At 33.0% G+C, this 230,686-nt stretch carries 229 protein-coding genes and 2 riboswitches (1 of these 231 cut by a window edge); of the genes, 123 read left to right on the forward strand and 106 right to left on the reverse strand.

Features of this window, described 5'->3' with window-relative positions; genetic code table 11:
- From DK441_RS01365 to DK441_RS01375, 3 genes are all read left to right on the forward strand, one after another.
- Nucleotides 1-220: hypothetical protein (locus tag DK441_RS01365; RefSeq protein ID WP_160111909.1), on the forward strand; the 220-nt coding region annotated here is incomplete at its 5' end.
- A gap of 221 nt (nucleotides 221-441) precedes the next feature.
- A complete protein-coding gene (locus tag DK441_RS01370; RefSeq protein ID WP_200822821.1) occupies nucleotides 442-738 on the forward strand; it encodes a phage repressor protein in 297 nt (98 codons plus the stop codon).
- A 72-nt stretch (nucleotides 739-810) separates the two neighbouring features.
- Complete coding sequence (locus DK441_RS01375) at nucleotides 811-1,524, forward strand: DUF434 domain-containing protein (protein ID WP_109097148.1); 714 nt, start codon at nucleotides 811-813, stop codon at nucleotides 1,522-1,524.
- A 400-nt stretch (nucleotides 1,525-1,924) separates the two neighbouring features.
- Here the strand turns inward: DK441_RS01375 and DK441_RS01380 are convergent, their stop codons facing one another.
- Nucleotides 1,925-2,248: a hypothetical protein gene (locus tag DK441_RS01380; RefSeq protein ID WP_109097149.1), complete on the reverse strand. Its 324-nt coding sequence runs from the start codon at nucleotides 2,246-2,248 to the stop codon at nucleotides 1,925-1,927.
- A gap of 330 nt (nucleotides 2,249-2,578) precedes the next feature.
- Between DK441_RS01380 and DK441_RS01385 the strand changes: the two genes are divergently transcribed.
- Nucleotides 2,579-3,610, forward strand: coding sequence for an aldo/keto reductase (locus DK441_RS01385; RefSeq protein ID WP_109097150.1), 1,032 nt, complete (start codon nucleotides 2,579-2,581; stop codon nucleotides 3,608-3,610).
- On the opposite strand, the gene radA is transcribed toward DK441_RS01385, so the two are convergent.
- Nucleotides 3,607-4,974 carry a DNA repair protein RadA gene (gene radA / locus DK441_RS01390; protein ID WP_109097151.1) on the reverse strand — a complete coding sequence of 456 codons (1,368 nt, stop codon included), beginning with the start codon at nucleotides 4,972-4,974 and terminating at the stop codon, nucleotides 3,607-3,609. The two genes, DK441_RS01385 and radA, sit on opposite strands and share 4 nt — an antisense overlap.
- A gap of 163 nt (nucleotides 4,975-5,137) precedes the next feature.
- Between radA and DK441_RS26370 the strand changes: the two genes are divergently transcribed.
- Nucleotides 5,138-5,302 (forward strand): hypothetical protein, encoded by a 165-nt coding sequence (locus DK441_RS26370; protein WP_160111910.1) that lies wholly within the window; start codon nucleotides 5,138-5,140, stop codon nucleotides 5,300-5,302.
- A gap of 69 nt (nucleotides 5,303-5,371) precedes the next feature.
- On the opposite strand, the gene DK441_RS01395 is transcribed toward DK441_RS26370, so the two are convergent.
- From DK441_RS01395 to panC, 4 genes are read right to left on the reverse strand one after another with little or no spacing between them, the layout of a single operon-like run.
- A complete protein-coding gene (locus DK441_RS01395) occupies nucleotides 5,372-6,517 on the reverse strand; it encodes an alpha/beta hydrolase (protein ID WP_074406914.1) in 1,146 nt (381 codons plus the stop codon).
- Nucleotides 6,518-6,565: 48 nt separating this feature from the next.
- Nucleotides 6,566-7,531, reverse strand: coding sequence for a lysylphosphatidylglycerol synthase transmembrane domain-containing protein (locus DK441_RS01400; RefSeq protein ID WP_109097152.1), 966 nt, complete (start codon nucleotides 7,529-7,531; stop codon nucleotides 6,566-6,568).
- 3 nt (nucleotides 7,532-7,534) lie between these two features.
- The gene (gene panD, locus DK441_RS01405; RefSeq protein ID WP_024768330.1) at nucleotides 7,535-7,885 is read right to left on the reverse strand and encodes an aspartate 1-decarboxylase; all 351 of its coding nucleotides are present in this window, start codon (nucleotides 7,883-7,885) and stop codon (nucleotides 7,535-7,537) included.
- 20 nt (nucleotides 7,886-7,905) lie between these two features.
- Entirely contained in the window at nucleotides 7,906-8,754 is an 849-nt protein-coding gene (gene panC / locus DK441_RS01410) for a pantoate--beta-alanine ligase (protein WP_109097153.1), read from the reverse strand.
- A gap of 112 nt (nucleotides 8,755-8,866) precedes the next feature.
- Between panC and DK441_RS01415 the strand changes: the two genes are divergently transcribed.
- The 5 genes from DK441_RS01415 (at nucleotide 8,867) to DK441_RS01435 (ending at nucleotide 17,734) form a co-directional block, all read left to right on the forward strand.
- Nucleotides 8,867-9,676, forward strand: coding sequence for a glycogen/starch synthase (locus tag DK441_RS01415; RefSeq protein WP_109097154.1), 810 nt, complete (start codon nucleotides 8,867-8,869; stop codon nucleotides 9,674-9,676).
- A 26-nt stretch (nucleotides 9,677-9,702) separates the two neighbouring features.
- Nucleotides 9,703-11,346 carry a DUF4270 domain-containing protein gene (locus tag DK441_RS01420; protein WP_109097155.1) on the forward strand — a complete coding sequence of 548 codons (1,644 nt, stop codon included), beginning with the start codon at nucleotides 9,703-9,705 and terminating at the stop codon, nucleotides 11,344-11,346.
- 22 nt (nucleotides 11,347-11,368) lie between these two features.
- Nucleotides 11,369-13,216, forward strand: coding sequence for a glutamine--fructose-6-phosphate transaminase (isomerizing) (gene glmS, locus DK441_RS01425; protein WP_074406919.1), 1,848 nt, complete (start codon nucleotides 11,369-11,371; stop codon nucleotides 13,214-13,216).
- Between the two features lie 239 nt (nucleotides 13,217-13,455).
- Nucleotides 13,456-16,218, forward strand: coding sequence for a TonB-dependent receptor domain-containing protein (locus tag DK441_RS01430; protein ID WP_109097156.1), 2,763 nt, complete (start codon nucleotides 13,456-13,458; stop codon nucleotides 16,216-16,218).
- A gap of 31 nt (nucleotides 16,219-16,249) precedes the next feature.
- Nucleotides 16,250-17,734, forward strand: a complete 1,485-nt coding sequence (locus tag DK441_RS01435; RefSeq protein WP_109097157.1) for a G-D-S-L family lipolytic protein — start codon at nucleotides 16,250-16,252, stop codon at nucleotides 17,732-17,734.
- Between the two features lie 53 nt (nucleotides 17,735-17,787).
- Here the strand turns inward: DK441_RS01435 and DK441_RS01440 are convergent, their stop codons facing one another.
- Nucleotides 17,788-19,062 carry a sterol desaturase family protein gene (locus DK441_RS01440; RefSeq protein ID WP_109097158.1) on the reverse strand — a complete coding sequence of 425 codons (1,275 nt, stop codon included), beginning with the start codon at nucleotides 19,060-19,062 and terminating at the stop codon, nucleotides 17,788-17,790.
- Nucleotides 19,063-19,334: 272 nt separating this feature from the next.
- On the opposite strand from DK441_RS01440, the gene atpD reads away from it, so the two are divergent.
- From atpD to DK441_RS01465, 5 genes are all read left to right on the forward strand, one after another.
- A complete protein-coding gene (gene atpD / locus DK441_RS01445) occupies nucleotides 19,335-20,843 on the forward strand; it encodes a F0F1 ATP synthase subunit beta (protein WP_074406923.1) in 1,509 nt (502 codons plus the stop codon).
- Nucleotides 20,844-20,937: 94 nt separating this feature from the next.
- Complete coding sequence (locus DK441_RS01450) at nucleotides 20,938-21,216, forward strand: F0F1 ATP synthase subunit epsilon (RefSeq protein WP_106790997.1); 279 nt, start codon at nucleotides 20,938-20,940, stop codon at nucleotides 21,214-21,216.
- Between the two features lie 68 nt (nucleotides 21,217-21,284).
- Nucleotides 21,285-22,103 carry a LytTR family DNA-binding domain-containing protein gene (locus DK441_RS01455; protein ID WP_109097159.1) on the forward strand — a complete coding sequence of 273 codons (819 nt, stop codon included), beginning with the start codon at nucleotides 21,285-21,287 and terminating at the stop codon, nucleotides 22,101-22,103.
- 126 nt (nucleotides 22,104-22,229) lie between these two features.
- The gene (locus DK441_RS01460) at nucleotides 22,230-23,093 is read left to right on the forward strand and encodes an alpha/beta hydrolase (RefSeq protein WP_109097160.1); all 864 of its coding nucleotides are present in this window, start codon (nucleotides 22,230-22,232) and stop codon (nucleotides 23,091-23,093) included.
- A 119-nt stretch (nucleotides 23,094-23,212) separates the two neighbouring features.
- Nucleotides 23,213-26,059 carry a S9 family peptidase gene (locus tag DK441_RS01465; protein WP_160111911.1) on the forward strand — a complete coding sequence of 949 codons (2,847 nt, stop codon included), beginning with the start codon at nucleotides 23,213-23,215 and terminating at the stop codon, nucleotides 26,057-26,059.
- Here the strand turns inward: DK441_RS01465 and DK441_RS01470 are convergent.
- From DK441_RS01470 to DK441_RS01495, 6 genes are all read right to left on the reverse strand, one after another.
- Nucleotides 26,037-26,576 (reverse strand): GNAT family N-acetyltransferase, encoded by a 540-nt coding sequence (locus tag DK441_RS01470; RefSeq protein ID WP_109097162.1) that lies wholly within the window; start codon nucleotides 26,574-26,576, stop codon nucleotides 26,037-26,039. The genes DK441_RS01465 and DK441_RS01470 overlap by 23 nt on opposite strands.
- A 6-nt stretch (nucleotides 26,577-26,582) precedes the next feature.
- Nucleotides 26,583-27,221, reverse strand: coding sequence for a PDZ domain-containing protein (locus DK441_RS01475; RefSeq protein ID WP_109097163.1), 639 nt, complete (start codon nucleotides 27,219-27,221; stop codon nucleotides 26,583-26,585).
- Nucleotides 27,222-27,303: 82 nt separating this feature from the next.
- Nucleotides 27,304-28,617, reverse strand: a complete 1,314-nt coding sequence (locus DK441_RS01480) for a metallophosphoesterase (RefSeq protein WP_109097164.1) — start codon at nucleotides 28,615-28,617, stop codon at nucleotides 27,304-27,306.
- A gap of 109 nt (nucleotides 28,618-28,726) precedes the next feature.
- Nucleotides 28,727-28,933 (reverse strand): helix-turn-helix transcriptional regulator, encoded by a 207-nt coding sequence (locus DK441_RS01485; RefSeq protein ID WP_109097165.1) that lies wholly within the window; start codon nucleotides 28,931-28,933, stop codon nucleotides 28,727-28,729.
- A 2-nt stretch (nucleotides 28,934-28,935) separates the two neighbouring features.
- Complete coding sequence (locus DK441_RS01490) at nucleotides 28,936-29,448, reverse strand: DUF2975 domain-containing protein (RefSeq protein WP_109097166.1); 513 nt, start codon at nucleotides 29,446-29,448, stop codon at nucleotides 28,936-28,938.
- A gap of 2 nt (nucleotides 29,449-29,450) precedes the next feature.
- Nucleotides 29,451-29,972, reverse strand: a complete 522-nt coding sequence (locus DK441_RS01495) for a DUF2975 domain-containing protein (RefSeq protein ID WP_109097167.1) — start codon at nucleotides 29,970-29,972, stop codon at nucleotides 29,451-29,453.
- A 336-nt stretch (nucleotides 29,973-30,308) separates the two neighbouring features.
- Between DK441_RS01495 and DK441_RS01500 the strand changes: the two genes are divergently transcribed.
- Nucleotides 30,309-33,587: a S41 family peptidase gene (locus DK441_RS01500; RefSeq protein WP_109097168.1), complete on the forward strand. Its 3,279-nt coding sequence runs from the start codon at nucleotides 30,309-30,311 to the stop codon at nucleotides 33,585-33,587.
- 105 nt (nucleotides 33,588-33,692) lie between these two features.
- Here DK441_RS01500 and DK441_RS27130 read toward each other — a convergent pair whose 3' ends face one another.
- On the reverse strand, nucleotides 33,693-33,962 hold the full coding sequence (locus DK441_RS27130) for a cupin domain-containing protein (protein ID WP_109097169.1): 270 nt from the start codon (nucleotides 33,960-33,962) through the stop codon (nucleotides 33,693-33,695).
- 88 nt (nucleotides 33,963-34,050) lie between these two features.
- Between DK441_RS27130 and DK441_RS01510 the strand changes: the two genes are divergently transcribed.
- From DK441_RS01510 to DK441_RS01530, 5 genes are all read left to right on the forward strand, one after another.
- Nucleotides 34,051-35,199 (forward strand): pyridoxal phosphate-dependent aminotransferase family protein, encoded by a 1,149-nt coding sequence (locus tag DK441_RS01510; RefSeq protein WP_109097170.1) that lies wholly within the window; start codon nucleotides 34,051-34,053, stop codon nucleotides 35,197-35,199.
- Complete coding sequence (locus DK441_RS01515; protein WP_109097171.1) at nucleotides 35,196-35,597, forward strand: putative signal transducing protein; 402 nt, start codon at nucleotides 35,196-35,198, stop codon at nucleotides 35,595-35,597. Before DK441_RS01510 ends, DK441_RS01515 begins: the two co-directional genes overlap by 4 nt.
- Nucleotides 35,594-36,214, forward strand: coding sequence for a dethiobiotin synthase (gene bioD, locus DK441_RS01520; protein WP_109097172.1), 621 nt, complete (start codon nucleotides 35,594-35,596; stop codon nucleotides 36,212-36,214). Before DK441_RS01515 ends, bioD begins: the two co-directional genes overlap by 4 nt.
- A gap of 42 nt (nucleotides 36,215-36,256) precedes the next feature.
- Entirely contained in the window at nucleotides 36,257-37,522 is a 1,266-nt protein-coding gene (bioA, locus tag DK441_RS01525; RefSeq protein ID WP_109097173.1) for an adenosylmethionine--8-amino-7-oxononanoate transaminase, read from the forward strand.
- A gap of 240 nt (nucleotides 37,523-37,762) precedes the next feature.
- Nucleotides 37,763-38,326, forward strand: coding sequence for a hypothetical protein (locus DK441_RS01530; RefSeq protein ID WP_109097174.1), 564 nt, complete (start codon nucleotides 37,763-37,765; stop codon nucleotides 38,324-38,326).
- A gap of 33 nt (nucleotides 38,327-38,359) precedes the next feature.
- Here DK441_RS01530 and DK441_RS01535 read toward each other — a convergent pair whose 3' ends face one another.
- Nucleotides 38,360-39,382: a hypothetical protein gene (locus tag DK441_RS01535; protein ID WP_235015690.1), complete on the reverse strand. Its 1,023-nt coding sequence runs from the start codon at nucleotides 39,380-39,382 to the stop codon at nucleotides 38,360-38,362.
- A complete protein-coding gene (locus DK441_RS01540) occupies nucleotides 39,363-39,812 on the reverse strand; it encodes a cytochrome c oxidase assembly factor Coa1 family protein (protein WP_109097176.1) in 450 nt (149 codons plus the stop codon). Before DK441_RS01540 ends, DK441_RS01535 begins: the two co-directional genes overlap by 20 nt.
- A 128-nt stretch (nucleotides 39,813-39,940) precedes the next feature.
- On the opposite strand from DK441_RS01540, the gene DK441_RS01545 reads away from it, so the two are divergent.
- From DK441_RS01545 to DK441_RS01560, 4 genes are all read left to right on the forward strand, one after another.
- Nucleotides 39,941-41,101 carry a beta-ketoacyl synthase N-terminal-like domain-containing protein gene (locus tag DK441_RS01545; RefSeq protein WP_109097177.1) on the forward strand — a complete coding sequence of 387 codons (1,161 nt, stop codon included), beginning with the start codon at nucleotides 39,941-39,943 and terminating at the stop codon, nucleotides 41,099-41,101.
- 83 nt (nucleotides 41,102-41,184) lie between these two features.
- Complete coding sequence (locus DK441_RS01550; RefSeq protein ID WP_109097178.1) at nucleotides 41,185-42,147, forward strand: alpha/beta fold hydrolase; 963 nt, start codon at nucleotides 41,185-41,187, stop codon at nucleotides 42,145-42,147.
- An 82-nt stretch (nucleotides 42,148-42,229) separates the two neighbouring features.
- The gene (bioB, locus tag DK441_RS01555) at nucleotides 42,230-43,333 is read left to right on the forward strand and encodes a biotin synthase BioB (protein WP_109097179.1); all 1,104 of its coding nucleotides are present in this window, start codon (nucleotides 42,230-42,232) and stop codon (nucleotides 43,331-43,333) included.
- 156 nt (nucleotides 43,334-43,489) lie between these two features.
- Nucleotides 43,490-44,374: a cupin-like domain-containing protein gene (locus DK441_RS01560; RefSeq protein WP_109097180.1), complete on the forward strand. Its 885-nt coding sequence runs from the start codon at nucleotides 43,490-43,492 to the stop codon at nucleotides 44,372-44,374.
- 122 nt (nucleotides 44,375-44,496) lie between these two features.
- Here DK441_RS01560 and DK441_RS26375 read toward each other — a convergent pair whose 3' ends face one another.
- The gene (locus tag DK441_RS26375; RefSeq protein ID WP_160111913.1) at nucleotides 44,497-44,661 is read right to left on the reverse strand and encodes a hypothetical protein; all 165 of its coding nucleotides are present in this window, start codon (nucleotides 44,659-44,661) and stop codon (nucleotides 44,497-44,499) included.
- Nucleotides 44,662-45,211: 550 nt separating this feature from the next.
- On the opposite strand from DK441_RS26375, the gene DK441_RS01565 reads away from it, so the two are divergent.
- On the forward strand, nucleotides 45,212-46,600 hold the full coding sequence (locus DK441_RS01565; RefSeq protein WP_109097181.1) for a S41 family peptidase: 1,389 nt from the start codon (nucleotides 45,212-45,214) through the stop codon (nucleotides 46,598-46,600).
- Between the two features lie 54 nt (nucleotides 46,601-46,654).
- On the opposite strand, the gene DK441_RS01570 is transcribed toward DK441_RS01565, so the two are convergent.
- The 9 genes from DK441_RS01570 to DK441_RS01600 all read right to left on the reverse strand — a co-directional run bounded on the left by DK441_RS01570 (nucleotide 46,655) and on the right by DK441_RS01600 (nucleotide 51,662).
- A complete protein-coding gene (locus DK441_RS01570) occupies nucleotides 46,655-47,134 on the reverse strand; it encodes a regulatory protein RecX (RefSeq protein WP_109097182.1) in 480 nt (159 codons plus the stop codon).
- Between the two features lie 40 nt (nucleotides 47,135-47,174).
- On the reverse strand, nucleotides 47,175-47,651 hold the full coding sequence (locus DK441_RS01575) for a hypothetical protein (protein WP_109097183.1): 477 nt from the start codon (nucleotides 47,649-47,651) through the stop codon (nucleotides 47,175-47,177).
- 369 nt (nucleotides 47,652-48,020) lie between these two features.
- Nucleotides 48,021-48,191 carry a hypothetical protein gene (locus DK441_RS26380; protein WP_159099144.1) on the reverse strand — a complete coding sequence of 57 codons (171 nt, stop codon included), beginning with the start codon at nucleotides 48,189-48,191 and terminating at the stop codon, nucleotides 48,021-48,023.
- A gap of 44 nt (nucleotides 48,192-48,235) precedes the next feature.
- On the reverse strand, nucleotides 48,236-48,391 hold the full coding sequence (locus DK441_RS26385; protein ID WP_160111914.1) for a hypothetical protein: 156 nt from the start codon (nucleotides 48,389-48,391) through the stop codon (nucleotides 48,236-48,238).
- A 22-nt stretch (nucleotides 48,392-48,413) separates the two neighbouring features.
- Nucleotides 48,414-48,569 (reverse strand): hypothetical protein, encoded by a 156-nt coding sequence (locus tag DK441_RS26390; RefSeq protein ID WP_160111915.1) that lies wholly within the window; start codon nucleotides 48,567-48,569, stop codon nucleotides 48,414-48,416.
- A gap of 139 nt (nucleotides 48,570-48,708) precedes the next feature.
- The gene (locus DK441_RS01580) at nucleotides 48,709-50,244 is read right to left on the reverse strand and encodes a vitamin K epoxide reductase family protein (protein ID WP_109097184.1); all 1,536 of its coding nucleotides are present in this window, start codon (nucleotides 50,242-50,244) and stop codon (nucleotides 48,709-48,711) included.
- 149 nt (nucleotides 50,245-50,393) lie between these two features.
- Complete coding sequence (locus DK441_RS01585; protein ID WP_109097185.1) at nucleotides 50,394-50,957, reverse strand: hypothetical protein; 564 nt, start codon at nucleotides 50,955-50,957, stop codon at nucleotides 50,394-50,396.
- Nucleotides 50,958-51,242: 285 nt separating this feature from the next.
- Entirely contained in the window at nucleotides 51,243-51,446 is a 204-nt protein-coding gene (locus tag DK441_RS01595; RefSeq protein WP_109097187.1) for a class IIb bacteriocin, lactobin A/cerein 7B family, read from the reverse strand.
- Nucleotides 51,447-51,476: 30 nt separating this feature from the next.
- Nucleotides 51,477-51,662, reverse strand: coding sequence for a Blp family class II bacteriocin (locus DK441_RS01600; protein WP_109097188.1), 186 nt, complete (start codon nucleotides 51,660-51,662; stop codon nucleotides 51,477-51,479).
- A gap of 382 nt (nucleotides 51,663-52,044) precedes the next feature.
- Between DK441_RS01600 and DK441_RS01605 the strand changes: the two genes are divergently transcribed.
- The gene (locus DK441_RS01605; protein WP_160111916.1) at nucleotides 52,045-52,245 is read left to right on the forward strand and encodes a hypothetical protein; all 201 of its coding nucleotides are present in this window, start codon (nucleotides 52,045-52,047) and stop codon (nucleotides 52,243-52,245) included.
- On the opposite strand, the gene DK441_RS26395 is transcribed toward DK441_RS01605, so the two are convergent.
- From DK441_RS26395 to DK441_RS01630, 6 genes are all read right to left on the reverse strand, one after another.
- Nucleotides 52,242-52,388, reverse strand: coding sequence for a hypothetical protein (locus DK441_RS26395; protein ID WP_159099148.1), 147 nt, complete (start codon nucleotides 52,386-52,388; stop codon nucleotides 52,242-52,244). The two genes, DK441_RS01605 and DK441_RS26395, sit on opposite strands and share 4 nt — an antisense overlap.
- Before the next feature lie 547 nt (nucleotides 52,389-52,935).
- Nucleotides 52,936-53,250: a hypothetical protein gene (locus DK441_RS26875; RefSeq protein WP_074406955.1), complete on the reverse strand. Its 315-nt coding sequence runs from the start codon at nucleotides 53,248-53,250 to the stop codon at nucleotides 52,936-52,938.
- A gap of 76 nt (nucleotides 53,251-53,326) precedes the next feature.
- Nucleotides 53,327-53,509: a hypothetical protein gene (locus DK441_RS01615; RefSeq protein WP_109097190.1), complete on the reverse strand. Its 183-nt coding sequence runs from the start codon at nucleotides 53,507-53,509 to the stop codon at nucleotides 53,327-53,329.
- Nucleotides 53,510-53,530: 21 nt separating this feature from the next.
- On the reverse strand, nucleotides 53,531-53,863 hold the full coding sequence (locus DK441_RS01620; protein ID WP_074406957.1) for a hypothetical protein: 333 nt from the start codon (nucleotides 53,861-53,863) through the stop codon (nucleotides 53,531-53,533).
- Between the two features lie 79 nt (nucleotides 53,864-53,942).
- A complete protein-coding gene (locus tag DK441_RS01625) occupies nucleotides 53,943-56,126 on the reverse strand; it encodes a peptidase domain-containing ABC transporter (protein ID WP_109097191.1) in 2,184 nt (727 codons plus the stop codon).
- 144 nt (nucleotides 56,127-56,270) lie between these two features.
- The gene (locus DK441_RS01630; protein WP_109097192.1) at nucleotides 56,271-57,446 is read right to left on the reverse strand and encodes an HlyD family secretion protein; all 1,176 of its coding nucleotides are present in this window, start codon (nucleotides 57,444-57,446) and stop codon (nucleotides 56,271-56,273) included.
- Nucleotides 57,447-57,819: 373 nt separating this feature from the next.
- Here DK441_RS01630 and DK441_RS01635 point away from each other — a divergent pair, with 373 nt between their 5' ends.
- From DK441_RS01635 to DK441_RS27225, 6 genes are all read left to right on the forward strand, one after another.
- A complete protein-coding gene (locus tag DK441_RS01635) occupies nucleotides 57,820-60,105 on the forward strand; it encodes a lantibiotic dehydratase family protein (protein ID WP_109097193.1) in 2,286 nt (761 codons plus the stop codon).
- A gap of 69 nt (nucleotides 60,106-60,174) precedes the next feature.
- Complete coding sequence (locus DK441_RS01640) at nucleotides 60,175-60,477, forward strand: GIY-YIG nuclease family protein (RefSeq protein ID WP_109097194.1); 303 nt, start codon at nucleotides 60,175-60,177, stop codon at nucleotides 60,475-60,477.
- 93 nt (nucleotides 60,478-60,570) lie between these two features.
- On the forward strand, nucleotides 60,571-61,440 hold the full coding sequence (locus DK441_RS01645) for a thiopeptide-type bacteriocin biosynthesis protein (protein ID WP_109097195.1): 870 nt from the start codon (nucleotides 60,571-60,573) through the stop codon (nucleotides 61,438-61,440).
- The gene (locus DK441_RS01650) at nucleotides 61,437-63,143 is read left to right on the forward strand and encodes a helix-turn-helix domain-containing protein (RefSeq protein WP_109097196.1); all 1,707 of its coding nucleotides are present in this window, start codon (nucleotides 61,437-61,439) and stop codon (nucleotides 63,141-63,143) included. Before DK441_RS01645 ends, DK441_RS01650 begins: the two co-directional genes overlap by 4 nt.
- A gap of 127 nt (nucleotides 63,144-63,270) precedes the next feature.
- Nucleotides 63,271-63,483, forward strand: coding sequence for a hypothetical protein (locus tag DK441_RS01655; protein WP_109097197.1), 213 nt, complete (start codon nucleotides 63,271-63,273; stop codon nucleotides 63,481-63,483).
- 115 nt (nucleotides 63,484-63,598) lie between these two features.
- The gene (locus tag DK441_RS27225; RefSeq protein ID WP_109097198.1) at nucleotides 63,599-63,826 is read left to right on the forward strand and encodes a helix-turn-helix domain-containing protein; all 228 of its coding nucleotides are present in this window, start codon (nucleotides 63,599-63,601) and stop codon (nucleotides 63,824-63,826) included.
- A 221-nt stretch (nucleotides 63,827-64,047) separates the two neighbouring features.
- Here the strand turns inward: DK441_RS27225 and DK441_RS01665 are convergent, their stop codons facing one another.
- Together DK441_RS01665 and DK441_RS01670 are read right to left on the reverse strand one after the other, a co-directional pair.
- A complete protein-coding gene (locus DK441_RS01665) occupies nucleotides 64,048-65,586 on the reverse strand; it encodes a ribonuclease E/G (protein ID WP_109097199.1) in 1,539 nt (512 codons plus the stop codon).
- A gap of 284 nt (nucleotides 65,587-65,870) precedes the next feature.
- Nucleotides 65,871-66,161, reverse strand: coding sequence for an HU family DNA-binding protein (locus DK441_RS01670; protein WP_024768281.1), 291 nt, complete (start codon nucleotides 66,159-66,161; stop codon nucleotides 65,871-65,873).
- A gap of 130 nt (nucleotides 66,162-66,291) precedes the next feature.
- Here DK441_RS01670 and mutY point away from each other — a divergent pair, with 130 nt between their 5' ends.
- The 13 genes from mutY to DK441_RS01735 all read left to right on the forward strand — a co-directional run bounded on the left by mutY (nucleotide 66,292) and on the right by DK441_RS01735 (nucleotide 79,537).
- Entirely contained in the window at nucleotides 66,292-67,350 is a 1,059-nt protein-coding gene (gene mutY / locus DK441_RS01675) for an A/G-specific adenine glycosylase (protein WP_109097200.1), read from the forward strand.
- Nucleotides 67,351-67,567: 217 nt separating this feature from the next.
- Nucleotides 67,568-68,029 (forward strand): single-stranded DNA-binding protein, encoded by a 462-nt coding sequence (locus tag DK441_RS01680; protein WP_025664476.1) that lies wholly within the window; start codon nucleotides 67,568-67,570, stop codon nucleotides 68,027-68,029.
- Between the two features lie 24 nt (nucleotides 68,030-68,053).
- A complete protein-coding gene (locus DK441_RS01685) occupies nucleotides 68,054-69,385 on the forward strand; it encodes a gliding motility-associated protein GldE (protein ID WP_235015691.1) in 1,332 nt (443 codons plus the stop codon).
- Nucleotides 69,366-69,938 carry a gliding motility lipoprotein GldD gene (gene gldD / locus DK441_RS01690; RefSeq protein ID WP_109097202.1) on the forward strand — a complete coding sequence of 191 codons (573 nt, stop codon included), beginning with the start codon at nucleotides 69,366-69,368 and terminating at the stop codon, nucleotides 69,936-69,938. The genes DK441_RS01685 and gldD overlap by 20 nt, the downstream gene beginning before the upstream one ends.
- Before the next feature lie 94 nt (nucleotides 69,939-70,032).
- Nucleotides 70,033-70,908, forward strand: a complete 876-nt coding sequence (locus DK441_RS01695; protein WP_109097203.1) for a DMT family transporter — start codon at nucleotides 70,033-70,035, stop codon at nucleotides 70,906-70,908.
- A gap of 98 nt (nucleotides 70,909-71,006) precedes the next feature.
- Nucleotides 71,007-71,480 carry a DUF4199 domain-containing protein gene (locus DK441_RS01700; protein WP_109097204.1) on the forward strand — a complete coding sequence of 158 codons (474 nt, stop codon included), beginning with the start codon at nucleotides 71,007-71,009 and terminating at the stop codon, nucleotides 71,478-71,480.
- A 100-nt stretch (nucleotides 71,481-71,580) separates the two neighbouring features.
- Nucleotides 71,581-72,144 (forward strand): 50S ribosomal protein L21, encoded by a 564-nt coding sequence (gene rplU, locus DK441_RS01705; protein WP_109097205.1) that lies wholly within the window; start codon nucleotides 71,581-71,583, stop codon nucleotides 72,142-72,144.
- Between the two features lie 50 nt (nucleotides 72,145-72,194).
- On the forward strand, nucleotides 72,195-72,455 hold the full coding sequence (gene rpmA, locus DK441_RS01710; RefSeq protein ID WP_024768273.1) for a 50S ribosomal protein L27: 261 nt from the start codon (nucleotides 72,195-72,197) through the stop codon (nucleotides 72,453-72,455).
- A gap of 195 nt (nucleotides 72,456-72,650) precedes the next feature.
- Nucleotides 72,651-73,253, forward strand: coding sequence for a hypothetical protein (locus tag DK441_RS01715; protein WP_109097206.1), 603 nt, complete (start codon nucleotides 72,651-72,653; stop codon nucleotides 73,251-73,253).
- 122 nt (nucleotides 73,254-73,375) lie between these two features.
- Complete coding sequence (locus DK441_RS01720) at nucleotides 73,376-73,711, forward strand: hypothetical protein (RefSeq protein ID WP_109097207.1); 336 nt, start codon at nucleotides 73,376-73,378, stop codon at nucleotides 73,709-73,711.
- Between the two features lie 131 nt (nucleotides 73,712-73,842).
- Nucleotides 73,843-75,435 carry a tetratricopeptide repeat protein gene (locus tag DK441_RS01725; RefSeq protein ID WP_109097208.1) on the forward strand — a complete coding sequence of 531 codons (1,593 nt, stop codon included), beginning with the start codon at nucleotides 73,843-73,845 and terminating at the stop codon, nucleotides 75,433-75,435.
- Nucleotides 75,436-75,607: 172 nt separating this feature from the next.
- A complete protein-coding gene (locus tag DK441_RS01730; RefSeq protein ID WP_200822822.1) occupies nucleotides 75,608-78,475 on the forward strand; it encodes a TonB-dependent receptor in 2,868 nt (955 codons plus the stop codon).
- A gap of 57 nt (nucleotides 78,476-78,532) precedes the next feature.
- Nucleotides 78,533-79,537 (forward strand): phytase, encoded by a 1,005-nt coding sequence (locus tag DK441_RS01735; protein ID WP_109097210.1) that lies wholly within the window; start codon nucleotides 78,533-78,535, stop codon nucleotides 79,535-79,537.
- 74 nt (nucleotides 79,538-79,611) lie between these two features.
- On the opposite strand, the gene ahcY is transcribed toward DK441_RS01735, so the two are convergent.
- Nucleotides 79,612-80,922 carry an adenosylhomocysteinase gene (ahcY, locus tag DK441_RS01740; protein ID WP_074406975.1) on the reverse strand — a complete coding sequence of 437 codons (1,311 nt, stop codon included), beginning with the start codon at nucleotides 80,920-80,922 and terminating at the stop codon, nucleotides 79,612-79,614.
- A gap of 131 nt (nucleotides 80,923-81,053) precedes the next feature.
- On the opposite strand from ahcY, the gene DK441_RS01745 reads away from it, so the two are divergent.
- From DK441_RS01745 to DK441_RS01780, 8 genes are all read left to right on the forward strand, one after another.
- Complete coding sequence (locus DK441_RS01745; protein WP_109097211.1) at nucleotides 81,054-81,695, forward strand: 4'-phosphopantetheinyl transferase superfamily protein; 642 nt, start codon at nucleotides 81,054-81,056, stop codon at nucleotides 81,693-81,695.
- A 56-nt stretch (nucleotides 81,696-81,751) separates the two neighbouring features.
- Complete coding sequence (locus tag DK441_RS01750; protein WP_109097212.1) at nucleotides 81,752-82,012, forward strand: hypothetical protein; 261 nt, start codon at nucleotides 81,752-81,754, stop codon at nucleotides 82,010-82,012.
- Nucleotides 81,996-82,628 carry a nicotinamide riboside transporter PnuC gene (pnuC, locus tag DK441_RS01755; RefSeq protein WP_109097351.1) on the forward strand — a complete coding sequence of 211 codons (633 nt, stop codon included), beginning with the start codon at nucleotides 81,996-81,998 and terminating at the stop codon, nucleotides 82,626-82,628. Before DK441_RS01750 ends, pnuC begins: the two co-directional genes overlap by 17 nt.
- Nucleotides 82,589-83,170, forward strand: a complete 582-nt coding sequence (locus DK441_RS01760; protein ID WP_109097213.1) for an AAA family ATPase — start codon at nucleotides 82,589-82,591, stop codon at nucleotides 83,168-83,170. Before pnuC ends, DK441_RS01760 begins: the two co-directional genes overlap by 40 nt.
- Complete coding sequence (locus DK441_RS01765) at nucleotides 83,154-84,719, forward strand: DUF4301 family protein (RefSeq protein WP_109097214.1); 1,566 nt, start codon at nucleotides 83,154-83,156, stop codon at nucleotides 84,717-84,719. The genes DK441_RS01760 and DK441_RS01765 overlap by 17 nt, the downstream gene beginning before the upstream one ends.
- Nucleotides 84,716-85,117, forward strand: coding sequence for an alternative ribosome rescue aminoacyl-tRNA hydrolase ArfB (arfB, locus tag DK441_RS01770; RefSeq protein ID WP_109097215.1), 402 nt, complete (start codon nucleotides 84,716-84,718; stop codon nucleotides 85,115-85,117). Before DK441_RS01765 ends, arfB begins: the two co-directional genes overlap by 4 nt.
- A gap of 195 nt (nucleotides 85,118-85,312) precedes the next feature.
- The gene (locus DK441_RS01775; RefSeq protein ID WP_074406981.1) at nucleotides 85,313-85,648 is read left to right on the forward strand and encodes a hypothetical protein; all 336 of its coding nucleotides are present in this window, start codon (nucleotides 85,313-85,315) and stop codon (nucleotides 85,646-85,648) included.
- Nucleotides 85,649-85,818: 170 nt separating this feature from the next.
- A complete protein-coding gene (locus DK441_RS01780) occupies nucleotides 85,819-87,180 on the forward strand; it encodes a sigma-54 dependent transcriptional regulator (RefSeq protein WP_109097216.1) in 1,362 nt (453 codons plus the stop codon).
- Here DK441_RS01780 and DK441_RS01785 read toward each other — a convergent pair.
- On the reverse strand, nucleotides 87,177-89,609 hold the full coding sequence (locus DK441_RS01785) for an ATP-binding protein (protein WP_109097217.1): 2,433 nt from the start codon (nucleotides 89,607-89,609) through the stop codon (nucleotides 87,177-87,179). The genes DK441_RS01780 and DK441_RS01785 overlap by 4 nt on opposite strands.
- 111 nt (nucleotides 89,610-89,720) lie before the next feature.
- Nucleotides 89,721-89,826: riboswitch (TPP riboswitch) on the forward strand.
- A 153-nt stretch (nucleotides 89,827-89,979) separates the two neighbouring features.
- Between DK441_RS01785 and DK441_RS01790 the strand changes: the two genes are divergently transcribed.
- The 10 genes from DK441_RS01790 to DK441_RS01835 all read left to right on the forward strand — a co-directional run bounded on the left by DK441_RS01790 (nucleotide 89,980) and on the right by DK441_RS01835 (nucleotide 99,536).
- Entirely contained in the window at nucleotides 89,980-92,199 is a 2,220-nt protein-coding gene (locus DK441_RS01790; protein ID WP_109097218.1) for a TonB-dependent receptor, read from the forward strand.
- Between the two features lie 63 nt (nucleotides 92,200-92,262).
- A riboswitch (TPP riboswitch) is annotated at nucleotides 92,263-92,362 on the forward strand.
- A 72-nt stretch (nucleotides 92,363-92,434) separates the two neighbouring features.
- Nucleotides 92,435-92,635, forward strand: coding sequence for a sulfur carrier protein ThiS (gene thiS, locus DK441_RS01795; RefSeq protein ID WP_025664454.1), 201 nt, complete (start codon nucleotides 92,435-92,437; stop codon nucleotides 92,633-92,635).
- A gap of 75 nt (nucleotides 92,636-92,710) precedes the next feature.
- A complete protein-coding gene (thiC, locus tag DK441_RS01800) occupies nucleotides 92,711-94,570 on the forward strand; it encodes a phosphomethylpyrimidine synthase ThiC (RefSeq protein ID WP_109097219.1) in 1,860 nt (619 codons plus the stop codon).
- Between the two features lie 84 nt (nucleotides 94,571-94,654).
- Entirely contained in the window at nucleotides 94,655-95,257 is a 603-nt protein-coding gene (locus tag DK441_RS01805) for a thiamine phosphate synthase (RefSeq protein WP_109097220.1), read from the forward strand.
- A gap of 18 nt (nucleotides 95,258-95,275) precedes the next feature.
- Nucleotides 95,276-96,052, forward strand: coding sequence for a hydroxymethylpyrimidine/phosphomethylpyrimidine kinase (locus tag DK441_RS01810; RefSeq protein WP_109097221.1), 777 nt, complete (start codon nucleotides 95,276-95,278; stop codon nucleotides 96,050-96,052).
- 11 nt (nucleotides 96,053-96,063) lie between these two features.
- Nucleotides 96,064-96,711, forward strand: coding sequence for a thiamine phosphate synthase (locus tag DK441_RS01815; protein WP_109097222.1), 648 nt, complete (start codon nucleotides 96,064-96,066; stop codon nucleotides 96,709-96,711).
- Nucleotides 96,712-96,714: 3 nt separating this feature from the next.
- Nucleotides 96,715-97,488 (forward strand): thiazole synthase, encoded by a 774-nt coding sequence (locus DK441_RS01820; protein WP_109097223.1) that lies wholly within the window; start codon nucleotides 96,715-96,717, stop codon nucleotides 97,486-97,488.
- An 88-nt stretch (nucleotides 97,489-97,576) separates the two neighbouring features.
- Nucleotides 97,577-97,927: a four helix bundle protein gene (locus DK441_RS01825; RefSeq protein WP_025664447.1), complete on the forward strand. Its 351-nt coding sequence runs from the start codon at nucleotides 97,577-97,579 to the stop codon at nucleotides 97,925-97,927.
- Nucleotides 97,927-99,066 carry a 2-iminoacetate synthase ThiH gene (thiH, locus tag DK441_RS01830; protein ID WP_109097224.1) on the forward strand — a complete coding sequence of 380 codons (1,140 nt, stop codon included), beginning with the start codon at nucleotides 97,927-97,929 and terminating at the stop codon, nucleotides 99,064-99,066. Before DK441_RS01825 ends, thiH begins: the two co-directional genes overlap by 1 nt.
- A 59-nt stretch (nucleotides 99,067-99,125) precedes the next feature.
- On the forward strand, nucleotides 99,126-99,536 hold the full coding sequence (locus DK441_RS01835; protein WP_074406993.1) for a hypothetical protein: 411 nt from the start codon (nucleotides 99,126-99,128) through the stop codon (nucleotides 99,534-99,536).
- Nucleotides 99,537-99,562: 26 nt separating this feature from the next.
- Here DK441_RS01835 and DK441_RS01840 read toward each other — a convergent pair whose 3' ends face one another.
- Nucleotides 99,563-99,994, reverse strand: coding sequence for a hypothetical protein (locus DK441_RS01840; protein WP_109097225.1), 432 nt, complete (start codon nucleotides 99,992-99,994; stop codon nucleotides 99,563-99,565).
- A gap of 120 nt (nucleotides 99,995-100,114) precedes the next feature.
- On the opposite strand from DK441_RS01840, the gene greA reads away from it, so the two are divergent.
- From greA to DK441_RS01855, 3 genes are all read left to right on the forward strand, one after another.
- Complete coding sequence (greA, locus tag DK441_RS01845) at nucleotides 100,115-100,591, forward strand: transcription elongation factor GreA (RefSeq protein ID WP_074406995.1); 477 nt, start codon at nucleotides 100,115-100,117, stop codon at nucleotides 100,589-100,591.
- Nucleotides 100,592-100,717: 126 nt separating this feature from the next.
- The gene (locus DK441_RS01850; RefSeq protein ID WP_074406996.1) at nucleotides 100,718-101,107 is read left to right on the forward strand and encodes an HIT family protein; all 390 of its coding nucleotides are present in this window, start codon (nucleotides 100,718-100,720) and stop codon (nucleotides 101,105-101,107) included.
- A 6-nt stretch (nucleotides 101,108-101,113) separates the two neighbouring features.
- The gene (locus DK441_RS01855; protein ID WP_109097226.1) at nucleotides 101,114-101,524 is read left to right on the forward strand and encodes a thioesterase family protein; all 411 of its coding nucleotides are present in this window, start codon (nucleotides 101,114-101,116) and stop codon (nucleotides 101,522-101,524) included.
- Here DK441_RS01855 and DK441_RS01860 read toward each other — a convergent pair.
- Together DK441_RS01860 and DK441_RS01865 are read right to left on the reverse strand one after the other, a co-directional pair.
- The gene (locus tag DK441_RS01860; protein ID WP_160111917.1) at nucleotides 101,521-101,880 is read right to left on the reverse strand and encodes a hypothetical protein; all 360 of its coding nucleotides are present in this window, start codon (nucleotides 101,878-101,880) and stop codon (nucleotides 101,521-101,523) included. The genes DK441_RS01855 and DK441_RS01860 overlap by 4 nt on opposite strands.
- A 79-nt stretch (nucleotides 101,881-101,959) precedes the next feature.
- On the reverse strand, nucleotides 101,960-103,147 hold the full coding sequence (locus DK441_RS01865) for a HAMP domain-containing sensor histidine kinase (protein WP_074406999.1): 1,188 nt from the start codon (nucleotides 103,145-103,147) through the stop codon (nucleotides 101,960-101,962).
- 135 nt (nucleotides 103,148-103,282) lie between these two features.
- On the opposite strand from DK441_RS01865, the gene DK441_RS01870 reads away from it, so the two are divergent.
- The 4 genes from DK441_RS01870 to upp all read left to right on the forward strand — a co-directional run bounded on the left by DK441_RS01870 (nucleotide 103,283) and on the right by upp (nucleotide 106,149).
- Nucleotides 103,283-104,155, forward strand: coding sequence for a flavin reductase family protein (locus DK441_RS01870; RefSeq protein WP_109097228.1), 873 nt, complete (start codon nucleotides 103,283-103,285; stop codon nucleotides 104,153-104,155).
- 12 nt (nucleotides 104,156-104,167) lie between these two features.
- Entirely contained in the window at nucleotides 104,168-104,545 is a 378-nt protein-coding gene (locus DK441_RS01875; RefSeq protein ID WP_074407001.1) for a DUF3127 domain-containing protein, read from the forward strand.
- Between the two features lie 221 nt (nucleotides 104,546-104,766).
- A complete protein-coding gene (gene aat / locus DK441_RS01880; RefSeq protein ID WP_109097229.1) occupies nucleotides 104,767-105,405 on the forward strand; it encodes a leucyl/phenylalanyl-tRNA--protein transferase in 639 nt (212 codons plus the stop codon).
- Between the two features lie 90 nt (nucleotides 105,406-105,495).
- The gene (upp, locus tag DK441_RS01885; RefSeq protein ID WP_109097230.1) at nucleotides 105,496-106,149 is read left to right on the forward strand and encodes a uracil phosphoribosyltransferase; all 654 of its coding nucleotides are present in this window, start codon (nucleotides 105,496-105,498) and stop codon (nucleotides 106,147-106,149) included.
- Between the two features lies 1 nt (nucleotide 106,150).
- On the opposite strand, the gene DK441_RS01890 is transcribed toward upp, so the two are convergent.
- From DK441_RS01890 to DK441_RS26880, 4 genes are all read right to left on the reverse strand, one after another.
- Entirely contained in the window at nucleotides 106,151-106,555 is a 405-nt protein-coding gene (locus DK441_RS01890; RefSeq protein WP_109097231.1) for an ACT domain-containing protein, read from the reverse strand.
- Nucleotides 106,556-106,590: 35 nt separating this feature from the next.
- Nucleotides 106,591-107,154: a DNA-3-methyladenine glycosylase I gene (locus tag DK441_RS01895; protein ID WP_109097232.1), complete on the reverse strand. Its 564-nt coding sequence runs from the start codon at nucleotides 107,152-107,154 to the stop codon at nucleotides 106,591-106,593.
- Between the two features lie 52 nt (nucleotides 107,155-107,206).
- The gene (locus DK441_RS01900) at nucleotides 107,207-108,514 is read right to left on the reverse strand and encodes a leucine-rich repeat domain-containing protein (protein ID WP_109097233.1); all 1,308 of its coding nucleotides are present in this window, start codon (nucleotides 108,512-108,514) and stop codon (nucleotides 107,207-107,209) included.
- Nucleotides 108,515-108,648: 134 nt separating this feature from the next.
- Nucleotides 108,649-110,922: a WGR domain-containing protein gene (locus DK441_RS26880; protein WP_200822823.1), complete on the reverse strand. Its 2,274-nt coding sequence runs from the start codon at nucleotides 110,920-110,922 to the stop codon at nucleotides 108,649-108,651.
- Nucleotides 110,923-111,209: 287 nt separating this feature from the next.
- Between DK441_RS26880 and DK441_RS01910 the strand changes: the two genes are divergently transcribed.
- Complete coding sequence (locus DK441_RS01910; RefSeq protein WP_109097234.1) at nucleotides 111,210-111,824, forward strand: thioredoxin family protein; 615 nt, start codon at nucleotides 111,210-111,212, stop codon at nucleotides 111,822-111,824.
- Nucleotides 111,825-111,934: 110 nt separating this feature from the next.
- Here DK441_RS01910 and DK441_RS01915 read toward each other — a convergent pair whose 3' ends face one another.
- The 7 genes from DK441_RS01915 to DK441_RS01945 all read right to left on the reverse strand — a co-directional run bounded on the left by DK441_RS01915 (nucleotide 111,935) and on the right by DK441_RS01945 (nucleotide 117,162).
- On the reverse strand, nucleotides 111,935-112,639 hold the full coding sequence (locus DK441_RS01915; protein ID WP_109097235.1) for a hypothetical protein: 705 nt from the start codon (nucleotides 112,637-112,639) through the stop codon (nucleotides 111,935-111,937).
- Between the two features lie 635 nt (nucleotides 112,640-113,274).
- Entirely contained in the window at nucleotides 113,275-113,961 is a 687-nt protein-coding gene (locus DK441_RS01920; RefSeq protein ID WP_109097236.1) for a hypothetical protein, read from the reverse strand.
- 33 nt (nucleotides 113,962-113,994) lie between these two features.
- Complete coding sequence (gene truB / locus DK441_RS01925) at nucleotides 113,995-114,702, reverse strand: tRNA pseudouridine(55) synthase TruB (protein ID WP_109097237.1); 708 nt, start codon at nucleotides 114,700-114,702, stop codon at nucleotides 113,995-113,997.
- 12 nt (nucleotides 114,703-114,714) lie between these two features.
- On the reverse strand, nucleotides 114,715-115,509 hold the full coding sequence (locus tag DK441_RS01930; protein WP_074407009.1) for an undecaprenyl-diphosphate phosphatase: 795 nt from the start codon (nucleotides 115,507-115,509) through the stop codon (nucleotides 114,715-114,717).
- 64 nt (nucleotides 115,510-115,573) lie between these two features.
- Nucleotides 115,574-115,837: a DUF3098 domain-containing protein gene (locus tag DK441_RS01935; protein WP_025664427.1), complete on the reverse strand. Its 264-nt coding sequence runs from the start codon at nucleotides 115,835-115,837 to the stop codon at nucleotides 115,574-115,576.
- Nucleotides 115,821-116,225, reverse strand: coding sequence for a hypothetical protein (locus DK441_RS01940; protein WP_235015692.1), 405 nt, complete (start codon nucleotides 116,223-116,225; stop codon nucleotides 115,821-115,823). Before DK441_RS01940 ends, DK441_RS01935 begins: the two co-directional genes overlap by 17 nt.
- 58 nt (nucleotides 116,226-116,283) lie before the next feature.
- Nucleotides 116,284-117,162 carry an ABC transporter permease gene (locus DK441_RS01945; RefSeq protein ID WP_109097238.1) on the reverse strand — a complete coding sequence of 293 codons (879 nt, stop codon included), beginning with the start codon at nucleotides 117,160-117,162 and terminating at the stop codon, nucleotides 116,284-116,286.
- A 245-nt stretch (nucleotides 117,163-117,407) separates the two neighbouring features.
- On the opposite strand from DK441_RS01945, the gene DK441_RS01950 reads away from it, so the two are divergent.
- From DK441_RS01950 to DK441_RS01965, 4 genes are all read left to right on the forward strand, one after another.
- The gene (locus DK441_RS01950) at nucleotides 117,408-118,343 is read left to right on the forward strand and encodes a 2-dehydropantoate 2-reductase (RefSeq protein ID WP_109097239.1); all 936 of its coding nucleotides are present in this window, start codon (nucleotides 117,408-117,410) and stop codon (nucleotides 118,341-118,343) included.
- Nucleotides 118,344-118,447: 104 nt separating this feature from the next.
- A complete protein-coding gene (leuS, locus tag DK441_RS01955) occupies nucleotides 118,448-121,279 on the forward strand; it encodes a leucine--tRNA ligase (protein WP_109097240.1) in 2,832 nt (943 codons plus the stop codon).
- Nucleotides 121,280-121,625: 346 nt separating this feature from the next.
- On the forward strand, nucleotides 121,626-122,741 hold the full coding sequence (gene ald, locus DK441_RS01960; protein WP_109097354.1) for an alanine dehydrogenase: 1,116 nt from the start codon (nucleotides 121,626-121,628) through the stop codon (nucleotides 122,739-122,741).
- 110 nt (nucleotides 122,742-122,851) lie between these two features.
- Entirely contained in the window at nucleotides 122,852-123,544 is a 693-nt protein-coding gene (locus tag DK441_RS01965; protein ID WP_109097241.1) for a zinc metallopeptidase, read from the forward strand.
- 72 nt (nucleotides 123,545-123,616) lie between these two features.
- Here the strand turns inward: DK441_RS01965 and DK441_RS01970 are convergent, their stop codons facing one another.
- Nucleotides 123,617-124,087, reverse strand: a complete 471-nt coding sequence (locus tag DK441_RS01970) for an Lrp/AsnC ligand binding domain-containing protein (RefSeq protein WP_074407018.1) — start codon at nucleotides 124,085-124,087, stop codon at nucleotides 123,617-123,619.
- 145 nt (nucleotides 124,088-124,232) lie between these two features.
- A complete protein-coding gene (locus DK441_RS01975) occupies nucleotides 124,233-125,603 on the reverse strand; it encodes a saccharopine dehydrogenase family protein (RefSeq protein WP_109097242.1) in 1,371 nt (456 codons plus the stop codon).
- Nucleotides 125,604-125,740: 137 nt separating this feature from the next.
- Here DK441_RS01975 and DK441_RS01980 point away from each other — a divergent pair, with 137 nt between their 5' ends.
- Nucleotides 125,741-126,139 (forward strand): DUF423 domain-containing protein, encoded by a 399-nt coding sequence (locus DK441_RS01980; protein ID WP_109097243.1) that lies wholly within the window; start codon nucleotides 125,741-125,743, stop codon nucleotides 126,137-126,139.
- A 69-nt stretch (nucleotides 126,140-126,208) separates the two neighbouring features.
- Nucleotides 126,209-127,765 (forward strand): phosphoenolpyruvate carboxykinase (ATP), encoded by a 1,557-nt coding sequence (pckA, locus tag DK441_RS01985; protein WP_109097244.1) that lies wholly within the window; start codon nucleotides 126,209-126,211, stop codon nucleotides 127,763-127,765.
- A 76-nt stretch (nucleotides 127,766-127,841) separates the two neighbouring features.
- Here the strand turns inward: pckA and DK441_RS01990 are convergent, their stop codons facing one another.
- Together DK441_RS01990 and DK441_RS27230 are read right to left on the reverse strand one after the other, a co-directional pair.
- Nucleotides 127,842-128,588, reverse strand: a complete 747-nt coding sequence (locus tag DK441_RS01990) for a uroporphyrinogen-III synthase (protein WP_074407022.1) — start codon at nucleotides 128,586-128,588, stop codon at nucleotides 127,842-127,844.
- A gap of 34 nt (nucleotides 128,589-128,622) precedes the next feature.
- On the reverse strand, nucleotides 128,623-129,276 hold the full coding sequence (locus DK441_RS27230) for a DUF4271 domain-containing protein (protein WP_074407023.1): 654 nt from the start codon (nucleotides 129,274-129,276) through the stop codon (nucleotides 128,623-128,625).
- 96 nt (nucleotides 129,277-129,372) lie between these two features.
- Here DK441_RS27230 and DK441_RS02000 point away from each other — a divergent pair, with 96 nt between their 5' ends.
- The 3 genes from DK441_RS02000 to DK441_RS02010 are packed head-to-tail and all read left to right on the forward strand — an operon-like array spanning nucleotide 129,373 to nucleotide 131,953.
- On the forward strand, nucleotides 129,373-130,104 hold the full coding sequence (locus DK441_RS02000) for a polyprenol monophosphomannose synthase (RefSeq protein WP_109097245.1): 732 nt from the start codon (nucleotides 129,373-129,375) through the stop codon (nucleotides 130,102-130,104).
- Between the two features lie 2 nt (nucleotides 130,105-130,106).
- A complete protein-coding gene (locus DK441_RS02005; protein WP_025664413.1) occupies nucleotides 130,107-131,447 on the forward strand; it encodes a dihydroorotase in 1,341 nt (446 codons plus the stop codon).
- A complete protein-coding gene (locus DK441_RS02010) occupies nucleotides 131,444-131,953 on the forward strand; it encodes a DUF4296 domain-containing protein (RefSeq protein ID WP_109097246.1) in 510 nt (169 codons plus the stop codon). The genes DK441_RS02005 and DK441_RS02010 overlap by 4 nt, the downstream gene beginning before the upstream one ends.
- Here the strand turns inward: DK441_RS02010 and DK441_RS02015 are convergent.
- The 4 genes from DK441_RS02015 to DK441_RS02030 all read right to left on the reverse strand — a co-directional run bounded on the left by DK441_RS02015 (nucleotide 131,919) and on the right by DK441_RS02030 (nucleotide 137,055).
- Nucleotides 131,919-132,938: an NAD-dependent epimerase/dehydratase family protein gene (locus tag DK441_RS02015; RefSeq protein ID WP_109097247.1), complete on the reverse strand. Its 1,020-nt coding sequence runs from the start codon at nucleotides 132,936-132,938 to the stop codon at nucleotides 131,919-131,921. The two genes, DK441_RS02010 and DK441_RS02015, sit on opposite strands and share 35 nt — an antisense overlap.
- Nucleotides 132,939-133,041: 103 nt before the next feature.
- Nucleotides 133,042-133,224, reverse strand: a complete 183-nt coding sequence (locus DK441_RS02020) for a hypothetical protein (RefSeq protein ID WP_025664410.1) — start codon at nucleotides 133,222-133,224, stop codon at nucleotides 133,042-133,044.
- Nucleotides 133,225-133,384: 160 nt separating this feature from the next.
- Nucleotides 133,385-133,597, reverse strand: a complete 213-nt coding sequence (locus DK441_RS02025) for a hypothetical protein (RefSeq protein WP_109097248.1) — start codon at nucleotides 133,595-133,597, stop codon at nucleotides 133,385-133,387.
- Between the two features lie 179 nt (nucleotides 133,598-133,776).
- Complete coding sequence (locus DK441_RS02030) at nucleotides 133,777-137,055, reverse strand: CHAT domain-containing tetratricopeptide repeat protein (protein ID WP_160111918.1); 3,279 nt, start codon at nucleotides 137,053-137,055, stop codon at nucleotides 133,777-133,779.
- A 231-nt stretch (nucleotides 137,056-137,286) separates the two neighbouring features.
- Between DK441_RS02030 and tyrS the strand changes: the two genes are divergently transcribed.
- Complete coding sequence (tyrS, locus tag DK441_RS02035; protein WP_109097250.1) at nucleotides 137,287-138,582, forward strand: tyrosine--tRNA ligase; 1,296 nt, start codon at nucleotides 137,287-137,289, stop codon at nucleotides 138,580-138,582.
- 417 nt (nucleotides 138,583-138,999) lie between these two features.
- Here tyrS and hpf read toward each other — a convergent pair whose 3' ends face one another.
- A complete protein-coding gene (gene hpf / locus DK441_RS02040) occupies nucleotides 139,000-139,302 on the reverse strand; it encodes a ribosome hibernation-promoting factor, HPF/YfiA family (protein WP_109097251.1) in 303 nt (100 codons plus the stop codon).
- Nucleotides 139,303-139,505: 203 nt separating this feature from the next.
- Between hpf and DK441_RS02045 the strand changes: the two genes are divergently transcribed.
- The 4 genes from DK441_RS02045 to DK441_RS02060 are packed head-to-tail and all read left to right on the forward strand — an operon-like array spanning nucleotide 139,506 to nucleotide 143,362.
- Nucleotides 139,506-140,588: an efflux RND transporter periplasmic adaptor subunit gene (locus tag DK441_RS02045; protein ID WP_109097252.1), complete on the forward strand. Its 1,083-nt coding sequence runs from the start codon at nucleotides 139,506-139,508 to the stop codon at nucleotides 140,586-140,588.
- The gene (locus DK441_RS02050) at nucleotides 140,588-141,850 is read left to right on the forward strand and encodes an FtsX-like permease family protein (protein WP_109097253.1); all 1,263 of its coding nucleotides are present in this window, start codon (nucleotides 140,588-140,590) and stop codon (nucleotides 141,848-141,850) included. The genes DK441_RS02045 and DK441_RS02050 overlap by 1 nt, the downstream gene beginning before the upstream one ends.
- A 7-nt stretch (nucleotides 141,851-141,857) precedes the next feature.
- Nucleotides 141,858-142,532 (forward strand): ABC transporter ATP-binding protein, encoded by a 675-nt coding sequence (locus tag DK441_RS02055; RefSeq protein ID WP_109097254.1) that lies wholly within the window; start codon nucleotides 141,858-141,860, stop codon nucleotides 142,530-142,532.
- A gap of 32 nt (nucleotides 142,533-142,564) precedes the next feature.
- Complete coding sequence (locus tag DK441_RS02060; RefSeq protein WP_109097255.1) at nucleotides 142,565-143,362, forward strand: DUF6544 family protein; 798 nt, start codon at nucleotides 142,565-142,567, stop codon at nucleotides 143,360-143,362.
- 44 nt (nucleotides 143,363-143,406) lie between these two features.
- On the opposite strand, the gene DK441_RS02065 is transcribed toward DK441_RS02060, so the two are convergent.
- From DK441_RS02065 to DK441_RS02080, 4 genes are read right to left on the reverse strand one after another with little or no spacing between them, the layout of a single operon-like run.
- On the reverse strand, nucleotides 143,407-143,895 hold the full coding sequence (locus DK441_RS02065) for a hypothetical protein (protein WP_109097256.1): 489 nt from the start codon (nucleotides 143,893-143,895) through the stop codon (nucleotides 143,407-143,409).
- Nucleotides 143,885-144,886, reverse strand: a complete 1,002-nt coding sequence (locus DK441_RS02070; RefSeq protein WP_109097257.1) for an MlaD family protein — start codon at nucleotides 144,884-144,886, stop codon at nucleotides 143,885-143,887. The genes DK441_RS02065 and DK441_RS02070 overlap by 11 nt, the downstream gene beginning before the upstream one ends.
- A gap of 28 nt (nucleotides 144,887-144,914) precedes the next feature.
- A complete protein-coding gene (locus tag DK441_RS02075; protein ID WP_109097258.1) occupies nucleotides 144,915-145,667 on the reverse strand; it encodes an ABC transporter ATP-binding protein in 753 nt (250 codons plus the stop codon).
- Complete coding sequence (locus tag DK441_RS02080; protein ID WP_109097259.1) at nucleotides 145,667-146,449, reverse strand: ABC transporter permease; 783 nt, start codon at nucleotides 146,447-146,449, stop codon at nucleotides 145,667-145,669. The genes DK441_RS02075 and DK441_RS02080 overlap by 1 nt, the downstream gene beginning before the upstream one ends.
- A 231-nt stretch (nucleotides 146,450-146,680) precedes the next feature.
- Here DK441_RS02080 and DK441_RS02085 point away from each other — a divergent pair, with 231 nt between their 5' ends.
- The 3 genes from DK441_RS02085 to DK441_RS02095 all read left to right on the forward strand — a co-directional run bounded on the left by DK441_RS02085 (nucleotide 146,681) and on the right by DK441_RS02095 (nucleotide 150,019).
- Nucleotides 146,681-147,583, forward strand: coding sequence for a metallophosphoesterase family protein (locus tag DK441_RS02085; protein WP_025664405.1), 903 nt, complete (start codon nucleotides 146,681-146,683; stop codon nucleotides 147,581-147,583).
- A gap of 13 nt (nucleotides 147,584-147,596) precedes the next feature.
- Complete coding sequence (locus DK441_RS02090) at nucleotides 147,597-148,775, forward strand: AraC family transcriptional regulator (RefSeq protein ID WP_109097260.1); 1,179 nt, start codon at nucleotides 147,597-147,599, stop codon at nucleotides 148,773-148,775.
- 116 nt (nucleotides 148,776-148,891) lie between these two features.
- Nucleotides 148,892-150,019, forward strand: coding sequence for an acyltransferase family protein (locus DK441_RS02095; protein ID WP_200822824.1), 1,128 nt, complete (start codon nucleotides 148,892-148,894; stop codon nucleotides 150,017-150,019).
- A gap of 49 nt (nucleotides 150,020-150,068) precedes the next feature.
- Here the strand turns inward: DK441_RS02095 and DK441_RS02100 are convergent, their stop codons facing one another.
- Together DK441_RS02100 and DK441_RS02105 are read right to left on the reverse strand one after the other, a co-directional pair.
- The gene (locus DK441_RS02100; protein ID WP_074407042.1) at nucleotides 150,069-150,308 is read right to left on the reverse strand and encodes a NifU family protein; all 240 of its coding nucleotides are present in this window, start codon (nucleotides 150,306-150,308) and stop codon (nucleotides 150,069-150,071) included.
- 3 nt (nucleotides 150,309-150,311) lie between these two features.
- Nucleotides 150,312-151,451, reverse strand: coding sequence for an Mrp/NBP35 family ATP-binding protein (locus tag DK441_RS02105; RefSeq protein ID WP_074407043.1), 1,140 nt, complete (start codon nucleotides 151,449-151,451; stop codon nucleotides 150,312-150,314).
- Nucleotides 151,452-151,672: 221 nt separating this feature from the next.
- Between DK441_RS02105 and DK441_RS02110 the strand changes: the two genes are divergently transcribed.
- The gene (locus DK441_RS02110; protein WP_109097261.1) at nucleotides 151,673-152,977 is read left to right on the forward strand and encodes a Fic family protein; all 1,305 of its coding nucleotides are present in this window, start codon (nucleotides 151,673-151,675) and stop codon (nucleotides 152,975-152,977) included.
- Here the strand turns inward: DK441_RS02110 and DK441_RS02115 are convergent.
- Genes DK441_RS02115 through trmB form a run of 3 tightly spaced genes read right to left on the reverse strand, consistent with a single transcriptional unit; the run spans nucleotide 152,972 to nucleotide 154,643 of the window.
- Nucleotides 152,972-153,334 carry an MGMT family protein gene (locus DK441_RS02115; protein ID WP_109097262.1) on the reverse strand — a complete coding sequence of 121 codons (363 nt, stop codon included), beginning with the start codon at nucleotides 153,332-153,334 and terminating at the stop codon, nucleotides 152,972-152,974. The genes DK441_RS02110 and DK441_RS02115 overlap by 6 nt on opposite strands.
- Entirely contained in the window at nucleotides 153,325-153,954 is a 630-nt protein-coding gene (locus tag DK441_RS02120) for a LysE family translocator (RefSeq protein WP_025664399.1), read from the reverse strand. Before DK441_RS02120 ends, DK441_RS02115 begins: the two co-directional genes overlap by 10 nt.
- Before the next feature lie 14 nt (nucleotides 153,955-153,968).
- Nucleotides 153,969-154,643 carry a tRNA (guanosine(46)-N7)-methyltransferase TrmB gene (trmB, locus tag DK441_RS02125; RefSeq protein ID WP_109097263.1) on the reverse strand — a complete coding sequence of 225 codons (675 nt, stop codon included), beginning with the start codon at nucleotides 154,641-154,643 and terminating at the stop codon, nucleotides 153,969-153,971.
- A 327-nt stretch (nucleotides 154,644-154,970) separates the two neighbouring features.
- Between trmB and DK441_RS02130 the strand changes: the two genes are divergently transcribed.
- Nucleotides 154,971-156,026 carry a glycosyltransferase gene (locus tag DK441_RS02130; protein ID WP_109097264.1) on the forward strand — a complete coding sequence of 352 codons (1,056 nt, stop codon included), beginning with the start codon at nucleotides 154,971-154,973 and terminating at the stop codon, nucleotides 156,024-156,026.
- Here DK441_RS02130 and DK441_RS02135 read toward each other — a convergent pair.
- The 5 genes from DK441_RS02135 to chrA all read right to left on the reverse strand — a co-directional run bounded on the left by DK441_RS02135 (nucleotide 155,964) and on the right by chrA (nucleotide 163,031).
- Nucleotides 155,964-157,043, reverse strand: a complete 1,080-nt coding sequence (locus tag DK441_RS02135; protein WP_109097265.1) for a cell wall metabolism sensor histidine kinase WalK — start codon at nucleotides 157,041-157,043, stop codon at nucleotides 155,964-155,966. The two genes, DK441_RS02130 and DK441_RS02135, sit on opposite strands and share 63 nt — an antisense overlap.
- Nucleotides 157,043-157,726, reverse strand: a complete 684-nt coding sequence (locus DK441_RS02140; protein ID WP_025664395.1) for a response regulator transcription factor — start codon at nucleotides 157,724-157,726, stop codon at nucleotides 157,043-157,045. The genes DK441_RS02135 and DK441_RS02140 overlap by 1 nt, the downstream gene beginning before the upstream one ends.
- Before the next feature lie 226 nt (nucleotides 157,727-157,952).
- Nucleotides 157,953-160,340, reverse strand: a complete 2,388-nt coding sequence (locus DK441_RS02145) for an inorganic phosphate transporter (RefSeq protein ID WP_109097266.1) — start codon at nucleotides 160,338-160,340, stop codon at nucleotides 157,953-157,955.
- A 77-nt stretch (nucleotides 160,341-160,417) separates the two neighbouring features.
- On the reverse strand, nucleotides 160,418-161,617 hold the full coding sequence (locus tag DK441_RS02150) for a porin (protein ID WP_109097267.1): 1,200 nt from the start codon (nucleotides 161,615-161,617) through the stop codon (nucleotides 160,418-160,420).
- 283 nt (nucleotides 161,618-161,900) lie between these two features.
- The gene (chrA, locus tag DK441_RS02155) at nucleotides 161,901-163,031 is read right to left on the reverse strand and encodes a chromate efflux transporter (RefSeq protein ID WP_109097268.1); all 1,131 of its coding nucleotides are present in this window, start codon (nucleotides 163,029-163,031) and stop codon (nucleotides 161,901-161,903) included.
- A 269-nt stretch (nucleotides 163,032-163,300) separates the two neighbouring features.
- On the opposite strand from chrA, the gene DK441_RS02160 reads away from it, so the two are divergent.
- The 6 genes from DK441_RS02160 (at nucleotide 163,301) to DK441_RS02185 (ending at nucleotide 173,960) form a co-directional block, all read left to right on the forward strand.
- Nucleotides 163,301-163,660, forward strand: a complete 360-nt coding sequence (locus tag DK441_RS02160) for a toxin-antitoxin system YwqK family antitoxin (RefSeq protein WP_109097269.1) — start codon at nucleotides 163,301-163,303, stop codon at nucleotides 163,658-163,660.
- A gap of 383 nt (nucleotides 163,661-164,043) precedes the next feature.
- Entirely contained in the window at nucleotides 164,044-166,854 is a 2,811-nt protein-coding gene (locus tag DK441_RS02165; protein WP_109097270.1) for a TonB-dependent receptor, read from the forward strand.
- A 41-nt stretch (nucleotides 166,855-166,895) separates the two neighbouring features.
- Nucleotides 166,896-168,224, forward strand: coding sequence for a hypothetical protein (locus DK441_RS02170; RefSeq protein ID WP_109097271.1), 1,329 nt, complete (start codon nucleotides 166,896-166,898; stop codon nucleotides 168,222-168,224).
- Nucleotides 168,225-168,742: 518 nt separating this feature from the next.
- Nucleotides 168,743-171,508 carry a TonB-dependent receptor gene (locus DK441_RS02175; protein ID WP_109097272.1) on the forward strand — a complete coding sequence of 922 codons (2,766 nt, stop codon included), beginning with the start codon at nucleotides 168,743-168,745 and terminating at the stop codon, nucleotides 171,506-171,508.
- Between the two features lie 135 nt (nucleotides 171,509-171,643).
- The gene (locus DK441_RS02180) at nucleotides 171,644-172,861 is read left to right on the forward strand and encodes a hypothetical protein (RefSeq protein ID WP_109097273.1); all 1,218 of its coding nucleotides are present in this window, start codon (nucleotides 171,644-171,646) and stop codon (nucleotides 172,859-172,861) included.
- A gap of 271 nt (nucleotides 172,862-173,132) precedes the next feature.
- The gene (locus tag DK441_RS02185; RefSeq protein ID WP_109097274.1) at nucleotides 173,133-173,960 is read left to right on the forward strand and encodes a hypothetical protein; all 828 of its coding nucleotides are present in this window, start codon (nucleotides 173,133-173,135) and stop codon (nucleotides 173,958-173,960) included.
- A 65-nt stretch (nucleotides 173,961-174,025) separates the two neighbouring features.
- Here DK441_RS02185 and DK441_RS02190 read toward each other — a convergent pair whose 3' ends face one another.
- Nucleotides 174,026-175,432 carry an MATE family efflux transporter gene (locus tag DK441_RS02190; RefSeq protein WP_109097275.1) on the reverse strand — a complete coding sequence of 469 codons (1,407 nt, stop codon included), beginning with the start codon at nucleotides 175,430-175,432 and terminating at the stop codon, nucleotides 174,026-174,028.
- 453 nt (nucleotides 175,433-175,885) lie between these two features.
- Between DK441_RS02190 and DK441_RS02195 the strand changes: the two genes are divergently transcribed.
- The 5 genes from DK441_RS02195 (at nucleotide 175,886) to DK441_RS02215 (ending at nucleotide 179,413) form a co-directional block, all read left to right on the forward strand.
- Nucleotides 175,886-176,233 (forward strand): T9SS type A sorting domain-containing protein, encoded by a 348-nt coding sequence (locus tag DK441_RS02195; protein ID WP_109097276.1) that lies wholly within the window; start codon nucleotides 175,886-175,888, stop codon nucleotides 176,231-176,233.
- Nucleotides 176,234-176,349: 116 nt separating this feature from the next.
- Nucleotides 176,350-177,330 (forward strand): acyl transferase, encoded by a 981-nt coding sequence (locus tag DK441_RS02200; protein WP_109097277.1) that lies wholly within the window; start codon nucleotides 176,350-176,352, stop codon nucleotides 177,328-177,330.
- Nucleotides 177,331-177,332: 2 nt separating this feature from the next.
- Nucleotides 177,333-178,352, forward strand: coding sequence for a hypothetical protein (locus DK441_RS02205; RefSeq protein WP_109097278.1), 1,020 nt, complete (start codon nucleotides 177,333-177,335; stop codon nucleotides 178,350-178,352).
- Between the two features lie 5 nt (nucleotides 178,353-178,357).
- Nucleotides 178,358-178,876, forward strand: a complete 519-nt coding sequence (locus DK441_RS02210) for a DUF350 domain-containing protein (RefSeq protein WP_025664381.1) — start codon at nucleotides 178,358-178,360, stop codon at nucleotides 178,874-178,876.
- Nucleotides 178,877-178,963: 87 nt separating this feature from the next.
- Complete coding sequence (locus tag DK441_RS02215; RefSeq protein WP_109097279.1) at nucleotides 178,964-179,413, forward strand: YHS domain-containing (seleno)protein; 450 nt, start codon at nucleotides 178,964-178,966, stop codon at nucleotides 179,411-179,413.
- Between the two features lie 161 nt (nucleotides 179,414-179,574).
- Here the strand turns inward: DK441_RS02215 and DK441_RS02220 are convergent, their stop codons facing one another.
- Nucleotides 179,575-179,847 carry an acylphosphatase gene (locus DK441_RS02220; RefSeq protein WP_109097280.1) on the reverse strand — a complete coding sequence of 91 codons (273 nt, stop codon included), beginning with the start codon at nucleotides 179,845-179,847 and terminating at the stop codon, nucleotides 179,575-179,577.
- Between the two features lie 130 nt (nucleotides 179,848-179,977).
- Between DK441_RS02220 and DK441_RS02225 the strand changes: the two genes are divergently transcribed.
- On the forward strand, nucleotides 179,978-180,817 hold the full coding sequence (locus DK441_RS02225; RefSeq protein ID WP_109097281.1) for a universal stress protein: 840 nt from the start codon (nucleotides 179,978-179,980) through the stop codon (nucleotides 180,815-180,817).
- A gap of 60 nt (nucleotides 180,818-180,877) precedes the next feature.
- On the opposite strand, the gene deoD is transcribed toward DK441_RS02225, so the two are convergent.
- From deoD to DK441_RS02260, 7 genes are all read right to left on the reverse strand, one after another.
- Nucleotides 180,878-181,576 (reverse strand): purine-nucleoside phosphorylase, encoded by a 699-nt coding sequence (gene deoD / locus DK441_RS02230; protein ID WP_109097282.1) that lies wholly within the window; start codon nucleotides 181,574-181,576, stop codon nucleotides 180,878-180,880.
- 6 nt (nucleotides 181,577-181,582) lie between these two features.
- Nucleotides 181,583-182,227: a deoxyribose-phosphate aldolase gene (gene deoC / locus DK441_RS02235; protein WP_109097283.1), complete on the reverse strand. Its 645-nt coding sequence runs from the start codon at nucleotides 182,225-182,227 to the stop codon at nucleotides 181,583-181,585.
- Between the two features lie 2 nt (nucleotides 182,228-182,229).
- Complete coding sequence (gene trxA / locus DK441_RS02240) at nucleotides 182,230-182,529, reverse strand: thioredoxin (RefSeq protein WP_025664375.1); 300 nt, start codon at nucleotides 182,527-182,529, stop codon at nucleotides 182,230-182,232.
- A 60-nt stretch (nucleotides 182,530-182,589) separates the two neighbouring features.
- Nucleotides 182,590-183,477 (reverse strand): RsiV family protein, encoded by an 888-nt coding sequence (locus DK441_RS02245; RefSeq protein WP_109097284.1) that lies wholly within the window; start codon nucleotides 183,475-183,477, stop codon nucleotides 182,590-182,592.
- A 204-nt stretch (nucleotides 183,478-183,681) separates the two neighbouring features.
- Complete coding sequence (locus DK441_RS02250; RefSeq protein ID WP_160111919.1) at nucleotides 183,682-183,975, reverse strand: chaperone modulator CbpM; 294 nt, start codon at nucleotides 183,973-183,975, stop codon at nucleotides 183,682-183,684.
- A gap of 10 nt (nucleotides 183,976-183,985) precedes the next feature.
- A complete protein-coding gene (locus tag DK441_RS02255; protein WP_109097286.1) occupies nucleotides 183,986-184,870 on the reverse strand; it encodes a DnaJ C-terminal domain-containing protein in 885 nt (294 codons plus the stop codon).
- 18 nt (nucleotides 184,871-184,888) lie between these two features.
- A complete protein-coding gene (locus DK441_RS02260; RefSeq protein WP_109097287.1) occupies nucleotides 184,889-185,296 on the reverse strand; it encodes a hypothetical protein in 408 nt (135 codons plus the stop codon).
- 107 nt (nucleotides 185,297-185,403) lie between these two features.
- Between DK441_RS02260 and DK441_RS02265 the strand changes: the two genes are divergently transcribed.
- The 4 genes from DK441_RS02265 (at nucleotide 185,404) to hemN (ending at nucleotide 190,083) form a co-directional block, all read left to right on the forward strand.
- On the forward strand, nucleotides 185,404-186,639 hold the full coding sequence (locus DK441_RS02265) for a PAS domain-containing sensor histidine kinase (RefSeq protein WP_109097288.1): 1,236 nt from the start codon (nucleotides 185,404-185,406) through the stop codon (nucleotides 186,637-186,639).
- A complete protein-coding gene (locus tag DK441_RS02270; RefSeq protein WP_074407074.1) occupies nucleotides 186,636-187,700 on the forward strand; it encodes a response regulator in 1,065 nt (354 codons plus the stop codon). Before DK441_RS02265 ends, DK441_RS02270 begins: the two co-directional genes overlap by 4 nt.
- Before the next feature lie 84 nt (nucleotides 187,701-187,784).
- Nucleotides 187,785-188,621: a universal stress protein gene (locus DK441_RS02275; RefSeq protein WP_109097289.1), complete on the forward strand. Its 837-nt coding sequence runs from the start codon at nucleotides 187,785-187,787 to the stop codon at nucleotides 188,619-188,621.
- 97 nt (nucleotides 188,622-188,718) lie between these two features.
- Entirely contained in the window at nucleotides 188,719-190,083 is a 1,365-nt protein-coding gene (gene hemN, locus DK441_RS02280; RefSeq protein ID WP_109097290.1) for an oxygen-independent coproporphyrinogen III oxidase, read from the forward strand.
- 21 nt (nucleotides 190,084-190,104) lie between these two features.
- Here hemN and DK441_RS02285 read toward each other — a convergent pair whose 3' ends face one another.
- From DK441_RS02285 to ccoS, 11 genes are all read right to left on the reverse strand, one after another.
- Entirely contained in the window at nucleotides 190,105-190,989 is an 885-nt protein-coding gene (locus DK441_RS02285) for a sterol desaturase family protein (RefSeq protein ID WP_109097291.1), read from the reverse strand.
- Between the two features lie 6 nt (nucleotides 190,990-190,995).
- On the reverse strand, nucleotides 190,996-191,967 hold the full coding sequence (locus tag DK441_RS02290; protein WP_109097292.1) for a sulfurtransferase: 972 nt from the start codon (nucleotides 191,965-191,967) through the stop codon (nucleotides 190,996-190,998).
- On the reverse strand, nucleotides 191,951-192,427 hold the full coding sequence (locus DK441_RS02295) for a monoheme cytochrome C (RefSeq protein ID WP_109097293.1): 477 nt from the start codon (nucleotides 192,425-192,427) through the stop codon (nucleotides 191,951-191,953). The genes DK441_RS02290 and DK441_RS02295 overlap by 17 nt, the downstream gene beginning before the upstream one ends.
- Nucleotides 192,428-193,648 carry a sulfite oxidase gene (locus tag DK441_RS02300; protein ID WP_109097294.1) on the reverse strand — a complete coding sequence of 407 codons (1,221 nt, stop codon included), beginning with the start codon at nucleotides 193,646-193,648 and terminating at the stop codon, nucleotides 192,428-192,430.
- A gap of 183 nt (nucleotides 193,649-193,831) precedes the next feature.
- Nucleotides 193,832-194,533, reverse strand: a complete 702-nt coding sequence (locus DK441_RS02305; RefSeq protein WP_109097295.1) for a sulfite exporter TauE/SafE family protein — start codon at nucleotides 194,531-194,533, stop codon at nucleotides 193,832-193,834.
- Nucleotides 194,534-194,536: 3 nt separating this feature from the next.
- Complete coding sequence (locus DK441_RS02310; RefSeq protein WP_109097296.1) at nucleotides 194,537-194,983, reverse strand: FixH family protein; 447 nt, start codon at nucleotides 194,981-194,983, stop codon at nucleotides 194,537-194,539.
- Between the two features lie 122 nt (nucleotides 194,984-195,105).
- Nucleotides 195,106-196,527 carry a cytochrome c oxidase accessory protein CcoG gene (gene ccoG / locus DK441_RS02315; protein WP_109097297.1) on the reverse strand — a complete coding sequence of 474 codons (1,422 nt, stop codon included), beginning with the start codon at nucleotides 196,525-196,527 and terminating at the stop codon, nucleotides 195,106-195,108.
- A 75-nt stretch (nucleotides 196,528-196,602) separates the two neighbouring features.
- On the reverse strand, nucleotides 196,603-197,493 hold the full coding sequence (locus DK441_RS02320; protein WP_109097298.1) for a cbb3-type cytochrome c oxidase N-terminal domain-containing protein: 891 nt from the start codon (nucleotides 197,491-197,493) through the stop codon (nucleotides 196,603-196,605).
- On the reverse strand, nucleotides 197,490-197,675 hold the full coding sequence (locus DK441_RS02325; RefSeq protein ID WP_024768152.1) for a CcoQ/FixQ family Cbb3-type cytochrome c oxidase assembly chaperone: 186 nt from the start codon (nucleotides 197,673-197,675) through the stop codon (nucleotides 197,490-197,492). The genes DK441_RS02320 and DK441_RS02325 overlap by 4 nt, the downstream gene beginning before the upstream one ends.
- 5 nt (nucleotides 197,676-197,680) lie before the next feature.
- The gene (gene ccoN / locus DK441_RS02330) at nucleotides 197,681-199,882 is read right to left on the reverse strand and encodes a cytochrome-c oxidase, cbb3-type subunit I (protein ID WP_109097299.1); all 2,202 of its coding nucleotides are present in this window, start codon (nucleotides 199,880-199,882) and stop codon (nucleotides 197,681-197,683) included.
- A 1-nt stretch (nucleotide 199,883) separates the two neighbouring features.
- The gene (gene ccoS / locus DK441_RS02335) at nucleotides 199,884-200,078 is read right to left on the reverse strand and encodes a cbb3-type cytochrome oxidase assembly protein CcoS (RefSeq protein WP_024768150.1); all 195 of its coding nucleotides are present in this window, start codon (nucleotides 200,076-200,078) and stop codon (nucleotides 199,884-199,886) included.
- An 807-nt stretch (nucleotides 200,079-200,885) separates the two neighbouring features.
- On the opposite strand from ccoS, the gene DK441_RS27135 reads away from it, so the two are divergent.
- The gene (locus DK441_RS27135) at nucleotides 200,886-201,020 is read left to right on the forward strand and encodes a hypothetical protein (protein ID WP_255409737.1); all 135 of its coding nucleotides are present in this window, start codon (nucleotides 200,886-200,888) and stop codon (nucleotides 201,018-201,020) included.
- A 54-nt stretch (nucleotides 201,021-201,074) separates the two neighbouring features.
- Here the strand turns inward: DK441_RS27135 and dsrP are convergent, their stop codons facing one another.
- The 9 genes from dsrP to DK441_RS02380 all read right to left on the reverse strand — a co-directional run bounded on the left by dsrP (nucleotide 201,075) and on the right by DK441_RS02380 (nucleotide 212,306).
- A complete protein-coding gene (gene dsrP, locus DK441_RS02340; RefSeq protein ID WP_109097356.1) occupies nucleotides 201,075-202,295 on the reverse strand; it encodes a sulfate reduction electron transfer complex DsrMKJOP subunit DsrP in 1,221 nt (406 codons plus the stop codon).
- Nucleotides 202,296-202,434: 139 nt separating this feature from the next.
- Nucleotides 202,435-203,556: a 4Fe-4S dicluster domain-containing protein gene (locus DK441_RS02345; RefSeq protein ID WP_025664356.1), complete on the reverse strand. Its 1,122-nt coding sequence runs from the start codon at nucleotides 203,554-203,556 to the stop codon at nucleotides 202,435-202,437.
- Between the two features lie 44 nt (nucleotides 203,557-203,600).
- Entirely contained in the window at nucleotides 203,601-204,227 is a 627-nt protein-coding gene (locus tag DK441_RS02350) for a cytochrome c3 family protein (RefSeq protein WP_109097300.1), read from the reverse strand.
- Nucleotides 204,220-204,918, reverse strand: a complete 699-nt coding sequence (locus tag DK441_RS02355; protein ID WP_109097301.1) for a nitrate reductase cytochrome c-type subunit — start codon at nucleotides 204,916-204,918, stop codon at nucleotides 204,220-204,222. The genes DK441_RS02350 and DK441_RS02355 overlap by 8 nt, the downstream gene beginning before the upstream one ends.
- 3 nt (nucleotides 204,919-204,921) lie before the next feature.
- Nucleotides 204,922-207,246 carry a molybdopterin-dependent oxidoreductase gene (locus DK441_RS02360; protein WP_109097302.1) on the reverse strand — a complete coding sequence of 775 codons (2,325 nt, stop codon included), beginning with the start codon at nucleotides 207,244-207,246 and terminating at the stop codon, nucleotides 204,922-204,924.
- Between the two features lie 4 nt (nucleotides 207,247-207,250).
- A complete protein-coding gene (locus DK441_RS02365) occupies nucleotides 207,251-207,490 on the reverse strand; it encodes a hypothetical protein (RefSeq protein ID WP_025664352.1) in 240 nt (79 codons plus the stop codon).
- A gap of 7 nt (nucleotides 207,491-207,497) precedes the next feature.
- The gene (locus tag DK441_RS02370; RefSeq protein WP_109097303.1) at nucleotides 207,498-208,760 is read right to left on the reverse strand and encodes an alginate export family protein; all 1,263 of its coding nucleotides are present in this window, start codon (nucleotides 208,758-208,760) and stop codon (nucleotides 207,498-207,500) included.
- Nucleotides 208,761-209,301: 541 nt separating this feature from the next.
- Nucleotides 209,302-209,910 (reverse strand): pyridoxamine 5'-phosphate oxidase, encoded by a 609-nt coding sequence (gene pdxH / locus DK441_RS02375; RefSeq protein WP_109097304.1) that lies wholly within the window; start codon nucleotides 209,908-209,910, stop codon nucleotides 209,302-209,304.
- Complete coding sequence (locus DK441_RS02380) at nucleotides 209,910-212,306, reverse strand: heavy metal translocating P-type ATPase metal-binding domain-containing protein (RefSeq protein WP_109097305.1); 2,397 nt, start codon at nucleotides 212,304-212,306, stop codon at nucleotides 209,910-209,912. The genes pdxH and DK441_RS02380 overlap by 1 nt, the downstream gene beginning before the upstream one ends.
- A 140-nt stretch (nucleotides 212,307-212,446) precedes the next feature.
- Between DK441_RS02380 and DK441_RS02385 the strand changes: the two genes are divergently transcribed.
- From DK441_RS02385 to DK441_RS02455, 15 genes are all read left to right on the forward strand, one after another.
- A complete protein-coding gene (locus DK441_RS02385) occupies nucleotides 212,447-213,295 on the forward strand; it encodes a universal stress protein (protein ID WP_109097306.1) in 849 nt (282 codons plus the stop codon).
- A 12-nt stretch (nucleotides 213,296-213,307) separates the two neighbouring features.
- A complete protein-coding gene (locus DK441_RS02390) occupies nucleotides 213,308-214,159 on the forward strand; it encodes a universal stress protein (protein ID WP_109097307.1) in 852 nt (283 codons plus the stop codon).
- Nucleotides 214,160-214,199: 40 nt separating this feature from the next.
- A complete protein-coding gene (locus DK441_RS02395; RefSeq protein WP_109097308.1) occupies nucleotides 214,200-215,054 on the forward strand; it encodes a universal stress protein in 855 nt (284 codons plus the stop codon).
- An 85-nt stretch (nucleotides 215,055-215,139) separates the two neighbouring features.
- Nucleotides 215,140-215,988 (forward strand): universal stress protein, encoded by an 849-nt coding sequence (locus DK441_RS02400; protein WP_108809153.1) that lies wholly within the window; start codon nucleotides 215,140-215,142, stop codon nucleotides 215,986-215,988.
- Between the two features lie 67 nt (nucleotides 215,989-216,055).
- Nucleotides 216,056-216,907, forward strand: a complete 852-nt coding sequence (locus DK441_RS02405) for a universal stress protein (RefSeq protein WP_109097309.1) — start codon at nucleotides 216,056-216,058, stop codon at nucleotides 216,905-216,907.
- A 74-nt stretch (nucleotides 216,908-216,981) separates the two neighbouring features.
- Nucleotides 216,982-217,404, forward strand: a complete 423-nt coding sequence (locus DK441_RS02410) for a hypothetical protein (protein WP_109097310.1) — start codon at nucleotides 216,982-216,984, stop codon at nucleotides 217,402-217,404.
- Between the two features lie 35 nt (nucleotides 217,405-217,439).
- On the forward strand, nucleotides 217,440-218,276 hold the full coding sequence (locus tag DK441_RS02415; protein WP_109097311.1) for a restriction endonuclease: 837 nt from the start codon (nucleotides 217,440-217,442) through the stop codon (nucleotides 218,274-218,276).
- Between the two features lie 11 nt (nucleotides 218,277-218,287).
- Nucleotides 218,288-219,658 carry an MBL fold metallo-hydrolase RNA specificity domain-containing protein gene (locus tag DK441_RS02420; protein WP_109097312.1) on the forward strand — a complete coding sequence of 457 codons (1,371 nt, stop codon included), beginning with the start codon at nucleotides 218,288-218,290 and terminating at the stop codon, nucleotides 219,656-219,658.
- A gap of 64 nt (nucleotides 219,659-219,722) precedes the next feature.
- Complete coding sequence (locus DK441_RS02425; RefSeq protein ID WP_109097313.1) at nucleotides 219,723-220,679, forward strand: hypothetical protein; 957 nt, start codon at nucleotides 219,723-219,725, stop codon at nucleotides 220,677-220,679.
- Nucleotides 220,680-220,976: 297 nt separating this feature from the next.
- Entirely contained in the window at nucleotides 220,977-221,393 is a 417-nt protein-coding gene (locus DK441_RS02430) for a hypothetical protein (protein WP_109097314.1), read from the forward strand.
- A 105-nt stretch (nucleotides 221,394-221,498) separates the two neighbouring features.
- The gene (locus DK441_RS02435; protein ID WP_109097315.1) at nucleotides 221,499-221,942 is read left to right on the forward strand and encodes an Hsp20/alpha crystallin family protein; all 444 of its coding nucleotides are present in this window, start codon (nucleotides 221,499-221,501) and stop codon (nucleotides 221,940-221,942) included.
- An 83-nt stretch (nucleotides 221,943-222,025) separates the two neighbouring features.
- Nucleotides 222,026-222,469, forward strand: coding sequence for a hypothetical protein (locus DK441_RS02440; protein ID WP_109097316.1), 444 nt, complete (start codon nucleotides 222,026-222,028; stop codon nucleotides 222,467-222,469).
- 4 nt (nucleotides 222,470-222,473) lie between these two features.
- Nucleotides 222,474-222,995 carry a hypothetical protein gene (locus DK441_RS02445; protein ID WP_109097317.1) on the forward strand — a complete coding sequence of 174 codons (522 nt, stop codon included), beginning with the start codon at nucleotides 222,474-222,476 and terminating at the stop codon, nucleotides 222,993-222,995.
- A 19-nt stretch (nucleotides 222,996-223,014) separates the two neighbouring features.
- Nucleotides 223,015-223,680: a hypothetical protein gene (locus tag DK441_RS02450; RefSeq protein WP_074407106.1), complete on the forward strand. Its 666-nt coding sequence runs from the start codon at nucleotides 223,015-223,017 to the stop codon at nucleotides 223,678-223,680.
- Nucleotides 223,661-224,665, forward strand: coding sequence for a 2-hydroxyacid dehydrogenase (locus DK441_RS02455; protein ID WP_109097318.1), 1,005 nt, complete (start codon nucleotides 223,661-223,663; stop codon nucleotides 224,663-224,665). Before DK441_RS02450 ends, DK441_RS02455 begins: the two co-directional genes overlap by 20 nt.
- Here the strand turns inward: DK441_RS02455 and DK441_RS02460 are convergent.
- The 4 genes from DK441_RS02460 to DK441_RS02475 form a co-directional block, all read right to left on the reverse strand.
- Nucleotides 224,654-225,067: a DUF6691 family protein gene (locus DK441_RS02460; protein WP_109097319.1), complete on the reverse strand. Its 414-nt coding sequence runs from the start codon at nucleotides 225,065-225,067 to the stop codon at nucleotides 224,654-224,656. The two genes, DK441_RS02455 and DK441_RS02460, sit on opposite strands and share 12 nt — an antisense overlap.
- 4 nt (nucleotides 225,068-225,071) lie before the next feature.
- Nucleotides 225,072-225,629, reverse strand: coding sequence for a YeeE/YedE family protein (locus DK441_RS02465; RefSeq protein WP_109097320.1), 558 nt, complete (start codon nucleotides 225,627-225,629; stop codon nucleotides 225,072-225,074).
- 75 nt (nucleotides 225,630-225,704) lie between these two features.
- Entirely contained in the window at nucleotides 225,705-227,117 is a 1,413-nt protein-coding gene (locus tag DK441_RS02470) for a rhodanese-like domain-containing protein (RefSeq protein WP_109097321.1), read from the reverse strand.
- Nucleotides 227,118-227,547: 430 nt separating this feature from the next.
- Nucleotides 227,548-230,686 carry the 3' portion of a tetratricopeptide repeat protein gene (locus DK441_RS02475; protein ID WP_109097322.1) on the reverse strand. 410 nt of this gene lie beyond the right edge of the window, so the window shows 3,139 of its 3,549 coding nt (coding positions 411-3,549); its start codon lies beyond the right edge, outside the window; it ends in the stop codon at nucleotides 227,548-227,550.

Below are 230,686 nucleotides of genomic sequence, written 5' to 3' on the forward strand. Positions count from 1 at the left end.
TAAAGGTAAGGCCTTACAACAGGCAAAACTACAATACCTAAGCACCGCTAATATCAATCGTACCGATCCTTTCTATTGGGGAGGATTTTACCTGGTAGGAGATACTACTGCAATGCAGTTTAATAACGACACCCAACTGTATTGGATTTTAGGATTGGGTATAGTAGCAGTTATGTTTTTGGTGGTGTTTTTGTATAGGAGGAGAACAAACAATACTTGATATTTGTTTAATTATTTGAGTTGTCATACCAGCGTAGGCTGGGGTCCATTTGAAAGATGTTTAAAGTATAGATTTGCCTAAATAAGACGACCGTTAACTAAGAGTTATGGATAATTCAAGTTAAATGCCTACTTTTGTACAAGTTCTTTGGAATTCAATTGGTATAGAATACCATACTCCATAGTTTATGAATTTATGTTTAATTTTTAAAACTATGTATGATGAATTGGAAAATTCAAAAACTATTGAATGGTGAGACTATTGTCTCCAAAGAACCTGGTAATTCTATGTTACCCATCTTAAAATCAAAACAACCTGTAATACTTGAACCCGTACATTGGGAAGATTGCGAAGCAGGAGACATTGTTTTTTGTAAAGTGAGAGGGAACTGTTTTACGCATTTGGTCAAAGGAAAAAATGCTAAACGAGGATTACTGATCGGTAATAACCGAGGACGCCTTAACGGGTGGACCAAAAATGTATATGGTAAGGTAATTGAAATATTACCGATGCCATAGAGATAGCGCTGAGAGCGCTTTTTTTGTTTATATACATCAACTTTATATACTGTTTTATCAAAGTAAATCTAAATGACTACTCGCAATAGAGGAAGAGAAGCTAGTGATGATCGATTGTTTGGAGAGTTGCCGATGCAGGAAAAATTAAAAGCAGCAGCAAAAGATATGTTGTATCTCCTTTCTCGCGGTTATGCAGAAAAATCATCTGTACAATTGGTAGGAAATCGTTATACCCTTAATGCACGACAACAAAGAGCTTTGCATGGTATGAGTTGTAGTGAACAACAAATTGTGATTCGTAATAAAAATAGGGTAACGCCAAAAATGTTAAAAGGGCAAACCATAGCGATAGATGGATTTAACCTATTGATTATTCTCGAAAGTGCCTTGTCTGGAGCATATATTTTTAAAGGGCTTGATGGATATTATCGCGATGTGTCAGGTGTTCATGGTACCTATAAACGAGTTCAAAAAACAGAAGAAGCTCTTCTAGTAATAGGAAATACACTTGATAAGCTTGGAGTAAGTTGGGTACACTGGTATTTTGATGCTCCGGTTTCTAACAGCGGGCGATTAAAAACAACACTTCGAGAATTAGCAGAACAACATCATTTTTCCTGGAAAATAGATTTGGTAAATAACCCAGATAAAGAATTAGCAAGCTCAGCACATATTGTAGTAAGCTCTGATGCCTGGATATTGGATAGAGCACAAAAAAATACAAACCTGGCCGCTTATCTCATTGATCATCATATCCAGGAGGCGAATATAATATGTGCAGAATAATGCTAAACAAATATCTTAGTTTGGTATAATACTTCAAAATAAGAGTTCCCTAACTCAAAACTACCATTCACTCATTCTGTGTTTTGTAAAATGATATTGCGCTTTACTTTTGAGTAAACCAATGAGCATATAAACACTTTATCTAGTATCTAAACTTGGAACAAGGGGTAAAAAAGTAAAATTCGAAAGGAAGAAATGTAGTGTTCAGATATAGAAACAAGATGATATAGGTTCATTCCTAAAATATATTTGATGGATGTTGGAGGAATAATTTTAGGTTGGTTTAGTGTGTGAAACGGATGCGGCAAGGGGTAGTCGTATCCGTTTTGATTAAAAAAAGAGCTTCTTATATAAGAAGCTCTTTTCTGGTTAAAATAAGGAAGAAGTCAGTAACTTGGTATCACCCTTTTTTATTTGGATCAAACCATTCTCCCCTAGCGTTGGTATATACCGTTTTAGTGTCGTTACCTATAGCAAGGATTAATTTGTAATTTCCAATCTTGTCAGTATAGGCCTCAGAAATACTAGCTTCTGGAAAATCTTTTTCTACAGCAGCTTTAATGATTTCAGAAAGCTTGTCTATTTTAACTTCTTTATAATCTTGCTGATTGGTAGAAGCTTCTGTTTTGGTAATGGGCAGAGCTTCTTCGACTTCTTGTGCAGATACGGTTTCGAATGAAAATAGGACAACACAGATAGCAGCTATGATACTTATCTTTTTCATATTTTTTAGAATTAGTTTTGTTATACTTTACTATATAAAAAGAAATTATCATTCCAGAATATAAAATGATTTAATTTCTATTTAAAACATTGATTATTAGTTTATTGTATTTTTTAGGTTTTTAACTTATTATTTCAAAACTGTTGATCTGGTATACCGATTGTAGATTTATTTCACATTTAGAAAAGAAAAAATGCAGAAATATAGATTGTGCTTTCATCAGATTTATTATGATAATTTTTACACTAACTAAGAGAAGAGTTTCTACTTTTGGTCATGAACTCTTTTAAACTTTTTTATTCTTAACTTAAAAATTTATAGCCAAAAAGAATGAAGTACACTACATTACCTGGTACAGATATACGAGTAAGTAAAATATGCCTGGGAAGCATGACCTGGGGAGAACAAAATACCGAAGAAGAAGGGCATCAACAGTTAGACTATGCCATCGATAAAGGGGTTAATTTTATTGATACGGCAGAGTTATATTCTGTACCGGCAAATAAGGAGACCCAAGGAAGCACAGAAAGAATTATCGGAACATGGTTAAAAAAAACCAATAAACGGAATGAGGTAGTTATTGCTACCAAAATTGTAGGGCCCAGAGATTTTGTTAATCATATTCGTACAGGTGGTTTTACAAAAGCAGAATTTACAGATGCGATACATAAAAGTTTACAGCGCTTACAAACTGACTATATTGATTTGTATCAATTGCATTGGCCAGAACGAAATACCAATTTCTTTGGAGTTAGGGGATATATTCATGACGAAGCAGAGCGATGGGAGGATAATTTTAGTGAAGTATTAAGTTACCTTCAGGATTTTGTTGCAGCAGGAAAGATAAGACAAATAGGCCTTTCTAATGAAACACCTTATGGAGTAATGCGCTATGCTGAAGAAGCTCGAAAAGGAGCACCAAAAATGATTACAGTTCAAAACCCTTATAATTTATTAAACCGAAAAGATGAGGTAGGTCTTACCGAAGTTTTACATCGCGAAAATATTGGGCATTTACCTTACTCTCCTCTTGGTTTTGGGCAATTAACAGGAAAATACCTCGAGGAAACCCCAAAAAATGCAAGAGTAACCTTATTTCCGCAATTTGCTAGGTATCATAATGAGAAATCGTTTGAAGCGACAAGGGCGTATAATGAAATAGCAAAAAAACATGGTATAAGCTTGACTCAAATGGCTTTGGCATTTATAAATGACCGCCCTTTTGTAACCAGTAATATTATTGGTGCTACATCACTGGATCAGTTAAAAGAAAATATTGGTAGTATCGATATCACCCTTTCTGATGCAATTTTAGATGAGATTGAGGCAGTACATGAAAATAATCCTAATCCTGCTCCTTAACCAAATAAAAACTCAACTACATCTTCGATTTTGGTAACCATCTGAATTTGAATTTGAGTATTTTGCAGAGATATTTTATTGTATTTAGAAACAAAGATAGTAGAGAAACCTAGTTTCTCTGCTTCTTGTATACGTTGCTCTACTTTGGTTACAGGGCGTATTTCTCCTGCCAGTCCAACCTCTGCAGCAAAGCAAAAATCTTTGGGGATAGGAATGTCCTCGCTTGAGGATAATATGGCAGCAACTACTGCCAGATCAATTGCAGGGTCATCTACAGAGATGCCTCCTGTGATATTAAGGAATACATCTTTGGCTCCCAACCTAAAACCAGCGCGTTTCTCTAAAACTGCCAGGATCATATTAAGGCGTTTAAGGTTATACCCTGTTGCACTGCGTTGCGGGGTCCCATATACGGCAGTACTCACCAAAGCTTGTACTTCTATCATAAGAGGCCTCATACCTTCTACGGTAGAGGCGATAGCAGTACCACTTAGTTCTTCTTCCTTTTTAGAGATCAGAATCTCACTGGGATTAGTAACTTCTCGTAGGCCACTTCCCTGCATTTCATAAATCCCTAACTCAGAAGTAGATCCGAATCTATTTTTTAAAGCACGTAAAATTCTGTATACATGGTTTCGATCTCCTTCAAACTGTAGTACGGTATCAACCATATGCTCCAGAATTTTTGGACCGGCAATATTACCATCTTTTGTGATATGGCCAATTAATACTACAGGCGTTGCAGTTTCTTTGGCAAACTTGATTAATTCTGTAGTACATTCTCTGATCTGAGAAATACTTCCTGCACTACTTTCTATATAATCGCTGTGCAAGGTTTGAATAGAATCTATAATAACAATATCGGGTTGAGTTTCCTCAATCTGCCTAAAGATATTTTGAGTTTTAGTTTCGGTAAGAATTAAGCAATTGTCTGTTTTAGAGTGAATACGTTCTGCACGCATCTTAATTTGTTGCTGGCTTTCTTCACCAGAAACATATAATGTTTTATAAGGTAATTTAAGACTAATTTGTAGTAACAATGTACTTTTTCCTATTCCTGGTTCGCCTCCCAGTAGTGTTAAAGAACCAGGCACCAACCCTCCTCCAAGTACCCGATTTAATTCGGCGTCATCTGTATTATAACGGGCTTCCTGGCTAGTGTCAATTTCTGAAATTCGTAAGGGCTTGGCCGTTCTATTGGTTTTAGGACTAGATGTAGCACTTTTCCAATCACTGGTCGAAGCTTTTTGAACGATTTCTTCGGCAATAGTATTCCACTCTTTACAGGATGTACATTGTCCTTGCCATTTGGAGTATTGTGCTCCACAATTCTGACAGAAAAAAACAGTTTTGGTCTTAGCCATATAAGATTGATAAGAGTGTAAAAATACTATTATTTTAATAATACAGTACACAAAAATGAACTCCTAAAATAAGTATCAAATATTTTTGCTTGGATTTTAAAAACCAACTTTCTTAATTGAAAATATAGTATATTTAGTACTTAACCAATAATAGTATATAATCATGAAAATTCTAAAATTAACAGGAGTAAAACCAATACGTAAAATTGCTCAAAAAGAAATTAATGGAGGAGGAAGACCCAACTGTATTGATCGTGCATGCATGAGAGCCTGTATACAAACGGGTCAGACGCCTTACGAGTGCTATATTGAATGTATGATTTGTTAAAATCAATAGCAATCAAAAACAAAAAGATCCTGAAAACAGGATCTTTTTTTATGCGTGCGATTGGTATGTTTACCAACCGAAATCTTCTTTAATTTTGTTAACCTTATCCAGCATATAATCTTTGGTTAAGAAAGCAACTTCAGAGAGTTGAAAACCACTTTCATAAGCTCTCATAGCTTTTTTGGGTTCTCCTGTTTGTTCATAGAACATTCCTAAATAATAATGCCCCAGCATTAAATCAGAATGTTCTTTTATAGCTAGCTTACCTAAAGGTTCTAATTCTGACCAGTTTTCCTTTTTTTCGAGAGCAGTAGATACAGCAATAAAATCGTTAATTCTTATTTTACGTTTAATGCCATACAGTTTTTCTGTAGTTTTATACATATCTACAAGATAGTCATAGGGTGAAGTTTCTAGTGTAAGAAGAACTTCTTTATATGTTTTCTTGCTTATCGGGCGATACATTTCAAAAATACCTTCGAGAGCATTAGGAATAGCTTTTCCAACCAAAGTATAATGAGAAGATTCTTCAAAGTTATCAAAGAAATAGCTCATTTCAGGATTTTCTATTACAGATAGTTTCTCATCTAATGCAATGAGGTTCTTTTTGATATTATCGGCATCATTAGTTGCAGTAGCCAGGTAATACCAAATGTCAGATGAAGTCTCTAATTTGCTCGAAATTCGATCCCCCATTGGTGGTCCTAATTCTGGGCTAATGCATATATATCCCTGAAAAATAGGATTGTCTTTAAATAAAAAGTAATTTATAAAATTAGCAGTATAATCATGCCCGACAATAATTTTAAGTTGTGCAGTACGATAATTTTCATTGAGGTAAGGAACAAGCTCTTGTCCTATAAATTCATAAAATTCTGCGCCTTTTAGAGTGGGTAAAAACTCTGCAGTATCATATCTGCAATCATCTTCTCTGGTTTTTCTTTGATTAACACCAACAACGATTGATTCTGGCATATCTTCCCAATAGGAAAAATAATCCACGTTTCCGGCGACGGGTTCGAATAAGTAATCCCCATCAAGAACAATAATCAAGGGATATATTTTGTCTTCATTTTTCTTATAATTACGCGGAAGCTGAATTTTTAACTCTCTACTTTGGTCTAATTTGATAGATCTGAAAGACTCATATATTGTTTGTCCATAGCTGGAAACAACAAAAATACAAGCTATAATAAGAGTCACACTTTTTTTCATAAGTATTAGGATTAAGGTTAAGCAAGGGACAATATATAAATTATTTCGTTATTGTTCTCTGTTTAAAATAGGGAGAAACAAAAAGGATAACGCCCCAATGACTATATTTATTGCGGTCTGTGAGGTCCATAATATCCAGCCAAAAGCTTCTCCTGCTGGTTTTTCGATATCAAAAAGTAATAAAATTGCAGCAATAGCGATAGGAAATGCACCAATACCTCCATTAGTAGTAGACATAGCAAATGATCCCGCTACAAAGGTGGCCAATATGGGGCCTATAGATAAAGAAGCAGTTTCGGGAACCGTAAATTTAATAACATAAAACATCACTACATAAAGTGTCCATATAAGAAAAGTATGAAACACAAAAGCTCTTTTTTGTCTTATCTTAGAAATGCTTTTTACTCCTTCTAGAAGACCATTTCCAAAATTTCGCAATTTAATAAGTATTGGATTGCTAGAAGTTTTTATGATTTTAAGGAACATTATTCCGGCAAGTAGTAGCCCAAGTAAAATGGCAAGAGTAATAAAAGGGCTTGCAATTTTTTCTTCTAAGTACGATAAAAGAAGTTCTGATTGAAAAAGTAGTGTGATGCCTATCACTAATAAAAGCATAAGCAAATCAATAACTCGTTCTGAGATAATGGTTCCGAAAGCTTTTTTAAAAGGAACACCTTCATACGTTGATATCGTACCACCACGTAGAATTTCTCCAGATCTTGGGATTCCCAGATTCGCAAGATACCCCACCATAACAGCCATAAAACTATTGGATAGTTTGATTGGATATCCCAAAGGTTCTAATAAAAATTTCCACCGGTATGCTCTTGAGAGATGGGAGATAATTCCCAAAATTACAGAAAGAATAATCCATTTGGGATCTGCTTGTGTAATATACTGAAGCGTTTTTTGTCTTTCTTCTGGGGTTGCCGAAGTGATAGAATACCAAATTAAAAAAACTCCCAATGCTAAAGGGAGTATAATTTTAAGAAACTTTATAAGTTTAGGATTCACTATTTATTTTAATAAATTATTTTCCTCGTTTGGGAAAAGAAGTCTTGGTTTGAAGTTTTTAGCTTCTTCAATATCCATCATGGCATAGGTGATTAGTATTAATACATCTCCTTTTGCTACTTTTCGAGCAGCAGCACCATTTAATGTAATTTCACCACTGTTTCTGGGTCCTGGGATAGCGTAAGTTTCTAAACGCTCTCCATTATTATTATTTACAATCTGTACCTTTTCTCCTTCAACAATATTAGCAGCATCCATTAGATCTTGATCTATTGTTATACTACCGATATAATTAAGATCGGCACCAGTCACCTTAACGCGATGAATTTTTGATTTTACTACGTGTACAAACATGTTACAAAGTTAGTTATTTTTTAATTTAGGGCAATGTTATCAATGAGTCTTATTTCTCCTGCAAATACAGCTATAAAAGCTCTGTATTTGGTGTCTTTTTGTTTTCGTTTAATGGACTTTAAGTCAGATACCTTTGCAATTTCAAAGTATTCTAATTTTAACTCATTATTGTTTTTGAATTGTTCTGACACCCATTTGTTTAAGGTATGAACACTTTTTGTGCCAAAGTCTTTTTTCACCTGTTTCAGAGTCGAATAAATCAAAGGAGATTCACTAAGTTGTTTCTGATTAAGTCTTTTGTTTCGAGAGCTTAAAGCTAATCCACTTTCTTCTCTATAGATAGGGCAACCAATAATTTGAACTGACATTTTTTCAATTTCAACTAATTTTTTAACAATTTGAAGTTGTTGAAAATCTTTTTCGCCAAAGTAGGCTTTATCTGGATTAACAATAGTAAAGAAATGTTTTAAGACTGTCCCAACTCCATCAAAATGACCAGGCCTGTATTTGCCCTCCATTTCATTTTCTAATCCCCCAAAATCATAATTAATCGATAACATTTCATCTCCATACACCTCTTTTGGTGTAGGAGCAAATACAATTATTTCTTTAGATAATTCTGATAAAAGCTCAATATCAGAATCCAAAGTTCGAGGATAATTAACTAAATCTTCGGTAGTATTAAACTGTGTAGGGTTTACAAAAATACTAACTACAACTTTTTGATTTTCCTTGAGAGCTCTTTCTATTAGTGCAAGATGGCCCTTATGCAATGCTCCCATTGTGGGAACAAAACCAATAGTTTTGTTCTGCTTATTAAAAGCTGCAACATCGTCTAGTATATCTCGTCTTTTTCCGTGTACCCGCATTTGGTGTATAACTTAAAGGCGTGCAAAAATAAGATATTACTGGCAGACTGCATAAATTTTCGTAATTTTGCAAAATTAATTCCAAAAGGAGGACGATAAAAGTATCGATTATATGAAAGATAAGAGGATATTGTATGTATCATCAGAAGTAATACCTTACCTGCCAGAGACTGAAATCTCATCTATGTCTTTTGAAGCACCAAGAATGGTAAATAATAAAGGGGGGCAAATAAGAATTTTTATGCCTAGATATGGCAATATCAATGAGAGGAGGCATCAGTTGCACGAAGTAATTCGGCTTTCGGGTATGAATTTAGTAATTAATGACCTGGATATGCCCCTTATTATTAAAGTTGCTTCGATTCCAAAAGAACGAATGCAAGTTTATTTTATCGATAATGAGGATTATTTTAAAAGAAAAGCAACGTTAACTGATGAAGAAGGAAAATTATTTCCGGATAATGATGAACGAGCAATCTTTTTTGCCAAAGGAGTGATTGAAACAGTTAAGAAATTAAACTGGTCACCAGATGTGATTCATGTGCATGGATGGTTAGCTTCTCTTTTACCATTATACTTAAAGAATTATTATGCTAATGAACCTCTTTTTGGTCAAAGTAAAATTGTTACTTCTGTGTATAATAATGGTTATGACGGGATATTGGATAAGAATATGTTGGGAAAAGTAAAGTTTGACGGAATAGATGAAGAAAAAATAAGTGATTTAGCTCAACCAACATATAGTAACCTTATGAAGGTGGCTGTTGATAATTCTGATGCTATTATTGTGGGGTCCGAAGAAATTCCATCTGAGCTTGTAGAACATTTAAAAACAATAGACCAACCAGTTTTAGAATATAAAAAACCAGATGAATTTGCTGATGCCTATGAAAACTTCTATCAGACAGAGGTATTGGTGTAAGCGTAAGCAAAACGACGAAATTATTTATGAAATTGAAGAATATTTTAATTAGAATAACGGCTATAGTAGCTGTTGTTTTTACCTTTTTGTCTTGTAACGATGATTTTGATTCTGTTGGTAGTGAGGTTGTTGGAGGTGTTAATTTTGAAGACAAACAGTACTCTGTAGAGCCGATAGCATATAGTAAAAAATTCGAAAGAGTACGTACAAATAGTTTGCCAATTGATCAACGAGGAACTGCTCATTCTAATTTGTTAGGAGTCTATAATGATCCTATATATGGACAATCAGTATATAGTATTTTATCTCAGATTGAACCTTCAAAATTCGATCCAACTTTTGGGACTAAAGCAGTATTAGACAGTGTTGTTTTTAGTTTGCCATATTTTAGTACCGCGACAAGCACAGCATCGGTTCAAATAGGTAATGTTACCGAGACAGCAACTACTTATAGATTGGATTCAATTTATGGAAACCAACCTGTTAAACTCTCGTTGTATAAATCTAATTACTTTCTAAGGGATTTTGATCCAGAATCTAATGAAAGACAAGTCTATTATTCTGATGATGTCGAAACTAATTTTGGTGCAGAAGTAGAACAAACATTGCTTTATACTAATAATAGTTTTGTTCCTTCTGCTAAAGAAATTATTACAACAACCGAGACGGTTACCAATGGGGAGACTACAACCAAAAGAGAGAGGTTAACTCCTAGGTTAAGAGTTGAACTTCCAGATGAGACAAAAACCCTGTTTTCAAAGTTGTTTCTGGATAAAGTAGGTAGTCCAGAACTTAGCAGTGTAAATAATTTTAGAAATTATTTTAGAGGAATTTATATTAAGGTAGAACCTGTTAATAATAGTGGAAATCTAATATACCTTAATACAAGAAATGCTCAGATAACCCTTTATTACAGTTTTGAAGAAACCACAAATGAGGTTACTACAATTAAACAGGATAAACTGGATTTAAATTTTACTAATACTTTTATAAATTCTATAAATACTACCTTAGATCCAACCATTGCTGAAGAGCTAAAAGAAGAGAATCAGGATATGGTAAATGGAGAAGATAATTTATATCTAAAAGGTGGTGATGGTTCATATGCAGTAATCGATTTATTTGGAGGCAATGTTACTAATGAAAATGGCGAAGAAGAAAATGAACTTAGTTTCTTAAAAAGGCAAGATTGGTTAATTAACGATGCAAGTTTAAAATTCTATATAGACCAGGATAAAGTAACGGGAGGAGATACAGAACCCGAAAGAATCTTTATATTTAATATTGAGACAGGAGGAGTTCTTCTCGATTATTTTTTGGATGGAAGTGCTAATGCAGATGCTCCCTTGACTTCTGTTATTAGCCATTTGGGAAGAATCAGTCGTGATTCTGATAAGAACGGAGAATTTTATAGAATAAGAATGACACAACATGTCCTGAACATTTTAAAAGGTGAAATTGAAAATACTAAACTAGGATTATCAGTGTCTCAAAACGTAAACATATTAACAAGCGCAATAGGCGATACCCCTACAACTAAAAATGAGATAATTCCCTCCTCATCAATAGTTTCCCATGAAGGAACAGTGCTCTACGGAAATGGAGTAAATGTTCCTGAATCAAAACGTTTAAAACTTGATATTTTTTATACATCATCAAAGGAAAACTAACAATATTTTAAAAACTTAAATTATGTGCGGAATTGTAGGGTACATAGGGCATAGAGAAGCCTATCCAATTGTTTTAAAAGGTTTAAAAAGATTAGAGTACAGAGGCTATGACTCTGCAGGGATAGCTCTTTACGATGGAAAAGACATCAAATTGTCTAAAACCAAAGGAAAAGTAGCAGATCTGGAAAAGCGATTGTTAAAAGAAATTCCTACAAAAGGAACTATAGGAATAGGACACACCAGATGGGCGACACACGGAGTTCCTAATGATGTGAATTCACATCCACATTATTCTAACTCTGGTAATCTGGTAATCATTCATAACGGAATCATAGAAAATTATGATGCTCTCCGTAAAGAATTGATTAATCGAGGATATACATTTACCTCAGAAACCGATACAGAAGTATTAGTAAATCTTATAGAAGATGTAAAAACTAAAGAAAATGTAAAACTGGGTAAAGCAGTTCAGATCGCTCTAAATCAAACTATAGGGGCGTATGCAATTGCTGTTTTTGATAAGCAAAAACCAGATGAGATTGTTGTTGCAAGATTGGGTAGTCCGCTAGCTATCGGTGTGGGTGAAGATGAGTTTTTTATAGCCTCCGATGCATCTCCTTTCATAGAATATACAAATAATGCAATTTACCTCGAAGATGGAGAAATGGCTGTTGTAAGAAGAAATAAGGGAGTTAAAGTAAGGAATATTAAAGACGATAAACCAGTAGATCCATATTTGCAAGAACTGCAAATTAACCTGGAGCAAATAGAAAAAGGAGGATATGATCATTTTATGCTCAAAGAAATTTATGAGCAGCCTAATGCGATTAGCGATACCTATAGAGGTAGAATGCGAGTTGCAGAAGGAATTATAAAAATGGCAGGTATTGATGATAACCTTGCTAAACTATTAAATGCAAAACGCATCATTGTTATTGCTTGTGGTACCTCATGGCACGCTGGTTTAGTAGCAGAATATATTTTTGAGGAATTAGTTCGCATACCTGTAGAGGTAGAGTATGCATCAGAGTTTAGATATCGAAACCCGGTAATACATCAGGATGATGTTGTAATCGCAATATCACAAAGTGGTGAGACGGCAGATACAATGGCTGCAATTAAACTTGCTAAAGAAAATGGAGCTTTTGTTTTTGGGGTCTGTAATGTGGTTGGATCTTCAATCTCTAGAGAAACTCATGCTGGAGCTTATACCCATGCCGGACCAGAAATAGGGGTTGCTTCTACAAAAGCATTTACGACTCAAATAACAGTGCTATCTTTAATAGCATTAAAACTGGCAGAGAGAAAAGGAACAATTTCTAATAGCGATTTTCATTATTACCTGCAGGAATTAGAGCGAATTCCAGAAAAAGTTAAAAAGACTTTAGAGTCTAATGATCATATTAAGTTTATCGCAGATACCTATAAAGATGCAAAAAACTTCCTGTATTTGGGTAGAGGATATAATTTTCCTGTTGCATTAGAAGGAGCATTAAAATTAAAGGAGATATCATATATACATGCAGAAGGATACCCGGCAGCAGAAATGAAACATGGGCCAATAGCATTAATTGATGAACAAATGCCAGTTGTTGTAATAGCCACCAAAAAAGGACACTATGATAAAGTGGTAAGTAATATTCAGGAAATTAAATCCAGAAAAGGAAAGATTATCGGGATTGTTACAGAAGGAGATGTTACTGTGAAAGAACTGGCTGATCATGTTATAGAAATACCAGAAACAGAAGAATTTTTGACACCTCTTCTTACAACAATACCACTGCAATTATTATCATATTATATTGCTGTAATGTTGGATAAAAATGTAGATCAACCAAGAAATCTTGCAAAGTCTGTAACTGTAGAATAACGAGTTCTCTTAAATAGAAATCAATTAAAATATGGTAACCCTATCTGAAAATTTTCGGATAGGGTTTTTAGCTTTTATTAGAGCTTTTAATAGAGGTAGAATAATAAATAAAAACTACTAAATGATGATAATGTTGTATAATGGTTTTTTCAATAATGAAATCACAAAGTTTTGGCTATTTTATTGAAAGATTATTAAAAAAACGTATATTGTTGTCATAACTATTAAAACTTAGGGGCATGAAAAAAATTACATTAGTAATAATGATGATGGTATGCATTATTGCTACTGCACAAACAACAATTAGCGGAAAGGTCGTTGATGATGGTAACCAACCTATTCCAGGAGCTAATATTACATTAAAAAATTCTTCTTCGGGAACAGTAGCAGATTTTGACGGTATTTTTACTTTAACAGTTCAGGAATCACCCCCTTTTACAATAATAGCCAGTTCTGTAGGATTTGAATCCTCATCAATAGATATATCTTCACAAACTGTAGATTTGACTATTGTATTGAAAGAAGGTACAGAGCTTGATGAAGTAGTTATTTCGGCTTCCAGAACACCAGAACGTATCTTCGAATCTCCGGTGAGTGTTGAACGTTTCGGAATTAAAGAAATAAAGAATACACCTTCGGTAGATTTTTATGATGGATTAGAAAATCTTAAAGGAGTTGATGTTAATACTAACAGTCTAACATTTAAATCGATTAACACCAGAGGATTTGCAACATTTGCAAATACTCGTTTTGTTCAATTGGTAGATGGGATGGATAACACTGCCCCAGCTCTCAATTTTGTGTTAGGAAACCTGTTGGGAATGACAGAACTAGATGTTAATAGTGTAGAACTACTGCCAGGAGCATCTTCTGCATTGTATGGAGCAAATGCTTTTAATGGAATTCTATTCATGACGAGTAAAAATCCATTTGACCATCATGGGATTAGTGCATATTTTAAAGGCGGAATTACTTCGCAAGAAGCAGCAGGAGATAATGAGTTTTATGATTATGGGATTAGGGTTGCACATAAGTTCTCAGAGAAATTCGCCGCAAAAGCTAATTTCTCGTATCTGCGAGGTACAGATTGGTTTGCAACCAATACCGTTAATGTTTTAAACCCGACTACAGATAGATCAGACCCTAATTATGACGGTCTTAATGTGTATGGTGATGAGGTAAGTACAAATATAAGAGGTGTAGGAGAAGCTCTTGTAAATAGGGGGATTTTACCGGCTGGAGCCGAAAACTTACTGCCAGACCAAAGTGTTAGTAGAACAGGGTATAATGAGCAAGACTTAAATGCTAATAAAGCAGAAAGTATAAAATTTGATGCAGCATTACATTATAGACCATTTGCTAATGATTTTGAAGTTATTTATAACGGAAAAGTAGGTAGAGGAACTACAATTTATCAAGGAGCAAATAGATATTCAATTCGTAATTTTTTCTTACAGCAGCATAAATTAGAATTTAAAAATAATAACTTTTTTGTTAGAGGGTATTTAACAGATGAAAGTGCAGGAGATTCTTATGATATACGATTTACCGGAATTAATATTAATAGAAAATGGAAAGACGACCAAACTTGGTTTGGTGAATATGCAGGTGCATTTGTTCAGGCAACACTAGCTGGCCAATTGCCAGAACAGGCCCATCTTATTGCAAGACAAACTGCAGATACAGGTCGACTTATACCAGGAACACCGGGGTTTGAACAAGCTTTTCAAACCGTAACCAATGATCCGAATCTATTAACCGGATCAAAATTTCAAGATGCTACTCAGTTAAGACATGTAGATGTTAATTATAATTTGAGTCATATTACGGGAGATTTTGCAGATATTCAGGTAGGAGGATCGTTTAGAGAATATAAATTGAATTCTTCGGGTACAATCTTTACAGATTTTGACAAACCTATTAGGTATTCTGAATATGGAGCATATACACAAATTCAGAAAAAATTTGCAGACGAAAGAGTAAAAGTAACAGGATCTGTGCGGTATGATAAATCAGAATTATTCGATGGTAATTTATCACCTAGATTATCAATAGGATATACCTTGGGTACTGAAAGAAATCATAATATCCGAGCTTCTGTGCAAACAGGATTTAGAAACCCGACTACGCAGGATTTGTATATTGGTCTGGATGTAGGGCGTGCAATATTAGTTGGATCAGCTAGAGATAATCTAGACAGAGATGTAAGGTCATTTAGTGATTTAAGTGGTGCTGGAGAAACCATTGTAGGATCAGATACTGTTACTATAACAGGAAGAGCTGCTTACGAAAATTCGTTTTCTGCAAACTCTGTAGCAAATGGAGCACCAGAAGCTTCTAATGCCAATCTTGTTGAGCCAGAAAAAATTACTGCTTTCGAAGTAGGATATCGTGGTAAAGTAAAGAAATTTATTATTGACCTAAGCGGGTATTATAACCAGTATACAGATTTTATATCAAATGAAAATGTGATTGTACCATTGTATGGTCAGGTGGGAGACGGAACATTATCACTTCTTGCATTACAGAATGATGATTTTAAGGTGTATCAAGCCTATACAAATTCGGACGTAGATATAAAATCTTTTGGAGGCACAATTGGTGTAAACACCAGAATTCCTGGAGATTTTGATTTAGGAGTTAATTACACATATGCCGAACAGGATTTTGATAAAGATAAAGATCCTGATTTCATAACTAATTTTAATACTCCAAAACATAAAGTAAAAGCTACTTTTGGACATGCAAATTTGTTTAAAAACTTTGGCTTTAATACAAGTTATCGTTGGAGTGATAGTTACTTCTGGGAAGCATCATTTGGAAATGGAAATATACCATCTTTCTCGGTTATCGATGCCCAGATAAATTATAAGATTCCAAAATTGAAAACTACTCTTAAAGCGGGTGCAACCAACATTGGAGGGGATGAATACTTTACGGCATTTGGAACTGGATTTATTGGATCCCAGTATTACATAGGCTTGTCAATAAATAATTTGTAGGCTACGATTAAAAACAATTAAAAAAGAACAGATGAATACTCAATATAAATGGTTAATACTCCTGTTAATTTTTGGATGTATTTCTTGCGAATCAGATGATGATGCCTCTACTACAGGTGGAGAAGTGGTAATTACCTCTGGGAATGCGGATTTTTCAAAATATGTTTCCTTAGGGAATTCTTTGGCTGCCGGATTTACCGATGGGGCCTTGTTTATTGCTGGACAGGAAAATTCGATGCCTAATATTTTGGCAAAGCAATTTGCTCTGGCTGGGGGAGGAGAATTTACACAGCCTTTAATGAATGATAATATAGGAGGAGCCCTGATAGCAGGAACCCCTACTTTAAATCCAAGATTTTATTTTTATAGTGATCCAAATCCTGATCCACCTAATGAATCAGGACCACGATTATTAGGAACTACGCCAGGAGATGATACTCCAGAAATACCCACCACAGAAATAACAAATATAATATCAGGACCTTTTAATAATATGGGAATTCCTGGAGCCAAAAGTTTTCATTTACCTGCAGCAGGATATGGTAATGTAGCAGGGTTACCAAGTATGGCTAATCCTTATTTTGTGAGAATTGCTTCTGGTCCTACAGCCTCTGTACTTGGAGATGCTATGGCTCAGAATCCAACATTTTTTTCGTTGTGGATCGGTAATAACGATGTTTTGGGATATGCTTTGTCGGGAGGAGATGGTACAGATCCGATTACAGATGAAACTATATTTACGCAGGCTTATAATGCGATAGTTACCACGTTAACTTCTGGTCAAGCAAAAGGAGTAGCGTTTAATATTCCTGATGTAACATCTATACCACATTTTACAACTGTGCCTTATAACCCTGTTCCTTTAGATGCTGCAACAGCAGGAGCTGTTAATCAGGGATATGCAGCCTATAATGCAGGCTTGTTGCAAATAGAAGGCCTTGGAGGAATTGATGAAGCAGAAAGAAAAGCCAGGACAATCGAGTTTGCAGCAGGGCAAAATGCAGTAGTAATAGAAGATGAAAGTCTAACAAATCTAACCACGTCTGGTTTGCCAAATTACAGACATGCTACCGCAGAAGATTTATTAATATTACCAAGTTCTTCTTTTATCGGTACTACCGTTGGAGGAAATCCATTATTAATAAACGGAGTTTCAGTTCCTTTAGAAGATAAATGGGTGTTAATACCTTCCGAACAACAGGAAATATCTGCTGCGACTACTACGTTTAATACGATAATAAGTACAGCAATACAGCAAGCTGGTTTAGCATTTGTAGATGCAAATACAATTCTTAAAGAAGCTTCAGAAAACGGAGTAATGTTTGATGATTTTTTACTGCAGGATGATTTGGTTTTTGGTGGTGCTTTTTCTTTAGATGGAGTGCACCCTACAGCTAGAGGCTATGCTTTTTTAGCAAATAAAGCAATAGAGTCTGTAAATACTACATACGGTTCTAATCTGCCAATGGTAAAAGCAGTAGATTATCCAACTTTTTATTCGGCTTTGTTAAAATAGAACGTGCAATCTAAAATAATATGACCTGCTTTAGGTATTCTAAAGTGGGTTTTTTATGCTGTTTGCTGAATAGTATGAGAATTGTAATTTCTTTCTATTAATTGAAAATATATAGAAAGTAAAAAAGATATAAGTATATATCCTAAAACTACAAATGTAGCTCCCTGAAAAATGGTGTCAATATCAAACCAACTACCATAGTAAAGTATAAAATATAATCCCATTGCAAGCTTAATACATTCTGCAAACAAAGAAATTATATGTCGATCCATTAGAGATGTATAAGCAAATATTGATACTCCTAGAAAGATAGAGTAGTTTACAATTTGGATAAACTCCAGATCGGCAACACTAATCAATAAGTAATACATAAGTGCTACTGTAATTACAAGCTGAACCCATGACCACAATTTTAATACCAATGAACTTTCTGTTTTATATTTTTGTCTTGAATAAGGGTTTGTAATGATTTGTATAGGATATTTTTCTTTTACATCCTCTGGTCGCCATCCCGTTGGCATAAACCATATCTTAATTTTATCAAGCCAATTTTGGGTTCTCCAAGCATCTTTTAATATTCCCCAAATGTGCATAAAATTGATAAAGAAAGGATTCCAGGTATTTACAGGTTTTTTTACACCATAAACCGGTGGTTTGTCTTGTAATTCCTCTTGAAAAGTTCCAAAAAGTTTATCCCAGAAAATGAATATTTCAGAATAGTTTTTATCCAGATATTCATCGTTAATAGCATGATGAACCCTGTGATGAGAAGGAGTAACAATAATATGCTCTAAAAACCCCATTTTGTTGATCAGTCGGGTATGATACCAAAATTGAGCAAAGAAATGAATAGGAGCAACAAATGCAACTATATTTGCAGGGATTCCAACTAATGCTAATGGGATATATAGAAAAAAATAAATAGCAACTATTGCAGATACATTTTGACGTAAAGCGCATGCTAAATTAAATTCTTCACTACTATGATGTATAATATGCCGGTTCCAGAATACATTTATCGTATGATTAAGGCGGTGTGACCAATAGCCAACAAAATCCAACCCGATAAAGGTTAGGATATATATCAAAATTGTAGATTTAATTTCTATTAAAGCCAGATGTTCAACCATCCATTCGTAGCTTAAAATAATAACAGTAAGGCCTATCAGGCTTTTGAGCGTGTTTGTGATACCAGAACTAATACTCGAAATTGTATCCATACCTTCATTAACCGGTATTTTTTTCCATCTACTAATTAAATATTCGATAAGTATAAGTACAATAAAGCCGGGTATTGCATAGCTTAATGCTGTTGCATAAGTTTCCATTTAATGAGTTTTATCTAAAAATAAGGATAAATATTTATTTCGAAAAACTAATTCATTCAAACAATTCGAACCTATCATATAACCGTAAAAAAAGAGATGTCATGGGAGTTGAAAAAAGAAGTAAAGTGCTAGTTGAAAAAAACTAAAGAAATTGAGTTATTTTTTTCATTTTAAAAGACTATATTTGCAGCCTGAAAAAAGCTAGTATTCAGTATGGTTGAGTGCTTGGTTTTTTTAACATAGTTAAATACTAAACATTAAATAGTTATATAATGTCTAAAGTTACGGGTAAAGTATCTCAAATTGTAGGTCCGGTTATCGATGTAGAATTCGCAGCTGGTACTGAATTACCAAAAATTTATGATTCGTTAGAAATTAACAAAACAGACGGTAGTATACTAGTGTTAGAGGTTCAGTCTCACATTGGTGAAGATACTGTGCGTACTATTGCAATGGATTCCAGTGATGGATTGAGCAGAGGAATTGAAGTAGTTGCAACAGGAGCTCCTATCCAAATGCCAATAGGTGGTGACGTATATGGACGTCTATTTAATGTAATTGGGGATGCGATTGATGGTCTTGGTGATCTTCCTAAAGCAGGAAAAGAAGGACTTCCAATTCACCGTCAAGCTCCTAAATTTGAAGATTTATCAACTTCTACAGAAGTTTTATTTACAGGAATTAAAGTAATTGATCTTATAGAGCCTTACGCAAAAGGAGGTAAGATTGGATTATTTGGTGGTGCCGGTGTAGGTAAAACAGTACTTATTCAGGAGTTGATTAATAATATTGCAAAAGGACATGGTGGTCTTTCTGTATTTGCAGGAGTAGGAGAAAGAACACGTGAAGGTAATGACCTTCTTCGTGAAATGCTAGAATCTGGAATTATCAAATACGGAGATGATTTTATGCACTCTATGGAAAATGGAGGATGGGATCTTTCTAAAGTAGATAAAGAAGTAATGAAAGAATCTAAAGCTACTTTCGTATTTGGACAAATGAATGAGCCTCCAGGAGCACGTGCACGTGTAGCACTATCGGGTCTTACTATTGCAGAATATTTCCGTGACGGAGCTGGAGATGGACAAGGAAAAGATGTACTTTTCTTCGTAGATAATATCTTCCGTTTTACACAAGCAGGTTCTGAGGTATCAGCACTTCTGGGACGTATGCCATCAGCGGTAGGTTACCAACCTACATTAGCAACAGAAATGGGTGTGATGCAGGAACGTATTACTTCTACAAAGAAAGGATCGATTACATCTGTACAGGCAGTTTATGTACCTGCAGATGACCTTACCGATCCTGCACCAGCAACAACATTTGCTCACTTAGATGCAACAACAGTATTATCACGTAAAATTGCAGAGCTTGGTATTTATCCAGCGGTAGATCCATTAGATTCTACTTCAAGAATCCTTTCGGCAGACATTCTTGGTGATGAGCACTATAATTGTGCACAACGAGTAAAAGAGCTATTACAACGCTATAAAGAATTACAGGATATTATTGCTATCCTTGGTATGGAAGAACTATCTGAAGAAGATAAGTTAGCTGTAGGACGTGCACGTCGTGTACAACGTTTCTTGTCTCAACCATTCCATGTAGCAGAACAATTTACTGGTATTCCAGGATGCTTAGTAGATATTAAAGATACCATTAAGGCATTTACAATGATTATGGATGGTGAATTAGATCACCTGCCAGAAGCAGCATTTAACCTTAAAGGAACAATCGAAGAAGCTATAGAAGCTGGTGAAAAAATGTTAGCAGAGGCATAAATTAGTAGTGAGAAGTTAGTAATTGAGTAGTGAGATTAGTTTCTTTCTCATTATTGTCTAAATACTAATTACTCAATACTCAATACTTAAAAATATGTATTTAGAAATAGTAACTCCAGAAGCAATATTATTTAGTGGTGAAGTAACTTCGGTTGCTGTACCAGGAATAGATGGAGAGTTTCAGATGTTAGATAATCACGCACCTATTGTTTCTTTACTAGGAAAAGGAGATGTAAAAGTGTATGGTGAGATGAATCTAGAAGAAGAAGTTGCTGATAAATTCACCAAAGGTGGAAATGGAGCAACACTACTTTCTATTACCTCGGGAACTATCGAAATGAAAGATAATAAGGTTATTGTACTTGCAGATTAGCACAGTACTTAATTAAGGTTTTTTTATTATATATTTAATCCCTATTAATAATTTAATAGGGATTTTTTATGCATTTAAATAAATCATGTCCATATTCAATATCTTTTAGGTACCACTTTTTGATTGCTGCCATTCTAGGCATAATAGTAGTGTTTATTATTGTTTTTCTGCACCCATTAGGATCTAATAATTTTACAAGTCCTTTTAAAACCCTCTACTTTACAGGATATGGAATTATTGTGTTTTTTACCTATTTGATTGCTGTAATTTTTTCTAATGGATATTACTTACGTTTCAAAATCTGGAAATGGATAGAAGAGCTTATTTTTTGCTTATTTTTTATAATTATCGCCATTATAATTGCTTTTTTCTACACAGAAGTGATTATCAATAAAAAACCAGAACGACTTACTTTAATTTTGTTTTTAAACTGGTTTAAAATGGTATTTCTCGGATTTGGTGTCATCATGTTTGTAGTTACGGTTTTATTGAGAAACTATTACAAATCGATGAATAATGTGATATCAGAAAAGAGAAAACCTGCTGTCGAACAATCAAAAATTAAGTTGAAAGGCACATTAAAAAAGGAGTTGTTTTCTGTAGAAGAAACATCTATCGTCTATGTTAGATCTGAAGATAATTATGTGTATATATATTATGTAGAAGAAGAATTATTGAAAGAGAAAATGCTTAGAAATACCTTAACAAATATAGAAAAACAGCTTTCATCCTTAATCAAAGCACATAGGTCATATTTAATTAATCCAGATTTCATTATTTTATTAAAAGGAAATGCTCAAAATGCAAAACTTCAGTTAAAAAATATTGAAGACTATATTCCTGTATCAAAAACATACTTTGCATCTGTAAAAAACACTATTAATTAGCCAAGAGTTAATAGTATTTCACCCCAAAATGTATTTGTTTACCACAAAAAATAAGTAGCGATAACTTTATTTTTTTTCAGAATACCGAGTTCTTTTCATTTGTGTCATTAATTAAAAATTACACTTATGAAAAAAATAGTAAAAACAATAAAATGGTTGGCGGTAACCATTATTTCTATTCTCATTATAACTGTTTTGTGGATTCGATTTTCGAGATTTACTGATACAATGATATATAAAACTAATGGGCTTGCATATGATAGTTTTCAAACCGAGTATGCTCATCAAGAATATTATTATGAGATAGATAAAAATGTAAAGATTCATGCAGTGCTTTTTAAGCCAGATTCCTCTATTCCTCCCATAGGAACAATTATACATTATTCGGGAAAAGGAATGCATTTAATGTCATCTCAGAAATATTATAAATCAATATTAAATAAAGGATTTCAGGTATTTAATTTTGAGCGAAGAAATTTTGGTAAATCTACAGGAACAGCAGATAATTCTGTACAACTAAAAAAAGATGCTCTTTATGTTTTTGATGAAATAATAAAGCATGAAGATGTTGTAGACACTCCTATCATTATTTGGGGACAATCATTAGGAGGTGCTTTTGCAATCATGAATGCGGCAGAAAGACAAGAGAAAATAGATGGTCTTATTGTAGAAGGTACGTTTAGTTCCTTTCCTGATATCGGAAAAGTATATGCAAATGCGTTACATATGGAAAACTTTAAAGCATTTGTACCTTTGTTAATGAATAATGATTTTCCTGCAGAAAAAGAAATCAAAAAAATCAAAAAACCTGTATTGGTAATACACAGTCATAATGACAAACAAGTTCCATATAAATTGGGTGAAAAACTATACGAATCTTCAAATAAAGATAATACCGAATTTTGGAAAGTAAAGGGCAAGCATATTAAAGCACTATTTGATTACGAAAAAGAATATATAGGTAAATTTTTGGAAATGATTAATAATTGAGTGATAGTTAATCTAAATCATTGATTTTTAGATAAAATTATGTTAAACAGCCTTTTTTGGTAAAAAGGTTTTATACTTTTCGAGAGCATATTAATCACTCTAATGTTAAAACCTTACATATGATTCAAAGACTAATCACCTTTGTAGTTATACTAAGCACCTCATTGATTTCTGCTCAGAAAAAAACGTTGACTCATGCTGACTACGATTTATGGAAAAATATTACTGATGTTAAAGTATCAGATAAAGGGAAATTAATTGTATCTACTATTGAAACCAATACCAAAAGAGGAGACGGCTATATAGAGATATATAATACTCAAAATAAAACTAAATTTAAGTACCCAAATGGATATGATACTTCAATATCCTCAGATGAAAACTATGTAGTTTTTAAGAAAAGACCTAAATATCAACTCACCAGAACAGAGAAAAAGAAAGAAATAAAAAAAGAGGATAGAACTAAAGATGTATTGTTTATCTATGATGTAAAAAATAATACTATTTATGATTCTATCTTAAGGGTGAAGAAATATAAAATGCCTAAAAAACAAGAAGGTTGGTTGGTCGTTGAAAATTTTAAAAAAGTAAAAAAGAGAATAGGAAAGAAAAAAAAACTATCCGAACAAAAAAACGATAGTATAGACAACAATGCTCCAATGGCATTTAAACAAAATTATGCCTTGGTTTACAATCTAAAAACAAAACAAAAAGATACGATTCATCAAATAAAAGATTTTATTCTACCCGAGAAAGGAAAGACATTTTATTATACGTTAAAAAATAAAAAGGATAAACAAAAAGATATCGGAGTTTATGAGTATAACTTAACGTCTGGAGCAAAAATAGCTATTGATACTACAAAATATATTTATGATAAACTGGCAGTATATAAAGATGGAAATCAATTTGTTTATCTATCTGCGGTTGATTCTACAGCAATAGATTCCTTAAGGTTTGAGTTGTATTATTATAAAAATAATAAACTGCAAGAGCTTGTAAATACCCCTGATAAAAACCTTAGAGAGAACTGGGAATTGAGTAAAGATCAAACGCCTTTTTTCTCTGATAATGGAGATAGGTTATATTTTTACTCAAAGCCAAAAGTAGTATACTCAAAAGATACTACATTATTAAAAGATGAAATACCACAAGTAGATGTTTGGAACTGGCAGGATAAATTGATTCAGCCAGAACAGAAATCAAAGTTTGAACAACTTAATAAAAAGGCGTTTTTATCATACTATAATACCAAATCTAACCAATATGTTCATATTCAAGATCACACTATCGAAACACTAAATTTTGATAAAAATAAGGAACAACAATATATAATAGGGTCAACAACATCTCCATATGATGTAATGCGTTCATGGGATTATCCATGGACAAAAGATTATTATGTGATTAATACCAATACGGGAAACAAACATTTGATTCTTAAAAACAAAGGGAGACAGCCTATTCTTTCTCCAGATGGACAATATGCATTGCATTATGACATGAAAGAAAAACATTGGTTTTCGATTGATTTATCTGCATTGAAAAAAACAAACCTTACCAAAGAGTTAGATGTGGCATTTTATGATGAAGATGATGATCATCCTTCACTACCCTCTCCTTATGGTTTTGGGGGATTTGATTCAAGAGGAAATGCATTGATTTATGATAAATTTGATATTTGGCGAGTTGCTCTTTCTGGAAAAGAAAAACCAATAAATCTTACGCAAAACGGAAGGAAAAACAATGTTGAATACAGAACAAAAATGTTGGACCCTGAACAAAAAAACAAAGCAACATATTGTAATAAAGAATTACTAATTACCAGTTTTGATAAAATAACAAAAGCTTCTGGGTTGTATACTTTGCGAAAAGGAAAATTGATTGAAAAAATCAGGCCTACAGAATTTAATATTAGCTCTTATAAAAAGGCAAAGAATGCCGAAGTGTATAGCTATAGAAAACAAAATTTCATTACATTTTCTGATCTTTATATAACTACAAATACATTTCAAAATTCTGATAGAATAACAGTAGTAAACCCACATCAAAAAGATTTTAAATGGGGAACTTCAGAATTGTTTTCCTGGAAAACATACGATGGTAAAAAACTAGAGGGAATTATTTATAAACCCGAAGATTTTGACCCTTCTAAACAATACCCTTTGATCACTTATTTTTATGAAAAACGATCCGATAGCTATCGTAATTATTATATGCCCAGACCTAGTGCATCTATTGTAAACCCATCCTATTTGGTAAGTAATGATTATATCATGTTTGTTCCCGATATTGTGTATGATGAAGGTAAACCTGGAGCCAGTGCATATAATTGTATAGTCTCAGGAGTAGAGGCATTAGAAGAGTTGGGATATATTGATAGAGATAATATAGGGATACAAGGGCAAAGCTGGGGCGGATATCAGGTGGCATATTTGGTAACTGTTACTAATAAATTTAAAGCAGCGATGGCGGGCGCACCAGTAAGTAATATGACTTCTGCTTATGGAGGAATCAGGTGGAAATCGGGATTGAGTAGAGCATTTCAATATGAAAGAACACAAAGTAGGTTAGGTAAAAATTTATGGGACGGATTTGATCTTTATATTGAAAACTCACCACTTTTTGGTATCCCTAAAATAGAAACTCCATTACTAATGATGCATAATGATAACGATGGGGCAGTACCTTATTATCAAGGTATAGAAATGTTTATGGGAATGCGTAGATTACAAAAACCAGTATGGCTACTAGTGTATAATGAGGAAGCTCATAATCTGAAAAAAGTAAAAAACAAGCAGGATCTTTCTATTAGAATGATGCAATTTTTTGATTATTATTTAAAAGGTGAGCCTGCTCCCAAATGGATGACCAAGGGTGTTCCCAGAGTACAAAAAGGAAAAGACTTGGGGTATGGTTTAGAGAATACACGAACATCTAGTATTATGCCCAGTTCCAACGAATAAGATGCCATTCTATACCATTTGATTCATGAGTGATTAGTGTTTTAAAACCAACGGCATAATGCGCTTGTAAAGAACGCGAATTGTTTGAGGCTACTTCGGTGATTAAGAGGTTGTATTTGTCTTGTAATTCGGTTTTCATAGTTTGATACAAACCTCTAAAAATCCCTTGTTTACGATAGGCTTTATCAATACATACTTGCCCCATTATTACATAGGATATCGAAGGGTCTAAGTGGTTTTCGATGATAGAAAACATAGGTTTTAGGAGTTCAATATCATCCTTAAAATCTTTTAACATACACAATGCATACCCAACTACTTTATCACCGTCCTTAGCAATGATATGGGGTTGTTTGCTATTCATTTTTCTTAGAATATCAAGATCATGTTGCACAGAAACAAAACCCTCTGCTTCTTTTTCTGTTTGAGAAATTGAAATCGGTAGATTATCACGTTGAAGCACTAAAATCTGCTGTAATTCTGTCTCAGAACTAATAACAGTATAAGTTATATTCATTGTATATTATTTAGATTTTAACCAGTTTTCGCGTTTATTTATGGCTTCCTTACTAGCATTTTGTAGTAATTTGGTTTCAATATCCGGATGTGCACTAAAAGTCATTTCAGTTTTTACTTCCTTACCTAATCTTTTGTAGGTTATCGTTACTTTTTTACCAGGAATGTATTTTTTTAGCACCTCAGATAATTGTTTTTCATCTGTAATAGGATCTTCATTTATCGTTAGAATAACATCATCTTTATCTAATCCTGTCGTATAAGCCGGAGATCCCTTTTTGGGATAATCAGAGATAAAAACATCTTTGTTTTCGAACTTTACGGGCACTCCTGCAAAGTAGACCTTTTTAGGACTGTTAACCATTGAAATTCCAAAATTAGCAAATAGAGTTTTATAATCAGGAACTTTGCTATTATTGATATATTTAGTAAAGAAATCATTGGCAAATTCATGCAGAGCATATCTCCCGGGTGATGTTCTACTCATTCGCAAAGAAATAGTGGCTGTTTTTAGATCAGAAAATGTAGCTTGTATTTTAGCCTCGTGATGAACAGCATTTTCAAAAGATATGTGATATTGGTTTTTTGATTGAGAGAAGTTGAATTGAACACATAGTATTACAATTAATAACTGTACTAGTTTCATTATGATTGGCTTATGATTTATGTGTGAAATGATGATGAAACTCAAATATAAGTATTAATTATAATTCTTTTCAGATAACTTTTTAATAAGGATGGGGTATACTAGAAAGTTTAACAATATTTCTTATTGTGAATACTATCATCTTCAAATCATTTACTTTGAAAAAAGAAAAACCTCGCGAATATACTTGTTGTGTTTTTTCCTTTTTTATAACTCCGGTATTCATGATTTTTGGGATTCCGTTTTCAAAGAATAATACCTGCGGAGAGGTTTCAATAGCATTAATGTTGTATATATGCCCATTATAAAGCGGTTCAATACTAGGAACATTAGTATGCCCGACAATTATATGAGATGCATTATAAGTTTTAAGGATCTCCTCTACTTCTTTTTTTGAAGATTTTTTAATCTTATCGTTTTGTTTTACATAGCCTCTATATTGAGTTACTCCTGTTTTTCCTAGTATAATTTCCTTAAGATTTTCATCAATGGGTTTGTCATCCCAATACTCCCAAATAGCTTGATTTATTTGCTTTATAGAATATTTTTTTGTTGCGGTTTCGGGACTAATTCCTCCATGAGTAATTAGGGTGGTTCCGATTTTTAGTAGTATAGGTCGTGTTCTTAACCATTGTCCTAAATATGTTTTATTAGAAAAAGCATCTTTAAAAGACATCATCTTCTGAATGGCAAACAAATTAGCAGGGTTTACTCGACTAAAATTACCTCTAAGAATATACTGTTCATGATTTCCGAGTAGATAATGAACCATTCCTCCGGCTAATTCTGCCTGTTCCGAAAGCTGAACTGTTTTCCAGAGTACTGTACTTACTTTAGTTCCACGATCAACCATATCGCCGGCAATAACCAAATGGTTTTCTCCAAAACACCAATTACCAAGAGAATCAATAATCTTAAGGTTTTTTAAAAGAGTATTCATATATTCATAATCTCCATGAATGTCACTAATAAAGGCAATCTTATCAGGAGTGGTGGTAATTTCTGTAACGGGTACTTTAATTTGTGGTAGAGAGAAATTTAGAATTTGATTTTTGGTGTCAATAGTGAAGTTTTTAATAGTAGAATCATACGTTTTGTGGTGTGCTTTATCATTTTGATACCAATCTACAGATATAGTATTGTTTTTTTGATAGGTAACAATTGGACCTTCAATAAAATCATCATCAAATGTTGGATGATCTGCAGCGCCAGCCAAATTAGCATTAAACTCGATGAATTTAGATTTTACAGGAACCTGAAGTGTTTTGTAAATACCATTCTCGGTTAATATAACAGTACTCTGGTTTAGTTTATAAACTATAATCATGAGAATTAAAGTAAGTATTCCTAGTAGTGGATAAAGTAGGAATAATTTCCATTTTTTGATCTTTTTCATTACTGTTTCGAGTTAAGGTTAGACAATAGTTTACTTAGGCAATGATATGCGATCATTGTCGATAATAAGCGGTTTATAAAATTGAGGTTACTTAATTCTGGATATAAATTTATTCTTCTGTGTATTCTAAAATATCAGATGGCTGACAATCCAAAACTCTACAAATGGCTTCTAGTGTCGAAAAACGTATTGCTTTTGCTTTTCCGGATTTAAGTATCGAGAGATTAGCAGTGGTAATGCCAATTTTTTCTGCCAATTCTTTACTCTTCATTTTTCGTTTAACAAGCATCATATCAAGATTTACAAGTATTGGCATAGTTATATTGTTAGTTCGTTTTCTTCCTGTAATTGAACTCCTTGTTTAAATATAGTTGCAATAAAAAAAGCAAAAATACCTAATATGATATGTAAAAAGACTGCATAAAAGTCATTAAAATTACCTCCTTGAAAAATAAGTAACTGAATACTAACATATAGTACGGGAAAGAATAAATTTATAATTGTAAAATAAGTTAAATGCTTTATCGCATTTTTTGAAAATAGAATTTCTGCTTTAAAAGTTTTAAAAACAAGTGATAAGACATAGAAAAATGATGCGTAAAATAGGAAGAACATAATAATCGACAAAAGTGTATTGATTTCATATGCTCCTTTTATTACCGAATCGGTAAAAGGAATTTTAATCTGAAAATTATGATCAGAGATATTCAGAAAAGAATTACTTATCATGGCAAATACAATAAATAATAGAAAAATCCCGTACCCAATAGTAGTCACTCTGGTCAAATAAAATAATAGAGTCGATAATGATTTTTTTCCGAACATTTTCATAATTATATTGTTAATTCGTTTTCAGATTGAATTTCAATACCTCGTTTAAAAATCAATGCAATGATGAATATAATTCCGGCCATAAAAAGGAATTCTGAGCTTCCGAAATCGTGTTCAAAAATAACCCCTTTTTTTAATAACCTTTTGCTATATCTGGTTGCAAAATATGCTAATAAACCTATCCATAATGAAACGTAACTAATACTAGAAATTAGATGCGCTACTGCAGGAGTAAATGGTTTATCAAAATCAATCTTTGAAAAAATTTTAATTACCAAATAAAACATATAGGCCTTAAAGGCTAGTATGGAAACAATTAGTGATAGAAGCATGATATAATACTGAATAGAAAAGTTATAAAGATTGGATAAATCTAAACCTAGATATAAATTTTCTGCAGCTTCTTCATTTACAAAAAGACTTAGTGTACTCGAAATAAGTATTGCTCCCAATTTAATACATAAACCAATGAATATAACCCAGGATATTATTTTCATTGCACTTAAAACTTGTTTTGTTTTCATTTTTATTATCGTTTATCGATAACAAATATATGAAAATTATTGATAAACGATAATTTTTATTAAAAAACTTATTTTTTAATTTTTGGTTTTAGCTTTCTAAAACCTCGTGGTATCTTTGAAACATGATTTCCAGAAAGCTAAAGCAAAAACTAGATAATCGTATTGAAAACAATTCTCTTCATTTAGTAAGCAATAACACTCCTTAAAAGTATCGATTTTACAATCTTTATAACAAAGAATGTTTTTAGGAATTTAGAATTTGATTAACAAACTTTTTCCACAAAAACTGTATTTTCACAGGGGTTTTTATATTCAAAATTATTTATCATATAAATCATGAAAAAACTAAATTCTGCACTTACTTTTATTCTATTTATTTTATTTTTTATTCCATTTCAATTGTTCTCTATCGATCCAATAGATACAAGAATGATGATGCAGCCTGCCATAGGAAAAAATCATATTGCATTTATATATGCAGATGATTTGTGGGTTGCCAATTTAGATGGGTCACAACCAAAAAGACTTACCATAGATAAAGGTATTGAATCCAATCCTGTCTTTTCTCCTGATGGGCAATCTATAGCATTCAGCGCTGAATATGATGGTAACATAGATGTTTTTATCATTTCAACAAATGGAGGGATACCGAAAAGGCTTACTTGGCACCCTGTTCGAGATTTTACACTTGGTTTTTCTCCTGATGGAAAATCAGTTTTATTCAATTCACAAAGAGCAGTTCATACCAATAGGTATTCAAAATTATATCAAGTTTCTATTGATGGTGGTTTTGCTAAAGAATTAGAGATTCCTAATGCTTGGCATGCAACATATTCTCCAGACGGTAAAAATATGGCTTATACCCCAATTCGTGGGCGTTTTCATCAATGGAAAAATTACCGTGGAGGAACAACTGCTAATATTTGGTTGTTCTCTTTCAACGATAAATCTATTGTTAAGATTCCACAACCAAAAGGAGGTAGCAATGATGTGCAACCTATGTGGAAAGGAGATAAAGTATTTTTCTTAAGCGATAGAAATGGAGAGTTTAATCTATTTTCCTATAATACCTCATCTAAAGCAATAAATCAACTTACACAATTCAATGATTTCCCAATAACAAATGCTAAACTTGGTTCTGATAAAATTATTTTTGAACAAGCGGGGTATCTTCATTTATATAATATTGTACAACAAAAATCAACCAAGCTAAAGATCGGTATTGCTACAGATTTATTAGAGCTACGTGAACGCTACATTAAAGGAAATAGATATATTCGTTCTGCAGATATATCACCTTCAGGAAAAAGAGTTGTATTTGATTATAGAGGTGAAATCATTACTGTACCTGAAAATAAAGGAAACTCTAGAAATATTACATTAAGTCCCGGTGATCATGAAAAATATCCAGCTTGGTCACCTGATGGTAAACAAATCGCATATTTCTCTGATGCTTCTGGTGAATATGAGTTATATATCAAACCTCAAGATGGAAAAGGAGAACCTAAGAAATATAAATTATCAGGAACAGGGTTTTATGCGCATACTACTTGGTCTCCTGATAGTAAAAAAATTAGTTTTTCAGATAATGGCCGAAACCTATACATTTTAGATATCGTATCAAAAAAAATTACTAAAATAGCTAATGACGAATACTATTTTCCCGGTGCATTCAGAAATCTATTTGGAGATTGGTCTTCAGACTCTAATTGGATTGTATACTCTAAAATAATTGACAGTAATTTTGAACAAGTATTCCTTTATTCCATTAAAGATTCTAAATCTTATCCAGTATCCGATGGATTAAGTAATGCCAGTAACCCTGTTTTTGATCCCAGTGGAAAATACTTATATTTTTTCGCTTCAACAGATGCCGGCCCTGTAGTTAACTGGTTTGATCAATCAAACCAAGATATGTCTCTGACGAATTCAATTTATTTAGCAACGCTGAAAAAAGATATCATCTCGCCATTTGCAAAAGAAAGTGATGAAGAAGAACCAAAAAAAGATGAGAAAGAAGAATCTACTAAAGATAAAAAAGACGCAGAAAAAGAAAAGAGCAATCCTAAAGAACCTTTACAGATAGATATTGATGGAATTCAAAATAGAATTATTGATCTTCCTATAAAAGGTGGAAATTATTATGGTTTAAATTCAGGAGAAGATGATAAAATATTATACATATCATTTAATAATAATGATTCTGAAGAGCCCTCAAAACTACATCAATATGACCTAAAAGAAAGAAAAGATGAAGAAGTTATGGAATTAGATAATTACGTAATTTCTTCTGATGGTAAAAAAATGCTTTACAATAAAGGTAATAAATGGGGGGTTGCCGAAACTGGCAAAAAACCAAAAAATGGCAAAGGTGTTTTAAACATCAATGATATTCAGGTAAAAATAAACCCTACTAAGGAATGGGAGAACATTTTTGAGGAAGCATGGCGAATCAATAGAGATTATTTCTATGATCCAGGCATGCACGGATCAGACTGGAAAGGCATGAAAGAGAAATACTCACAGTTTTTACCACATTTGTCTTCTAGAAATGATTTAAATCGAGTAATCCAATGGATGTGTAGTGAATTATCTGTAGGACACCATCGTTTACAAGGAAGAGGAGATCGATTGAATATCCCTAAACAAATACCTGGGGGACTTCTGGGAGCAGATTATGAAATTGTCAATAACAAATATCGATTTAAAAAAATATATGGCGGCCTCAACTGGAATCCAGAACTTAGATCTCCTCTAACAGAACCTGGTGTTCAAGTTAAAGAAGGAGATTATTTACTAGCTGTAAACGGAAAGAATATAAATAGTAATGATAATTTATTTAGCTTTTTTGAAAACACAGCAGACAAAATAATTGAGCTAACTGTAGGACCAAACTCAGACAATAAAGACTCTAGAGTGATTAAAACAACCCCAATAACAAGCGAATACAGATTAAGAAATCGGGATTGGGTTGAGAGTAATCTAAAAAAAGTTCACGAAGCCACTAATGGACAGGTTGCCTATGTATATGTGCCAAATACAGCAACAGCCGGACATGAATATTTTAAAAGATACTTTTTTCCTCAAGCCAATAAAAAAGCTATCATTATCGACGAACGATTCAATGGTGGAGGTCAGATAGCTGACTATTATATTAATTTATTATTAAACCCATATCAATCTCATTGGAATTTTAGATATGGTAAAGATCTGAAAACTCCAAGCGCTTCTATTCAGGGCCCTAAAGTCATGCTTATTGATGAAACTGCAGGATCTGGAGGTGATATGTTGCCATGGATGTTCAGAAAATTTAAGGTAGGCCAACTTGTCGGTAAGCGAACCTGGGGAGGTTTAGTTGGGATATTAGGATTTCCAGAATTTATTGATGGCGCTAGTGTAACTGCTCCTAATGTTGCCATCTGGACAGAAGATGGATTTATAGTAGAAAATGTGGGAGTTGCTCCAGATATTGAAGTTGAGCAATTACCTTCAGAAGTTATTAAAGGAAATGACCCTCAACTAGAAAAAGCAATTGAAATAGTATTAAAGGAGTTACAAAACAATCCTCCTAAAAAACAAGTACGACCTCCTTACCCTAAAAGAGCACGTAATTAAACATAGAACAAATGCTTAAATAATAATTAGGTGTTTTTAGTTTCTAGTGAATTTTCTTAATGAAGTGATTTAAACTTTTTTCAATTCGTTATTAAAAAGTTTAAATCACTTCATTATATCTTTATGATCAGGATATTCATTAGTCAAAATTTCTCTACCAGCCAATTCAAAATCAATAAAATCAAAACCTGTTGATACTATACGTCTTACAAACATATAATCATTTTTATTTTTCAGATTAGAAATAAGCCAACAACCTACGAAAACTATCAATTGAGGAAACTTATCTTCTTCAAGATTCACCCCAACTGTAGCTGATATGTATTCAAATACTATAGAAGTTTCATGAGATATTATATTAAGCCAAAACAGAATGAATAAAACAGTAGTTTTATAGTCAAATTAGTATTCATTAAAAACCTGACTGCTTGTAAGAAGTATTTGTTTTATTTTTGAAATTATTATGTTATTTCCAGAAAAGCTTCATAAAAAATTTAAGAATAGAGAAAAGAGTAATGCTCTTCGTAAACTCTCTGAACAAAAGATTCTCATCGATTTCTCGTCTAATGATTACCTGGGATTTACATCATCTAAGACAATTTTTGACGGAGCACATCAATTATTGATTAAAAAAACAATACAAAAAAACGGAGCGACAGGTTCTCGTTTGCTTTCTGGAAATCATAAATTATATGTAGAAGCAGAAAAAATGCTTGCAGATTTTCATAACTCTGAAGAAGCTTTGATTTTTAATTCTGGATATGATGCCAATGTTGGTTTTTTTTCTTCTGTACCTCAACGAGGAGATATTATTTTTTATGATGAACTAATACACGCCTCCATTAGAGATGGGATGCAGATGAGTAATGCAAAATCATATAAGTTTAAACACAACGATATAGAAGATCTAAAGTTTCAGATTGAGCGAAATCAAAAAGAGAGAAGTGATCAAGAAATATATATCGTTACAGAGTCGGTTTTTTCAATGGATGGAGATTGTCCAGACTTAAAATCTTTAATAGCATTTTGCCAGAAATATAATTATCACCTTATTGTAGATGAAGCGCATGCGACTGGTGTATTTGGTGATTATGGTGTGGGGCTACTTCAGAAATTAGAAGTAGAAAATCAGGTTTTTGCAAGAATCAATACCTTTGGTAAGGCTTTGGGTTGCCATGGAGCGGTTGTTTTAGGATCAAAGGATCTAAAAACATACTTAGTCAACTTTTGTAGGAGTTTTATATACACAACTGGATTACCACCACACTCTATTGCAACAATCCAAATGGCGTATGAAGAACTTCAACGTACACCTGAAATTGAAAAACTTATTGAAAATATTACTTTTTTTACCCAAGAGCTTGAATCCAAACATCTAACATCAAGATTTATTAAAAGTAATTCTGCAATACATTGCTGTATTATTTCGGGTAATGAAAACGTAAAAAAAGTAGCAAACGAAATCCAGAAAAAAGGATTTGATGTCAAGCCAATTTTGTCACCTACCGTGCCACAAGGTAAAGAACGATTGCGTTTTTGTTTACATTCTTATAATTCTAAAGAAGAAATCTCGGAAGTCTTAGAACTACTTGCTACTTTTGTAAGCATATGAGCGAAACATTTAAAACTGTTGCTGTTTTTCAATATTCGGCAGAAGCATTGATCATCAAAGGAAGAATAGAATCAGAAGGAATCCAGGTTTTTACTATGGATATGCATACTATTGATACAGATCCTTTGGTTAGTAACGCCATCGGGGGCGTTAAATTGAGAGTAAAAGCAGAAGACGAACAGAAAGCACTGCAGATTATAGAAAGTATACAAGAATATGCTATAGATGATCAGGGAGAATCTATTTGTTGCCCAAAATGTAATGGAGAAAAAGTAGTTCTGGATTCAACAATCGATAGCATTAAAAGTCTAGTTCTTTTTTTATTGTTTCTATTACCAATTAATCAAAAAACAAAATATAGATGTGAGGACTGTAATCACAAATTTTACTTAAAATGAATAAAAAGATATTCGTTACAGGGATAGGTACAGAAGTAGGTAAAACTATAGCTTCGGCAATTGTGGTTGAGGCATTGCAGGCTGATTACTTTAAACCAATACAGGCAGGAGATTTAGAATATTCGGATACCGATAAAGTACAAGAATTGGTGTCTAATTCGAAATCTAAGTTTCACAGCAATAGCTATGCCTTAAAAACCCCGATGAGCCCGCATGCTGCAGCAGAAATTGATCAGGTTTCTATTGAAATCGATAAAATAACACTCCCCAAAACCAATAATGATTTGGTTATTGAAGGTGCCGGAGGATTATTGGTGCCATTAAATAATAACAATACCATCCTGGATCTAATACATTCTGATTACCACGTTATCGTAGTTTCCAGGCATTATTTAGGAAGTATTAATCATACCTTAATGACCATTCAGATTTTAAAAGAAAAAGGATTTAAGGTGTCTATTATTTTTAATGGGGCAGCACATAAAACTACCGAAAGTATCATAAAAAAAATGACAGGAGCCCCAGTTATAGGAAGAATTGACAATGAACCTTATTTTGATAAAATGGTAGTTTCAGAATATGCAGAACTGTTTAGAGATCAATTAAAATCACTTTAATATTCACTAAAAAATATTCGCTTCCGCGGAAGCGACACCTATATGACTTTAAAAGAAAGAGATAAAAAACATCTTTGGCATCCGCTCACCCAGCATAAAATACATCCCGAAGCATTACCAATTATAAAAGCAAAAGGAGCTTTGCTTTATGATGAAGATGAGAATATATATATTGATGGGATTGCATCTTGGTATACTGCGATGTATGGTCATTGCAATGATTATATTTTGAAGAAAGTACAACATCAGATGCAGCAGCTGGATCAGATTGTATTTGCAGGTTTTACACATGAGCCCGCTATAAAATTATCTGAAGAATTAATCAAAATATTACCAGATAATCAGGAAAAGATATTCTTTTCAGATAATGGTTCTACTGCCAATGAAGTAGGAATTAAAATGGCACTACAATACCATTTTAATAGAGGTGAAAAAAGAAACACAATTATCGCTTTTGAAGATGGTTTTCATGGGGATACTTTTGGAGCGATGTCTGCCTCGGGATTATCGGTTTATAATGGTCCTTTTGAAGATTTTTTTATAAATGTTAAACGTATTCCTACTCCAAATTTTGAAAATATTGATAGCGTTATAAAAGAATTACAAGAATGTATTGCAACTCATGAAGTAGCTGCTTTTATATATGAGCCACTGGTACAGGGTGCCAATACAATGCATATGTACGAAGCGAGATATCTGGATCAAATTCTTACTATCTGTAAAGACAATACTATTATTACCATTGCAGATGAGGTAATGACAGGTTTCGGAAAAACCGGAAAAACATTTGCTTCTGATCATATAGAAACCAAACCAGATATTATTTCGATGTCTAAATCTTTAACAGCAGGATTCGTACCTATGGCAATAACAAGCTGTACTCAGGAAATCTACGATGCCTTTCTTGATGATTCTATTGGTAAAGCCTTTTTTCATGCGCATACCTATTCTGCCAATCCTATCGCTTGCTCAGTAGCCCTTGCGGCGATAGAGCTGTTAGAAAGCGAAGAAATCCAAAATAATATAAACAGAATAACAATGTCTCATAAGGATTTTGATGCTAAAATCAAAAACCACCCAAAAATTAAAAAAACCAGGCAAACAGGAGTGATTTACGCTCTGGATCTAGATATCGAAATGGATCGTTATGGTAAAAAGCGCTATGAAATATTTGACCATTTTATGAAAAACGGTGTAGCATTAAGACCATTGGGAAGCACAGTTTATGTTCTCCCCCCGTATGTAATTACCCAGGAACAGTTACAGAAAGTGTATGATACTATTGTCGAGTTATTAGAGAGTGTTTAGATATTGAATTGTTAAACCTAATTATAAAAATTAAAAGAATTCCTTTAGTTTTTATAGTTGTATATCCTTCCTGTTATCCATACTTGGTATAATAACCCTTTTTTCAGGGTGTAAAAACATAAATGTTATTTTTAGTTTTGAAACTACGTTAAATAAAATTTTAAATTCTAATGAAATTGCCCTTGCCGAAACTCGGGACAAACAATTAAAGGGAAGGGAAATTTTAATACAAAAAAATAAATGAATTATATCAGATTGTATGTATTGGGAGTGTTTATTGTGATCGCACATAATACAATTGCTCAAAGTTATAATAAATATGAAGTCCCGAATTTTAATATAGAGTTTAAATATCCTGAAAATTGGTTACTTGAAACAAATTCTATATATGAAGGTTCGAATAAATCTATCAATTTTATATACCTGTATAGTCCAGAATATGAAAAAAATAATAGAGATGAATTCTCAAAAGAGTTTGTTGTTATCGCATTTGAAATTGAAAACTTAGGAGGCAAAACAAAGACATTAGAACAAGAAATGAAAGATTTTGTTAATTTATGGATCGAATTTCACGAAATTACAGGGTTACCTCTTTTTAAAATAACTATTAAAAAAGAAACCGAACTATTGAGGAATAGAGCATGCTGGATTACCTACCCAACTGACTACGGCACATGTCACACAATATTTACTGTAATTGGTAATTATAAATATTCCTTAAGTTTACAAGGATCTGATGTAAATAACAAGCAATATATGTCTGTATATACTACTGTTTTAGAATCTTTAAAATTAATAAAATGATTGAGATAGAGAATAGGTAAAACCAGACACCATTTATTTGCTATTTAAGTATAAAATAGTGTTTTCTAACATTTTTTTTAACCTCTCTTTATCGTCAATGAATAATGCTATCGTTGTATATGTCTTTTTCATTCCATAAAGTCCAGAAAACATATTTTCTTTTTTCAAAGTGATTAGCATATTATGACTTTCTAACTCACCCAGCGGAGATAATTTTATAGTCTTAGTATCAAATTCGATTTCTTTGTTTGTAATTTCGATAGATGCAATGTTATTAATGTCTATTGTAGTTTCACTTAGGATACCATAGCGTAGATGTAGGATATTACCTTCTATGGTAATAGGTCTTTTAATAATAGATTTTAAAAAACCAAAGATTTGAATACTAGAGTATACACTTAATATACTTGCAATCCAGGCTGCAATTACACTCCATTTTAATAAAAGAATATGTAACACATAGGTTTCAACACCAATGATTACGATAAGTGCGGCTAATAAAGAAATGGTTCCGCTATTTTTATGATAGGTAAATTCATTTTCTGCCAGAATTCTCTTTTTCCAGGATACGAATCCATAATAGAATACCGCAAGCTCCATAGTAAGAAATATTGCAATTTTACCAGGTGCAATTTCACCACAGGTTTCCTTTAATGCAGAGAAAAAATCTAACTCCTGTTTTGCATTTACTTTATATCGTTTTATGGTTTGGCGAACTTTATAAAAAACAAAAATACCTACACCCAGCTCTACAAAAGGAAAAATCCAGTTTTTTGCCCAATTTAGTGTAGACTGATGTTCTTGCGGAATAATATAAGAAGCGATAACCATTCCTAGAATAAAAAAAGGAACGATAGTAGTTTTAGGAATATTTTTCTTTTTGATTAATACAAAATAAACAATAGGTATCGTAAAAAGTAGATCAAGAGTGATCCCAATTGATAATGCACCGGTATTTGAAGCGAAGATTTGTGATTTGGTGATCAAAACCACTAACAAAATAAGGAGTGCTGGTACTCCGAATACTACTAAATTACTATGGGTTTTCGTTGTCATATTCATTTTGTTTATAGCCTAATAAATCAATTTGTTCATCGGTTTCATCAATGATTACATACATTTCTTTGTACGTCCATTGGTCATTTTGTTTAGTACCTACAACATATAATTGTGCTTCACCTTTTGGCCCTTTTATAGGAATTGATATATCTGCAGATCCTGTGTTATTTTTATAAGAAAGGCTACCATTCATTATACCATTAGTCTCTATAGGTTCTCCCAGGATATTTACTACATATTCATCTTCATTTACTTTAAAAAGAGCATCCTGATAAGGAGCAGATTCAGTGATTAATTCACTTACACCAAATATCAAAGAACCTAAAAAAATAAAAAATAAAACAATTAGAGTAAGACAGCCTCCCACAGGAACTGCCCAGCCCCAATTTCTGGCAAACCAGCTTTTTTGTTGTATATGATCCTCCATAATTTTTATCATTATATCCTATAAAGATAAGTATCTAAAATGTGTTTTTTGTTACTAAAATCTTATGATAAATGATATAACTATTGAACAAGATAGAACAAACCTGTACATTTGCCAAAAATTGAAAATTGCAACAAAAAATATCAATAACAGGAATTTCTTCTATATCTCCATTGGGAGTTTCTTCTGGCGATATATGGAAAGCATATAAAGATCCATCACATCATATCTCTTTTAAAGATTTTGAAGGAGAACAAGCCCCAATTGCATTACTATCTCAAAACGTAAAGCAAAAAATAAAAGAACTAAGAGCAGAGAGTTCTCATTATGAGGCATTGGATGACTCGGTTCTTTTTGGTGTTTTTGCAGCCAGACAAGCAGTTAAAAATGCTGGATGGAATGAAGATCGCAATTTTGGGATTAATATCGGTTCTTCTCGTGGGGCAACAGGGCTTTTTGAAAAATACCACCAGGAATTTCTAAAAAGTGGTAAATCGTCTACATTAAGTTCACCCACAACTACACTCGGAAATATCTCATCATGGATTGCGCATGATTTACAAACCAACGGACCAGAAATAAGTCACTCGATTACCTGTTCGACGGCGCTACATGCTATGCTTAATGGTGTTGCCTGGTTACAATCGGGCTTGGCAGACCAATTTTTGGTAGGCGGAAGCGAAGCCCCATTAACGCCATTTACGATTGCACAAATGAAAGCCCTTAAGATATACGCATCTAATGATAAGGCAGCATATCCATGTCAGGCAATGAACTGGAATAAAAAAAGAAATTCTATGTTTCTTGGTGAAGGTGCCGCTATTGCATGTATAGAAAAAGGAGTAAAAGAAAATGCTTTGGCTTTAATAGGAGGTATTGGCTATGCTACAGAACCATTAAAACATAATATATCGATATCTACAGAAGCAGATTGTTTTCAAAAATCTATAAAAATGGCTTTAGGAGAAACTTCTGTAAATGAGGTGGATGCGATCGTATTACATGCGCCTGGTACGGTAAAAGGAGATCTGGCAGAATATAATGCGATTAGAACTGTTTTTAAAGATGCACTGCCCGCTTTAACAACAAATAAATGGAAAATTGGACATACCTTTGGTGCTAGCGGGATCTTAAGCCTGGAGCTTGCAGTACTGATGTTAAAACATCAGGAATTTATACCAGTACCTTATGTAGCATATGATAAGTTTCCCAAGCAGTTAAATAAAATAATAGTAAATGCTGTTGGTTTTGGAGGTAATGCCGTTAGTATTTTGCTCGAGCGTCTTTAATTTTGCGATATTTGAAATATAAAATTTTTGATATTGAAGCGTAGTTGTATACGTCCTCAAGTCATTAAAAAGATTTAGAATACATGAAAACACAAATCACTCTTTTTTTAGTGAGTCTTATCTTACTTTTTTCAGTTCAGGCACAAGAAACTATTCATAGTGAGTTTGAGTCTCAGTTAATCAATATTAATGGATACAAGATTAATGTAGAAACCAAAGGCAAAGGAAATCCAATAGTATTTATTGCTGGAGGCCCCGGAAATTCTCATGATTATATGCAAGGTAATTTTGGAAAATATTATAAAAATCGACAAGTAGTTTTTTTTGATGGTCTGGGGAGAGGATTGTCTGATGATGCCAAAGATATTAAGGAATATTCAATACAGGGAGATGTAGAAACATTAGAAGGTATTAGAAAAGCGTTGCAGTTGTCTAAATGGACAGTAGTAGGGCATTCTTATGGTACTGTAGTTGCTCAAGCTTATGCCCTAAAATATCCTCAATATACAGAGAAGATGATATTGATTAATGGGTTTCATAGTGGGTTAATGTGGCAGGCAAATTGCGATAGTTATAATCATTATGCCAAAACACACTTTCCAGAAAAATGGACAGTAGTTGATTCATTACGATCAGAAGGGTTTGTATCGAGTGATCCTGAATTTTCAAAAGTATATGGGGATTTTCCAACAAAATATATATACTATCATAATACAGAATTAAAGCAACCTGTACCTAAAGATGTAAAACGTTCATGGAACTCTGCTGTGTATTATACCATTGTTGGAAGAGATGCTGATTTTCATGTTACAGGTGATATGGGAGATATAGATTTCAGAAGAGAGTTAAAGAAAATACAATCACCGACTTTAATCATTGCTGGCCGTTATGATGGTGTATCAACACCAGAATTTGCAATACAGTATAAAACCTATATGCCTAAGGCAAAGTTTGTAATGTTTGAAAAAAGTGGCCATAACCCGTATCTAGAAGAACCTGAAAAGTTTTTTGAACTGTTTGAGAGTTTTTTAGAGATAAAACATTAATTTTTGTGATATGAGTTTATCATATTAATTGATACAAATACACCAGATTTTCTTACATTTGACTTTTAGATTTAGATGATTTATGAGCGTTATTAGACACGATTGGACCAAGCAAGAGATTCTTGATATTTACAATTTACCTATGATGGATTTACTGTATAAAGCAGCAACTATTCATCGCGAATATCATGATCCCAATGTCGTACAGGTATCTACCCTGTTATCTATTAAAACAGGAGGATGTCCTGAAGATTGTGGGTATTGCCCACAGGCAGCCAGATATCATACCGATATAGAAGGTAATGACCTGATGAGCGTACAACAAGTAAAGGCACAAGCACTTCGTGCAAAATCTTCGGGAAGTTCTAGAGTGTGTATGGGAGCTGCCTGGCGTAATGTTAAAGATGGACCAGAATTTGAAAATGTGCTCGAAATGGTTCGTACGATCAATAAACTTGATATGGAGGTATGCTGTACATTAGGTATGATTACCGAAAATCAGGCTCAGCGATTAGCAGAGGCAGGATTATATGCCTATAACCATAATTTAGATACTTCAGAAGAATACTATAAAGAAGTAATCTCTACAAGAGGATATGAAGATCGGTTAAAAACAATTGATAATGTTCGTAAAACGAATGTGACAGTTTGTAGTGGTGGTATTATTGGTATGGGAGAAGAAATAAGTGATAGAGCAGGAATGTTGGCAGCATTATCAAAATTAAGCCCACAACCCGAATCAGTACCTATAAATGCATTGGTTGCTGTAGAAGGAACCCCAATGGAAGAAGAAAAACCTGTAGCAATATGGGATATGATTAGAATGGTTGCTACTACCAGAATCGTAATGCCAAAAACACAAGTACGATTATCTGCAGGAAGGACCGAAATGAGTAGAGAAGGACAAGCCATGTGCTTCTTTGCCGGGGCAAATTCTATATTTGCAGGAGATAAGTTACTAACGACGCCTAATCCAGATGTGAATAAGGATATGGAGATGTTTAAAACATTAGGACTTAATCCGCAAAAACCATTTGTTAAAAAGGCTCAACCAGAAACAATCGAAGCAGAGGACTCTATATTCGAACCCCTGGGAGAAAAGCCTAAATGGTCCAGACCAGATCATACTATCGAAAGAAACCAAGCAGCAAAAGAAAAAGCTAAAGGAGTGATAGCAGATAAATAGAAATGTGATAAAACCCTTATTGAGGGTTAATAAGCGTTTACATATTTTTAACTGCATCTTTTTATCATTAGACTACGCTTATGTAGATCAGTGTAATATTGCCATCACCTACTTTTGGCAGATGTCGCCTTAATTTTTAGGGCTTATTTTTAGTAAGTGAAATTAAATTTAGAACAAATACCAAGGGTAAAATCAATTACCAAAGAGGAATTTCTTAAGAAATATGTAACACTACAAAAGCCAGTTGTAATCGAACGGTTAATTGTAGATTGGCCTGCGTATACCAAATGGAATCTTTCTTATATTAATGATATAGCAGGTGATAAGACCGTTCCTTTGTATGATGATCGACCTATTTCGTCTGAGCGTAAATTTAATGAAGCTCACACTAGTATGAGAATGGAAGCATACCTTACTCTACTTGAACAAGAGCCTACCAATTATCGTATTTTTTTATATAATTTGCTGAAAGAAGTACCTCGGCTTCAACAGGATTTTAGATATCCAGAGGAGATAGGATTAAAATTTATGAAAAAACTACCATTTTTGTTTTTTGGAGGTAGTGGCTCTAAAGTTTTTATGCATTATGATATAGATTTAGCTAATATTCTTCATTTTCACTTTCACGGAGAAAAACAATGTATATTATTTCCACCTTCAGAAACAAAATATTTATACAAATTACCACATTCATTACTATCTCATCAAGGAATAGATTATGCAAATCCAGATTTTAAAAAATGGCCCGCATTACAACATGCCAGAGGATATATTACAAATTTAAAACATGGTGAAACATTGTATATGCCAGAGGGATATTGGCATCAGATGACATATTTAACTCCGGGATTTTCTATGAGTATCCGTTCTGCGCCCCAGGGAGTTGTTCAGTTTTCTAAAGCTTGTTATAATGTGTTTTTTATGCGATATCTGGATAATTTTATGCGAAAAACCAGAGGAGAGAAGTGGATCGATTATAAAAATAATAAGGCAGTTCTGCGAACGAATAAAAGAAACGGATACACTAAAGAAGAGGTATAATATCCTTAGGATTATATAAAAAACAAAACCTCGACTACTGAGTTTTTACTCAATGCCAAGGTTTTGTTTTCTAAGGATGTTTAATAACAGAGAAGGATCTGATTAAGAATCTCTTAGCATGTTTACAAGGTTGGGGTGAATTTTTTTAAATTCTTAATCACTTCAATAGCAGTTTCTACAACTTCTACAATATCATCGATTAAATCTCCAATAGGACCTCCTCCTTCTATTTGAGTAGTTTCTTCAAAGCTTAATTCGCTTACTTTCAATTCGTTTAAATTTTTCATAGTTAAATAATTTACAGATTTATGATTCTAATTAGTATTCTAGTGATTAGTTTGCCCAAAAGCTTCTTTCATAAATTCTTTAGCTTTTTATCATTTTCTGGTTCAAACTTAAGCCGCAAGAGTCTCATATTTTGAGACATACTAAAATTTTGTAGCTGCTTATCATTTATAATGATTTATGCGATTTGGATTTTGAAAGATATCTGGGGTTAATTCTATGTAATTCATTAGAATTTGATAAGTATAGGGTATTAGCCATAGAATTAGAGGCGAGATTCAAATTCAAGACTACATTTTACATTTCGTTCAAAAAAGAAACTGGATTGACACCTCGTCAATTTAAATCTAAAAACAAAAAGGTTCCGAATTCTTAAATTTTAATAATATCGGACATTGATTTCATAAAGCCTATCTAGTTTTGGCTATAATTAATTGCGTATCGGTCTATTTATAAATTGATGTTTGCGAGTACTTCATTGCGATCATTTTTAATGAAACCGATAGGTTTTTTATTTGTCAATGAAATGTAACTTTTAAAAATTTGATTAGTATGAATTTACACAACGGTATTAAAAATTTAAAAAGATGTTTTTTAATCTTATCCGTGATTTTGTTTACAGCTTGTCAGTCTGATGATGATCAACCCGAGCCAGAAAAAACTATAAATGGCTTTTGGTTAGCCGAAGATAAAGGATATGTCGTAAAGATTACCGACACAACAAAAGTGTTGTATGGCATAAATTCTATTGGATGTACTGTTATAGAAAATAATTTTGTGCCAGAAGAATCCTGGGGTATACCGCTAGATCTAATTAGCCCTGACAAATTAGTAGGAGCTCCAGAGCTTAGTGTATCTAGTATTGAGTTTAAGAGGCTATTAAATCAAAATGAGTTTTGCCTCCCTGATCAGATTGCCAATACTAAAGATCCAAAGATTAATTTTGATCATTTTTGGAATATTTTTAATGATTATTATGCTTTTTTTGAAACAAGAAATGTAAACTGGTCGCAATACAAAAACCTAAGAGAACAAGTAACTTCAGAGAATTTTTATGATATTCTACAGGAATTAGTTTTTCTTTTGAAGGATGGGCATGTAGGTATTGATGACGAAGCTAATAATATTGCGATCGATGCAGGTTCTCCTGATCTGATTTCTAGATTAAATTCAAGTTTAAGTGGGAACTTAATTATCCAATCTGGAGAAGATTATAATACACTATATAACCAGAAATTACAAACTATAGCATCAAAGTATTTAGATAATGAATTTAAGGCTGATGAAAAAGGAAAAATAGTGTGGGGGATGATTGGTAATGATATCGCATATATTAATATTTTGGGAATGGAAGGGTATAGCACTACCACAAAAAATGAGATGGAAATATTAAACTCGGTATTAGACAAAATAATGAATGATCTTAAAGGTGCTGCAGTTTCTAAATTAATAATCGATGTTCGTTTTAATGGTGGGGGTTATGATATGGCTTCAGTGAATATAGCTTCGCGATTTTTGGATCATGAACGACTTGCATTTTCTAAAAAAGCAAAATTAGGAGACGATTTTACTAAAAGTACATCGGTATCTATGACTCCCAAAGGTGATTTTCAATTTAAAGAAGATATAGTAGTATTAACAAGCCCCTTAACAGCAAGTGCAGCAGAGGTTTTTACACTTTGTATGAAAGATTTACCTTATGTAACATTAGTTGGTGATAATACAAATGGAGTTTTTTCAGATATTTTAGTACACACTTTACCAAACGGAGCTTCAATAGCATTGTCTAATGAGGTGTATAGTGATGCTAACGGAAAGGTTTATGAAGCGATTGGGGTTGGTCCAGGCGAAGAAAATAGAGTTCCATTATTTTCTAACGATGATTTTGTTAATGAAAAAGATAGTGGAATAGAAAGAGCAATCACTCTTTTAAATAAATAGAAATTTTATGAAAGGGGGCAGTATTTCTAAATTGATATATTGCTCCTTTTTAAATCATAGAATTAACTCATTCACTTTTTCATAAACAAGAGTGGTCTCCCATCCCCGATATAAAAGATAGTCTACAAGTTTTTTGCGTTTTTTGTTTTTGTTCTGCTCGGTAATGCTGTGGTATTTTTTTTCGGCAAGCTTATGAAAAGTTTCGAAATACTCTTTTTCGGGTATTTCTTTAAGTGCCGTTTTTATATTGTAGGGTGAGATATTACGAAATTTGAGTTCACGTACTATTCGTTGTTTACCCCATTTTTTGATATTAAATTTCCCCCGGGCAAAGGCTTTGGCAAAACGTTCTTCATTAAGAAAATTTTGATCCAGAAGGTGTAGGATAATTTTTTCTTTAGCCTCTGGGATAAGTTTCATCGTCCTTAATTTATCCTCTACATCTTTATGACAACGTTCCTGGTAGGCACAATAGCGCTCCATTTTTCGCAATGCCTCGGCTACAGTTATAGATGTAATGGGATTTCTATACATGACCACAAATGTACAGTGACTTTTATAATTACCCCAAAAGTTATGCTTCTAAAATTAATAATCTATTGGTCACTACATCCTTTTTACAAACATTATATTGCTTTAAAAAGGCTCTTACTTTTTCATCTTCATTTTTTTCTTTTACATCTTGTAAAAGATTCTTTTTGGTTAGTTTTTTAAGTTCTAAAGGAGCATATCTTGTTTTAAAATAATAAGTTTCAAAAACAGGCCAATCGGGTAATATTCTCTTGTTTTCTTTATAAACATGCATCCAATTATTACAACCTACAAACTCACAAAAATTACCATTTGGCAGGATAGTAAAATGAAAAGGATCAATTTCATGATCATGATCCATATCAGAAACTATCAGTTGTTTAAGTTCCTTGGCATTAATTGGATTAGATGCATAAAACAAAAGAGTTTCTAGCTTATGGGTTAGATCATAAGCTTCAATTTTCCCCATTCCATTAAAGCTTTCAAGGATTTTATAGAGTAGTTCTTTTTCGTTTGTCATGGTGTATGTTTTTGAGATGTATAGAATTGAATATTCTTTTGTAAAGAAGAGCTTAGAAGCATAATTCTCCTATAACCAAATAGATTATAGGAGAAAATAAATGAACTCACTAACTTTACTCATTAGTTTACAAGCTAGTATTTTGACCTCCTGGACCGCTTCCGACCCATTTCCAACCTTTATTAAATTGGTGGTCAAGGCCAGGTAATCATGGTGCATCAGAGGTAGAAATTGCAGGAAAAAAAGCACCACCTTCTATTATGATTAGTTCTGATGCATTTAATTCCTGAAAGGATGCAGCTTTATAACTTTTCATGCGATTTCGTTTTAAGATTGATGGTTATTGATGATTGATGAAATTAAAGTGTTTTAGAAACCAGGAGTTTCTTTTTTAGGGAAATAGTTATCCCATTCTCTAGGATCACCAAATGGTACAATCGGAAATGTATCCAAATCTCCCAGATTTGGGATAACCAGACCACCATTAATGGTACTTAATTGAGCGTTGTTTAATGCTTCGAATGATTTTAAATTTTTCATGATTTTTGTTTTAAGATTGATGATTATTAATGATACTAAAGTGTTTAGAGCACTGCTAGCAGATATTTTAAGTTGTCTAACACTTCTTGTATTAGCTCTAATTCTGGACACTCAATGTCCTCTCCTCCGCAACCACCATTAATGGTTGTAATTTCTTTTGATGATAATAAGGTGTACTGGGATATAACTTGATTTTTCATGATGCTTAATTTTTACAATTTGTTATAATTGTTTGATTACTTTTTTTACGTTATGTATCAAGATAACAGCCTCAGTTATTAAACTTGTGTAAAGTCCCGGGAAAATTATACCTCCCTGTGTTTCTCTGGTTTCAGTGGTACTTAACGATTGAACTCCAAGTTTTTCTAAATTTTTCATTTTTTGCGTTTTTATGATTAATAGTTATTTTATGGTAATAAGTCTTTTCACTTCCTTTTGATAGTACAATGATAAGAGGTGAATGTCTCATCTTATGAGACGCTACATTTTTTTCTAAAAAAAAGTATAGAAAATGCGATTAGAATGTGATAAGGTCTTCTATAGTATAGTGATTTGACAATTTTCTATTATTAAAAATAGTAAGCGGAGTTTGTAGAATATTATTCTGAGTACACCATTTTTTGTGTTGAGCATAGGTTGCTCTTGATTTTTCAGATATTTCTATAGCATATTTTTCTTTTAGTGTGTTTAAATTTTTGTGTTCAAACCACTTACTTAATACGAATAAGAATTCTGATTTTGTCATTTTATAATACAGTTCAATAAGGAATTGTGAGATTTCATTGCTGTCTGTATCAGAAAAAATCAACGAGAAATTGATACCTTCAGAAGTTTTATTGATTTCAAGGATTTTTTGGAACTCTTTTGCGCAAAGATGACAATAAGGATTTATGACCAAAGCTGCTCTTTTATCAATATCCTTAGAATTTTCGAACACGATATGATTTTCAGTAAAAGCAGTATTAAGAAGGTTTTCTTTCTCTTGTAGCAGTGTAAAAACTTCGGGATTGTTTTTTAGCCTTGCATATTTGTACATACTTTCTTTAAATTGAAAATATTTATATACAGGACCTTTTAGATAGGACCATATAATGATGATGAGTGAAAAAGAAATACCAGGTATGAGAAACCCCTGTATAGATGATTCGAAGTTGTTGTTAAAAAGAAAATATGAAGAAAGTATGGTTTCAATAAAAAATATCCCTTGGATTGACAGGCACAGCATGCACCATTTTTTGACTATTTTATATTGATAGTAAATAGAGAAAAATATATATGGAAATGCAAAAAAGGAGAGTATACTGATCAAAAAAGTAACACTCTTGAAATTAGAGGTCATCGAAGCAATGCAAACCGATACGAAACTTCCTGAAAAGTATAATAACCCTAAATCTGACATAGAAAGCCAGGAAAAAATTTTGGAAGCCCCAGAATTTAAGACACCCTCGCAGCTTATATGATCATTAGATTTACAAAATTTGGATTTATGTATGATGCTAACCTCGGTATATACTATTAGTAGACTAATAAGAGTTCCTGCTAATTTTGTGATTAAGAACAGATTAAATACTCCATGATAACTTTTTATCGATAAGGTGATAAGAATAGCTAATAAAGACAAAGCTCCAAAATCCTTCGTTCTTTTTAGTTTTTCGCGAGCCAGATCTTCGTTAGACATCTTAACAATAGCATCGGTATCAATCAAAAGTACAATACCATTCCATTTCTGTAAGAAACCTTCGAAACTTTCTACAATAAGGGTATTACTATTACCACTATAGTAGTTTATTTTGGTACTTGAAATTTTAGTAACGATTACCAGGCCATCTTCTATAGAATACGCTAGAAAAATAGGAGATAATTGCAGTAATTGATCCGATGAGATTCTCCCTGCCTTATTTTCGACACCTATTTTTTTTAATGTATCAGAAAAAGAAAAGATACTGGGATAATCCTGATGACTAAGCAAAAGTGATTCTAATTTCTCACTAGAAATTTCTAGCGAGAGTTCTCTTTTAAGTTGCAAAAGAACTTTTAATACCGTTTGATCCAAAATAAAATGTTTTTTCGGTTATACAATAGAGTGAATGCAATACATTTTCAGATAGCCGAACGATCGAACGACCATAGAATTCAAAAGGTCATCTGAAAATCACAAAGATTCTTTTATATAGATTTCTATACATATAGAAGATTAGGGGGTTAGTTTACCGAATAATTAAGTAAATAATCATATCGATTAATATCGGTTGTTAAAACCTCAATGTTTTTTATCACGGTTTTATTTTTAATTCTTTTTCCCTGTACATTAATATTAATATCTGCATAATTGGTAATTTCGTTATTTTTCATGTCAATATCTACCAGAGCTGATTTGCTTAATAGAGTGTATGCTCCAAGATTTGCAGTATGTTCGAGATCAGGAAATTTAGATATTTTTACTTCTCCTGATAATACAACCATATTACCTTTACCTTCAATAAAAACTTTTCTGCTTTCATTTTCTTCTTTTTCACGAACATCTATTTCAGAAAATAACTTCTTGAATTGATTGACTTGTTGTTGCCTTTGATCTAATGAAATAGGTGTTATGTTTTTTGCTATTTTATTTACAGCATATAATTTATCTTTATCTTTTCTATAGAAAACATCATTATCCTTTTGTTTTGTAAATACAAATAAATCAGTAATAAATTCTTCTACTTGTATTGTGTTTTCTACTGTTTCTATTTCTTTTATAATATGTATTAAGACTTTTGATTCCATAACATTCAGTTTAAAAATTATTTGTTTAAATATTCTGTAGCAATTGTTTTACCTACTTTTTGACCAATTTTTTTTCCTAATTTTAAGCCTCCTAAGAAACCTAAAAATGCAATGATGATTACGATATATATAAGCATTATTTTAAATTTTGTTATTAATTTAGACTTCATATCAATTATAAAATTATTAGTATTATAAACTTCATTTTTGGTACTATGAAGCAAATTATTCCCACACATAAATTTATGTGTGGAAATAATTTAGCTATCAAACGTTGATTTCCTATTAAGAGAAATATTTGATTGCTTTTCCGATCCAATGACCTATTTCTTCACCAACTTCTTTCCCTACAAGATATCCACCTGCCACAGCAGCAGTAACAGCTGTTACAATAGGACCATAAGGTATTATAGTTCCTCCATCAATTTTTTGTGTTTCTAAAACAGTTAATTCCTGAACGTTTACGTTTTCTAATTTTAATGTATTCATGATAATATTATTTATAAGTTATTTAGTTAATTATTTTGCATCAAGCTCTTCTCTTATTCCTTTGCTTATCCCTACAGCCAATCCAACAGCTGCTCCTACTACAAACCCACCAACTATTGCAAGACCAGCGGCAAGACACCAAGGACATCCTCCATTGATTTCTATCGCTTCTTGTTGTGATAATTCTTGAAATTCTAAGTTGTTTAAATTTTTCATTTTTTACGATTTAATGATTAATGTTTTTTTAATTTATGCTTACACTATCTATTCCGTCAAATTGATATGTAAACTGTTTTTTGTTGTTGCAACAGTCGTGAAAAGTTTTGTTGTTTCCCTTTCACAATACAATGATACGGTGGAGCTGTCTCATCTTGTGAGACTGATATTTTTTTTCATTTTTTTCATGATTATTTTTAATTAAGACATGTTCGAAACCTATTAAACACCTTACTATTTATGTTTCTTAGAGTAGGATCTAGTATTTATTTTCAGAAATACACACACTATAATTTCTTAATACTTTTTCAGGAAAAAAGAGTATTTATTGTTTGGCATAAAGCAAAAAAGAGCCTTGTTACTACAAGACTCTTTTTTTACAATGCAAACACTGATGTGTTATCAATCCAAATGGTTCGTTTTTTTACGATCTAATTCTTTTAATCTTTTCTTTTTTACTATCGATGATTATGATAGGGTAAACGAAGTAGCTGGAATATTAAAAAAACCAGAGGTAACTTCGCAAATGATTTTACGAGTAGTAGCAGATATCAATAAAAGTTTTTCAATTTTTTATAATTAGTGATTATTTGAATTTGTGTAGTTTTCCTTTTCTTCTTTTGGTACACCAAAAAAATAATCTGCTAAAGGTTGTAACCAACTAGGAATAGGAAATGCTGATCCTCCATTGGTTTCTAATGCCTCTTTGTTACTTAAATTTTTCATTTTTTACGATTTAATGATTAATGATTTTGTGGTTACAGCTGTAAAGACAGCTACGCTATCTCTTTTACACTACAATGATAGTTTGCGATGGTCTCATTTTATGAGATGCTCTTATAAAATTTATTAAAATGACGTGAATAATGGATAAGAGCAGATACGTCACTTCGATTTCTATGACAAAACCAAACGATTTTGATAAAAAGTTTTGTTTTCGATACACCAAATCAGAGATTTGGCACTCAAACTGACGAAAATTTCTTATCCATTATTCACGTTAAAATGATAAAGTCGATAGGGTGAAATATAAAAATCCCGGAAAATTGATTTTCCAGGATTTTTATTCAAAAGATTTTTTCATTTTACTCTCCAAATTTAGGTTTGTGTATTTATATAGTTGCGTTAAACATAAGTATGGTATACAATTAGTAATAGAATTGATTTTATGATTTTTCTGTTTATCTATATTGAACAATTTAAAATTATAGGAAGTATTATAAATAAATGATATAAATCCTTTTGTCTATGGTTGTATCTGTGAGATTTCATTTTATATGATAGCGGCCAGGCATTGTAATCTTTTAAAAGAATTTCCTCCGTTAACAGACCTAACCTCTGTGGCATCGAGTTCTTTTGTATAAAACCCAAATTTAAAACCTACGCTTTCTTCATATACAAAACTCTGTATTGTAAAATCATAAGTGATAGGAGCATTTAGCTCTTTCATAATATCAATAATCCGATAGGTTTGCGCTCTGGAGATCCCTAATCTCGATGCTAATTCTACTGGAGTTCCCGTGGCTTGTAGGCGTATGAGTCGGTCAATTCTCTCGATCATTTCGATTTGCTTGATGATAATATTCATAAATGTTTGTTTTTTGATTAATAAAATAGCTTAATGATTAATGTGATTGCATGTTGTAAATCGATTTATAATCCTGTTACAACATCCAATCGTTCATATCATCATGATCTATATAGATTTCATACTCTTCAGAGTAGGAAATAACATCAGATATCACATGTTTTAGTTCTGGATCATTGATTTCTTGTTGTAAAAAATCGTTTTCTAATTTGTGCTCTGTTAGGTTGCTTTCGTTTTTTTGTGGATCATAATTTTCCATGAGTTTATTTTTTAAATGTTATTATACTATTCTTAGACTTGGATATTTAAAATCTACTTGCATCATAATACTTTGAGCACTATAAGAAGATACTTCTAGTACTTCTTCTCCATAAAGTTTACGGGTATAAAAACCATAAGTAAAGTTTACAGATTCTTCATAGACATAGCTCTGTAATGCGATATCAAATACAATAGGAGCATTAAGTTGTTTCATTACTCTAAGAATCTGAAACAAAGATGCTTTTGAGATTTCCAATTTTTCGGATAATTGATCAGGGGTTCCTGTTTTTCCTAATCGTATCAACCGATTTAATCGTTCTATGACTTCAATTTGACGCTCTATTTTTTTCATAACCAGGTATTTTAGATTAAAAAGTTTTTTAGCATTTTAAAAACATAATTATCAATTAAATTTTACCGAACCATCTTCGCTATGCAACAGCATTTATTTTAGGGATATGATCTACTACTGGCATTTGTTTTTGCCATAGTTCATAGTATTTTTCCTGTCGGGCATATAATACTTCATGATTTCCTTCTTCTACTACTTTCCCTTTTTCGAGTACTACAATTTTATCGGCATTAATCACTGTACTTAATCGGTGGGCAATAATGATGATGGTTTTATCCTGATCGCGCAGACTTTGTACTGCTTTCTGGATATAATTTTCAGAAGTACTATCCAGTGATGAGGTAGCTTCGTCTAGGACTAATACTTCAGGATTTTTATATAATGCTCGGGCAATGGCAATACGTTGTTTTTGCCCTCCGGATAAGGTAGCTCCGTTTTCTCCCAGATATGTAGCAAAGCTATTAGGCAGATTTTCTATAAATTCAAGAATACCTATGGCTTTACATACTTCCATAATGCGCTCTATATCTGGAGCAAATTCTCCTACTGCAATATTGTCTATCACATTACCGGCAAATAGATCTATTTTTTGTGGCACCACACTTACCAGATCTCTTAGACTACCATTCTCGATGTGTTTCAGATCCTGATTTCCTATAGATATTTGTCCTTTCTGGATAGGGTAGATATTTTGTAGTAAAGACATCAGAGTAGATTTTCCTGAACCACTCTCCCCGATAATGGCTGTGATTTTTCCTGTCTGAATCTCAAGATTAAAATCTTTAAAAACCTCTACTCTGGAGCCATATCTAAACCCTACACTAGAGAAATTGATATCACCAATACTATCTTTTGTGAGTTTTATTTTCTGCTCCTCTTCTTCGCGTTCCAGGTCCATGATCTCAAACAAACGATCTGCTGCAATCAATGCATTTTGGATCTGTTTATTAGCACTGATTAAACTGGCAACAGGATTGGTAAAATATCCTATAATGGCATAAAAAGCCATAAGTTCTCCGGCAGTAATTTCTTTTTGAATTACAAAAAAAGAACCACTCCATAATAGGATGATGGTAAATAATTGTGCAATAGTACCGGTACTAGAGTTAGAAAACACACTGTTTAATGCAGACTTGTATCCTATTTTTAATAACCCAATAAAGCGGGTTTCTGTTTTAATATTGGCAAAGCCTTCAAGACCAAATCTTTTGATAGTTCCTACAGCGTTTAGAGATTCTACCAACTGACTCTCCAGATCTGCAGATTTTTCCATAATTCCTCGTTCTGTACGCTTGTTTAGTTTATTCGTAATTACATATATGATCGCATATATTGGAATAATCGCCAGCATGATCAGCGCCAGTTTCCAATAGTAGGTAAACATCAATCCAAAAGAAAATATCAGGATTAGAATATTAACGGTTAGGTTTAAGGCTACTCCATTGATAAAGTTTCTGATTTTTACAGCATCACTAATTCGGGAGATGATCTCTCCGACCCGCATCGTATCAAAAAATTGCTGTGGTAGTTTTAACAGGTGTTTATAATACCCAAGAATGAGTCGCGAATCGATCTGTTGTCCGGTTTTAATGAGGAAAACATCCTTATATGCTCCTACTATTAGTTTTAGAAGTAATAATGTGACCATTACAATTCCTAACAGGTTAAGCAGTTTGGTACTGGTACCCATAAAAACATGATCAGTAAGTTTTTGGATGTATATCGAGGTAGAGAACCCTAGTAAGGTATAGATGATCGCCCCAACAAAAGCCTGTGTCAATACTCCTTTATGCGGTTTTAATAAAAACCAGAATCGTTTATAAACCGATACTTTTTCGTTACCTGTTGTAAAATCTTCTTTTGGTAGTAGTAGTACCAATACTCCCGTCCATGCTGCAGTAAATTCTTCATGTGTTTTTTTATGAAACCTACCATCTCCCGGATCCATTATTTTGATGTGCTCTTTAGTTACTTCGTAGATCACTACATAATGATGTAGTTTTTCATTCACGATCACATGAGCGATGGCGGGTTTGGGGATTTTAAACAAACTGTCCAGATCCCCACGTACTCCTTTGGCTTCAAACCCGAGTTTATCGGCAGCTTCAATTAATCCCAATACATTGGTTCCTTTTTTATCGGTACTTGCAAACTGTCGAATACGTGCAATTGGCAGTTGCAATTTATAATGTGCCGAAATTGATGCCAGACAAGCTGCACCGCAATCAGTGATATCGTGTTGTTTTATTTTTGTTTTAGCCATAATATATTTAGTATTGAGATAAGAGTAGTGAGATTTATATATCTACTGCCTCACTTACAAAACTCTGTTTTTAAAGAGTGTAACAGGTTTTTTACTTATCGCTTTCATATTCATTATTTTATATTTCTCAACTTCACTATTCATTTATTCGACATTCACTACTTCTGCTATAGTGGGACTCGATGGGTTAAGCCAATCATCGACTTTATCATAAAGTAATTCATACAAGGTGCGTTGTGTAAGTTGAAATCGTGCGCTAAGCGTCATCCCTTTGTTAAAACTCCCTTTAAAACCATTTTTAAGTTCGAGATGTCCCTGGTCGATAGCACAGCGTACTTTAAAAACAGGTCGTTCATTAATGATATCTACATCTTTACTGATCTCCAGAATTTTTCCGGTAGCTAATCCCCATTGGTTATAGTTAAAAGCATCGATCTGAAAATTCACCGATTTATTTCGGCTCACTAATCCTATATCTGATGGCGAGAGGTAGCATTCTGCAACCAGTCCGGTATCGGGAGATATTTCGGCAATAGTTAATCCTCCTGCAATTAAACTACCCGGCTCGATACCCAAAACATTTTTAAGAATCCCATCTATAGGTGCCGTAATCAACAGCTCTTTTTGATTCTGTTTTAGTTGTGTTAATCCACCTTTTAATTCTCTTATGGTGTTGTGGTACTCTGTTACTGTGGCCTGCCAGTTATTTTTTTGTTGTTTTCGATATTGTTGCAGTGTACTCGATGCCAGTTGATGCTCAAAAGCACTATTCTCATAATCGACTTTGGCGACCACCCCTTTTTTATACAGTTTTTGGTTACGCAAGTAATCGATTTTTGTTTTTTCAAATCGGGTTCTTAGCTCCTGTATTTTTTGAGTGAAGTACAGATACTCTTTTTGGTAACGTGCCGATTGTATGTTGTTAAATTTCGGCTTAGCCGTATTGATCAGATATTCACAATCTGCAATAAACTGCTCGGTCTCTTTAATCTGTGTCGAGGATCGGGTGATTTGTTCCTTTACTACCGAAGTATTGGTCATAAGCAAGGTATCACCTTTATTTACTTTTTGATTATCCACCATATTTACAAAAACAACTTTACCTGATTGAAGCGGAGTAATAGCAATACGTTCTTTACTAGGCCTTAACATTCCTCTTGCCGTAGTATAAATATCGACTTTGATGAACGGTAATAGTGCCAATGCAATAATAAAAGCAACCAATATCGTTGTATAGATCATCTTACTTTTACTACTATGTTCAAACTGATGTACCTCTATGGTGTTTTCTATAATTTCTTTTGGAAATAACTGTTTCATACTGGAATATTCTTTAAACGTTAACAATAGATTGATACATGATGATAAAATGATCCATCAGAAAAGCGGTGAATTGTGAAATGAAATTGATCAGTACGTGTATCATAAGTTTTGATTTTTTTGAGTGAAACTAAAGCGACTGCTACGTTTTTTGATTTGATCAAATATACCTTTGATAATGCCCCAAAAACAAAGGAAAGAAGTCGTGATTCCTGAAAACAAACACGGGATTCGCAGAATGCAGACCTTTAGTTTAAAATAGTAATCGATTGATTATCATATAGTTTTGTTATAATTGTCTAAAAGAAATCTTAAAACAGAAAATAGTATATTTATATCCTGTTAAATAAGTATAGAATAATACCAACACCTCTTGAAACTAAAAAATCCATATACCTTCTTTGATCAGTTTTGTCTAAGAACTCCCCTTTTACCATTAGATTTTTATCATAACCTTACCAAAGAGAAGGAGATACCTGTAGAAATGTTTAAAGATGTCTGGAAAAATGACAGCATTAGAGAAGCTATTTTTCTGGCATCACCAGAACTGTTTTCTGAAATCGAGAAATGGTTATTGGGGCAGCTCAAAGATGTTAAAAAGAAGAAACGATTAGAATCATCTTTGTTAAAATATCTATCCAGGATGAGTTCGCGTTGTACTCCCTTTGGATTATTTGCCGGTTGTAGTATAGGAACTTTTGGTAAGACTACAGCAATAGAATTGTCTAATTATGATACTCATCAAAGACAAACCCGGTTTGATATGAACTTTTTGGTGGCTTTCTCGCAAAAGATGGCCAAAGAAGAGGCGATCAAAAAACAGTTATTGTGGTATACCAATAATAGCTTGTATAAAATCGGAGATCAATATCGATATATAGAATACAAGTATAACAAATATAATCGGCGAGAACATTCTATCGAGGCGGTAGCCTATGCAGAGTATCTCGAAGCTATAATCGAGAGTGCCAGGACTGGTAAAAAAATAAAAGAATTAGCGTCTCTTCTGGTTGATGACGAAATTACGCACGAAGAAGCTTCAGAATTTATAGATGAATTGATAGACAATCAAATCCTGGTGAGTGAGATAGAACCCTCTGTAACCGGAGATGATTTTTTAGAACAGTTAGAAGCCTGTTTGAGTCAGATAGAAGGTACAGATGTTATACTAACAGAGATTGATTCCTATAAAAAATTTCTGGAACAAATAGATCAGAAACTGGGTAATGGATCTGACGAATACCTAAAACTTAGTGAGCGGGTAGCGAAACTAGAAACACCTTTCGAGTTAAAATATCTTTTTCAGACCGATATGTATACCCAGACACAATCTAATCAATTAAATATACGATGGGGATATAAGTTAACGCGGGCACTAGAATTGTTAAACAGAATGAATAGCGCTTCATCAGAAACGCACTTACAACGGTTTAAAGATGCATTTACAAAACGATACGAAACCCAGGAAATTCCTCTGGCTACTGCTTTAGATACCGAAGTAGGTATTGGATACCTTCAACATCAGGATGCCAGTGACTCTACTTCTTTTTTAGACGATCTGTATATTCCTTCCAAACCGGCTTCAAAACAAGAAATGCACTGGACTCCGGTACAGGAAATTCTAAATAAGAAATTACAACATATACATAAGGAGAACCAATATACGCTGGCACTCGAAGATAAAGATGTTGAACATCTTGGATTAGACTGGGGTGATTTGCCTGATACCATGTCGACAATTGCTCAAATTGCAACGGTTGATGGCGAAGAAAAGATGATATTTTCTTCTGTAGGAGGATCCTCTGGAGCGAATCTGTTAGGGCGGTTTTCTACCGGAAACGAGGATGTTTTAAAACACGTACAGGGTATTGCAGCTATAGAACAAGAAATGTATCAAAACCAGATCCTGGCCGAAGTTGTTCATTTACCAGAATCCAGGACGGGTAATGTAATTCGCAGAGCAACCATACGTGAGTATGAAATCCCGTATTTAGGAAAATCTAATGTACCTATAGAGCAGCAGATATCTATATCAGATCTAATGATATCGGTGCGATATGGTCGTATTATATTACGTTCTAAAACACTTAATAAAGAAATTATTCCTCGTTTGACTAATGCCCATAACTATAGTGCTAATGCATTGCCGGTATATCATTTCTTATGTGATGTACAAAAGCAAGGCGGTCGACCAGGCCTTGGGTTTTATTGGGGAGAAGCGTTAGAGAAGCATACTTTTTTACCTAGGGTAGTATATAAAGAGTTTATATTAGCAAAAGCCCGGTGGAAGATCACTATGGCAGACTTGCCTTTTCTAAAAGAAAGTAGTGAAAACGATAGGATTGCAATGATAACCACCTGGAGAGCAAAACATAATATACCCAAGATGGTACAATTGATCGATGGGGATAATACTTTGCTGATTCATATGGAGAATACGAACTCAATAAATATGTGGTTAGATACTATAAAAAATAAAAAAACATGCGTATTAGAAGAGTTTTTATTTGCAGAAGAAGGACAGTCTAATGAGCAAAAAGGTATTGTGCAGCAAGAAGGTATGAGTTATACTAACCAGTTTGTAATCTCGCTGTATAATAAAGAAAAACTAGAACAGGCAAGAAAGAACACCGAAGCATTAAAAGCAGTTGAGGTGTGATTAAGATCATTGTTGTCATTCCAGTAATTTGTCATCCCAGCGCAGGCTGGGATCCACAATTGAATTGAAATGTTAAAACCAAGACATCAATATGCGGTATATATTCTAACCAACAAAAAGAATGGGACATTATATATTGGTATGACAAATAATCTGGAAAGAAGGGTTTTTGAGCATAGAAGTAAATATGTTGATGGATTTACTAAAAAATATGATTTGAATAAGTTAATATATTTTGAGATATATCAGTATGTTAATGATGCAATAGAAAGAGAGAAAAGATTAAAGGCATGGAAGCGACAATGGAAAATAAACCTAATTGAAGAATATAACAAAGATTGGAATGATCTGACTTCTGATTGGTATGATTAAGATCATTTTGGATTCCTGCCTACAGTTTATCCTGAGTAAAACCGAAGGACAGGAATGACAAAGCAGTAAAAACACAAAACAAGGGGATACTACATGAGTACAAAAAGAACATATATACTGGGGGATGAGTGGCTATATTATAAAATATATTGTGGTGCCCGTACGTCTGATGTCATCCTTACCGAAACTATAAAACCACTCACAGCGCAATTATTAGAACAAGGACTAATCGATTCCTGGTTTTTTATACGATACGGAGACCCCGATTTTCATATCAGGATACGATTTCGTTTACCCGATATACGCGCAATAGGAACCGTGATTTTGCAGATTAATGCTGCGATGCAACATTATGTAGAACAACAAGTGGTGTATAAACTACAAACTGATACCTATATACGAGAACTAGAACGTTATGGTACAAATACTATAGCTACTTCTGAAACCTTGTTTTTTTATGATAGTACCATGCTACTGGATGCTATTGAGTTGATCGAAGATGAAGAATTGTACTTCTTATTTATAGTAAAAGCGATTGATAGATTGTTAAACAGTTTTGGTTATGAACAACAACAAAAATTAGAGCTGGTAACCCGAAACAGCCTGGGATTTAAGCGAGAATTTCATGCAGATAAAGGATTAAATAAACAATTAGATAAAAAATATAGGGGGTTAAAAAGCAAGCTTTCTTCTTTTTTAGAGACAACTTCTATGCAGGAAGACTATAAAATCTTAGATGATTTACTGGATCACAAAGCAAAACAATCATTAGGGGTTGTACAAAAGATTATGGAAGTACAGCAAGATAAGCAGTTAGAAATGCCATTAGACGATTTGCTAAGCAGTTATATACACATGTTGGTAAATCGTGCCTTTAGATCCAAACAACGATTTTATGAGTTGGTGTGTTATGATTTTTTAGTACGATACCAAAAAACAAAAGTAAGTTATACTGTATCATGAAAAAACTAGTACTCATCGTTAGTGTCTTTTTTTTATACACTATCCCGGGGATTGCCCAGGATACGGGTACGTTTACCATCCCGGATTCGTTAAAGAATAAAACATTTGATGAGATTGAAAAGTTAGGTTTTAAGTATTATAATGATTCTATTAAGCATGAAATTTATGCAAATACATTATTAGTCAAAGCAAAGCAAAAAAATGATCCATTGTCTCTTGCCAAAGCATATCGATCTGCTGTATTTATGTTTAAGAATAAATCTCATGAAAGAATAGCCTATCTGGATAGTTCAATCGCAGTAAGTAAAGATTTAAATCATAAGCTATATCCTGCAGTACCATATTCTATTAAAGGAGGAGAATATAGACAAATAGGGGATTATAGTAAAGCATTGGATAGTTACTTGGCTGCTTTAAAATACTCCAGTGCATCCAATAATAAAAACTTTTACTATTTGACCAAACATAATATAGGGAGTTTAAAAAGAGAAATTGGAGAATTTGAGGAAGCAGCTACAATCTTTAAAGAGGTCATAGATTATGAAGATAAAAATAATATAGGTGGGATAGGACATTTAGCAACGATGTTGTATTTAGCAGATACCTATAGAAAGCTGGAATATAAAGATTCTGCTACTTTTTATAATACCAAAGGAATACAAGAATCGCTTAAAGATAGTTTAGATCTCTATCCATTGTTTGTGTTACATGAAGGGATCAATTTATACTATAAACAACAATACCAAAAATCATTGGATAGTATTCATAAAGCGCTACCCTTTGTTGAAAAATATAAGCCAAGAGAAGAAGAGTCGTTGGTTACTGCCTATATACATCTGGCAAAACTGTATAAAGAATTTGATAATAAAGAAAAGTACCTGGAGTATTTATTAAAAATTGATCAATCCTATGACCATTCGGACTTTGTTTCTACGGAAACGAGAGAAGGCTATGAACTATTGATTGATTATTATAAATCGGTAGACGATAAAAATAAACAGTTATATTATATAGATAAGTTATTTAGAGTAGATAGTATCCTGGATACCAATTATAAAAACCTGAGTAAAAAAATAGTACAAGAGTATGATACTCCAAAACTATTAGAAGAAAAGCAGAATCTGATTGATAATTTAGAACAAAAAGAGAAAAAGACCAGTGTAAAATTTATTACTGCCGTCATTTTTGCTATAATACTGATCATTGTTGTAGCTGTGATCTATATTAAAAATGTACGCTATAGAAAACGTTTTAAGGAATTGATGCATGTACCAACCCTTGAAGCTACTGCGCCAAAAGAAATATTGAATAAGCATCCTGCCACACCCGAAGCGATTGGGATTTCTGAGGATATTGTAAACTCGGTCTTAGAGGGCTTGCAAAAGTTTGAGGATAAACAGGGATATGTATCACCCAACATTACTACCGGGGAGTTGGCCAAAAAATTACAAACCAACTCTAAATACTTATCTAAGATCATTAATACCTATAAGCAAAAAAGTTTTAGTGTGTATATTAATGAATTGCGTATTGAGTATGTGATCGAAAAATTAAAAAATGAGTCCAAATTTAGATTATATACCATCAAGGCGATTTCTCGCGAAATTGGATTTAATACTACCGAAGCTTTTTCTAAATCTTTCTACAAAAAGACGGGAATTTACCCTTCTTACTTTATCAAACAGCTTGAAAAAGGAAAATAGGTAAATATTTGATTATCAGTTATTTGATAGTCTGATTTCTTAGAATACAGACTGGTACTTCCTTTTTTAGCCTTATTTTTTTAAGGTTATCCCTTACATTTGTTTTGAACTCAAAACATAAAAACTCATGAAAAATCAAGATCAAAAAAAGAAACTGGGATTAAAAAAACTAAACATTACCTTATTAACAATGCATAAACTGTCGCAGATAAAAGCAGGGAGTGTTGAAACTGTAGCAATAAATGGATGTGATCAATCTGGATCAGGTTGCCGAAGTTATCAAAGACCACCTGAATGTGGTAATCAAACAAATATTAAAGACCTTGTTGCGAGTAGATAAACATAGGTTACAATTGTAATTTAGTATTACCGCTTGTGTTCATCAAGAAGTAGTGAAAAATAATCGTCCTGGCGTATCTAAGCCAGGATGATTATTTTTTTTAGAGTTATCTATTATGAAAGTTATCTATTGTCACAAACAGAAAACGTTAAGCCAATACATCAATGACCTACGTATCGATTTTGTAGTAGAGAAGTTCCGGTCTGATTCAAAATTCAGGAAATATACGATTAAAGCTATTGCGCAAGAGGTCGGTTTTAATACCGCAGAGGCGTTTTCTAAAACGTTCTACAAAAAAACGGGTATATATCCCTCATATTTCATAAAAAAGCTGGAGGAGTGAGATTTTGGGTTGGCCTTGTCATTCCGGCGTAGGCCGGAATCCACATTGGAGCAGTGATTTTGATATGGAATTGCATTTTTGTGTTAAGCACACACCCATCACTTCGAGTGCCGCGTTTTTGGGGGTGGTGTATCGAGAAGCCAATCAAAGGTTTTGTTTGAAAGGTGTGTTAACCATTTAAAACAAAAAAACCCGGCGCTGTTATCAGGCCGGGTTTAATTTTATTTTATCAATTCACCATTTTTATCGTGAAAATGATATTCTAAATACGTGTAAGCGTCTCTAGGTACAATCTTTACCCATCGTTTATGGTTAAAATACCATTTTGATCGGGTGGATGGAAATCCTTTGGTTAAAAAAGCTGCAATAAAAGGATGCGCACTTAGCGTTATCTTTTTATGCTCTTTTTTAATTAATTTTTCTAATTCGACTTTTATTTTTTCTACCAATACTATAGGCGCCTCAACTTCGCCATTTATTCCGTTGGGATCATCCTCACGGGTTTTGATATTCATTTCTGGTCGAACACGCTGTCGCGTGATTTGAATCAGGCCAAATTTACTTGGCGGTAAAATTTTATGCTTCGCCCTATCGTCTTTCATCTCTTCTCGTAATTGATTGAAGAGGGTTCTACGGTTATCTGCATTATTCATATCGATAAAATCGACTACAATAATACCTCCCATATCTCTAAGACGCAGTTGGCGGGCTACTTCAGCTGCACTAATCAGGTTTACCTCTAGTGCAGTATCTTCTTGGTTTTTGGCTTTATTAGATCGGTTACCGCTGTTTACATCGATTACATGCATCGCTTCTGTATGCTCTATAACCAAATAAGCACCCTTACTCATAGACACCGTCTTGCCAAAACTTGTTTTGATTTGCCGTTCAATACCATATTTTTCGAAAATTGGTATTTTGGGATTATGAAGTTTTACAATTGATTCTTTTTTTGGAGCAATTTCTTGCAGATACTCTTTGATTTGGTTGCAGAGATCTTCATCATCTACAACAATAGAAGTAAAAGTGTCATTAAATACATCTCTTAATATAGAAGATGCTCTATTCATTTCACCTAGTACTTTTGAAGGGTGATGGGCTTTGTGCATTTTTTTGCACATGCTTTGCCATCGTCCCATTAGATTTTCTAAATCTTTGTCTAGTTCTGCTACTTTTTTGCCTTCTGCTACTGTACGTACAATAATTCCGAAACCTTTTGGCTTAATACTTTTTACAAGCCTTTTTAGACGTTCTTTTTCTTCTGAGGATTCTATTTTTTGAGAAATAGAAATTCGATTCGAAAAAGGAACTAAAACAATATATCGACCAGCAATCGAAAGCTCTGAGCTAATTCGAGGGCCTTTGGTAGATATCGGTTCCTTTACTATCTGTACTAATAGTGATTGATTTGATTTTAACACATTGGTAATAGTACCGTGTTTATCAATATCGTTCTCGAAAGGAAAATCCTTAAGAGAATAATTTTTTAATTTACCTGTGCTTACACGTTTTATGAATTTAAGTAATGAAGATACTTGAGGGCCAAGGTCGTGGTAATGCAAAAACGCATCTTTTTCATAGCCTACATTAACAAATGCAGCGTTTAGACCTGGGACAGATTTACGGATTTTGGCAATAAAAATATCACCTACCGAAAAATCACTGTCGTCTTCTTCCTTATGTAATTCAATTAGTTTTCCATCCTTTAATAAGGCAAAATCCGTAGAGGAACCTGACCTAATGATCAATTCGTTGTTCACTCTGATTAGATTTTTATCCCGATAATTATCGAGATGGATTAAACAATTTTTTCACAGGAATTTTTACAATTCCGTTGAAATAAAACAAAGATACCGGTAGTGGGGTAGCATGTCTTATTTCGATTTCAAAGAACTTAACTTTTTAAATGAAAAAAGTAGTTAGAAACTACTTTTTCTTATGGCGGTTGGCTCTTCTTCTTTTTTTACGCTTGTGCGTAGCTACCTTGTGTCTTTTTCGTTTTTTACCACTTGGCATAGTGTATGCTTTTTATATTTATAATTATTTATTTTACTTCTACGTTAGTTTTTACACCTTCTACAAATACTTTTGCAGGTTTAAACGCTGGTATATTGTGTGCAGGAATTTTGATCGTAGTGTTCTTAGAAATATTACGGCCTGTTTTCTCTGCTCTGGTTTTGATAATAAAGCTACCAAATCCTCTAAGGTATACATTATCTCCACTCTCTAGTGAGCTTTTTACCTCTTCCATAAAGGTTTCAACCGTTGCTTGAACATCACCTTTTTCTATTCCTAATTTTTCTGAAATTTTTGCTACAATATCTGCTTTAGTCATTATATTACCTATTTAGGGGTTTTTAAATTTTCAAGGGGGCAAATATAAGAATTTAAAATCCAAAATATCAATACTTAAGATGATATTTTCATCTTTAAACGTTTAATTTTGCAAAACTTATAATTTTACTATGATATTTTCTAAAAAACTCATTACGTGGTACTTACAAAACAAAAGATCGATGCCATGGCGAGAAACTAAAAATCCATATCATATTTGGCTTAGTGAAATTATACTTCAACAGACCAGAGTGGCGCAAGGATTACCATATTATATGTCATTTACAGAGACTTTTCCAACGGTATTTGATCTTGCAAATGCAAGTGAAGAAGAAGTGTTAAAATTGTGGCAGGGATTAGGATATTATTCCAGAGCCAGAAATCTGCATGCTACTGCAAAATATGTAGCAAACGATTTAAAAGGTGTTTTTCCCAATACATATAAAGGTCTCTTACAATTAAAAGGAGTTGGCGATTATACAGCGAGCGCTATAGCTTCTATATGTTATGCCGAAGCGGTTCCTGTAGTAGACGGAAATGTATATCGGGTATTGTCACGATATTTTGGAATTGATACTCCTATTAATAGTACAAAAGGAGTAAAAGAATTTAAAGAGCTTGCGATAACCTTAATGGATCATGAAGAACCAGCAGAATATAACCAGGCAATTATGGAGTTTGGAGCACTACAGTGTAAGCCCAAAAGTCCGTATTGTATTGTATGTCCACTACAAGATAGTTGCGAAGCACTTAAAAATGGAAAAGTAGCTATATTGCCAGTCAAAATCAAAAAACTAAAAATCAAAAAACGCTACTTTAACTATTTGGTGTTTTTTACAGAAGATAAGAAAACGATCATCCAACAAAGAGTAGGTAGTGGTATATGGAAAGGATTATATGAGTTTCCTTTAATAGAAAGTGATACTGTAGATGCAGATACTATTGCATCTCATGTTGTTTTTAGAGAAATGATAAAAGATAAAGAGTATGAGATTATACCGCATCAACAAGAGGCTATTGTGCATAAATTATCTCATCAGCATTTATATACCCGATTTTATATCGTTAAATCAGATATACCTTCAAAAATAAACCAAGATCAAAAAATTGTGGATTATGAGGAAATACATACCTATCCCGTTCCTATTCTGTTGGGTAATTTTATAGATGCCTTTTTTCAGCAAAATTGATGAATTTAGAACCTCAAAGTACAACAGGTTAAAAAGATCTAAAACCTAAGTTAAGACCATCGAGAGATCATTTATATATTAATTTTTTTATTACATTTACTATAAACAAAGTTATTTGAAGTTACTTTGAAAAATAAGAAGTATTAGGATAGCGTTATTTAATATAGTTTGTCATTTCTTTGTAATGATAAACCAAAACAACAAATCATAAACTAAAATGTCTGGAACACTAAATAAAGTAATGCTTATAGGGCATACGGGTGATGAGGTAAAGATGCATTATTTTGAAGGAGGTAGTTGCATAGGCAGATTTCCTCTTGCTACTAATGATTCGTATGTAAATAAAAGCACAGGAGAACGTGTAAACACTACAGAGTGGCACAATATCGTGGTTAGAAATAAAGCTGCAGAAATTTGCGAAAAATACCTTAATAAGGGAGATAAGGTATATATTGAAGGCCGTCTTAAAACCAGAAAATGGCAAGATGAGCAAGGAAAAGATAGGTATAGTACAGAAATACAATGTACAGATTTTACTTTTCTTACACCTAAGAATGAGAACCAACCTTCTGAGCATAAACCTCAGAATACGCCTCAAACGAATACACCTGCTACGAGCAATTCGCAGGAAGTTTCATCTAATTCACCAGCAACAGAAGATGATGATCTTCCGTTCTGATATGTCTAACTAAACAAAGATAATTTGGACCCTGATCCTGAACCGTTATTTATTTCACTATTTGTTTTCGATTTTATGCAAACTATTAATGTGGTTGTACTGGTAGTGCTGCTCATTTTTTCTGCATTAATATCTGGTAGTGAAGTAGCTCTGTTTTCTTTAACTCCCACAGATCTTAAGGATGAAGAGAATGCGTCTAAGAATCTTAGGATTGTGTCTAAACTGTTAGATAACCCTAAAAAGTTATTAGCGACCATATTAGTAGCAAATAATTTTATCAATATAGCGATAGTGTTGCTCTTTGATACTTTGGGGAAGATATATTTTAGCAATCTTGATTATGTTTGGCTAGGTTGGATTAATGTGAGATTTGTAGTAGAGGTCGGAGTCGCAGCATTCTTGATTTTATTGTTTGGTGAAATTTTACCTAAGCTATATGCCAGTAGAAATAAGGTGAAGTTCGCTAAATTTATGGCAAGACCTCTGGCAATTCTGGATTGGGCCATTTCGCCGGTTAGTATGCCAATGCGTAGCATCACTGTTGGGATTCATAACCGATTAGGAAAACAGAAATCTAATTTAAGTGTAGATCAATTGTCACAGGCATTAGAATTAACCTCAGACAAGGATACTACAGACGAAGAGAAGAAAATATTAGAAGGGATTGTATCTTTCGGTAACACAGATACTAAGCAGGTGATGCACCCTAGAATGGATATTTTTGCATTAAATAGTGCAACTGCATATCAAGAAATTCTTCCTGTAGTTATCGAAAAAGGATATTCCAGGATCCCGGTATATGAGGATAGTATTGATAATGTAATTGGGATTCTGTATGTAAAAGACTTATTACCTTATATTAATACACCATCTTTTGATTGGATATCTTTGTTAAGAGCTCCTTATTTTGTGCCAGAGAATAAAAAACTAGATGATTTACTTAATGATTTTAAGAATAAAAAAAATCATCTGGCTATAGTTGTAGATGAGTATGGAGGGACCAGTGGTTTGATTTCTCTCGAAGATATTATAGAAGAAATTGTAGGAGATATTAGTGATGAGTTTGATGATGAAGATTTGATATTTTCAAAATTAGATGATCAAAACTATGTTTTTGAAGGAAGAACAGCTTTAAAAGATTTTTATAAAGTACTGAAACTGGAAGATAATGAGGTTTTTGAAGAAAAGAAAGGGGATGCAGAAACTATCGCAGGGTTGTTACTGGAGATCTCTGGAAGTTTCCCAAAACGTGGAGAAATTATTGTAGTAGATCAGTATGCTTTTAAAATAGAATCGTTGGATAACAAGCGAATAAAACAAGTGAAATTAACCATTAATGAAAACGAAAATAGTTAGATTTTTTATAGTGACCAGCGTGTGTATGCTATTTTCTTGCGGGGGCGAAGTACTGCCTAAACCAGAAGGGATGCTGCGTTTAAGTTATCCTGCTCCCAAGTATAAAGAGTTGGCATTGCCTTGTCCTTATTCTTTTGAAAAAAACGAATTTTCAGAACTTCGTAGAGCGAGAAGAAAAAAAAATTGTTGGTACAATCTAGAGTATAAAAAACTAAGAGCCACGATGTATATTTCTTATTATGAAATTAACAATAACCTGGATTCGTTACTTAGAGATGCTCAAAACCTTACCCAAGAGCATGTAATCAAAGCAGATGGGATTGTACAAACGCCATATGCAAATGAAGAAAATAAAGTATATGGTATGTTTTATGAGGTTTCTGGTGATGCAGCTTCTCCATCTCAGTTTTATGTCACCGATAGTATTCGGCATTTTATAGTAGGTTCTATGTATTTTAAGGTGAAACCTAATTATGATTCTATACTTCCTGCTGCGAATTATTTGCGTAATGATATGAGGTATTTTATGGAAACGCTTCGTTGGAAAGAGTAAAAAACTTCAAATACGCTTTTTAATAGTTAATTTTCTTCCAAAAGGTATTCTGTGTACTTATAATTTTATCACTTTTGCAACTTACTTCGCAAAAATGCAAAACACAAAACTAAAATGGATATATCTGGCAGTGCTTTCTCTGGTATGGGGTAGTTCATTTATTCTTATCAAGAAATCATTGATCGGACTTACGCCGCTACAATTGGGTGCGTTAAGAACATTGTTTGCAGCAACATTTTTGTTCTTGATTGGATTTAGAAGCATGAGAAAAATAGCAGCATCAGACTGGAAATGGGTGATCATATCTGCCTTTGCAGGAACATTTATCCCTGCTTTTTTGTTTGCCTTTGCCGAGACAGAAATTGATAGTGGTATAGCATCAATCCTTAATTCTACCACACCACTGGTTACTTTGATTCTGGGGATGTTGATTTTCTCTATTCGATTTAGTAAAAATCAATTCTTTGGCGTGATTGTCGGACTAATAGGTTGTGTTGCTCTGATATTAGAAGGGGCTTCGGTAAACCCAAATCAAAACTATTGGTATGCACTATTAGTGCTTTGTGCTTCTGTATGTTATGCAGTAAATGTAAATATCATAAAAAGGTATATGCAGCATATCCCGGCTATGGCAATTGCTAACGGAAATTTTATTGTATTAGTGATCCCTGCTTTGGTCGTGTTATGTTTTTCGGGTTTTTTTAAAGCAGAAGTAGTTACTAGTCCAAAAGTGCATATGAGCTTGATATATATATCTATACTTGCGATAGTAGGTACAGGTATTGCAAAAGTATTGTTTAATAAACTAGTGCAGATAAGTACACCTGTATTTGCGACTTCGGTAACCTATACTATTCCTATTGTAGCCATGCTATGGGGGATATTGGATAATGAGAAATTTACATTGTATCAAGTACTTGCTTCTGGAGTTATTATTCTGGGAGTATATTTAGCTAATAGGAAAAGATAATTTTCTATCTTATTGCTAAACAATAAATTAACAAGCTTTTAAGGTTAAAAAACTCTTAAATTTCTTACTTTTAGGAGAGAATCCTAAAGAGCAAAACCATGAAAAAATCAACTATTCCTGTTAGATATGGACTCCTTATTGCGGTTGGACTTATTGCATATTTTTTACTCCTTTCTCTGGTTGGTGTGCAAACAAAACCTGTTTTTAGTTTAGGAAATGGTATTATAGTTGCTCTTGGTTTGTACAAAGCCATGAAAAACTACAAACGGGAAAAAGGAAGTGATTTTGAATATCAAAAAGGATTTATGGCAGGACTTTTTACAGGGTTTAATGCTACAGTTGTTTTTATTATCTTTTTTGCAATATATGTAACTAATATCAATACTAATTTCTTACCAGAAATGCTGGCGAATTGGAGTTCGCATTATCATGTGGGAGTAGGGGTAGTTGTATTTGTTGCAGCAGTTATGGGGTTTGCCACTACTTTTGTGCTTACGTTATCTTTTATGCAATTATTTAAAGAAAGTTGGAATCCAAAAAAAAATCGCAATTCAAAGCCTGTAGAGGCATAAAATATTTGTCATTTAATTAATTAGCAGTATATTTGCACCCGCCTATTTAAAAATAGGCGCAGTTCTTTATTTATAAAAATAATTAATTAAACGTTACGCTATGTACGCAATTGTAGAGATAGCAGGGCAGCAATTTAAAGTTGCAAAAGACCAAAAAGTATTTGTACATCGTTTAGCAGGAGAAGAAGGAGACAAAGTCTCTTTTGATAAAGTTCTTCTTGCGGCAGATGGAGATAAAGTTACTTTAGGCGCCCCAGCTATAGATGGAGCTCAAGTAGGAGCAAAAATCACAAGACACCTTAAAGGTGATAAAGTTATTGTTTTCAAGAAAAAGAGACGTAAAGGATACCGTGTTAAAAATGGTCACCGTCAATCTCTTACAGAAATTGTTATCGAAAGTATAGTAACTTCTGGAGCTAAGAAAACTGCAACTAAAAAAGCTGAACCAAAAGCTAAAGCAGAGAAAGAAGTAAAAGCTTCTACTCCAAAAGCTGAAACTAAAGCAGCCACTCCTAAGAAAGAAGCAGCAAAGCCAAAAGCTGATAAAGAAGATTTAAGTACTAAGACAGTAGCTGAATTAAAAGAGATGGCTAAAGCGCAGGGAATCTCTGGGATTTCTTCTATGAAGAAAGCAGAATTAATTGAAGCTTTACAAGGAAAATAAAAAACGGCAGGTAATCCCTGTAAGTATTAACAATATAAAACCGAAAGAAAATGGCTCATAAAAAAGGAGTTGGTAGTTCGAAAAACGGTAGAGAATCAGAATCGAAACGCTTAGGTGTGAAGATATTTGGTGGACAAGCTGCCGTGGCTGGTAACATCATTGTAAGACAAAGAGGTACAGCCCACAAACCAGGCGAAAATGTATACGCTGGTAAAGATCACACCCTACATGCTAAAGTAGATGGTTTAGTGAAATTTACTAAAAAGAAAGACAATAAATCCTATGTTTCTATAGTTCCATTTGAAGCATAAAGGATCTTTCCTTTGTAATATAAAAAACCCTTTTCTTATATAGAAAAGGGTTTTTTGTTTGTTATAAGCTCTCTAATGCGTACTTTGGATTTAAGGAATTTTCTATTTTGACCTTTCAGAACCGAGTGGTTAAAGACTTTTCCCCTATTCTTAAAAAAAAGAAATATATTTATCATCAAATTTAAAAACCTAATCATGAAAAAGTTATTATTATTAACATTGTTAATGACTGTTACCCTTGCTTTTAGTCAAAAAAGAAAAGATCAAGAAGGAAGTATTAAAAATCTGAAAGGTATCACAGCGTATAATTTAGTTTTCGATTACGAAAACCTTAAAGTTGACAAATTTGATACTGAAGAAGAATTCCTGAAAAATAAAATGGAAAAGAGAGAAGCTAAAGAAGCTGGTAAAGGAGAAAAATTTAAAAAATCCTGGTTTGCTGATCGCGAAAATTTATTTGAACCAAAATATATAGAGTCTTTCAATAAACGTTTTGATGGTGGGGCTGTTAAAGTTGAAAAAAACCTGGATGGTGCTACCCATACTATGAAAGTTAAGACAACATGGATTTACCCGGGATATAATGTAGGTGTTATGAAACAACCCTCTAAAGTAAATGCAACGATTATTGTATATGAAACTGGTAATCCTGATAAAATATTATTCTCTACAAAGTATTTTAAAGTGCCAGGAAGTAATTTTTATGGAGCCGATTATAATTCTGGATACAGAATAGCCGAAAGTTATGCTAAACTAGCTAAGGAAATGGCAAAATATATCCTTAAAAAAGCAAAGTAATCTCTGACCTATACATTCATAATCAAAAAACAATGATATTGAATGGATATGGGGAATAAAAAATAAGTACACTTTGTATTTTATAGTTAAAATACAAAGTGTACTAAATACATAGAAAAACTATGAATACTATACTAATCAAAACAGCGTCTTTTATCTTCTTTTTATGTATAACCTTAACTGCTACTTCACAAAATATTCCTAAATATGATTATCTCGAGGTTATTGTAATTCAAAAAGCAAATAATAGAGGTAAGGTAAAAAGAATTAAGGTAGAGGAACAAACATCTTTGGTAGGTAAGCAAATAACCATTAAGCAGCTAGAAGATTTAGAGAAAACCTCTGATTTATTAAACTACATGAATGCTGCTAATTGGGAGTTTGTAGATCGACAATCTATTGTTTCTGAAGAGAATGACCCTGTGTGGATGAGTTATATCTTTAGAAAAAAGAAGTGACATGATGTTGTTTTCTTAAAAAGAGAGCATAACATAAAAATAATAAATACGTAACAGCAAAAAATTGTGTGCATCATAGATTTGTGAGATTTTGCAAAATCTAGGGGAATTATTTTTTCACACAAAGTTTTATGAAACGTATACAGGAACCTATCTTCATTTTATATTGGTTAGTGATAACTATTTCTTTTAGTTCATCTGCACAAATCAATCAGGTTCAAGAAGAAGAAAAGAAACAGGTAGATTCTACATTTCTATCTTTGAGAAGAGAATTAGAAATTTCTCAGCAAAATAAAACACCACATATCATTGCCGAAAAACATCTCCAACTTGGTAAGTTTTATCATAAAGCAAGAGTGTATAATGAAGCCATAGAACATTATAATAGTGCACTGGCATTGATTAAAGAGAATGATACTTTGGCCATTCTTCTGAAAAATGAAATCGGTAAAATATATCTATCCTTAAAAAACAGAAGCAAGGCAAAGGTTTATTTTGATCAAAGTAGATCAACATCTTCTGAGTCTGGTTATATAAAAGGAGAGGCTATAGCAAAAGAGTTATTAGGTTCTTGTTATGAAAAAGAAGGAGAGTATTTAGAAGCACTTAAGTACCAAAAAGAAAGTCTTGAATTGTTTGAAAAATTAAATGATAAGAAAGGCGTAGCGGTTGTAAATGAAAATATAGGAAGTATTTATGAAGATCTTGAGCAGTATGATCTGGCATATAAATATTTTAAAAAAGCAGCTGAATATTTTGAAAATGTTAACGGGAGCGAACGAATAAATGTTCTGAATAATTTGGGAGATATTAATCGAAAAACAGGTAATTATCCCGATGCTCTTGAATATACACTTAAAGCTTATAATTTGGCAATCGAAGCCCAAGATATGTACCAGTTAAAAAGTGCTCATAAAGATTTATCAAAGACATATGAGTTCATGGGGGATCATAAAAATGCATTTGATCATCTTTTAGAATCTGAACGAATTAATGAATCATTAATTTCTTCTCAAAATATAAATCAATTAAATACGCTTCAGGTAGTTTATGAAACGAAACAAAAAGAGGCGCAAATCAATTTGCTTTTACAGCAAAAAGAAATAAGCCAGGCTAATCAGGATCTTTTGCTTGTTAGCTTATTTGCAACCGTGTTTATTACAATCATATCGTTTTTATATTTCAGAAGAAAAAGAAAAGAAAACTCGAAAATACAAGAATATAAACAACGAATGCTAAAGGCAGAATTAGAAAAAAAAGCATTCGAAGAAAAGAATTTACAAGATGAAGTAGATGTAAAAACATCTGCTTTGTCTAGATATAGCTTGCATTTATCGCAAAAAAACAAAATATTATCTGATTTGTCTTTTAGGCTTACCAATATTGCAAATCGAAAGAATATAGATGTGAATGCTAATATCAAGAAAATAGTAAAAGAGATTAATTTCAACCTAAAACAGGAACGAGAATGGGGTGAATTCAATAACTTTTTTACAGAAATTCATCCAAATTTCATTAAAAAATTATCTTCATTATCTGAAGAAAATTTATCACCGGCAGAGTTACGTCTTGGTATGTTGCTACGTCTTAATTTATCATCAAAAGAAATTGCATCAATTTTAAGAGTTACACCCGATAGTGTGAGAGTAGCCAGATATCGTCTAAGAAAAAAACTTCCAATAGATCAAAAAGAAGAGCTTGTTAATTTTATGATAGCCTTGTAAAAAAGTTATAAATCTGTCTTTTTTTGTAAATGTTATTGTAATGTAAATAAATCTTAATTGTTGCCTTGTTGTTTCTCTTAATACAGCCAAATGTTTACCCTTTGTTGCTTTACGTTTTATCCTTATATCCTTTTGTACATATAGCTTTGTCTCGACTTTTAAATTTATAAAAATGATACCATCCGGATTTTTAAAATTGACTTTTGTAACGCTAATAATGATTATAAGTTTCAATACATTGTCAGCACAAAGCGGTTCTATAAAAGGAACTATTACAGACGAGTACGGGATTTACATACCCGGAGCCTCAATATTGATAAGTTCAATAAAAAAAGCGACTGTTTCTGATCAAAATGGGATATTTACACTTGTAGATGTTCCCGAAGGTACTTACACTTTGAAAATAGAGTATTTGGGATTTTCAGATATTGAACAAGAAGTTAGTGTACTTGCATCTAAAACAGTGTCTGCTTCTGTTGTATTAAAACCAGAGAGTGTTCAGCTTGAAGATGTCCAAATTATAGGAAGAGCAATTAGTGGGCAAGCCAAGGCGCTAAATACTCAAAAGAATAACATTAATATTACCAATGTAGTGTCTACCGATCAGATAGGAAAGTTTCCTGATGCAAACATAGGCGATGCAGTAAAGCGTATTCCTGGTATAACGATGCAAGTTGATCAGGGAGAAGCTCGTAATATAATTGTTAGAGGTCTTTCTCCACAGTTAAATTCTGTAACGCTTAATGGTAGTAGAATCCCTTCGGCAGAAGGGGATAATCGAAATATTCAGATGGATCTGATTCCTTCAGATATGATACAGACCATAGAGGTTAATAAAGCAGTAACACCCGATATGGAAGCCGATGCATTAGGAGGATCTGTAAACCTGATTACCAGAACTGCTCCGCAGGGGTTTAGACTTTCTGCCACTTTAGGTTCGGGGATCAGTTTTATTACGGATAAAAGAATACTTAATGGATCATTTCTTATTGGAGATCGATCTAAAAACAAAAAATTTGGCTGGATGCTATCGGCCTCTATTACCGATAATGATTTTGGTTCTGATAATATAGAAGCAGAATGGACCAATGAGTTTGAGTATTATACTGGGGTTGATGATGCAGATGGAGAACCAATTCTCGAAGAGATTTCTGTAAATCCTTATGCCAAAGAATTTCAAATACGTACCTATTTAGTGCAACGTATAAGAAGGAGCTTTTCTGCCAATTTTGATTATCAGTTCGATGATAATCATAGCATGTACTTAAAAACCATGTATAACTGGAGAGATGATAGAGAAAATAGATTTCGTTTAGAACATGAAATTTTGGATGGTGAGGATATCGAAATTGATGATTTTACTGTTGTGAATAGAAATCTTACTCGTTTTCCGGTAGAAGTAAAGCGCCAAACCAAAGGTGGGATTGATAATAGCCGAAATAAAAATAGAAGGTTAGAAGATCAACGAATGCAAAATTATAGCTTAGGAGGGGATCATTTATTTGGTAATGTTAAGGTAGATTGGATGGCTTCTTTTGCAAAAGCATCAGAAGAAAGACTCAATGAACGATATGCAGAGTATGAATCTGAATATATTGTGAATAATGATAACTCTAATCCCAAATTTCCGGTTTTTACTCCTGTAAATGGTGCTGATGCCAATAATTTTTCGGGTTTTGAATATGGAGAAATCACAGAAGAAAACCAATATACCGAAGAAGAAGATATAAACTTTTTTGCTAATGTAGAACTCCCTTCTGATTTCTTTGGAAAAGGAAATGGAATTCTGAAATTTGGGGTAAGAAGCCGATTGAAAAAAAAATTAAGAGATAACAGTTTTTTTGAATTTGATTTAGAAGGTAATTTCCCGACACTTGCAGATGTACCTGTACGAAATTATACCGATCCAGGTTTCTCGGCCGGAAGTCAATATCAAGCGGGTTCATATGCGGATGAAAACTGGTTGGGAGGATTAAATCTAGAGAATGGAGAATCTGTTCCTGATGAGTTTTTGAAAGCAAATTTTGATGTAGAAGAAGATGTATTGGCGGGATATGCAATGACGAACCAGAAACTATCTGATAAATTTGGTGTTCTGGCTGGTATTAGAGTAGAACATACTATGATTAATGCTACCGGAAATCAAATTGAAGACGAAGAGAACGTAATAGGTAAAATTACAGAAGAAAAATCATACACTAATGTATTACCGGGTGTTCATTTTAAATATGATCTATCTCCACAAACAATCTTTAGATTTGCCTGGACTAATACTTTGGCCCGGCCTAATTATGTAGATCTGGTGCCTACTTTGGATGTCGTATTAGGTGATGAAGAAATTTTTGTAGGGAATTCTGATCTTGATCCTACCACTTCTATGAATTTTGACTTATTAGCAGAACACTATTTTAAATCTGTTGGGATAGTATCTGGAGGGTTGTTTTATAAAAAAATTGATAACTTTATATATACTTTTAGAGGAGAAGCCACCGATGATACTTATGGAGCAGGAACCTCGGGATTTGATATTTTTCAACCGCTTAATGGTGATGATGCTTCTGTTTTTGGAGCAGAAATAGCATTTCAGCGTAAAATGGATTTTTTACCTGGGTTTGCAAAGAATTTAAGTATTTATCTGAATTATACATATCTTACTTCTAGTGCAGATGGAATTCGTAACGAAGACGGTGAAGAACGTTCTGATCTGGATCTTCCAAATACAGCACCTAATATGTTTAACGGATCATTAGGATATAATGATAATAGATTTAGTGTGAGGTTATCTGCCAATTTTTCTGATGCTTATATTGATGAGATTGGAGGAAATACTTTTGAAGATCGTTATTATGACAAGCAATTTTTTCTTGATTTTAATGCAAGTTATGCTATTACAAAAAACCTTAGGGTTTATGCAGATGTAAATAATATCACAAATCAGCCTTTGCGTTTTTATCAAGGAGTTTCACAACGAACGATGCAGGCAGAATATTATGAACGAAGATTTACTTTTGGTTTGAAGTATGATTTGTTCAAAAAATAAAATCACAAACTCTTTTTTAAATTAATTTTTATAAAATTTCAGTAATATTTTAAATACATGAGAAATTCTATTATGCTAATTGCAATCATTATATTTTTATCCTGTGATAAGAAACTGCCTCCTATCGATCCTGATATTGTTTCAGAAAAGGTGCAATATGATACCGATGACCCTGCCATTTGGGTTCACTCTACAGATGCTTCAAAAAGCATTGTCTTTGGTACAGATAAGGATACCAATGGAGCAATTTATGCCTTTGATTTAAAAGGAAAAGTAATTACAGAGAAAACGATAAGGAATATTAAATATCCCAATAATATTGATGTAGAATATGGCTTTAGAATTAATGATTCTATTACTGTTGACGTTATTGCTTTTACAGAAAGAGAACGAAATCGAATTCGCTTGTTTTCTGTTCCTGATATGAAACCTTTGGATAATGGTGGTTTTCAGGTTTTTGAAGAAGAAACTGACCTTGAATTAAGAAGACCAATGGGGATAAGTTTGTATAAAGATCCTGTGAGTAAGAATATTTATGCAATCGTAAGTAGGAAATCTGGCCCTGCAGATGATTATTTGCATCAATATCAGTTCTTAAGTGATAGTACAGGCATAAAAACCAAATTGGTAAGAAAGTTTGGAAAGTTTAGTGAAGAAAAGGAAATCGAGGCTATTGCGGTAGACGATGAATTAGGTTTCGTTTATTACTCTGATGAGGGAGTAGGGATTAGAAAATACTATGCAGACCCAGCAAAAGGCAATGAAGAATTGGCAGTGTTTGGAGGAGAATATTTTAAGGATGATATAGAGGGAATTGCTATAGCTGCAAAACCTAACGGGGAAGGAATTCTTATTGTTTCAGATCAACAAAAAGGGCAGTTTAATTTATTTTCTAGAAAAGAAAATAGTTTTATTAAAGCAGTTAATTTAGGAACGATTGCTACAGATGGATGTGATGCAGTTACGGTTTCGCTAAATACTATGTTTACAGAGGGGCTTTTTGTTGCTATGAATGAACAACGAGATTTCTATTTTTATAACTTAGAAAAATTAGGACTTTAATTTTTTTTTGAATCAAAAACCCCCTATCTTTTGATAGGGGGTTTCTTATTTTTAACCGCGATAGCGATCTTTTTTTAGTATCTGTAATATTCTGGTTTGTATGGCCCTTCAACAGTTACACCAATATACTCAGCTTGATCTTTGCTAAGATCAGTAAGTTCTACTCCAATTTTAGCCAAGTGTAATTTTGCTACCTTTTCATCTAAGTGCTTCGGAAGCATATATACCTTGTTTTCATAATTTTCGAGATTAGTCCAAAGCTCAATTTGTGCTAAAGTCTGATTGGTAAATGAATTACTCATTACAAAACTTGGGTGACCCGTTGCACAACCTAAATTTACTAAACGACCTTCGGCAAGAAGTATAATGTCATTACCTCCAATATTGTACTTGTCTACTTGAGGTTTGATCTCAATTTTCTCGCTTTGCGAATTTAACCAAGCCACATCAATCTCATTATCAAAATGCCCGATATTACAAACAATGGTTTTATCTTTCATTGCTTGAAAGTGTTCTCCACGAACAATATCTTTATTTCCAGTAGTGGTAATAACAACGTCTGCTTTTCCAACAACAGTTTCTAGTTTTTTCACTTCAAAACCGTCCATGGCTGCTTGTAAAGCACAAATCGGGTCAATTTCAGTAATAGTTACTATAGAACCTGCTCCTCTAAACGATGCAGCAGTACCTTTACCCACATCTCCATATCCACAAACAACAACACGTTTACCAGCAAGCATTACATCAGTAGCACGACGAATCGCATCTACAGCACTTTCTTTGCATCCGTATTTATTGTCAAATTTTGATTTAGTAACACTATCGTTTACATTAATCGCAGGCATAGGAAGCGTTCCATTTGTCATACGCTCATATAATCTATGAACTCCAGTAGTTGTTTCCTCAGATAAACCATTGATTCCTTCTACCAATTCAGGATACTTGTCTAAAACCATATTAGTTAAGTCTCCTCCATCATCAAGGATCATATTTAAAGGTTTACGATCTTCACCAAAAAATAGAGTTTGTTCTATACACCAGTCAAATTCTTCATCATTCATACCTTTCCAAGCATATACTGGGGTACCTGCTTCTGCGATTGCAGCTGCAGCTTGATCCTGAGTAGAAAATATGTTACAAGAACTCCAGGTTACCTCTGCACCAAGAGCCTGAAGTGTTTCTATTAACACTGCAGTTTGGATAGTCATATGCAAACAACCCGCAATACGAGCACCTTTAAGAGGTTGCTCATCTTTATATTCTTCACGAAGAGACATAAGTCCTGGCATTTCTGCTTCAGCTAATTCGATTTCTTTTCTTCCCCAGGCAGCTAATGAAATATCTTTCACCTTGTAAGGAACATAAGGTACAGTTTTAGTACTCATAGTAGTTAATTTTATGTTTATGAAGTGCTTTCTGGTATTTCGCACTAAATTGTTCTAAATTCGTTTCCCGAAAAATGGAATAATATTCCTTTTTCGGTTTGCAAAGGTACATAATAACTTTAAGAATTTAAATGCCTCTTTACAAAACTATAACAGTAGATGAAAGTACTAATGTGTTGATTTGGAAGATTGAAGAATCTTATGATTCTCTCTGTCAGGGAATAGAATTAACACAACATTGCCAGAATAGAGTAGATAATATGAAATCTGATATGCATCGCAGAGGCTTTATGAGCGTTAGGCATCTGCTGGCTGCATTTGGGTATACCGATCATGATCTGTATTATGATGAATTTGGAAAACCACATCTTAAAGATGGAAAACAAATTTCAATCACCCATTCTTATGAATTTGCAGGAATCATAATTAGTGATAAACTTGTTGGGATTGATATCGAGAAACAAAGAGAAAAGATTCATAGAATTGCTCATAAATTTGTGAATGATTTTGAGAATGATGCTCTGGAAAAACAAAATCTGGATAAAACTCGTGCATTAACAATAATTTGGGGAGCCAAAGAATCTTTGTATAAGTTATATGCAACGGCAGGCTTAAGTTTTGAGCAACATATTTATATTTCTCCTTTTACATTAGAATATCCATTTGTTTATGGTGCTGTTAATTATAAAGATGAAATAACGCATTATGATATGGCATTTATAGAATTTGAAGGATTTACCTGTGTATATGCTTTGCCAGCTTCTGAAATATAAATTTTGTAACTACGAATACATGAATATTTTTTGGGAAATATCATAAAAAAGATAACATGCAAATATCAATAGAATTAACCCTTACCCCACTTCAAGCTGATTTTGAAGAACATATTATTCGTTTTATAAAACGGTTAAGGGTATCTGAGTTTACAGTTATAGAAAATCCTTTAAGTACTCAAATCTATGGAGAGTATGATAAAGTAATGTCTTTTTTGACTTTAGAAATTAAAAACGCGTTTGGAGATATGGATCACGTTTTGGTGTATATGAAAATGGTAAAAAGTAATAGAAGTGATTATGAACCCCATTTTTGAATTTTTATTTGGGCAGTATTCAGAATACTCCGATTTACATATAGCTCTCGAGATTATAGCTGCACTTTTTGGTCTGCTAAGTGTAATTTTTGCTTGGTTTAATAAGATTTGGGTATATCCAACGGGGATTATAAGTACTGCGATTTATGTGTATTTATTATTACAATGGTCATTGTTAGGAGATATGATGATCAATGCGTATTATTTCATAATGAGTATTTATGGGTGGTACATTTGGACCCGAAAAATAGATGAGACACATGTTACTCCCATTGCAAGAACAACTACTGAAGAAAAGAATATATCAGCAATAATTTTTGTCATGACCTTGCTTTTTGTGTATGGAGTTTATGTTGTTTTTGATAAGTTAAATGATTGGGCAGCATATATAGATACCTTAACTACAGCGATATTCTTTGTTGGAATGTGGTTAATGGCAAAAAGAAAAATTGAAAATTGGATATTTTGGATTATCGGAGACGTTATTTCGGTACCGTTATATTTTTATAAAGGATTTACATTTACCAGTTTGCAATATGTAGTGTTTACGATTATTGCAATTTTTGGATATATCACATGGAAGAAAAGCTTAGACAACGACCCGGCAATTGTGTAAAAATAGTATTGTTTGGTCCAGAATGTACGGGCAAAACTACATTATCCAGGCAATTGGCAGCATATTATAATACAGAGTGTGTTCCCGAATATATGCGAGAATATTTGCAAAAAAAATGGGACGAATCTAATGAAGTATGCGTGTATGATGATATGATTCAGATTGCAGAAGGGCAAATGAAATTAGAAAATGAAATTGCTCAAAAAGTTAACACCCTACTGTTTTGTGATACAAATCTTTTAGAGCTCAAAGTATATTCAGAAGCATACTACGATGGAGCTGTTCCCAAAACCTTAAATAAAATTTCATTAGAAAATGTTTATGATTTGTATCTTTTAACTTATATTGACATTCCTTGGATTGCCGATGATCTAAGGGACAAACCCCACGAACGAGAAGAAATGTTTTTAAGATTTAAAGAATGTCTTGATAAACACAATCTTCCATACATCGTCTTAAAAGGAGATAAAATATCTCGCTTTGAAAAAGCATTGACACACATTAGCCAATTAATAGAAGATAAAAGTGAATATAACAGATAAAGATATTAAGTTAATCAAATCAAAAGGATTAACGATTGATAAGGTACTTACACAAATAGAAACTTTTAAAAACGAAATCCCTTTTGTAGCATTAAGAAGTGCAGCGACACTGGATAATGGAATCCTTAAATTTTCTGAACACTACCAATCAGAACTTACCAAGTTATACGATTCTAGAGTGCAGCATCTCGAAACGATAAAATTTGTCCCTGCATCGGGTGCAGCTACACGAATGTTTAAAGATTTATTTCGGTTTCTTGATAATTATGATTTTAAGAAAGAAAGCCTTAACTCTTATACAAATCACGAAAAAGCAAATGCAATACGTCTTTTTTTAATAGGTCTGGAAAAATTTCCATTCTATGATATAGTTATGGAAAAAGTAAAAAGTGCCTATCCTAAATTTAGATCGTTATCCGAAGGGAAACAATTGTATATTTTTGTCGAAATGATGCTAAAAGAGAAAGGATTAAATTACGGAACCTTTCCTAAGGGATTATTTCCTTTTCATAAATATGATGATAGCATAGCAACCTCTTTTGAAGAACATTTATATGAGGCAGCCGGTTATAATACTAACGATAAAAGCGATTCTAAACTGCATTTTACGATTTCTAAAGACCATCTCGAAGCTTTTAAAGGTGAGTTTGAAAGAATTAAGAAAAAAGTTGAAGAGAAGACCAATACTAATTTTAGTATTACCTATTCATTTCAAAAGTCAGAAACAGATACTATCGCAGTAACAGAAGATAATGAGCCGTTTAGAAAAGAAGATGGATGTTTGTTGTTTAGACCAGGAGGACATGGAGCGTTGATCGAAAACTTAAATGATTTGGATGCAGATATTATTTACATAAAAAATATAGATAATGTAGTGGTACGTAAATATCAAGATGAGGTTTCTGGATATAAAAAAGTATTAGCAGGTAAGCTTATCGAAATTCAGGACGAAGTATTTAGAATATTAAATGCAATCGATGAAAAGAAGCCTTCAGAAGCAGAGTTAAAAGACATCAAGAAGTTTTTGGTACACCAGCTTAATGTAAGATTGCCGCTAGATTTTGATAAATTTTCTGATAAATATAAACTTCAATTCTTACGAGAATCCTTAAATCGACCTATTCGGGTTTGTGGTATGGTAATTAATGAAGGAGAACCAGGAGGAGGCCCATTTTGGATAAAGCGAGAAAATGGAAGATTAGTATTACAGATTATCGAAGCGCCACAAATTGATAAAAAAGATCGAAGACAAGAAGAGATTCTTGGTAGTGCTACTCATTTTAATCCGGTTGATTTGGTGTGTGGTGTACGGGATTATAACGGTAAGAAATTTGATCTACTTGATTTTGTAGATCCTGATGCAGGATTTATTACCCAAAAAACTTTGGATGGTAAGATTCTTAAAGCATTGGAGCTTCCTGGGTTATGGAATGGTGCAATGGCAAATTGGATTAGTGTATTTGTAGAAGTGCCATTAACTACATTTAACCCTGTGAAAACAGTAAATGATTTGCTTAAATCTGCACACCAGGTAACTCTTTTTTCGTGAATATTTCTATAGTCATAAATGAACTAAAATTTAAAGCTATTCGAAGCTCTGGAGCAGGAGGTCAACATGTAAATAAAGTATCTTCAAAAATAGAACTAGCTTTAGATATCAAGACATCGGCAGGGTTTACCGATGACGAAAAATTACGGTTGAGCCAAAAGTTGTCTTCACGATTAACCAAATCTGGTGTTTTATTATTACAATGTGGTGATAGTAGAAGTCAACATAGAAATAAAGAACTAGTGATTAAAAGGCTTTTAGAGATTCTTAAAGCCAATCTCTATATTCCTAAAAAAAGAAAACAAACTAAACCTTCTAGGGCAGCTATCAAAAAACGTCTGGATAGTAAACAAAAGCATTCATTAAAGAAAGCTAATCGCAAAAAACCTTCTTTATGAGCTAATCTCTTTTTTAAAAGTGTGTAATATTTCTACACTTTTGTGTGGATTCTACATTTTCTACACTAATACACTTATACATGTAAAAACAACAACTTATTGATAGTCAGGTATTTGAATTGTTTTTACTTGTGATTACATCTTTGGAACAATTATTACTATTTATTAACTGTAGAAATAATTCAGTAACCCAAAATGAAAAAGTTACCAATGATAGTAGCGATTGTAGTAAGTATCTTTTCGGCACAGGGTGTTGTTGCTCAGGACGAATTAGCCGTTCTTAGTGATGATCTCGAGTTTAGAGATTATGAGTATGAGCAGCAGGAATATACTGAAATTAATATTGTAGAATTGCCATTATCAATTCAAGAAGCAGCTGCCAAAGATTTTGCAGAGTTAAGGATTGTAAAAGCATATATGTCTAAGGATAATACATATAAAATTATCCTGCAAAGTAAAGACGATAATACAAAAGTTGTATTTGCAAGCGCTAATGGCGAATGGATAAAGCCAAACGACAATAAATCTTAAATCTAGGGGTAGAAAAGGATATCGTTTTGCAACCAAGGACGATATAAAGTTGTTTAGTGCTAAAAAAGAGACTCAATCCCAAGGGTCTCTTTTTTTATGTTTTTATTCGAACTAAGTATTTTAAATCGTAATTTTATACAATAGCTTTTTTAGGGAATAAATTTTTAAATATGTCTAAGATACTTATCGTTGAAGATGATGTGGCTTTTTGTACAATGCTAAAGACCTTTTTACAAAAAAAGGAATATGAGGTCTTTACAGCATTTTCTGGTAATGAAGCTATTCAAAAAATAAAGAAAGAAACTTTTGATGTTGTACTTTCTGATGTGAGATTACCCGATAGTGATGGTATTACCTTATTAGCCGAAATTTTAAAACATAGCTCGGATACTCAAGTAATTATTATGACGGGTTATGCCGAAATCAATATGGCTGTTAGTGCTATTAAACAAGGAGCTTTTGATTATGTTTCAAAACCGTTTAATCCAGATACTATACTACATACTATAGAAAAAGCACTATATAAACAAAAACCTATATCAGACAAAACAGTTAAAGAAAGGGAAACTAATGTAACACAGCCTAAAATACCAAAAAGGGCTAATGATTCTTTTGTTCGTGGAGTTAGTGATGCTTCCAAAAAACTAAATGAATATGTTGCTCTGGTAGCTCCTACACGCATGTCTGTTTTAGTAATAGGAGATAGTGGTACAGGTAAAGAATACGTTGCCAGCAGTATTCATAAAGCAAGTAAGCGAGCAGATAAACCATTTGTAGCGGTAGATTGCGGAGCTATTCCTAAAGAAATAGCTTCCAGTGAGTTTTTTGGGCATATAAAAGGATCCTTTACCGGGGCGGTAAATGATAAAGTGGGTCATTTTGAGGCTGCCAATAAAGGAACATTATTTTTAGATGAAATAGGTAATCTAAGTTATGAACTACAAGTTCAATTGTTAAGAGCACTTCAGGAACGAAGAATCAAGCCAGTAGGTAGTAATAAAGAAATAGAAGTAGATATTAGAGTAATAGTCGCTACTAATGAAGATCTTAGTCATGCAGTAAAAGAAGGAGATTTTCGAGAAGATTTATATCATAGATTAAATGAATTTTCTATTAAGGTGCCACCATTGCGAGATAGAATTGAAGATTTGATGCTTTTTGCAAATCACTTTCTTGAAGAATCAAATATCGAATTAGAAAAACATGTAGTTGGATTCACAGATGAAGTATTGGAAGCATTTAAAAAATACAATTGGCCTGGTAACTTAAGGGAATTAAGAAATATGGTAAAACGATCTGTTCTTCTTTCTCAAAGTGATATGATTACATTAGATGTATTACCAAATGATATTGCATATGCTCCTCATAATGCAAAACAAAATTATGGCTTGTTTAAAAACCAAAATGAACAGGAATTGATTCTTGATGCATTAGAAAAAGCAAATGGAAATAAAGCTAAAGCTGCCAGAATGCTTTTGATAGATAGAAAAACACTGTACAATAAATTAAAACAGTACGATATTAGTCTTTAATTTTCTACTTTTAATTTATCAATTAAATCTTCAATTTTTTCGATACCTTCATTTGTTAGATGTAATATCGCTTTTTTATTAAGATGATATTGATCCGGATGTTCTAGCTTTTCTAGAATAGGTACTACTTCTTTTGCCTTGATCTGTTTAAACATAGGAAGCATTTTGTGAGCAATCTTTTTAATATGATAGATATCTTTTTTTCTGATTGTTGTTTTTAGTTCTTTAACATTGTCAATAGTACTTTCATAAAATGTATCTAGAATTGCATATAAAGAATCAGAATCACCTTGCGCAAAAAGCATTAGATCGCTAAGAGAATATTGTTCGTTAGATAGGTTAAGACCATTATGAGTTGTCCCATTATAATTGGTTAAATCAACACTAAGTATCTTGGCAATAAGATCAATTAATTCTTTTGGGGCATATGGTTTTCGCAAGCTGGCAGCAAATCCAGCCTCTCGATACTCTGTAAAAGAAGTATCTGTTCTACCAGATAATGCAACAACTGGTATAGTGGATTGATTTGCATTACTTTTTATAGATTGTAAAAGTTCAAAACCACCCATTTTTGGCATTTGAATATCAGTAAGCACAAGATCGTATGTATTGGTCTGTAATAATGAGATCGCTTCAATACCGTTTTTACAAATATCATAAGTCAGACCGGCTAATGTAGCTACCTCACTGGTTAGAGCTAATTGACTAGGATCATCATCAACGATCAAAACCTTCTTATTTGTAAGATTCTGTATTTCTGGAACTTCTGATTCTTCTTCGGGGATTGATATATCAGACTGTTTAAAAGGAATATAAAATGTAAATTTACTACCTACATTAAGTTCACTCTCTAATTCGATTTTACCTTTTAAGAGTTTAATTATTTTTTTGGTAATAGCAAGCCCTAAACCAAAACCACCGTACTTTTTTTCGGTATTATCATCTCCTTGAGAAAACTCTTCGAAAATATAATGCTGTTGCTCCTTTGTAATTCCAATTCCTGTATCTTTTACAGATATAACCAATTGTTTTTCCGACAAACCATTTTCGATAACCTTACTATCAATTGTTATAGAGCCTTCATTAGTAAATTTATAAGCATTATTTACCAAATTTGTCAATACCTGTTTTATTCTAAAAGGATCTCCTAAATACTGTTTTTTTAATTGAGGATCTGTTATAATCCTAATATCAAGATTTTTCTTATCATTTATAGGAATAACACTAGAAATCGTATTTTCTATTAATTTTTGTGGAGAAAACGGAAGCTCTTCAATTACCATTCGACCGGCCTCAAGTTTTGATAAATCAAGAAGGTCATTTACCAGGTGAAGAATATAGTCTGATGATTTTTTTAAGTGATCCAGATAATGCTTTTGCTTATTGTCTAGCCCGGTTCTTTCTAATAAATCCGAATATCCAATAACCGTATTTAAAGGAGAACGAAGGTCATGAGTAACCGTATTAATTAAAGATTCCCGTGTTTTTAAAAGAGATTCGGTATATGTTTTTTCGGCTTCGAGTTCATTACGGTATTTTTGACTTTTAGAAACATCTTTAGTAATCAAAAACAGAAATATGATTGCTATTAGCAGACTAATGGCTGCAATTATTACAATAATATCTGCGGTATTATTTAGAACCTGATTAGAAGCTTCTAGACGTGCAAAATATTCATTTCTTTCATTACGCTCAATAGAAGCAAGTAAGTCTCTTAGCTGTTTTGTAATGATTTGATCTTTTTTGAGAAGATTGTTCTCCTTTAGCGTTATTTCACGCCTATATTTCTTATCCTTTTGTTCAAGCTCAGCAAGTACTTGTTTTACAGAAGTCGCTAATGAATCGACTGTCTGATTGGTAAGTCGTTTTGCATTATCTTGTCTGGTTAATTCTAGAATATTTATCAGTGCCCTTCTTGTACGAGGATCATATTTTTTAAATCGGATATCATATTTGGTATATCCGCCAAAGCTTTTGTTTACTTTTTCCAGTTCATCAATAGCAGTCTCGTATAACCCTTTTTGTTTTCGCTGCTCATAAACTTTAATAAGCTCTTCGAGGTTTTTATTTTTACTATCAATAAGATGTTTGATACTATCGATTTTTCGAGTTTGTAAAGTATCATCAGATATTTCAGAAACCTGATTAATTGTTTTTAAGATGGTATCTATTTTAGCTTTATAAGTAATAAACTTTTTAACATCAGAAGTTTGAATGATATTTCTTGTTAAGCTTTCTGCTTCATATAACCCTGTTATCGTTTCACCAACAAGAAAGAGTTTTTCGTTATTTTGATTTTTGATTTCGGTAATTTGAGTATAATTACCTAATTGCTGGTAGATAACCCAAAATGCAGTTACAGCAAGTAAACCTGCAAGTAGATAACCTGCAATAATTTTAAAAGTAACCGATCTTTTCGTATTCTTCATAACCCTTTTATAACTTCAAAAACCCTAAAGCATTGCTTTGTTTTAGTATAGATTCTACATTACATCAAATAAATGTACAATAAATCAATAAAACACAGTATTTTTGCGCCAAAATCTCAAAAGGGGTGCTTTTTAAGTTTAAAATGTAAAAGGCTGAGATCATACCCGATGAACCTGGGCGAGTAATGTTGCCAAGGGACTGTGGAACCAAAAAAGGTACGATGTGCCTCTTTTGTGATAAGCAAGATGACATTATAGAAAATACCAAAACTTTAGGTAGCATGTATATTCTTAATGGTATCAAGCTTTTTTTAAGTACTAATTTTATAACAGAATAATAACCCCTTTTATTCGTAATGAATGTTTACGGATGAAAAACGTATTATTATATTTTACACTTTTATTATTGAGCATTAACCTTACGGCTCAGGAAAAATCAACAGATTCTACTCAAACCAAGATAGAAAAACTAGATGAAGTTTTAGTAAAATCTGTACGAGTAGAGGCAGATTCACCTATCACCCATTCTAATTTGTCTAAAGAGGAACTGGCGACACGCAATCTAGGTCAGGATATTCCGATTTTATTAAATTATTTACCAGGAGTAGTTACGACTTCTGATGCAGGAACTGGAGTTGGGTATACATATATTAGAGTAAGAGGTAGTGATGCATCAAGAGTAAATGTTACATTAAATGGGATACCTTTTAATGATGCAGAGAGCCAGGGTACATTTTGGGTAAACCTTCCTGATTTTGCATCTTCTGTCGAAAACCTTCAACTTCAGCGTGGGGTAGGAACTTCAACTAATGGTTCGGGAGCTTTTGGAGCAAGTTTAAACTTATTAACAGACGCTGTTTCTGAAAAAGCTAATGCAGAAATTTCGAATACTGTGGGGTCCTTCGGAACCAGAAAGCATAACTTAAAATTTAGTACAGGATTAATTAACGAAAAGATAGAAATAGCAGGTCGTTTATCAGCTATTGCATCAGACGGCTATGTCGACCGTGCTTCTTCAGATTTAAAATCGTATTTCGTACAAGGATCTTATGTAAACGATAACACTTTAATTAAAGCAATTACTTTTGGTGGACATGAGATTACATATCAATCGTGGAATGGTATTGATAAGACTACTTTAGAAAATGACAGACGATTTAATCCAATAGGATTTCAATATGATGCCGAAGGAAATCTTCAAGGGTTTTATGAGAATGAAGTAGATAATTATAAACAAGATCATTACCAATTGCATTGGAACCAAAAGTATAATAATAACTGGTCTACAAATTTAGGCCTAAATTATACGTATGGTCGAGGATTCTTTGAGCAATATGTAGATGAGTGGCATTATAGTAATGTGTTATTTTCTGATCAGGCTACTTTGGCATTCTTAGGAGTAAATCCTGTTACTGTTAACGGAGAAGAAATTACACAAACCGATTATCTTCGTAAAAGATGGTTGCAGAACGATTTTTATGTTGCAAATGCTAGTGTGAATTATAAAGATAAGAATCTCGATATCGATTTTGGTGGATTCTATAGTTATTATGACGGAGATCATTTTGGTGAAATTATTTGGACAGAGAACCCTATCGGTTTTCAGAGCGGAGACAAATACTATTTTGGAAATGGAAAGAAAACCGAATACTCTGTTTTTGGTAAAACCACCTATAGAATTAATGACAAATGGAGCGCATTTTTAGACTTGCAAGGGCGTTTTGTAAATTATAAAACCTCAGGGTTAACTTCAAAAAGAGTAGCACTTCAAGTAGATAAAAACTACGCATTCTTTAACCCAAAAATGGGAGCAACCTTTCATGTAAATGATGCAAATCATCTATATGTATCTTATGCCAGAGCTAATAGGGAACCAAGAAGAGATGATTTTGAAAATGGGATAGATACAGCAGAGAGACTTAATGATATTGAACTAGGATGGCGATTAGCAAAAAACAAAGTAATAGTAAATACCAACCTTTATTATATGTGGTATAGAGATCAATTGGTACTAACAGGAGCATTAGATGATGTAGGTGCGCCAATTAGAGCAACTAGTGGAGAAAGCTATCGTTTGGGAATCGAAATAGATGCAGATATTACACTTTCTGATCAATTTGTAGTTAAACCCAATGTTTCATTAAGTACGAATAAGAATAAAGATTTTATAACCTCTAGAGATGGTAGTTTAGCAAATCTTGGAGATACAAACATCTCATATTCTCCTAATATTGTAGCGGGCAATATGTTTATATATCGCCCTATAAAAAACCTTCAATTAGGATTGCTGTCTAAGTTTGTAGGAGAGCAATACATGGGGAATATTGATAGTAAGGTTTCGAAACTCGATAGTTTCTTTATAAATGACCTTAATGTGGTATATGAAATCAAAAATATTCCTGTTTTTAAATCTATAGTATTAACAGGGTTGGTTAATAATGTCTTTGATGAGGAATATGTGTCTAATGGATACTTTTTTACATTTGATGATGATTTTTCTAATCCAGGTACGGTGACTACCATCGAGGGAGCAGGTTTTTATCCGCAGGCAGGGATTAATTTTTTACTTGGAGCAACATTAAAATTTTAAATAAGAGGAGGTTAAAACTTGGCTTTAACCTTCTTTTTTGTATAAGTTTTATTACTTTTATAACATAAACTTTAGGGGTGTCCTTAACTTCGGTTAGGTCTGAGAAATACCCTTTGAACCTGATGCGGTTAGTACCGACGAAGGGAAAAGTAAATATCACATTTTTATACGTGTGATTTTTCTTCTCTATTTAGGCAATTACGACCTAAAGTTTATGGAATTAATATATAAAAAAATGACCATAAACGTTAACAATCAATCTCAATCAATTTCAGAAAACAGTTCAATTAAAAAACTGTTAGAGCAATTAGATATTCTTCCTAACGGAATTGCTATTGCCATTAATAATAAAGTCATTTCTAAAGAAGAATGGGAACAAACAATGATAGAAAACGATGATGATATAGTAATCATAAAAGCTACTCAAGGAGGGTAAGTTAATTACAAATCATTAATACCATAAGAAAAACTAACAGCAAAGGGTATAATCAAAACCTGAAATACAATATTCATGAAGAAAAAAGATACAGCACCACAGGACACCGTAATTAGTACCACACCTTTTCCAAGTTCAAAAAAAATCTATGTACCTGGAGCTATTCATCCACAAGTTAAAGTAGCAATGCGAGAGATCGAATTAAGTGATACGGTCGATAGCATTACAGGAAAAAGAACCGTTAATCAACCTGTTACTGTTTATGATACGAGTGGTCCATATACCGACCCTTCAAAAGAGATCAATGTACATAATGGGATCGAGCCTATTCGGGAGCAATGGGTTTTAGACCGTGGAGATGTAGAAGAATTAGATAGTTTTTCTTCAGAATATTGTAATAAGAGACTAAATGATTCTAGTTTGGATCATCTTCGATTTAACCATCTTCGTAAGCCAAAACGAGCTAAAAAAGGAAAAAATGTTTCCCAGATGTATTATGCGAAACAAGGCATCATCACTCCCGAAATGGAATATGTAGCTATACGCGAAAATCAAAAACTTCAAGAAGTAAAACGCCTTTCTAAACAACATCCCGGTCAAGATTTTGGAGCTAGTATTCCCGAGGTAATTACTCCAGAATTTGTAAGAGAAGAAGTTGCCAGAGGAAGAGCTGTTATACCATCTAATATCAATCACCCAGAAAGTGAACCTATGATTTTAGGGAGAAATTTTTTGGTGAAAATCAATGCCAATATCGGTAATTCTGCTACAACATCAAGTATCGAAGAAGAAGTAGAAAAAGCAGTATGGGCATGCCGCTGGGGAGCAGATAATATCATGGATCTTTCTACAGGAAAAAACATACATGAAACCCGTGAGTGGATTATTCGTAACTCACCAGTACCCATAGGAACAGTACCTATCTATCAGGCATTAGAAAAAGTGAATGGTAAAGCCGAAGATTTAACCTGGGAAATTTTTAAAGATACATTGATCGAACAGGCAGAACAGGGAGTAGATTATTTCACCATTCATGCAGGAGTACGTCTGGCATATGTGCCTATGACGGCAAAGCGTATCACCGGTATCGTTTCTAGAGGAGGATCTATTATGGCAAAATGGTGTCTTGCACATCATAAAGAAAGCTTTTTATATACAAATTTTGAAGAAATATGCGAGATTATGAAAGCTTATGATGTAGCATTTTCGTTAGGAGATGGGTTACGACCGGGTTGTATTGCAGATGCTAATGACGAGGCACAGTTTGCAGAGTTAGAAACACTGGGAGAATTAACAAAAATTGCCTGGAAACACGATGTACAAACCTTTATCGAGGGACCAGGACATGTGCCAATGCATATGATCAAAGCAAATATGGATAAACAATTAGAAGCTTGTGGAGAAGCACCTTTTTATACCTTAGGTCCTTTGACTACTGATATTGCTCCCGGATACGACCATATCACTTCGGGAATCGGAGCTGCTATGATAGGTTGGTATGGAACTGCGATGCTGTGTTATGTGACCCCAAAAGAACATTTAGGATTACCAAATAAAGAAGATGTACGTACAGGTGTGATCACCTATAAGCTGGCAGCGCATGCCGCAGATTTAGCAAAAGGACACCCGGGAGCGCAACATCGAGATGATGCCTTAAGTAAAGCGCGTTTTGAGTTTCGATGGGAAGACCAATTCAATTTATCTCTGGATCCAGAACTGGCAAGAGAATATCATGATGAAACACTACCGGCAGAAGGTGCAAAAATTGCTCATTTCTGTAGTATGTGTGGCCCAAAATTCTGTTCGATGAAAATATCTCAGGAGGTACGTGATTATGCTGCAAAAAAAGAAATTGATGACCGAAAAGCACTCGAAGCAGGGATGCAGGAAAAAGCAGAAGAATTTAAAGAAAAAGGAAGCGAAGTATATTTATAGGTGTCAGCAATTAGGTGTTGGGTTTCAGTAATCCTGATACCTAATTGCTGATACCCGGTAACTAAAACCTGATATTTAAAACCTATGCTAATCATATTAACCTCAGAACGAGAATTAGAGAACGAAGCAGGTAAAATCAATAAACTTTTCGATAGTGGTCTGGAGATACTGCATTTTCGCAAACCAACATTAGATGTAGAAGGATATAGAACTTTCCTCAACCAAATTGACACAAAATACTACAACCGTATTATGATACATCAATTTCATGAGTTATGTGAAGAATTTAATTTGAGAGGAATTCATATTCAGGAGCAACCACGATTGGATTTAGAAGAAAAACTAGAAGAATATATTAATAATTATAAAACAAAAGGCTATAAAGTAAGTAGCTCCTTTCATTCTAAAGAGGATATAAAAAATTGCTCGGTTAATTTTGAATATGTGTTATTAAGCCCTGTTTTTAGTTCAATTTCAAAAGTTGGTTATACTGGAAAAGGATTTGATGTTACTGACCTAAATGAATTTGTAATAGGGATGGGCGGAATTAATGAAAACACATTGCAAGCAACATTCGATCTGGGATATAGAGGAATCGGTGTTTTAGGTGGAATATGGAATACAGAAGATTCATTAAAAAGTTTCAAAATAATTTATGATAAACTTAAAACGATACAAATTACTTAAAGTTGATTCTTAATAAGAATGGTAAAAAGACCGTACATACTTACTATAGCAGGCTTTGATCCGTCTAACGGAGCTGGACTTACTGCAGATATTAAAACAATCGAAGCATTAAAAGGCTATGGTTTATCTGTTTGTACTGCAAATACGATCCAGAATGATGTTGAATTTATATCGTGCCAATGGATGGATTTTGATGTGATTAAAAATCAAATAGATATACTATTTGATCGGTTTGCAATAACGTATGTAAAAATAGGAATCGTTCAAAACTGGGAAGTACTCAATCAAATTATTGATGTTGTATTAGAAAAAAATAATGCAATTAAAATTGTTTTAGATCCAGTATTAAGATCTAGTTCTAATTTTAATTTTCATTCTTATAATGACAATTTGGATGATCAGAATAATATTGAAAAACAGTTTGAGGAAATATTAAACAAAATTTACCTTCTAACACCAAATTATAATGAAATAGAGAAATTGTACACAAGTAAAACTATAGAAGAAACAATTACTCATATCTCTAGTAAAGTTAATCTTTTTCTGAAAGGAGGGCATAGAAAAGAAGCAGTTGGAAAAGATGAACTATTCACTAAAAGTGGAAAGAATTTTGTGTTTAACCCAAAAAAACAAAATGTATCAGAAAAACATGGAAGCGGTTGCGTGCTTTCTTCAGCAATTACTACATATTTGGCATTAGGATTTCCATTAATAAAAGCTTGTTATAGAGGAAAAAGATATACCGAAAAAGTACTGAGTTCTAATGGTAGTTTGCTAGGGTATCATAGAATTTAATAATAAAGATTATGAAAGAAGTAGGTTTACAATATATTTCACAAGGCAAAACTCCACAGGAGCATCTTAAAAATATAGAGAATGCTTGCAAAGCTGGTTGCAAATGGATACAACTACGCCTTAAAGAGGTTGATATGGCTACTTATTTAAATACAGCGTTGCAATGTAGAAATATCTGTGATCAATATGATGCAATTATGATTATCAATGATAATGTAAGTGTGGCAAAAGCTGTTCTGGCCGATGGCATACATTTGGGATTAAATGACATGAATCCCCAAGAGGCACGAAAAATTCTGGGAGATAATTTTATTATTGGTGGTACTGCAAATACATTAGAAAACTGCATACAACATATAGAAGATGGTGTAGATTATATAGGTCTTGGCCCTTATAAACATACAATAACCAAAAAGAAACTAAGTCCGGTATTAGGGATTGATGGTTACACAAGTATTCTTGTCAAATTGAAAAATCAAAATTTAGAATTACCCATAATTGCAATTGGAGGAATTACAGAAAAGGATATTACCACACTTATGCAGACAGGAATATCAGGAATTGCTGTTTCGGGAGAATTGACAAACCAGGTAAATCTGGAGAAAAAAATAAAAACTATAAAAAAACTAATGGTTCAAAAGCTACCAGCTAATCGTTAAGAAATGGAAAAATTAAAAATTGCAGATAAAGAATTTTCATCCCGTTTATTTACGGGTACAGGAAAATTTAGCTCTTCTCAGTTAATGAGGGATGCATTACTTATATCAGAAAGTGAACTAATAACGGTAGCATTAAAAAGAGTTGATGTTAATAATGAGAATGATGATATATTAAAACATTTAGATCATCCGCGAATTAATTTACTCCCTAATACATCTGGAGTTCGGGATGCTAAAGAAGCAATCTTTGCTGCTCAATTGGCAAGAGAAGCACTAGAGACCAATTGGATAAAGCTAGAGATTCATCCGGATCCAAAATATTTATTGCCAGATCCTATTGAAACCTTAAAAGCAGCTTCAGAATTGGTGAAACAAGGATTTGTAGTCATGCCATACATTCATGCAGATCCTGTTTTATGTAAACGATTAGAAGAAGTAGGAACACAATGTGTGATGCCACTAGGTGCGCCTATAGGAAGTAATAAAGGCTTAAAGACATTAGAGTTTTTAGAAATTATCATAGATCAAAGTAATGTTCCTGTAATTGTAGATGCTGGTATCGGAAGCCCTTCTCATGCGGCTCAAGCGATGGAGATTGGTGCAGATGCAGTATTAGTAAATACGGCTATTGCAGTATCTCAACAACCAATAACGATGGCAAAAGCATTTAAAATGGCCGTAGAGGCAGGTCGTATGGCGTATCATTCAAAATTAGCTCCTGTTAGACAACATGCAGAGGCGAGTAGCCCGTTAACATCATTTTTAACACAAGGTTAAAAAGAGGTCTCAGAATTTGGGTATCAGGTTTCTGGTATTGGGGGGTAATGTCGAAAAGTGATACTTAGAAACTGATTAAAATATGTTTATGAGAGATTTTAAAGAATTAAAAGTTTGGAAAGAAAGCCATAAATTATGTTTACTAATTTATGAATTAACTAAGCGGTTTCCTGATGACGAGAGGTTTGGGATTATATCACAACTAAGAAGAGCATCCACTTCTGTTCCAACCAATATATCTGAAGGTTGTGGTCATGATTCCAACAAAGAATTTGCAAGATTCTTACGAATTGCTTCTGGATCTATTTCAGAGGTCGAATATCTTTTGATTTTATCAAAAGATTTAGGCTATTTAGAAAAAGAACAAGCAAATGATCTGTTAAACAAGGTAGTTTTTATCAGAAAGATGTTGTTTAATTTAGTTAAAGCAATTAAGTAATGACAGATGCCCGATACCAGTTACCTGATACCAGTTTCAAAGATATATTCGAACAATATAATTGGGAAGCAACACTGTCTAGCATTTTTTCTAAGACAGAAGCAGATGTTGTTCATGCTCTAGAAAAACCTAAAAGAGATCTTGAAGATTTTAAAGCATTGATTTCTCCTGCAGCAAAACCATATTTAGAGCATATGGCGCAAATAAGTAGCTATACTACTAAAAAACGTTTTGGCAACACCATCCAGATGTATACCCCTATGTACTTAAGTAATGAATGCCAAAATATATGTACGTATTGTGGATTTAGTATGACTAATAAAATTCCGAGAAGAACATTAACCGATCAAGAAATTCTAAAAGAAGTAGATTTTCTAAAATCCAAAGGCTATGATCATATCCTTTTGGTTACGGGAGAAGCTAATAGGACAGTGGGAGTAGATTATATCAATAATACCATACAACTTATACAATCAAAATTTGCGAATATTACGATAGAGGTACAACCATTAGATCAGTCTGATTATGAACTATTAATTAAAAATGGTTTGTATGCTGTATTAGTGTATCAGGAAACATACCATAAGTCGGCATATAAAAAACATCATCCAAAAGGAAGAAAATCTAATTTCGATTATCGATTAGAAACTCCGGATCGATTAGGTAAAGCAGGAATTCATAAGATAGGATTAGGAGCTCTTTTTGGGTTAGAAGATTGGAGGGCGGATAGCTTTTTTACAGCATTGCATCTTAACTATTTGCAAAAAACATACTGGAAAACAAAATATTCGATATCCTTTCCGAGACTAAGACCACATAGCGGTGGGCTAGAGCCAAAAGTAGCAATGACAGATTCGGATTTGGTACAGTTAATATGTGCTTTTCGATTGTTAGATGAAGATGTAGAATTGTCTTTGTCTACTCGAGAAAGTGAAGTGTTTAGAGAACATATTGTAAATCTTGGAATCACTTCTATAAGTGCCGAATCTAAAACTAATCCGGGAGGTTATGTCGTAGAACCACAGTCTTTAGAACAGTTCGAGATTTCTGATGAACGTTCTACAGGAGATGTAGTCAAAATGCTTAAAAATAAAGGATTAGAAGTGGTTTGGAAAGATTGGGCCTATAATTGGAAATAAATTGTAATATATTTAAGGGCTAAAACTGTTTTGGATATAGGATGTGTAATTTTATTTTTATGAGTAGGATAATTGCTGTAATTTCTCTTTTTCTTTTTTGGAATCATTTAAGTTATGCCCAACAAGAGGAGGGTATAGGAGTAATACAATATGTAAACCCAATACTGGTTGAACTAAAGCCTAATGTACCAGTAATGCTTACAGACTCTTTGTCTATTCTATTAACAGGTTATTCTCATAAACGCCCAACACACGGTGCCAGTGGTCCAACAAAAACAGGTGTACAGCTATCGCTTTCTAAAGGAAATAATTGTGGAGAAATAGAGGTTTACAGGTATGGTTTACAAGGGGAAACAGAGTATACATATGCTCCTTCATCCTGGAACGATGAGTATGAATTTAAGTTAATGGATTTTGATTTTCCGCTTTCTTTTAAAGTTGTGATTTCAAAAAGACAAGATACAGACTAAAACCAAGTTGTTTTTTCTTTGTATAACTAGTTAGATATAAATAACGTATTTCCTTCTCGTCGCACATTATATCGCCTTAATCCAAATTGACCCTCTCCAGAGGTTTGCTGTCCAGTAACAATATTGTAACTGTTTCCGTCATCGCAATTGCAAGTAGCGGTGATCCCATCAATTGTCTGAGTAGAACAGGAGCTGGGAGCATGATTAGGGTCACTAAGCTCAAAAGCAGCATACTGAGTATTATCAATATTATAAATGATGACTCCTTTAATACTTCCGTTTTCTGAGTTATCTACAAAATGATTACTCGGAAATTTAAGCGCGTTAAATTGAGGTAAATTAAGATTGATTTGATAATTAACACTCGAAGGAGGTAGAAATTGATTATTATCTCGATTATCATCACTGCTACATGATAAAACCAAAAGGATACTTGCTAAAAATAAAGTCTTTTTCATAACACTAATATTGTATTGGCAAATTACGTAAATTTGTAGTCTTCAGTAAAATTTTTGTTATCTTTGAATAACAAATCCCATTCTTATGGGATTTTTTGTATTTATATAAACGATGAAGTTATGAGCAAAGTATCTTATTATACTGCAGAGGGGCTTAAAAAACTAAGAGACGAAGTAAGTCAACTTAAGGATGTTGAGCGCCCAAAAGCTTCTCAAGCAATAGCTGAAGCGCGTGATAAAGGGGATTTAAGTGAAAATGCCGAATATGATGCCGCAAAAGAAGCACAGGGATTATTAGAGATGAGAATTTCTAAATTGGAAGAAACTCTTTCGAATGCACGTTTAATTGACGAATCTCAATTAGATACATCTAAAGCCCTTATACATTCTACTGTAAAGATCAAAAATCAAACTAATGGTGCCGAAATGACCTATAAATTGGTAGCACAAAGTGAAGCAGATCTTAAAACAGGAAAAATATCTGTAGATTCTCCTATCGGAAAAGGTCTATTAGGAAAAAGTGTTGGCGAAATAGCCGAAATACAGGTTCCTAATGGGATTATGAAGTTTGATGTTGTAGAGATTTCAAGAGAATAAAAGAAGTAATTTTTTAGATTTTATTACAAGCCTTTTTTAATTTTTTAAAAAAGGCTTTTTTATGGTTTTGACTTACAGATAAATAAACTATATTTCCAAAACCGTAACCCAACTAAAATTTAATTAATGTCTACCCTATTTACTAAAATTGTAAATGGCGAAATTCCATCGTATAAAGTGGCCGAAGATGAGAATTATTACGCCTTTTTGGATATTAGTCCAAATGCAAAAGGACATACGCTTTGTATTCCTAAAAAAGAAGAAGATAAAATATTTGATCTGGATGAAGACGAATATCTGGAGTTAATGCGCTTTTCTCGTAAAGTAGCTAAAGCTATAGAGAAAACAGTTTCTTGTAAACGTGTTGGTATTGCCGTTGTAGGTCTAGAAGTACCACATGTACACGTACATTTAATTCCGTTAAATGAAATGAAAGAAATGACTTTTCAGCATAAAATTTCTATGACAGAGTCTGATTTTAAAACATTGGCAAAAGAGATTCATTCGAATTTATAAAGACATATGCAAGAATCTGATTTTAAATTATCTCTACAACTTCGTATTGATTGGAGTGAGATGGATACCTATCAGCATGTGAACAATGTAAATTTCATGAAATATATGCAAAGTGCACGTGTTCAATTCTGGGAAGTAACCGGTTTGGCAACATTATATGCCGAAACTAAAAAGGGACCTATGTTGGTTTCTACCCGATGTGATTTTAAAAACCCTTTGTTTTTTCCGGGAAATGTAGTAATTAAAACTAAAGTCGAATTTATTAAAAACTCTAGTTTTGGATTATATCATCAATTGTATAATGATGAGGGCGTACTTTGTGCAGAAGGTCATGATGTAGCAGTTTGTTTTGATTTTAATACAGATAAAACCTTTCTGATTACAGATGAATTACGAGGGGTTATGAAACAATATTAGATTCCTAAAAGATCAGGTCTATAAAGATAGATATACAGAAAAGCTGCTATAGCTATTGCAAGAAGTGTTAGAATATAAAACAATTTGGTAAAACGTAATGATCCAGATTGACGAGTGATTGTTTTTTTATGATAATCATAGACTCTCTCTATATCTGTGGTCCACTGTCCTGGAAAAATTTGATTTTCACATTTGTTACAGTTAATACTTTCGACAATATTGCTTTTGGTTTTTACCAGAAATTTTGATTTTAGTCTTTGCTGTTTGAAAGAAAGTACCATGCCATCAGTAGAGTAGCATTCTGGACAATTATTGTTAAGAGTTGTTTCCTTTAAAATAATATACTCAGTTTTCACTTTGTTTAGATTTGGCGTTCTAGGTATTCTATAACGTTGTGAAAAAAATATTGTTATACCCTTTTAGGAAAATTTAAGATTAAGAAGTAACTCCAGACTTGCGAAGTGTGATTTGAAAAGTAGTGCCTTTACCAATATCTGATTTAAGAACTTTAATTTTTCCTAAGTGGTATTCTTCTATAATTCTTTTTGATAGGGATAGACCCAAACCCCATCCTCTGCTCTTAGATGTATATCCAGGTTCAAAAATTTTGGTGAATTTACTTTTAGGAATACCTTTACCAGTATCTTTAATTCGTATAAATACCCGCTTCGCATCATCTATAAGGTCAATTTCAAGATCTCCTTTTCCTCGCATCGCATCAATAGCATTTTTTACGAGATTTTCGATTGTCCAGCTATATAATTGGGAGTTTAATGATACTTGAATAGGTTTATCGGGTAAATTAAGCGAAAAATTAATGAGTTTAGAGCTTCTGGATTGAAGATATGTATAAGCGTTTCGGGTTTCTTCTACAATATCAACGTCTTCAAGGTTGGGAATAGATCCAATTTTAGAAAAACGTTCTGTAATTATCTTTAATCGTTCAATATCTTTTTCTATTTCTACGATATATTCTGGATTTACATTTTCGGTTTTAAGGATTTCGTTCCAACCTACCAATGAGGATAATGGTGTTCCGATTTGGTGAGCAGTCTCTTTAGCCATACCTGCCCATAGTTTATTTTGTTCACTAGCTTTAGAGGTAGTAAAAAAGAAATAAATTACTCCAATTAGCAAAAATATAATGATGGCAATGGTCATTGGGTAATATTTTAGTTTATTTAAAATATCCGAATTTCCATAATAAATATATTGAACGGTATCTTTAAGATCGAGTTCAATTGGATCATTTTCTGATTTTAACGTTTTTAAATATGACTTAAGCTTATCTTCATCTGTTACTTCACTTTTAGATAAATTTTTAAAATAACTTGGGTCAGGTTTTCCTAAAGAATCTCTAATAAAATCACCTTTAGAATCTGTAATGATGATAGGTATAGAATTATTTGTTGCTCCTATTACAATAGATAATTCAAGATAATCATCAGATTGTTCGCTGTCTAATGCTTTCTGGGATTGCACCCATATTTCAACTTTAGTTCGTTCGTCATCCTTAAGACGTTGCATAAATAACGATGTATTCCATAAAACGAGGCCAGTTATTACTAAAACAGCTATAATAATAAAATAGCTCGAAAAATTACGCTCATCAGAAAAATTCATACAGACTAGTTAACTAAATCCTAAATATAAACGTTTTAAAACGATTTTATTGTTTATAAAACAGATTCTAAAACCTGTTTTTTTAGTGATTCTAAAACCAAACTTTGGTTATATTTGCTCAATATAAAACAAATTATGATTACAATCGATCCATCAGAGGTTACTACAGGAAAATTACATGGTTTAATTCTTGGAGCAATCGGTCCCAGACCTATAGCTTTTGCTAGTACGATGGATGTAAATGGCAATGCTAATTTATCTCCGTTTAGTTTTTTTAATGTATTTAGTGCAAATCCACCGATTCTTATTTTTTCTCCGGCGAGAAGAGTAAGAGATAATACGACTAAACATACATTAGAAAATGCAGAATCTACCAAAGAAGTAGTCATTAATATTGTGAATTATGATATTGTACAGCAGATGTCATTATCAAGTACAGAGTATCCAGAAGGGGTTAACGAATTTGTGAAATCTGGGCTTACCATGGTTCCTTCAGAAAAAGTCAAAGCATATCGTGTAGGAGAATCTCCGGTACAGTTTGAATGTAAGGTTAATCAGGTAGTTCCTATGGGTACCGAAGGAGGAGCGGGTAATCTTATTATCTGTGAGGTCGTTCTTATGCATATTAGTGAGAATGTTATGGACGAAAATAATAGAATAGATCAGCATAAGATAGATCAGGTTGCTCGTATGGGGGGTAATTGGTACAGTAGAGCTAATATGGGAATGTTTGAAGTGCCTAAACCATTAAGCTCTATAGGGATTGGTGTAGATGCATTGCCAGAAGAAATAAGAAGCAGTACTGTTTTTACAGGAAACGATTTAGGTAAGCTAGGAAATGTAGAAGGAATACCAACAAAAACTGAAGCTTTAGAATTTGTTAATAACCATAATGATATTAAGGGTAAAATTCGGGAGGCTAACCTAATAGAAATTCATAAATTTGCAAAGCAGTATCTTGATCAGGATGATATGGATACGGCATGGAACATTTTAGCAGCAAAATAATAATTCAATAAGATGGAAGTACAAGGTAAAGTAAAGATGATCGGTGAGACTCAAACCTTTGGAAGCAATGGTTTTAGAAAGAGAGAAATTGTAGTTACTACTGAAGAGCAATACCCACAACATATCATGGTAGAGTTTGTTCAGGATAAATGTGACTTATTAAACCCTTTTCAAGTTGGTCAGGATGTAAAAATAAGTATTAATTTACGTGGTCGTGAGTGGGTAAACCCACAAGGAGAAACTAAGTATTTTAATTCTATCCAGGGATGGAGAATTGAGAGTTTGCAACCTGCAGCTCAGAATGCTTCTGCTCCTCCAACTCCACCAGTAGATGCCTTTGAGCCTGCAAAAGATTTTTCTGAAGAAGAACATGATGATTTACCATTCTAAATAGGTTTTAAGCAGACTATTTAATAAAAAGAAAAAAGTCCGATATAAGATAATATCGGACTTTTCATTATTGTGGTTTTAGGTTAACCTTTTAATAAAACTCAAAAAAGCAATGATGAACAAAATTTATCTTAAAAGGTCCTAACAAATATTGCGATTTTTTTGGTCAATTCAAACAACTGATTGATATTTAACGTTGTATAAAGGTTTATAAGTATATTTTGTACATTTTAACAGACTCAATACAATTTCCACCGGTTACTCTTGCTGATGCTAATGGTCTTTTGGCTATAGGAGGAGATCTTTCTGTTGATAGATTACTAGAGGCATATCATAATGGGATTTTTCCCTGGTATGATAAGGAACAACCGATCCTATGGTATAGCCCAGATCCAAGAATGGTACTTTTTCCACCAGAACTTAGGGTAAGTAAAAGTATGCGCCAACTTATCAGAAAAAATAAGTTTGAAGTAACATTTAATAAGGCTTTTGACAGTGTTGTACAACATTGTGCAACAATCAAACGTCCAGAACAAGAAGGTACCTGGATTACAAACGATATGCAAAAGGCATATACAAAACTTCACCAATTAGGATATGCTATTTCTGTTGAGGTTTGGGAACAATCTGTTTTGGTAGGAGGTTTGTACGGGGTTTTGTTGGAAGATAAAAAAGTATTTTGTGGTGAGAGCATGTTCTCTAAAGTAAGTAATGCTTCTAAATATGGTTTTATTACCTTGGTAGAGTGGTTAATAAAAAAAGAGATACAATTGATCGATTGCCAGGTGTATACCGATCATTTGGCAAGCCTGGGTGCCAGAGAAATTACCAGGGCCGCGTTTGTAAAATATTTGAAATAATATATGATTAGGAATCTATTCTAACCTTTAATTGATTTCAAAAAGTAACTGGAAATAATAGTTTTAATAACTTCTTAAAATGCAGTATCAATGGTTATTCATAATTTAGGATTAAAAAATTCAATTTTAAATCAATTTGTTTTAGAATTAAGAGATGTTACTATACAGAAAGATGCAATGCGTTTTAGGAAGAATATCGAACGAATAGGCGAAATCTTAAGTTACGAACTAAGTACAGCGTTGGATTATGAAACTAGAACAGTTCAAACCCCTTTGGGAACCAAAGAAATTTCTGTACCTAAGAATGCAATTGTATTGTGTTCTATTCTTAGAGCCGGGTTGCCATTGCATCAAGGATTATTAAATTATTTTGATGCCGCAGAAAACGGATTTATTTCGGCGTATAGGGATCATCAAAATAATGATGATGATTTTGAGATTGTGGTAAAATACCTGGCTTCACCTTCTTTGAAAGATAAAACATTGATTTTGGCAGATCCAATGTTGGCAACAGGAAAAACTCTGGAGAATACATTTACTGTAATGAAAAGACATGGTATGCCCGAGCAAGTACATATTGTTTCTGTAATAGGATCAGAGCAAGGAATATCATATATTAAAAATGTTTTTCCTGAAAATACTCATCTCTGGATTGCTGCAGTCGATGAAAAATTAAATGATAAGAGCTACATTATTCCTGGCCTCGGTGATGCCGGAGATTTATCTTTTGGGGTAAAACTGTAAGCTATCCTTTATAATTTTCAGATAGTTTCTTTAGCACAGTGATTGCTTTATGTTCATCTTTTTTGTCAACGAAAATATGATCATGATAATAGCCGGCAATTACATTACAACTAATTTTATGTTTTGCTAATTCTGTCGAAAAAATAGCTGTAAGACCTACTGCATCGAGTGAAGAATGAATTTTTAAAGTTATCCATGAAGCAATATATTCATAAGAGAGATTAAGATGTTCTGCCTTTTTACGATCAATTATAATAGTTACTCCTTCGGGTTCTTTAAATTCACCAATACTATCTTCTCTGGGGATATGATCTGTATTTTTTACTGTAGAAAAAACAAACTCACCAGTTTGTAATACAGGAGACATGTTTCTGATTAAAGTAGTTAAATTAGTTTCTCCACTCATCTTTTGATATTTTTAATGGTTTTGTGTGTGATATGTTAAACTTCTTTGTATCTAAAACAGCCTACTTCGTGATCGTTTACCATACCAATAGCCTGCATAAAAGCATAAATCACGGTAGAACCCACAAACTTAAACCCTCGTTTTTTTAAATCTTTACTTACGATATCAGAAGTTTCTGTAGTCGCAGGGCAATCTTTATAATGAGGCCAACTGTTCTGAACTTGTTTTCCATCTACAAAACTCCAGATATATGTATTAAAACTACCAAACTCTTCTTGTATTTTAATAAAATTCTGAGCATTGGATATTGCAGAATTTACTTTTAGTTTATTGCGAATGATTCCAGCATTTTGTAATAATTCTTCTTTCTTTGTATCGTTATATTTAGCAACAATTTTATAATCAAAATTATCAAAAGCAACCCTAAAATTTTCTCGTTTTCGTAAAATGGTAATCCAACTCAAACCCGCCTGAAAAGTTTCAAGAATTAAAAATTCGAATAAAAGTTGTTCGTCGTGTAATGGTACTCCCCACTCAGTGTCATGATAGGCTTCGTATAATGGGTCCCCAATACACCAACCACATCTGTGTTTTTGCATAATATATACTTAGTTTGTTTTTATCGATTAAATCTCTAAAATACTGTTTATTTTAAAAAGAAATTGAACAATCAGGAAGTAGTTTTTTGATTTTTTCTTTTTCTAAATCAGATAAGTTGTTACCAGATAGATGAATGATTTTTAATTTTTTTAAATCTTTTATAGACTCTGGCAAAGAAGAGAGTTTATTACTATCTAAATAGAGTTGTTTTAAGTTTTTAAGTTTGTATAGGGATTCTGGTAAACTTGCAATACTGTTATAAGACAAGGAAAGAGTTTCTAATTTTTTAAGTTTCTCAAAGGATTTTGGTAATTTCTTAAGTTGATTGCTTATGAGATACAGCTTTTGCAAATTTTTAAGCTCTCCTATTGATTCTGGTAGTTCTGTTAATTCGCTATCCGAAAGATATAGGATGTCAACATTTTTTTTGTTTTCTAAGGCCTTCTGCAAAGAGTAGTAACTGTTTTCGAAATTAATTTCACAATTAGGTAATAATTGTTTGCTTGTTTCTTTTTCTGCTTTAGAAAGCCTGTTGCCAGATAGGTTGAGGTCTTTTAAATTAGTAAGATTCTGAAAGGATTTTGGCAGCTCACTTATTTTATTAGCATTTAAGTACAGAAGTTTTAATTTTGAAAGGTTTCCGAAGGTTTCGGGAATACGATCTAACTTATTTTCTTTACAAATCAACCACTCTAAACTATTTAGATTTCCAAAAGATTCAGGCAATTCATCAATTTGATTATTTGATAGGTTTAGTGCTTCTATATTGTTTAGATTTCCAAATGTTAGAGGCAATTCAGAAAGTCGATTTCCTTCTATAAGAAGTTCTTGTAAGCTAGTAAGATTACTAAAAGTATTAGATAACTCAACAAGTTGATTCTGTCTCAAATCTAATTTTTTTAAACTAGTAAGGCTACCAAAGGATTCGGGTAACATCTTGATTTGATTATCTTTTAAAAATAACCATCCTAGTTTTTTTAAATTCCCGATAGACTCGGGGAGTGTAAGTATTTGATTTTCAGATAAAAATAAAACCTCTATGCTTTGCAAATCACCAAAAGATCCCGGTAGCTCAACGAGTTTATTCTTTTTTACATTAAGCGTTCTTAATTTTTTTAGATTCCCAATAGATTCTGGTAATTTACTTATTTCATTTCCTTCCAGATTAAGGTATTGTAAATGTTTTAGTTGCGCTATAGAATCAGATAGTTTTGTGAGTTTAGTGTGGCTAAGATCTAGTTTGTATGCCTGGTCTTTATTGATTAATGCCTCTTGTAATGAGGTGTAAATTTTATTTTCCTGACCAATAGCGGTTATACATCCTAGTAATAGTATAATTATAGTAAATGATTTTTTCATGTATTTAAATTTTCTATCGAAAACCCCTTAAAATAATGCTATACGTCTGTAATGTGTAAAGTGTATAATTCCCCCTCTTGTAAAGTTATTATTTAAATTCCTGACTGTTAGCTTTAAAATCATATTTTTTTGTTTTATTTCTGATAAAAATATTTTTCAGTGGTCGATATGTATCCTTTTTTTATTTTTTGCTCAATAAGCTTTTTTCCTTCTTTATGTGCCGTGTCTATATCCTTAAATTCTTTTGTTTTTGATTGTCCTTTTGTGCCTATTTTACCATAAGTTATAGTAAAAATTTCTTGGTAGTGCACTATTTTCCAGAATTTTGCTGATTTTTCGTCTTTATATTCTAAATAAACATTTTGTTCTGCATCTCTAATAAATTCCAGAGCACTTTCTAAAGCATCATTTATTTCTTCGGTAAGATCTTCCATATTTATGGTCATATTTCCAAAACGTTTTTCGACACTGGTGCTTCTGTTATGTTCTTTAATCCAGTTTTTTGCTAGTGGATTCTCGCAGTAATAAATGGTACGGATGGCTTCAGCACTACCTCCGGGAATTTTGGAATGGTTTTTTTCTAAAAACATAAAGGTGTTTTCGAGCATGGTTTCAATTTGCTCTTTATTAAACCTATTAGTAGGGTTTATTTTAGTATCATATTCTTTAGAAAGTAATTTTGTGAAAATAGCTTCTGATAAGTGTGGTATTTTTTGAAGGGTGTCTTCATCAAGTAATAATGTGTTGACAACGAAATTAAAAATATCGGGTAATTGTAAAACATTCAGGAAAAACATACAGGCAACTCCAGGAGCTTTTTCTGCATTATATTTACTTTCAAATTCACTTTCTGGTAGTATAAACCATGACTTTACAATTTCGATATTGGGATCATTCTCATCTTTGATTAAATGAGGAAATTCTTCTGCGAAAATTTCGAGAATATTATGATGATATAATCCTAAGTTAGAAAACAGTTGTGTAATAGTTTGTTGCTTATCAGGAAGGTCATTTAGATACAAGAAATAAAAGGCTCGTTTTGATAGTTCATATTCATTAATGTTTTCTATAACCTGATATAATAGTTTTTCTTCTAGAGAAGAGAATACAGCATCTGTTTTTTTATATAAACGTTCTTTTTCGGCTGTGGTCGTTTCAAAATCATCATAATCTTTAAAAATGTCGGTGAGTTTTCCTAAAATCTTTTGAACGGTATCAGAATCAGGAGTAGATTCTCCCATTACAGTTAATAAATCTGCATATTCTTTGGAGGCAGTATTTCCTTTGAAGTAAAAATTGACCGCCTTTTTAAGAAGATCTTTTTCTGTAAAAAGATCTTTTAAATCCCAAATCATGATTTGTGCAAACTTACGCCGTATGTTTTCTTTCCAGATTTTCTTTCCATCGAGGAGTTCTTCTAAAAAACGATTTGCATATTTTGTTTTGTCTTTTGTATTGGGACTACATGCCAATATATAAGATAGTAAACTGATTTCTTGTGTTGTAGCCGTTTTGATTATTTCATCAAACTCAATCCATTTATTATGTTTTTTTAAGTTATTTTTTAGCCATCGCATGCGTTTGATCATGTTTTTTTCTGCCTGAGGATATATAATTATAGACAGCCACCATTGTTGTATATTATCTTCTTTCCCTCTAAATTCATAAGATTGAGTATTAAACACTAAGTATGCACGTCTTCTTAAGAACAGGTTTTCAAAACTATCCTCCTCATCACAATAAGAATATTCATCATGTATCTGCAGATCATAAAAAGCATCGGTTGTATTAAAAAAACCAAGAGCCATTTTAAAATATTCTAGTTGTTCTTCTAATTGATTAGCAAGTACTATGTTTTTTACTTCCTCATATCTTTTATCTAAAGAAAAACCAAAATGTAATAACCAATATAAAGCTAAATGAGGATCATTTATGAATTCGGTTTTTTCATTTTCATAGTCTTTGTCTATGTCATTGGGGGTATCCCATACGCCATAGGGAGTTACTTCTGTTTGATGAGCCCAATCTCTAAAAAGCATAGAGAACCAATGGTATCGTTCCATAAGTGCTACCGCATCGACTTTTAGTTTTAATGCTTGTTGTTTATAATCTACTTTGGGATAGTGTTCTGGGTTTTTTAGTTTTACTTTATAGATTCTAGAAGATTCATGATCAATACCATAAGTACCACTTTTACCTCTTATGTCATTTACAACCCAATCACCGCTTTCGGGATAGATGGTATTACCTTTTATCTCTCGATCTTCGCCAACATAAATATTTTTGCATCCTGCCCAGTCTGAATAATATTCTCCCCAGTTTTTCATTGCAGATTCAAATTCTATAGCGTAATCGTTATCCGTTTTTGTTTTACTGTTTTTTGATCCGGTATTCTTGGGAGATTCCATATAATTAGATTAGTTATTAGCTACTTTTTATGATATATATACGTCTGTTTTATATTAAAATCAAAAAAAAGACTAGAATACAAAGATTCAAATCTAATCGTATGTAGAGTACACTATTAACCGTATAAATGTACTCACTGTTTTCAGGGAGTATAGAATATCTGTAAGTTTTAAAGATAACTATCGTCTATGTATAAGAAACCTTCAAAAATTGACAGTTATACGATTTTGATCTATGCGTTTTTGATATAAAAATATTGTTTTACCTATTTTTGAGACCTATAATTATGGAGCAACCTACTACAATGACAATACCCGAATTGATAACTCAAGGAATTGATAATTCCTACACGTACCAGGAATATAAGAGCCTGATTAGTGACTTGTTAACCGAAAATAAATCTACTGGTCACGAACAATCTGAAGCATTAACAAATTATAGTATGCTTAATGATCGTAGAATGAAACGATGGGATAAGACTTTGAAAATCGATAAGTCGATTAGTACCTCATTTTCTAATGCCGATCTAAATGTAACCTGGGTGGTATTAACAGAGGGATGGTGTGGAGATGCTGCACATGTGTTACCTGTATTGAATAAACTTGCAGAATTAAATGATGGGATAGATTTAAAAATTATCTCTAGAGATGATCACGATGAGTTGATGAATAATTTTTTAACCAACGGAGGAAAATCAATACCTAAATTAATTGTGTATGATAATCAAAACAAAGAAGTGTTAAATTCGTGGGGCCCCAGGCCTTCTGTAGCAACACAAATGGTAAATGATTATAAAGAGCAACACGGTAGCTTAGACCCAGAGTTTAAGCAAGATTTACAAGTTTGGTATAACAAGGACAAAGGTGCAAATATTGCAGAAGATCTGGCGGATTTGTTATAATTATATAGTATCAAAACCTCATAAGTTTTAGCTTATGAGGTTTGGTAAAATGAGTTTAAAAAAAATAACGTATTGTAATAATGTTAGATTTTTTCCTGAAATAAATTTGATTATTTAATAATTTCTAGTTTAACTCTAATAGCATCAGGATCATAAAAGTTTGAATCTCCTGCATATCCTGTAGAACCTCCTCCTTGTGATAACCACGGAGTATATTTAGCAATTCCTTTCTTTGAAGAACTGGTTCCGCCATCTGTTAATTGAATTCCAAACCGAACATCTTCTACAGTTAATCCTGCATATGGCCTTGTTTGTATCATAAACCTAACAGCATCAAAATCATATGCATTCGAATCTGTGGCCCATGATGACCATCCTCCACCTTGGCTTGCCCAAGGGGTATATCTAACTAAGCCAGCATTGTTACCAGAACTACCCCCGTCTGATAATTGAATAGCAATCCTAAAATCTAGGTTTTTTAAATTTTTTGTTGTCCTGGTAATCAGATTTAAGACAATCCAATCTGGATCATAAAAGTTTGAATCTCCTCCCCATTCTGACCATTGATTCTGCTTGTTTGCAGCCCATCCGGTGCTCTCGACATTACCTTGTTGATTCCCTAGTCCGTTGTCGCCCAGATAAAAATCAAGCTTGATATCTCTGTTGGCTCCAGTTCCTGCTTTTTCTACATTGTTTTCAATACTTGTTTCTATTTCATCATCTAAATTTGATTGGCAAGCTGTTAAACAAATAAAAGTAGATAATACAAGTTTTGATACTAAATTAAAACGCCTTTTTGTCATTGTTTTTTTCATGATTTTTGTGATTTATTATAAAGTTGATTAAGTCTTTGTTATGAAGTGTAAAATGCTTCTATATAAAAGTAGTTAATAACCAATATAAGTAGGATACGGGATCTCCGTAGTTGATAGTTGTTTTCTTTTTATGAAAACATAATATATTTAAAATCAATGAATTGCGGGTGTTTTTGATTTGATTCTTTATGAATAATAACTTTATGATAACATGAAATTCATACAGGAAAATTTACTTTGGAAAGAATGGTTTTGAAAGAAAATCAACCTAAAAAAACAAGTGAATTTTTGGCACAACCATTATAAACATAAGCTTTATCAATAGATTGATATTTTTTTAAATATATCTTGGATATAACTTAAGGTTTACAACAAGTATCGTTTCATATTTAGATGTATTGGTCTTAGAAGTAGTTCAAACTATAGTAGTCTTACCAAAATAATAACGGTTCTAAAATAAAAGGGAATTATACAGTATGATTGGTGCCTTATCCAAACTGAATAAAAGCTTTTCTTTCTCAGTTACTATAAATACTACTACTAGATTTGTTTAAAGAGAAAAATTTCAACACTAAATAGTATCGCGAAACACTAACTTGCTTTATAATATGGAATAACTAATATATTAGATTACTTTAACCACCATAATTAAAGTAATACGTAATAGTACCTTCTTGTTCTTCGATATCAGAACGAGAAAATAAAGCTTTTCTGGCATAATCCATAGCATTGTCAAAAAGACATTCGTTTCTGGTAGTAGAATTTCTCTTGTCTATTTTGGTATTAATTACATATCCATTTTTATTGACTTCGATTTTTACTACTACTTTACCATTTCCGTTACATGTGTATACTGGGTTAGGTAGATCTATAGATTTTCTGTTTTTCAAGCTATAAGTAAGAGAACTGTTTCTGTTGTTGGTTTCTTTACCTTCGGGTTCTGGTTTTTCCTTTTTTTCATTTTCTTCCTCTTCATCAATAGGGACCTCTCCTTCTGTTGGTGCAGCTTCTTCACTTTCTTCTGCGGAATTTTCGGCTTCTGTTAATGATTTCATTCGTTGTTCAAACTCATCTGGGTCTTCAAAATCCTCATTAAAAGCGGCATGTGTTCTTTTGGCGGCAATTAATTGTCGATCATCCTGAGCGATTAGTTCTTCTTCGGGCTCTTCTTCTTCGGCAAGGAACTCCTCGGGGATTTCCATTAAGATTTCAGATTGTTCTTTTTTCTTATTTATCATATTGATATTGTAAAGACTTAGAACGACGATTCCCATCAACATCGATGTGATAATCAAAGCTTTATGTTTTTCTACAAATTCCATAGGTAATTATAACTACTTTTATTCTACAATATTTTATGTAGTTTCAATTTTTGGGCGTAACTGGTTTTCAAAAGACTCTATTGTAGTCGCATCTTCAACCGAAAATGATCCTATTTTAGTTCTTCTTAAAACAGTTAAGTGAGCCCCGCTATTTAATGCTTTTCCAAAATCATGTGCCAATGATCTAATATATGTCCCTTTGCTGCATAGAACTCTAAACTCTACTTCTGGGAATTTGATTTTAGTGATTTCAAATTCGGTTATAGTAATTTTTCGAGAGTTAATTTCTACAGTTTCTCCTTCTCGGGCATATTCATACAATCGTTTACCGTCTTTTTTTAAAGCTGAAAAAATAGGAGGGTATTGCTCTATTTCTCCAATAAAAAGAGAAGTTGTTTTATGAATAATTTCTTCAGAAATATGATCTACAGGAAAAGTCTGATCAATCTCGGTTTCTAAATCATAAGAAGGTGTTGTGGCTCCAAGTAATATTGTCCCGGTGTATTCTTTGGCTTGTCCTTGAAATTCTTGTATACGCTTAGTGTATTTTCCTGTACAGATAAGTAATAATCCTGTTGCAAGAGGATCAAGTGTTCCTGCATGACCTACTTTAATTTTTTTGATACCAAAATTTTTCCGGATAAGCCAACGAAGTTTATTTACAACTTGGAAAGATGTCCATTGCAGCGGTTTATCGATCAAAAGAACTTGACCGTCTTTATAATTTTGTTCGGTTAGCATTATAGATGGGGGCTATTTAATAAAACCAAAACTGATGGCTAATAAACCAACAAGTATACAATATACGGCAAAATAAGTTAACTTACTCTTTTTAACCAAAGAAATCATCCAGGTACATGCAAAAAGCCCTGAGACAAATGCAGCTAGAAAGCCAAGTGCCAAAGGAATACTGTTTTCTGATGAAAAAATAAGATCTCCACCAAGTATATCTTTAGCAATTTTTCCTAAAATTAAAGGGATAACCATTAAGAAAGAAAAGCGAGCGGCTTTGGTTTTGTCATTTCCTAACAATACCGAAGTAGATATTGTAGCACCACTTCTCGAAATTCCTGGAAGCATTGCGATTGCCTGAGCAACACCAATTACAAATGCATTTGAGTTGCTAACTGATTTTCGAGTGCTTTTAGCTTTATCTGCAAACCATAATAGCGCAGCTGTAATGAGTAACATAAAACCAACAAACATAATATTGCCTCCAAAAAGTTTTTCTAATTGTTCTTCAAAAAATAAACCTACTAAAACAGCAGGAATCATAGAAATAATGATTTTAAAAGAAAAGAGAGTTTCTTCGTTTTTTTCGAATTTCAATATTCCTTTTACAATCTCTACTATATCCTTTCTAAACACTACTATGGTACTAAGCGCAGTTGCAAAATGTAGAACTACAGTAAAAAGTAAAGATTCTTCTGGTACACTTTGATCACCTAAAATAGCTTTGCCAAGCTCGAGATGACCACTAGAAGAAACAGGTAAGAATTCGGTAAGCCCTTGTACTATACCTAGAATAATTGCGTCGATAATTTCCATAGAGAATTTTGGGATTTCTTAAATTTGACGCAAAGATATAACTACCGTAAAATAAAATGATAAATTACTGTTTTTTCTTCTTATTGGGATTTAGAAGAATAGCATATATTTCAATACCAAAACCAATTAAAACAATAGTTGGTGCCAATCGAATTCTTCTAAAATTATAGATGTCCGGATTAAAAACATTAGGATCATCACTTCCTCCTCCTGCCATGAGAATAAAGCCAAGAGCAATTACTGCTATCCCTATAGCCATAACAATATAGTTTTTCTTTTCAAAAATAAAATCAGGTTTTGGCGTATTTTTATTAGATTGTTTTTTCATGCTCATCGTTATCAATTTCGTTAAATATTACAATATCATCAATTATTAATTTTGATATATGTCCCATATTTTTATCACGGGTAAATATAGTCCATCTTTCTATACCATACAAAGTAACTTTTTTATTAAGAATATCAGAGCGTAATTCTTCTACAGTTAATTGATATTGTAATCCACGATTAATATAGTAGTGGTGTTTATCATTTTTAAGGGTAATTACAATATCAAATCCCGATCCTTCCTGTATGTTGGTTACAATTCCTTCAATCTTCATAACATCATCGGGTTGCACATTACGTACAGGTCGAAATGTTTGTATTACTGCTACCATAAAGGCAATAAAAAGTACAAAAATGATCGAAAGATATATTTTAGCAATTTTACCCATTAATGCATTTAGATTAGTAGTTTTAAGTTAATACGTTTAGCTATTTGTCTTAATTAGATTAATAATATAATTCATCAGTTCTTAAATTTAAGAACCGTTGCGTAGCAAAGAATGTGCTGATCCAGGTGATAAGTATACCAATCCCAAAAATACCTGCAAATAAAATAATAAGTAAGATTTCATCATCAAGCAAGGCCAGTTCTGGGAATGTTTTATTAAGATAATATAATACAATCCCAACACCAATTAAGGCTACAATTGCTCCTATCATCCCTAATCGCACACTTTTCCATACAAAAGGCTTGCGAATAAATTTTTTTGTAGCACCAACCATTTGCATGGTTTTAATGATAAATCTTTTTGAATACACCGATAAACGGATAGAACTATTAATAAGCAATACAGCAATAAAAGTAAAAATACCACTAATGAGAAGTACCCAAAAACTTATACGCTTTATATTATCGTTTAATAATGAGATCAAAGGTTTATCGTAAATCACTTCATCTACAAAATCTTTTTTGATGATAGAAGCATTTATTTCTTCAATTTTTGCCTGATCTACAAAATCTGCTTTTAAGTAAACGTCGATAGAATTCTGAAGCGGGTTATACCCAAGAAAATCCATAAAATTCTCTCCGATATCTTTACTGTGTTCCTCGGCAGCTTCATCCTTAGAAATAAAAGCAGTTGATTTAGTATATTCTGCCAGTGCCAGAGTCTTTTCCAATTGTTTGATTTCAATATCTTTGGCGGTATCTTTTAAATAAATAGTAAGTGCAATTTTTTCTTTAAAGTGATCAGCGACCTTTTTAGTATTTAATACCAATAAGCCTAATAAGCCCAATAAAAATAATACCAAAGAAATACTAATAACAACAGAAAAATAAGAAGAGATTAGTCGTCGTTTTTGATATTTTTCAAAAGATGAGCTCATAAATAAATTGATTTGTGCGTAAAAATAATAAAGTTAAGGAGACTTTTTATTCTAAAACGCACCTCATTTTAGAATAAATTACTCAAGTTAACCCCATTACAGAATGGGATCTGTTTTTATGATATAGTTTGATTACATTTGAATAACGTATACTTAAAAATAATCTTATATCAGTTGTACTTTGAATTTTATAGCGGTAAATTGAAAGTATAAATGGTGTTACACGGTAAAAATAGATTTAAAATATGCATATAGTCATCATCGGAGTTGGTGGAGTTGGGGGATATTTTGGAGGAAAAATTGCTAATTCTGGTCAAAAAGTAACTTTGGTAGCCAGAGGAAAACACCTCGAAGCTATTAAAAATAATGGACTGCAAGTTAAAAGTATCAATGGAGATTTTGTAACTCATCCATTTTATGCAACAGATCAGATGGATACTGTAGAAAAAGCAGATATAGTACTAATCTGTACCAAATCATGGCAGGTAGCCGAAGCAGCAAAAACAATTCATCCTATTTTAAAAGAAGATACTATTGTTATTCCATTACAAAATGGAGCCGATAATGCAGAAAAAGTATGTTCTGTAGTAGCTACAAAACATGTTTTAGGAGGATTATGTAAAATCTATAGTAAGATAGAAAGTCCTGGTATCATTTCTCATTTTGGTCATCAACCCGAAGTTGTTTTTGGAGAATTAGACAAAAGTAAAACAGATCGCCTCGAGGTAGTAAAAGAAGTATTTGACAAAGCAGGATTTAACAATGCAATTTCTAAAGATATTGAAGTAGATATCTGGAGCAAATTTATGTTTATTACTACCGTTAGTGGTATTGGTGCACTTACTCGTGCTACAATCGGAGAGGTATATGAAAATCCAGAAACCTATCATATTTTAGAACAGACAGCTACCGAAATTTATAAAGTAGGTATCGCTAAAGGGGTTTCGTTACCAGAAGATATCGTATCTCGGATTCTCGCTTTTATCGGTAAACAACCCTATGATTCTACTGCTTCTATGCAACGTGATATTATGGAAGGCAGACCTTCAGAATTAGATAATTTTAATGGCTTTATCGTAAAACAAGGAGCAAAATTAGATATTTCAACACCTGCAAATACGTTTATATATAGTTGTTTGTTACCCATGGAGACTAAAGCCAGAATTTCAAAAAATAAATAAAAGACCCCTAATATTATTACATTTCTTCAAATTAGACATAATAATATTAGTATATACCATATTTTTGCACTTCTCATAAAAATGGTAATACAGAAATAAACGTAATGAGCTACGATTTTAATACTATTGAAGCCAGGTGGCAAAAATATTGGGCAGAAAATGGCACCTTTAAAGCTGATAATAACAGTGATAAACCTAAATACTACATATTGGATATGTTTCCTTATCCATCGGGTGCGGGATTACACGTTGGGCATCCGCTAGGATATATTGCCAGTGATATCTATGCAAGATATAAACGCCATAAAGGATTTAATGTATTACATCCGCAAGGATATGATTCTTTTGGATTACCAGCAGAGCAGTATGCAATCCAAACAGGGCAGCATCCTGCAATAACTACAAAAGAAAATATAGCTCGTTATCGTGAGCAATTAGATAAAATAGGTTTCTCTTTTGACTGGAGTCGCGAAGTAAAAACTAGTGATCCTAATTTTTATAAATGGACGCAATGGATATTTATAGAGCTTTTTAATTCGTGGTATGATAACGATGCAGATAAAGCAAGAGGGATTGATGATCTTGAAACTATTTTTGCCTCAGAAGGAAACACAAAAGTAAATGCAGTTTGTGATGAAGATATAACACCATTCATTGCCGGGGATTGGAATAATTTTTCTTCAAAAGAAAAGCAAGAAGTATTATTAAAATACAGGTTAACCTACTTGGCAGAAACCGAAGTAAACTGGTGTCCGCAATTAGGAACCGTACTGGCAAATGATGAGATAGTAAACGGAGTTTCTGAGCGAGGAGGATATCCTGTGATTCGTAAAAAGATGACGCAGTGGAGTATGCGAATCTCGGCCTACGCAGAACGATTGTTGCAAGGATTAGAAACTATCGATTGGACAGATTCTCTTAAAGAATCACAACGTAACTGGATCGGAAAATCTGTAGGAGCTAGTGTAACCTTTACTGTAAAAGAACATGATAATGAGATAATCGAAGTGTTTACCACACGTCCTGATACTATTTTTGGTGCTACATTTATGACATTAGCTCCAGAACATGAATTAGTGGCCAAAATAACAACTCCTGAGCAGAAAGCAGCTATAGAAGCCTATATCGAAGCAACGGCCAAACGTAGCGAACGTGAGCGTATGGCAGACGTAAAAACGATTAGTGGTGTGTTTACAGGGGCATATGCAGAGCACCCGTTTACCAAAGAACCAGTACCCATCTGGATCGGAGATTATGTGTTGGCAGGATATGGTACCGGTGCTGTAATGGCGGTACCATGTGGAGACCAGAGAGATTATGATTTTGCGAAATATTTTGCTGCCAAACCGGGTATGCCGGCTATCACTAATATTTTTGAAGGTGTAGATATCTCTGAAGAAGCGTTTGCCGATAAAGAAAAGACCATCATAGCCAATTCTGATTTCCTTAATGGATTAAACTATAAGAAAGCAACCAAAACTGCTATTTATGAGTTAGAAAAACTAGGTCAGGGACAAGGGAAAACCAATTATAGATTGCGTGATGCGGTATTTAGCCGTCAACGATATTGGGGAGAACCGTTTCCGGTATATTATGTAGACGGGATGCCACAGATGATTGATGTTGCACATTTACCGTTGGCGTTACCCGAAGTAGAAAAGTATTTACCTACAGAAACAGGTGAGCCACCATTAGGTCGTGCCGATGTTTGGGCATGGGACGCAGAGAAGAATAAAGTGGTATCTAATGATCTTATAAATCACACTAGTGTGTTTCCTTTAGAGTTAAATACGATGCCGGGTTGGGCAGGGAGCTCATGGTACCCGTTTCGATATATGGATGCTGGTAATGATACTGAATTCGCTTCCGCGGAAGCGATGCAATACTGGCAAAATGTAGATTTGTATATTGGAGGAAACGAACATGCTACCGGTCACTTATTATACTCTCGTTTCTGGACCAAATTCTTAAAAGACAGAGCATACATTACCGTTGATGAGCCGTTTAAAAAACTAATCAACCAGGGGATGATTTTAGGAACGAGTGCAATAGTATATAGGATTAGTGGTTCTAATACGTATGTTTCTAAAGGGTTAAAAGATCAACATGAAACAGAAGAACTTCGTGTGGATGTAAGTTTGATTAATAATTCGGACGAATTAAATGTGGATGCTTTAAGAAAATGGCAACCACAGTTTAACGATGCTGATTTTAAGTTAGAAGATGAAAAATACATCGTTGGTAGAGAAGTAGAAAAAATGTCGAAACGATGGTTTAATGTGGTTAATCCAGATGGTATTTGCGAGCAGTATGGAGCAGATAGTTTACGATTGTACGAGATGTTCCTGGGGCCATTAGAACAGGCAAAACCCTGGAATACTGCCGGGATTACGGGAGTACATTCTTTCCTTAAAAAATTATGGAAATTATATCATGATAGAGAAACGTTTGGTGTAACCGATACCGAACCTACCAAAGAGAATTTAAAAACATTGCATAAAACTATCAAAAAGGTAGAAGAAGATATCGAGAATTTCTCGTTTAACACTTCGGTAAGTACTTTTATGATTGCAGTAAATGAATTAACAGCTCAGAAATGTACTTCTAGGACAGTTCTAGAATCTTTAATCGTGTTAATTTCTCCTTATGCACCCCATATTGCTGAAGAATTATGGCAAAAATTAGGACATGATGAATCTATATCGACAGCTGCATTTCCTGTATTTGAAGAGAAACATCTGGTAGAAAGTACCAAGCAATACCCTATTTCGTTTAATGGTAAAATGCGTTTTACGATGGAGCTATCATTAGACCTAAGCAAAGATGAGATCGAAGCAGCAGTGATGGCTCATGAAAAAACACAGGAACAACTTGCCGGTCGAGCGCCTAAAAAGGTAATCGTAGTACCAGGTAAAATTGTAAATGTAGTTGGTTAGCGATTTGATTGTTAGTGTATTACTTTGTTAAAATGCTTATAGATTAAAGTGTAATTGTCAACCTCACTTTATATGATGATTTCACCGTTATTTGATGTTAATTTATTGTTTTACTTACTTTTTATTCAAAAAAATGAGTAATAATACAAAAACAGAAAATATTGATCTGTAAGTAATTTTTGATTTTTGTTATAAAAATTTCAATAAAAATAAAATAAACTGATGAAAATCTAATTTTTTTAGGAAAAATCAATGATTCTTCAAAATTGTTAAGATTGTATTTTTTGGAGTTTTTTAATTGTGTATTTTGCGAAAAACATATATTTTCGGCACAAAAATTAAAGATATGGTAATTGGTGTTCCCAAAGAAATCAAAAATAACGAGAACAGAGTAGGCGTAACGCCTGCCGGGACTATGGAGCTTGTTAGACATGGTCATACTGTTTTCATACAGCAGAATGCTGGTCTTCAAAGTGGTTTTGAAGATGAAGAATATATCAAAGCAGGTGCTAAAATTTTGCCTACTATAGAAGAGGTATATAGTACTGCTGAAATGATTATTAAGGTCAAGGAACCTATTGAACCAGAATATAAATTGATCAAAAAGGATCAATTAGTGTTTACATACTTTCATTTTGCCTCGGGAGAAGCATTAACGAATGCAATGATTGCAAGTGGTTCGGTTTGCGTTTCGTATGAAACGGTTGAAGATCCAGATCGAAGTTTACCACTATTAACTCCGATGAGTGAAGTAGCAGGACGTATGTCTATCCAGCAAGGAGCTAAGTTTTTAGAAAAACCATTAAAAGGAAGAGGAGTTCTTCTAGGTGGTGTTCCTGGTGTTCCACCAGCAAAAGTATTAGTACTTGGTGGAGGTGTAGTAGGAACTCAAGCCGCTAAGATGGCTGCAGGAATGGGAGCTGATGTAACGATTTTGGATATTAGTATGAAGAGATTACGTTACTTAGATGATGTAATGGCTGCAAATGTTAAGACAGAATATTCTAACGAGTATAATATTCGTAAGCATATAAAAGATTCTGATTTAATTATCGGAGGAGTATTAATACCAGGTGCAAAAGCACCAAAATTAATCACTCGCGATATGCTTAAAGATATGAGGCCAGGAACTGTAGTTGTAGATGTGGCGGTAGATCAGGGAGGTTGTTTTGAAACAACAAAACCAACAACGCACCAGGATCCAGTATATATTATTGATGATGTTGTACATTATTCTGTAGCAAATATGCCAGGAGCAGTACCATATACGTCAACTTTGGCATTAACTAATGTCACTTTGCCATATGCAGTACAATTGGCAAATAAAGGCTGGAAAAAAGCTTGTAACGAAAATATACCACTTAAAAAAGGACTCAATGTGATTAACGGTGATGTCGTGTATCCTGCGATATCAGAAGCGTTTAATCTTCCTTTAAAAGATGTAAATGCATATTTGAATTAAACTCGATTTATTGGCTAACTCAAGTTTATTTAATCAAAAACCTCGTTATTATGGCGAGGTTTTTGTATTTTATATTCCAAATTTAATTACAATAAAAAAAGTGAATAGTTATGATGGGGTATTATATTATTGCAGGAGTCATATTTTTGGTGAGTACCTATGTGAGCAATAAACTTAAAAGTAAATTCAAAAAGTATTCTAATATCAGCTTACAAAATGGCATGAGCGGTGCAGAAATTGCTACAAAAATGCTACAGGATAACGGAATTCGTGATGTGCAAGTGGTTTCTACAGCAGGAATGCTTACAGATCATTATAATCCGTTAAATAAGACAGTAAATTTAAGTGAAGGAGTATATAGTCAACGTAATGCCGCTGCTGCCGCAGTTGCTGCTCATGAATGTGGCCACGCTGTACAACATGCCACATCATATAGTTGGTTAACCATGAGATCGAAGATTGTACCTGCTGTAGGGATTGCAAGTAAACTCTCTAATTTTGTGATTATGGGAGGGCTTATTCTTTCAGCATCCGGAATGATCTTTGGGAATACTATTTTCCTGGTTGGGATTATATTATTCGGAGTAACCACATTATTCGCATTTATTACACTTCCTGTAGAATATGATGCTAGTAATAGAGCATTAGCATGGTTAGAAAATAATAATATGCTTACTGCACAAGAACATGCAGGCGCTAAAGATGCATTAAAATGGGCTGCACGTACTTATGTAGTTGCTGCTTTAGGTTCTTTGGCAACCTTGCTGTATTTTATCTCTATCTTTATGGGTAGAAGGGATTAAAAGAGTTTAGATTATATTTTTTGGGATATTCAGATTAGGATGTATAGCCGAGTATATTTCTTATTATGCTTCCTATATTTTAATTTGTCGATCAATTTGCTGGTCTAATGATATAAAAGTCTCTGTACGGGATACACCTTCTATAGCTTGAATGTTTTTATTTAATACAACCATTAAATGTTCGTTATCTCTACATAGTATTTTAATAAAAATAGACCAATTTCCTGTAGTGTAATGACATTCGATTACTTCTGGGATGTCTCGTAATTGTTTTACGGCTTTTGGGTTACTTACGGCCTTGTCCAGATGCACACCTACAAAAGCCATTGTTTTATATCCCAGTACTTTGGGGTCGATAATAAACTTTGATCCTGCAATAAGCCCCGAAGCTTCTAGCTTACGAAGTCTTTGATGGATTGCAGCTCCTGATATTCCTACTTTTCTGGCGATTTCAAGAATTGGCCTTCGGGCATCTTCCATGAGATTACGTAAAATCTCTTTATCGATACCATCAATTTTTAAGGTATTGTTTTGACCCTTCATAAGAGTTGAAATTACAATTATTAACTAAAAATACAATTAATGGTTTGTAATTGAAATGTAAAAATAGAAATTATTAAAAAATTAAATCAACTAATCATTCAATAGATTTTAGATTGAATTAAGAAGTGCTGGTTTTTTAATTTGTCTATCCTTTTACACCATCTGGGTTATAACCAAGATAATCGCATTCTCTTTCCTTAAATACAATACCATACTCTTCAAGTTCTTCGAGGATAGGAGTGTACACCTCTTCCTGAATAGGAATCTGTACTCCCGGAGTAGTGATCTGTTTATTCAGAATTCGTAATGTAGCCATTGCGACTGGCAAACCTACAGTTCTTGCCATTGCCGTGTATGTTTGATCTTTGCCAATACTTACCATAGTAGCATCTATCTGTTTATGTTTGCCATTAATCTCATAACCAAACTTATGATACATCACGATCATATCCTTATCTCCTTCATCCAAAGTCCATTTATCCATCAATATTTTCTGAAGAATCTGTGCTGGAGTAGCATTAGGGATACCTACTTTTTTATCTGGGTTAAAAAGATCAAGCTCCAGAAGTTTATCCCACATAATATCATCTTGATCAATCTTAAGGTAGTGACGAAGTTTCAACTCTACCGAATCTGAAGGAGAATAGGCAAGAAAACTATTTGTGAAATCGCGATAACTCATGTCTTCCGAATTTGCAAGGGTATAATCATCTGCAGTCATTCCTAGCTGTACAAAAGTATTCCAGGCTCTAGAAAACCCTACTCTTCTTATAGTTCCTCTATATAGGGTTAAGATGTCATCTAATCCATAAATGCTTTGGTATTTTAAAGAATTTCGATTTGCATAGGCTTCAAAACGACCATAATTTTCGACTTCTAAAAACTCAGTTCTTCTAAATAATTTATGATAAGGAATATATTTATATGTTCCTTCCTGTAGAAACTCTGCAGCACCACCTTGTCCGGCAATAACCACATTACGAGGATTCCAGGTAAATTTATAATTCCATAAGTTAGTGTCACTCTCGGGAGCGACCAGGCCACCTGTAAAAGACTCGAACAAAATTATTTTACCGCCTTGATTTCTAATCCTGTCTATGACCTGCATTGCACTCATATGATCAATGCCGGGGTCTAGACCAATCTCATTCATAAAGACGAGCCCTTTTTCACGAACTTTTGCATCGAGTTCCTGCATTTCTGGACTAACATATGATGCAGTAACCATGCATTTACCAAACTGTAAGCAATCTTTAGCTACTTCGATATGAAACCGTGCAGGAAGCATTGATACTACAATATCTGCATTTTGAATAGCTTTTTCTCGTGAGTCCTGATCAAAAACATTCAGAAGTACTGCTTCTGTATTGGGATGATCGCTAGCTAGTTTTTTTGCATTTTCAATAGAAATATCACCAATAGTGATATATAAATTTTCTGAACTAGATTTATCCTGAAAATATTTAATGAGAACTGCAGTAGATTTACCTGCACCAATAACTAAGATCTTTCGCATACCTTCTGATATTTTGATAACTTTGATACGAATGTAATAAATACCGTAAAGATTAGGTTCTCTATAACTGCGGATTAATTATATTTTTGAAGAATTTTTGTCTAAAGTTTAAAATTTAATACTTGTTATAGTCAATTATGAATAAAATATCAGCAAACAAAACAATTTTGATTACCGGTGCCGTGATGGCATTACTTGCAGTAATATTAGGAGCCTTTGGAGCTCATGGATTAGAAAAGTTAGTAGATCCAGAAAGTATTAATTCTTTTACTACCGGGGTGCGATATCAAATGTATCATGCTATCGTTTGTATTATTTTGGGGAATATGTCTGTTTTACAAGAGGTTACCAGAAAGCGTATTTTTTACTTTTTCATGGGGGGAATAACCCTTTTTTCTGGGTCAATATACCTTTTGGTGATCGATGAAATTTTAGGAATTTCTCTGTCAAGCATTGGTTTTATTACCCCTTTGGGAGGTCTTTTACTGATACTTGGATGGGTTTTTTTCGTAATTTCATTAGTAAAGATTAAGTGATTTTTTTGTCGGATGGTGTAATTATTATTTATAATTTTGCACGTACATAACAAACACAACATATTATATATGGAACCACTGTATCCAACTACGAAAACGTTTTCGTTAAAGAATTACGGTATTGAAAATGCTACAATGCGCTACCAATTACCTTCTGAAAATCTTCAAGAAGAAGTAGTGCGAAAAGGTCAAGGGAAAATAACCAAATCAGGTGCATTAACAATTAATACAGGCGAATTTACTGGACGATCCCCTATGGATCGTTTTATTGTTAAAGATCATATCACACAAGATAAAGTCTGGTGGGGAGATATTAATATTCCTTTTGATCAAGATGCATTTGATGCATTGTATGATAAAGTAACGAATTACCTTTCGGAAAAAGAAGTATTTGTGCGTGATAGCTATGCATGCGCCGACCCAGAATATAAATTAAATATTCGGGTACTTAATGAATATCCATGGTCTAATATGTTTGCATATAACATGTTTTTAAGGCCAGAAAAAAAAGAATTAGAATCTTTTGATCCTGATTGGTTGATCGTTAATGCGCCCGGCTTTATGGCAGATCCAGAAGTAGATGGTACACGACAGCATAATTTTGCAATCCTTAATTTTTCTAAAAAGATAGCTTTAATAGGAGGAACTGGATATACAGGTGAGATTAAGAAAGGGATTTTCTCTGCTTTAAACTTCATTCTTCCTGTAGAACGTAATTGTTTACCTATGCATTGCTCTGCAAATGAAGGAGAAGATGGTAAAACAGCTCTGTTTTTTGGATTATCAGGAACTGGTAAAACTACTTTATCTACAGATCCTAAGAGAAAATTAATAGGAGATGATGAACATGCCTGGACAGAAGAAGATACAGTATTTAATTTTGAAGGAGGATGCTATGCTAAAGTAATAGACCTTTCTTCAGAAAAAGAACCTGAAATTTATAGTGCTATTAAAAAAGGAGCATTATTAGAAAATATAATTATAGATGATAACGGAGTTGTAGATTATACAGACTCTAGTATTACTCAAAATACAAGAGTAAGTTATCCGATTGATCATATAGAAAATATTAAGGTGCCTAGTAGGGGTAAAACGGTAACCAATATCTTTTTCCTTACTGCAGATGCTTTTGGGGTATTACCTCCTATTTCTAAGTTAACCAAAGAGCAAGCTTCTTATCATTTTATTAGTGGGTATACAGCTAAGGTTGCAGGAACCGAAGCTGGAGTTAATGAGCCGTTACCAAGTTTTTCTGCTTGTTTTGGTGCTCCTTTTATGCCACTACATCCTAAAGAATATGGAGATATGCTAATGGATAAGATCGAAAAAACAGGAGCTAATGTCTGGTTGGTAAATACGGGATGGACCGGTGGAGCATACGGTACAGGGAGCCGAATGAAATTGAAATATACCCGGGCAATGATCAATGCAGCTTTAGAAGGTAAACTTGATGATGTAAACTATGTTACTGATAATCATTTTGATCTTAGTATGCCAGAAAGCTGTCCTGATGTACCTTCAGATATTCTGAATCCAAGAAATACATGGGCAGATAAAGAAGCTTATGATGCTAAGGCAGAAGAACTGGTAAATTCTTTCAAAAAGAATTTTAAACAATTTGAATAAGATTTTTCACTGCAATACTAAAAAAGGGATCGATATTCGATCCCTTTTTTTATACATTGAAAATAAATAAAACTATCTATTTCTTATTTGCTTCTTTAATATATTTTTGAAGCGCCATTGTCATTGATGGTGTCTCTGGAGTCGGTGCCTGAATGTTAACAATTAGGTTGTGCTCTTCGGCTGCTTTAACTGTTGAGTTTCCAAACACAGCAATTCTGGTGTCGTTTTGTTTGAAATCAGGAAAATTCTCGAATAAAGATTGTATTCCAGATGGACTAAAAAACACCAAAATATCATAAAATACATCTCTTAAGTCAGAAAGGTCACTTACCACAGTTCTGTAAAAAACAGCTTGTTTCCATTCTACTTTTAGACTATCCAATGTTTCAGGAATTAGTGGCTTTAACTTGTCTGAAGAAGGTAATAAAAACTTCTCATTTTTATATTTCTTGATCAAAGGAGATAGTTCCTGAAACGTACGCTTTCCAACATATATCTTTCTTTTTCGATATACAACATACTTCTGTAAATAATATGCTACGGCTTCACTTTGACAAAAATACTTGAGTGTGTCAGGTACTTTATAACGCATTTCGTCTGCTATTCTAAAGAAATGATCAACAGAGTTACGGCTAGTAAGGATAATAGCAGTATATAATGATAAATCTACTTTTTGTAACCTTACTTCTTTTGAGTCAACTCCCTCTACATGAATGAAGGGGATAAAGTCAATTTTTACTTTTTCCTTTTCTTCTAAATCAAAATAAGGTGAATTTTCCACTTTAGGCTCCGGCTGTGAAACCAAAATTGTCTTCACTTTCATATATTTTCTTTCTTTTTTGTAAAGATCCTACTAATTAACTAATAAGCTTATACAGTATAAAATAGGGTGCGATTTCAAGTGCGCAAAGATACAAAATAAAATAAAATAAGTGGTTCAAAATAATATTTTCGTTTTTCTTATAAAAAGAAACAAGCATGATTGTATTGAGAATAATTAGTAAAATTAGGAGTATTATGAATGCAATTTTAGAGGGTTGTAAAGCATAAATAAATATAATATTAATGGGTAACAATATGACTCCCATAAAATTACGATAGGACACTTTGTAAAATAAATATTCATCAATTATAGAGTCAATAGAAAAAATAGTTGCAACTATTTTTTCTATAAGTAATTTACAAATAACGATAACGGTATATATGATTGCAATCTTAAAATACAATGTAATTTGATTGGGTACCACTTGCCACTCAAATACACCAAAGCATAAATATAGGAACAACGATACCGAAACGACCTGAAACAATAGTAAGATCGCATTAAATAAAGAAGAAAGCTTATTTAACTTTTGATAGGATATAATATATTTACTGTTACTAAAAAGCATCATGAAATCAGTAAAGCGAAGCATATTCACTCCTTTGGCTGTAGCTAGCAGCATCAGGCATACTGTGATTATGATAGTTAGCCAATTTGTTGATGTTATTTCTCGTAAAATAAATTCCATATTCTGTTCTTGGATCAAAATTACGATCAATTAACTCATAAAAACAAGAAAATAACTAGTAATTATTTAGTTATATTTGCCTGAAAAATAGCCTAGATGGTGGATGCCTTAGTTATAATCCCTACCTATAATGAAATTGAAAATGTGGAGCGTATCATTAAAAATGTGCTTTCGCTTCAACGTGATTTCCATATTCTTATTGTAGATGATAATTCTCAAGATGGAACTGCAGATAAGATAAAGGAGTTACAGTTAGAACACCCAGAGTCTCTTTTCTTAATAGAACGAGAAGGGAAATTAGGTTTAGGTACAGCATATATTACTGGTTTCGAATGGGCACTAGAACGATCTTACGAGTATATTTTTGAAATGGATGCAGATTTCTCTCATAATCCTAATGATCTTATACGGTTGTATAATGCTTGTGCAAAAGGATCTTCTCAGGTTGCTATTGGGTCTAGATATGTGACCGGGGTAAATGTAGTAAACTGGCCAATGAGTAGAGTTTTATTATCCTGGGGAGCTTCAAAATATGTTCGATTTATAACAGGAATGGATATTCATGACACAACCGCAGGATTTGTCTGTTATAAAAGAGAGGTATTAGAAAAAATAAACCTTAAAAAAATTCGATTTGTAGGATATGCCTTTCAAATAGAGATGAAGTTTAAGGCATATTTATTAAAATTTAAAATAAAAGAAATCCCTGTAATCTTTACCGATAGAACCAGGGGAACATCAAAAATGAGCAAAGGAATTATTTCTGAAGCTGTTTTTGGTGTTATAAAAATGAAATTTAACAGCTTATTTAATCGCTACGAAATATGATTATGGATAATGTGCTTATTAAAAATGCTAACATCGTTAATGAAGGGCAGATTTTTAATGGAGATGTATATATAGAAAATGGTATTTTTAAAGAAATTGCACCGCAGATAAGTGCAAAATCACCAGATGTGCACATTTTTGATGCCGAAGGCAAATACTTATTGCCTGGGGTCATTGATGATCAGGTGCATTTTAGAGAACCGGGATTAACACATAAAGCAACTATAGAAACTGAGTCCAGGGCTGCTATAGCCGGTGGTATTACTTCTTTTATAGAAATGCCTAATACTGTACCGCAAACAACAACAATAGAAAAACTCGAAGAAAAGTTTGAAATCGCTGCAAAAACAAGCTATGCGAATTATTCTTTTATGTTTGGAGGCACAAACGATAACTTAGAAGAAATTCTGAAAGTAGATCCTAAAAAAGTGGCAGCACTTAAACTCTTTCTGGGATCATCTACAGGAAATATGCTGGTCGATAATCCAGAAGTATTAGAAAAAATATTTTCATCTACAGACTTGTTAATCGCGGTGCATTGTGAAGATGAAGAAACGATTAAGAATAATACTGCAAAATATAAGGCAGAGTATGGTGATGATATCCCTGTAAAATTTCATCCAATTATAAGGAGTGAAGAAGCGTGTTATTTATCTTCATCACAAGCGATAGCACTGGCTAAAAAAACGGGAGCGCGATTACATGTTTTTCATCTTTCGACAGCAAAGGAATTAGAATTGTTCACTAATAAAATTCCGCTTAAGGAAAAGAAAATAACAGCCGAAGTTTGTATTCACCACTTGTGGTTTTCTGATACAGATTATGAAGAAAAAGGGACATTGATTAAATGGAATCCTGCTGTAAAAACAGCAAAGGACAGGGATGCTCTGTTTAAAGCATTGCTAAAGGATAAAATAGATGTAATTGCTACAGATCATGCTCCACATACTAAAGAGGAAAAAGATAATGTGTATACCAAAGCACCATCTGGAGGTCCATTGGTACAGCACGCACTTCCTGCTATGTTAGAATTTTACCACCAGGATAAAATAAGCTTAGAAAAGATCGTTGAAAAAATGTGTCATAATCCGGCGATATTGTTTCAGATCGAGAAAAGAGGCTTTATAAAAGAAGGGTATTATGCAGATGCTGTATTGGTCGATATAAACGCTCCCTGGACAGTAAATAAAGATAATATTTCATATAAATGTGGGTGGTCACCTTTTGAAGGAACTACCTTTAGATCGAGGATTACGCATACTTTTGTTAATGGAAGTTTGGTATATAAGAATTTTAAATTCTATGATGTGCGACACGCACAACGATTAACTTTTGACAGATGATTAGAAATGTAATATATACTGTAGCTTTTCTGACTATTATTTCTTGCCAGAGTATAGATAAAAGTCCTAAACCAGAATCATTTATAGAAGAAGACCGTATGGTTGAAATTCTAACTGATATTGCTTTTGTAAGAGCAGCAAAAAGCTCTAATAGAAAAATTTTTGAAGAAAAAAGTATTAACCCTGAAGATTTTATTCTGAAAAAACATGGTGTAGATAGTATTATTTTTGCAAAAAATAATGCCTGGTATTCTGGTCAGATAGAAAAATATGAAGCGATTCTTATTCGTGTAAAGGCTAATCTGGATAAAGAAACAGCAAAATACGAGAAGCTGAAAAAGGAAGAGGATTCTATTAAAAAGATTGAAGATTCTATTGCAAAAAGTAAAGATACGCTTAAGCTTAAGGATCTACCTGTTATTACAGAAGATGTAATCGAAGACAAGATAGAAGAAGCCAAGAAAAAAAGGGCTAATACCCCTCCTCCTCCTTCAAAAAAACAGTAGCAGTTTCTTTAATGCTTCTTTCAATCGGAGTAAAACTATAGATAAGCTCTTTTTTTATTTTGTCATTCTCATAGTATCTTGTAGAAAATGCACTTCGTATAGATGATCTAAATATGGATCTGTTTGTTCTAAACAACATATGGCTAACACGTTGTACATTATAGGCAATTTTCATCAAAAAGGGAGAAATTCTCTTTTTAGGTAATGGTTTGTGCAGTGCCTGGGCAATCATGCCAAAAGCATTTTTGTAACTTAAATTCTCACCAACCAGAATATAACGTTGATTACTATAGGAGCCTGTAGTAAGTTTATACATAATATCGATAACATCCCCTATAGCTACATAACCGGTGGTTCCGGTCGTATAATATTTCATTCCTTTATATATTCTTTTAAAGAGATACCCACTACCATTATCAAAAAAACCTGGACCGATAATGATACCAGGGTTTACAATTACTGCGGTAAGCCCCTCATGTATTCCTCTCCAGACCTCCATTTCTGCACCGTATTTGGTAATTGAATACACAGAATTGGGAGTTTCGGGATTCCATTCGGCTTTTTCATCAATATGAGAACTGGATAAATTTTCTCCAAGTGTTGCAATTGAACTTACATAGCAGAGCTTAGTTACCTTTTTGAGTAAACAAAGGTTTACAATATTTGCAGTACCATGGATATTGGCTTTTCTTAATTTTTTATAGTGAGATGGATTAAAGCTAATTTTGGCAGCGCAATGATATACATGAGTAATTCCTTCAAAAGCTTGAGTTAAAACAGGAATATTATTGATATCGGTATTTACCCATTCTATGGTATCAAACAAGTGTTTTTCCTCACTTGTGAAATAAGAAGAAAACACTTTTTTGGCATGTTCTTTTTTGGCCTCGGTTCTGTATAAGGCACGTACTTGTTGTTTTTCCTGTATGAGTCTAACCAGTAGATGTGTTCCTACTAAACCTGTTGCTCCTGTAACTAATATCATAGTATATTATTCTACGATACTAAAGTAAACAATTAATGCACATTTTTTGATTAAATAATAAAGACCCCAATATTTAAAAAATTTATTGAGGTCTTTTATATTCTTAATCGCAATAATCAGTACATCTACATGTTGCAAGATCAGGCTCTTCTGTAGTGGTTGGTGTCTGATTATCACTTTTTCCTAGAGTTGGTGCTCCTCCATAAATAGTATGTAAACCATTTAATTTTGTGATTTCTAATTTTTTAAGATTCAATTTTTTTGAATTACTTGCTTGTTTTTTCATGATATAAATTGATTTTTAATTAATAGAAATGAAAATTATTATTATTTGTAGACTACATTCCCCCTGTTTTCAGTGAAAAGCCTGTTTTTGGTACTCACAATGCACTAGAAGTACAGGGTGGTTTAGTTAAAAACAGGAATTCACCTAATATTATTGGAGATTAGGGTATGGTTGTATATGTTCTAGATTTACAGCCGGCAACACTACCTTGATATTGACATGAATCTTCAGGATCGCCACCTGTAGTAGGTGCTTTTCCTTCACTTTTTCCATGGTGCGGTGCCCCTCCATAAATAGTATTTAGACCATTCAATTTTGTGATTTCTAATTTTTTAAGATTCAATTTTTTTGAATTACTTGCTTGTTTTTTCATGATATAAATTGATTTTTAATTAATAGAAATGAAAATTATTATTATTTATATACTGCATTCCCCCTGTTTTCAGTGAAAAGCCAGAAACGTGTAATTAGAATAGTCGTAATCAGATTGAGGGTAGATTACTTCTTTTTCACTTCGTTATAAAAATCATTTAGGGCGATGGATTTAATGATCTATTGTTTCTTAATTCTCCTCCTATACAAAAACACCACCAAGAGTATAGCTGCTACAGCTCCCAATCCTAAAATCCAATACAGTTGGGTATTGTTATTAAACTGCATTGCAGTAGTATCTCCTACTAGGTAAAATCCTCCCCAATAAAAAGGATCGGTACGATTGATATTAGCAGTGCTTAGGTATTGTAGTTTAGCTTGCTGTAAGGCTTTACCTTTATGCATTCCTGCCTTAAGATTGGTGTAGAAATATTTCATTAACTCTGGTGTGGTTTGATCCGATACCTCCCAGCTGGTGAGTAACAAACTTTTGGTTCCTGCATACTGAAAAGCAGTCCCTAAACTCATAATCCCTTCTCCTTTGGCAATCTTACCACTACCCGTATTACAGGCACTAAGTACAGTGAGTTCTGCAGGGATATCCAGAGCAAACAGCTCATGGCTATAGAGCAGATTATCTTCTATAGTGTCTTTACTCTTGGTAAAATAGAGTTTAGAGTTCTCTGGGCGCTCGTTATCTACCTCTCCATGTAGAGCAAGGTGTAGAATGTTGTATTGACCTGCATTGCTCTTAAAATTAGCTTCTACAGCCTGTGATCCGAAATAGTATTGCCCATCGATAATATCAGAAATGGCCTTGATCTCTTTACGGGTTCCTGGTAGGTCATCACCAGCATCTCTTAGTGTTGCCATACTTATTGTATGGGTGTCTGTAGTTTGAGTACTATCTGAAAAAGAAAATGCCAGACATTCTTGTAATGGTTTAGTATCCAGATCACTTTTAGAAGTGGTAAACAACAGGTTTGCAGCATTGGCATAAGTAATTGCATGCTCTTTAAGCAAATACGATAAGAGGGTTGGATTATTAGAATCATCTTTTTGAGTTAACAGTAGATCAAAATTAAGATGCCATAGTGGTCCATCGGGGATAATGATGAGTTGATCCCCAACTAATTTATCTTTAATCGGTGCTATAAGTGTATTATATAAGGTATATGCTTGTTGTTTATATACTCCTGTGTTTTTGTTAACAATACTTTTACGAAATGTCTCAACTTGCTCAGTCAGTTTTGGAGTCGATAGTTCTTGTACACTAATATCATGTTTAGAAATCGTAAAAGCATAGGTGATACTATCTCCTGTAAAAAACTCTAACAAAGTAGTTGTGTCATCCAATTGTTGTTGGATATCTGACACCCTTACAATATCGTTTTTATACTTTAATTGATAGTATTTGGGGTAATTTTTTTCTAAAACCTGGGTTAATGAATCTTGTGTTCTTTCAAGATTAAATAATTCGTTTTCATAATCTTTGATTTTTGTGGTATCTATATCTTTTTCTGAATGCTCTTCAGTAATTTTAGATTGGTAAAATGCTTTATCTGTTTTAATCGTTTTTCCCATTTCAATTATTTCTGAAGGTAATCCTGCGAAATTTTTGGCATTAGCATCATTAAGTAATTCTTTTAAGGTATTAGCCTTACTTTTTTCAGCATAATAAAGAGCTTTCTCCAACAATTGTTCGTTTTTTTTGGAAGCGTATAATAATAAGTGCGCTGCTATTGCATCTTGAGATACCTCTTTTACTTGTTTGGCAAAGTTTACTTTATCCTGATAGTTTTGGTAGGATTGCCTAATTTGATCGATAATCATATCTATATTTTTATAAATAATGATACTCTGATCAAGATATTTTAAATCTCTGTTTTCTAGGTATTGTAATTGCAGTGTTTTGGCTTTCCCTTTTAATGTTTCCAATAACTTATGCAAATCGTAGTAACGATTTGGGTTGAAGGTGTTATCGTGCTTTTTTGAACCTTTATTTATGGTATTAGCAAGTAAAGCATTATCAAAATGGTTAATAGCTTTTTTGTATACCTGTTGTCTTTTATGAATAGTTGCAATTTGATTTTGGGATTGGATGGTATGAAAGTGCTGTTTTCCATATAAATTTTGTAAAATATTTAAACTTTTTTTAGAATATTGTAATGCACTAGTATGTATTTCTTTTTCAAGATACAGTTGTGCAATACCTAGATATATATCTGAAATTTTTAAATTCTCTTTATTAAAGATTTTTTTTCTTATTGTTAAAACCTTTTCGTAATAAGTCAATGCGAGGTCATATTTTTTTTCATACATATAAACCTCTCCAATATTCCTATATAGACTTCCCATATCATCACTATTTTCTCCATATATGGTTTTGTAAATTGGTAAAGCTTTTTTATAATAGAGTAATGCCTTTTTGTAATCCTTTTTATTTTTGAAAATGATGCCACTATTCATATAATTGCCAGCAATTTTTTTGTGACTTAGTCCATTATTGATTTTAAGGTTTATTTCAATACTTTTTTTATAATATTGTAATGCTTTGTCATCCTCTCCTTTCTTATAATAAACAACACCTATATTATTATATGTCATAGCTAATCCAAACAAATCATTTCTCGTAGTAAATATTGGAACTACTTTTTGATAATAATTTAAGGCATTGTCATATCTCATAAGGTAATAATGACAGATGCCTATGTTTAAATAGGAAGGTCCTAAGGAAGATTCGTTTTCTTTTGGTTTTTTTAAGATTATTTCCAAATCTTTTTTTAAATAATTTAAAGCTTTTTCATGTTTTGATAGATGTATATATACAAGTCCAATATAACTATAAGTTTTTCCTGTTTTTGGATGGTAAGGACCTAATTTTTTTATGTTAATAGCTAACGCAATTTTTAGATGTTGCAGAGCCTTTTGGTAATTAGAAGTATAATAATAAATTAAACCTAAATAAATATGAGATGTTGCAATATCAATATGTTGTTCTGGAAATATTTTTTGTTGGATGTTTAATGCCTTTTGGTGGTGTAATAATGCTTTGTCATAATCAGGAATACTTTCATAATATTTACCCATATTACTGTAAGCACGAGCTTCTTGCTCATTCTCATTCGTAAGATACTTGTTACTTATTTCTAAAGCATTTTTAGAGCTTTGTAAAGCTTTTTCTAATTTACGAGTACGCCTGTAACCTTCTGAGATTTTATTATAACAACTTGCTACCTTTTCCCAGAGTTTATTTTTCTCATATATAGGTAAAGCTTTTTGAAAATAAATTATAGAGCTATCTCGTTTTTTGTTTTTTAACAAAGAATCCGCTTTTCTATAGTATTGTGCTGCCAGTGCAGTATCTTTTTCTACCTGTGCATAGGTAGTATATGTTGATGCTATAAAAAAGACAAAAGAGGCTAAAGAGACTTGGAAAATAGGTCGTATTTTTTTCATAGATGACATTGTGTATGTTAATAACAAAGAACGTAAAAATGTTACTTTATTTTTTGTTTGTGGGGGTGGAAACATGATTTGATATATATAATACATGTTATGCTAAACCTGTTGGAATAAATTTTACAATTGGTGAGAACAATAAATCAATACGATCCAATTTCTACCATATTCATAGCTGGATATTATCCATATTTTTATCTTTGTCGCTCTTAATTGAATTATAGTACAATGACTACAAATTTTATAGAAGAATTACGTTGGAGAGGAATGTTGCACGATGCCATGCCTGGAACCGAAGAATACCTAATGGAGCAAATGAGATCTGCCTATGTAGGGTTTGATCCTACAGCAGATTCATTGCATATCGGTAACCTGGTTCCTATCATGTTATTGGCGCATTACCAGAGAGCAGGGCATAAGCCTTTTGCATTGGTTGGTGGTGCCACAGGTATGATTGGTGATCCATCAGGGAAATCGGCAGAGCGTAATCTATTGGACGAAAAAACACTTCGTCACAACCAGGAAGCTATAAAATCACAACTTAGCAGATTTTTGGATTTTGAAAGTAATGTTCCCAATGCAGCTGTATTGGTCAATAACTACGATTGGATGAAAGAATTCTCATTTCTGGAGTTTATTAGAGATGTAGGTAAGCATATTACAGTAAATTATATGATGGCCAAGGATTCTGTTAAGAATCGAATTTCGTCAGAATCATCAGAAGGGATGTCATTTACAGAATTTACATACCAACTGGTACAGGGATATGACTTTTTGCATTTGTATAGAGCACATGCATGTACTTTACAAATGGGAGGTAGCGATCAGTGGGGTAATATCACTACAGGAACCGAACTCATTAGAAGAATAGCCGGCGGAAAAGGATATGCCTTGACCTGTCCGTTGATTACAAAATCTGATGGGTCAAAATTTGGTAAGTCTGAAGGTGGAAATGTATGGCTGGATGCTAAACGAACATCACCATATAAATTCTATCAATATTGGTTAAATACCAGTGATGAAGATGCCGAAAAATACATTAAGATTTTTACGTTTTTAACCGAAGAGGAAATAAAATCCCTGGTGGCTGCTCATAAAGAAGCTCCACATCAACGAGTTTTACAAAAGAAACTGGCAGATGAGGTTACGGTTATTGTACATTCTAAGGAAGATCTAGATAATGCGATTAAAGCATCTGCAATTCTTTTTGGAAAATCTACATCTGAAGATCTAAAAGGTTTGGATGAAGCTACTTTTTTGGATGTTTTTGACGGAGTACCACAAGCCGAGATTGCTAAAGATATGATCGCTAATGGTATTGATATGATTGGCGCCCTGGCAGAACACACAGGATTTCTTAAATCGAATGGCGAAGCCAGAAGAGCACTAAAAGAAAATTCTATCTCGGTAAACAAAGAAAAGGTTAACGATAGTTATTCGATATCTAATAATGACTTGATCAACGATCAGTTTGTTTTATTACAACGTGGTAAGAAAAACTATTTTGTGATCAGAGTGGTATAAAATGTGAGTAGAATCTATTTAAGGGTACTATATTAAATTTGTTTAAAAATAGAATATTAAAAAAGGAGAGGAATATTGAGTATTTCTCTCTTTTAAAACAAAAACAGGTAAGCATTCGCTTACCTGTTTTCTTCAAAGAAATTAATTTTATTAATTGATATACTAGTTCCTAATGTTCAATCTAATTTATTGCTAAATATAATTTAAGGACTATTCACCTAGAAATAGAGTTAATTTCTTTGTTATGGCTTTGTCACATTTCTACAACAAAACCCATTTCTTTTTAACTAAAAATTTAAAGAAATCATTTGTTAACCATTAGCTAAAGTAGTTCTGTTAGGATTCATAAAACATGACAAATGTCAGTTTTTGAACTTTAGAATGTTAAATTTTTGACTCATTTCAGAAATGTAGTGCCTAGATGTATGGCTTCATTTCTTGTTTTCGTTTTTTGAGTTGTCTTTCTAAATCACTAAGTGTTTCTTTAAAAGCAGATTCAAAATTTTTCTCATTAGATGTAGCGTATAGTTTTGGTCCTGGTAAACTTAATTCTACATCACAGATTTTACCTTTTCCTTTTGGGTCATTTTCTTTTTTAAAAAACACATCCGATTTAATTATCCAGTCATATTTTTTGAATAATTTATTTAGTTTTTCATGTACATAACCTTCCATAGTTTCACTAGTTGGCATTTGCACAAATTGAATATTGATTTGCATTTTTTTTATATTTTATGGTTCTTAATTGTTAGATCTATACTACTCTGTATTAGTATAAAATTCACATGGTTTCTGAGCTTCATTAGAGCTGGTGTTTTGATCTAATCTCTATGCTAAAATAAAGACTATCATCTTTTTTAAATATGACAAATATCATTCCGAAAATCAGTCTTTTCGACGAAATTCGATAAAAATATGTATATATGTCTAAACATGTATTATGGATGTTTTTTACTATTGTTCTTATATCCTGTGCAGATAAAGAAGAAAAAATTCTTCCTGCGGTAACAGGCATTACAGAATTGGTATACTCATCGGTTACGATCCAGCCAGACAGCTTGTATCAGGTGTATGCTTCGGTACATGGTATTTTGGATAAAAACCTTGTAGAAGAAGGAGATGAGGTTAAAAAAGAAACTCCATTACTTCAGATTATAAACAGTAACCCTAAGTTAAATACAGAAAATGCTAAGTTGTCGTTCGAACTTGCTCAAAAAAACTATAATGGTAATGCTGCAATTCTAAGTAGTATAGAAGAAGAAATTAAATCGGCAACTCTTAAAATGACTAATGATTCTATAAATTATTGTCGTCAGAAAAACCTGTGGAGTCAACAGATAGGTTCTAAAATAGAGTATGATACTAAAAAACTTGCCTATGAACTTTCTACAAATTCTTTGAGCCTGTTAAAAAACAAGTACGATAGAACCCGAGAAGAACTCAAGACCCGGTTACAACAAGCAAAAAACAATTATAAAACGTCGGTAATAACCACCAAAGATTTTACCATTAGTAGCAAGATTAATGGTAAGGTATATGGTCTATATAAGAATTCCGGAGAGATTATAAATACTATAGAACCCATAGCAGCAGTGGGTAGTGCTACTATTTTTGTTGTCGAGATGCTCGTTGATGAAGTGGATATTGTGAAAATTAAAAAAAACCAGAAAGCTATAATAACTCTGGATGCATATAATGGAGAGGTATTTACTGCAAAAGTGAGTAAAATATACCCTAAAAAAGATGAGCGTAATCAGACCTTTATGGTTGAAGCTCTTTTTGATAAAAGTCCAGAGGTATTATACCCTGGGTTATCTGGAGAGGCAAATATTATCATAGCTCAAAAAAAAGAAGTGCTAACCATACCAAAAGAATACCTGATTGACGGTACTAAGGTGAAAACTGAAAAAGGAACAGTAGAAATTGTTATTGGGCTTCAGAGTATGGATACTGTAGAAATCTTATCAGGAATTACCAAAGATACCTGGATTTATAAACCCGAATAATGACCAATTGGAAAGTCATATTAAACATTGCCAGAACACATCTGGTTACCAAAATCAAACAAACTGTAACAGCAGCTTTGGGTGTGACTTTTGGTATTGGCGCATATATTACTTTGGTTTGTTTTATGACTGGGCTGAATAAGATGTTAGATGATTTGATTCTTAATCAGACACCACATATTCATATTTTTAATGAGATTGAACCTTCAAAAAAACAACCTGTAGACTTATATGGTGAACTTCAAAATACATTTAATGTAGTACATTCGATTAAACCAAAACAAAGTCAGAAAAGAATTCACAATGCACTTCCTATTATTAATTACCTTAATAAAGATCCTAAGGTTAGGGGAGCAATACCACAGATTAAATCACAAATATTTTATATCTCAGGATCTATTGAATTGGGAGGTAATCTTACAGGTGTTGATATTATGAAAGAAGTAGAGTTTTTTAATTTCAGGGATTATATCGTTAAAGGAACTCCACAGGCTTTGCAGCGCAATGATAATGGTATTTTGCTAGGCGCAGGTGTTGCAAAAAAAATGTCTCTTACTATTGGTGATAGAGTGCAAATTAGTACCATAAAAGGAGATGTTTTTCCGTTAAAAATTGTAGGAATATATCAAAGTGGGATTGCCGATATTGATAACATTCAAAGTTTTGCTACTATTAAAACTGTACAGCGTATTCTGGGAGAAGCAGAAAATTATATTACAGATATCAATGTAAAACTTCATCATATTGAACAAGCCATCACATTAGCAGAAAAAGTAGAGCAACAGTTTAAGCTCAAAGCGATTGATATTAATACTGCTAATGCACAATTTGAAACAGGAACCACAATTAGGAATCTAATTACCTATGCTGTTTCTATAACGTTATTGATTGTGGCAGGGTTTGGTATTTACAATATTCTAAATATGCTTATTTATGAAAAAATGAATGATATCGCTATTCTAAAGGCAACTGGTTTTTCGGGTAAAGATGTACAGTTGATTTTTATGAGTCAAGCTATGATCATTGGTGTTGTTGGCGGAGTTTTAGGATTGTTAATTGGATTTGGCCTATCTCATCTTATCGATCAGTTACCTTTTGAAACAGAGGCACTGCCAACTATTACTACTTATCCTATTAATCATAATCTCTGGTTTTATGGCATTGGCATAACCTTCGCTATGATTTCAACTTTTTTGGCAGGGTATTTACCTTCTCAGAAAGCAAAAAAAATAGACCCTGTGCGTATCATCAGGGGGCAATAACAATGCTATGAAAACAGTTCTCGAAGCCAAAGACATCAATAAGTATTTTAGAAAACCAGTACTTTTTCATGTATTAAAAGATATTTCTTTTAAGGTAAGCCAAGGAGAATTTGCCTCTATTATGGGGAAATCGGGGTGTGGTAAATCTACTCTGTTGTATATCTTATCAACTATGGATACAGATTATGAAGGGGGTTTATACCTTAATAATGAGCTTGTCACAGGACAAGAAAGAGAGAAGCTCTCTTATATACGAAACAAACATATAGGTTTTGTATTTCAGTTTCATTATCTGTTATCCGAATTTTCGGTATTAGAAAATGTAATGCTTCCTGCCAAAAAACTAGCTGAAAAATCTATAGAAGAAATCGAGCATGATGCGATGAATAAGCTTCGTATCCTTAAAATTGATCATCTTGCCAAAAAAAGAGCTTCACGCATCTCTGGAGGAGAAAAACAACGAGTTGCCATTGCGAGGGCACTAATAAATGATCCTGCTATCATTATGGGAGACGAACCCACAGGAAATCTGGATAGTTATAATTCTGAAAATGTGTTCAATGTTTTTAAGCAATTAAGTGATGAAGAAGGATTATCGCTTCTGGTTGTTACCCATGATATAGATTTTGCAAATAAAACTGATCGAATTATAGAAATGGGCGATGGTAGAATTATAGGTTGAATATTTTTTTAATAAAAAAAACAATTCTAAAAATGATATTGGTTATAACCGGAAGTATACTAATACTATTAATTGTGATATCTATAGTAGGTATAGTATCGTTTAATGTTTCTGTAAAACAAGAAAGAGTACTATTATTTAATACAAGTAGAGAAATAGATGTAAAAATCACTCAGAAAGACTTGGATGATTTTCCTGATCTGATGAAAAATTACCTTAACAAAGTCAAAATTGTAGGAAAACCAAAATACTGCAATGCTATTTTTACCCAAAAAGGAAAGATCAGAACGAGTCTAGAAAAAAAGTGGTTGCCATTTTCTGCTACGCAATATATGTCTTCTAACAACTTTGGGTTTATATGGAAAGCAAAAGCATTACCGATGCTAATTAGAGATAAATATACTAATGGCAAAGGAGAAGTAAAAGTGAGTGTACTGGGATTAAAAAATATAGTTCTGTTTACAGGTCAAAAAGTAGATCAAAGTTCATTAGGACGGTATTTAGGAGAACTTATATGGTTTCCGATAGGTTTTCTAAATCCCGATATCTCCTGGGAAACGATAGATTATAGAACGATAAAAGCTACTGTGGTAAACAATAATCATGCTATTGAAGGTTTTTTTATATTTAACCAAAATGGGACGATAGATCATTTTGAAACCAAAAGATATCGAGATACAGAACTAGAAAATTTTATTGGAGAAGTAGGAGAATATGAAGATTATGATGGATTGTTGATTCCGAATACGATGACTGCAATCTGGGATCTTAAAAAAGGAAAACAGCAGTATTTTAAAGCTGCTATTCTTGACTATAAATTAATAAGCTAGTGACACATATCGAAACCAATTATCACCGGTTATCCAGAATTGTATCAATACCCTACTTTATTCTTTAGAGAAGGGACTTCCCATTTAATAATTTCTTTTAAAAATTCATCTACTTTTTCAATAATAAATTTTTGAGTTATCGATTCTGGAGCATACACTCCTAATTCGATCATGTTATTTTCTTGAGGTTTATTTTCGATCTCGGGGAATAACATAAAAACATAAATGTCACCATTGTAGGATTGCGAAAAAATCAAGGCTCCTCCTGGCAAAAATTGATATGCAGGTATTAGGTTTGTGCAATCTATTAGTTCTTGCGGAAAAGAATCAAAAGTAATATTTATAGCTTCGTTATTATGAATCCAGCTCAATTCCTGAACTTTCCATCCAATATCATAGTGTTGTACAATTCCCTGTAAGGTTTTAAGAAGAATATCTTTGGTTTTATTCTTCCAAAGCATTCTTTTATCTACAACTGTTTTTATAGAGTTTCTATACTCATTAACTCGTTCTTCAAGATGTTCAATTTTCATGGTTATTTTTATTAGAAGATTCTTCCTTTTTCTTTTCTTTTTCTAGTTTTTTAAAGTACCCTCTAAATAAAAAATTATGTTTTAGGGCTTCCATATTCTCGTTAAAACGATATGTTCCTTCTTTAATACTATTCATGGTAGAATCAATATTTTTAACCAGATTTGGGTCTGCGGTTAGATAATGCAGTGCTCCTTTTCCTTCTTTTATATCTTTTAATACTATATCTAGATTTGTGGTTATCTGACTAATATCAACACTGGATTGCTCTAGGTTATTCACTATGGTTTTCATTTTCTGACCAGATAGGCTATCCTGCAACAAAACGCCTGCTACACTTTGGCCTTGTTTAACCGAAGAGATGATGTCTTTAAGTTCGGTAATAGCTTGTGATGCTCCCGTACTTGTATTTTTTAATTGAAAAATAGTTTGTTTCAGATCTTTTGCCATTATAGAATCATTGATTAATAATCCTATGGTCCCATTACCTTCAATGATTTTTGTTGTTATTTTTAGTAAATCTGCTGTAAGTAAGGCGGCATTTTCATTAGTTACATTAAGAGTGGTGAGCATATCATCTGTTCCTATTTTACTGTAAGATTGTATGGTGTCTCCAGAAATCACAGGAAGTTTTATACTTTCTCTGGGAATAATGTTTACGATCATATTGCCTACCAAGCCATCTGATCCTATAGTTGCCACGGCATCTTTTTTAATATGTTTTCCTATATTTTCCCGAATAAGCATTTCGACTATAATTTGAGTATCGTCTATCATCTTAATTTTACTTACTGTTCCTACATTAATTCCAGAATATCGAACATTATTTCCTAATTCGAGACCATTAACATTCGCAAATTGGGTCATGATTCTAATATTGCTACCAAATAGGTTTTGCCGATTTCCGATAGAGTATAGTGCAGCGATAAGCAATGCTGTGCCGACCACGACAAAGACACCAAGTTTCAACTTTTGGGATGCTGTTTTTTTCATAACGTTTCACTTTAGTTTTATCTATCCTCTAATGCTTAAAAAAGGCTTTTACCTGGGGATCATTTGATTGGGATAATTCCTGATATGTTCCTTCTGCATAATTAATTCCGTTTACGAGCAAAATAATTCTGTTAGAAATCACTCTGGCGCAATCCACATCATGTGTAATGATTAATGATGAGGTTCCGTATTTTTTTTGAATACTACGCATTAACTCGATAATTTCTTTAGAAGTTATTGGGTCTAATCCAGTTGTAGGTTCATCATAAAGAATAATTTTAGGTTTTAGAATCAAGGCCCTTGCTAGTGCTACTCTGCGTTGCATTCCTCCCGAGAGTTCTGATGGCATTAAATCTATTGCATGTGCTAAACCTACATTTTCGAGTGCTTCTATTACTAATGCTTCGGTATGCCCAGTCATATTTAATTTTTCTTTATGCCTGCGTAAAGGAAACTCAAGATTCTCACGAACAGTCATAGAATCATATAAAGCACTACCCTGAAACAAAAAACCAATTTCGGTACGAAGCAGATCCAGTTCTATCTGCCCCAAAATAGTAATGTCCTGCCCTTTTATTTGTATGCTACCACTATCTGCTTGCATTAGCCCTACGAGACATTTGATCATTACCGATTTACCAGAACCCGATTTACCCATCACAACCAGGTTTTCTCCTTCAAATAATCGCAAACTAAATCCATTGAGCACGTGATTATCGCCAAAGTTTTTTCTTAGATCTTTGATCTCAAGAACAGAGGTTATGTTTTTTTTAGGTTTCATTAAATTTCAAAAAATATATCTGCCAGAAATACTGCTACGAAATCAATAACAAACAATAACATTGAAGTATATACTACGGCCGAGTTTGATGCTTCGCCAACACCTGCGGTTCCTTTTTTGCAGTAATATCCTTTGTAACATCCTACCAACCCTATGGCATATCCAAAAAAGAATGATTTTACTGTAGCAGGAATAATATCACTATACTTTATCGCATCAAATACTTGATTAAAATATAATTGATAGGAGACAGCTCCTTTTAAATTTTCGACAATGGCAGAACCAAATAAAGCAATTGCATCCCCAAAAATAATTAATATAGGAAGCATCAAGGTTGTTGCTGTAATACGAGTAACAACAAGGTACTTAAAAGGGTTTGTTCCTGATACCTCCATCGCATCAATTTGCTCTGTTACTCGCATAGACCCAAGTTCGGCGCCGATTCCAGAACCAATGCGTCCTGCGCAAATAAGAGCAGTAATTACAGGTCCGATTTCTCTTACAATAGAAATCCCTACCATAGAAGGCATCCATGACTCTGCACCAAATTCCATTAAAGTAGGTCGAGACTGAAGTGTAAAAACCAATCCTAAAATAAATCCGGTTACCCCAACTAAAAGTAGAGAACGATTACCCATGTTATAGCACTGTCGTAATAGCTCCTGAAACTCAAAAGGTCTGGTAAATACTTCTTTTAAAAAGCGCCCTGAGAAATATGACAAATCACCTATCTCTATAAAAAAAGCTTTGGTCCTTTCTACTATGCGAAGTGATCGTGTCATAAATAATATACTTCAATGTTACTCAAAGATAGGAGTAGCATTTGCTAATAAAAATGACATAAATCAGGTGTCCCAGGTCTAAATGTTTGAAGATATACGTAAAGAATGCTACATATTCAAGACAACTAAAATAAAAATCAAATACAAACCGATATTAAAATACTATATGTTTTTTAGTAGTCGAGCACAAATAAAATATATAGTATTGTATATTTACTAAAAACGTAGTATATGTCTTCTCAATCCCGTTTGGATCGTGCTTATAAAAATGCCAAAGTAATTCCGTTTGATGATACATCTAAGTTTATCTTTTTTAGTGATTGTCACCGGGGGGATAATAGTTTTGCAGATGAGTTTGCTAATAATCGCAATATTTATTTCCATGCTTTGAAACATTATTACACCGAAGGATTTACCTATTGTGAATTAGGTGATGGAGATGAACTGTGGGAGAATTTAAGTTTCGAAACCATATTTAGAGCACATAAAGATATATACGAGTTATTACAATTATTTCACGCAGACTATAGATTAAATTTGATTTGGGGTAATCATGATATGGTATATCGGGATCCAAAATATGTTAAAAAGCATCTTAGTTCTTATTTTGATCAAAAAACAGATACAGATAAAGAAGTTCCTTTATTTCCTGATATAAAATATAATGAAGCTATTGTGTTGAAACATAAGAATACAGGGCAGGAAGTTTTCCTGATTCACGGTCACCAGGCAGATTTTATGAATTATATAGGCTGGAGAATAAATAGGTTTCTTGTACGGGTTTTATGGAAACCGCTTCAGGTAGTAGGAATTGCAGACCCAACCAGTCCTGCAAAAAACTACAAAGAAACGATACGAATAGAACGTAGAATCAAAAAATGGATTGCTAATAACAAGAATTTGTTAACGATTATAGGTCATACTCACCGACCTCGATTTCCGGAAGCAGGAGAATTAGCACTGTTTAATGATGGGAGTTGTGTTCACCCCAGATCTATTACAGGAATAGAAATCGAAAATGGGAGTATCACCTTAATGAAGTGGCAAATTTCGACAACAGAAGACGGGACATTAAAAATCATTAGAGTCCCTCTAGAAGGACCTCAAAAACTTACTGAGTTTATTACAGAATAGATGATCTTATTTGATGCAAAGTATTCAATACATAATTGATAAAATCCCGATACGTCATAATCCAGTATCATATTTTATGTTTTTAGGTGTGTTTTTAGGAATACTACTAAGTTTGGTCATTCTTTTTAGAACCTCAAAAAACACTGCTTTTAGAATATATGGGTGGTCTTTATTGCTGCAATCTATTATCGCAATTGATGTTTTTTTATGCTATACCGGGCTGTTAAAATATGTACCCCATGTAAATGACAGTACCGAGCCATTGGTATTGCTTTTGGGACCATCGATATATTTGTTTATTTATGCGCTTCTCGAACGAAATTCAATTACTTTTAGGAAGTATTGGATTCATGTTTTGCCATCTGCAGTATATTTTTTGTCTCAGATAACATATTATATACAACCTGTTTCTGTAAAGATTAATGCATATTTGGGAGCATATTTTTCAGAAATACAAAGAATCCCAGTTCCGGATGATACCCATTATTCTTACCTATGGATAAAAGATGAATTTAGATGGCTCGTCTTATCCAGTTTTATCATTTATATCATACTATCTATACGGCTTATAGTAAGGCATTTTTATGCTAGTAAAACTAAAAATGCAAATAGTATAAAAGTTAATAAATATGATTTTTCTAGAAATACGATTATTGGATTTTTGGCAACATTTATCCTTGTGTTTTTAGTATTTCTAAACTTTGAAGATGATGCAGGGGATCATTATATTTTTATCTTTCTTACCTCACTTATTTTGATTACAACTTTTGTGCTACTTTCAGAATCGAGATTCTTTGAAAATTCGTGGATAGCGGACAAATATGAGACTTCAAAAATTAAGAATGATCAAAACTCTATAAAAGAAATAAAATCGTATATCAAAGACGAAGGATATTATTTGTTGCCTACAGCTTCATTAAAAGATTTGGCAAAAAACTTAGGATCCAATTCTAATTATATTTCTCAAATTATAAATGCAAATACGAATCTGAATTTTAATGATTTTATAAATCAATATCGAATTGAAGAATCGAAAAAAAGGTTATTAGATAAAAATTATGATCATCTCACCATTGAAGCTATTGGTAATTCTGTTGGTTTTAAATCAAAAGCCACATTCTATAACGCTTTTAAAAAACATGTAGAAATGTCTCCAAAAGCATTTGTGATATTTCAAAAATCTGTTTCTTAAGACTAAACACTAGTAAAAAGTGTCTAAAATTATAATTCTAGACGCAATACCCTTTTTTTAACACCTGGTTATAAGCAAAATACTTCACTTTTGGCAAAACAAATTTTATAAGTATTATGGAGAAACAAATTCGTCGATATGATCTCGACTGGTTACGGGTTATTGTATTTGGATTATTGATTTTTTATCATGTAGGAATGTTTTTTGTGCCCTGGGGTTTTCATATTAAAAACAACATAATTTATGATTGGCTTCGTTGGCCTATGCTTTTTTTAAATCAGTGGCGTTTACCCATTTTATTTGTGATATCGGGTATGGGAACTTATTATGCGCTTTCTTCCAGAAATTTATGGCAATTCAATCTGGAACGTATTAAAAGATTGGCAATTCCATTACTCTTTGGGATGTTGTTTATTGTTCCTCCACAGGTATATTTTGAACGTATGGCAAACCATCAGTTTTCTGGTTCGCTAGTAGAATATTTTACTACCATAGCATATACAGGGATATATCCAGAAGGAAATTTTAGTTGGCATCACCTCTGGTTTTTACCTTATCTTTTGATATTTTCATTAGTGCTTTCACCAGTATTTATCTGGATCAAAAAAAATCCGACCAAACTAATTATTTGGGTCAGGAAAAATGTGCAAAAAAAGTATGGACTATACCTTTTTATTATACCATTATATTTAACTGAAGCATTTTTAGAACCTTTTTTTCCTGTCACTCACGCCTTGATCGATGATTGGTTCAATTTTGTCAATAGCCTCATTTTATTTTTCTTAGGATTTGTTCTCATCGCATCTGGAAAAGAATTCTGGAATAGTATAGATCGAATAAAATCTAAAGCATTAACCATAGGAGTTATTACATTTAGTACACAAATATGGATATGGTTACAATTAGAGGATAGTACATTCGTACATTTCTCTGAAGCATTGGTTAAAGTAATTAATTTATGGTCCTGGATTTTGGTACTATTCGGGTATGGAGCAAAATTCTTAAATAGGAAGAGTAAAAAATTAGCATACTGTAACCGTGCAGTGTATTCTTTTTATATTCTACATCAAACGATTATGATTGCGATAGGGTATTATGTTATGAATCTGGATTGGGGATTTTTACCTAAGTTCTCAGTATTAATTTTTGGTACATTTTTAGGCAGTTGGATGATTTATCATTTAATCATTTTAAGAATACCTGTTTTACACCCATTTTTTGGACTAAAAAAACCCTATACTTAAGGAGTTTACTCCTTAAGTATAGGGTTTTTGTATTATTAAGTAATATACTTTATTCTATATTAAGTACCGATTCGATTTGAGGAGCATATTTTTTAATTGTCATTTCTACTCCAGATTTAAGAGTCATTTGATTTACGCTACACCCTACACATGCGCCTTCTAATTGAACCTTAACGATCTTACCATCTTCAATAGAAATTAAAGAAATATTTCCTCCATCACTTTCCAAAAACGGCCTTATTTCATCTAGGGCCTTTTCTACATTAATTTTTAATTCTTCAGAAGTCATTTTCTATTTTTTTACAGCAGAACAGCCTGCCATTGTTGTTATTTTAATTGCTTCGGTTGGAGGTAGATTATCATTTCTGTTTACTACTTCCTGAACCACATTTTTTGTCAACTCTTCAAAGGCCTTTTCTATTGGTGTTGCTGTCTGTAATGCTGCAGGTCTACCTGCATCTCCAGCTTCACGTATACTTTGCACTAATGGAATCTCTCCCAAAAATGGAACATCGAGATCCTCTGCAAGGTATTTAGCTCCTTCTTTACCAAAGATATAATATTTATTGTTAGGAAGCTCTTCTGGTGTAAAATATGCCATATTTTCTATAATTCCTAGGACAGGTACATTAATACTGTCTTGTTGAAACATAGCTACTCCTTTTCTGGCATCTGCTAATGCTACATTTTGAGGAGTACTAACTACCACAGCTCCAGTTATTGGCAGCGATTGCATAATAGAAAGATGTATATCTCCAGTACCCGGTGGTAAATCGATTAACATAAAATCAAGCTCACCCCATGCCGCATCAAAAATCATTTGATTTAGTGCTTTTGCTGCCATTGGTCCTCTCCAGACTACGGCCTGATTTGGTTGTGTAAAAAACCCAATAGACAAGATCTTAACGCCATAATTTTCTATGGGCTTCATTTTGGATTTTCCATCCTCTTTTACAGAAAGAGGTCGTTCTCGTTCTACATCAAACATTATAGGAACAGAAGGGCCATAAATGTCTGCATCCAATACCCCAACTTTAAATCCCATTTTAGCCAAAGTTACTGCAATATTAGAGGTTACAGTAGATTTACCTACACCTCCTTTACCAGAAGCTACCGCAATAATATTAGTAATTCCCGGGATAGATTTTCCTTTAATCTCGTTGTTTTGAGGTTGAGCAGCCGGCGCTTCGACTTTGAGGTTAACTTTAACCTTTGCTTTCTCATATACTTTCTCATGAATAACTTTCATTACATCTACTTCTGCACGTTTACGAATATGCAAGGCCGGGGTGGTTAAAACTAAATCCACAATGACCTCGTCACCAAAAGTAATTACATTTTTTACAGCACCACTTTCTACCATGTTCTTACCTTCGCCAGCCACAGTGATAGTCTCTAATGCTTTTAAGATATCCGATTTCTCTAACTTCATGAGTATTATTTCTTTTTCTAACTAATTTGATCAATTCAGATTGATCCTAAGCACAAAGATAGGTCGAAAAGTTAAGATTATAAAGCCTATAAATTGAAATGATTTATAGTAGTATCGCTATTGATTATATCCTAATATTTGTAAATTTTTCAAAAATTAGGAAATATTAGGATAAATCGTATATTTGATAATATTTGTAAATTTTTGAAAAATTAGGAAATATGATTGAAAAAGCGCCTAAGATAACATTACAAGTAGGTGAACTGGCATTTGCCATAACACGATCTCATTTACTTTCTGATGTTATTAAAAAAATTGAAAATGAATATCTTTATTGGGATAAGATAAAATATCTCAAAGATAAAAAACTTGACAATATAGAGGGAAATGAATTATGGGAAATAACTAAACATAAGCGACTACTTCAATATACTTTTATAGATATAGAAGGGATTAAGATTGTGTACAATATAACTAATAATCTTCAACAAAAACTCCATTATCTAGATCACAATTTTGGAGCAGGATTGCAAAAAGAACAATTACTTTCAGAATTAGACAAACAACAATATCTTAATAATGCATTGATGGAAGAATCTATTTTTTCATCTATGATAGAGGGTGCTACCACTACAAGAGTGAAAGCTAAAGATATGCTTAGGAAAAATAAAAGTCCGAAAAATAAATCGGAGCAGATGATTCTGAATAATTATGAAACTATTCAATTTATAAGTGATCATAAAGTCGAAGATATTTCAATCGAGAAACTTTATGAGATTCATAGACTGGTTACTAAAAACACATTAGAAGAAGAAAAAGTAGGTGTTTTTAGAAAGAATAATGAAATACATGTAATGAACGAAATTACAGGAGAGATTATTCATACACCTCCTGATTTTAAGGTACTTGATACACTTATGCAATCGTTCTGTGATTTTTTTAATACTAATCCAAAAGATAATTTTATTCACCCTATTGTTAAAGCAAGTATTTTGCATTTTTTGATTGGATATACTCACCCATTTGTGGATGGAAATGGAAGAACAGCTCGTGCGATTTTCTATTGGTATTTGCTAAAAGATGGATATTGGCTGGCAGAATATCTTTCTATTTCAAGAGTCATCATGAAAACGAAAACACAGTATGAAAAAGCATATATTTATACTGAAATAGATGATATGGATGTTACTTATTTTATTTACTATCAAGTAAAAGTACTAACACAAGCTTTTGAAGATTTAAAAAAATATGTAGCTAAAAAGAAAAAAGAAGAAGTTAAACTTTCAGTATTTTATAAGGAGCCTAATATTAATGAAAGACAGGCAAAGATATTATTTTGGATAAAGAAAAATGAAAATCGTTATTTTTCGGTAAAAGAAATTCAAACTACTTTTTCAATCACTAATCAGACCGCAAGAACTGATCTAGAAAGTTTGGTGGATCGAAATATTCTAAAAAAAATCAATATCAACAAAAAGACCGCAAACTATTGGAAAGGTGATGATTTTGATAAAAAATTCTCATAACTCTTTCATAGGATCCCAAAACAATTTTTCAAAATCTATGATTTGGTTATCTATAACTTCAACACCTTCATTTTCTAGTAACTGTTGCATTAGATTAGTCCCTTGAAAATGATGTTTTCCTGTAAGAATTCCTTTTCTATTTACAACACGATGGGCAGGGATATCTTCACGACCTCCACAGGCATTCATAGCCCATCCTACCATCCGGGCACTACGTGCGGCACCCAAACATTTTGCGATAGCTCCATAAGAAGTGACTCTACCGTATGGAATAAGTTTGGCAACTTCATATACTCTTTCAAAAAAATTTGTGTCAGATTCTGATCCGGTATCTATATCATTTTTCTTTACTCCCATGTATATATAATTCTTGCTAAGGTTATCACTACTAGAATCAACATTAATATTCCCATAAAATAATTAGAATATTTGGCAATAGATGCAGTTTTCTTTTCGATTTTAAGGAAAGAAAACACATAAAAATAGAGCGTTACAAAGGTCCCTGCTCCAGCTGCTATAATAAAGGCAGTAATTCGCAGAGTATCGTATTCTATTTTTCCACTAACACTCATTCCTGCTGCAATGGCACAGAAATAGGGTATGGGTAATACATTAATTGCAGACATCATAACACCTTTAAAAAAGCTTCTGGTGTCATTATTTCGATAGACCTTTATTTTTGTACTTTTTTGCTTTGCTTTGGCAAAAAAATAGATAGCCATGAAAAAAAAGATCACTGCTCCTGTACGAAGTAATATATTTCTAACATATGGATTGAAGAAAATATACTTGGCTAGAAGAATTGCTATCAGTGCCTGAAATATCACAACTATTGATGCGCCAATTGCAACTAAGATTCCGTTATTTTTACCTCTTTCAAGGCAAGTTCTGGCTACTGTCATATTTACCAATCCAGGAGGAATTACTCCAACTAGTGATGCAAAAAATGTAACTAAAAATAGTTTGGTAGTTTCCAAAATTACTGAGGTAATTACGTGATCCTAAACTGGATGTAAGTTATAGGTTTATTTTGTTCTAAATATTGTTTTTCATAAAAAGTTTGAATCGCAGTTACAACCTCTGGAGATCCTTCATTATGATATACATTATGATTAGAATAGAGTACATTATGTCCTTCACCATGCAATAGTCCTAATGTGTATCCATGCATAAATTCGCTATCTGTTTTAAGATGTACAATGCCATTTGGTTTTAGGATTTTTTTATAACGTTGTAAAAAATCATGATTGGTTAATCGATGTTTTGTACGTTTATATTTGATTTGTGGATCTGGGAAGGTAACCCATATTTCATCAATCTCTTGTTCTTCAAAAATATGATCGATTAATTCTATCTGAGTTCTTATAAACCCTACGTTAAACATTTCATTTTCTATTGCGGTTTTCGCTCCTCGCCAAAAACGTGCTCCTTTAATATCAATACCAATAAAATTTTTATCAGGATATTTTTCTGCAAGCCCCACGGTATACTCTCCTTTACCACAACCTAACTCTAGAACGATTGGATTTTGGTTTTTGAAAAAATTCTCATTCCATTTTCCTTTATATCCTAATGTATTATTGATTACATCCTCTCTAGTAGGTTCTACTACATTATGAAAGGTTTTGTTTTCGTTAAATCGTTTTAATTTGTTCTTACTACCCACTGCTCTTCTTAATTTCTTTACTTACTTGTCTTTTAAATTCGATTTGTGTTACACCAACTCTTTTCTATATTATCTTTTTCAATACGGTTGATGTAATTTTTAATATCTAACATCTGTATTATACCTCATTTTACTGCGAGAAATACCTGTATTTGTTATCATTCAGATTCAATTAAATAATCAATACACTCTTGTTTTTGAATATAAAATTTCACTTAAGATAATTTTTTGGTAAAATTAAGGAAATATATGTATAAGAAAATAGGATTACTTTTATTATTAAGAATCAAATTGATAGTTACTATAACAACTTAAATACTAGAACGTTTGAATAAAAAAGTACTTGTTGCTCCTCTTAATTGGGGACTAGGTCATGCAACCCGATGTATTCCTATTATCAATGCATTACTGGCAGAAGGTCTGGAGCCTGTTATTGCTTCTGATGGGGTTGCCTTATCGTTATTAAAGAAGGAGTTTCCTATGCTACTTACCAAAGAACTCCCTTCTTATAATATAGAGTATTCTAAAAAAGGGAGTAATTTCAAATTAAAGATGTTGTTAAACAGTCCTAAAATTGCTCATGCAATTAGTGCTGAAAAAAAAGCAATAAAAAAAATCATTGAAGAGGAAAAATTTTGTGGGATTATCTCTGATAACAGAATGGGAGTACGACATAAGAGTATTCCTTCGGTATTTATTACACATCAACTTACTGTATTAAGCGGAAAAACTACTTCTATAAGTACTAAACTACATAATAAGTATATTAAAAAATTTGATGTGTGTTGGGTTCCTGATATGGCAGATGATCCTAATCTTAGTGGTGAGTTAGGGCATCCTAAGAGAAACAATATTCCTGTGACTTATCTTGGGCCATTAAGTAGATTTGAATATCAAATTGTACCTAAAAAATATGATATTATGGTATTGCTTTCTGGGCCAGAACCACAACGTACTTTACTAGAACAAAAACTGTTTTATGAATTTGAACAAAGTGATAAGAGGATTGTATTTGTACGTGGACTTATTGAAGAAACCCAACAGACGTTTGTAAAAAATAATATTACTATTCATAATTATTTAACCGGAAAAGATCTGGAAGATACTATTAATAGTAGTAACCTGATTATTTCAAGATCTGGATATACAACAGTAATGGATCTTGCAAAATTGAAGAAAAAAGCTTTCTTTATACCAACTCCCGGACAGTTTGAGCAAGAATATCTTGCAGAGCGTTTAACGGTTAATAAGCTAGTTCCTAGTTGTAATCAGAACGAGTTTACATTAACAAAACTAAGGGATTTAAATGCATACAGAGGGTTAAGTAGTTTTAGTACTGATATTGACTATAGGGAACTTTTTCACTTTTTCCAAAGTAAATGAAAATTCACTTCCCACTCGATAATCGCTTTCTACATAAATGCGCTCATGATGCGCTTCGATAATGTGTTTTACAATAGCTAGTCCAAGACCAGATCCACCTTCTTTACGCGATCCACTTTTGTCTACACGATAAAAACGCTCAAACAATCGTGGAATATGGGCTTGTGCAATTCCTTCACCATTATCAGTAATTCTAACAATGGTTTTATTACGGATTAAATCTTCGATACTTATTTCTGTAGTACCATCTTCTTTTCCGTATTTTATTGAGTTTACAATCAAATTAGAAAGTACTTGTTGTATGCGCTCTTTATCGGCATGTACAAGTACAGGTTCTTCATAATTCATATCAAACGTAAGAGCAATATTCTTTTTTGCAGCTTTCATTTCATATAAATCAAACACACTTTGTACTAATTCTACAATATCAAAATTGGTATAATTAAGATTAAGATCACCTACTTCAAGTTTGGTAATCATATCCAGATCATTTACAATATAAATCAAGCGTTCAACTCCTTTGTTTGCACGATTTAAATATTTATCCAGAATTTCAGGATCGTCCATTGCTCCATCCAGGAGGGTAAGAATATATCCCTGAACAGTAAACAGAGGTGTTTTTAACTCATGAGAAACGTTACCCATAAATTCTTTACGATAAGCTTCTCTGATTTTTAGAGTTTCGATCTCTGTTTTTCTTTGTTGAGCAAACTTTTCAACTTCTTTGATAAGAGTTCTCATATCTGTAGTTACGGGGCCTTCTCCGATAGAATCTACTTCCAGCATTTCGATATCATCATAGATTTTACGTACTCTACGATAAATAAACTTTTCTACCCTGTATTGAATAATGAGAAAACAAATTAGATAACAAATCACTATAAAACCAAATATAATAAATGGATTAAACAGTGATTGAATGTATAAAAAAACGCTCAATGCGAGCGTTAATAATATGGTTATATATAAAGAAGATAGATATGCAAATCTATACGACTTTTTAAAGTTTTCTGCCATTAAACTACAAACTTATATCCTACTCCTTTAATAGTTTTAAAACTATTATCGCCGATTTTCTCTCTTAATTTTCTAATGTGCACATCAATTGTACGACCACCTACAATGACTTCATTACCCCAAACCTTATCAAGAATATCTTCTCGCTTAAAAACCTTGCCAGGCTTAGAGGCCAATAAAGATAGTAATTCGAATTCTTTTCTTGGTAATACAATTTCTTTTTTGTCTTTAACAATTTTGTATTCATCTCTGTTAATGACCAAATTTCCTATTTTAACAACATTATCTGAAGACTCTTCTTCTTTAAGTCTTCTCAATAGAGCTTTTACTTTACTTACTAAAACTTTTGGACGAATGGGTTTTGTAATATAATCATCTGCACCGGCATCAAATCCAGCAACTTGAGAATAGTCTTCACCACGCGCTGTAAGGAAGGTAATGATTGTATTTTGTAAGTCTGGTAACTTTCTTATATGCTCGCAGGCTTCTATACCATCCATCTCTGGCATCATTACATCTAGAATAATTAGATGTGGTTTTTTCTTTTTTGCAGCTTTTACAGCTTCAACACCATTTTCTGCAGTTATTACTGTATATCCTTCTGCAGTAAGGTTATACCCGACAATTTCTAAAATATCGGGTTCATCATCAACTAATAGTATCGTAATATCTTTTTTGTTCATTATAGTATAGCATTACATAACATTGGATAAATATACCACTTAATACGAAGTATACATATTTATATAGATTTGGTAACGATAAGCTAACATTAGTTGTGTGAGTAGATAACATTTGCTTAACGTGATGGTTTTTTGTGCCAAATTCACATAGTGAAGTTAAAAATAAAAAAGGCTAAACATTAATATATTTAGCCTTTTTTACAATTTTTATGAGTGGTGAGATCTACTATTTGTGTTCTCTATAGGTCTCTAACAAATTCATTGTTGCGGTAATAAGATCTTTGGTTTCTAATAGTAATCCAAAATACAAAGTGGTGTTTTTTGGGCTATTTTCTTCAGTTCTCGTTCTAGCAACTTGTTTATCTATTTTTTGATTTACCTTATTAAAGAGTTCTTGTTTTTCATTAATAATGGTATCAATATGATCAAAATCTCTATCACTAAATGCTTTTTTGATTTGCCTGAACAACTCATTTAATTGTTCTTCGATTTCTTTTAAATCTTTAATCTGATTAAATCGAAGTTTTTTATGATTGTTGTTTACATGCTTGTGACTTGCTTTGGTGATATATTCTAAAGACTGAGACATATCTTGCAGATACCCTAAAATATTAATATAAAAATTACTGGCACCTACACTAGACTCATCAAGATTCTTGATAAAGTAGAAAATATTGTCTCTTAGTTCTTCAACTTCTTCATCTAGTTTAGCAATTCCTTTTTTACTTTTCTTTAAGGCGATTAAATCATATTTCACAAGGCTATCTATCGTACTTGTGTAAATTTTATTTCCTCTGTTTACAAAGGATTTGATATTATCTGCACTTTCTTCGATAACTCCTTGAACAGAGCTACTCTCAGAATTTTTAAGACTATCTTCTGCTTTCTCTGCTTTAACTCTCTTTCTATAATTAATAGTATTTCTTACCAAAAGCAATACAGCAATAAGTAATAATACTGCAACCATTATAGGGCCACCAAGATTAATCAAAAACGCTACTGTTGCAGCTGCTACAAATGCACTTATAGCGGTAAAGAACCATCCGCCAATTACGTTAAGCACTCCTGCTACACGATATACTGCACTCTCTGTTCCCCAAGCTCTATCTGCTAATGAGGTACCCATTGCAACCATAAAAGTAACATAGGTTGTAGAAAGTGGTAATCCCATAGAAGTTGCAATAGAAATTAAGACTCCGGCAACCATAAGATTTACTGCAGCTCTTACCATATCAAATGCAGGCATTTCGTAGCTTTTATTCTTTGGTAAGTCTATAACGGGTTTGGTAAATCTTTTTTCTATAAACTCCATTGCAGGTTTTGGAGTAATTGCACCAAGTCCTTGAGATATCAAAACAGTACTTCTTACAACACCTCTTGATAGAAAATTTGGTTTAAAACGTTCTTTGGCTTCTCCTTCTCTAGAAAGGTTAATTTCGGTATCGGCAACGTATCGAGCTTTTTTTGAAAACCATAATGTAAGTACCATTATTATTCCTGAACCAAATAGTAGTAAAGTTGGAGTGTCTACTTTTTTGGCTAAAACATCCATAGAAAACTCTGTAGCAGGAATACCAGAAGCTACCCAGGCTTCATAAGATTGCCAGCCCGCTATAGGTACACCAATAAAATTTACCAAATCGTTACCCGAAAAAGCTAATGCTAATCCAAATGTACCTACAATAATGATAAGCTTATAGATATTTACTTTAAAGAAATTAATAAGTAGGTAAGATAATACTGACCACAATACAAAACCGGCAGCTACGATTTGAAATACATAGGTTTCTAAATATCCTCTTAAAGTCATTTTGATTGTTCCTGCATCACCATCTATCTTGAAAAGGTTTTTCTGAGCTTTTGCCAGTTCCTTTACATTTTCATACGTACTACCAAAATAAGTATTGGCCCAATCTAATAGCCCTTCAGGACCTCCATTATATACAACATCAACTATAGCTTTGGCGTAATTGGTTCCTTTAATTCCTTTCATGAAAATGAAATACAATAATGCAGTTAATGCAATTCCTCCGAATAAAGCACCAACCCATTTGGCTTTCTTTTCAAAATTATAGGATAGTAATAAACGAGTTATAAATTGTACAATAGCACCTACCGAGAATGCTATCACTACCGAGAGCAAAATACCACTAATAATTTTTGTTGCTGTCTTGGTGTTAATGTAATTTCCTAAATCAGAAAAAGCTAACCCTTGATCCGCTCCAATTTTAATTAGTGCAATAGATACTGCTGCTCCCAAAAGATTAAATACAATAGATACCGTTGTCGAAGTTGGCATCCCCAGCGTATTAAAAAAGTCGAGAAGGAGAATGTCGGTAATCATAACTGCCATAAAAATGATCATGATTTCATCAAAATAGAATTCACCAGGATTAAAAATTCCTTTTCTCGCTACTTCCATTAATCCACTAGAGAAAACGGCTCCAGCTGCAATACCAATACTGGCAACAATCATTATTGTTCTAAAAGAAACTGCTTTAGAACCAATAGCAGAATTTAAGAAGTTAACAGCATCATTACTAACTCCCACAATAAGGTCGGCAACCGCTAATATTGCTAGCGCGACTACCATTAATAAATAAATATTATCCATACTTTTTGTTTAAGGTGCAAATATTATAATCAATTCTCAGCTTAATGTTACCAAACTGTTATGTATTAGCTTGTGATTTAGAAATGTATATCAAATTGTAATCTATACATTAACCCACTACCATTACCATCTTCAGTGGTATAACTTATATCGGATTGAACTTTTAAGTTATGACCAGCTACATATTTTGATACCCCAAGGGTATATTGTTCTTCAAGATTTTTTCCAACAATTGCATCATAATTAAGATTAGTATAGCGTCCTGCTATTTCCCAATTACTTTTAAACAAATATCCAGCTTGAAGATTTATCGCATTACCAACCTGAACTATATCTCCAGTTGGTGTCCCATCTTCTTCTACTGCAATTGCCTCATCAGCTTCTCTATCGGCAAACTCTCCCATAAAAGAAAACCCTTTGTACTTAAACATAGCATCTACAAATATGGTAGAGATATTAGTCTCGTAAAAACCAGTACTGGTTTGCATATAAGATCCTTGATTACTTCTGTTTTTTACAGCATCGGCATTAAGGTCATAAGTAGCTGCCAGCATTAATTTAGGAGTTTGTTCTCTCTTAAGATCTCCTCCTTTATAATCTCCTTTACTTTTAAATTTGCCAAAAGGTAACAATTCTAGCCTTCCTGTATATTGATGACCGCCTAAATTTCCACTGGTAATATTTCTTCCTTCTCCTTGGGAAACTGCAAAAATTTCTCTAATGATGAATTTATCTGATAATTTAAAATGATGTCTTAACTGTATTCCTAAATCACGATCTATATTAAAACGACTATTTAACCTAGAACGATCTACTAATTGCAAGTTTGCCGAAGAAATAACACGTTCTACGTTACCGGGCAATTTTGTTTGTCCGGCCCAAAGTGTAAAGTTTTTATAGAAATTCCACTTTATAACAGCATCTAGAATATAACGTGGAGCATTGCTAGTGAATTCTGAAGCTCCAGAAATATCTCTATTAGATACCCCCAATTCTATTTTATATTTAATTTTTGGGCTATAAGCAAAACCGCTAAATTTTAAACGTGCTCTTCTTACGAGAAAATTGGTTTCTGGTTTACTATAATTATTATCGTTAATATCCCAACCGGTAGTAGAAAGTAATTGAAATCTGGTTGCAAATTTCATGCTCCACGAGCTATCTTTGGCAACGACATTTAAGATTCCTTTTCCAAATTTGGTCTCAGTAGTTTCCTGAGCATTTACAAAACAAAGCGTAAATAGAACTAACGCTGTTAGTGTATTCTTTAATTTCATAATCGATACTAGTTTTTGTCGCTTGCAAAGAACCTGTACCAATGTTAAGTTAATGTTAACTTAATGTTTTATAATGATTATATTAAGATGTTTTTTTTTAAGTATTTATGCAAAAACGAAAAAGGCTAACCGTTTTCGGTTAGCCCTGTATTTCAAAAATCTAAGTCGACAAAAACTAATATGATTTTTTGAAACTACAAATGTCGTCTTACGACTCGCCAAAAATATTTTATTTGGCGAGTTTTTATGTTACCAAAACTTTAAGCTATCGTTAAAAGTGGCTCTATATAAGACTTAACACGTACCCCAAAAGTGATCCTCCAAGTACAATCCACATGGGATTTACTTTCTTAAACCCAAAAATCATAATAACACCTATCAAAGCAATAAGTATTGCTTTCCAGTCGATTAAGGTATCTAAAGACATTGTAAACAATACCGATAACATGATAGAAACTGCAGCAATATTGACAGTGTCGAGAAAATAGCTAAGTATTTTGGATTTTCTCATTTTGGGTACTAATGGATTAAGAAGTAATACAAAAAGAAAAGAAGGAAGAAAGATTCCTAGTGTAGCTGCTATGGCTCCCCAAAATCCAGCTAATTGATAACCAATAAAGGTTGCGGTAGATAAAACAGGACCTGGTGTAAATTGACCAACTGCAATGGCATCTATCAATTCTGATCTTGTTAACCAGCCTTTTGTAACTAATTCTGCATCTAGATATGCAAATAAAACATAACCACTACCATATAATATAGCGCCAACTTTAAAAAATGTCCAAAGAACTTTTATAGAAGAAAGTTTAATAAAAGTAAATGTAGAAATTTTAAATATAAAGAATGGAGCAATGGATTTAGGTGAGGTATTTAGTTTAGATTTAAAATAAAAATATAGTGTTCCAAAAAGACCTGCGCTTAATAATGCAATAACTTCATTTACTCCCAATAAGCTAATAATTAGTACTAAAATTCCTATTATACCTAGCTCCCAGTTTTTTAATGCTTTTTTTCCTAATTTTAGAATTGCCAATAAAATAATAGCAAGTACAGCGGGTTTGATGCCAGAAATAAAAGGAGTTACTTCGGGTAACTGTCCATAAGAAGTATAAAACCAAGCCAACGCTCCTGTAATGACTACTGCAGGAAAAATAAAACAGGCTCCAGCAACAAATAGACCGGCAATTCCGGCACGCTCATGACCACAATGCATGGTCATCTCGGTAGAATTAGGACCAGGAATTAAGTTGGTGGCTCCGATAAGATCCAGAAAATGTTGTTTATCCATCCATTTTCTTTTATCAACTACTTCGTTTTCCATCATAGCGATATGTGCTGCCGGACCACCAAAAGCAAAACAACCTAGCTTAAAAAAAACAATAGCAACCTCAATAAGCCTTTTTTTGTTATTCATTTAAATATAATAGATCTATGAAATGACATAGAATAATTTAACGTCATCAAAAGTATAAATATAATACTGTTCATGATGACAAAAGTGAGATAGGATTGATGATTTTGAACATTACAGAGGTTTAATTTTTAGTATACTAAATGCATATAAATGAGTGGTTTATGAAATTAATGTTAATTTAATGTTACCGAAATGTTGTTTAAATGTAAAATAAATATTACTTTTATAATATAAGTCGACATCCCAAATAATCTAAAATATTTAAAATCATGAAAAAGATAATAGTAGCAATGGCCATTTTATTTTCGGCGACTGTAATGGCTCAGGATGTAAAACCTACTTTTGAAAAGCAAGGCGACCAGATTAAAGGTACATTTTATTTTGAAGATGGAACAGTAAGACAACAAGGTTTCTATAATAAAGAAGGTAAGCTTCATGGAGAATGGAAATCGTATGATGCTACAGGAAAGAAAATTGCCATGGGGCAATATGATAATGGAGTAAAAACAGGGAAATGGTTTTTCTGGAATGCAGATAAGTTATCAGAAGTAAATTATAATAAAAATCAAATCGCTGATGTAACGACCTGGTCAGGTAAAGACAATGTAGTTGTGAATTATAAAAACTAGATTTTACTATAAAAAAATAAACAAAAAAGACTTCCAATATGGAAGTCTTTTTTGTTTTCCAAAACTCTCAAAAAAGAATGATATCACTTCTATGATTTGATTTTTTAATCTAAGAAAGGTTTTATTTTTTTTTACATTACTAATTTGTTGTTTGTTTTCTTAACACTACAATGAATCTTTTTTATGAAGATTTTTTTTCACGTTAATTTCTTATTTACAGTAGTTTGTGTGTGGATCTAACACTGGATTAATATTGAGAAAACATTCTGTAAACAATGGTAGGTAACAATTTTCTAACATTAATATGACACATAATTAATTTTTGAATAACACACATTTAACACTGCCTGTCGTTCTTTGCCGGGAATTTCAGAACAAGTTAAATGAGAAAAATTGTTACACTTTTTGCGTTATTTTTTGTAGGAATACTCTTCGCGCAAGAAACCGGTTCGATTACCGGAACATTATTAGACAAGGAATCTAATAATCAACCTTTACCTTTTGCTAATGTATTAATTAAAGGAACAACTAAAGGAACGACTACAGATTTTGATGGTTTATATACTATTGAAAATCTGGAGCCAGGGACATATGTACTAGAGTTTAGTTTTGTAGGGTATGAAACTTTAGATATTAAAGATGTAATTGTAAAGCCAAACGAAACCACTACAGTTAATACTGCAATGGCAGCAAGTGCGGCTGCATTAGATGAGGTTGTAATTAAAACTACTACCAAAAAGGAATCTGAAGCAGCTATTTTATTAGAACAAAAAAATGCGGTGACTATTCAACAAAAGATAGGAGCGCAAGAACTTTCTAAAAAAGGAGTAAGTGATGTTGCTACAGGTTTAACTAAAGCAACTGGTATTTCTAGACAGAGTGATAAATTATATGTTCGTGGATTAGGAGATCGTTATAACAATGCCTATTTAAATGGACTGCCTATTCCGTCATTAAATCCAAAGTTAAAACTTATTGATCTTGGGATTTTTCCGACCGATATAGTTGAGAATTTAGGGATTTATAAAACGTATGCTCCAGATATATATGGTGATTTTGCAGGAGCAAGTGTAAATATCGATACCAAAGATCGACCGGGAAAAGGTTTTTTAGAAGTTGGTTTTAGTTCGGGAGTAAATTCTAATGCTGTTAGTAATGATTTTTTCTTACTTAATGGCGGGCAATACGATGAATGGGGATTAGATGATGGATCAAGAAGAGTTCCTGTTTTCTTAGATATTCCGAATTACAATTATAATAGTACAGAAATAGATTACTATCCTTTTGATACTTCCTTTAATCCGGTAAAAAGATTTAATGCTCCCGATGGAGGTATGAGTATAACCGGTGGTAAAACCTTTACAGTTGCAGAAGATCAGAAGTTAGATGTATTGGTTACCGCATCATTTGATCAAAACCATAGAACCGCTTTGGGAGGTAATCAGGCTGCTTTTAACTCTCAGGGAGAAAGTATTACTGGGATAGGAAATTTTAAGAATGTAGATCGATATGAGTATTTTACGAATACTACAGTATTAGGAAGTATAGGGTACCGATGGAACAGTAACAATAAGATTCTTGCAACTACCTTGTTTGTGAATGATACCGAAGATGAACTTAGAGAATTTACAGATGGTGTGAGTAGTGAAGATACAGATGTTGGTATTCGCCTTAGAAGAGGAACCTATGAGCAAAACAACCTATTTACACAACAACTTACCGGAGAACATAGATTTAGCGAAAGAAAGTACCAGTTAAATTGGGGATTTGCATATAATAAAGCAAAGGGCTTAATACCCGATAGACGTCAATTGGTGTTTACAGAATTGCAAAATGGAAACCTTGTTTTAGGAAACCGTACAAGTCCGGATTTAGCAAACAACCAACGTTTTTATCAGGAATTGAATGAAAATGATTATTCTGGAAAAGTTGATTTTGATATTAATTTTGGAAAGGATGAAGATGATAACTTTAAAAACAAATTAACTTTTGGATTGGCAGGAAGATCAAAAGACAGAGATTTTGAATCTAACCAGTTAAACTATAATCTTAATAGCCTTGTAAATCAAAATGTAGATTTTAATAATCCGGATGCATTACTAAATGAAACGAATTTTCTTAATGGAGAATATATTGTTTTAGAAAACCTTAATCCAACAAGAATTTACGAGGCAGATTTATCAACCATTGCGGGGTATGCGAATTTGCAATATGCGTTAACAGAGAAACTCACCTTCAATGGAGGTATTCGTGCAGAGTTGTTTGAACAAAATGTATTCTATAGAGAACAACAAGATTTAGAAACGTCTCCTTTCAAAACACAAAAGATTGACGAAACTTTTATTCTCCCTAGTATCAGCTTGAAATATGAATTAAACTCAACATCAAACCTTCGTTTTGCAGCCAGTAAAACGGTTACATTACCAAAATTTACAGAAATAGCACCTTTCTTAGATGAAGATGTTACCGAAGCTACTCTGGGAAATACTATTCTTAGTAATTCTGATAACTATAATGTAGATATCAAATGGGAACACTTTCCTGAGCAGACAGGTGAATTGGTAGCGGCTACATTATTTGGTAAATATATCGAAAACCCAATCGAAAAAGTGTTTGTAGCATCAGCTTCAAATGTAAACACATTTATCAATTCTGATAATGCTGTAATCTTTGGAGCAGAATTAGAATATAGAAAGAACCTGGGTAATCTTTTTAAAATAGAAGAAACAATCTGGAACAACCTAAACTTTGGTGTTAATACCACAATAATGTATACAAAGGTAGAGATTGACCCAACCATTACAACGTTTAATGGTTCTAATATTGCACCAACTAATGTAGAAAGACAATTACAAGGAGCTTCTCCTTTTCTGGTAAATGCAGATGTAGTGTATGCCAAAGAATTTGGTAATCATAAAATTACTTCAGCTTTAGATTTTAACATTTTCGGAGATAGAGTGTATTCTGCCGGAGGAAATGGAGTAGGAGATATTTTTGAAAAAGGATTTGGAGTACTAAACTTTAATTTCAAAGATGAGATCGGAAAGCATGTTGAAATAAGCCTTAAAGCTAAAAATTTATTAAACCCATCTATAGAACGATACCAGGATCAGGAAGACTTAGGTCAGGAGTTTACCACCTATAAATTTGATAACGGAATCAACTTTAGCCTTGGGGTTACTTTTAAACTTTAATTATAAACGGAAAACACAACTAAAATTAATCATTATATAAAATGAAAACTAAAAATTTACTTACGGGAATAGTAATCGGAACAGCAGTTTTATTTAGTGCTTGTACCATACAGGAAGATAATATCGGAGATATCACAATCAACCAGGGAGGTTCTGGTGGTGATACTTCTGGAACCGAAATATTAGAGGGCCAGATTACACAAAATGTTACATTAGAATCTAGTGAGGTATACGAGCTAAGAGGAGGTGTATCAGTGGTAGATGGAGTTACATTAACGATCGAAGCAGGTACAAAAATTATTGCAGGTGATGTCGGAGGAGTGTTCTCATATTTAGCTATCGAGCAAGGAGCAAAAATTATCGCAGAAGGTACTGCAGCACAACCTATCGTATTTACGTCTAATAAATCTACTCCTAATCCAGGAGATTGGGGAGGATTATTATTAGCGGGTAAAGCTCCTATCAATAGAGGTACTACAGCAACTACAGAAGTTGCAAACCTTACCTATGGAGGAACTGATCCGGCAGATAACTCAGGGATATTACGTTATGTGCGTTTAGAATATACAGGAGGAAAAATTAATGACGATGCAGAATATAACGGACTGTCGTTATATGGTGTTGGTAACGGGACCACTTTAGAATATATCCAGGCTTTTAATGGAAATGATGATGGAATAGAATTTTTTGGAGGAACTGTAAACTTAAAGTATGCAATTGTAACGGGTGCCGGAGATGATTCTTTTGACTGGACAGATGGATGGGTTGGAAACGGACAATTCTGGATTGCACAGCAAACTTCTGCCGCTGGAGATAAAGGAATCGAAGCAGATAATTTATCTTCTACGCCAGATGCAGCACCATTCTCTAATCCTACCTTATCTAATATCACACTAATCGGTGCAGAAGATGGTGATGGAGAAAATAAAGGAATTGAATTTAGAGCAGGAACCAAAGTAACGATGTACAATGCTATCATCAAAGCTTTCCCAGGAAAAGGAATTGAAGTTGATGATGATCAAACATTAATCAACCTTAATAATAATGAAGTAATTGTTAGAAATTCTATCATCGATAATGCAAAATCATTTGATTTAGATCATGGTGGTGCAACTGTTGATCTTGCAGATTTTGCAACTTTTAATAATTTTACTGTAGATGGTTCTGGTGCTCCTTTTAATAGTGCAGGTACTGCTATACCAACTGGTTTTGAAATTACTGGTTTCAGAGGGACGTATTCGTATACTACTGCTGTAGATGGTGTAGATAATTTTGATCCTTCTACACTAGGAGCATTCTTTGATGCTGCTAACTACGCAGGAGCACTACAAGAGGGTGATACCTGGACATCAGATTGGACTCGTCAATAATATAATATCCCATATTTTAAGTATTTGAATTGTAGAAGCTTGGCTAATCGCCAGGCTTCTTTTTTTTAGTTTATTTCAGAATAGATAATTTGTAAATTATTAATAATCAAGTTGAAGGATTAAAAACATAAAGAAAACTTACCTTGTTATCCTATATTTTGGTACCGTATTTTATCTTATTGTTAAGACAGATTCTGTGAATTTATCTGGTTTAACATCTTCATAACAATTCTCTAATAATTTATACAAAACAGATTTTGTATTACTATCGATATTCGAGACTCAAAAAAAGGTATAGATAAATAGCTCTCGATTGATGTAGGTAAACCTTATAATTCAGTGGTTTATTAATAGTTTAATAGTATAAGATTCTAGGTACAAATTCCCTGAAAACCCTACAGATTCCTCCTTTTTATTCATTTTTCTTACATCACAATCCCTTAAACTAACCATAATAGTGGGGTAAAGCTAATTACTGTAAAACCGTATTTATTTGTATCAGATTTTGAAAACACATAATGAGAAAAACATTTACAGTACTGGCACTATTTTTTATAGGAGCTATTTTTGCACAAGAAACCGGGACTATTGCCGGAAAATTATTAGATAAAGAATCAAACAATCAACCTCTTCCTTTTGCTAATGTAATTGTAGGAGGTACTGCCAAAGGAGCGTCTACAGATTTTGATGGATTATATGAGATTACCGGAGTTCCTGTAGGGACATATACGCTACAGTTTAGTTTTACAGGATATCAAACGGTAGAAATACCTAATGTAGTAGTAGAAGCAGATAAAGTAGCCGTGGTAGATGCTACTATGGGAGCTACAGCAGCAGCATTGGAAGAAGTTGTGATAAAAGTAGTTACCAACCGCGAACGCGAAGAAGCTCTTTTGATAGAGCAGAAAAATGCTGTTCAAATTGAACAAAAAATTGGTGCAGAAGAGCTTTCGCGAAAAGGAGTAAGCGATGCAACAGCTGCAGCTGCCAAAATATCAGGAGTAGCAAAACAAGAAGGTTCTAATAAAGTTTATGTTAGAGGACTTGGCGACAGATATAATAGCACAACCCTAAATAATCTTCCGTTACCATCAAACGATCCTAGATATAAAAATATTTCTTTAGACCTATTTCCTACAGATATTATACAGAATTTAGGGGTAAGTAAGGCCTTTTCCAATAACCAGAATGGAGACGTTGGAGGTGCGAATATAAATATTAACAGTAAGATTTTTGAAGGTAAAAGCGGTTTTAAAGTAAGTGTATCTAGCGGAGTAAATTCTCAGGCTGTAGAAAATAAAGACTTTAAAACAATAGATGGTGCTAACTGGATTGGAATAGCTGATCATACAGATCCAAAATTAACAGACTTAACAGTATATGCTTTTGATGATAATCTGGCACCAAATAAATCCGGAATTGTACCCTTAAATCTTGGTGTTTCTTTAGATTGGGGAAAGAAATATAATTTTGGAGACGAAAGCTCGCTATCTATGTTCTTAGTTGGTTCTTTTAGTAATGGATATAACTATAAAGATGGTAGTTCAATAAACTTTAACAACGATGGTACTTTTGGAAGTAGTTATACAAGTGCCGAAGAATTTGACTACTCTAATACCAAGGTGGCAATGGGTAATTTTAAATATAAAATAAATTTATCCAATGACATATCTTACAACACCTTTTTGGTACACTCAAATAGTCAAAAAGTTCAGGATTATTTAGGAACAAAACCAGATGTTGCAGATACCGATGGTGAACTTGCACGAGTAGTACAGCAAACTCAGAATCAAAACCTATTGTATGTTAATCAACTTATTTCAAAACATGAAATAGGGAAATCTTTTGATATTGATTTGGGGGTTTCTTATAACTTGGTAAAGAATGATGAGCCTAATAGGAAGAGAAATATTTTTATCATTAATACCGATGAGGATATAACTCGTTTGGCGTCTGGTACACCTAGAAATAACAGTCGTTATTATCATAATCTTAAAGAAGATGATCTTAATGCCAATGCAACAATAACAAAGTATTTTGGAGGAAGAGCGAAAGATGAAAATAAAGGAAAAATAACTCTTGCGTATAATTTTAGAAATACAACAAGGGATTTTGAAGCTATTTATTTCGATTATAATTTACCCAGTACTATAGTTATTGATCCTAACAATCTGGAAGCTACTTTAAACCAGGCAGCACTAGATAATGATGTCTTTAGGTTTACAACTGGTTTTGGTTTTGGAGAAAATGCTCTCGACCCTTTTACATATGATGCTAATAAGGCTATGAACATTGCTGCGTTAGGTGTCGATTACAAGTTTTCTGAAAAGTTTTACGCCAGTGTAGGAGGAAGATTTGAAGATGTAAAAATGGAGGTAGAATGGTTTACCAATCTTACTAATTCAGATAGAGATAATGGAGGGCCATTAAATATAGATGAAACTTATTTTCTTCCTTCTCTTAATCTGAAATATAATATCAACGAAAAAAATATACTTCGCCTCTCAGCAAGTCAGACCTATACATATCCTCAATTTAAGGAAGTAGCACCATTTGTGTATGAAGGGATTGATTATTTAGAATCTGGAAACCCCGAATTGAAACCATCTGATAACTATAATATCGATTTAAAATGGGAAATATACCCACAAAGTGATGAATTGATATCTGCTTCGGTATTTGGTAAACAAGTTAACGATGCGATCAATAGAATAGAACGAATATCTGCAGCCGATAGGAACTTCACATATGCTAATTTGGGAGATGCTACCATAGCAGGAATTGAAATTGAGGTTAAAAAGAACATATATAAAAATGAAACAGATGATGATAAATCTCAAAAATTAAGTGTTGGAGGAAATGCTACATATATGTATACAAATTTAGAATTCGAAGATACAGATAAACTTGAAGATCAGGGGATTCTTATTACGGGTAAAGATTCTGAATTAGAAGGAGCAGCGCCTCTTTTGATTAACAGTGATATCACGTATAGAAGTGTTAATGACAAGAAAGAGTTTTTGGCAACCTTGGTATTTGCATATCAAACCGATAAAGTATTTAGTATTGGGTCAAACTTCAATAATAATATTGTTCAAAAAGCTGTAGCAAATCTGGACTTTATTATGGAACGAAAGTTTAATGATCAAATAGGAATTAAATTCAAAGCCACTAACCTCTTAAATCCCAAAATTGAACAAATAAGGGATGTACCTCAAGAATTTGTTATGAGATCTTATCAAAGAGGAATAAATTTTTCACTAGGACTTAACTATAAATTTTAACATATAAAAAGCATTTTACCTTAAGATAAAATTAAAGTAAAATATATAACATATACATAATGAACCCTTTACTCTGAATTTAGATTCTATAGGGTTCTTTGTTAAGAATGAAATAATAACTCAAAAACAAACAAAATGAAAAAATTAAGGTTTTTACCAATATTAGTAATAGCAGCAACAATATTTTCTTGTTCTAGCGATGATGATTCTCCTGCACCAACTCCTTCTGAACCCACAAAAGATGGTACAATAGCTTCTCAGGATGATCCAGATTTAGATGAAGCAGACTTAAAAGGTAATATTACAGGTGATATTACTCTGGCAGCAAGTAAGACTTGGGTTCTTACTGGGTCATTAACTGTGAAATCAGGGCAGACTTTAACAATAGAAGCAGGAACAACTGTAAAAGCAAAAGCCGGAGGTACTGACGTATACTTAGCTGTTGAGCAAGGAGCAAAAATTGAAGCCAAAGGTACTGCAGCTGCTCCTATAAAATTTACTTCAGATGCAGCTAACCCAAGACCAGGTGACTGGGGAGGAATAGTAATTGCAGGAAAAACTCCAACTAACAAAGGAGCAACTGCTGAGTCTGAAGTTGCAGGACTTAACTATGGAGGTACTGATAACGCAGATAACTCAGGGACTCTTACTTATGTAATTGCAGAATATACAGGAGCCAAAATTAATGGAGATCAGGAGTTTAATGGAATTTCTTTATATACTGTAGGTACCGGAACAACAATCAATAACATTGCTATTTTCAACGGTGCAGATGATGGTATTGAGTTCTTTGGTGGAACTGTAAGTGTAGAGAATGTTCTTTGTGTGAATATCAAAGATGATATGTTTGATGGTACTCAAGGATATACAGGAACTTTAACCAATCTATTTGGAGTTAGAGAAAACGGATTTAATGACGCTACCGAGGATCCAAGAGGTATAGAATTTGATAGTAATGGTTCTAACAATGCTGCAACTCCGGTTTCTAAACCTACTTTCGAAAAAGTTACTGTATTAAACCTTTCTGAAATAACTCCATTAAAAGCTGGAGCAGAAATAAGAAGAGGTACAGAAGCTACTATTAATAACGCTTTCTTTGGAACAGTTGGTAAAGCTTCTTTTGGAAACAGAGTAGATACAGATGATAAGAAAGGAAATGGTTCAGTTACTTTTACAAATGCTATACAACAAGGTGATGTAGGTGATGATAAAGTTGGAGGTACGATTACGGGTACTTTTACTACAGATAACGATGCTATTACTGTAGCTGCCGATGGTACTGTAACAGTAAAAGCTGGAGTTGGTGCAGATTTCTCAAAATTTGCTTGGACCAACTATACTGTAAAAGAATAATAATTACAATAGATTAGCCACATTATAGAAACACCCTCAAAACATGAGGGTGTTTTTTTGTGAAAATTTTATTATTTGAAAACTTTAAATGAACTCTTAGATAAAATCTAATACTTAATTGATGAATAAATTAAATATTTGAATGCCAGTGTTATCAAAACTTTTTCTCTGTTAAAAAATAGTAAATTAACAACCAAGTACGTGAAAACCTCAGCATGACCAGCTGAACTTTAAAGTAATTTCGTAATGTAACTTTTAAAATCTAATTATTATGATAAAAATTATTTTACTTTTATTTTTATCAAACACATTACTTATAAACGCTCAATTTGACCTGAAAAACTTATCTATTATCTCAAGCGGTAATTCGCTTAATAGATATGACAGAATTTATTTTGATTTTGATTTAAAAGGTAACTTCACGGAAAGAATTTATTATAGATTATATGAAAACTCAGAATCTCGACAAAACTTGGTAACATCAGGAAGAATAAACTCTGAGGATGATACAGTTAATTACCCTAGTTGGACAACTATAAATTTTTGGAGTTTAGTAATTAAAGATAATGGTGTGAATTTGAATAACCCTTTATTTCTTGTCTTAGAATATAACGGGATTAGAAGAGTAGCCTCAAATAGATATAGAATATATAGAACAAATCTTCTTGGTGACGATAGATCAGAAGCTATAACTTCAATTTGCAATGGTATATCAAACCCAAGTACTTTAAGGAACAAAGGCAGATATCCCTTAGAAATTGGTACTATGCAATATACAGTAACAAGTGTGTTTGGTCAAAGTTTTAGAAGATATGACCAAGTAATTTCAGAAGTAACTTCACATAAAACAATTGAGGAATTAAAGAGAGGGTCAAAGCCTGCGGCAAAAATTTCTTATTCATGTCCAGGTAGAACAAATATTGCATTAGAAAGCTCTCAACGTTTACCTTACTTGATTCAGATTTGTAAATTTGATGGAACTTTTTACTCTAGACATAATATAAAAAATGAATTTGAAGAAAAAGAAATCATAAATCGATTACCTAAAGGATTATATATTATCAAAAATGGTACAGAAACCTATAAGGTAGTCAAATAACTTCCAGATTTACTAACAGATAAAGCCCCATAAAATTTGTTTTACGGGGCTTATTCTATAGTTAACTATACTTTTACTTCTTTCCATTTCCCTTTTTTAAACCAGATAATGCCAATCACCGCGATTAAAACTTCGGCAAAGGTAATGGCAAGAAATACACCCATTGCCCCCCAATTCAAGATTAAGGCTGCCAGGTACGCAAAAGGTAACTGAAATACCCAGAAGCAAAAGAAATTAATGACAGTAGGAGTCTTGGTATCACCTGCTCCGTTAAAAGATTGTATGATCACCATTCCATAAGCATAGAATACATATCCCGCAGCAATTACACGTAAACTTAAAGCTCCATATTCTATGATTAAGGCTTCATCACTAAAGATTCTTATAATTGCTTCTGCAAATACGAGATAAAATATGGATACAATAGCCATAAAATAGGCATTGTATTTTCCTGTTTTCCAAACCGATTGCTCGGCACGTTCTGGCTTTGCAGCACCTAAGTTTTGACCTACTAATGTAGCCGCAGCATTGCTCATTCCCCAAGAAGGCATAAGTGTAAACATTAATACTCTAATAGTTATAGTATACCCCGCCAGTACTTCACTACCAAATTCAGCCATAATTCGCATCAAGAATACCCAGCTAGATGTTCCAATAATAAATTGTCCAATCCCTCCCAAAGAGACCTTAACAAGATTAAGCATAATTCCTGCTCTAAAAACAATATCTTTAAAAGCCACCTTGATCTTACTCCAACCATAAAAAAGAATTAGCAACTGAAATATTACGGCGCTACCTCTACCTATAGTTGTAGCAATTGCTGCTCCCTGTACACCAAAAGCAGGAACAGGACCAAACCCGAAAATAAAAACCGGATCTAGAATGATATTTAATAGATTAGAAAAGATTAATACTCGCATTGCTACAGAAGCATCACCCGCACCTCTAAATACGGCATTGATTAAAAACAGAAGCATTATAGTCACGTTTCCGCCTAATAATACTTGAGTGTAGCCATATCCATCTGCGATAAGATCTGGTTCGGCCCCCATGAGTCCAAGTATTTCTTTCGGAAAAATGATACCTATACCACTAATTATAGCGGCAATTACTATCCCTAAAAGGATAGATTGTATTGCTGTCTGAGAGGCACCACTAATATCTTTTTCACCCACTCTGCGAGCAACAATTGCAGTAACTCCCATACTAAGTCCAATAGCAATAGCATATACCAGGGTAAGTACAGATTCTGTTAATCCTACTGTAGCAATAGCATTGGCCCCAAGACTAGAAACGTAGTAAGCATCTACAAGAAAAAAGATAGATTCCATCATCATTTCCAGAACCATAGGTACAGAAAGCATGAAAACTGCTCTGCGAATACTCCCCGAAGTGAATTCTTGTTCTTTACCAGTTAGTGCAATTTTGAAATATGAAAATATACGGGTAAGTGTAAGTTTTTTTTGAGTCATTATAATAAGAATTACGAATTGAAAATATAAATAAAGAAGTGCTAAAGAAGGAATCCTTAGCTTTTAAATCGAGTGGTCTCTATGTGCACAATTATGTACATAATTCTTTTATAACTTCATAATGAAACAAATATCAGGCATTATTTTTGATTTACAAAATTTAAATTTGAATTCATTTTGATTTTTTTGATAGTAAGAATTTTGAATTCTTAACCCTAGTAATGATATCTTTTTAAAAAAGTATAACCATAGTTGCAGTATAAAAAAGATAAAATTAAGAGTGAAAATGATAAATTTGCCGATAAGAATAAAATCAAGATGCGTAATGAGTGAAAACCGTAACTTGTATACAGAACTACCATTAAATCTGGGTTTTATACATAAGTAAGCTAATAATTTGTAATGTTTTTAATTTTAATGTTGTATATTTATTGCCCCAAAATAAATTTTTATATGAAAAAAATCTACTTGCTGCTTATATGTATTAGTCTTATCTGCTTTTCCTTTGCTCCAGGAATCCAAGCACAGTCTGATATAGCCGAAACACAAGATTCGAAGAGCATAAAAATCGAAGGATTGCGTTTGTTCCCCAATCCAGCACCTGCTGGAAGTGTATTATACATTACCTCTACTAAAAACCTCACAAAAACAGTTTCAATTTTTACAGTTTTAGGAGAAAAAGTGCTTTTTAAAGTTTTAATTGGTAGAGAATTAGATATTACCCATTTAAACCCTGGTGTATATGTGATTAAAGTTACCGAAGGTGATTTAAAAGCTACTAAGAAACTTATTATTAAATAATTTTTGATTAAAATACTTTCTTTTTAGTCCTCTTGTTTTTTATAATCTAAAAAAACAAGACTAAAAAGACGCTCTTTTTTATACCTTTGTTTTACAAAATTTGTTGAACAAATCTTATGCAGGCTGATACTATTTTTTCTATTCAAAACAACACAGATTTTGAGAGATCGGCCCTACATGTTTTTAGACATCAATACAGCAACAACATAACATATCAGAGGTTTTGTAATCTTCTGGGAATAGCAAAAACTTCGGTAAAATGTATTGATGATATTCCATATTTGCCAATCCAATTCTTTAAACAAGAGAAAATTGTAAGCACTAGAGCTTCAATACATAAAATTTTTACCAGTAGTGGTACAACAGGTAATGTGACTAGCAAACATTATGTTAGTGATCTTACTGTGTATGAAAGAAGTTTTAGAAAAGGATTTCAATATTTCTATGGTGATATTACTGATTATATAGTATTTGCATTACTACCTTCTTATTTAGAAAGAGATGGCTCTTCTTTGGTATATATGGCCGAAAAATTGATCAATGATAGTAATCATCCCGAAAGTGGGTTTTATTTGCATGATACTAAAAAATTGATAGAAACCCTTCGCCAACTTATTGCAGAAGATAAAAAAATACTACTTCTGGGAGTTTCGTTTGCTTTATTGGATCTTGTTGAGAATTATGATGTACGATTAAATGAGGCATCAATAATTATGGAAACTGGTGGTATGAAAGGTCGCAGAAAAGAAATGATTCGCGAAGAATTACATAAGGTTCTTAAAAATGGTTTTGGAGTTTCTCAAATTCATAGCGAATATGGGATGACAGAATTATTGTCGCAAGCCTATTCTAAAAAAGATGGACTTTTTTACTGCCCTCCCTGGATGAAAATTTCGATCAGAAACCCTGAAGACGCTTTAACTCAATTAGAAGTTAATAAAACAGGAGGTATAAATGTTATAGACCTGGCAAATATAAATTCATGTTCTTTTATCGCTACTCAGGATTTAGGTAAAACGTATCCCGATGGAAGTTTCGAAATTATTGGTAGATTTGATCATAGTGATATAAGAGGCTGTAATTTAATGGCACTATAAATATGGCAATTAAAAAGAAATTAGGTTGTTTTTCGTTTCCAGCGATCATATTAATCTCTTTGGTGAGCAGTAGTGTTGTACAAGCTTTTTTCTCTATTTCTTTATTCTGGGCTTTTGCATTAGTGCTATTATTACTTTCCTGGTTATTAGGAAAATTAGATAGTAATCAAAAAAGATTTCAATGGCGTTATATAGTGTACAGTACTTTTGTTTTGGGATCTATACTAGGATTACGACATATGTTGGATGCTATTCCAATATCTATAGAAAGCCAAAAATCTGATATTTCAGAATATATTTATCGAGAGAAAGCTCTGGAAGAGGGGGATTCTATAGTACTATTACGGCAGAACCGACAATGGACAGATAATTATGGCAACACTTTTAAAGGAAAGTTTTCGGTTCGGGAAAAGGATTATTTTTCTTCTAGAAAAGAATATTTTAATACAGTACAAAAACATAAACAGCAATCTTGGGGTAAGTTGTATCAATATCTTGCAACTTCTGATACGCCAAGACTAGATTTAATTCTTAAAGAACTTACTGCTATTAAAAACTCAAACAAACTAAATCAATTTGAGTTTGCAGAAATGGTAGTGACTTTTATACAAGATATTCCGTATTCTTTTGTTTTTGAAAATGATTGTGAATCTCCAGAAAAATATGAAGAATCTATTCGCGTGATATTAGAAGAGTGTTCTGATTGTTGTATTGGTAATATTCCTTTCGGAATCCAAAATCCTGTAGGTTTTATGGGAAATCTAAAAGGAGATTGTGATACCAGAACTGTAATTATTTATGCTATTCTTAGTCATTTTGGGTATGATGTAGCTATTCTTAATAGCGACTATTATAAGCACTCTGTTCTTGGGTTACACATTCCGGCAAAAGGAATATATAAAGTGCAGAATGGGAAACGATATTATTTGTGGGAGACCACAAATAAACATTTTACCATTGGCACATTACCCAAAAATTTTGGTAACGTAAATCATTGGTATATTGTACTAACTAACACCTAAAACTCATGCAAACGAAACTATTAACCCTTGCTTTTATAGAAATAGTACTTGCTATTGTCGTTTCTGTACTCATACTGTTTATTTCTTTTAAAATCTTGCAAAGAGTATTTTTTAAGAATATCTCCTTTAGAGAAGATAATATGGCTTTTTCTGTTTTTGCAGCAGGAATTATTTTGTCGATAGGTATGATTCTGGGAGAGATTATCCCATCGATAACAAATATGATTCGACTATCGATGTCTGGAGAAAATGAAATCATGCTCGGAGAAATTATTCAATATTCTGGCTTGTATCTATGTATCGGATTTATATTTGCCTTGCTTATTAATACTTCGGTTTTTTTACTTTTTTCTGCCCTTACCAAGGGTGTAAATGAGTTTAAGGATATTCAACAAAATAATGTAGCTTCTGCTGTAGTAGTTACCGCTACATTGTTATCCATTACCCTAATAGCAAAAGATAGTATTAGTCTATTGATTAGTGCTCTTATACCGTATCCGGAAACTACTAATTTTCTGCTATAATAGCTTAATTACCTTATAATTATGTTAAAAGTGTAATGATTAAGTTTTTTTACGACTTAATGTGTGAGAGCGTAATAAAACGAATACATGAAACCATACATAGCCATACTATTCTTTGTTTTTATAGCAACTATAAGTGCTCAACAAGTAGATTATAATACGAATAAAGATTTTGTAGCAGAGGGATATGATGTAACAGAATACTTTAATAACAAAGCAGTTAAAGGGAACAGTAAATTTATAGCAACTCATGATAAAGTAAACTACAAATTTGCAAATCAGGAAAATCTAGAGAAGTTTAAAAATAATCCAGATAGATATGTTCCACAATATGGAGGATATTGCGCTTATGCTGTAGCAGTGAATAGTGAAAAAGTAGATATAAACCCTAAAACCTTTGAAGTAAGAGATGGTAAATTATATCTGTTTTATAATTCATGGGGAATTAATACACTGGATAAATGGATAAAAGAGGATGCTCCAAAGTTGCAAAAGAAAGCAGATACGAATTGGCAAAAAATTAAAATAAAAAAGTAATGCAGTTTTATTGAGCTGCATGTAATGCTAAGTTTTTTCAATAATTGATTGGTTAGTTGACAAAGCCTGCTAGGAGGAGACTCTGGTAGGCTTTGTTGTTTTATACATTTTATTTATGGTAAATAATTTAAAATACTCCTATTGAAGAATTGTAAACTTAGCTAGCGCAAAATATCAAAGCTTTTAAAAAGTTGCAATTCACCTTCTTCAAAAAAAACAGTATCCACTTTTGCAAATTCTGGGCCTATAGCACACCATTCTAATAAGAGGTTAAGTTGGTTTTTATCTCCTTCGGCTTCTATGTAGACGTTTCCGTTAGGTAGGTTTCTTACGTTTCCTGTAATTTGGAGCACTATGGCTTTTTCCTGGGTGCTTTTTCGATACCAAACTCCCTGAACTTTTCCTTTTACTGTAATGTTATAATGTTTTTGCATTGTCTGTGGTAGTATTTAAAGATACTATAAAAATTATTTTAAGACATGTTATGTATTGTATTGATATGATAATTATCATTTTAATTGGCAATAACATCTTCTAATTTTGATAGTATAAAAACAGATAATCATGAAAAAAATTCTTGTACCCGTAGACTTTTCAGAATATTCAGAATACGCATTACAGGTTGCGGCATTATTAGCGAAACAACAAAATGCTGAAATCATAGTATTGCATATGCTGGGATTGTCTGAAGCCGTATTAATTAAAAATGAAACTCAGGAGGCAAATGAAGCGATGTATTATATGAAACTCGCCGAAAAAAGGTTTAACACTTTTCTAGACAAAGAATACCTAAAAGGTATTAAAATTACAGAGACTGTACAAAACTATAAGATTTTTAGCGAAATTAATGAAGTTGCCCATGAAAATGAAGCAGACCTAATTGTTATGGGGTCTCATGGTGTTAGCGGTTTACGAGAAGAGGTGTTTATAGGATCAAATACAGAAAAAGTAGTACGTACATCCGACATCCCTGTATTAGTAATAAAGAACCCTGTAGATAACTTTGCTTTAAAAGAAATTGTATTTGCTTGTGATTTTAAGATAGAAAATATTAAAGCATATCATAATGCGATGAAGTTATTTAATGCTCTGGATGCTAATATACATTTGCTATATGTTAATCTACCAGGAGAACAATTTAGAAGTTCGGATCAAATAGAAGAAAGAGTAAAAGAATTTCTTTTTAAAGCAGATTCTGGTAATCTGGATATGTATGATAAGGTAACCTACTTTAATGACTACAGTGTAGAAAGCGGAGTTTTTAATTATAGTAAAAAGATAAATGCAGATATCATTGCGATTCCGACCCATGGTCGTCGTGGTTTGGCACATTTCTTTAATGGAAGTATAGGCGAGGATATTGCAAACCATGCAAACAAGCCTGTGATCACATTTAAAATATAAATCAAAAAAACCTCACAGGCTTAAGCCTGTGAGGTAACTATTGCTATATTATAAAGTATTTTAAAGAGTTCCTAGAGCAATTTCAACCATTTTATTAAAAGTAGTTGCTCTTTCTTCTGAAGAAGTTTTTTCTCCTGTGACTAATGAATCAGATATCGTTAAAATGGCTAAGGCTTTAACATTATGTTTTGCAGCAATAGTATACAATCCAGCTGTTTCCATTTCGACACAAAGCACTCCAAATTCTGCCCAACGCTTATATGAATTAGGATCATCTTCGTAGAATTCATCAGAGGATAATACATTTCCGGCTTTAATAGGAATGTTATTATCTTTTGCATATTGTATTGCTTTCATAAATAATTCAAAATCTACAGTAGGAGCGTAGTCCGAATTTATAAATCGGGCAGTATTGATATTCGAAGTAGAAGAAGCGGCCATTGCAATAACAATATCTTTAAGCTTAATATCTTTTTGATATGAACCTGCTGAGCCCACGCGAATTAAATTCTTAACCCCATAGTCATTAATAAGCTCATGACTGTAAATTAGAGCAGAAGGAATCCCCATTCCGGTTCCTTGTACAGAGACGGGTTTGCCTTTGTAACTTCCGGTATACCCAAGCATTCCTCTAACTTCATTATAACAGATCGGATCGTCGAGAAAGGTTTGTGCAATCCATTTTGCACGCATAGGATCTCCTGGTAATAAGACGGTTTCTGCTATGTCTCCCGGTTGTGCTGCAATATGTAAACTCATCTTGTTTTATTTTGAAGTTACTATAGTGATTCCAGATGAGGTGCCTATTCTGGATACACCTAAATCAATATATTGTTTTGCTGTTTCTGCATCCCTGATTCCTCCAGAAGCTTTTATTTGTATTGCATTTTTTACTTCATTTTTCATAAGTTGTACATCGTCTATAGTGGCACCGCCAGTGCCAAAACCTGTTGATGTTTTTATAAAATCTGCCCCAGCATTAAGGGATAATTGGCAGGCGATTTTTTTTTCTTCGTCTGTGAGATAGCAGTTTTCAAAAATTACCTTTAAAACATGCTTTCCAATCGCTTTTTTTATTGCTTTTATTTCTTCTTCTACGATTTTATAATATCCAGATTTTAATAGTCCGATATTAAGTACCATATCAATTTCATTTGCCCCTTCATCAATGCATTGTTGTGCTTCGTATATTTTTGCTTTGGTGATGGTAGCTCCCAAAGGAAAGCCTATTACAGCAGCTATATTAACGTCTGTGTGCATTAATTCACTCTCTGCCAAACCAACATAATAACTGTTCACACAAACTGCATAAAAATGATGTTCTTTTGCTTCTGCACAGAGTTTTTTAATATCTTCAACTGTAGCATTGGCTTTTAATAATGTGTGATCTATATATGTATTGAGTGCCATGGTTATTGGTGTGAATTTATTATGCCAAGCAAATCATTTTTTTGCAATACTCCGGATTGTCTCCAAAGTTGTTTGCCATCTTTAAACAAAATCATTGTAGGAACACCACGAACCTGATATTTTGATGCCAAAGGTTGATTTTTATCTACATCTATCTTTACAATCTTGATGGCATCTCCTAGTTCATCTTTAACCTCTTTAAGAATAGGAGCAAGCATTTTACAGGGGCCGCACCAATCTGCAAAAAAATCTACTAACACAGGTGTTTTTGATTCTATGATATTGTTAAAACTACTTTTCATCTATTCTCTTTTACTTGCTAAGTTATAATAATGAGCCGAGAAAATTTTTAATTAAAGAAATTAACTTACTATCGGACGGTCATTATATTTTTTGATAAGATGCATTATGTCTTTAATGGGGATTTCTATAGAATATGTCCCCGTATACGAAGGACAAATAACACAATCATCAAAATAAAATTCTACGGTATCATCATTTACCACAAAATTGTTTTTATAAGCTTTAAAATCCCCTTTTGAAAGCTCCCAACAATCATAATACAATTCTCCAGAGCTAATACCGTCCTTTATAATTGTATTTATAGTAGTAAACACTTCTTCTTCTGTGCCAGTTTCAAAGAAATCATCAAAATAAATGAAATCATGTTTCTTAAGGTCAAAGTTTACACAATCAAAGAGATATGTAGAATATAGCATTCCAGAATAATAATTCTCTTTGTAAAGGACAACACTAATACGATCACTTTTTACGCTATAGATTTTATAATCAATAATTCTTTTATCTCTAAACCTATTAATTTTTAAGGTATCACAAAGTAACTCTTTGTCTTCAAGAATTTGATTTTCGGTTTTTTCAATATTCAGATAGTTTTCTGAAATAAAATCATTAAATACCGAGTATAAAGGATCAATTTTCTCATTTAGGTAAGGGTATTGGTAATCTAAAACATAAAGATCCTCTTCTTTTAAGAAACTTTTAGAAACTACTAATTCTTGTAATTGAGTTTTATCATCTTTGGCAGTGATTAATCGTTCTCTTTTTATGGCTTTTGTTTTTTCCTGATCTAGCTCCAGGCTTTCTTCAGAAAAAACAGATACAGTATCTTCTGCTTTTTGTTCTGTATGTTGTTGTTCAGTTTCTTTTTGCTCTGATGATTTTTGAATAGGCGTTTGTTTTTTACAAGCGATGAAACTTAAAAAAACAATACAAGCGATAAGAGTTTTCATACGAAAGTTTTTAGTTCCTATAAAAGTAAGATAGCGAACCGTCAAAAAATATGATATTGATCAGCTTGGTCGACGAATAAAAAGGCGAGTTTCGAATGAAACCCACCCTTTTGTTATGTAGTGTGTAATTAAAAAAACCTGTAATTAAACTACTTTTTAAAAAAGTTGATCTATACAGATTAAGTTTTTGAACCGCTATGAAAGCTAATTTTCGTATAGTCCTAATTTATTTTTAAGTATATTCATTTCGTTTTGAATTTGATGAACTCGTTCTAGCAAACGCATGATGACTTCAACACCTTCGAGGTTAATTTCTAATTCTTTATTGAATAGTATAATTTGTTCGAGTCTGGGTAATTCATCAGAGTTTAAAAATGCAGTTTGCCGAATCGTAATAATTTCAATTAATCCAAACTCATCTAATGAGTTTATGAAAGAGAATTCTATCTCGTGGCGTGTGCAGAATTCTAATACTGGTATAAGATGTCCTTTGGTCATTATAATACATTTAAAGCTTGGATAATGTTCTAAATAATTCTTTTTGTTGTTCTGACAGGTTTTTTGGGATCTTGATAGCATATGTAATAAAGAGATCTCCAAATTGTCCTTCTTTTTTATATATTGGAAATCCTTTTCCTTTTAGTTTTATTTTGCTGCCATTCTGAGTTTCAGGTTTTACATTTAGTTTTACTTTTCCGTCAAGAGTTTCAATCATAATTTCACCTCCTAAGACTGCTGTGTATAGATCAATATCAACATGTAAATAAAGGTCACTTTTGTTGCGTTTAAAAGGAGTTTTGTTTTCGATAACAAAAGTGATATACAGGTCACCATTAGGTCCACCTTGGATTCCTGGACCTCCATGGTTTTTGATTTTTATAGTTTGTCCGTTTTCAACCCCTGCAGGAATTGTGATTCGAATATTTTTTTTGTTAACAGTTAGCGTTCTTTTATGTGTTTTATAGACATCGGTTAAATTAAGATGTAGCTCTGCATTGTAGTCTTCACCTCTATATCGGGTTCTGCCATATGTTGCACTTCTTCTTGAGCCTCCAAACATAGATTCAAAAAAGTCAGAGAAATCACTTTCTGAATAATTTCTGTAATGTTGTTGCCCGGTACTTTTGTGTTGATGTTTTGATTGTTTAGCTTTTTCAAACTCTTCAGCATGTTTCCAATCTTTACCGTATTGATCGTATTTTTTTCGGTTTTCGGGATTACTTAATACTTCGTTGGCTTCATTAATCTCTTTAAACTTTCTTTCAGCCTCTTTATCATTAGGATTTAAATCAGGATGATATTTTCTGGCCAATTTTCTATATGCCTTTTTGATGTCACTATCTGAAGCATTTTTTGAAACCCCTAATATTTTATAGTAATCAATAAACTCCATATGCTAATCAAAAATTGGTTACTGTTTTTCAAAGATTAATTTTAATCGCCCCAGCATCATTAATTCGGATTTATTTTTACCAGAAAATGCGCCTGCAATAGCGTTAGCTGTAATCCAGATTAATTGTTTTAGTTTATCTGTAAAACGAGATTGGTGTTCTTTAAAAAAAGTTTCGAATTGAATAAAACACTCTTCTGCACTCAATTCTTCATAGTCAAGCCAGTCAAAAACGATTTCGATTTGAAAAGAAGCATCAACACCAAACTCATCTTCAATATCATCTACTTTTAACCATTCTGTTTTTACAATTTTTCGTAAAGAATCATATTCTGATTTACGAACTATTTTATCCGACGCAGCTATTGCATAAAATAGCTTACCAAGGTTTTGATAAAATATAATTCCTGTATTTTGAGCAGTATTCATATCATGAAAAATTATCGGTTAATGAATATAAATGTAATCAGACTGAGTCATATTTTTTATGACATAAATCAGTTCTGGTAACAAATCAAAATGATTACTTTTGAAGCATGAAAGTTTTCGAAAAAGACAATAACATTTTCAAATTACTTTCTGAGGCCATTTCAGAAGGTATCATTGTGGTGAATGAGAAACAAACAATAGTGGCAACTAACGGATCTGCTAATACTATTTTTGGTTATGAGACTGATGAGTTGATAGGAAAACACCTTAATACACTGATACCAAAAAAATACCATCACGGTCACAAAAAGCATTTTGAAGGCTTTGTAGATCATAGTGAAAAGCGACATATGGGTGCAGGGCGAGATCTTTTTGGGATACGAAAAGACGGTTCGGTATTTCCTGTAGAAGCAGGCTTAAACCCATTTGCAATTTATGGTAATAATTATGTAATGGCTCTTGTTATCGATATTACACTTCGAAAACAACAAGAACAGCAAATACAAGATTTAAATGCTAAGCTAGAGCAAAAAATAGAAGAACGTACAGTAGAACTGCATCATACCATACAAGAATTAAAAGAAGAAGTAAAACTTCGTATGGAAGCCGAAGCTCAAACTAAAGAATCTTTAAAAAAGGAAAGAGATTTAAGTGAGTTAAAAACAAAATTTCTTTCACTCGTTTCACATGAATTTAAAACACCGTTAAGTGGTATTCTTACTTCGGCCACGCTTACCGGAAAATACACTAAAACTGAGCAACAGGAAAAAAGAGAAAAGCATCTCGATACCATAAAAAATAAAGTGAAATACCTGGATAATATCCTTAATGATTTTTTATCTATTGAACGTCTCGAAACAGGAAAAGTAACTTATAAATATAGCCAGTTTCCACTTAGTAAAGTGGTTAATGAAGTGGTTTATGATGCTAATATGTTACTTAAAGACGGACAGAGAATAAATTACCCTAAGGATATTGATGATTACGTTATAGAGTTTGATGAAAAGATTTTAGAACTTGTCCTTACAAATCTAATTAATAATGCTATCAAATATTCTGGAGAACACACAGTAATTGATTTGCAGGTATGTTTCGAGGATGATATCCTTACATTTAAGATTATTGATCAAGGGATTGGTATTCCTAAAAAAGAACAGGACTTTATTTTTAAACGATATTTTAGGGCAGAAAATGCCTTATTAGATCAAGGAACAGGTATTGGATTAAATATTGTGAAAAGTCATTTGGAAAACCTGGGAGGTAGTATTACTTTTACAAGTAAGGAAAACCAAGGATCTATATTTATTGTTACCATACCTACAACCAATATCCACGAATCATGAAAACTATTCTTTTAATCGAAGATGATACGGCACTTAGAGAAAATACCGCAGAACTGTTGGAGCTTTCGGATTATAAAGTAATCACATCTCCTAATGGAAAAGTAGGTATTACCAAAGCAAAAGAAGAAAAGCCAGACATCATTGTTTGTGATATTATGATGCCAGAGGTTGATGGATATGGAGTACTTGAAGCACTATCCTATGATATAGCAACCAATCATATTCCTTTTATATTTTTGTCTGCAAAAACAGAACATAAAGAGATTCGAAAAGGAATGGACCTGGGAGCAGATGATTATCTAACCAAACCTTTTGAAGAGGAAGAACTATTGAGTGCAATCGAAAGTCGTCTTGCAAAAGCAGCATTACTCTCTAAAATTGTTAAAGACCAAGAATTTTCTACATCAGCAACAAATACTTCTGAAGATAGCGGACTTAGAAATTTACATGAGCTTAAGAATTTTTTTGATGATCATGGTGAGATTTCTGAATTTAAAAAAGGAGAAGTAATCTATGAAGAAGGAGAACATTCTAATAACATATATTTGATTTTAAAAGGAGTTGTTAAAAGTCATAAGATGGATGAGAATGGTAAAGAATTAATCACTACTTTATACAAAACCGATGATTTCCTGGGGTTCACTTCGTTTATAGATAATACTCCATATCTAGAATCGGCAACAGCAGTCGAAGATTCAGAATTAGCAGGAATATCAAAAAATAATCTAAAAGAGATATTAGAAAAGAGTAAAAATATTTCTCTTGAATTAATGGAGTTACTTACCGATAATCTTTCTGATATCAAAGAGCAATTATTACAAATGGCGTATAGCTCGGTACGTAAAAAAACGGCTCAAACCATACTTCAATTTGCCGATGTATTGAATAAAAAACCTAAAGATAGTATAAAAATATCCAGAAATGATTTGGCTAGTGTTGCCGGGATTGCGACAGAAAGTTTGATACGCACACTATCTAGTTTTAAAAAAGATGGATTGATTGAAATTGAAGGGCGTAACATAAAAATTTTGGATTTACCTGGTCTTCAGTTAGTAGAATAAAAATACAAAAGCACCCAAACTGATTTTTGTCATATTTTTCATGAGTACATCCTAATACATTTGTTGTATTAGAAAGTATTAAAAATGAAGAACATCCTGATCCCTACAGATTTTTCTGAAAATTCGTGGAATGCGATTACATACGCATTATCATTTTTTAAAAGGGTGAAATGTAATTTTTATTTGTTACATGTCTCTCCCTTTGAAGAAATGATAGGAGGAGATTCTTTTTATGGTTCAAAAAAAACAGTCTTAGAAAAAAGCACCCAAAGCGATACAGAGCAAATGCAATTATTGCTTAAAAGAATAGAGAAACTACCTTTAAATACAAAACATAGCTTTTTCACAATTAATGAATATATCTTTTTTGTAGATGCAATTAGAAAACAGGTCAAAGAAAAGAATATTGATTTTATTGTCATGGGAACCAAAGGTGCTTCGGGGATTAAGGAAAAAACCATAGGTAGTAATACAGGAGATGTAATCACAAAAGTAAAATGCCCGGTTTTGGTAATACCCGAAAAAGCCAAGTATACCAAGCCTAAAGAAATTGCATTTCCCACAGATTATAATATGCTATACAAAAGTAGGGTGTTAAATACGATTATGGATACTCTTACGTTAAATGAAGCCGCTTTACGGGTTTTGCATGTTGCCAAAAAAGAACAAGAATTAACCGATCGGCAAAAAAAGAATAAAGATTTTTTAGATGATTCTATTGATACTATAGAACATAGTTTTCATTTCCTGTCTAATCCCAATATCGAAGAAGCTATACAATGTTTTGTTGAAAGCAGAGATATCGATATGATTACTATGATTGCCAAAAACCTCAATTTCTTCCAGCGTATTTTATTTCACCCTACAGTCGAAAAAATAAGTTATCACATTACTATTCCTTTTTTGGTATTGCATGAGTGACTTATAAGTGAAGAAAGAAGAAATAGTCGGTTTATATAACCAATTAAGTTGAAGCTAACCATCTTGACAACTAAGAATAGTTCTAAAAACAAAAAAAATGTGCGCAAATTTAATTCATAAATATAATATTCCGGGACCTCGATATACAAGTTATCCTACTGTTCCTTATTGGGATATAGATACTTTTTCATTAAAAAAATGGACAACATCTATACAACGATCATTTGTAGAAAGTAATGAAGAAGAAGGGATAAGTTTATATATTCACCTGCCATTTTGTGAAAGTATGTGTACATTTTGCGGATGTAATAAACGTATTACAAAACGGCATGATGTAGAAGAGCCTTATATAAATACAATCTTAAAAGAATGGCAACTGTACCTTAAGATTTTTGAGACTAAACCTAAAATAAAAGAATTACACCTGGGAGGAGGCACACCTACATTTTTTTCGCCAGATAATTTGCAATATTTAATTAATGGTATTTTCTCGGGAGTAGAACAAGCAAAAGATTGCGAATTAAGTTTTGAAGGGCATCCCAATAATACAACTCGAGAACATTTGCAGGCATTGTATGATGTTGGTTTTAGAAGAGTAAGTTTTGGAGTTCAGGATTATAATGAAACGGTACAGAGAGCAATTCATAGAATTCAACCTTTTGAGAATGTAAAATATGTGACAGAAACCGCCAGGGAAATTGGTTTTACTTCGGTAGGACATGATATCATTTTTGGGCTGCCTTTTCAGACTCAGGAAGCAGTTGTTCATACTATCCTAAAAACAAAAGAGCTACTGCCCGATCGGTTGGCATTCTACAGTTATGCACATGTGCCATGGCAGAAAGGTAATGGGCAACGTGGTTTTAACGAATCAGACCTCCCAACAGGAGAGCAAAAACGAAAACAATATGAGGTAGGGAAAAAGTTGCTATCAGAAGTAGGTTATGTAGAAATTGGGATGGATCATTTTGCCTTAAAAAATGATTCGCTATACCAATCTATGAAAAATCAAACTCTACATCGTAATTTTATGGGATATACTGCTTCCAAAACACATGCAATGATTGGTTTGGGAGTATCTGCAATTAGCGATAGTTGGTATGGTTTTGCTCAAAATGTAAAAGGAGTAGAAGAATATCAACATTTGGTAAGAGAAGGTATTATTCCTGTTTATCGAGGACATATTTTAACCATAGAAGATCAGATTATACGAAAGCATATTCTTAATTTGATGTGCCATTTTTATACCAAATGGGAGGATGATCATATGTATTTTAAAGAATTACCAGAGGTCTTACAGAACTTAAAAGAATTAGAAGCAGATCAATTATTAACAATTAATGATTCTCATATAAGTGTTACAGAAAAAGGCAGACCTTTTGTTCGTAATATTTGCATGGCTTTTGATCTTAGATTACAACGTAAAATACCAGAGACTATGTTGTTTTCGATGACCGTTTAATTATCTTAAAAACGTGACATACTATTCTTTTTTCTGTTTTGATGTTCTAAAACCATAGATGATTTGACCAATGAAATTTTTTGGGATTTTTTCATCCCCGGGAAATCCTAATACTATTGTCCCGCTATCTTCGGGGATATAATTGGTCTTAAAGATATAATCCCAAAGGCTTAAACTAATCCCAAAATTAACGCCATAAGAGCCTTTAGGTAATTCATAAGAGTGATGATATAAATGCATGACCGGGTTATTGAGGATGTATTTAAGCGGTCCCCAGGTAATCTTTATATTCGAATGATTAAAATGGCCGATTGTAATGGCCAGAAAATGTACAATGTAAGCCTGCTCTGGTTCAAAGCCACCTAAAACCATTACACCAATAGTTTTAAGCGGTTTATAAAAGATGTTTTCCATCCAGTGATATCTTAGATGGGCTGCAAATCCCATTTCTTTAACAGAGTGATGTATTTTATGAAATTTCCATAAAAAAGGATACTTATGAAGTAGAATATGAGTAAACCATTGTACAAAGTCGAGTACAATAAAAAACAATAGAAGTTGTGCCCACGTAGAAAGATTAGAAACATCAATTATGGTTAATGTTTTTGCAGAAATCCCTATGTCTATAAAAACTACTTCGAGTAGCTTATAAAAACCACTTATGGCAATGGCAAAAAGGAAAAAATTAAAAAACATATAGAAACCATCCAGCCAAAAGTCTTTTCTAAAAATGGATTGATTTTTTCTCCACGGAAAAACAACTTCTAACCCCCACACTAATAGTGATATAATAATAAGACCCCAGAAATAATTCATGTACCAGGGAACCTCAAATAATATTGATCTCCAGGTCCATTGTACATTACCTATAAAAGAGTCGGTAAATGCGTTTATATATTTTTCCATAACTAATTAATTCTTTATTGTTGTCGTACTATCTTGCTTAAATGGAAGAACATCAAAATAACTCCATTCTATCCAGGAACCATCATAATTTTTTACATTTTTGTAACCTAATAGCTCTGTTAGTATAAAGGCAGTATGTGCTGAGCGCACTCCACTATGACAATATGTGATGATAGTATCTGTTTTTGAAGCTCTCATTCTACTGTAAATCATATTTAAATCATCATAAGATTTAAATTTGTGTGTTCCTTGATGATCTATGGTTTCTGCCCAATCGATTAGTATACTTTTAGGAATTCTTCCTGCTTTAAAAGCTCCTTGTTTTTGTCTTTTACCGTTAAATTCATCAATATTTCTTGTATCTAGAATGACGACTTGTTTACTAGAGTTTATGGCTTTAATGATTTCTTCTTTTCTAATATATAGTTCAAAAGTATTATTATTAGGAAGTGTAAAAATTGAAGGAGTAATCGATACAGTATGATTATTAATCGAGCCCCCTGCTTTTTCCCAGGAGATTAATCCTCCGTTTAATATTTTTACAGAGTCAAAATTATAATTTTTAAGTACCCACCAAAAGCGAGCAGCATCACAAGATCCTCTATCATCATATACTATTAAGGTATCGTTATTTTTAACACCTAATTTACTAAATAATTGCTCAATTCTTTCTTTTTTAGCCATCATCCCATTATAAGGATATGAAGAATCTTCTATATCTGTACGCCAGATATTTATCGCCCCATTAATATGATTTTTGACATAGTCTTTTGCTTTTCTAAAATCTATTATTTTTATATGTTGTTGTTTAGAAAGAGATACTAATTCTTCGGCTTCTATTAGATGTTTAGAACTATAATATGTATTTGTATCTATTATGGTTTCTGTAGAAATCACATCCTTTACTTTATCCTTAGATTTTGTACAGGAAAAAAATAGTGCTCCTAAAATTATCATGCTGCTAATCCTGTAAATCATACCACTCAATATTTGTTAATAGTTCACGTCTTCCTTTTTTCTTGGGAGGATAATTAGTAACAAGGTAGTTTACAATGATTTCTTCATTGGTTCCTAAATCCCATAAGTTTTGAGTTTTCTGCATCCACCGTATCGTTGCTACCCATCGTTCTGTAGTCATCCTGTTTTGTATAATAAGCTTAGACGAATGACAATTAGTACAATTATTTATTACTTCCATTAACCCTTTGGCTTCAACCAGGCCGGTTCTTAGGTGAATTCCATTTTCAATTTTATCTTCATTGCCTTCAGCAGTTGTAAGGTATGTCGAATTAGATTCGTTTTTTTTTAAAACAGATAACGTTGGATCAATAAGAAGATAAATCCCTCCAATAGTGATTATACCAGCCATAATGAACAGTATCATCATAAGACGATAAATGGCTTTTACATAGTGTTTAAACTGTTTTTGTTGCTCCATTTATATGATTTTTACTGCAATACGATGACAAGCATTATTTAAGTATCCCTTAGGATTCCAACCGGGGAGAATCATGGGTTGGCTAACGCCTTGTGTGTCTGTGGCACGTGCCCAGACTTCATAGTATCCTTTTTTCGGGAAATCAATAGTCGCATAAAAATGTTGCCAGGCAAGTCGATTTACAGGTTTTTCTATTGAACATTTTTCCCATGTTGATCCAAAATCAATCGAATATTCCATTTTACCGACTTCCAATTCGCCAGCCCAGGCATGCCCTCTGATATTTAATTTTTCCCCTTTATTAATCATTGCTCCTGATTTGGGATATGTAATCAAAGATTTTACAGGCATCGATTCTATGATACACATATCTTCATCACTTACTTTTTTGCCAGGTTCTGCTGGTTCACAAGGTACTCGGTATGCGGTCCCTTTCATTTTGGTGCCATCATGCACTTTGTTACGTAAACTTATTCTGTTGATCCATTTACCAGAAACAGAAGCAGGCCATCCTCCAGCAATTAAACGTAAAGGATACCCATGAGCCAATGGGATATCTTCTCCGTTCATTTTGAAGGCTAATAATGTTTCATCTTGAAGAGCTTTTGCTACTGGAGCTCCTCGGGATATAGGTTCTTTATTGGGATCCATACTTAAGTGAGTGTCGATAGCATGATAGCCAATATACACTGCATTGTCCTTTATACCTGCATCTTCAAGAAGATCTCGTAACCTAATGCCTGTCCATTTTGCACAAGATACGGCTCCAACAGTCCATTGATTGCCTTTTGCGGGAGGGTCAAATTCACTACGACCGTTACCGCCGCATTCTAAAGTTAGTTGGTAAGTATATTGGTTAAATTTTGATTTTAATTCGGCAAGCGTATATGTTTTCTTTTGGACTACAGATTCTCCATCAATAGTTAATGTCCAATTTTTGGCATTTATAGTATTAGGAATTAGACCATTGTTTCTAATAAACATATATTTATTAGGAGTTATTTTATCATCCAATAAATGAGCTTTAGCCTCAATGTTCCATGGTTTATCATTTAAGATTACCATTTCTTTATCTTTTTTGAACATTTTATAAGGATCTGAACCCTGCAATGCTAGTGGTTCATACCCTTCGGGCATTATGGCTCCAAAAACAATATCATACCCTATGACTGTTACCATAGAACTTAATACCGCTTTTTTAACAAAGTTTCGTCTTTTCATTTGGCAAACACTTATTGTTTTACCTCATAAATTTAACGTTTTTCATTCTTTGTTTCGGTAACAAAGGTTACAATATGTGTTTTGGCAAGTAGAGAAGGGTATTCTGTTATGGTCATTGTACTATAGAAATACAGATCTTAAATGTGCTATTATAATTAAAATATAATCTACTAAAATCTGTAGTTAGTGGCACTCAAAATTTGCAGAAACTATTTCGGTTACAGGTTTGGGAGAAAGATATGGTATGCCTAATCCAAGACCTCGTATGATAAATAATAGCCCAATTATGACTACAAACACTGGAATAACTTTTTGAACGTGTTGTCGTGCTTTTCGGGTTAAAAAATTCCCGGCATATACAGCCATTGTCATTAAGGGTATGGTTCCTAACCCAAAAAAAGTCATATATAAACTACCTTTAAGGATATGGCCAGAGGCAATAGCTCCAAAAACAGCCATATACACCAAACCACAGGGTAAAAAACCATTTAAGAAACCAATAGAAAGAAAAGTATCTGGTGTTTTCTTTTTTAAGGCTGCGCCCAAAGCATTTTTGACTTTGGAGATAATTTTATAGATCGGTTTTGAGAAATTGTATTTAGAAAAAGTTTGATAGGGGATCATTACAATTATGATCATCAAAACCCCAACCGCAATAGATAACTTTTGCTGTAACCCGAAAAGATTTAAACTCTTTCCTATGATTCCGAAGAATAATCCAATGATGCTATACGATAATAATCGCCCAAAATGATATAGAAATACCTGGAAGAATTTTTGAGTAGTATTAGACTTATTTACCGGCAACATAAAGGCAATAGGGCCGCACATTCCCACACAGTGAAAACTGCCCAATAAACCAAGTATGAATGCAGAAATAAGCATTTTTTAATATGTAAGTGATTTTTTAAACAAATATGGAATGTTTTCGTATTTCCAATCGATAGTGATGTTCCAACGTCCTTCTAATAGATTCTTATCTTCAATAATTACTTCTGAAGCAGAGAGCGAAATAGGAATTTCAAAATCCAACTTTTTATTCGATGGTCTGTATAAGGATATGGTTCCAGAAATATCATTATAGTTTTTATCTTCTGGAAAAGAGATGGTTAGACCTTCCGCTGTTTTTTCAACTATAACATCTTCTAGTAATGTTTTTGAGTTTTTTTCAGCATTGATTTCATTCTGAAAAGCGAGTTCTTGCTTATAATAATCTTCTGTTACCAAATCGTGCTCATAATTTGTATTGGTATTCATTTTTACAACAAAGTATAGGATAAAAGAGATAAACCCTATAAATACTAATACGATGGCGGTTCCCCAGTTTATTTTCATAATATTTTTCTTTAGTTCGGTTATGGGTTGGGCCTATGCCAGAATGATGAAAAGGAACAAAATATCAAAATATATTTGTCATTCAGGCAAAGGCTACAATCCACTATAATTTATACTTTTTATTATCTATAACTTCTAGGTCCTAAAAATGCGGTGGTTGTCGTTTCGATTAATTTGTCGTTGCTATATACTCCGATTTTTAATCGGTTACTATCACCTTTTAGCGCTGCACCGTTAATTTCAATAAATAAAGTACCCTCAGCAATTCCTTGTTTAGGGACATTAAAATTTTTGTGAGTGACCAGCTCTATTTTTCCTTTATGGGATATCAATTCAAAACGAACATCTTCAATTTCTGCCGTAGTTTTATTAACCAACTTATAGGTGTATACGTTACTAATGATATTATTCTCTTTTCTCTCATATAATTGTCCTGGTAGTCGTAAGATATTTGCTTCTACGTCGTTTCTTAAAAATGACATTCCTAGTAAAACACCGGTTAGAATTATTAGAACAGCACTATATCCTTTTAATCTTGGAGTGAATTTAAATTTTGCTTTTTTGGCAATGTTATCTTCACTGGCATATCGTATTAATCCTTTCGGAAGATTTACACTTTCCATCATATGGTCACAGGCATCAATACAAGCAGTACAGTTTACACATTCTAGTTGTGTACCATTACGAATATCGATTCCTGTTGGGCAAACATGCACACACTGAAAACAATCAATACAATCTCCTTTTCCGGTAGAAGGGCGATCTTCGTTTTTCTTAAACTTAGCTCTTCCTTCTTCTTTCTCTCCACGCTTATAATCATAAGCAACTACAATTGATTTAGAGTCGAGTAGTACTCCTTGCAATCGCCCGTAAGGACAAGCAATAATACAAACCTGTTCTCTAAACCATGCGAATACAAAATAAAAGACAGCCGTAAATATAAGTAAAGAGATTAAGGTGCTTACATGTTGAAAAGGTCCATCGATGATATACCGTAACAATACATCACTTTCGATCAAATAAGCTAAAAATATATTTGCAATTAAGAACGAAATGATAAAAAATATAACCCATTTAAGAGCACGTTTACGAATCTTTTCTGCATTCCAGGGTTGTTTATTCAGACGTATTTGTTTTCCGCGATCACCTTCGATCCAGTATTCTATTCTTCGAAAAACCATTTCCATGAAAATCGTTTGCGGGCATATCCATCCACAAAATATCCTACCAAAAGCAACGGTGAATAGAGTTATAAATATAACACCAATGAGCATTGATATCACAAACAAATGAAAATCTTGAGGCCAAAATGGTGCTCCAAAAATGTTAAAACGACGTTCTAGGACATTAAATAGTAAGAACTGGTTACCGTTAATTTTGATGAAAGGAGCAGAAATCAGAAATATCAATAATCCATAACTTACCCATTTACGATAATCATAATACTTACCATTAGGTTTTTTGGGATACACCCATGCACGTTTACCCTCTTCGTTTATGGTGCCGATAGAATCTCTAAATCTTTCGTTTTCGGGTGTTTCCAATGGTTTTGATTTTATTCGTTCAGTACTACAGTTGTTAAATCCGAAACAGATTCAGGAGTTTCTTCCTTCTATTTTTTATTTCTGTATATCGGGATCAGTCCAAATTTCTCCCTGTGCTTCTTTTGGTTCGGCAGGGGTTGTGCCTCCTAGTGTAATGATGTAACTCGCTACTTGTGCCATTTCAACAGGTTTTAGAGTTTGTTTCCAGGCAACCATTCCTTTTCCATCTCTTCCTCCTTCAGAAATTGTTCTGAATACATTTTTGATACCTCCTCCCAGAATCCAATACTCATCAGTAATATTAGGGCCAATACCTCCACCGCCATCTGCCTTATGACAAGCGACACAATTGGTTGTATACACTGCTTTTCCTGCACTAATATCAGAAGCATCTGTTAGTAATGTAACCGTATTTACGTCTACCAAATCTTTAGCCGTTTTTTTGTATTTTTCGATTGCAATTTTAGCTTCAGCTACTTCAGTTTCATATTCTTCTGCTTGAGTATAATCATTGTATACATGAAAGCGAACTAAATAGACTATACCAAATATAATTGTAGCATAAAACATATAGACCCACCATGGTGGTAAATTATTATCGAGCTCTTTAATCCCATCATAGTTGTGATCCAAAATGATTTCTTCTTCACTTTCTACAGGTTTACTGTCGAGGAGTTTTAAATAGATGCTTTTAATCCATTTAAATTGTTTTTCTTTTTTAGCTTTTTCTGCCAGAATGTAGCGTTCTTGCGCATCAGGTTTTAAAGAACGAAAGAGGATACTTCTTAATGCTTCTAAACTAATTTCTATTGCTATAATAAACAGTAAAACCATTCCTAATATTAACCAGGTGAGAGGTTGTGCTATAAATGCAGATTGTTCTCCTGATTCTACAGTTAATTCTATTAATAGGTATGCTAGGAATAGAAAAGCAATAATTCTTATATAGGATGCAGTACTTCTCATAACACGTTTTCGTTTTCAGTTTCTAATGGAATTTGGCTTACTTCTTTTATATGCTCTTTTTTTGCGGTGAAAACCCACCAGAATAATGCGGCAAAGAAGATGAAAAAGATAAGAAGCGAAATCATCGGATAGATTTCAATACCTTCAATACTTTCCATATGGCCTTTTATAAATTTTAGCATGGCGTTTATTCTTTAGTTTGAACTACGGTTTCTTTGTTTTTAACTTTTATATCGGTTCCTAACCTTTGGATATAAGCAATCAAGGCTACAACTTCTCTATCTCGCATCTCGATAAAATCCAATCCGTTTTCCTGTGCATATTTTTTATCAGCCTCATAGGTTTTTACAAAATCAGGATCGGTATACAAATTTTTCTCTATTGTAGTTGCTTGTTCGTCCATCCATTGTTGTGCTCTGGTAATTTCTTCGGGAGTATAAGGAACACCTAAAGTCACCATAGCATTCATTTTATCTTCGGTTTGAGAACGATCAAGTTTGTTTTTGATCAGCCATTTATAGCTTGGCATAATAGATCCCGATGAGGTTGTTTGCGGATCATAAAAATGATTTAAGTGCCAGTTATCAGAATATTTCCCTCCAATCCTCATTAAATCAGGTCCGGTTCGTTTACTTCCCCATAAGAAAGGATGATCATAGACATATTCACCAGCTTTAGAGTATTCGCCATATCGTTCTACTTCACTACGGAAAGGTCTGATCATCTGTGAATGACAGGATACACAACTTTCTCTAATGTAAATATCTCTTCCTTCTAACTCAAGAGGAGTGTATGGTTTCACACTAGTAATGGTAGGGATATTAGATTTTACCATTAAAGTAGGAACTATTTGTACGATACCCCCAATTAAGATAGCTATAGTAGCAAAAATGGTTAGTTTAACAGGTCTTCTCTCTAACCAGGTATGATATCCTTCTTTAACGGTTCTGTGTTTGGTCACTTTGGTAAGTGGAGCAGCTTCTGCAAGCTCGTCTGTCACGGTACTACCATTCTTTATGGTTTTAATAACGTTGTATAACATGATAAACATTCCGAAGATGAATAAACTTCCACCGATAGCACGCATCCAGTACATTGGGATAATTTCATTTACAGTTTCTAAGAAATTACCGTAAGTAAGTGTTCCGTCTGGATTAAATTGTTTCCACATAGAAGCTTGTACAAATCCGGCAACATACATAGGTAATGCATACATAATGATCCCCAGAGTACCAATCCAGAAGTGAGCATTAGCCAATCCTGTTGACCACAATTTGGTTTTGAATAATCTTGGGATTAACCAATACGCCATCCCAAAGGTTAAGAATCCATTCCAGGCTAATGCACCAACATGAACGTGTGCAATAATCCAATCACTAAAATGCGCAATAGCGTTTACATTCTTTAAGGATAACATAGGTCCTTCAAAAGTGGCCATACCATAACCGGTAATGGCAACTACCATAAATTTTAATACAGGATCGGTACGTACCTTATCCCAGGCACCTCTTAATGTTAGTAACCCATTAATCATACCTCCCCAGGATGGAGCAATTAGCATAACAGAGAATGCTACACCAAGATTCTGTGCCCAATCTGGTAAAGATGAATATAAAAGGTGATGAGGTCCTGCCCATATATAGATAAATATTAAAGACCAAAAGTGAACAATAGATAATCGATATGAATAGACCGGCCTATTTGCAGCTTTTGGAATAAAATAATACATCAAGCCTAAGAAAGGAGTAGTAAGAAAAAATGCAACTGCATTATGACCATACCACCATTGTACTAAAGCATCCTGAACACCTGCATATACCGAATAACTTTTTAAGGCACTTACGGGTAATGCAAGGCTATTAAAAATATGGAGAACAGCTACTGTAACAAAAGTCGCCAGATAAAACCATATAGCAACATACATATGGCGTTGTCTTCTTTTTAAAATGGTTCCAATAAGATTCCACCCAAAGGCTACCCAGACAATAGCAATTGCAATATCAAAAGGCCATTCTAACTCGGCATATTCTTTTGAAGAGGTATATCCTAACGGAAGTGTAATAGCGGCACCAACAATGATCAATTGCCATGCCCAAAAGTTAACGTTACTAAGTGTATCATTAAACATACGGGTTTTTAGCAAACGTTGAGTAGAGTAGTATACTCCTGCAAAAATAGCGTTACCAACAAATGCAAAAATAACTGCATTGGTATGTAATGGTCTTAATCTCCCAAAGCTTAACCATGAGATTCCATCTGTTAGATTAGGGAATAAAAATAGAAACGCCAGTAGCAAGCCTACAGACATCCCAACAACACCCCAGAGCAGAGTGGCATATAAGAATTTTTTTACGATTTTATTATCGTAATAGAATTGTTCCATTTCCATATTAAGATTGTTTAGTTTTAGTGGATTCCGAAGATTTTTCTTTGCTTTCTTTTATAAGTTCATCATCAAAAAGCATCCTAACAGAAGGAGTATAGACATCATCATATTGACCATTTCTGACCGATATAATGAAGCTAATAAAAAAGACGATGGCAACGATAATACTAATCGTTAAGAGTATATAGATTACACCCATACTTACTTTTGATTATGAGTCAAAAGTATGCGCGAACATTTTCTAAAAAAATGACATTTATCAGGTTTTATTAATTAAGGCTATTCTTAGTGAGAATATCCAATTTATTAATGCTTTTATAGCCCTACAATGTTAATAATTGTTAAAATAGTACCTTTTTATACATAGTACTGTAACAAAAATGATTTATCGACGTCTAGTAGGTATACATCAATTATAAAAACAGAAATTATGAGAACTTTAGACAACAATCAAATCACTAAAAAATTAACAGCAACCAAAGGTTATGTTTGGAATTCAAAAAGACGTTACAGATAATTTTAGGTACAATAATTTAAAAAATAACAATTTATACATCAATCAAAAAACAGAAATTATGAGAACTATAGACAGTAACAGAATCACAAGAAAATTAAATGCACCAATCGGATATACCTGGAATTCGAAAAGACGATACAGATAATTTTAAATACAACTATTAGAAAAATATAACAATTTATACATCAATCAAAAAACAGAAATTATGAGAACTATAGACAGTAACAGAACCACAAGAAAATTAAATGCACCAATTGGATATACCTGGAATTCGAAAAGACGATACAGATAATTTTAAATACAACTATTAGAAAAATATAACAATTTATACATCAATCAAAAAACAGAAATTATGAGAACTATAGATAGTAACAGAATCACAAGAAAATTAAACGCTCCTATCGGATATACCTGGAATTCAAAAAGGCGATATAGATAACATATATTTATCAATCTATCCCAATACCTTGGGATCAAAAACTAATCATCATGAGAACTTTACGAAATATTAGAAAACAACTAAAAACAGCAACACAAAAACAAAATATGTTTTTGGATTGTGTACCAAAGCTTTATAATTATGAAGATACTTTGTTCACCGGAGTTAAGCGCTACGCACATTAAACTACGAGTTATTAGATGCTAAAAGGCCGAATTTTATTAAAAATTCGGCCTTTTTTATTTTTTTCTAAACTGTAATTTCCCTGTTTCTATTTTGATGGCAGTTTTTGCCAGTATAGTAAAAACGAAGGCTCCTAAAGCCCAAATGCCAAGAGTTACTCCAATTTCTATTCCCGTGGGGGTGTATTCTGAAATTTTTCCATAAGGTCCTGGGATAAAACCAGGAACGATCAAACCGAACCCTTTTTCTATCCAGATGGCTATAAAGAGAATAAAACAACAGAAATATAACACCTTTAAATTGTTGCGCAGTTTACCAAAAGTTAGCAATACAGTTGCTAAAACATTTAGAGGAATCGCAGTCCATATCCAAGGTAATAATGCTGTTTTACCATGTAAACCAAAGAATAGATAATATGCACTTTCACTATGATGTGTTGGGGCATAAAATTCTTTAAACAACTCAGATACTAACATGATTAGGTTGATTTGGGCTGCGACAGTAACGATCATACCAATTTTTTTGATCGTTTTATCTTCTATTTTAAATTCGGTAAATGTTCTAATGATTGCCAAAACAAGAATAATCAAGGCGGGCCCGGCGGCAAATGCCGATGCCAAAAATCGAGGGCCTAATAATGCGTTGTTCCAAAAAGGGCGAGCTTGTAAGCCTTGATATAGAAATGCAGTTACCAAATGAATAGCTACTGCCCAAAATACAGACAAAATTGCTCCTGGAACATAGATTTTTGGATTAGGCACTTTTCCCTGATAACGTGTGAACAAAATGTAAAACGGGATAGAGATATTTAAAAATAAATATCCATTAAGTACAATAACATCCCAGGTTAGCATTGAAGCTGGAAAATTAAAGACTCCGATTCCCGGTATCATATGCCACAATACAGATGGTCCACCCATATCGGCTACAACAAAAGCCAAACACATAATCAATGCTGCTACGGCTAGTCCCTCACCAATAAGTACGGCTTGTTTAAAATCAATATCTTTTAATACATAAGTCGGCATAACGAGCATTACTGCAGCTGCAGCAACACCAACCAGAAATGTAAAATTAGAAATATACAGCCCCCAGCTTACCCTGTCGGTCATCCCTGTGACACTTAGGCCGTGTTCTATTTGTAAAGAATAACAGTACATACCAATGAGCATGACAAAAGTCAAAAATGCCATCCAGATGTGGTATTTTTTTGAGCCTTGAGTAGTAGTATCTAAGCTATCTTTAACTAAACTTCCAAAAACTTTAAGTCGTTTCATGTGTTGTTTTTTTGGCGTGCCCATGGGGTCGGGCTTTTCACTATATCTTTTCTAACTTACTTCTCGTCCTTCGACAAGCTCAGAATGACAACTCAAAGTACCAGAAAAGGATGCCGTTTCAATCCCTCACGCAATTTTATTAATCCATAAAATACCAGAACTTAGGTTCTGTCCCAAGATCTTCTTTTAGTCTAAATACTTTTTTATTATTAAGAACCCATCGTATTGTACTGTCCGGGTCTAATAAGTTTCCAAAAATTCGTGCTCCTGTTGGGCAAGCTTCTACACAAGCGGGATTTTTACCAGCTCGTGAACGCTGCACACAGAAAGTACATTTTTCCATTACCCCTTTTTTACGCATACGATTCCCCAGGTAATGTTGATTTTTGTTAATCTCATTTTCGGGAACTTCGGGAGTACTCCAGTTAAATCGTCGGCCATCATATGGGCAAGCTGCCATACAATACCTACAGCCCACGCACCAGTCATAATCTACGACTACTAATCCATCTTCTTCACGCCATGTAGCTTGCACAGGGCAAACTTCTACACATGGGGGGTTGTCACAATGAAAACATTGTGTTCCCATATAAAAATGACCTTCTGCCGGGACTTCATGGTAATAATTGTCATCGGCTTCATCAAACTTAAGACCTTTTCCATCTTTCATTTCATGAATTCGAATATACTCCATCTGCGAATTTCGATCCTGATTATTTTCTTCAACGCAAGCACTTACGCAATCCATGTACCCTTGGCATTTAGAGATATTAAAAGCATATCCAAATAGCACGTCTTTCTCGGCGTTTTTAGAAGACATACTTATATTTTTCCCTTTTCGTAATTGATAGGAACGTACTAATCGATCAACAGTGGCTTTTTTCTCCTCATCGGTCATTAATTTGTAATTGCCTTTAAACTGTTCTTCCCAATCGATTTGTGCTTTTTCTTTGGTTTCTTCTCCAGAAGTCAGATTACAAGATGTACTTACGGCTCCGGCTCCGATAACTAGACTAGCGGTTAATTTCCTAAAAGCAGTTCGGCGATCCATTTGTACATCAAAAACCTGGTCAAAACCATCTTTTTTGCGTTCGTCACCAATAGCAGCATCTACCGCAGCATCAAATTCTTTATCACTAATTTGATCTTTAGTATGAGAGCCGCATCCACCAGATGTTTTTCCACAACCGCAAGAACCTGTATTTTGTTTCTTTTTGCTATTTAGGTTTAGAGAAAACCATTTTTTAGTATTATCGCTCATTGTTAAATTGTTAAGAGGTATTACATGAAAGTGTGATAGCTAAACTATTCTCGTTCTTTTACTTTTTGAGTATTATACCCTGCAGGCCACCTGGTTTCGAAACCTGGCTTGTGTGGGTTATGACAATTTACACAGGTCATTGATGCTCTGGGAGGAGCCCATCCTCCTAGTTTTTTACCATGCGCACCACCTTTCCAATCTTTAAACTGTTTATTATGGCATTGGCTACATAATGTATAACTTCTATTAAAATCAATGTCGGTACCTGTTAAACTAGTTAAGTTGTCCATATCATTACCATTATGACAAGTAATACAGTTCATGGTATTTAGGTCTGCATGAGCCAGCTTAATATCCCAATGTGCTTTTTTTGAAGGATCTTTACTTTTTAATTCTTCTATTGGTTTGGTATGACATTCGGTACAGGCGTATGATTTGATTTCGCTTTTACGTTCAGGAATCAAAAATGTGTGTTCTCCTTCTGTGACTTTGATTGTTTTTATACCTTCTAAATACTGTTCTGAGGAAATAGAAGTACCGTGATAATTTTTACTCTTGGCTTCTATTTTATCCGTAATATTATGGTATTCACCTTCTCCGTGTTTACAAGAAAATAATATAACGGTAAGGAAAGTATACATCAGAATATGTATGTTATTATATCTATTCATTTTCAATACTATTAGCTCTTGTGAAAACTTCAATATCAGTAACTGTTTTATCTTTAGGAACATGACATTGCCTACAATTTGTACGCTCTGGGTGAGATACTCTGATCTCTTTTGGAGCTGCGGGTCCAGCATGACAAGACAAACAATTTTCTCTCATTTGTATTTGATGCGGGATCATTGGCGGACTCCCAGGTAAAGCATTATTTATCCCAACTTTTGGAGCATGAGCCTTTGCAAAACCATTTTCGGTAAAGAGAGTTTTGGTGTTTTGTACTACATGGCATTGCCTGCAATTAACCATTTCTGGATGGGGTGTAACTGGTGCATATGCATTAAATTTGGTAACGAAACCTCCATTTTCATGACATTGCAAACAGGTATTTGCTCCTAAGCTCATTTCTTCCTTAACAGGATGTGGGATGCTGGGTGGTGCCCCAGGATATGCCCTATTATCATAATAAGTGTCTAGTGACCTTTGATGTTCTTCATCGACAGGCATATTCGCATACTCTAATGCCAATCCAGAACGTTTGAACACACCACTCTCTAACGGAATAAATGTTTCGGTTGAGCTTTCCTCAATAGGGATATAACTTTCTTCCAAACCTTCTTGATAACTATAATTCCAAATAGTAATAAAGGCTATGAACAATACTAAAAAAAGTGATATGATTCCGAGTCTCTTTTTCATAGCCTATGCTTTTTCAACTTTAACGGCACATTTTTTATAGTCTGGTTCTTTAGAAATTGGGCAAAAAGCATCCAAAGTAACGTCATTAATTAACATGTTCTCATCGAAGAAAGGTACAAAGACCTGACCTTTGGTAGGCAACCCTCTTTTATTTATCGATGCAGGTAATATACACGAACCTCTACGTGATGTTACTTTTATATTTTCGCCATCTCTAATTCCTAATGCTTTTGCGTCTTCTGGATGAAACTCTACATAGGCACTTGGCATTGCTTTATGTAATACAGGGATTCTACGTGTCATAGAGCCTGTATGCCAATGCTCAACAACTCTTCCGGTATTTAACCAAAATGGATATTCATTATCGGGTTCTTCTGGAGCCGGTTCATAAGGACGTTGCCATATAATTGCTTTTCCGTCTGGTTTTCCATAAAAATGAAAATCTTCACCGTTAGAACAAGCCGGATCATATTTTGCATTAAAGCGCCATTGCGTAGATTTTCCGTTTACATATGGCCATATTACACCAGATTCTTTTTTCAGAACTTCTAAAGGCGCCATACCATGTTTTGCTCCTTCATGAAACTGCCGATATTCATTATAAATTTCCTCGACATGATTTTCTTCACTATACGGAAACAAATCGCCATATCCCAGTCGTTTTGCAATTTCAATGGTCATCCATGCATCAGGAGTGGTTTCTCCGGGACCATCTACCATTTTATCCCAATGTTGTGTTCTTCGTTCAGAGTTTCCATACAATCCACTTTTTTCTATATGCCATGATGCTGGTAAAATTACATCAGCTACATCAGAGGTTGGTGTAGGAAAAACATCAGAAACTACAACAAAACAGGAGTCTTTCTCCATACCCGGTCGATACCTGCTTGTTTTTGGCATTGAAACCAATGGATTAGTTACTTGTGTCCAAATAAATTTAATATCCCCTCGATCAATTGCTCTAAACATTTCTGTGGCATGATACGTTGGTTTAGAAGGGATGCGTTCATAAGGTACTTTCCATATTTTTGCTGCCAGACGTCTATGTTTTTCGTTCATCACGACTCCTTTAGGCAATTTATGAGTAAAAGTACCTACTTCTCTTGCAGTACCACAAGCAGATGGTTGTCCGGTTAATGAAAATGGGCCATTCCCTGGTTGTGAAATTTTTCCGGTAAGTAAATGGATGTTATAGACTAAGTTGTTCATCCACGTTCCTCTGGTGTGCTGGTTCATTCCCATGCACCAATAAGAAACTACCTTTTTATTTGGATCTCCGTATATAGAGGCTAAATACTTAATATCTTTTGCAGATACTTTTGAATACTTAGCTACTTTTTCTGGAGTATAGTCGTTTAAGAATTTTTTATAAGCTTCAAAATCTATTTTTTGTGGCTTATCTTTAAATTTGTAATTATCTTCCAGGCCATATCCCATATTGGTTAGTCCTTTGCTAAAATTACAATGTTTTTCTACAAAAGATTTATTTACCCATCCATTATTGATAATTTCATAACAAATTGCATTGGCGACGGCCAAGTCGGTTTGAGGCTCAAATAATATAGATCTATCAGATGCAGTACTAGAACGTGTTGTACGTGTTGCAAAATCAATAATCTTAGCACCTCTTCTATTTTTTTGTTCTAGCATTCTGGAGAACAATACCGGATGCATTTCTGCCATATTATTACCCCATGTAATAAAATAGTCGGCATAGTCGATATCTTCATAACAGCCCATAGGTTCATCAGCGCCAAAAGTGGTTAAAAAACCGGCTACTGCACTTGCCATACATAAACGGGCATTACAATCTAAGTTATTTGTGCCAATCGCACCTTTCATTAATTTTGAAGCAACATATCCTTCAGGAATTGTAGATTGACCAGAAGTGTACATGGCTACACTATCTTTGCCATGCTTTTGAATAGTCTCCTTCATTTTGTTGGCAACAATGTCTAAAGCTTCATTGATTGGAGTTTTAACGTATTGACCGTTTTTCTTTACCAATGCATGAGTTAGTCTATCTTTTGATTGAATACACATGATTTGATGGTATCCTTTTACACAAAGTAGCCCTTTATTTACACTGCTCTTAGGATCTCCTTTTACAGCTACAGCTTTTCCGTTTTCTGTTCCTACAAGCACTCCACATCCTACACCACAAAATCTACACGGAGCCTTTGTCCAATCGATATCACCGCTCGGTAACCCTTTTTCCTGTTCGTCTGCAAATAAGATTCCCGGAAACATAGTTGCTGCGGCAGTCATCGCAGACAACATAGCCATCTTTTTTATGAATTTTCTTCTATTTGTGAGAGAGGTATACATAATACTAATTGTTTTGTGGTGTATTAAATCCAGAAACCATAGCCAATAATTTTAGACTTTCTATAGTATCTAGTTTTTCTTTTAGAATTGCTTCTTCGGTTTCATTTTCAGTTTCTGTAATTAAGATGAGTACATCCTTATTATTGGCTGGCATGACTTCACATTGCTCTATTGAAGATAGTGCATTGATAAGCTCATTTTTTTCTCCTTTTTGCGGATGGGCTAAATAACTCTTAATTGGCATAGTTTTATTATTTGTTGGTTGTGAATAGAGTTGGTTTAATTGTCACCATGATCCATCCCCAATTATTGGTATTCCCATCAAAATTATTTTTCAGTATCTCCATTCCGTCTGAAGCAAAGAGATGAGAATATCCAGCTTTGATATTTACATTTTTTTGTAAATTATAGGAATATACCAGGTCTATTTCTGTCCCCAGTTGTTTAGACTCATTTGCAGGTAAATCTGCTGCAGCCATAAAATTGTGAGCAGCCACATTTAATGTAGATTTTTGATTAAATTTCACATTAGCTTTTAGATACAAGTCGATTAGTCCTACATTTCCGATATGGTTACCCACATAGAAATAATCCATTAATCCATTAAACTTGTGATTGGTACCATAAAAAGGAGTAAAAGCTTCGTTATCTCCATTTGCAGGTGCTCCATTATCATTACCACTTTGTAGTTCTCCACCAAGTACTATTTTCCATTGTTCTGATACTTTATAATCTGCCTCTAGTCCTAATAAATATGCGCTTAGGTCATTATCACCCAGATCATTTCCAAATTGATAATAAAGATTAGAGGTAAAACCAAGTTTTCCTGTTTTATATTTTAAATGAGTTCCTACAGTTTGACTATATCTGGTTTCGTTATTGTCAGAATTGGTAGCATCTGTATACTGTAATCCATTGTTAAGAAAAAGGAAACTTCCCGAAAAATTCTCCCAATCTTTGTGTAGCCAGGCGTATTGGATACTTTTATATGTATTGGGCGTTGTAAGTGTATGTCCTGTTAGGGATTCTTCTCCCCGGTTAAATGCAAAACCCAGATCGAATTTGAAGCTGTCTTTATTGTATCTTATAAGTGCAGCATCATGACTTCTGGCTTGCTGTGCCCAACCTACGTTTCCAAAAATACGTTGATCGTCATATGCAATTTCCTGGCGCCCTAGTTTTAATGAAATATTTGGATTAAAAAGAATTTCTCCCCAGGCCTGTTGAACACTAAAACCATTTTTGTCTGCTGTATTGAGTTGGGGTACATCTCCCCACACTCTTACATCTTGTAGACTTACGTAAAAATTTAATTTTTCCGTTTTATATCCAGCATTTAATCGTGTGCGTTGAGATACAAATGTTGCGGGGTCTGCATCATTTGGGAACAATGTTTTAAATCCATGTCTGTATTCGAATCGTGGTCGTACTTCGGCATCGATTTTTAATTGAGCATTAGTAGTTGTAATAAGTAATGTGAAAAAAATGAGGGTACTAAGTTTAACGAGTTTCATAGTAAGATTTGATTATAAATTAACTACGGTAAATATTGGTTCATTTATTATTGCATGCAATGATATCAATCAGGTTTAGTTTAAATTGATTAAATACAAGGCTCAAAATCAACCATCATTCTCATTTTTAATGATACTCTGAGTATGCTATTTATTTTTCTAAGATTAGAGAATAAACAAATAGTTAGATGTCTTTTTTCACCTCATAATATACGGATAAAACTATTCGCAAATAGGGTCTTAAAGCATGATAATTGTCATAAAGCCAATATATTAATTGAATCTAAATAAGAATAGAATTTTAAGAATGAACTCTTCTCTTTTTTGAAGACAGACCTAATGTGCAGTGAACTAAACTTATATGTAGAAAAATGTTAATTATGGATGGTCTTATGTAAATAATATCTTGTTAGGAAAAATCAGTTTCAGTAATGGATATTTACTAAAATAATTATCATGCAATCAAAATTTTTGGAAATTAGAGTGAAACACTCGGGAGTTTATATTTCTAATATAATTATGATGAATGAATTATTACAATCTATTCATGAGTGTATCCTGTATCCTTGAGCCAGTTATAATCTGGCAAAAGTTTGTATATTATGGTACGAGTGTACCCTTCTATCCGATCATGTTCTACAAATTCGAATCTATTAGGTTTAATTAGGTATCCTCCCCAATATTCTGGTCTTGGAATAATTTGATTCTTGAATTTGGTTTCGTAGTGTTCTAGTTGATCTTCGAGTACTTTGCGCGAAGAAACTACTTTGCTTTGATCAGAAGCCCAGGCTCCTAATTTACTGCCTTCGGGTCGCGATTCGAAATATCCTTCTGATAAGTTGCTGGCAACTTTTTCTGCTTCTCCCTCAATTAAAACTTTCTTTTTTGCGGCTGCCCAATTAAAAGTAATAGAAACTTTATTGTTTTGTGCTATGGCCTTTCCTTTCTCACTAGTATAATTTGTAAAAAAGATAAAACCCTCCCAGGTGAAACGTTTTAATAATACAATTCTACTTTTGGGAAAACCATCTACCCCGATGGTGGAGAGTAACATTGCATTGGCTTCATCCTCGGGATGAGCTTTATCTACCTCATAAAACCATTGCTGAAAATGTTGGATTGGGTTATGGTCATCAGAAGTATTCATCATTATTTTGATATTAATTTTCTTCCGGACCAGTTTGTAAGCACGGTAACATATGCAACAATAGAGATAGAACTTAATGGCATTAGTATTGCTGCTATCACAGGAGAGAGTTGACCGGTAACAGCAAAATATAGACCTATAATATTATATAAAAATGATAGGACGAAACTTGATTTAATAATCGCAATCGCTTTTTTTGATAGGTTAAGATAAACGGATATAGTATCAAATTTTGAAGCATCAAGAATGGCATCACACGCAGGAGAAAATACATTTACATTTTCTGAAACAGCTATGCCCACATCACTTTGGGCTAAAGCTCCGGCATCATTTAATCCATCACCAACCATGATGACGTTTTGGTTGTGTTGTTGTAATGATTTGATATAGTTTAGCTTATCGTCTGGTTTTTGATCAAAAAGTAAAGAAGTGTTTTTAGGGAGTAGTTTTTTTAAATACTCTTTTTCTCCTTCATTGTCTCCTGATAAAATAGCGAGTTTGTAATCTTTAGATAATTGATCAAATACTCTCTTAACTCCCTTTCTATATTGATTATGAAAAACGTAATGGCCTTTATATTGTTCATTAGTGCTAATATGAACTGTAGTGTTTGTGATTTCAGAATTAATGTCCTGTCCTACAAAATTTGCAGACCCTATTTTGATAGTGTCTTCTTCAAGTTTACCCTCAATTCCTTTTCCTATATGTTCATGATATTCGTCTAAGGTTAGAATATCGTGTTCTGCTAATATATTATAAAGCGTTCTGCTAAGAGGGTGATTTGATGCTCGTAAGGTGTTTTTAAGCAAGGATTCTTCTTCGGGTGTTAGTTTCATTCCTTCATAAGTCACTTCGCTTGTAATTGTAGTAGTTATGGTACCGGTTTTGTCAAAAATCATGGTATCTACTCTGGCTAATCGTTCTATGACATCTGCATTTTTGAGATAGAATTTGGTTTTTCCGAAGATGCGAAGGATATTACCCAAGGCAAACGGTCTTGCTAGTGCTAATGCACATGGACAGGCGATAATAAGTACAGCTGTGAATACCTGTGCTGCTTTTGAGGGATCAACAAATAACCAAAAAGAAGTAGCGAGTACAGCGATACATAAGATTGTAATGGTAAAATATTTACTTATTGCATCGGTAAGATTGGTAAATGAAGCTGTTTTATCTTTATTAAACACATCATTACTCCATAATTGGGTAAGATAGCTTTGTTCTACAGATTTTAAAACTTCGATTTCTATAGCTCCATAAAGCTGTCTGCCTCCTGCAAAAAGGGTATCACCCGATTGTTTAGTGACCGATTCGCTTTCGCCGGTTACAAAGCTATAGTCAATTTGTGCATCGCCTTCGATAAGAATAGCATCTACGGGGATTAATTCGCCATTTCTGATCAATAGTCGATCGCCTTTTTTAATATCATAAACTTGTATGTTTTCTTCTTTTCTTTCTTTTTTGTGTTGTGAAAAGGCAATTCTTGTTACCGCAATGGGGAAATAAGATTTATAATCTCTTTCGAAAGATAAAAAAGAATAGGTTTTTTGCTGGAAGAATTTTCCTAGCAACAGAAAAAATACCAGCCCGGTAAGGCTATCAAAAAAACCGGTGCCCCAATCAAAAATTATTTCTGTAGTACTTCTTAAAAAAAGGACCAGAATTCCTAAAGCAATCGGAATATCTATATTTAATATTTTGGACCGTAATCCCTTATAGGCAGAAATAAAGTAATCCTGAGCAGCATAAAATACAACGGGTAATGAAAAAGTAAACATTAACCAACGAAAAACGTGTTTGTATTGTTCTAACCAGTATTCTGATACTTCAAAATACTCTGGAAACGATAAAAACATTACATTTCCAAAAGCAAAACCCGCAATACCAAGTTTATAAATCAAACTTCGATTTATTTTTGTCTCTCCTGTAGAGTAGTCATCCAGACTAATATAGGGTTCATAGCCTATAGAATTAAGTAAAGTGACCAATGCTTTAAGGGAAATACGATCACTATTAAAAGTAATACGAACTGTTTTTTTAGGGAAATTAACCTGAGAGGCTGTAATCGCTGGTTGAAGCTTATGTAGATTTTCTAATATCCAAATGCAGGAACTACAATGCATGTGTGGAATATATAATGTGATGATTTGGGTATTACCATCATTAAATTCTATTAATTTTTCAACAATAGCAGGAGTGTCGAGATAATCGTATTTTCCTTGAATTTCTTCAGGAATGGCGCCAGGAGCAGACTGTAAGTCGTAATAACAGGATAAATCATGAGTCGAAAAAATTTCAAATACAGTTTTGCACCCATTACAGCAGAATGTTTTTTGATCAAATTTGATTACCGTCTTACTGCAATCATCTCCACAGTGAAAACAAGTATGCTCTGACATAGAATTTGTTTGCTACAAATATGAAAAAGTATGCATTTATATAATATGACAAATGTCATGATTATTCAACTGACAAAAATCATAGTTTTTGCATCTGCAATTATCTAGTTTTGAGGATAACATATCAAAAAAAGCAAACAATGAGAAAAATATTAATTCCTACAGATTTTTCAGAAAATGCCATGAATGCTTTACGATATGCTGTTGAACTTTTTAAATATGAGCGATGTGATTTCTTTATTCTACATGCTTATGCCGATGAGGTATACGATCATAACACCGTAGTTTCTCGCGAAATTTTTGATGAACTAAAAGAAAGAGTGTACAAAAGTTCTAATATGGCACTAGAGAAAGCGCTTTCAGAAATGAAGAATATTTCACCTAATCCTCGACATGAGTATAAATTACTATCTATGTTTGGGAGTCTAACCGATGAGGCTAATGACTTGGTAGATAAGGAAAATATAGATATTCTAATTATGGGTACAAGAGGAGAAACTAATGATCGAAAACTTACTTTTGGAAGCAATACCTTACAAGTCCTTAAATATGTAAAATGCCCTGTATTGGTAATCCCAAGTGATTGTAGTTACAATTCGCCAAAAAACATTCTATTTCCTACAAATTATCAATTACCATTTAAGCGAAGAGAACTAAAATTGTTTAGTACATTAACTGAAAGCTTCAGGTCTATTATTAATTTTTTATATATCTCGAACTTTGATAAGCTTTCTATCAGGCAAGAAGATAATAAGCATTTCTTAAAAGAATCATTACCTAATGCAGAAGTAATATTTCATCAAGAGACAGCAGAAGACCTTACCCATGCTATAAATCAGTTTATAGAACGTAATGAAATAGACTTTTTGGTAATGGTAAATTCAAGGCGTTCTTATTTAGAAAATCTTTTAGATCGATCTACAATTGATAAAATAGGACTGCATATTAAGATTCCTTTTTTAGTGATGCAAAACTTACAACGATATTAAAATTATATAGAGATGAAACGAATTTTATTACCTACCGATTTCTCTGATAATGCATTTAATGCGATTAGATATGCTTTAAATTTGTTTAGAGAGGAAGAGACTACTTTTTATTTACTCAATACATTTACGCCGGTGTCTTATCACACAGGGTATCTTATCGAGAATCCTGCGCCGTATGGCATGGAAGATATTGCAATGATAAATTCTAAACGTGATATCGAACGAACAGAAGAAAAAATCAAAGAAGAATTTAATAACCCGAAACACAGTTTTGTTAGATTATCGGTTTTTAATACTCTGATAGGAGAAATTAAGTCGGTTGTCGAAAAATACAATATTGATCTAATAGTAATGGGTACTAAAGGAGCTACTGGTGCCAAAGAAGTCTTTATTGGGACACATACTATGTATACGATAAAAAAAGTAAATTGCCCTGTTATTGCAGTTCCTTCTGGTTTTGAATTTGAAAAACCAAAAGATGTTTTGTTTCCAACAGATTATAATCTTAGTATTGATAATAAATATTTACCTTTAGTAAAAGAAATTTGTGATAAATATATTTGTAGACTTAATATCTTAAATGCTTATTATGGAGTTGCTTTAGGGCCTGAACAGCATAAGGTTAAGGAAGAATTGGACAAGTATTTTAAAAATAATGCTCATATTTTTCACATTGCCGAAGGAGTGGATGTACTAGAAGCTGTAGAAGATTTTCAGAAAAAGTACAAGATCGATTTATTGATCATGATTCACAATAAACATTCTTTCTTTGAAAATCTTTTATTCAAACCAGTAATTAACCAAGTAGCCTATCATACCAATATTCCTTTTTTGGTAATCCCTTCTAAAGAGAGGATAGCGTGATATTAACTCTAGACCTCGCCGGTCTGATAAATATAGACAAATGAAACAAATTCTAATCCCTACAGATTTTTCTGATAATGCTTGGAATACTATATTGTATGCTATAGAGTTATATAGAAATGTTCCTTGTGAGTTTTATTTGTTAAACACGTATGATCTAGAACCAATACAACTTATAAGTGTTGTGAGTTCTCAGCGTATTGGTCATCTTTATGAAGCGATTAAGATGGAATCTGAGCAAGGACTGAAAATGACTTTAGAAGATATACATAACTCTAAACCGGGGTTGCATCATACTTTTAAAACCATAAGCAAGAAAGGATCTTTGGTTCAAAACATGAATAAGCTTTTAGAAGACAGTTCTTTTGGTATGATCATTATTGGTACCAAAGGAACAACCGGGAGTAAAAATCTTTTTTTGGGAAGTACCACGCAGAAAGTAGTTAAGAATGTATCGCATTGCCCTATCCTTATCATTCCTGATGATTCATATTTTAAAGAAATTTCGGCAATAGCTTTTGCAACAGATTTTGAGCGAATGTATCATAAGGCAGAGATCGCTCCAATACTAGAATTTGCCAAAAGTCAGAATGCAACGGTTAGAATGATTCATATATATGATAAACCCGAGTTAGAACCTTCTCAACATTATAATTCTAGTTCATTAGAACATTATTTTAAACGTGTAAAATATGATTTTCATGTCATGCCTGATTTTTCAACTGTAGAACATGCTATTCAGGAATTTATTGAAGAACTAGAAATCGATATTCTGGTAATGATTAATTATGAACATAGTTTTGTCGAAAAAATAATAAAAGAACCGATCATCAAAAAAATGACATTCAATACTATAATCCCTTTTTTAGTGATCCCGGCTGATACTGCGATTTAAGAGTTTATATAGATATGAGATTTGTCATAGTATTCTTGCTATTATAAAACTAGTTTTATGATATAATTTGTAAAACTGAAAAGAGATGAAAAGGATACTTGTTCCCACAGATTTTTCTAATAATGCCTATGGCGCACTTTTTTATGCGACCCGATTATTTCAAGATCAGGAATGTCAATTCTATATTTTAAATACTTTTGATGTAGATACTCCGGTTTTAACGAGCAGGATTAATACTACAAAAGGAGATTTGTTATATCAGGAATTAAGTAATGAATCTCAAGAAAAGCTTACCGAAACACTTCATTCTATAGTTAGAGATACAGAAGATTTAAAGCATACGTTTGAGACCATTTCTGTTTCCAAAAAACTTACCGATACCATTAACAAAACCATAAAAAGTAAAAATATTGATCTTGTTGTTATGGGAACTAAGGGAGCCAGTGGTGCTAAAGAAGTTCTTATAGGAAGTAATACGGTTAAAGTTATCAATAATATTAAGGATTGCGCAATACTGGCAGTACCAGATGAATTTGATTTTAAAAAACCTACAGAGATTGCTTTTGCAACAGATTTTAAATGCCTCTATAGTATAGAGTCTTTAAAACCTCTTCTAGAGATTGTTTCTGTATTTTCTTCAAATATTAGGATAATGCATATTCATGAAAAAGAAAAATTAGATGAAATACAAGAACATAATCTTAAGAATCTTAAAGAAAATTTTAAAGACTATAATTATTGTATTCATTGGATTCCTCGATTTACTCAAAAAGCAAAACTTATTAATGAATTTATTGATGAGATGAATGTTGATATGCTGTGTATGTCAAAATATAAACATAGTCTTATAGAAAATATTACACACGAACCCGTTATAAAAAAAATAGGATTTCATACGACTATTCCTTTCTTAGTCATTCCTGAGTTAAGCTGATAATTATCATAGTTTTTACAAGGCTATACCTATACATTTATAAGACTAATCCTAAAGACCTAAAGTGATGAAAAAAAAGATTTTATTGCCCACGGATTTTTCAAAAAACGCGTGGAATGCTATACTATATGCTATAGAGCTATATAAAAACGAAACATGTGATTTTTACGTACTTAACGTGTTTAATGCAACAGGTTATGCATTAGAAAGTATGATGATTCCCGAGCCAGGAGAACGACTTTATGAAGAGGCCAAAGAAAAATCAGAAAAAGGCTTAAGTAAAATAGAAGAAAGGTTGAGTTTTAGAGATGATAATCCTAACCATAAATTTTTTATGATATCTCAATTCAATAATGTATTGAGTGCGATCAAAGATACCGTAGAGAAAAAGGATATCGAAATGATCGTTATGGGAACCAAAGGGACGACTAATGCTGGAGACCTGATTTATGGTAGTAATACAGTTTTGGTGATGGAAAAAGTAAGAAATTGCCCTGTTATGGCAATACCAGAAAATACCAATTATAAGGAGCCAAAAGAAATTGTATTTCCAACAGATTATAGAACTCAGATTAAACGCAGAGAGCTTCAATATCTAATTGAAATAGCACGAATCACAAATGCTGAAATAAGAATTCTTCATGTTACTAATGATGATGATCTAGATGAAGAACAAGAAAACAATAAGAAATTGCTCGTAGAATACCTAGATGGTATAAAATATACTTTTCATACACTGCATAATATAGATGTAAAAGGAGGGCTTAGCAGTTTTGTAGAAAGCCGGGAGAGTGATATGATTACTTTTATCAATAGAAAACACAGTTTTTTTGGAAGTATATTTTCAAGACCAATGGTAAAAAGTTTAGGACATCATTCGCAAGTACCTGTACTGGCCTTACATGATTTAGCAAATTAAGTAGATCTAATATAATCAGGCAGTTTACATCTCATAACTGTTGTTAATACTCTTTAACCATAAAAAATAAACAGATGAAATATATAGGAATTTGGATAGATAAAGAAAAGGCTCATATCATTTCTGTTAAAGAAGATAGCGAGGATATGACTACCATACTATCAGAAATTGAAAACTTTCGTATTCATGGTGGTTCTGGAACGCGACTTAAAGGCGGGCCACAGGATGTAGTTCAGGATAGTAAATATCTCGAACGAGAGAAACACCAATTTAAAGCCTATTTTAAGAAGATTGCCCTTCTTATAAAAGATGCAGATAGGATTGTGATTTATGGGCCCGCAGAGACAGGGGAAAAATTCAATAAAGAATTAACAACCAACTATAAAGATATTGGTGAAAAGGTAAAAGATGTGCTCAAGGCAGATAGTATGACCGATAATCAAACCAAAGCTTTGATAAGATCATATTTCAAAAAAGATCAACAGCGTATTCATTAAGGTATTTAGTTGTATTTAATATTTAAATAATTTTAATGCAAAACCAGAATTTTGATGTTATAAAATCTTCTGGAGAAAAAGTTAAATTTTCACTCCACAAACTTCGCAATTCCTTAAAGCGAAGCGGTGCAGATGATAAAGCAATAGAACATATTCTGGGAGTTGTTAGAGACGAATTATATCAAGGTATTTCTACCAGAGAAATTTATAATCGAGCTTTCGCATTACTTAAAAAGAAGAAATCTGTTTTTGCTTCAAAATACAAACTAAAAAAAGCAATTTATGAGTTGGGACCAACAGGTTTCCCTTTTGAGCGTTTTGTTGCATCTATATTGCAGTATTCTGGTTATCAGGTAGAAGTAGGGAAAATTATTCACGGTATGTGTGTGTCTCATGAAGTTGATGTAGTAGCCAGAAAAAATAGTGATTATTTGGTTATAGAATGTAAGTTTCATAGTGAAGAAGGGCGCAATTGTAATGTAAAAGTCCCTTTATATATCCATTCTCGATTTAAGGATATTGAAACACACCATAAAAATAATGGAGAAATGATACCTAATCATGGTTGGGTTGTGACCAACACGCGTTTTACAAAGGACGCAATTCAATATGGCGAGTGTGCGGGGTTGTATTTATTAAGTTGGGATTATCCTATAGAAAATAGCCTTAAAGATAGAATTGATCGTTTAGGGTTATATCCAATAACGGTTTCTACACTTTTAACAAATCGCGAAAAACAATTTTTATTAAGCCGGAATGTTGTTTTAGCAAAACAATTGATAGAACAGATTTTTTTTCTGGATCATTTAGGCATTTCTGAACAGCGAAAACAAAATATCATAAATGAAATCAAAATGCTATGTACAGCATAAAATAGAGTCTTATGCCATCAATTAAAATTCACTTTTTGGGAGCTGCAGGAACGGTTACCGGATCTAAGTTTTATCTCGAAACTCCTCAAAAAAATATACTAATTGATTGTGGGATGTTTCAAGGGGTTAAAGAATTACGAGAATTAAACTGGATAGACTTGCCTATCGATGCTTCTGCTATTGATAGTGTACTGCTTACTCATGGGCATTTGGATCATACAGGTTATTTGCCAAGATTAATTAAACAAGGGTTTACCGGAGATATTATAGCTACTGCACCTACATTGGCAATTACAGAAATTATTTTAAGAGATAGTGCAAAGATACACGAAGAAGAAGCAGAAAAAGCTAACAAAGAAGGATACTCTAAGCATGATCCCGCATTACCTTTTTATACCAAGAATGATGTAGAGAAAACAATTGGATATTTTAAAAGAGAAGAAAAAGATACATGGGTTTCGTTATCTCATGATATACAATTTAGATTCAGATATAACGGACATATTATAGGGTCTACTTTTATAGAGTTAAATCTTTACGGAAAGATATTGGTGTTTTCTGGAGACCTGGGAAGAACAGATGATGTATTGCTTTATGCTCCAGAAAAACCAGATTGGGCAGATTTTCTTTTTATAGAAAGCACCTATGGTAATAAGTTACATCCTCCCGAAGATGTCGAAGAAAGACTTATCACTTTGATTAATGATACACTGTATAACAGAGGGGTTTTAATCATCCCTTCATTTGCGGTAGAGAGGTTACAAGCTTTGATGTATATACTTTGGAAACTATATCAAAAAAATCGCATCCCTAACCTTCCTGTTTATGTAGATAGCCCAATGGGAAACAATGTGCTTTCTGTTTTTGAAAGCTTTCCCGACTGGCATAAATTACCTATGAACGAATATCATGCTATTTGCAATCATACTAATATTGTAATGTCTTATAAAGAAACATGGGAAGTGGTCGATAACCCCCGTCCCAAAATTGTTATTGCAGGTAGCGGAATGGTAACAGGAGGTAGAGTGCTTACCTATTTGCAACAGCTTATAGACAATGTAAATACCTCTGTGGTACTTGTGGGTTTTCAGGCAGAAGGAACTCGCGGAAGACAATTACAAGAAGGGGCTCATGAGGTCAAACTATTTGGTAAATATTATCCGGTAAAAGCAAAGATTTACGGTATAGAAAGTCTGTCTGCCCACGCAGATCAACAAGAATTATTAGATTGGATGAGTGAGATTAAGAATGTTCCCGAAAAAGTATTTTTGATTCATGGCGAAGCAACTCCAGCAGATGTATTGCGCGTAAAAATACAAGATACATATCAATGGAAAGTTCAGATTCCTAAACTACATGATACCATAGAAATTATGGTTTGAATTTTTATGATAAGTAGAACTAGTACAAGGAATAAAAAAGCTTAGTTATTCTTAAACTACTAATATGAAAGAAATAATAACATACGGCTCTTATGCTCCTAGTAGTCATAATGCCCAAATGTGGACTGTTGAGATACCAAAAAATAATAAGATTAAAGTGTACCCTAATTATGATAGAGTATTACCATTTGTTGATCCAAATAATAGGGAAACATGGATTTCAATAGGATCATTTATAGAAAACTGTGTGTTATCTGCACAAGATTTAGGGTATAGTTCAACTGTAACGACCAATGATGATGAAATAACTCTTAATCTTCAACAAGATTATAATTTGGTAAAAACAAATCGAAATATTGAATTGATAAAGAAACGTTTAACAATTAGAAAACCATATTTAGAAAAAAAAATAGACGATACAATAATAACAAAGCTGATCAACCCATCAGATAGTATCTTGTATTTTCCAATAGAAAATGAAGAAACCAAAAAAATCATTGATTATTCTTTAGATGCGTATAGTTTTCAAATGAAAGATACTGGTAAGCTTAGAGAATTGGCAAAATGGATGACTTTTTCTTATAAAGAAGAAAAACAGAGAAAAGATGGAATAACACCTGAAGCAATAGAAATAAAAGGAATTAAACGTCTTTTATTCAATCTTTTTTTTACAAAAAAATCAGTCACAGGAAAAACATTCATAAAAAGTTCTATTAAGAGTGCAAAAGAACAGCTAAATTCTTGTTCAGGATATATTTTGATCACATCTGATTCTTATAGTAAAGCCGAATTGATAAAAACAGGAAGATTATTAGAACGAGTTTGGTTAGAATGTATAGATAGCCAAATTGCGGTTCACCCTATGAGTCAAGTATTAGAAGAAAAAGAATATTATGATTTATTAAAGACATCATTAAAGATAGACAAAGAAATACAAATGCTTTTACGAATAGGTAAAGTAAAAGAATACCCAGAAAGGATACGAAAAAGATTAGATATTAAAGATATAATTAAAGGGTAAAAACTAATAATCACAGAACCTTCAAACTACTATTTAGTAGTGCTTAAGTACATGACAAAAGATATCAAATGACTTATAAGTGTAAGGTCGAGTGTAGTCGAGGTCTTGTTATTAAGGTGTTCTTGATGTGTATGACCTTTATACTTTGTCTGTTTCGGGCGAAGTCGAAAGACTCGAAGAGATATTATTACACCTTGTAAACTAATTCCATGTTAAAAGTCACAAAACCTGATAATTATCACTTTTTAATTTATAGAGGTTAAGTACCTTTTTAGTAAGTTTTAAAACCTAGAAAAAATGATGGCAGCAACAGATAATACCTCTGATAAAGAATTAAAAGAGATCCATTTTGATATCTTAAAATGGAAATCAAGTCTTCGATTTATCGAAGGTGAAATACAGTTTATCAATCAATTATTAAATTCTTATATTTTTGAACCCACTACCCCAAACCTTTTTGAACGATTACAAGAGTTTAAACAGCAAATCGTAGATATAGAGAAAGAAATACAAGAGATAAGTCGAGGTATCAGAACACATGAAAGTGAATTAGGAGGTATGCTAGAATGCGATACTATTTCTTGTGACAATTTTTACTATAAAAATCATATTCTGGTCAGGCGTACTTTTGATGACTTCTATAAAAATTTCAGCAGATTGAAATCTGAAGTTTTTCTGTATGCAGGCGGAGTTTTAAAAAAGAACAAGAAGTAACGTTAAATACAGGTTAAAATACTAATAAACTGATAATTGTCATTTTAAAATGCCCGTTGTCAGCTTAATTTTAGCATAATAATAACTCTAATAAACCTTAACGTTATGTCATTAATTAAATTTAATAAAAACAGATTTCCCTGGATCAATGACCGTGTTTCTACATGGTTAGATACAGATGATTTTTTTGCGGACGATTTTTTTGTAAAAGACAGAAACCTTCCTGCAATGAATGTCAAAGAAAACAAGGATAATTTTGAAATTGAACTCGCAGTTCCTGGTTTTTCAAAGAAAGATATTGAAGTGACTATGGAAGATGATGTGTTACACATTTGTGCTCAAAAAAGTAAAGAAGAAGTAGAAGAGGATAAAGGGTACACACGTAGAGAATTTAGTTATAACGAGTTCGATAGAAAATTACAGTTACCTACAAGCGTAAACCAGAATGAAAAGGTTAAAGCTATCTACAAAAACGGAGTGCTTACTCTTAGTCTTCTAAAAAAGGAAGAAGCAAAAGAACAACCTAAAAAGGTAATTGAAATAGATTAATCTATACAAGAAAGGCAGAGAATAGATTTAGGGACATTATTCTCTGTCTTTTTATCTAAAATGATCACCTTAAAATAGAAATCATGAAAGCAAAGCAACCAAATATAAAATATGTAGAATGGCGAAGCCCAGAAGAATTACATGAAATTTCTCTAAACTGGGTATCAGAACTTAAATTTGTCAAAGATGAACAGCACTTTTTAGATGAACTTATAGAAAATCATACAATACAACTAATTTCAAAAAAGATTTTTGAGAAAAGTAAGAACATATTACAAGAACTATCTCTTAGCAGGAAAGGTCTCGATCCACTACTAAAAAAAATAATTAATCACCATAATGAACTTACCATATTGTTAGACGGAGTTGATCAACCTGTAGAGGAAAAACAATACAAAGAAGATCATTGGGAGTTAACAATGGCAGTAAGTAAATACCTAAACAATTATAAAGAAACAAAAAGAAGGGTTTTTGATTTGATAAAAACTATAATGAAAGAAGGCAAACAAAAACGTCTATTGAGTTAAGTAGATGAAACGTATACTGAAAATCATAATATTTTCTGTTTTGATACTCTTTGCCGGGTTTTGGGTGTGGTATGAGTATACCTATTCTATGGATACCGTAATCCCTTTTGAAGTTAATGATGCTAATCTCGAAACTAAAGTTTTAATAGCTTCACAAGGAAGTAGATTTAAAGATTCTTTGGTTCAGGGTATCATTAGGCATTATCAAAATGATGCAGTTTATTTTAAAGTGATAGATGCATATACGATGTTTACCGTTGATATTGATAAGTGGGATGCTTTGGTTATTATTAATTCATGGGAATATGGAAGCCCACCTAGAAACGTAAAAAAGTTTATTAAAAATCACCCGAGTCAATTAGATAAACTCATTATCCTATCAACTGTAGGAAGTAGTAATATAGCCTTAGAAGATGTTGATGTGATATCTGGTGAATCTATTATCGAAAAAACACCAAAATATACCAGTATAGTAGTAGAACGATTAGATAAAATTATAAAGCCGAAGACTTTACATAAATTTTAATAACCTATACCAAGAAAATATGAACAAATTATATATATATCTTTTAATTATTAGTGGATTACTGTACAGTTGTTCATCTAGCGAATTAGTCGAAAACTGGAAAAACCCTGATATTGATACATTTGAAGCTCAAAAAGTTCTGGTTATTGGAATTACTCCAGATGAAAGTGCCCGAAAAGTATTCGAAAAGAAATTAGCAACAGAACTAAAGAAAAGTGGTGTTAATGCCGTAAAAAGTTTAGATTATTTTGAGAGTTCTTTTACCACTTCTCCAAAAACCGAAAAAGAAATGATGGCTCTTGAGTCTCAGCTTATAGAAAATGGGTTCGATGCAATTTTACTTTCTAAAGTATTAGGAGTCGAAGATAAAGTAACTGTTGTAAAAGCATATAGAAATCTGGATAAAACATTTGACAGTTTTAGAGATGACTATTATGAAAATCAGGATATATATTATGATGAAGATTATTATGAAGAATATCAAATTTTTCATGCAGAATCTTCGCTTTATTGCATTTGCCCAGATAAAGAAAGAGAATTAATTTGGAAAGGATCAATAGATATTACAGAGCCAGAAAATATTAAAAAAGCAGTAACCGACTATGTTAAAGTACTGGTTTGGGCACTAAAGGGGCAACAATTATTAATTATTGAAGAACTTACTAATGAAGATATTGATATATAGTGCCAAGGACTTTGAAATTCCTTTTCTGGAAAAGGCAAATAATGAAAAGCATCAAATTAAATATGTGCCAGAACGACTTACTCCAAAAACTGCTGGGCTGGCATTAGGTTTTGATGCTATATCTATTTTCTCTGCAGATGATGGGTCTTCTATGGTTTTAGAAAGATTAAAAGATTTTGGAGTTAAATATATAGCACTTCGTTCTACAGGATACGACAATGTAAATATTAGTACAGCCAAAAAGTTAGGGATCAAAGTAGCTAATGCAGCCGGATATTCCCCACAAACCATAGCAGAACATGCAATAGCATTATTGTTAGCGCTTAGCCGTAAACTCATATCTTCTAATCACCAAGTAAGTACATATAATTTTTCGTTGAGTCATCTTGTAGGCTTTGATATCAATAAAAAAACTGTTGGTATTATTGGAACCGGTAGAATAGGAAAAACAATTGCCAGAATCATGCACGGGTTTAATTGTGAGATCATAGGCCATGATATATATGAAGATAAAAAATTAGAAGAAAAATATCGAGTATCATATACGACTCTTGACAATTTATGTAAGCAATCCGATATTATCTTTTTATGTACGCCACTCAATACTCAGACGCATCACCTTATAGATATTGATCGAATTCAGCAGATGAAAAAAGAAGCGATACTTATCAATATTGCAAGGGGTGGATTAGTGCATACACAGGATTTATTACAAGCGTTAGTATCAAAAAGTATAGCTGGATATGGTACAGATGTGTATGAACATGAAAATGGAATCTTTTTTTATGATCATTCTGAAAATAAACCTAAGGATAAAACATTACAACAACTTCTTGATTTACCTAATGTAATTCTTACGCCTCATCAGGCGTTTGCTACCAAAGAAGCACTTACTACTATTGCAGAAACAACTATTTATAATATTAATTGCTGGCAACAAAATGAGCCTGGTAAAAACGAATTAACTCTAGAGTTAGTGGGGTAGTTTGTTTTTAACTATTCCGTATAGTAAAGTACCCAGTATAGAAGAGATAAGTACGATTAGAATTGGTAAATACCCAGCTCCCAAAAGAGCAAACATCGGCCCAGGGCATGCCCCTGCAAGAGCCCATCCTAATCCAAATAGGATGCCTCCAAATATATATCTTTTGAAACTTCTGTCTTTAGGAGCAAAAGTTATAGGATCACCATAAAACGACTTTATTTTAAATCTTTTTATAGCTTGAGTAATGATAATACCTAATCCTACCGCAGAACCAATGATTCCGTACATATGAAAGGATCCAAACTGAAACATTTCATAGATTCTAAACCACGATGCAGCTTCTGATTTGAATAAAACAATTCCGAAGAAAATACCAATACCTAAATATATAATTGAACGCATATGTTTAAAAAATTAAAGGAAAAATAAAATGTATCATGGTTAGTCCACCAATAAAAAATCCAATCACAGCAATAAGAGAAGGGATTTGCAGGTTGCTTAATCCAGAGATAGCATGTCCCGAAGTACACCCGCCAGCATATCTAGCTCCGAAACCTACAAATAGTCCACCGATTATGAGTAAAAAGAGTATTTTAGGATCTGTTAAAGCTTCATTAGAAAATAACATATCGGGCATGTATTCCATTCCGGTACTATTAAACCCCTTGGATTGAAGGTCTGAAACTACTTTTGGATCAATAGACACAGAATTGTCTACCGATAAAAAAGTATTGGCAATGAATCCTCCTATAATTATACCAAGTACCACAACCAGGTTCCATCGTTGAGCCTTCCAGTCGAATCTAAAAAAATCTGATGTTTTTCCTGCTCCACAGATAGCGCATATCGTTCTTAGATTAGATGACATGCCAAATCTTTTTCCAACCATTAGTAATAAAAATAATACTAACGCGATTAGTGGTCCCGATACATACCACGGCCAGGGATTGTAAATCCAATTCATTTATATTAATTTTTTGGCAAAGTAATTAAATTGAAAACGAGTTGTCTGTAACCTTGGTTACAAAACTGTTATATTTTACTTTATGGTAGAGGGGCACACATAATCTGTAGTTTTAATGCCTACTTCTTTTATGTCCTTAAAACCTCCGGCTATATCTATAAGGTTATGAATACCACGACTTTTTAGTATAGACGCTGCAATTACAGAGCGATATCCTCCCGCACAATGTACATAGAAAGTTTTATCGGTAGGAAATTCAGCTAAATAATCATTAATAAAGTCTAATGGTGTATTATGTGCATCATCAATATGTTCTGCAATAAATTCACTTTCTTTACGTACATCAAAAACAGGAGTGCTCTCCTCTTCTAAAGCATTTTTAAATTCTAATGCAGAGATTGAAGTTAAGGTATCATAGTCTTTACTTGCTTTTTTCCAGGCTTCGAAACCACCTTCGAGATATCCCAGGGTATTATCAAACCCTACTCGTGATAACCGAGTAATTGTTTCTTCTACTCTTCCTTCTGGTGTTACTAATAAAATAGGTTGTTGTACATCTGCGATTAAGGCTCCAACCCAGGGTGCAAATCCACCATCGATACCTATAAATATTGATCGGGGGATATGTCCTTTTACATATTCATTCTGATGTCTTACATCTAGAACTATAGCGCCGGTTTCATTAGCGAAAGCTTCAAAATTGTTTGGAGAAAACGGTCTTGTTCCTTTTTGAATTACCTCATCTATATCGGTATAACCTTCTTTATTCATTTTCACATTAAGCGGAAAATATAAAGGAGGAGGTAGTAATCCATCTGTGACTTCTTTTACGAACTCTTCTTTAGTCATATCTGCTCTAAGAGCATAATTCATTTTCTTTTGGTTCCCCAAAGTATCTACTGTCTCTTTCATCATGTTTTTACCACATGCAGAACCAGCACCATGTGCAGGATATACAATAACATCATCTGCCAGAGGCATAATTTTGGTACGTAAGCTGTCATAAAGCGTTGCTGCCAACTCTTCCTGAGTCATATGTGCTGCTTTTTGAGCAAGATCCGGGCGACCAACATCACCAAGAAATAAGGTGTCTCCACTAAAAATTGCATGATCTTTGCCTGTAGCATCTTTAAGAAGATAAGTCGTACTCTCCATAGTATGTCCTGGAGTATGTAGTGCAATTATGGTAATCTCTCCTAGTCGAAATTCTTGCCCATCTTTGGCAATTGTTGCTTCAAAAGAAGGGTTAGCACTAGGCCCGAATATAATATCGGCACCAGTTTCTTTGGCTAGTGTTACATGACCACTTACAAAATCTGCATGAAAATGAGTTTCAAAAATATACTTGATTTTTGCATTATCTTCATCTGCTTTTTCTATATAAGGTTTTATTTCTCGTAGAGGATCTATAATTGCTACTTCACCGTTACTTTCTATATAATAAGCTCCCTGAGCGAGACATCCTGTATATATTTGTTCTATCTTCATGTATTCTATTTTTTAAGCTTTTCTTGATTTTAGGAAGAGAAGCTATGCATTTATTATTTATTTTTCAAAAATAAGGCAATTATTATTTCAATACAGTAACAATTGTTACAAAGTAATTAAATGAAGTTATCTAAACTTTTTCTGAAAAAAGAAAGGATTGTTGATATTTGCGTTGCGAAACGCAAAAAAATATTATAGAAAAACTAATATTTGGATAGGTAGTTATAAATTTAACGTAGAACTCATTTAGGGTTTATTTTACCTGTTAATTTCATATTTTGTGCTCTAATTTTGTCTTTTTATCATAGCTCGGCTACGACTCTATTTCTCATACTTTCATAAAAATGTTTATTATAGAACAAAAGCCAAAATTCTTGTTGACAAACAAAAATTTCAAATGAGTTCATAAATGTTGTCAATCCAAATTTGTTTAGCTGTTATTTTTTTTCCTAAACAAGAATAGTAGCCATATTAAACCTCCTAATCCTATTACCCAATATAACCAAGTATAATTATTATGAAAAGAAACTGGAGCAGAATTTCCTACGAGATAAAACCCTCCCCAATAAAAAGGATCTAGTCGGTTTATATTACCAGTAGAAAGGTAATCAAGCTTCGCTTGCTGTAGTGCTTTTCCTTTGTTCATTCCTGATCGTAAATGAGTATAAAAATATTTCATTAACTCTGGAGTCGTTTGATCAGATACTTCCCAACGGGTAAGTAATAAGCTTTCGGTTCCTGCATACTGAAAAGCAGTTCCTAAACTCATAATTCCTTCTCCTTTGGTAATTTTTCCAGTTCCAGTATTACAGGCACTCAATACAGTAAGCTCTGCAGGAATATCCAGAGCAAATAATTCATGACTATATAGTAAATCGTCTTCTATAGAATCGTTACTTTTCGTAAAATAAAGTTTGGAATTATTAGGGTTTTCGTTATCAATATCTCCGTGCAAAGCTAGATGAAGAATATTATATTGTCCTGCATATTTTTTAAAATTAGACTCTACAGCTTGCTTTCCAAAGTAATATTGCCCATCAATAATGTTTGAGATTGCTTTGATTTCTTTTCTAGTGCCAGGAAGATCATCACTAGCATCTCTAAGAATGGCTAAACTTAAAACATTTTTTAAAGTATCTTGTGTATTATTTGAAAATGAAAATGCTAAACATTCCTGTTTTGGCTTTGACTGAAAATTTGTAGTAACGGGCTGAGCATTTGTTGTAATGGGTGTGAATAATAAATTGGCAGAGTTTGTATAAGAGGTTATATAGTCTCGCAACATATAGGGTAATAAGGAAGGGTTATTAGAACTCTCTTTTTTAGTGAGTAAGAGTTCAAAATCAAGTTGCCATAGAGGACCATCAGGAATAATTATCAATTCATCTCCGATTAATTGATCGATAACAGGAGTGATCAATTGATTATATAAATTATTTCCTATTGTTTTATATTCATGTATATCTTTAGATATAATACTGTTCCTAAAACGTTCTATTTTGTCAATAAGTTTTGGTGTAATTAATTTTTGTACCGTAATAGTATTTTTGTTAATTGTAAAAGCATAGGTATTACTATCTGATGTAAAAAACTCCAATAGAGTACTATTTTCATTTAGTTGTTCTTGGATTTGTGGTATTGATACAATAGTATTTTTATGTTTAAATTGATAATATTTTGAATAATTTTTTTCTATAACTAAGCTTAAAGAATCTTGTCGTTGGTTAATATCAAAAAGGTTGTTTTCGTAAAAAGCAATTTTAGAAGTGTCTATTTTCTGATTAGAGAATTCTTGTTTGATTTTAGATTGATAAAAAGCATAATCAATCCTTAATTTTTTTTCTAAAACTAAAATTTCTTCGGGTAATCCAGTAAACTTTTTTGCGTTTGTATTAGTGAGTAGTTCTTTTAGAATATTGGCTTTACTTTTTTCAGCGTAATAAAAAGCTTTTTCCAACGATTTTGGGTCTTTTTTTGCTGCATATAACAACATATGACATTCTATTGCTTGATGGTAAATTTCTTTTGTAATTCGAGCAAAATTCACCTTGTCGTGATGACCTGTAAAAGTTTGCCTAATAGTATTGATTAAGGGGTCTATTTTTAGATAAATATTAATGGCATGAATTAGATCATTGAGATCATTATTCTGTTGATATAAATCTTTATAAATCTTTGCTTTTCCTTTTAAGGTAGTTAATGAAATATTAGGGTCTATATAATTATTATAAGATGATGTATTATTGTTTTTAATTTCATCGATTTTATATTTGTTATTTGCTTTTTGAGCATTGTCGTAGTTTTGTAATGCATCTTGGTATTTTTCAGAATAAGAATATGTTTTTGCTATATGATTATATATATCTGCTATAACCCCATTATTTTCTACGTATAATCTTTTATACATTTCTAAGGATTCATTAAAATAATGCAATGCTTCATCAAATTGTTTTTTTTCTTGTTTTAACACCCCTATTTTTGCTAGAGATTTAGCCGTGTCAAGATAATCTGTATTAAATGTTTTCTTATATACATTTAAGGCAGCTTTATAGTAATGTAATGCATTATCATATTGTTCCTTTTTTAAAAAAACATCTCCAATTTTATTATAAGACGTAGCAACGATAGGATGATCTTCCCCAAAATTACTTATTCTAATTTTTAGCGATTTATTATTATACTCAAGTGCAAGGTCATAATTGTTTTGATTTTGATACACTGATGCCATACCACTATATCCATATGAAACCAGATAATGTTCTTTTCCGACAGTTTTAATAGAAATGTCTATAGATTTTTTATAAAACTGCAACGCCTTTTCATAAGCTCCTTTATCAACATAAGTATTACCCATATTATGATAAATGTTACTTAAAGCAGAATGATTTTTAGCTTTTTTTAGATATATTTTTAACGATTTTTGTAAATAGTCCAGTTTTTTATCATGAAACCCCATGATACCATAAAGACTTCCTAAACCATAATATGCATTAGCAACATGAATATTTTGATCCCCATATAATTCGGTATATATCTCTAATGCCTTTTGATATTTTTTTTCAGATAATTTAAACCTATCCGTATCTATATAAAGCATTCCTAATTTATAATAAAGACTTGCTAATGATTTACGATCCTCACTATTACTATTTGTTTTTATTTCTAATGCTTTTTTTATATGAAATTCTGCCTTTTCGTAGGCTGATAGAAAAGTGTAAGAACCTGCAATGCGCGAATGTAGATTAGCAATTTTTATGTGATCTTCACCATATTTTTGAATTAAAATATCTAGTGCTTTATTAAAGTTAGATATTGCTTCTTGGTTTTTACCTTGAACTCTGTTTAGCATCCCAATTTTAATATAAGATTTTGAAGTTATCGGGTGGTTTTCTCCATAATTTTTAAGTCTGATTTCTAATGCTTTATCGTAGTTTTTTATAGCCATAGAAATCTCTCCTTGTCTGTGGTATAGTACCCCAATATTATCATAAGATAAAGCAATATTTTTAGGATCTTTTAGAGAGATTTTTAAACGAATTTCTAATGCTTTTTGAAAATAATCTAATGCT

Source organism: Aquimarina sp. AU58, from assembly GCF_900312745.1.
Taxonomy (GTDB): domain Bacteria; phylum Bacteroidota; class Bacteroidia; order Flavobacteriales; family Flavobacteriaceae; genus Aquimarina; species Aquimarina spinulae.

Excerpts from the sequence above, each read along its gene's own strand:
- DK441_RS01950 (WP_109097239.1), top strand. The coding sequence starts at position 117,408 with ATGCATATAGTCATCATCGGAGTTGGTGGAGTTGGGGGATATTTTGGA.
- DK441_RS02080 (WP_109097259.1), bottom strand. The coding sequence starts at position 146,449 with ATGACACGATCACTTCGCATAGTAGAAAGGACCAAAGCTTTTTTTATA.
- greA (WP_074406995.1), top strand. The coding sequence starts at position 100,115 with ATGAGCAAAGTATCTTATTATACTGCAGAGGGGCTTAAAAAACTAAGA.
- DK441_RS02200 (WP_109097277.1), top strand. The coding sequence starts at position 176,350 with ATGCAGGCTGATACTATTTTTTCTATTCAAAACAACACAGATTTTGAG.
- DK441_RS01640 (WP_109097194.1), top strand. The coding sequence starts at position 60,175 with ATGTTAAAACCAAGACATCAATATGCGGTATATATTCTAACCAACAAA.
- DK441_RS02115 (WP_109097262.1), bottom strand. The coding sequence starts at position 153,334 with ATGGGAGTAAAGAAAAATGATATAGATACCGGATCAGAATCTGACACA.
- DK441_RS02370 (WP_109097303.1), bottom strand. The coding sequence starts at position 208,760 with ATGAAACTCGTTAAACTTAGTACCCTCATTTTTTTCACATTACTTATT.
- DK441_RS01670 (WP_024768281.1), bottom strand. The coding sequence starts at position 66,161 with ATGACTAAAGCAGATATTGTAGCAAAAATTTCAGAAAAATTAGGAATA.
- DK441_RS01680 (WP_025664476.1), top strand. The coding sequence starts at position 67,568 with ATGTCTGGAACACTAAATAAAGTAATGCTTATAGGGCATACGGGTGAT.
- DK441_RS02100 (WP_074407042.1), bottom strand. The coding sequence starts at position 150,308 with ATGACTTCTGAAGAATTAAAAATTAATGTAGAAAAGGCCCTAGATGAA.
- DK441_RS01910 (WP_109097234.1), top strand. The coding sequence starts at position 111,210 with ATGGAGCAACCTACTACAATGACAATACCCGAATTGATAACTCAAGGA.
- DK441_RS01570 (WP_109097182.1), bottom strand. The coding sequence starts at position 47,134 with ATGTATAGAAATCCCATTACATCTATAACTGTAGCCGAGGCATTGCGA.
- DK441_RS02320 (WP_109097298.1), bottom strand. The coding sequence starts at position 197,493 with ATGAGAAGTACTGCATCCTATATAAGAATTATTGCTTTTCTATTCCTA.
- DK441_RS02030 (WP_160111918.1), bottom strand. The coding sequence starts at position 137,055 with ATGAAAAAAATACGACCTATTTTCCAAGTCTCTTTAGCCTCTTTTGTC.
- DK441_RS01810 (WP_109097221.1), top strand. The coding sequence starts at position 95,276 with ATGGTAAAAAGACCGTACATACTTACTATAGCAGGCTTTGATCCGTCT.
- DK441_RS02385 (WP_109097306.1), top strand. The coding sequence starts at position 212,447 with ATGAGAAAAATATTAATTCCTACAGATTTTTCAGAAAATGCCATGAAT.
- DK441_RS02045 (WP_109097252.1), top strand. The coding sequence starts at position 139,506 with ATGTCTAAACATGTATTATGGATGTTTTTTACTATTGTTCTTATATCC.
- DK441_RS01515 (WP_109097171.1), top strand. The coding sequence starts at position 35,196 with ATGAGCGAAACATTTAAAACTGTTGCTGTTTTTCAATATTCGGCAGAA.
- DK441_RS01575 (WP_109097183.1), bottom strand. The coding sequence starts at position 47,651 with ATGACAAACGAAAAAGAACTACTCTATAAAATCCTTGAAAGCTTTAAT.
- DK441_RS02105 (WP_074407043.1), bottom strand. The coding sequence starts at position 151,451 with ATGAAGTTAGAGAAATCGGATATCTTAAAAGCATTAGAGACTATCACT.
- DK441_RS02205 (WP_109097278.1), top strand. The coding sequence starts at position 177,333 with ATGGCAATTAAAAAGAAATTAGGTTGTTTTTCGTTTCCAGCGATCATA.
- DK441_RS02440 (WP_109097316.1), top strand. The coding sequence starts at position 222,026 with ATGAAAGCAAAGCAACCAAATATAAAATATGTAGAATGGCGAAGCCCA.
- DK441_RS01695 (WP_109097203.1), top strand. The coding sequence starts at position 70,033 with ATGCAAAACACAAAACTAAAATGGATATATCTGGCAGTGCTTTCTCTG.
- DK441_RS02210 (WP_025664381.1), top strand. The coding sequence starts at position 178,358 with ATGCAAACGAAACTATTAACCCTTGCTTTTATAGAAATAGTACTTGCT.
- DK441_RS02025 (WP_109097248.1), bottom strand. The coding sequence starts at position 133,597 with ATGAAAAAACAAGCAAGTAATTCAAAAAAATTGAATCTTAAAAAATTA.
- DK441_RS01470 (WP_109097162.1), bottom strand. The coding sequence starts at position 26,576 with ATGAATATAACTTATACTGTTATTAGTTCTGAGACAGAATTACAGCAG.
- DK441_RS02325 (WP_024768152.1), bottom strand. The coding sequence starts at position 197,675 with ATGCTAAAATTTATAAAAGGCCATATGGAAAGTATTGAAGGTATTGAA.
- DK441_RS02020 (WP_025664410.1), bottom strand. The coding sequence starts at position 133,224 with ATGAAAAAACAAGCAAGTAATTCAAAAAAATTGAATCTTAAAAAATTA.
- thiC (WP_109097219.1), top strand. The coding sequence starts at position 92,711 with ATGAAGAAAAAAGATACAGCACCACAGGACACCGTAATTAGTACCACA.
- DK441_RS01990 (WP_074407022.1), bottom strand. The coding sequence starts at position 128,588 with ATGAAAGTGAAGACAATTTTGGTTTCACAGCCGGAGCCTAAAGTGGAA.
- pnuC (WP_109097351.1), top strand. The coding sequence starts at position 81,996 with ATGAACCCCATTTTTGAATTTTTATTTGGGCAGTATTCAGAATACTCC.
- DK441_RS02135 (WP_109097265.1), bottom strand. The coding sequence starts at position 157,043 with ATGGCAGAAAACTTTAAAAAGTCGTATAGATTTGCATATCTATCTTCT.
- atpD (WP_074406923.1), top strand. The coding sequence starts at position 19,335 with ATGTCTAAAGTTACGGGTAAAGTATCTCAAATTGTAGGTCCGGTTATC.
- DK441_RS01530 (WP_109097174.1), top strand. The coding sequence starts at position 37,763 with ATGAATTATATCAGATTGTATGTATTGGGAGTGTTTATTGTGATCGCA.
- rpmA (WP_024768273.1), top strand. The coding sequence starts at position 72,195 with ATGGCTCATAAAAAAGGAGTTGGTAGTTCGAAAAACGGTAGAGAATCA.
- DK441_RS02065 (WP_109097256.1), bottom strand. The coding sequence starts at position 143,895 with ATGAAAATTGAACATCTTGAAGAACGAGTTAATGAGTATAGAAACTCT.
- DK441_RS02410 (WP_109097310.1), top strand. The coding sequence starts at position 216,982 with ATGAAATATATAGGAATTTGGATAGATAAAGAAAAGGCTCATATCATT.
- DK441_RS01510 (WP_109097170.1), top strand. The coding sequence starts at position 34,051 with ATGTTATTTCCAGAAAAGCTTCATAAAAAATTTAAGAATAGAGAAAAG.
- DK441_RS02215 (WP_109097279.1), top strand. The coding sequence starts at position 178,964 with ATGAAACCATACATAGCCATACTATTCTTTGTTTTTATAGCAACTATA.
- DK441_RS26875 (WP_074406955.1), bottom strand. The coding sequence starts at position 53,250 with ATGAATATTATCATCAAGCAAATCGAAATGATCGAGAGAATTGACCGA.
- chrA (WP_109097268.1), bottom strand. The coding sequence starts at position 163,031 with ATGAATAACAAAAAAAGGCTTATTGAGGTTGCTATTGTTTTTTTTAAG.
- DK441_RS26370 (WP_160111910.1), top strand. The coding sequence starts at position 5,138 with ATGAAAATTCTAAAATTAACAGGAGTAAAACCAATACGTAAAATTGCT.
- DK441_RS02460 (WP_109097319.1), bottom strand. The coding sequence starts at position 225,067 with ATGCGTTCAATTATATATTTAGGTATTGGTATTTTCTTCGGAATTGTT.
- DK441_RS01495 (WP_109097167.1), bottom strand. The coding sequence starts at position 29,972 with ATGAAAACAAAACAAGTTTTAAGTGCAATGAAAATAATATCCTGGGTT.
- hemN (WP_109097290.1), top strand. The coding sequence starts at position 188,719 with ATGTGCGCAAATTTAATTCATAAATATAATATTCCGGGACCTCGATAT.
- hpf (WP_109097251.1), bottom strand. The coding sequence starts at position 139,302 with ATGCAAATCAATATTCAATTTGTGCAAATGCCAACTAGTGAAACTATG.
- DK441_RS02275 (WP_109097289.1), top strand. The coding sequence starts at position 187,785 with ATGAAGAACATCCTGATCCCTACAGATTTTTCTGAAAATTCGTGGAAT.
- DK441_RS02220 (WP_109097280.1), bottom strand. The coding sequence starts at position 179,847 with ATGCAAAAACATTATAACATTACAGTAAAAGGAAAAGTTCAGGGAGTT.
- gldD (WP_109097202.1), top strand. The coding sequence starts at position 69,366 with ATGAAAACGAAAATAGTTAGATTTTTTATAGTGACCAGCGTGTGTATG.
- DK441_RS01430 (WP_109097156.1), top strand. The coding sequence starts at position 13,456 with ATGAAAAAAATTACATTAGTAATAATGATGATGGTATGCATTATTGCT.
- DK441_RS01760 (WP_109097213.1), top strand. The coding sequence starts at position 82,589 with ATGGAAGAAAAGCTTAGACAACGACCCGGCAATTGTGTAAAAATAGTA.
- ald (WP_109097354.1), top strand. The coding sequence starts at position 121,626 with ATGGTAATTGGTGTTCCCAAAGAAATCAAAAATAACGAGAACAGAGTA.
- DK441_RS02085 (WP_025664405.1), top strand. The coding sequence starts at position 146,681 with ATGTCTTCTCAATCCCGTTTGGATCGTGCTTATAAAAATGCCAAAGTA.
- DK441_RS01720 (WP_109097207.1), top strand. The coding sequence starts at position 73,376 with ATGAATACTATACTAATCAAAACAGCGTCTTTTATCTTCTTTTTATGT.
- DK441_RS01915 (WP_109097235.1), bottom strand. The coding sequence starts at position 112,639 with ATGAAAAAAACAATGACAAAAAGGCGTTTTAATTTAGTATCAAAACTT.
- DK441_RS01450 (WP_106790997.1), top strand. The coding sequence starts at position 20,938 with ATGTATTTAGAAATAGTAACTCCAGAAGCAATATTATTTAGTGGTGAA.
- DK441_RS01815 (WP_109097222.1), top strand. The coding sequence starts at position 96,064 with ATGAAAGAAGTAGGTTTACAATATATTTCACAAGGCAAAACTCCACAG.
- DK441_RS01540 (WP_109097176.1), bottom strand. The coding sequence starts at position 39,812 with ATGGAGGATCATATACAACAAAAAAGCTGGTTTGCCAGAAATTGGGGC.
- DK441_RS02070 (WP_109097257.1), bottom strand. The coding sequence starts at position 144,886 with ATGAAAAAAACAGCATCCCAAAAGTTGAAACTTGGTGTCTTTGTCGTG.
- DK441_RS02165 (WP_109097270.1), top strand. The coding sequence starts at position 164,044 with ATGAGAAAAATTGTTACACTTTTTGCGTTATTTTTTGTAGGAATACTC.
- DK441_RS01475 (WP_109097163.1), bottom strand. The coding sequence starts at position 27,221 with ATGAAACTAGTACAGTTATTAATTGTAATACTATGTGTTCAATTCAAC.
- DK441_RS01415 (WP_109097154.1), top strand. The coding sequence starts at position 8,867 with ATGAAAGATAAGAGGATATTGTATGTATCATCAGAAGTAATACCTTAC.
- DK441_RS01625 (WP_109097191.1), bottom strand. The coding sequence starts at position 56,126 with ATGGCTAAAACAAAAATAAAACAACACGATATCACTGATTGCGGTGCA.
- DK441_RS01895 (WP_109097232.1), bottom strand. The coding sequence starts at position 107,154 with ATGCAAAAACACAGATGTGGTTGGTGTATTGGGGACCCATTATACGAA.
- DK441_RS27225 (WP_109097198.1), top strand. The coding sequence starts at position 63,599 with ATGAAAGTTATCTATTGTCACAAACAGAAAACGTTAAGCCAATACATC.
- DK441_RS02350 (WP_109097300.1), bottom strand. The coding sequence starts at position 204,227 with ATGAATAGATATAATAACATACATATTCTGATGTATACTTTCCTTACC.
- deoC (WP_109097283.1), bottom strand. The coding sequence starts at position 182,227 with ATGGCACTCAATACATATATAGATCACACATTATTAAAAGCCAATGCT.
- DK441_RS01750 (WP_109097212.1), top strand. The coding sequence starts at position 81,752 with ATGCAAATATCAATAGAATTAACCCTTACCCCACTTCAAGCTGATTTT.
- DK441_RS02250 (WP_160111919.1), bottom strand. The coding sequence starts at position 183,975 with ATGACCAAAGGACATCTTATACCAGTATTAGAATTCTGCACACGCCAC.
- DK441_RS02095 (WP_200822824.1), top strand. The coding sequence starts at position 148,892 with ATGGAGAAACAAATTCGTCGATATGATCTCGACTGGTTACGGGTTATT.
- DK441_RS01820 (WP_109097223.1), top strand. The coding sequence starts at position 96,715 with ATGGAAAAATTAAAAATTGCAGATAAAGAATTTTCATCCCGTTTATTT.
- DK441_RS01945 (WP_109097238.1), bottom strand. The coding sequence starts at position 117,162 with ATGAGCTCATCTTTTGAAAAATATCAAAAACGACGACTAATCTCTTCT.
- truB (WP_109097237.1), bottom strand. The coding sequence starts at position 114,702 with ATGCTAACCGAACAAAATTATAAAGACGGTCAAGTTCTTTTGATCGAT.
- DK441_RS01595 (WP_109097187.1), bottom strand. The coding sequence starts at position 51,446 with ATGAATACATTAAAATTAGAAAACGTAAACGTTCAGGAATTAACTGTT.
- bioA (WP_109097173.1), top strand. The coding sequence starts at position 36,257 with ATGACTTTAAAAGAAAGAGATAAAAAACATCTTTGGCATCCGCTCACC.
- DK441_RS02260 (WP_109097287.1), bottom strand. The coding sequence starts at position 185,296 with ATGAATACTGCTCAAAATACAGGAATTATATTTTATCAAAACCTTGGT.
- DK441_RS01490 (WP_109097166.1), bottom strand. The coding sequence starts at position 29,448 with ATGAAAATGTTCGGAAAAAAATCATTATCGACTCTATTATTTTATTTG.
- DK441_RS01380 (WP_109097149.1), bottom strand. The coding sequence starts at position 2,248 with ATGAAAAAGATAAGTATCATAGCTGCTATCTGTGTTGTCCTATTTTCA.
- DK441_RS01730 (WP_200822822.1), top strand. The coding sequence starts at position 75,608 with ATGATACCATCCGGATTTTTAAAATTGACTTTTGTAACGCTAATAATG.
- DK441_RS01790 (WP_109097218.1), top strand. The coding sequence starts at position 89,980 with ATGAAAAACGTATTATTATATTTTACACTTTTATTATTGAGCATTAAC.
- DK441_RS01875 (WP_074407001.1), top strand. The coding sequence starts at position 104,168 with ATGGAAGTACAAGGTAAAGTAAAGATGATCGGTGAGACTCAAACCTTT.
- DK441_RS01785 (WP_109097217.1), bottom strand. The coding sequence starts at position 89,609 with ATGAAGAATACGAAAAGATCGGTTACTTTTAAAATTATTGCAGGTTAT.
- DK441_RS01935 (WP_025664427.1), bottom strand. The coding sequence starts at position 115,837 with ATGAAAAAACAATCTAATAAAAATACGCCAAAACCTGATTTTATTTTT.
- DK441_RS02075 (WP_109097258.1), bottom strand. The coding sequence starts at position 145,667 with ATGAAACCTAAAAAAAACATAACCTCTGTTCTTGAGATCAAAGATCTA.
- DK441_RS02270 (WP_074407074.1), top strand. The coding sequence starts at position 186,636 with ATGAAAACTATTCTTTTAATCGAAGATGATACGGCACTTAGAGAAAAT.
- tyrS (WP_109097250.1), top strand. The coding sequence starts at position 137,287 with ATGACTACAAATTTTATAGAAGAATTACGTTGGAGAGGAATGTTGCAC.
- DK441_RS02355 (WP_109097301.1), bottom strand. The coding sequence starts at position 204,918 with ATGAAAAAGAGACTCGGAATCATATCACTTTTTTTAGTATTGTTCATA.
- DK441_RS27135 (WP_255409737.1), top strand. The coding sequence starts at position 200,886 with ATGAGAACTTTACGAAATATTAGAAAACAACTAAAAACAGCAACACAA.
- DK441_RS01850 (WP_074406996.1), top strand. The coding sequence starts at position 100,718 with ATGTCTACCCTATTTACTAAAATTGTAAATGGCGAAATTCCATCGTAT.
- leuS (WP_109097240.1), top strand. The coding sequence starts at position 118,448 with ATGAGCTACGATTTTAATACTATTGAAGCCAGGTGGCAAAAATATTGG.
- DK441_RS02000 (WP_109097245.1), top strand. The coding sequence starts at position 129,373 with ATGGTGGATGCCTTAGTTATAATCCCTACCTATAATGAAATTGAAAAT.
- thiS (WP_025664454.1), top strand. The coding sequence starts at position 92,435 with ATGACCATAAACGTTAACAATCAATCTCAATCAATTTCAGAAAACAGT.
- DK441_RS02415 (WP_109097311.1), top strand. The coding sequence starts at position 217,440 with ATGCAAAACCAGAATTTTGATGTTATAAAATCTTCTGGAGAAAAAGTT.
- ccoS (WP_024768150.1), bottom strand. The coding sequence starts at position 200,078 with ATGGGTGTAATCTATATACTCTTAACGATTAGTATTATCGTTGCCATC.
- upp (WP_109097230.1), top strand. The coding sequence starts at position 105,496 with ATGGTTATTCATAATTTAGGATTAAAAAATTCAATTTTAAATCAATTT.
- DK441_RS01460 (WP_109097160.1), top strand. The coding sequence starts at position 22,230 with ATGAAAAAAATAGTAAAAACAATAAAATGGTTGGCGGTAACCATTATT.
- DK441_RS01480 (WP_109097164.1), bottom strand. The coding sequence starts at position 28,617 with ATGAAAAAGATCAAAAAATGGAAATTATTCCTACTTTATCCACTACTA.
- DK441_RS01735 (WP_109097210.1), top strand. The coding sequence starts at position 78,533 with ATGAGAAATTCTATTATGCTAATTGCAATCATTATATTTTTATCCTGT.
- DK441_RS02435 (WP_109097315.1), top strand. The coding sequence starts at position 221,499 with ATGTCATTAATTAAATTTAATAAAAACAGATTTCCCTGGATCAATGAC.
- DK441_RS01965 (WP_109097241.1), top strand. The coding sequence starts at position 122,852 with ATGATGGGGTATTATATTATTGCAGGAGTCATATTTTTGGTGAGTACC.
- DK441_RS02465 (WP_109097320.1), bottom strand. The coding sequence starts at position 225,629 with ATGAATTGGATTTACAATCCCTGGCCGTGGTATGTATCGGGACCACTA.
- DK441_RS02150 (WP_109097267.1), bottom strand. The coding sequence starts at position 161,617 with ATGAAATTAAAGAATACACTAACAGCGTTAGTTCTATTTACGCTTTGT.
- DK441_RS02140 (WP_025664395.1), bottom strand. The coding sequence starts at position 157,726 with ATGAACAAAAAAGATATTACGATACTATTAGTTGATGATGAACCCGAT.
- DK441_RS02170 (WP_109097271.1), top strand. The coding sequence starts at position 166,896 with ATGAAAACTAAAAATTTACTTACGGGAATAGTAATCGGAACAGCAGTT.
- DK441_RS01940 (WP_235015692.1), bottom strand. The coding sequence starts at position 116,225 with ATGGGTAAAATTGCTAAAATATATCTTTCGATCATTTTTGTACTTTTT.
- DK441_RS02305 (WP_109097295.1), bottom strand. The coding sequence starts at position 194,533 with ATGCTTATTTCTGCATTCATACTTGGTTTATTGGGCAGTTTTCACTGT.
- DK441_RS01465 (WP_160111911.1), top strand. The coding sequence starts at position 23,213 with ATGATTCAAAGACTAATCACCTTTGTAGTTATACTAAGCACCTCATTG.
- DK441_RS02265 (WP_109097288.1), top strand. The coding sequence starts at position 185,404 with ATGAAAGTTTTCGAAAAAGACAATAACATTTTCAAATTACTTTCTGAG.
- DK441_RS02180 (WP_109097273.1), top strand. The coding sequence starts at position 171,644 with ATGAAAAAATTAAGGTTTTTACCAATATTAGTAATAGCAGCAACAATA.
- DK441_RS01870 (WP_109097228.1), top strand. The coding sequence starts at position 103,283 with ATGATTACAATCGATCCATCAGAGGTTACTACAGGAAAATTACATGGT.
- DK441_RS01655 (WP_109097197.1), top strand. The coding sequence starts at position 63,271 with ATGAAAAATCAAGATCAAAAAAAGAAACTGGGATTAAAAAAACTAAAC.
- DK441_RS02450 (WP_074407106.1), top strand. The coding sequence starts at position 223,015 with ATGAACAAATTATATATATATCTTTTAATTATTAGTGGATTACTGTAC.
- bioB (WP_109097179.1), top strand. The coding sequence starts at position 42,230 with ATGAGCGTTATTAGACACGATTGGACCAAGCAAGAGATTCTTGATATT.
- pdxH (WP_109097304.1), bottom strand. The coding sequence starts at position 209,910 with ATGATGAATACTTCTGATGACCATAACCCAATCCAACATTTTCAGCAA.
- DK441_RS01970 (WP_074407018.1), bottom strand. The coding sequence starts at position 124,087 with ATGAAGGGTCAAAACAATACCTTAAAAATTGATGGTATCGATAAAGAG.
- DK441_RS01890 (WP_109097231.1), bottom strand. The coding sequence starts at position 106,555 with ATGAGTGGAGAAACTAATTTAACTACTTTAATCAGAAACATGTCTCCT.
- DK441_RS01605 (WP_160111916.1), top strand. The coding sequence starts at position 52,045 with ATGCAAACACTGATGTGTTATCAATCCAAATGGTTCGTTTTTTTACGA.
- DK441_RS01715 (WP_109097206.1), top strand. The coding sequence starts at position 72,651 with ATGAAAAAGTTATTATTATTAACATTGTTAATGACTGTTACCCTTGCT.
- DK441_RS02005 (WP_025664413.1), top strand. The coding sequence starts at position 130,107 with ATGGATAATGTGCTTATTAAAAATGCTAACATCGTTAATGAAGGGCAG.
- DK441_RS01620 (WP_074406957.1), bottom strand. The coding sequence starts at position 53,863 with ATGAAAAAAATAGAGCGTCAAATTGAAGTCATAGAACGATTAAATCGG.
- mutY (WP_109097200.1), top strand. The coding sequence starts at position 66,292 with ATGATATTTTCTAAAAAACTCATTACGTGGTACTTACAAAACAAAAGA.
- DK441_RS26375 (WP_160111913.1), bottom strand. The coding sequence starts at position 44,661 with ATGAAAAATTTAAACGAATTGAAAGTAAGCGAATTAAGCTTTGAAGAA.
- panC (WP_109097153.1), bottom strand. The coding sequence starts at position 8,754 with ATGCGGGTACACGGAAAAAGACGAGATATACTAGACGATGTTGCAGCT.
- DK441_RS02255 (WP_109097286.1), bottom strand. The coding sequence starts at position 184,870 with ATGGAGTTTATTGATTACTATAAAATATTAGGGGTTTCAAAAAATGCT.
- DK441_RS02445 (WP_109097317.1), top strand. The coding sequence starts at position 222,474 with ATGAAACGTATACTGAAAATCATAATATTTTCTGTTTTGATACTCTTT.
- DK441_RS01630 (WP_109097192.1), bottom strand. The coding sequence starts at position 57,446 with ATGAAACAGTTATTTCCAAAAGAAATTATAGAAAACACCATAGAGGTA.
- DK441_RS26380 (WP_159099144.1), bottom strand. The coding sequence starts at position 48,191 with ATGAAAAATTTAAAATCATTCGAAGCATTAAACAACGCTCAATTAAGT.
- pckA (WP_109097244.1), top strand. The coding sequence starts at position 126,209 with ATGGAACCACTGTATCCAACTACGAAAACGTTTTCGTTAAAGAATTAC.
- DK441_RS02050 (WP_109097253.1), top strand. The coding sequence starts at position 140,588 with ATGACCAATTGGAAAGTCATATTAAACATTGCCAGAACACATCTGGTT.
- DK441_RS01855 (WP_109097226.1), top strand. The coding sequence starts at position 101,114 with ATGCAAGAATCTGATTTTAAATTATCTCTACAACTTCGTATTGATTGG.
- DK441_RS01980 (WP_109097243.1), top strand. The coding sequence starts at position 125,741 with ATGAATAAAATATCAGCAAACAAAACAATTTTGATTACCGGTGCCGTG.
- DK441_RS02400 (WP_108809153.1), top strand. The coding sequence starts at position 215,140 with ATGAAAAGGATACTTGTTCCCACAGATTTTTCTAATAATGCCTATGGC.
- DK441_RS02245 (WP_109097284.1), bottom strand. The coding sequence starts at position 183,477 with ATGAAAACTCTTATCGCTTGTATTGTTTTTTTAAGTTTCATCGCTTGT.
- DK441_RS02110 (WP_109097261.1), top strand. The coding sequence starts at position 151,673 with ATGATTGAAAAAGCGCCTAAGATAACATTACAAGTAGGTGAACTGGCA.
- DK441_RS01500 (WP_109097168.1), top strand. The coding sequence starts at position 30,309 with ATGAAAAAACTAAATTCTGCACTTACTTTTATTCTATTTATTTTATTT.
- DK441_RS02285 (WP_109097291.1), bottom strand. The coding sequence starts at position 190,989 with ATGGAAAAATATATAAACGCATTTACCGACTCTTTTATAGGTAATGTA.
- DK441_RS01420 (WP_109097155.1), top strand. The coding sequence starts at position 9,703 with ATGAAATTGAAGAATATTTTAATTAGAATAACGGCTATAGTAGCTGTT.
- DK441_RS01780 (WP_109097216.1), top strand. The coding sequence starts at position 85,819 with ATGTCTAAGATACTTATCGTTGAAGATGATGTGGCTTTTTGTACAATG.
- panD (WP_024768330.1), bottom strand. The coding sequence starts at position 7,885 with ATGTTTGTACACGTAGTAAAATCAAAAATTCATCGCGTTAAGGTGACT.
- DK441_RS01920 (WP_109097236.1), bottom strand. The coding sequence starts at position 113,961 with ATGGAATTTGTAGAAAAACATAAAGCTTTGATTATCACATCGATGTTG.
- ccoN (WP_109097299.1), bottom strand. The coding sequence starts at position 199,882 with ATGGAAATGGAACAATTCTATTACGATAATAAAATCGTAAAAAAATTC.
- DK441_RS01395 (WP_074406914.1), bottom strand. The coding sequence starts at position 6,517 with ATGAAAAAAAGTGTGACTCTTATTATAGCTTGTATTTTTGTTGTTTCC.
- DK441_RS01535 (WP_235015690.1), bottom strand. The coding sequence starts at position 39,382 with ATGACAACGAAAACCCATAGTAATTTAGTAGTATTCGGAGTACCAGCA.
- DK441_RS02390 (WP_109097307.1), top strand. The coding sequence starts at position 213,308 with ATGAAACGAATTTTATTACCTACCGATTTCTCTGATAATGCATTTAAT.
- DK441_RS01865 (WP_074406999.1), bottom strand. The coding sequence starts at position 103,147 with ATGAATTTTTCTGATGAGCGTAATTTTTCGAGCTATTTTATTATTATA.
- DK441_RS02160 (WP_109097269.1), top strand. The coding sequence starts at position 163,301 with ATGAAAAAGATAATAGTAGCAATGGCCATTTTATTTTCGGCGACTGTA.
- DK441_RS02010 (WP_109097246.1), top strand. The coding sequence starts at position 131,444 with ATGATTAGAAATGTAATATATACTGTAGCTTTTCTGACTATTATTTCT.
- DK441_RS01725 (WP_109097208.1), top strand. The coding sequence starts at position 73,843 with ATGAAACGTATACAGGAACCTATCTTCATTTTATATTGGTTAGTGATA.
- DK441_RS26880 (WP_200822823.1), bottom strand. The coding sequence starts at position 110,922 with ATGGAATCTCCCAAGAATACCGGATCAAAAAACAGTAAAACAAAAACG.
- DK441_RS02145 (WP_109097266.1), bottom strand. The coding sequence starts at position 160,340 with ATGGATAATATTTATTTATTAATGGTAGTCGCGCTAGCAATATTAGCG.
- DK441_RS01840 (WP_109097225.1), bottom strand. The coding sequence starts at position 99,994 with ATGAAAAAGACTTTATTTTTAGCAAGTATCCTTTTGGTTTTATCATGT.
- DK441_RS01825 (WP_025664447.1), top strand. The coding sequence starts at position 97,577 with ATGAGAGATTTTAAAGAATTAAAAGTTTGGAAAGAAAGCCATAAATTA.
- DK441_RS02055 (WP_109097254.1), top strand. The coding sequence starts at position 141,858 with ATGAAAACAGTTCTCGAAGCCAAAGACATCAATAAGTATTTTAGAAAA.
- DK441_RS26385 (WP_160111914.1), bottom strand. The coding sequence starts at position 48,391 with ATGAAAAATCAAGTTATATCCCAGTACACCTTATTATCATCAAAAGAA.
- DK441_RS02185 (WP_109097274.1), top strand. The coding sequence starts at position 173,133 with ATGATAAAAATTATTTTACTTTTATTTTTATCAAACACATTACTTATA.
- bioD (WP_109097172.1), top strand. The coding sequence starts at position 35,594 with ATGAATAAAAAGATATTCGTTACAGGGATAGGTACAGAAGTAGGTAAA.
- DK441_RS01550 (WP_109097178.1), top strand. The coding sequence starts at position 41,185 with ATGAAAACACAAATCACTCTTTTTTTAGTGAGTCTTATCTTACTTTTT.
- DK441_RS01370 (WP_200822821.1), top strand. The coding sequence starts at position 442 with ATGAATTGGAAAATTCAAAAACTATTGAATGGTGAGACTATTGTCTCC.
- DK441_RS02310 (WP_109097296.1), bottom strand. The coding sequence starts at position 194,983 with ATGAAAATAAACTGGGGAACCGCCATCGTATTAGTATTTATAGGGTTT.
- radA (WP_109097151.1), bottom strand. The coding sequence starts at position 4,974 with ATGGCTAAGACCAAAACTGTTTTTTTCTGTCAGAATTGTGGAGCACAA.
- thiH (WP_109097224.1), top strand. The coding sequence starts at position 97,927 with ATGACAGATGCCCGATACCAGTTACCTGATACCAGTTTCAAAGATATA.
- DK441_RS01585 (WP_109097185.1), bottom strand. The coding sequence starts at position 50,957 with ATGGAATCAAAAGTCTTAATACATATTATAAAAGAAATAGAAACAGTA.
- DK441_RS02090 (WP_109097260.1), top strand. The coding sequence starts at position 147,597 with ATGCAAAGTATTCAATACATAATTGATAAAATCCCGATACGTCATAAT.
- DK441_RS01775 (WP_074406981.1), top strand. The coding sequence starts at position 85,313 with ATGAAAAAGTTACCAATGATAGTAGCGATTGTAGTAAGTATCTTTTCG.
- DK441_RS02420 (WP_109097312.1), top strand. The coding sequence starts at position 218,288 with ATGCCATCAATTAAAATTCACTTTTTGGGAGCTGCAGGAACGGTTACC.
- DK441_RS01835 (WP_074406993.1), top strand. The coding sequence starts at position 99,126 with ATGAGTAGGATAATTGCTGTAATTTCTCTTTTTCTTTTTTGGAATCAT.
- DK441_RS01700 (WP_109097204.1), top strand. The coding sequence starts at position 71,007 with ATGAAAAAATCAACTATTCCTGTTAGATATGGACTCCTTATTGCGGTT.
- DK441_RS26395 (WP_159099148.1), bottom strand. The coding sequence starts at position 52,388 with ATGAAAAATTTAAGTAACAAAGAGGCATTAGAAACCAATGGAGGATCA.
- DK441_RS01975 (WP_109097242.1), bottom strand. The coding sequence starts at position 125,603 with ATGCGAAAGATCTTAGTTATTGGTGCAGGTAAATCTACTGCAGTTCTC.
- DK441_RS01650 (WP_109097196.1), top strand. The coding sequence starts at position 61,437 with ATGAAAAAACTAGTACTCATCGTTAGTGTCTTTTTTTTATACACTATC.
- DK441_RS02225 (WP_109097281.1), top strand. The coding sequence starts at position 179,978 with ATGAAAAAAATTCTTGTACCCGTAGACTTTTCAGAATATTCAGAATAC.
- dsrP (WP_109097356.1), bottom strand. The coding sequence starts at position 202,295 with ATGAAACGACTTAAAGTTTTTGGAAGTTTAGTTAAAGATAGCTTAGAT.
- DK441_RS02425 (WP_109097313.1), top strand. The coding sequence starts at position 219,723 with ATGAAAGAAATAATAACATACGGCTCTTATGCTCCTAGTAGTCATAAT.
- DK441_RS02015 (WP_109097247.1), bottom strand. The coding sequence starts at position 132,938 with ATGATATTAGTTACAGGAGCAACAGGTTTAGTAGGAACACATCTACTG.
- DK441_RS02395 (WP_109097308.1), top strand. The coding sequence starts at position 214,200 with ATGAAACAAATTCTAATCCCTACAGATTTTTCTGATAATGCTTGGAAT.
- DK441_RS01435 (WP_109097157.1), top strand. The coding sequence starts at position 16,250 with ATGAATACTCAATATAAATGGTTAATACTCCTGTTAATTTTTGGATGT.
- DK441_RS02300 (WP_109097294.1), bottom strand. The coding sequence starts at position 193,648 with ATGAAAAGACGAAACTTTGTTAAAAAAGCGGTATTAAGTTCTATGGTA.
- DK441_RS02360 (WP_109097302.1), bottom strand. The coding sequence starts at position 207,246 with ATGTATACCTCTCTCACAAATAGAAGAAAATTCATAAAAAAGATGGCT.
- DK441_RS01805 (WP_109097220.1), top strand. The coding sequence starts at position 94,655 with ATGCTAATCATATTAACCTCAGAACGAGAATTAGAGAACGAAGCAGGT.
- DK441_RS26390 (WP_160111915.1), bottom strand. The coding sequence starts at position 48,569 with ATGAAAAATTTAGAAAAACTTGGAGTTCAATCGTTAAGTACCACTGAA.
- DK441_RS02290 (WP_109097292.1), bottom strand. The coding sequence starts at position 191,967 with ATGATTTACAGGATTAGCAGCATGATAATTTTAGGAGCACTATTTTTT.
- DK441_RS02365 (WP_025664352.1), bottom strand. The coding sequence starts at position 207,490 with ATGCCAATTAAGAGTTATTTAGCCCATCCGCAAAAAGGAGAAAAAAAT.
- DK441_RS01745 (WP_109097211.1), top strand. The coding sequence starts at position 81,054 with ATGCCTCTTTACAAAACTATAACAGTAGATGAAAGTACTAATGTGTTG.
- DK441_RS02175 (WP_109097272.1), top strand. The coding sequence starts at position 168,743 with ATGAGAAAAACATTTACAGTACTGGCACTATTTTTTATAGGAGCTATT.
- ahcY (WP_074406975.1), bottom strand. The coding sequence starts at position 80,922 with ATGAGTACTAAAACTGTACCTTATGTTCCTTACAAGGTGAAAGATATT.
- glmS (WP_074406919.1), top strand. The coding sequence starts at position 11,369 with ATGTGCGGAATTGTAGGGTACATAGGGCATAGAGAAGCCTATCCAATT.
- DK441_RS02470 (WP_109097321.1), bottom strand. The coding sequence starts at position 227,117 with ATGAAGATAGAACAAATATATACAGGATGTCTCGCTCAGGGAGCTTAT.
- DK441_RS01600 (WP_109097188.1), bottom strand. The coding sequence starts at position 51,662 with ATGAAAAATTTAAACAACTTAGAATTTCAAGAATTATCACAACAAGAA.
- DK441_RS02195 (WP_109097276.1), top strand. The coding sequence starts at position 175,886 with ATGAAAAAAATCTACTTGCTGCTTATATGTATTAGTCTTATCTGCTTT.
- DK441_RS01645 (WP_109097195.1), top strand. The coding sequence starts at position 60,571 with ATGAGTACAAAAAGAACATATATACTGGGGGATGAGTGGCTATATTAT.
- DK441_RS02190 (WP_109097275.1), bottom strand. The coding sequence starts at position 175,432 with ATGACTCAAAAAAAACTTACACTTACCCGTATATTTTCATATTTCAAA.
- DK441_RS01900 (WP_109097233.1), bottom strand. The coding sequence starts at position 108,514 with ATGAAAAAATCATTTACTATAATTATACTATTACTAGGATGTATAACC.
- DK441_RS01375 (WP_109097148.1), top strand. The coding sequence starts at position 811 with ATGACTACTCGCAATAGAGGAAGAGAAGCTAGTGATGATCGATTGTTT.
- DK441_RS02455 (WP_109097318.1), top strand. The coding sequence starts at position 223,661 with ATGAAGATATTGATATATAGTGCCAAGGACTTTGAAATTCCTTTTCTG.
- DK441_RS01385 (WP_109097150.1), top strand. The coding sequence starts at position 2,579 with ATGAAGTACACTACATTACCTGGTACAGATATACGAGTAAGTAAAATA.
- trxA (WP_025664375.1), bottom strand. The coding sequence starts at position 182,529 with ATGAAAAGTAGTTTTAACAATATCATAGAATCAAAAACACCTGTGTTA.
- rplU (WP_109097205.1), top strand. The coding sequence starts at position 71,581 with ATGTACGCAATTGTAGAGATAGCAGGGCAGCAATTTAAAGTTGCAAAA.
- DK441_RS02405 (WP_109097309.1), top strand. The coding sequence starts at position 216,056 with ATGAAAAAAAAGATTTTATTGCCCACGGATTTTTCAAAAAACGCGTGG.
- DK441_RS02060 (WP_109097255.1), top strand. The coding sequence starts at position 142,565 with ATGATATTGGTTATAACCGGAAGTATACTAATACTATTAATTGTGATA.
- DK441_RS27230 (WP_074407023.1), bottom strand. The coding sequence starts at position 129,276 with ATGGAATTTATTTTACGAGAAATAACATCAACAAATTGGCTAACTATC.
- DK441_RS01615 (WP_109097190.1), bottom strand. The coding sequence starts at position 53,509 with ATGGAAAATTATGATCCACAAAAAAACGAAAGCAACCTAACAGAGCAC.
- DK441_RS01930 (WP_074407009.1), bottom strand. The coding sequence starts at position 115,509 with ATGGAAATTATCGACGCAATTATTCTAGGTATAGTACAAGGGCTTACC.
- deoD (WP_109097282.1), bottom strand. The coding sequence starts at position 181,576 with ATGAGTTTACATATTGCAGCACAACCGGGAGACATAGCAGAAACCGTC.
- DK441_RS02430 (WP_109097314.1), top strand. The coding sequence starts at position 220,977 with ATGATGGCAGCAACAGATAATACCTCTGATAAAGAATTAAAAGAGATC.
- DK441_RS01565 (WP_109097181.1), top strand. The coding sequence starts at position 45,212 with ATGAATTTACACAACGGTATTAAAAATTTAAAAAGATGTTTTTTAATC.
- DK441_RS01485 (WP_109097165.1), bottom strand. The coding sequence starts at position 28,933 with ATGCCAATACTTGTAAATCTTGATATGATGCTTGTTAAACGAAAAATG.
- DK441_RS02380 (WP_109097305.1), bottom strand. The coding sequence starts at position 212,306 with ATGTCAGAGCATACTTGTTTTCACTGTGGAGATGATTGCAGTAAGACG.
- DK441_RS01440 (WP_109097158.1), bottom strand. The coding sequence starts at position 19,062 with ATGGAAACTTATGCAACAGCATTAAGCTATGCAATACCCGGCTTTATT.
- DK441_RS01455 (WP_109097159.1), top strand. The coding sequence starts at position 21,285 with ATGCATTTAAATAAATCATGTCCATATTCAATATCTTTTAGGTACCAC.
- DK441_RS02345 (WP_025664356.1), bottom strand. The coding sequence starts at position 203,556 with ATGAGCGATAATACTAAAAAATGGTTTTCTCTAAACCTAAATAGCAAA.
- DK441_RS02295 (WP_109097293.1), bottom strand. The coding sequence starts at position 192,427 with ATGGAGCAACAAAAACAGTTTAAACACTATGTAAAAGCCATTTATCGT.